At 36.1% G+C, this 230,686-nt stretch carries 198 protein-coding genes and 2 tRNA genes (2 of these 200 only partly in view); 67 read left to right on the top strand and 133 right to left on the bottom strand.

Annotated elements, in window-relative coordinates; all coding sequences use genetic code 11:
* Together LB449_RS02265 and LB449_RS02260 are read left to right on the top strand one after the other, a co-directional pair.
* Positions 1-329, top strand: partial view of a dihydroorotase gene (locus LB449_RS02265; protein ID WP_224453450.1) — the 3' end only. Its footprint begins 1,012 nt before the window's first position; the window shows 329 of its 1,341 coding nt (coding positions 1,013-1,341); its start codon lies beyond the left edge, outside the window; the stop codon is at positions 327-329.
* Position 330: 1 nt separating this feature from the next.
* Positions 331-789: a DUF4296 domain-containing protein gene (locus LB449_RS02260; RefSeq protein WP_224453449.1), complete on the top strand. Its 459-nt coding sequence runs from the start codon at positions 331-333 to the stop codon at positions 787-789.
* On the opposite strand, the gene LB449_RS02255 is transcribed toward LB449_RS02260, so the two are convergent.
* Complete coding sequence (locus LB449_RS02255) at positions 786-1,784, bottom strand: SDR family oxidoreductase (RefSeq protein WP_224453448.1); 999 nt, start codon at positions 1,782-1,784, stop codon at positions 786-788. The genes LB449_RS02260 and LB449_RS02255 overlap by 4 nt on opposite strands.
* Positions 1,785-1,857: 73 nt before the next feature.
* Between LB449_RS02255 and tyrS the strand changes: the two genes are divergently transcribed.
* The 3 genes from tyrS to LB449_RS02240 all read left to right on the top strand — a co-directional run bounded on the left by tyrS (position 1,858) and on the right by LB449_RS02240 (position 5,288).
* Positions 1,858-3,153, top strand: a complete 1,296-nt coding sequence (gene tyrS, locus LB449_RS02250) for a tyrosine--tRNA ligase (RefSeq protein WP_224453447.1) — start codon at positions 1,858-1,860, stop codon at positions 3,151-3,153.
* Between the two features lie 379 nt (positions 3,154-3,532).
* Positions 3,533-4,303, top strand: a complete 771-nt coding sequence (locus tag LB449_RS02245) for an exodeoxyribonuclease III (protein WP_224453446.1) — start codon at positions 3,533-3,535, stop codon at positions 4,301-4,303.
* 25 nt (positions 4,304-4,328) lie between these two features.
* On the top strand, positions 4,329-5,288 hold the full coding sequence (locus tag LB449_RS02240; protein ID WP_224453445.1) for an OmpA/MotB family protein: 960 nt from the start codon (positions 4,329-4,331) through the stop codon (positions 5,286-5,288).
* 41 nt (positions 5,289-5,329) lie between these two features.
* Here the strand turns inward: LB449_RS02240 and LB449_RS02235 are convergent, their stop codons facing one another.
* From LB449_RS02235 to LB449_RS02225, 3 genes are read right to left on the bottom strand one after another with little or no spacing between them, the layout of a single operon-like run.
* Entirely contained in the window at positions 5,330-5,998 is a 669-nt protein-coding gene (locus LB449_RS02235) for a response regulator (protein WP_224453444.1), read from the bottom strand.
* Between the two features lie 5 nt (positions 5,999-6,003).
* A complete protein-coding gene (locus LB449_RS02230; protein ID WP_224453443.1) occupies positions 6,004-8,004 on the bottom strand; it encodes a tetratricopeptide repeat-containing sensor histidine kinase in 2,001 nt (666 codons plus the stop codon).
* A gap of 43 nt (positions 8,005-8,047) precedes the next feature.
* Positions 8,048-8,227 (bottom strand): hypothetical protein, encoded by a 180-nt coding sequence (locus LB449_RS02225; protein ID WP_224453442.1) that lies wholly within the window; start codon positions 8,225-8,227, stop codon positions 8,048-8,050.
* Positions 8,228-8,969: 742 nt separating this feature from the next.
* Here LB449_RS02225 and LB449_RS02220 point away from each other — a divergent pair.
* Positions 8,970-9,308, top strand: coding sequence for a single-stranded DNA-binding protein (locus LB449_RS02220; protein ID WP_224453441.1), 339 nt, complete (start codon positions 8,970-8,972; stop codon positions 9,306-9,308).
* Positions 9,309-9,406: 98 nt separating this feature from the next.
* On the opposite strand, the gene LB449_RS02215 is transcribed toward LB449_RS02220, so the two are convergent.
* The 9 genes from LB449_RS02215 to LB449_RS02175 all read right to left on the bottom strand — a co-directional run bounded on the left by LB449_RS02215 (position 9,407) and on the right by LB449_RS02175 (position 19,255).
* Entirely contained in the window at positions 9,407-10,543 is a 1,137-nt protein-coding gene (locus LB449_RS02215; RefSeq protein ID WP_224453440.1) for a hypothetical protein, read from the bottom strand.
* Positions 10,544-10,945: 402 nt separating this feature from the next.
* A complete protein-coding gene (locus LB449_RS02210) occupies positions 10,946-11,884 on the bottom strand; it encodes a 2-hydroxyacid dehydrogenase (RefSeq protein WP_224453439.1) in 939 nt (312 codons plus the stop codon).
* Between the two features lie 39 nt (positions 11,885-11,923).
* Positions 11,924-12,334 (bottom strand): acyl-CoA thioesterase, encoded by a 411-nt coding sequence (locus tag LB449_RS02205; protein WP_224453438.1) that lies wholly within the window; start codon positions 12,332-12,334, stop codon positions 11,924-11,926.
* 3 nt (positions 12,335-12,337) lie between these two features.
* Positions 12,338-13,687, bottom strand: coding sequence for a magnesium transporter (gene mgtE / locus LB449_RS02200; protein WP_224453437.1), 1,350 nt, complete (start codon positions 13,685-13,687; stop codon positions 12,338-12,340).
* Entirely contained in the window at positions 13,677-14,543 is an 867-nt protein-coding gene (rsmA, locus tag LB449_RS02195; RefSeq protein ID WP_224453436.1) for a 16S rRNA (adenine(1518)-N(6)/adenine(1519)-N(6))-dimethyltransferase RsmA, read from the bottom strand. Before rsmA ends, mgtE begins: the two co-directional genes overlap by 11 nt.
* Positions 14,533-14,841, bottom strand: a complete 309-nt coding sequence (locus LB449_RS02190) for a DUF4286 family protein (RefSeq protein WP_224453435.1) — start codon at positions 14,839-14,841, stop codon at positions 14,533-14,535. The genes rsmA and LB449_RS02190 overlap by 11 nt, the downstream gene beginning before the upstream one ends.
* 1 nt (position 14,842) lies before the next feature.
* Positions 14,843-16,660 (bottom strand): tetratricopeptide repeat protein, encoded by a 1,818-nt coding sequence (locus tag LB449_RS02185; RefSeq protein WP_224453434.1) that lies wholly within the window; start codon positions 16,658-16,660, stop codon positions 14,843-14,845.
* A gap of 87 nt (positions 16,661-16,747) precedes the next feature.
* Entirely contained in the window at positions 16,748-18,019 is a 1,272-nt protein-coding gene (serS, locus tag LB449_RS02180) for a serine--tRNA ligase (protein ID WP_224453433.1), read from the bottom strand.
* 249 nt (positions 18,020-18,268) lie between these two features.
* Complete coding sequence (locus LB449_RS02175) at positions 18,269-19,255, bottom strand: Gfo/Idh/MocA family protein (RefSeq protein ID WP_224453432.1); 987 nt, start codon at positions 19,253-19,255, stop codon at positions 18,269-18,271.
* A gap of 273 nt (positions 19,256-19,528) precedes the next feature.
* On the opposite strand from LB449_RS02175, the gene LB449_RS02170 reads away from it, so the two are divergent.
* Positions 19,529-20,245, top strand: coding sequence for a phenylalanine-4-hydroxylase (locus tag LB449_RS02170; protein ID WP_224453431.1), 717 nt, complete (start codon positions 19,529-19,531; stop codon positions 20,243-20,245).
* A 282-nt stretch (positions 20,246-20,527) separates the two neighbouring features.
* Positions 20,528-21,688 carry a serine hydrolase domain-containing protein gene (locus LB449_RS02165; RefSeq protein ID WP_224453430.1) on the top strand — a complete coding sequence of 387 codons (1,161 nt, stop codon included), beginning with the start codon at positions 20,528-20,530 and terminating at the stop codon, positions 21,686-21,688.
* Between the two features lie 14 nt (positions 21,689-21,702).
* Here LB449_RS02165 and LB449_RS02160 read toward each other — a convergent pair whose 3' ends face one another.
* From LB449_RS02160 to LB449_RS02145, 4 genes are all read right to left on the bottom strand, one after another.
* Positions 21,703-22,335, bottom strand: coding sequence for a hypothetical protein (locus LB449_RS02160; RefSeq protein WP_224453429.1), 633 nt, complete (start codon positions 22,333-22,335; stop codon positions 21,703-21,705).
* An 86-nt stretch (positions 22,336-22,421) separates the two neighbouring features.
* Positions 22,422-24,908 carry a zinc-dependent metalloprotease gene (locus LB449_RS02155; protein WP_224453428.1) on the bottom strand — a complete coding sequence of 829 codons (2,487 nt, stop codon included), beginning with the start codon at positions 24,906-24,908 and terminating at the stop codon, positions 22,422-22,424.
* A 146-nt stretch (positions 24,909-25,054) separates the two neighbouring features.
* A complete protein-coding gene (locus LB449_RS02150; RefSeq protein WP_224453427.1) occupies positions 25,055-25,468 on the bottom strand; it encodes a DUF6691 family protein in 414 nt (137 codons plus the stop codon).
* Positions 25,469-25,472: 4 nt separating this feature from the next.
* Positions 25,473-26,027, bottom strand: coding sequence for a YeeE/YedE family protein (locus LB449_RS02145; protein WP_224453426.1), 555 nt, complete (start codon positions 26,025-26,027; stop codon positions 25,473-25,475).
* 175 nt (positions 26,028-26,202) lie between these two features.
* On the opposite strand from LB449_RS02145, the gene LB449_RS02140 reads away from it, so the two are divergent.
* A complete protein-coding gene (locus LB449_RS02140; protein WP_224453425.1) occupies positions 26,203-26,847 on the top strand; it encodes a porin family protein in 645 nt (214 codons plus the stop codon).
* On the opposite strand, the gene LB449_RS02135 is transcribed toward LB449_RS02140, so the two are convergent.
* Positions 26,848-28,284 (bottom strand): hypothetical protein, encoded by a 1,437-nt coding sequence (locus tag LB449_RS02135; protein ID WP_224453424.1) that lies wholly within the window; start codon positions 28,282-28,284, stop codon positions 26,848-26,850.
* A gap of 44 nt (positions 28,285-28,328) precedes the next feature.
* On the opposite strand from LB449_RS02135, the gene LB449_RS02130 reads away from it, so the two are divergent.
* Positions 28,329-30,152: a T9SS type A sorting domain-containing protein gene (locus tag LB449_RS02130; protein ID WP_224453423.1), complete on the top strand. Its 1,824-nt coding sequence runs from the start codon at positions 28,329-28,331 to the stop codon at positions 30,150-30,152.
* Here LB449_RS02130 and bioA read toward each other — a convergent pair.
* From bioA to LB449_RS02055, 15 genes are all read right to left on the bottom strand, one after another.
* On the bottom strand, positions 30,142-31,470 hold the full coding sequence (gene bioA, locus LB449_RS02125; RefSeq protein ID WP_224453422.1) for an adenosylmethionine--8-amino-7-oxononanoate transaminase: 1,329 nt from the start codon (positions 31,468-31,470) through the stop codon (positions 30,142-30,144). The two genes, LB449_RS02130 and bioA, sit on opposite strands and share 11 nt — an antisense overlap.
* Positions 31,471-31,542: 72 nt before the next feature.
* Positions 31,543-32,166, bottom strand: a complete 624-nt coding sequence (gene bioD, locus LB449_RS02120; RefSeq protein ID WP_224453421.1) for a dethiobiotin synthase — start codon at positions 32,164-32,166, stop codon at positions 31,543-31,545.
* Complete coding sequence (locus tag LB449_RS02115; RefSeq protein ID WP_224453420.1) at positions 32,159-33,247, bottom strand: carboxypeptidase-like regulatory domain-containing protein; 1,089 nt, start codon at positions 33,245-33,247, stop codon at positions 32,159-32,161. The genes bioD and LB449_RS02115 overlap by 8 nt, the downstream gene beginning before the upstream one ends.
* A 1-nt stretch (position 33,248) precedes the next feature.
* Entirely contained in the window at positions 33,249-34,409 is a 1,161-nt protein-coding gene (locus LB449_RS02110; RefSeq protein WP_317196196.1) for an aminotransferase class I/II-fold pyridoxal phosphate-dependent enzyme, read from the bottom strand.
* Positions 34,381-34,776: a monovalent cation/H(+) antiporter subunit G gene (mnhG, locus tag LB449_RS02105; RefSeq protein WP_224453419.1), complete on the bottom strand. Its 396-nt coding sequence runs from the start codon at positions 34,774-34,776 to the stop codon at positions 34,381-34,383. The genes LB449_RS02110 and mnhG overlap by 29 nt, the downstream gene beginning before the upstream one ends.
* Complete coding sequence (locus LB449_RS02100; protein ID WP_224453418.1) at positions 34,769-35,044, bottom strand: monovalent cation/H+ antiporter complex subunit F; 276 nt, start codon at positions 35,042-35,044, stop codon at positions 34,769-34,771. Before LB449_RS02100 ends, mnhG begins: the two co-directional genes overlap by 8 nt.
* Positions 35,041-35,523, bottom strand: a complete 483-nt coding sequence (locus tag LB449_RS02095) for a Na+/H+ antiporter subunit E (protein WP_224453417.1) — start codon at positions 35,521-35,523, stop codon at positions 35,041-35,043. Before LB449_RS02095 ends, LB449_RS02100 begins: the two co-directional genes overlap by 4 nt.
* 6 nt (positions 35,524-35,529) lie before the next feature.
* Positions 35,530-37,038 (bottom strand): proton-conducting transporter transmembrane domain-containing protein, encoded by a 1,509-nt coding sequence (locus tag LB449_RS02090; RefSeq protein ID WP_224453416.1) that lies wholly within the window; start codon positions 37,036-37,038, stop codon positions 35,530-35,532.
* Positions 37,035-37,388: a Na+/H+ antiporter subunit C gene (locus LB449_RS02085; protein WP_224453415.1), complete on the bottom strand. Its 354-nt coding sequence runs from the start codon at positions 37,386-37,388 to the stop codon at positions 37,035-37,037. The genes LB449_RS02090 and LB449_RS02085 overlap by 4 nt, the downstream gene beginning before the upstream one ends.
* Complete coding sequence (locus tag LB449_RS02080) at positions 37,389-37,802, bottom strand: Na+/H+ antiporter subunit B (RefSeq protein WP_224453414.1); 414 nt, start codon at positions 37,800-37,802, stop codon at positions 37,389-37,391.
* 1 nt (position 37,803) lies between these two features.
* The gene (locus LB449_RS02075; RefSeq protein ID WP_224453413.1) at positions 37,804-40,110 is read right to left on the bottom strand and encodes a putative monovalent cation/H+ antiporter subunit A; all 2,307 of its coding nucleotides are present in this window, start codon (positions 40,108-40,110) and stop codon (positions 37,804-37,806) included.
* 152 nt (positions 40,111-40,262) lie between these two features.
* The gene (locus LB449_RS02070; protein WP_224453412.1) at positions 40,263-40,673 is read right to left on the bottom strand and encodes an OsmC family protein; all 411 of its coding nucleotides are present in this window, start codon (positions 40,671-40,673) and stop codon (positions 40,263-40,265) included.
* Positions 40,674-40,760: 87 nt separating this feature from the next.
* A complete protein-coding gene (locus tag LB449_RS02065; protein ID WP_224453411.1) occupies positions 40,761-40,967 on the bottom strand; it encodes a putative signal transducing protein in 207 nt (68 codons plus the stop codon).
* A 15-nt stretch (positions 40,968-40,982) separates the two neighbouring features.
* On the bottom strand, positions 40,983-42,032 hold the full coding sequence (gene thiL / locus LB449_RS02060; RefSeq protein ID WP_224453410.1) for a thiamine-phosphate kinase: 1,050 nt from the start codon (positions 42,030-42,032) through the stop codon (positions 40,983-40,985).
* A 143-nt stretch (positions 42,033-42,175) separates the two neighbouring features.
* Complete coding sequence (locus LB449_RS02055) at positions 42,176-43,945, bottom strand: glycoside hydrolase family 15 protein (protein WP_224453409.1); 1,770 nt, start codon at positions 43,943-43,945, stop codon at positions 42,176-42,178.
* Positions 43,946-44,118: 173 nt separating this feature from the next.
* Here LB449_RS02055 and LB449_RS02050 point away from each other — a divergent pair, with 173 nt between their 5' ends.
* From LB449_RS02050 to LB449_RS02040, 3 genes are all read left to right on the top strand, one after another.
* On the top strand, positions 44,119-46,326 hold the full coding sequence (locus LB449_RS02050; protein ID WP_224453408.1) for a bifunctional alpha,alpha-trehalose-phosphate synthase (UDP-forming)/trehalose-phosphatase: 2,208 nt from the start codon (positions 44,119-44,121) through the stop codon (positions 46,324-46,326).
* A gap of 10 nt (positions 46,327-46,336) precedes the next feature.
* Positions 46,337-46,582, top strand: a complete 246-nt coding sequence (locus LB449_RS02045) for a hypothetical protein (RefSeq protein ID WP_224453407.1) — start codon at positions 46,337-46,339, stop codon at positions 46,580-46,582.
* Between the two features lie 117 nt (positions 46,583-46,699).
* Positions 46,700-46,942, top strand: a complete 243-nt coding sequence (locus LB449_RS02040; protein WP_224453406.1) for a DUF5041 domain-containing protein — start codon at positions 46,700-46,702, stop codon at positions 46,940-46,942.
* A 136-nt stretch (positions 46,943-47,078) separates the two neighbouring features.
* On the opposite strand, the gene LB449_RS02035 is transcribed toward LB449_RS02040, so the two are convergent.
* On the bottom strand, positions 47,079-48,206 hold the full coding sequence (locus LB449_RS02035) for a pectinacetylesterase family protein (RefSeq protein ID WP_224453405.1): 1,128 nt from the start codon (positions 48,204-48,206) through the stop codon (positions 47,079-47,081).
* Positions 48,207-48,363: 157 nt separating this feature from the next.
* On the opposite strand from LB449_RS02035, the gene LB449_RS02030 reads away from it, so the two are divergent.
* Positions 48,364-49,293: an alpha/beta hydrolase gene (locus LB449_RS02030; protein ID WP_224453404.1), complete on the top strand. Its 930-nt coding sequence runs from the start codon at positions 48,364-48,366 to the stop codon at positions 49,291-49,293.
* Between the two features lie 174 nt (positions 49,294-49,467).
* Here the strand turns inward: LB449_RS02030 and LB449_RS02025 are convergent, their stop codons facing one another.
* The 14 genes from LB449_RS02025 to LB449_RS01960 form a co-directional block, all read right to left on the bottom strand.
* Positions 49,468-50,367, bottom strand: a complete 900-nt coding sequence (locus LB449_RS02025; RefSeq protein WP_224453403.1) for a DUF3078 domain-containing protein — start codon at positions 50,365-50,367, stop codon at positions 49,468-49,470.
* Positions 50,368-50,443: 76 nt separating this feature from the next.
* Entirely contained in the window at positions 50,444-50,953 is a 510-nt protein-coding gene (locus LB449_RS02020) for a DUF2480 family protein (protein WP_224453402.1), read from the bottom strand.
* Positions 50,954-50,956: 3 nt separating this feature from the next.
* Positions 50,957-51,280 carry a DUF59 domain-containing protein gene (locus tag LB449_RS02015; RefSeq protein WP_224453401.1) on the bottom strand — a complete coding sequence of 108 codons (324 nt, stop codon included), beginning with the start codon at positions 51,278-51,280 and terminating at the stop codon, positions 50,957-50,959.
* Between the two features lie 4 nt (positions 51,281-51,284).
* The gene (locus tag LB449_RS02010; RefSeq protein WP_224453400.1) at positions 51,285-51,719 is read right to left on the bottom strand and encodes a SufE family protein; all 435 of its coding nucleotides are present in this window, start codon (positions 51,717-51,719) and stop codon (positions 51,285-51,287) included.
* A 1-nt stretch (position 51,720) separates the two neighbouring features.
* Positions 51,721-52,152, bottom strand: a complete 432-nt coding sequence (locus LB449_RS02005) for an META domain-containing protein (RefSeq protein ID WP_224453399.1) — start codon at positions 52,150-52,152, stop codon at positions 51,721-51,723.
* Entirely contained in the window at positions 52,149-53,387 is a 1,239-nt protein-coding gene (locus tag LB449_RS02000) for an aminotransferase class V-fold PLP-dependent enzyme (protein ID WP_224453398.1), read from the bottom strand. Before LB449_RS02000 ends, LB449_RS02005 begins: the two co-directional genes overlap by 4 nt.
* A 48-nt stretch (positions 53,388-53,435) precedes the next feature.
* The gene (gene sufD / locus LB449_RS01995; RefSeq protein ID WP_224453397.1) at positions 53,436-54,749 is read right to left on the bottom strand and encodes a Fe-S cluster assembly protein SufD; all 1,314 of its coding nucleotides are present in this window, start codon (positions 54,747-54,749) and stop codon (positions 53,436-53,438) included.
* A 32-nt stretch (positions 54,750-54,781) separates the two neighbouring features.
* Positions 54,782-55,543, bottom strand: a complete 762-nt coding sequence (sufC, locus tag LB449_RS01990) for a Fe-S cluster assembly ATPase SufC (protein WP_224453396.1) — start codon at positions 55,541-55,543, stop codon at positions 54,782-54,784.
* A gap of 9 nt (positions 55,544-55,552) precedes the next feature.
* Complete coding sequence (locus LB449_RS01985) at positions 55,553-55,948, bottom strand: hypothetical protein (RefSeq protein WP_224453395.1); 396 nt, start codon at positions 55,946-55,948, stop codon at positions 55,553-55,555.
* 6 nt (positions 55,949-55,954) lie between these two features.
* Complete coding sequence (sufB, locus tag LB449_RS01980; protein WP_224453394.1) at positions 55,955-57,400, bottom strand: Fe-S cluster assembly protein SufB; 1,446 nt, start codon at positions 57,398-57,400, stop codon at positions 55,955-55,957.
* Positions 57,401-57,415: 15 nt separating this feature from the next.
* Positions 57,416-57,745 carry a HesB/IscA family protein gene (locus LB449_RS01975; protein ID WP_224453393.1) on the bottom strand — a complete coding sequence of 110 codons (330 nt, stop codon included), beginning with the start codon at positions 57,743-57,745 and terminating at the stop codon, positions 57,416-57,418.
* Between the two features lie 185 nt (positions 57,746-57,930).
* Entirely contained in the window at positions 57,931-58,401 is a 471-nt protein-coding gene (locus LB449_RS01970; protein WP_224453392.1) for a hypothetical protein, read from the bottom strand.
* A gap of 13 nt (positions 58,402-58,414) precedes the next feature.
* Positions 58,415-59,515, bottom strand: coding sequence for a DNA-processing protein DprA (gene dprA, locus LB449_RS01965; protein ID WP_224453391.1), 1,101 nt, complete (start codon positions 59,513-59,515; stop codon positions 58,415-58,417).
* Between the two features lie 18 nt (positions 59,516-59,533).
* Positions 59,534-61,444 (bottom strand): cation:proton antiporter, encoded by a 1,911-nt coding sequence (locus tag LB449_RS01960; protein ID WP_224453390.1) that lies wholly within the window; start codon positions 61,442-61,444, stop codon positions 59,534-59,536.
* 97 nt (positions 61,445-61,541) lie between these two features.
* Between LB449_RS01960 and LB449_RS01955 the strand changes: the two genes are divergently transcribed.
* Genes LB449_RS01955 through LB449_RS01945 form a run of 3 tightly spaced genes read left to right on the top strand, consistent with a single transcriptional unit; the run spans position 61,542 to position 65,924 of the window.
* Complete coding sequence (locus LB449_RS01955) at positions 61,542-62,402, top strand: MBL fold metallo-hydrolase (protein WP_224453389.1); 861 nt, start codon at positions 61,542-61,544, stop codon at positions 62,400-62,402.
* Positions 62,403-62,415: 13 nt separating this feature from the next.
* Positions 62,416-64,095, top strand: a complete 1,680-nt coding sequence (locus LB449_RS01950) for a S8 family peptidase (RefSeq protein WP_224453388.1) — start codon at positions 62,416-62,418, stop codon at positions 64,093-64,095.
* 2 nt (positions 64,096-64,097) lie between these two features.
* On the top strand, positions 64,098-65,924 hold the full coding sequence (locus LB449_RS01945) for a M1 family metallopeptidase (RefSeq protein ID WP_224453387.1): 1,827 nt from the start codon (positions 64,098-64,100) through the stop codon (positions 65,922-65,924).
* A gap of 154 nt (positions 65,925-66,078) precedes the next feature.
* On the opposite strand, the gene LB449_RS01940 is transcribed toward LB449_RS01945, so the two are convergent.
* From LB449_RS01940 to rbfA, 5 genes are all read right to left on the bottom strand, one after another.
* Complete coding sequence (locus tag LB449_RS01940) at positions 66,079-68,133, bottom strand: T9SS type A sorting domain-containing protein (protein ID WP_224453386.1); 2,055 nt, start codon at positions 68,131-68,133, stop codon at positions 66,079-66,081.
* Positions 68,134-68,326: 193 nt separating this feature from the next.
* Positions 68,327-68,530 carry a hypothetical protein gene (locus LB449_RS01935; protein ID WP_224453385.1) on the bottom strand — a complete coding sequence of 68 codons (204 nt, stop codon included), beginning with the start codon at positions 68,528-68,530 and terminating at the stop codon, positions 68,327-68,329.
* A 4-nt stretch (positions 68,531-68,534) separates the two neighbouring features.
* Positions 68,535-71,561 carry a T9SS type A sorting domain-containing protein gene (locus LB449_RS01930; RefSeq protein WP_224453384.1) on the bottom strand — a complete coding sequence of 1,009 codons (3,027 nt, stop codon included), beginning with the start codon at positions 71,559-71,561 and terminating at the stop codon, positions 68,535-68,537.
* A 115-nt stretch (positions 71,562-71,676) separates the two neighbouring features.
* A complete protein-coding gene (locus tag LB449_RS01925; RefSeq protein WP_224453383.1) occupies positions 71,677-72,873 on the bottom strand; it encodes an ABC transporter permease in 1,197 nt (398 codons plus the stop codon).
* Positions 72,870-73,262, bottom strand: coding sequence for a 30S ribosome-binding factor RbfA (rbfA, locus tag LB449_RS01920; RefSeq protein WP_224453382.1), 393 nt, complete (start codon positions 73,260-73,262; stop codon positions 72,870-72,872). Before rbfA ends, LB449_RS01925 begins: the two co-directional genes overlap by 4 nt.
* 63 nt (positions 73,263-73,325) lie before the next feature.
* On the opposite strand from rbfA, the gene mce reads away from it, so the two are divergent.
* From mce to LB449_RS01905, 3 genes are all read left to right on the top strand, one after another.
* Positions 73,326-73,724 carry a methylmalonyl-CoA epimerase gene (gene mce / locus LB449_RS01915; protein ID WP_224453381.1) on the top strand — a complete coding sequence of 133 codons (399 nt, stop codon included), beginning with the start codon at positions 73,326-73,328 and terminating at the stop codon, positions 73,722-73,724.
* A 77-nt stretch (positions 73,725-73,801) separates the two neighbouring features.
* Positions 73,802-73,878 (top strand) — tRNA-Ile (locus LB449_RS01910).
* Between the two features lie 191 nt (positions 73,879-74,069).
* Positions 74,070-74,882 carry an endonuclease/exonuclease/phosphatase family protein gene (locus tag LB449_RS01905; protein ID WP_224453380.1) on the top strand — a complete coding sequence of 271 codons (813 nt, stop codon included), beginning with the start codon at positions 74,070-74,072 and terminating at the stop codon, positions 74,880-74,882.
* 2 nt (positions 74,883-74,884) lie between these two features.
* Here the strand turns inward: LB449_RS01905 and LB449_RS01900 are convergent, their stop codons facing one another.
* Positions 74,885-75,433 (bottom strand): HNH endonuclease, encoded by a 549-nt coding sequence (locus LB449_RS01900; RefSeq protein ID WP_224453379.1) that lies wholly within the window; start codon positions 75,431-75,433, stop codon positions 74,885-74,887.
* A gap of 242 nt (positions 75,434-75,675) precedes the next feature.
* On the opposite strand from LB449_RS01900, the gene LB449_RS01895 reads away from it, so the two are divergent.
* Genes LB449_RS01895 through LB449_RS01885 form a run of 3 tightly spaced genes read left to right on the top strand, consistent with a single transcriptional unit; the run spans position 75,676 to position 79,976 of the window.
* Positions 75,676-75,990: a carboxypeptidase-like regulatory domain-containing protein gene (locus LB449_RS01895; RefSeq protein ID WP_224453378.1), complete on the top strand. Its 315-nt coding sequence runs from the start codon at positions 75,676-75,678 to the stop codon at positions 75,988-75,990.
* Positions 75,991-76,001: 11 nt separating this feature from the next.
* On the top strand, positions 76,002-78,653 hold the full coding sequence (locus LB449_RS01890) for a SusC/RagA family TonB-linked outer membrane protein (protein WP_224454418.1): 2,652 nt from the start codon (positions 76,002-76,004) through the stop codon (positions 78,651-78,653).
* A 15-nt stretch (positions 78,654-78,668) separates the two neighbouring features.
* Positions 78,669-79,976 (top strand): RagB/SusD family nutrient uptake outer membrane protein, encoded by a 1,308-nt coding sequence (locus LB449_RS01885; protein ID WP_224453377.1) that lies wholly within the window; start codon positions 78,669-78,671, stop codon positions 79,974-79,976.
* Between the two features lie 59 nt (positions 79,977-80,035).
* Here the strand turns inward: LB449_RS01885 and LB449_RS01880 are convergent, their stop codons facing one another.
* Positions 80,036-81,100, bottom strand: a complete 1,065-nt coding sequence (locus LB449_RS01880; RefSeq protein ID WP_224453376.1) for a serine hydrolase domain-containing protein — start codon at positions 81,098-81,100, stop codon at positions 80,036-80,038.
* A gap of 54 nt (positions 81,101-81,154) precedes the next feature.
* Complete coding sequence (gene dusB / locus LB449_RS01875; protein WP_224453375.1) at positions 81,155-82,150, bottom strand: tRNA dihydrouridine synthase DusB; 996 nt, start codon at positions 82,148-82,150, stop codon at positions 81,155-81,157.
* Positions 82,151-82,299: 149 nt separating this feature from the next.
* On the opposite strand from dusB, the gene lepA reads away from it, so the two are divergent.
* Positions 82,300-84,096: a translation elongation factor 4 gene (gene lepA, locus LB449_RS01870; RefSeq protein ID WP_224453374.1), complete on the top strand. Its 1,797-nt coding sequence runs from the start codon at positions 82,300-82,302 to the stop codon at positions 84,094-84,096.
* Between the two features lie 186 nt (positions 84,097-84,282).
* Here lepA and LB449_RS01865 read toward each other — a convergent pair whose 3' ends face one another.
* Positions 84,283-85,371 (bottom strand): ABC transporter permease, encoded by a 1,089-nt coding sequence (locus tag LB449_RS01865; protein WP_224453373.1) that lies wholly within the window; start codon positions 85,369-85,371, stop codon positions 84,283-84,285.
* Positions 85,372-85,392: 21 nt separating this feature from the next.
* Entirely contained in the window at positions 85,393-87,540 is a 2,148-nt protein-coding gene (locus LB449_RS01860; protein ID WP_224453372.1) for a carboxy terminal-processing peptidase, read from the bottom strand.
* Positions 87,541-87,698: 158 nt separating this feature from the next.
* On the opposite strand from LB449_RS01860, the gene surE reads away from it, so the two are divergent.
* From surE to LB449_RS01845, 3 genes are read left to right on the top strand one after another with little or no spacing between them, the layout of a single operon-like run.
* Entirely contained in the window at positions 87,699-88,484 is a 786-nt protein-coding gene (gene surE, locus LB449_RS01855; protein WP_224453371.1) for a 5'/3'-nucleotidase SurE, read from the top strand.
* A complete protein-coding gene (locus LB449_RS01850; RefSeq protein ID WP_224453370.1) occupies positions 88,477-88,758 on the top strand; it encodes a hypothetical protein in 282 nt (93 codons plus the stop codon). The genes surE and LB449_RS01850 overlap by 8 nt, the downstream gene beginning before the upstream one ends.
* Positions 88,759-88,762: 4 nt before the next feature.
* Complete coding sequence (locus tag LB449_RS01845) at positions 88,763-89,245, top strand: acyl-CoA thioesterase (RefSeq protein WP_224453369.1); 483 nt, start codon at positions 88,763-88,765, stop codon at positions 89,243-89,245.
* A 66-nt stretch (positions 89,246-89,311) separates the two neighbouring features.
* On the opposite strand, the gene LB449_RS01840 is transcribed toward LB449_RS01845, so the two are convergent.
* Together LB449_RS01840 and LB449_RS01835 are read right to left on the bottom strand one after the other, a co-directional pair.
* Complete coding sequence (locus LB449_RS01840) at positions 89,312-91,138, bottom strand: fasciclin domain-containing protein (RefSeq protein ID WP_224453368.1); 1,827 nt, start codon at positions 91,136-91,138, stop codon at positions 89,312-89,314.
* Between the two features lie 118 nt (positions 91,139-91,256).
* Positions 91,257-91,907 (bottom strand): hypothetical protein, encoded by a 651-nt coding sequence (locus tag LB449_RS01835; RefSeq protein ID WP_224453367.1) that lies wholly within the window; start codon positions 91,905-91,907, stop codon positions 91,257-91,259.
* A gap of 78 nt (positions 91,908-91,985) precedes the next feature.
* Here LB449_RS01835 and LB449_RS01830 point away from each other — a divergent pair, with 78 nt between their 5' ends.
* The 5 genes from LB449_RS01830 (at position 91,986) to LB449_RS01810 (ending at position 99,583) form a co-directional block, all read left to right on the top strand.
* Positions 91,986-92,510 carry an RNA polymerase sigma factor gene (locus LB449_RS01830; RefSeq protein ID WP_224453366.1) on the top strand — a complete coding sequence of 175 codons (525 nt, stop codon included), beginning with the start codon at positions 91,986-91,988 and terminating at the stop codon, positions 92,508-92,510.
* Positions 92,511-92,554: 44 nt separating this feature from the next.
* Positions 92,555-93,463, top strand: coding sequence for a FecR family protein (locus LB449_RS01825; protein WP_224453365.1), 909 nt, complete (start codon positions 92,555-92,557; stop codon positions 93,461-93,463).
* On the top strand, positions 93,460-95,976 hold the full coding sequence (locus tag LB449_RS01820) for a TonB-dependent receptor plug domain-containing protein (RefSeq protein ID WP_224453364.1): 2,517 nt from the start codon (positions 93,460-93,462) through the stop codon (positions 95,974-95,976). The genes LB449_RS01825 and LB449_RS01820 overlap by 4 nt, the downstream gene beginning before the upstream one ends.
* 87 nt (positions 95,977-96,063) lie before the next feature.
* Entirely contained in the window at positions 96,064-98,571 is a 2,508-nt protein-coding gene (locus LB449_RS01815) for a M14 family metallopeptidase (RefSeq protein ID WP_224453363.1), read from the top strand.
* Positions 98,572-98,671: 100 nt separating this feature from the next.
* A complete protein-coding gene (locus LB449_RS01810; protein ID WP_224453362.1) occupies positions 98,672-99,583 on the top strand; it encodes a patatin-like phospholipase family protein in 912 nt (303 codons plus the stop codon).
* A gap of 154 nt (positions 99,584-99,737) precedes the next feature.
* On the opposite strand, the gene LB449_RS01805 is transcribed toward LB449_RS01810, so the two are convergent.
* Positions 99,738-100,739, bottom strand: a complete 1,002-nt coding sequence (locus tag LB449_RS01805; RefSeq protein WP_224453361.1) for an NADP-dependent oxidoreductase — start codon at positions 100,737-100,739, stop codon at positions 99,738-99,740.
* A 229-nt stretch (positions 100,740-100,968) separates the two neighbouring features.
* Here LB449_RS01805 and LB449_RS01800 point away from each other — a divergent pair, with 229 nt between their 5' ends.
* Positions 100,969-103,446 (top strand): hypothetical protein, encoded by a 2,478-nt coding sequence (locus LB449_RS01800; RefSeq protein WP_224453360.1) that lies wholly within the window; start codon positions 100,969-100,971, stop codon positions 103,444-103,446.
* A 41-nt stretch (positions 103,447-103,487) separates the two neighbouring features.
* On the opposite strand, the gene LB449_RS01795 is transcribed toward LB449_RS01800, so the two are convergent.
* The 3 genes from LB449_RS01795 to LB449_RS01785 all read right to left on the bottom strand — a co-directional run bounded on the left by LB449_RS01795 (position 103,488) and on the right by LB449_RS01785 (position 106,100).
* A complete protein-coding gene (locus LB449_RS01795; protein ID WP_224453359.1) occupies positions 103,488-104,507 on the bottom strand; it encodes a hypothetical protein in 1,020 nt (339 codons plus the stop codon).
* Positions 104,508-105,153: 646 nt separating this feature from the next.
* Positions 105,154-105,447, bottom strand: coding sequence for a hypothetical protein (locus LB449_RS01790; RefSeq protein WP_224453358.1), 294 nt, complete (start codon positions 105,445-105,447; stop codon positions 105,154-105,156).
* A gap of 571 nt (positions 105,448-106,018) precedes the next feature.
* Positions 106,019-106,100, bottom strand: a tRNA-Leu gene (locus LB449_RS01785).
* 132 nt (positions 106,101-106,232) lie between these two features.
* Between LB449_RS01785 and LB449_RS01780 the strand changes: the two genes are divergently transcribed.
* From LB449_RS01780 to LB449_RS01760, 5 genes are all read left to right on the top strand, one after another.
* Positions 106,233-107,174, top strand: a complete 942-nt coding sequence (locus tag LB449_RS01780) for a ribose-phosphate pyrophosphokinase (protein WP_224453357.1) — start codon at positions 106,233-106,235, stop codon at positions 107,172-107,174.
* Between the two features lie 27 nt (positions 107,175-107,201).
* Entirely contained in the window at positions 107,202-107,867 is a 666-nt protein-coding gene (locus LB449_RS01775) for a 50S ribosomal protein L25/general stress protein Ctc (protein WP_224453356.1), read from the top strand.
* A 71-nt stretch (positions 107,868-107,938) separates the two neighbouring features.
* A complete protein-coding gene (gene pth, locus LB449_RS01770; RefSeq protein WP_224453355.1) occupies positions 107,939-108,562 on the top strand; it encodes an aminoacyl-tRNA hydrolase in 624 nt (207 codons plus the stop codon).
* Positions 108,563-108,568: 6 nt separating this feature from the next.
* Positions 108,569-109,507 carry a bifunctional riboflavin kinase/FAD synthetase gene (locus LB449_RS01765; RefSeq protein ID WP_224453354.1) on the top strand — a complete coding sequence of 313 codons (939 nt, stop codon included), beginning with the start codon at positions 108,569-108,571 and terminating at the stop codon, positions 109,505-109,507.
* Positions 109,500-110,825 (top strand): HTTM domain-containing protein, encoded by a 1,326-nt coding sequence (locus LB449_RS01760; RefSeq protein WP_224453353.1) that lies wholly within the window; start codon positions 109,500-109,502, stop codon positions 110,823-110,825. The genes LB449_RS01765 and LB449_RS01760 overlap by 8 nt, the downstream gene beginning before the upstream one ends.
* 33 nt (positions 110,826-110,858) lie before the next feature.
* On the opposite strand, the gene LB449_RS01755 is transcribed toward LB449_RS01760, so the two are convergent.
* The 6 genes from LB449_RS01755 to LB449_RS01730 all read right to left on the bottom strand — a co-directional run bounded on the left by LB449_RS01755 (position 110,859) and on the right by LB449_RS01730 (position 117,667).
* Positions 110,859-111,668 carry an NAD(P)H-binding protein gene (locus LB449_RS01755; RefSeq protein ID WP_224453352.1) on the bottom strand — a complete coding sequence of 270 codons (810 nt, stop codon included), beginning with the start codon at positions 111,666-111,668 and terminating at the stop codon, positions 110,859-110,861.
* Positions 111,668-113,989 carry a M20/M25/M40 family metallo-hydrolase gene (locus LB449_RS01750; protein ID WP_224453351.1) on the bottom strand — a complete coding sequence of 774 codons (2,322 nt, stop codon included), beginning with the start codon at positions 113,987-113,989 and terminating at the stop codon, positions 111,668-111,670. Before LB449_RS01750 ends, LB449_RS01755 begins: the two co-directional genes overlap by 1 nt.
* The gene (locus LB449_RS01745; RefSeq protein WP_224453350.1) at positions 113,989-114,339 is read right to left on the bottom strand and encodes a hypothetical protein; all 351 of its coding nucleotides are present in this window, start codon (positions 114,337-114,339) and stop codon (positions 113,989-113,991) included. Before LB449_RS01745 ends, LB449_RS01750 begins: the two co-directional genes overlap by 1 nt.
* An 82-nt stretch (positions 114,340-114,421) precedes the next feature.
* Positions 114,422-116,320, bottom strand: a complete 1,899-nt coding sequence (locus tag LB449_RS01740) for an OmpA family protein (RefSeq protein ID WP_224453349.1) — start codon at positions 116,318-116,320, stop codon at positions 114,422-114,424.
* A gap of 18 nt (positions 116,321-116,338) precedes the next feature.
* Complete coding sequence (locus LB449_RS01735; RefSeq protein ID WP_224453348.1) at positions 116,339-117,247, bottom strand: PorP/SprF family type IX secretion system membrane protein; 909 nt, start codon at positions 117,245-117,247, stop codon at positions 116,339-116,341.
* A 30-nt stretch (positions 117,248-117,277) separates the two neighbouring features.
* Positions 117,278-117,667 carry a T9SS type B sorting domain-containing protein gene (locus LB449_RS01730; RefSeq protein ID WP_224453347.1) on the bottom strand — a complete coding sequence of 130 codons (390 nt, stop codon included), beginning with the start codon at positions 117,665-117,667 and terminating at the stop codon, positions 117,278-117,280.
* A 166-nt stretch (positions 117,668-117,833) separates the two neighbouring features.
* Here LB449_RS01730 and hflX point away from each other — a divergent pair, with 166 nt between their 5' ends.
* Complete coding sequence (gene hflX / locus LB449_RS01725) at positions 117,834-119,075, top strand: GTPase HflX (RefSeq protein ID WP_224453346.1); 1,242 nt, start codon at positions 117,834-117,836, stop codon at positions 119,073-119,075.
* Here the strand turns inward: hflX and LB449_RS01720 are convergent.
* Genes LB449_RS01720 through LB449_RS01695 form a run of 6 tightly spaced genes read right to left on the bottom strand, consistent with a single transcriptional unit; the run spans position 119,072 to position 125,613 of the window.
* Positions 119,072-119,473 (bottom strand): response regulator, encoded by a 402-nt coding sequence (locus LB449_RS01720; protein ID WP_224453345.1) that lies wholly within the window; start codon positions 119,471-119,473, stop codon positions 119,072-119,074. The two genes, hflX and LB449_RS01720, sit on opposite strands and share 4 nt — an antisense overlap.
* Positions 119,474-119,478: 5 nt before the next feature.
* The gene (locus LB449_RS01715; protein WP_224453344.1) at positions 119,479-120,489 is read right to left on the bottom strand and encodes a response regulator; all 1,011 of its coding nucleotides are present in this window, start codon (positions 120,487-120,489) and stop codon (positions 119,479-119,481) included.
* Positions 120,486-120,923 (bottom strand): response regulator, encoded by a 438-nt coding sequence (locus tag LB449_RS01710; RefSeq protein WP_224453343.1) that lies wholly within the window; start codon positions 120,921-120,923, stop codon positions 120,486-120,488. The genes LB449_RS01715 and LB449_RS01710 overlap by 4 nt, the downstream gene beginning before the upstream one ends.
* A gap of 10 nt (positions 120,924-120,933) precedes the next feature.
* Positions 120,934-122,133 carry a sensor histidine kinase gene (locus LB449_RS01705; RefSeq protein ID WP_224453342.1) on the bottom strand — a complete coding sequence of 400 codons (1,200 nt, stop codon included), beginning with the start codon at positions 122,131-122,133 and terminating at the stop codon, positions 120,934-120,936.
* On the bottom strand, positions 122,111-124,891 hold the full coding sequence (locus LB449_RS01700; protein WP_224453341.1) for a PAS domain-containing protein: 2,781 nt from the start codon (positions 124,889-124,891) through the stop codon (positions 122,111-122,113). Before LB449_RS01700 ends, LB449_RS01705 begins: the two co-directional genes overlap by 23 nt.
* A gap of 38 nt (positions 124,892-124,929) precedes the next feature.
* A complete protein-coding gene (locus LB449_RS01695) occupies positions 124,930-125,613 on the bottom strand; it encodes a PAS domain-containing protein (RefSeq protein ID WP_224453340.1) in 684 nt (227 codons plus the stop codon).
* Between the two features lie 80 nt (positions 125,614-125,693).
* Between LB449_RS01695 and LB449_RS01690 the strand changes: the two genes are divergently transcribed.
* The gene (locus LB449_RS01690) at positions 125,694-126,677 is read left to right on the top strand and encodes a DUF1028 domain-containing protein (protein ID WP_224453339.1); all 984 of its coding nucleotides are present in this window, start codon (positions 125,694-125,696) and stop codon (positions 126,675-126,677) included.
* 3 nt (positions 126,678-126,680) lie between these two features.
* Positions 126,681-127,706 (top strand): isoaspartyl peptidase/L-asparaginase family protein, encoded by a 1,026-nt coding sequence (locus LB449_RS01685; RefSeq protein WP_224453338.1) that lies wholly within the window; start codon positions 126,681-126,683, stop codon positions 127,704-127,706.
* Between the two features lie 7 nt (positions 127,707-127,713).
* Here the strand turns inward: LB449_RS01685 and LB449_RS01680 are convergent, their stop codons facing one another.
* Positions 127,714-129,732: a thioredoxin domain-containing protein gene (locus LB449_RS01680; protein WP_224453337.1), complete on the bottom strand. Its 2,019-nt coding sequence runs from the start codon at positions 129,730-129,732 to the stop codon at positions 127,714-127,716.
* 170 nt (positions 129,733-129,902) lie between these two features.
* On the opposite strand from LB449_RS01680, the gene LB449_RS01675 reads away from it, so the two are divergent.
* The 3 genes from LB449_RS01675 to LB449_RS01665 all read left to right on the top strand — a co-directional run bounded on the left by LB449_RS01675 (position 129,903) and on the right by LB449_RS01665 (position 131,670).
* Positions 129,903-130,604 (top strand): CoA transferase subunit A, encoded by a 702-nt coding sequence (locus LB449_RS01675; protein WP_224453336.1) that lies wholly within the window; start codon positions 129,903-129,905, stop codon positions 130,602-130,604.
* A 105-nt stretch (positions 130,605-130,709) separates the two neighbouring features.
* Entirely contained in the window at positions 130,710-130,943 is a 234-nt protein-coding gene (locus LB449_RS01670) for a four helix bundle protein (protein WP_317196195.1), read from the top strand.
* Positions 130,944-131,016: 73 nt separating this feature from the next.
* Complete coding sequence (locus LB449_RS01665) at positions 131,017-131,670, top strand: CoA transferase subunit B (protein ID WP_224453335.1); 654 nt, start codon at positions 131,017-131,019, stop codon at positions 131,668-131,670.
* 69 nt (positions 131,671-131,739) lie between these two features.
* Here LB449_RS01665 and LB449_RS01660 read toward each other — a convergent pair whose 3' ends face one another.
* The 5 genes from LB449_RS01660 to LB449_RS01640 form a co-directional block, all read right to left on the bottom strand.
* Positions 131,740-132,015, bottom strand: a complete 276-nt coding sequence (locus LB449_RS01660; protein ID WP_224453334.1) for a F0F1 ATP synthase subunit epsilon — start codon at positions 132,013-132,015, stop codon at positions 131,740-131,742.
* A 15-nt stretch (positions 132,016-132,030) separates the two neighbouring features.
* The gene (atpD, locus tag LB449_RS01655) at positions 132,031-133,539 is read right to left on the bottom strand and encodes a F0F1 ATP synthase subunit beta (protein ID WP_224453333.1); all 1,509 of its coding nucleotides are present in this window, start codon (positions 133,537-133,539) and stop codon (positions 132,031-132,033) included.
* Between the two features lie 120 nt (positions 133,540-133,659).
* On the bottom strand, positions 133,660-135,507 hold the full coding sequence (glmS, locus tag LB449_RS01650; RefSeq protein WP_224453332.1) for a glutamine--fructose-6-phosphate transaminase (isomerizing): 1,848 nt from the start codon (positions 135,505-135,507) through the stop codon (positions 133,660-133,662).
* 9 nt (positions 135,508-135,516) lie between these two features.
* A complete protein-coding gene (locus LB449_RS01645; RefSeq protein WP_224453331.1) occupies positions 135,517-137,079 on the bottom strand; it encodes a DUF4270 domain-containing protein in 1,563 nt (520 codons plus the stop codon).
* A gap of 4 nt (positions 137,080-137,083) precedes the next feature.
* Positions 137,084-137,905, bottom strand: coding sequence for a glycogen/starch synthase (locus LB449_RS01640; RefSeq protein ID WP_224453330.1), 822 nt, complete (start codon positions 137,903-137,905; stop codon positions 137,084-137,086).
* Between the two features lie 109 nt (positions 137,906-138,014).
* Here LB449_RS01640 and panC point away from each other — a divergent pair, with 109 nt between their 5' ends.
* The 15 genes from panC (at position 138,015) to LB449_RS01565 (ending at position 154,408) form a co-directional block, all read left to right on the top strand.
* Positions 138,015-138,863 (top strand): pantoate--beta-alanine ligase, encoded by an 849-nt coding sequence (panC, locus tag LB449_RS01635; protein ID WP_224453329.1) that lies wholly within the window; start codon positions 138,015-138,017, stop codon positions 138,861-138,863.
* A 3-nt stretch (positions 138,864-138,866) separates the two neighbouring features.
* Positions 138,867-139,214, top strand: coding sequence for an aspartate 1-decarboxylase (gene panD / locus LB449_RS01630; protein ID WP_224453328.1), 348 nt, complete (start codon positions 138,867-138,869; stop codon positions 139,212-139,214).
* Positions 139,215-139,219: 5 nt separating this feature from the next.
* Positions 139,220-140,182: a lysylphosphatidylglycerol synthase transmembrane domain-containing protein gene (locus tag LB449_RS01625; protein ID WP_224453327.1), complete on the top strand. Its 963-nt coding sequence runs from the start codon at positions 139,220-139,222 to the stop codon at positions 140,180-140,182.
* A 32-nt stretch (positions 140,183-140,214) separates the two neighbouring features.
* Entirely contained in the window at positions 140,215-141,360 is a 1,146-nt protein-coding gene (locus LB449_RS01620; RefSeq protein WP_224453326.1) for an alpha/beta hydrolase, read from the top strand.
* 3 nt (positions 141,361-141,363) lie between these two features.
* Positions 141,364-142,725 (top strand): DNA repair protein RadA, encoded by a 1,362-nt coding sequence (gene radA, locus LB449_RS01615; RefSeq protein WP_224453325.1) that lies wholly within the window; start codon positions 141,364-141,366, stop codon positions 142,723-142,725.
* Positions 142,726-143,516: 791 nt separating this feature from the next.
* Complete coding sequence (ileS, locus tag LB449_RS01610) at positions 143,517-146,924, top strand: isoleucine--tRNA ligase (protein WP_224453324.1); 3,408 nt, start codon at positions 143,517-143,519, stop codon at positions 146,922-146,924.
* Position 146,925: 1 nt separating this feature from the next.
* Entirely contained in the window at positions 146,926-147,309 is a 384-nt protein-coding gene (locus LB449_RS01605; protein WP_224453323.1) for a TraR/DksA family transcriptional regulator, read from the top strand.
* A gap of 404 nt (positions 147,310-147,713) precedes the next feature.
* The gene (locus tag LB449_RS01600) at positions 147,714-147,935 is read left to right on the top strand and encodes a lipopolysaccharide assembly protein LapA domain-containing protein (protein WP_224453322.1); all 222 of its coding nucleotides are present in this window, start codon (positions 147,714-147,716) and stop codon (positions 147,933-147,935) included.
* Positions 147,936-148,028: 93 nt separating this feature from the next.
* Positions 148,029-149,195, top strand: a complete 1,167-nt coding sequence (locus tag LB449_RS01595) for a serpin family protein (protein ID WP_224453321.1) — start codon at positions 148,029-148,031, stop codon at positions 149,193-149,195.
* Positions 149,174-150,616 (top strand): OmpA family protein, encoded by a 1,443-nt coding sequence (locus LB449_RS01590; protein ID WP_224453320.1) that lies wholly within the window; start codon positions 149,174-149,176, stop codon positions 150,614-150,616. Before LB449_RS01595 ends, LB449_RS01590 begins: the two co-directional genes overlap by 22 nt.
* 3 nt (positions 150,617-150,619) lie before the next feature.
* On the top strand, positions 150,620-151,279 hold the full coding sequence (locus tag LB449_RS01585; RefSeq protein ID WP_224453319.1) for a hypothetical protein: 660 nt from the start codon (positions 150,620-150,622) through the stop codon (positions 151,277-151,279).
* A gap of 65 nt (positions 151,280-151,344) precedes the next feature.
* Positions 151,345-151,896 (top strand): hypothetical protein, encoded by a 552-nt coding sequence (locus tag LB449_RS01580; protein ID WP_224453318.1) that lies wholly within the window; start codon positions 151,345-151,347, stop codon positions 151,894-151,896.
* 73 nt (positions 151,897-151,969) lie between these two features.
* Positions 151,970-152,863, top strand: coding sequence for a mechanosensitive ion channel family protein (locus LB449_RS01575; RefSeq protein ID WP_224453317.1), 894 nt, complete (start codon positions 151,970-151,972; stop codon positions 152,861-152,863).
* Positions 152,864-152,880: 17 nt separating this feature from the next.
* Positions 152,881-153,288 (top strand): hypothetical protein, encoded by a 408-nt coding sequence (locus LB449_RS01570; protein WP_224453316.1) that lies wholly within the window; start codon positions 152,881-152,883, stop codon positions 153,286-153,288.
* Positions 153,289-153,478: 190 nt separating this feature from the next.
* A complete protein-coding gene (locus tag LB449_RS01565) occupies positions 153,479-154,408 on the top strand; it encodes a class I SAM-dependent methyltransferase (protein ID WP_224453315.1) in 930 nt (309 codons plus the stop codon).
* A 16-nt stretch (positions 154,409-154,424) separates the two neighbouring features.
* On the opposite strand, the gene LB449_RS01560 is transcribed toward LB449_RS01565, so the two are convergent.
* From LB449_RS01560 to LB449_RS01550, 3 genes are read right to left on the bottom strand one after another with little or no spacing between them, the layout of a single operon-like run.
* Positions 154,425-154,892: a CYTH domain-containing protein gene (locus LB449_RS01560; protein ID WP_224453314.1), complete on the bottom strand. Its 468-nt coding sequence runs from the start codon at positions 154,890-154,892 to the stop codon at positions 154,425-154,427.
* Positions 154,893-155,288, bottom strand: coding sequence for an HIT family protein (locus LB449_RS01555; protein WP_224453313.1), 396 nt, complete (start codon positions 155,286-155,288; stop codon positions 154,893-154,895).
* A gap of 4 nt (positions 155,289-155,292) precedes the next feature.
* The gene (locus LB449_RS01550; RefSeq protein WP_224453312.1) at positions 155,293-157,095 is read right to left on the bottom strand and encodes a GNAT family N-acyltransferase; all 1,803 of its coding nucleotides are present in this window, start codon (positions 157,093-157,095) and stop codon (positions 155,293-155,295) included.
* A gap of 300 nt (positions 157,096-157,395) precedes the next feature.
* On the opposite strand from LB449_RS01550, the gene LB449_RS01545 reads away from it, so the two are divergent.
* Both LB449_RS01545 and LB449_RS01540 read left to right on the top strand, forming a co-directional pair.
* Entirely contained in the window at positions 157,396-158,172 is a 777-nt protein-coding gene (locus tag LB449_RS01545; RefSeq protein ID WP_224453311.1) for a GLPGLI family protein, read from the top strand.
* Positions 158,173-158,179: 7 nt separating this feature from the next.
* The gene (locus LB449_RS01540) at positions 158,180-160,882 is read left to right on the top strand and encodes a carboxypeptidase-like regulatory domain-containing protein (RefSeq protein ID WP_224453310.1); all 2,703 of its coding nucleotides are present in this window, start codon (positions 158,180-158,182) and stop codon (positions 160,880-160,882) included.
* On the opposite strand, the gene mscL is transcribed toward LB449_RS01540, so the two are convergent.
* From mscL to LB449_RS01430, 22 genes are all read right to left on the bottom strand, one after another.
* The gene (mscL, locus tag LB449_RS01535; protein ID WP_224453309.1) at positions 160,879-161,304 is read right to left on the bottom strand and encodes a large-conductance mechanosensitive channel protein MscL; all 426 of its coding nucleotides are present in this window, start codon (positions 161,302-161,304) and stop codon (positions 160,879-160,881) included. The genes LB449_RS01540 and mscL overlap by 4 nt on opposite strands.
* Positions 161,305-161,333: 29 nt before the next feature.
* Positions 161,334-162,329 carry a LacI family DNA-binding transcriptional regulator gene (locus LB449_RS01530; RefSeq protein WP_224453308.1) on the bottom strand — a complete coding sequence of 332 codons (996 nt, stop codon included), beginning with the start codon at positions 162,327-162,329 and terminating at the stop codon, positions 161,334-161,336.
* 69 nt (positions 162,330-162,398) lie between these two features.
* Positions 162,399-163,790 (bottom strand): T9SS type A sorting domain-containing protein, encoded by a 1,392-nt coding sequence (locus tag LB449_RS01525; RefSeq protein WP_224453307.1) that lies wholly within the window; start codon positions 163,788-163,790, stop codon positions 162,399-162,401.
* Between the two features lie 95 nt (positions 163,791-163,885).
* Positions 163,886-164,812, bottom strand: coding sequence for a glycoside hydrolase family 17 protein (locus LB449_RS01520; protein WP_224453306.1), 927 nt, complete (start codon positions 164,810-164,812; stop codon positions 163,886-163,888).
* 3 nt (positions 164,813-164,815) lie between these two features.
* Positions 164,816-167,308 (bottom strand): MFS transporter, encoded by a 2,493-nt coding sequence (locus tag LB449_RS01515; protein ID WP_224453305.1) that lies wholly within the window; start codon positions 167,306-167,308, stop codon positions 164,816-164,818.
* Positions 167,309-167,319: 11 nt separating this feature from the next.
* Positions 167,320-168,813 carry a glycoside hydrolase family 30 protein gene (locus LB449_RS01510; protein ID WP_224453304.1) on the bottom strand — a complete coding sequence of 498 codons (1,494 nt, stop codon included), beginning with the start codon at positions 168,811-168,813 and terminating at the stop codon, positions 167,320-167,322.
* Between the two features lie 23 nt (positions 168,814-168,836).
* On the bottom strand, positions 168,837-170,120 hold the full coding sequence (locus LB449_RS01505) for a glycosyl hydrolase family 17 protein (protein WP_224453303.1): 1,284 nt from the start codon (positions 170,118-170,120) through the stop codon (positions 168,837-168,839).
* 7 nt (positions 170,121-170,127) lie between these two features.
* On the bottom strand, positions 170,128-173,583 hold the full coding sequence (locus LB449_RS01500; RefSeq protein WP_224453302.1) for a hypothetical protein: 3,456 nt from the start codon (positions 173,581-173,583) through the stop codon (positions 170,128-170,130).
* A 39-nt stretch (positions 173,584-173,622) separates the two neighbouring features.
* Complete coding sequence (locus LB449_RS01495; RefSeq protein WP_224453301.1) at positions 173,623-174,381, bottom strand: PKD domain-containing protein; 759 nt, start codon at positions 174,379-174,381, stop codon at positions 173,623-173,625.
* 15 nt (positions 174,382-174,396) lie between these two features.
* A complete protein-coding gene (locus tag LB449_RS01490; RefSeq protein ID WP_224453300.1) occupies positions 174,397-175,257 on the bottom strand; it encodes a glycoside hydrolase family 16 protein in 861 nt (286 codons plus the stop codon).
* Between the two features lie 17 nt (positions 175,258-175,274).
* Positions 175,275-176,717 carry an Ig-like domain-containing protein gene (locus LB449_RS01485; protein WP_224453299.1) on the bottom strand — a complete coding sequence of 481 codons (1,443 nt, stop codon included), beginning with the start codon at positions 176,715-176,717 and terminating at the stop codon, positions 175,275-175,277.
* A gap of 8 nt (positions 176,718-176,725) precedes the next feature.
* On the bottom strand, positions 176,726-179,896 hold the full coding sequence (locus LB449_RS01480; RefSeq protein ID WP_224453298.1) for a glycoside hydrolase 5 family protein: 3,171 nt from the start codon (positions 179,894-179,896) through the stop codon (positions 176,726-176,728).
* A 452-nt stretch (positions 179,897-180,348) separates the two neighbouring features.
* Entirely contained in the window at positions 180,349-182,622 is a 2,274-nt protein-coding gene (bglX, locus tag LB449_RS01475; protein ID WP_224453297.1) for a beta-glucosidase BglX, read from the bottom strand.
* A gap of 186 nt (positions 182,623-182,808) precedes the next feature.
* Entirely contained in the window at positions 182,809-183,735 is a 927-nt protein-coding gene (locus LB449_RS01470; RefSeq protein WP_003441536.1) for a hypothetical protein, read from the bottom strand.
* Between the two features lie 11 nt (positions 183,736-183,746).
* On the bottom strand, positions 183,747-185,324 hold the full coding sequence (locus tag LB449_RS01465) for a hypothetical protein (RefSeq protein WP_003441538.1): 1,578 nt from the start codon (positions 185,322-185,324) through the stop codon (positions 183,747-183,749).
* A 12-nt stretch (positions 185,325-185,336) separates the two neighbouring features.
* Positions 185,337-186,830 carry a RagB/SusD family nutrient uptake outer membrane protein gene (locus LB449_RS01460; RefSeq protein ID WP_147227057.1) on the bottom strand — a complete coding sequence of 498 codons (1,494 nt, stop codon included), beginning with the start codon at positions 186,828-186,830 and terminating at the stop codon, positions 185,337-185,339.
* A 10-nt stretch (positions 186,831-186,840) separates the two neighbouring features.
* Entirely contained in the window at positions 186,841-189,885 is a 3,045-nt protein-coding gene (locus LB449_RS01455; RefSeq protein WP_224453296.1) for a SusC/RagA family TonB-linked outer membrane protein, read from the bottom strand.
* Positions 189,886-190,121: 236 nt separating this feature from the next.
* The gene (locus tag LB449_RS01450; RefSeq protein WP_224453295.1) at positions 190,122-192,977 is read right to left on the bottom strand and encodes a helix-turn-helix and ligand-binding sensor domain-containing protein; all 2,856 of its coding nucleotides are present in this window, start codon (positions 192,975-192,977) and stop codon (positions 190,122-190,124) included.
* The gene (locus LB449_RS01445) at positions 192,949-194,325 is read right to left on the bottom strand and encodes a sugar porter family MFS transporter (protein WP_224453294.1); all 1,377 of its coding nucleotides are present in this window, start codon (positions 194,323-194,325) and stop codon (positions 192,949-192,951) included. Before LB449_RS01445 ends, LB449_RS01450 begins: the two co-directional genes overlap by 29 nt.
* Positions 194,326-194,506: 181 nt before the next feature.
* The gene (locus LB449_RS01440; protein ID WP_224453293.1) at positions 194,507-195,085 is read right to left on the bottom strand and encodes a YceI family protein; all 579 of its coding nucleotides are present in this window, start codon (positions 195,083-195,085) and stop codon (positions 194,507-194,509) included.
* 60 nt (positions 195,086-195,145) lie between these two features.
* Positions 195,146-196,402, bottom strand: coding sequence for an OprO/OprP family phosphate-selective porin (locus LB449_RS01435; RefSeq protein ID WP_224453292.1), 1,257 nt, complete (start codon positions 196,400-196,402; stop codon positions 195,146-195,148).
* A gap of 11 nt (positions 196,403-196,413) precedes the next feature.
* Positions 196,414-196,998 (bottom strand): YceI family protein, encoded by a 585-nt coding sequence (locus LB449_RS01430; RefSeq protein ID WP_224453291.1) that lies wholly within the window; start codon positions 196,996-196,998, stop codon positions 196,414-196,416.
* 222 nt (positions 196,999-197,220) lie between these two features.
* Here LB449_RS01430 and LB449_RS01425 point away from each other — a divergent pair, with 222 nt between their 5' ends.
* The gene (locus LB449_RS01425; protein WP_224453290.1) at positions 197,221-198,270 is read left to right on the top strand and encodes an NAD(P)-dependent alcohol dehydrogenase; all 1,050 of its coding nucleotides are present in this window, start codon (positions 197,221-197,223) and stop codon (positions 198,268-198,270) included.
* Positions 198,271-198,432: 162 nt separating this feature from the next.
* Here the strand turns inward: LB449_RS01425 and LB449_RS01420 are convergent, their stop codons facing one another.
* Together LB449_RS01420 and trpS are read right to left on the bottom strand one after the other, a co-directional pair.
* Positions 198,433-198,780, bottom strand: a complete 348-nt coding sequence (locus tag LB449_RS01420; RefSeq protein WP_262901802.1) for a DUF2237 domain-containing protein — start codon at positions 198,778-198,780, stop codon at positions 198,433-198,435.
* A 207-nt stretch (positions 198,781-198,987) separates the two neighbouring features.
* Positions 198,988-199,956, bottom strand: a complete 969-nt coding sequence (trpS, locus tag LB449_RS01415; protein ID WP_224453288.1) for a tryptophan--tRNA ligase — start codon at positions 199,954-199,956, stop codon at positions 198,988-198,990.
* A gap of 81 nt (positions 199,957-200,037) precedes the next feature.
* Between trpS and LB449_RS01410 the strand changes: the two genes are divergently transcribed.
* The 3 genes from LB449_RS01410 (at position 200,038) to LB449_RS01400 (ending at position 202,300) form a co-directional block, all read left to right on the top strand.
* Positions 200,038-200,775 (top strand): lysophospholipid acyltransferase family protein, encoded by a 738-nt coding sequence (locus tag LB449_RS01410; RefSeq protein WP_224453287.1) that lies wholly within the window; start codon positions 200,038-200,040, stop codon positions 200,773-200,775.
* Positions 200,776-200,839: 64 nt separating this feature from the next.
* Positions 200,840-201,598 carry a YebC/PmpR family DNA-binding transcriptional regulator gene (locus LB449_RS01405; RefSeq protein ID WP_224453286.1) on the top strand — a complete coding sequence of 253 codons (759 nt, stop codon included), beginning with the start codon at positions 200,840-200,842 and terminating at the stop codon, positions 201,596-201,598.
* A 15-nt stretch (positions 201,599-201,613) separates the two neighbouring features.
* Positions 201,614-202,300, top strand: a complete 687-nt coding sequence (locus LB449_RS01400) for a hypothetical protein (protein ID WP_224453285.1) — start codon at positions 201,614-201,616, stop codon at positions 202,298-202,300.
* A gap of 4 nt (positions 202,301-202,304) precedes the next feature.
* Here the strand turns inward: LB449_RS01400 and LB449_RS01395 are convergent, their stop codons facing one another.
* From LB449_RS01395 to LB449_RS01380, 4 genes are all read right to left on the bottom strand, one after another.
* Positions 202,305-202,784, bottom strand: coding sequence for a DUF4199 domain-containing protein (locus tag LB449_RS01395; protein WP_224453284.1), 480 nt, complete (start codon positions 202,782-202,784; stop codon positions 202,305-202,307).
* A gap of 15 nt (positions 202,785-202,799) precedes the next feature.
* On the bottom strand, positions 202,800-206,159 hold the full coding sequence (gene secA, locus LB449_RS01390) for a preprotein translocase subunit SecA (RefSeq protein ID WP_224453283.1): 3,360 nt from the start codon (positions 206,157-206,159) through the stop codon (positions 202,800-202,802).
* 91 nt (positions 206,160-206,250) lie between these two features.
* Positions 206,251-206,472 carry a DUF2795 domain-containing protein gene (locus LB449_RS01385; RefSeq protein WP_003441576.1) on the bottom strand — a complete coding sequence of 74 codons (222 nt, stop codon included), beginning with the start codon at positions 206,470-206,472 and terminating at the stop codon, positions 206,251-206,253.
* Between the two features lie 308 nt (positions 206,473-206,780).
* Positions 206,781-207,341, bottom strand: coding sequence for a cob(I)yrinic acid a,c-diamide adenosyltransferase (locus LB449_RS01380; protein WP_224453282.1), 561 nt, complete (start codon positions 207,339-207,341; stop codon positions 206,781-206,783).
* A gap of 253 nt (positions 207,342-207,594) precedes the next feature.
* On the opposite strand from LB449_RS01380, the gene LB449_RS13945 reads away from it, so the two are divergent.
* Both LB449_RS13945 and LB449_RS13940 read left to right on the top strand, forming a co-directional pair.
* The gene (locus LB449_RS13945) at positions 207,595-207,813 is read left to right on the top strand and encodes a four helix bundle protein (protein WP_262901801.1); all 219 of its coding nucleotides are present in this window, start codon (positions 207,595-207,597) and stop codon (positions 207,811-207,813) included.
* A complete protein-coding gene (locus LB449_RS13940; RefSeq protein ID WP_317196194.1) occupies positions 207,755-207,961 on the top strand; it encodes a four helix bundle protein in 207 nt (68 codons plus the stop codon). The genes LB449_RS13945 and LB449_RS13940 overlap by 59 nt, the downstream gene beginning before the upstream one ends.
* 320 nt (positions 207,962-208,281) lie before the next feature.
* On the opposite strand, the gene LB449_RS01370 is transcribed toward LB449_RS13940, so the two are convergent.
* The 20 genes from LB449_RS01370 to LB449_RS01275 form a co-directional block, all read right to left on the bottom strand.
* Positions 208,282-210,549, bottom strand: a complete 2,268-nt coding sequence (locus tag LB449_RS01370) for an inorganic phosphate transporter (RefSeq protein ID WP_224453281.1) — start codon at positions 210,547-210,549, stop codon at positions 208,282-208,284.
* Between the two features lie 1,230 nt (positions 210,550-211,779).
* Positions 211,780-213,072: an OmpA family protein gene (locus LB449_RS01365; RefSeq protein ID WP_224453280.1), complete on the bottom strand. Its 1,293-nt coding sequence runs from the start codon at positions 213,070-213,072 to the stop codon at positions 211,780-211,782.
* Between the two features lie 205 nt (positions 213,073-213,277).
* Entirely contained in the window at positions 213,278-213,916 is a 639-nt protein-coding gene (locus LB449_RS01360; protein WP_224453279.1) for a NeuD/PglB/VioB family sugar acetyltransferase, read from the bottom strand.
* Between the two features lie 26 nt (positions 213,917-213,942).
* The gene (locus LB449_RS01355) at positions 213,943-214,548 is read right to left on the bottom strand and encodes a sugar transferase (protein ID WP_224453278.1); all 606 of its coding nucleotides are present in this window, start codon (positions 214,546-214,548) and stop codon (positions 213,943-213,945) included.
* Positions 214,541-215,494 carry a sugar-transfer associated ATP-grasp domain-containing protein gene (locus LB449_RS01350; protein WP_224453277.1) on the bottom strand — a complete coding sequence of 318 codons (954 nt, stop codon included), beginning with the start codon at positions 215,492-215,494 and terminating at the stop codon, positions 214,541-214,543. Before LB449_RS01350 ends, LB449_RS01355 begins: the two co-directional genes overlap by 8 nt.
* 53 nt (positions 215,495-215,547) lie before the next feature.
* Entirely contained in the window at positions 215,548-216,711 is a 1,164-nt protein-coding gene (locus tag LB449_RS01345; RefSeq protein ID WP_224453276.1) for a glycosyltransferase family 4 protein, read from the bottom strand.
* Positions 216,711-218,582, bottom strand: coding sequence for an asparagine synthase (glutamine-hydrolyzing) (gene asnB, locus LB449_RS01340; RefSeq protein WP_224453275.1), 1,872 nt, complete (start codon positions 218,580-218,582; stop codon positions 216,711-216,713). The genes LB449_RS01345 and asnB (LB449_RS01340) overlap by 1 nt, the downstream gene beginning before the upstream one ends.
* Before the next feature lie 112 nt (positions 218,583-218,694).
* Positions 218,695-219,690 carry a glycosyltransferase family 2 protein gene (locus tag LB449_RS01335; protein WP_224453274.1) on the bottom strand — a complete coding sequence of 332 codons (996 nt, stop codon included), beginning with the start codon at positions 219,688-219,690 and terminating at the stop codon, positions 218,695-218,697.
* A 38-nt stretch (positions 219,691-219,728) separates the two neighbouring features.
* Positions 219,729-220,607, bottom strand: coding sequence for an NAD-dependent epimerase/dehydratase family protein (locus tag LB449_RS01330; protein ID WP_224453273.1), 879 nt, complete (start codon positions 220,605-220,607; stop codon positions 219,729-219,731).
* Complete coding sequence (locus LB449_RS01325; protein WP_224453272.1) at positions 220,604-221,158, bottom strand: dTDP-4-dehydrorhamnose 3,5-epimerase family protein; 555 nt, start codon at positions 221,156-221,158, stop codon at positions 220,604-220,606. Before LB449_RS01325 ends, LB449_RS01330 begins: the two co-directional genes overlap by 4 nt.
* Positions 221,155-222,225, bottom strand: a complete 1,071-nt coding sequence (gene rfbG / locus LB449_RS01320) for a CDP-glucose 4,6-dehydratase (RefSeq protein ID WP_224453271.1) — start codon at positions 222,223-222,225, stop codon at positions 221,155-221,157. Before rfbG ends, LB449_RS01325 begins: the two co-directional genes overlap by 4 nt.
* A gap of 19 nt (positions 222,226-222,244) precedes the next feature.
* On the bottom strand, positions 222,245-223,015 hold the full coding sequence (gene rfbF, locus LB449_RS01315; protein ID WP_224453270.1) for a glucose-1-phosphate cytidylyltransferase: 771 nt from the start codon (positions 223,013-223,015) through the stop codon (positions 222,245-222,247).
* Between the two features lie 23 nt (positions 223,016-223,038).
* Positions 223,039-224,103: a glycosyltransferase gene (locus LB449_RS01310; RefSeq protein ID WP_224453269.1), complete on the bottom strand. Its 1,065-nt coding sequence runs from the start codon at positions 224,101-224,103 to the stop codon at positions 223,039-223,041.
* A complete protein-coding gene (locus LB449_RS01305) occupies positions 224,103-225,005 on the bottom strand; it encodes a GT-D fold domain-containing glycosyltransferase (protein WP_224453268.1) in 903 nt (300 codons plus the stop codon). Before LB449_RS01305 ends, LB449_RS01310 begins: the two co-directional genes overlap by 1 nt.
* A 7-nt stretch (positions 225,006-225,012) precedes the next feature.
* Complete coding sequence (locus tag LB449_RS01300) at positions 225,013-225,204, bottom strand: hypothetical protein (protein ID WP_224453267.1); 192 nt, start codon at positions 225,202-225,204, stop codon at positions 225,013-225,015.
* Between the two features lie 205 nt (positions 225,205-225,409).
* The gene (asnB, locus tag LB449_RS01295) at positions 225,410-227,110 is read right to left on the bottom strand and encodes an asparagine synthase (glutamine-hydrolyzing) (protein WP_224453266.1); all 1,701 of its coding nucleotides are present in this window, start codon (positions 227,108-227,110) and stop codon (positions 225,410-225,412) included.
* Positions 227,097-228,227, bottom strand: coding sequence for a hypothetical protein (locus LB449_RS01290; RefSeq protein WP_224453265.1), 1,131 nt, complete (start codon positions 228,225-228,227; stop codon positions 227,097-227,099). Before LB449_RS01290 ends, asnB (LB449_RS01295) begins: the two co-directional genes overlap by 14 nt.
* Positions 228,228-228,229: 2 nt before the next feature.
* Complete coding sequence (locus LB449_RS01285; RefSeq protein WP_224453264.1) at positions 228,230-229,330, bottom strand: hypothetical protein; 1,101 nt, start codon at positions 229,328-229,330, stop codon at positions 228,230-228,232.
* A gap of 14 nt (positions 229,331-229,344) precedes the next feature.
* Positions 229,345-230,568 (bottom strand): EpsG family protein, encoded by a 1,224-nt coding sequence (locus LB449_RS01280; protein ID WP_224453263.1) that lies wholly within the window; start codon positions 230,566-230,568, stop codon positions 229,345-229,347.
* Positions 230,565-230,686, bottom strand: the end of a protein-coding gene (locus tag LB449_RS01275; RefSeq protein WP_224453262.1) for a glycosyltransferase family protein. It continues 991 nt past the right edge of the window; only the last 122 of its 1,113 coding nucleotides appear in the window; its start codon lies off the right edge, out of view — the gene reads right to left on this strand; it ends in the stop codon at positions 230,565-230,567. The genes LB449_RS01280 and LB449_RS01275 overlap by 4 nt, the downstream gene beginning before the upstream one ends.

The raw sequence follows: 230,686 nt of genomic DNA, 5'->3' as shown, positions 1-230,686 counted from the left end.
TACCCGCTATGCTGGAATTTTATCACAAAGGAAAACTTTCGCTTGAAAAAATTGTCGAAAAAATGTGTCACAATCCTGCTATTTTATTTGATGTTGATAAAAGAGGATACATCAGAGAAGGCTACAAAGCAGACGTTGTGCTGATTGATACCCAATCGCCCTGGACTGTAAATTCAAGAAATATTTTCTACAAATGCGGCTGGTCTCCATTCGACGGAACTAGTTTTAAGTCCAGAGTCACTCACACTTTTGTAAATGGACATCTAGTGTTTGAAAATTTTAAATTCAATGAAGGGTTATTCGGAGAACGTATAAAATTCAACAGATAGGATGAAAAGAGCAAACTTCATTTTTTTAATCGGTTTAGTTCTACTATCCATTGGTTGTCAAAATATCGATAAGATCGAAAAACCTGACAACTTTCTGGATAAATCAAAAATGATAGATCTGGTGTATGATATGGTTTTGCTGGATGCTGCCGTGAGTACCAACGAAAAAAAACTTGAAGAACTCGATGTGGAAATGCTTGAGTTTTTATCAAAAAAATACAAAATTGACACGACCGATATCAAGCAGAATATCTTGTATTACAACATGCAATTTGATGAAAACACAGAGATCTATGAGAAAGTCAAGGACAGTATTGAAAAATTAGAAAAGGCTTACGATTCTATTTCTAAAGTTTCGGATAGTTTGAGGAAAGTAGAACTCAAAAAGTTAGACTCTATTAAATCTCTAGAATCTGATCCTAGAACTAAAAAACTGAAAAAAATCGAAACAACAAATTAAGAACGTTTGTATATTTTATGAGCATAAACTTCAAGAGTTTCAAATGTATATTGAAGCTCTTTTTTTATTTTATCTGAAGAATAAAAAGAGTCTTTAAAAAGACTAGGAATTACCTCCAATGTAAGTTGTCTTTTATAGGATGTAAAAAAAGACCTAAGGACTTCAAAAAACCAGGCGATGTAAAGCATCCAAGGTTTTAGGCGGGTTTTGGGAGTAGATTTATTGTATAAACGTGCAAAACTCTCCCCTACTTCTTTAAATGATAAATTTTCAGAAACTAAAATATAGCGTTGATTTACCACTGGACTGTTCATAAGCTGAACCATGATTTTACTTACATCATACACGCCTACAAATCCTGTAATTTTAGGAGGATAAATCTTTAATCCATTTTTTAATTTCGCCAATAAAGTTCCGCTACCAGAATCATAAAAACCGTCTCCAAGGATGATCCCAGGATTGACAATGACCACACTCAAGCCTTCCTGAGAAGCTCTCCAGACTTCCATTTCAGCTCCATATTTACTGATTTCATAAGCTGAAGGCTTTTTTTGATCTTCCGCGATCGTAGTTTCTTCTGTTACCTCATCCCCCACATTTGGTTTTCCTAATGCTGCAATAGAACTAACATGACAAAATTTTTGAATAGGAAAATCAATGGAAAGATTTACAACATTGGCTGTGCCTTCTATATTTACTTTACGCATCATCTTGTAATCCGAAGGACTGTTGCTTATAAATCCTGCACAGTGATAAACATGAGTAACAGACTCGAAAGCACTTTCCAACTTTGGGATATCTAAAATATCGCACTGAAACCACTCTACCGTATCTTCAATTTGCTGGGATGTTATGTCATACTTAAGAATGACCGAGATTGCCTGATTTTTTTTATTTTCAGTTCTGAATAAAGCTCTGATTTTCTCTTTATTTAAAATAAGCTGAGCCAATAAATGAGCTCCGACAAGTCCTGTTGCACCGGTAAGTAAATTCATTTGGTAAATATACGAATTTCGAAAGTTGATAATTTTTTCATTATAATATCTTTGCGGCAAATCAATACTAAGAATGGAAAAGGATTTTATAGAAGAAGTGACCTGGAGAGGGATGGTTCATGATGTTATGCCAGGTACTCAAGAACATCTCAACGAAACTAGCAGAGCAGCTTATGTAGGAATAGATCCTACTGCAGATTCTCTTCATATAGGCCACTTGGTCGGTGTGATGATGTTAAGGCACTTTCAATTAGCAGGTCACAAGCCAGTAGCTTTGGTAGGTGGTGCCACAGGAATGATCGGGGATCCTTCTGGAAAATCTCAAGAGCGTAATCTTTTGGATGAGAAAACATTAAGACATAATCAAGAGGCTTTAAAAAAGCAATTATCCAAGTTTTTAGATTTTAAAACCTCAGAAAAAAATTCAGCCATACTGGTCAATAATTACGACTGGATGAAAGATTTTTCTTTTTTGGATTTCATCAGAGATGTGGGAAAACACATCACCGTCAACTACATGATGTCAAAAGATTCTGTAAAGAAACGCTTGTCTTCAGAATCTAAAGAAGGCATGAGTTTTACAGAATTCACCTATCAATTGGTGCAGGGTTATGATTTCCTTCATTTATACAGAACTCAGGATTGTTCTTTACAAATGGGTGGCAGTGACCAATGGGGAAACATCACCACGGGAACCGAATTAATAAGGCGTATCGATCAAGGCAAAGGTTTTGCTTTGACCTGTCCGCTCATCACAAAAGCTGATGGCACCAAATTCGGTAAAACCGCTACAGGTAATATATGGCTTGACCCAGAGAAAACATCACCTTACAAGTTTTATCAATACTGGATAAATACAAGTGACGAGGATGCTGAGAAGTTTATTAAGATTTTCACATTCCTTTCTAAAGATGAAATTGAAAGCCTTGTAAAATCTCATAGAGAGCAACCACACCTAAGAACACTTCAAAGCAAACTCGCCGACGAAATTACAGAAGCTGTACATTCCAAAGATGCTTTTGAAAAAACAAAAGAAGCCTCTAAGGTTTTATTTGGAAAAAGTACCGAGGAAGATCTTGCTAAACTCGATGAAGCTACTTTTTTGGATGTTTTTGAAGGAGTTCCTCTTAAAGAATTAAATAAAGATCTTTTGAAAGATGGACTTGATATGATTGCAGCCTTATCTGCCGAAACTGAATTCCTGAATTCCAATGGTGAAGCCAGAAGAGCCTTAAAGGAAAATTCGATTTCTGTAAATAAATCAAAAGTAGGTCTGGATTACTCTTTAAAAGAATCTGATTTAATCAATGGGAAGTATGTTTTAATCAATAAAGGAAAGAAAAATACATATCTAATTAAATTTGACTAGTCTTTTAAGGTTTAAGAGAAATTAAAAATTATTACAGCCTGTTTCAAAATTTTTGAACAGGCTTTTTTGTGTAAAAGAGTTTAAGATTCTACTTCTTTAAAAATTATAAACTGCTTTAAAACAGAAAAGCCTTGAGCGAGTGCTCAAGGCTTTTCTTAACTAACCAATCTATTATGAAAAAACTTCATCCTGAAACAAATGTAAAACACTAATCCATGTTTAAAAAATAAAGTAGGATATATTTGTAAATAATTAACACCCTGCTTCTTCAAAACTCTGATAATTAATAAATTAAAAGTGAACTTTTTTTTCAATATAAAAAACTCGTCGATATAAATTAAGTTGAAGACTTATACTTATTTTTGAATTAAAACAAAACATGAAAATTATCTCATATAATGTTAATGGTATTCGCGCTGCACTTAAGAAGGGACTGATTGACTGGCTTAAAGCCGCTGATGCAAATGTGGTCTGTTTTCAAGAAACAAAAGCACAACCAGAGCAGATAGATGACTCCATTTTTGAAGAAATTGGCTATAAATATTGCTACTGGTATTCTGCAGAAAAAAAAGGCTACAGCAGTGTTGGCATTATTTGTAAATCAGAGCCAAAACACGTTGAATATGGAACAGGCATAGACTATATGGACAGAGAAGGCAGAAATATAAGAGCTGACTTTGAAGATGTCTCTGTTATGAGTTTATACCTCCCCTCTGGAACTAATGATGATCGCTTGAGTTACAAATTTACTTACATGGATGATTTCAAAATCTATATTGAAGACCTCAAAAGAAATTTTCCAGATTTAGTGATATGTGGTGATTATAATATTTGTCACGAAGCCATAGATATACATGACCCGGTGAGATTGAAAACAGTATCTGGATTTCTTCCTGCAGAACGTGAATGGTTATCTAATTTTTTAGATGAATCTGGTTTTATAGATTCATTTCGGAAATTAAACGAAGATCTTGTTCAATACTCGTGGTGGAGTTACAGAGCAAATGCCCGACAAAACAATAAAGGATGGCGCCTGGATTACCTTTTGGTGGCTGAAAAAATTGAAAATAAAATTTCAAGATCAGTTATTTTGCCAGAAGCAAAACACAGCGACCATTGCCCAGTACTTTTAGAACTTGATTTAAATTAATAACGTTTACTTTAAAATCCTTCCTATGAAACTAATGCGATATGTACTTATTGGATTCTTAAGCCTCAACCTGGTAGGCTGTGTGAGTCAAAAAAAATTCCTCGAGCTTGAAGAGGATCTTAATTCATTAAAAAGAACAAACGAGCAACTCAGTCAAAAGCTGGATGAGTGCAATTCAGAAAAAACTGCTGTTGAAGATGAATTAGCTTATTCAAAAGACAGAATTGAAGTTCTAAAAACTCAACGTGATGATCTCCTTGCAGACTACCAAAGAAACAAAAGCACTCTGGACAAACTCGAAGAATCTTATGATGCTTTAGAAAAAAATAGTTCTAAAGCGCTTGCGGAAAATTCCAAGCAAAACAGGGAATTGCTTCGTCAGTTGGAAGAAAAAGAAGCCGCTCTAGCCAAAGAACAAAACCGACTGGAAGAGCTGCAAAAAGATCTGCAAGCTAGATCTCAACGAGTCCAGGAGTTAGAAAGCTTAATTGCTGAAAAAGAGCAGAAAATGCAAACCCTAAAAGACAATCTTTCCCGCGCTCTTACAAATTTTGAAGGTCAAGGTCTAAGTGTGGAAATGAGAGACGGTAAAGTTTATGTCTCTATGGAAAACAAGCTTTTGTTTGCTTCCGGAAGCTGGAATGTGGGAAACGAGGGACAAAAAGCGGTGAAAGAGCTCGGTAAAGTTTTGGCAGAAAATCCAGATATTGCTGTGTTGATAGAAGGTCATACAGACGACGTTCCCTACGGTGGAAATGGCCCGCTGAATGACAACTGGGATTTGTCAACCAAAAGAGCTACAGAAGTTTTAAAATTATTGCTGAAAAATGGTAATATTGATCCCCAAAACCTTACCGCTGCAGGTAAAGGCGAATATGCACCATTGGTACCAAACACAACTGAAGAAAACAGAGCAAGAAACAGAAGAATAGAAGTGGTATTAACGCCTAAGCTGGATGAAATTTCAAAGCTACTGAGTGAGTAAATAAGAACATTATTATTTAAAGTCAAGAGAAAAGGGGATGTTTATAGAAATCCCTTTTCTCTTGCTTTTTCAAGAAGAATCTTGTCGTTTCTGTTTGGTATATCAAAGAATTGCTTCATCTGTTTTTTTCTCTTTTCGACAGCACTAAGAGAAAGTCCCAAATGTTCAGGTAAGTTTTTAGTTAAAATACCTTTTGACAAATAGAAAAGTATTTTTAAATCCTCTTCATCTATATTGTGAGAGAATTCAATCGTTTTTTTGAGCATCTGGTGAACAGTGGAACTTTGATAGGTTTTTCCTTTGAGTAAATTTTCGATTGCAGAAATCAATATATCCGGATTGGTATCAGATTTTACCAGAAAACCATCTGGATCTATCCTCCGCATAACATTCAGTACCTTGTAATTATTCTCCAGCATAGTGCAAATCAGTAATTTTGCTTTAGGCTGATGTTTTTTGGCTAGTTTAGCCAGATCTTCTCCAGAATTATACTTTCCATCTTTACTCCCGGGAAGTGACAAATCCAGACAGATTAAGTCATATTTCTTTTTTTTGTCAGAAATAAACTCAGCAGCCGTAGTACAATCTACAGCAGAATCTCTACTGAAATCAAGTTTCTCGTTGTTTTCCTTTATGATATCCAGTGCTTGCACAAAGCCAGCAATGATCATGGGGTGATCATCAACAAGTAATACGTTATAATTGGTCATACCTTTTATTTAATGGGTATAAAAATACTGATTTTGGTCCCGGAACCTTGCTTGGAATCAATACATATTTTACCATTGATATCTTCAACCCGAGATTTTATATTTTTAAGCCCTATTCCGGGTTTCTTATTATCCTTAAATCCTTTACCATCGTCCTCGACTATAAATTCAATTTCGTTGGCTTCTTCATTTAAGCTGAATTTGATAAAGACAAAACTGGCTTCGGCGTGTTTTTGAATATTCATGGTAGCCTCTTGAAGGATGCGGTAAGTATGCATTTTTACTGCCGAAGCGATCAAGGACCAGTTTACAGAATCGTCTATTGTAAGCTGGTGGGTTCTCTCTAACTGTTGCTTTTGAATGAGATCTTGAATAAGATCTCCAAATTCTTTATGCTCATCAAAATAGGTATTGGAGAGTTCGTGAGATAAGCTCCTGATCTGGCGTTCTACATCCATTAAATTATCGGTGAGTTGGCCAAATTTTTCGTCACCTTTCATCCCCGTTTTATATTTGTAGAACATAAGATTCATCCGGTTGGCATACAGCTCGGTGAGGATATTGTCGTGTAATTCTCTAGCGATGCGATCCCGTTCTTCTCGCTTGCCCTCATCTTTTCTTGCACTTTGAAGAAGAAGAAGTTCGTATATTTTTTCATCCGCCACTTTTTGATCACGTTCAAGCTCAAGAGCTCTGTTTTTGGTTCGCTGAACGTAAAATATAAAGACTGAACTCCCTAAGATAATGATGAGAGAGGTAATAAGGAAAATGATGGTGCGTTCTTCTTCGAGCATTTCTGCACGTTGCTGGACCTCTTCCGTTTCAAAACGGATACGTTCAAATTTATTACGCACTTTTCTCTCTTCGATTTGAAGGCTATCGCTAAGATCGATATAGGAAGTGGTAAAGGAGTAACTAGTATTGGGTTGCAAGTCTGCTAAGAGTTGCCAAGAGGCTAAGATGTCTCTATTGTTGTTATTGCTTTGTGCTGTGGAATTTGCTTCTTCGGCAAATTGTACCGCTTTTGTTGTGTTTCCTATAAATTGATAGTATTCTGCGATGTGAATCTGACTAATAGAAATACCAGCGAGATGCTTAATATTTTGTCTTATTTCTAAGGCCCTTTGCATATCGGGAAGCACATTTTGAGTTTCTCCAGTTTCCAATCTATTAAAGGCCAGATTGTCTAAAGCCATTGCGTAAAGATAAGGATCTCCTTCGTACAGGTTTTTGGTGGATAAGGTCTTTCGGTAGTTTTTGATAGCAAGCTCAAAGTTTTTTTGCTTTTCGTAAACATTACCTATATTATTAAAGGTAGCTGCTCTAAATAAGTCTGGATCTTCTACTTTGCCCAGAGCTTGCAAAGCATTGTTTAGGTATTTTAAGGCGACATCAAAATTTCTTAAATTATAATTGGTGACCCCTAAGACATTAAATGCCTTATATAATAAATCAAAATTCCGAATTTTCTTACTAATTTCAGCGACCTTGATTAGATTGACCTCAGAACCCGTAAAATCTTTAGCTTGACCTTGAATTATTGCTAGATTGTACAGCATTTGGGCATAATTCTCTAAATCATTTTTTTTATTATAAAGGAATCCAGCTTCATTATAGGCGAAATAAGCTTTATCAGATTTATTTGAAGTCAAGTGAAAGTCTCCTAAGTTCCAATAAAAATTCGCCAATGAAATAGAATCTTTATATTTTATAGATGTTTTTCTTCCAAGTTCATTGATTTTAAGGTAATATCTTGAATTTGAGTTTAAAGCTCTATAATCAATTGTTTTAAGGTATTTAATTTGGAGACTATCATTTTCAATTCGTTGTACAAACTGAAAAGATTTATTTAAATTTTCTTCTTTATTAATGTTATTGTCAAATTTCTTAAGATGGATCAAAATAGAGTCCCTTAGATCAGGATTAACTTTGAGTTTATCTTTTTTTTGATCTTGGCAACTAAAAATAAAAATAATTCCGACAAAATAGTATATGCAACGCTTCATTAAGTCCGTTCTAAAATCTTGTCTAAACTACTAAAATTAAATTTTAAAGATCACTATCATCAGGCGGAGTATTTGTAGCTCTATGAACTCTATTTTCTCCACCATTTCCAAAAATCTCTTCTGGAGTTTCTCCTTCGTATTGATCGTCGCTAAACGCTTCTGGTGAACATCCTGCAAAGAAAAATAAGCATACCATTGTGAAAATTCCGATAATCTTTTTCATAACTCTAAGTTTTAAAATTAATGTTTGTGTTTTTGTTTATACAAATGTAAGTCACTAAAAAACAATTGAATTACGGTTCGACCGTACTCTTGTTACGGTTAAACCGTACATTTTTAGTTATCAAAAAGCGATTTTCCAGGCTTAAGTCAGTGATCATAGGGTTTAAACTGGTTTTTACTCAGAATTAGGAACATCAATAAATTTTTTGTCGGTTCTTATTGGTAAAAATTACTTGCTTAATCGAAAAGCCTTTTGGGCGTTTATTTAAATAGGATTTTTTTTACCCAGTTTTGATTTGATACAGTTTTTATATCTACAAAAAATCCTGAAGCAAATCTGTCTGTTCATTGCAGCCAAACTCGTTCAGGACGACAAATGCGTCTTTTCGTTACAACAGTAGGAGGAATCTTTTGCTCTTCGACTGGAAATATTCTTTACTCCTCAGCATCAGTCTTATCCTTTAGATGACAAGAATTAAGAATTTAAAACTCTATTAGAACTTTGGTAATTGCCTTATAAAATTCTCTCCAAGGTTTTAAAGATCTAAATATTCAAATAAACTCAATCATCATCCGTTTATAAACGACTACAAACGTTTGTAAACGTAAGTAAAAGGAAGTAACTGGATAACAGACGACTAAAAGAAAACTCTCACCGCATCTTTGCCTTGTCGATCGGAAACACCGTCGGTATGACTTAGAGAGTCTGAGTCAGTTTTTAAAACCAATTAAATTTTATAGTTATGAGTACTTTAAAAAATTCAGTGCAGTTAATGGGCCACTTAGGCCAAGACCCGGAAGTCGTAAACCTAGAATCCGGAAAGAAATTAGTCAAATTCTCCATCGCGACTAACGAGTTTTACTTCGATAACAGTGGTGAAAAAGTTACCAACACCTACTGGCATAACATCATCGCCTGGGGCAAAACTGCCAGTTTTATTGAAACTTACGTAAAAAAAGGACAAGAAGTCTTAGTAAAAGGCAAACTCGCTCCACGCTCCTACGAAACCAAAGATGGAGAGAAGCGTTATATCACCGAGGTAAATTGTTCGGAGATTGTGCCGACATCTCAGAAGGCTTAAGCTTGGCTTTCTTTAACTAAAAACCCCTCCTTGCTAAATGCAAGGAGGGGTTTTTAGGTTACACTTAATTATTTATTGCATTGAAGTTAATTAGATTTTTATTGAGTTTCTATATCTAGAATATGCCAGTCTGAATTATTTAATAATTCTTGGTAAGAACAAATATTTTCTGGAGTAATTGAAGCTCCATTTACACTTAAAATTTGATCTCCTAAATCGTAATTTTGATTTTCAATTTGATCGAGCATTTGAATTACAACTAATTTTCCGTTTTCTACAGCAGATTTATTTAGATGGCCTTTAGAAACTTGAATAGGATTAAGTCGAGATTGGTTATAGTTTTTGTGATAAACCTTTTGATTTTTATAATCAATGATCCAATTGTAGTTTTTAATAAATTGTAAGCCTACATTATTGTATTTATTTTCTTTAATTCCAGAATTGGATATTACATAAGATGAAATTTGTTCATCTGCAAAGTTGATTTGATAATTCTGATAGTAATAGGTTGAGTTTTGCTTTTCAACTAAACTCAACCTATTGGATTTCACATTAAAATCATATTTTGCATCCTTGATTACTTCTGAATTTTGATTTACTATGATAGGATATAAAACATTTCCTGTATCGAAATGAAACCATTCACTTTTACCATTTACATTGAGTTTAATTTGGATTTGTATTAGATCAAAAAACTTAGATTCAATTTCAGTATAAGTTGTTGTTTTTAAGCTATCTAGTATAAACAGTTTCTTATGTTCAAAATTGAGATTTAAAATTTTATCCAAAAAATATTTACCATAAAAACCGCCCGTAACTTCCCGTTTTGAACAATCATTTAAGGCATAAAGATCAGGAAGAACAACAAATACGGTATTATTAGATTTAAAAAGGTCATTTTCAAAACTTAAAGGAGTTCGGTAAAAATCCAATTTATTACCAAAATAATTAACTTTACCAAAGTTAGATATCTTGTCAGGCTTTCTATTATTTAAGACTTTTTCATCATAAAGAAAAGGTATAGTAGATCCAGTGTCAAAAACAAGTGAGGTTTCATTATTGTTTATTAGAACTGGAAAAGTTAAACCGTTTTTATTAAGATTTAGGTTTAATGTATCGTCAACTTTTTCAAATTCTTCATCCACCATCATACTCACAAGACCACAGCCTTGTAGAGCGCTGATTATAAAAATAAATGAAAGTATTTTAATACTACAATAATAACTTGATTTCATCTCTTTTTACTAGTTTAAAATTAATAATTGATAACAGGATTTTACTAAACCTGATGCTATTTAAACCATCTAAAGGGTCATTAAGTGTTTCCAAACAGAAAAATAGGGGGGCAAGCTTCAATCTAATTGAGAATTTCCGTTTTTGAAATTTCTACAATAATCTCATCAGAAGTAATTTAATTCGATAAAAATATACTTTATATTTTTTAAGAAGTACGGTTCGACCCTACTCTTGTTACGTGAAAACCATAGTTCTTTACATAATTATTGCTAAAGCCTTAGTCACTAGACCGTAAATTGATTATTCTTTAATTGATGAAAAGACTTTACTCCTATTCTTTGGGGAGGTTGGGAGGGGATTTTTTATCCCCTTCCTCTTTTGGGGAAGGCTTAGGGATGGGATTAAAAATCCCTGTCAATCTTATCCACAATTGTCTGGGCGAGCTTCAGGTGACTTTCAAACGTCCAGCCAGCCACGTGGGGACTCAACAGGACATTATCGGCTTTCATTAAATATTGAAAGGCTTGGGGAAGTTGATGACTTGAGGTAAACATATCTTCAAAGGAGGATTTTTCATACTCCAACACATCTAAACCTGCGCCCAGCACTTTTCCGGATCGAAGTCCGTTGACCAAATCTTCGGTGACCACACTTTTACCTCTGGCGGTATTGATGATCCAAAAGGGGTTTTTCATTGAATTGATAAATTCAGCATTGATCATTCCTAAAGTCAAGTGAGTTTGTGGCGTATGCAAACTGATGACATCAGCTTTAACTTTTAACTCATCGAGACTCACTTGCCTCGCGTTTTGATCACCAACCTCATCTAAAATATCATAACACAATACCTCACAATCGAATCCGCTCAATTTTCTGGCAAAAGCTTTACCTGTATTGCCATAACCAATAATACCTACGGTTTTGCCTTCCAACTCATAACCGCGATTGGCTTCTCGTCGCCATTTTCCATTCACCACCTCATCGTGAGCAGTTTGCAATTTATTAAACAAGCTTAGTAACATTCCCAAAGCGTGTTCTGATACCGCATTGCGATTGCCTTCTGGAGCGTTGTAAAGTTTAACTCCCTTTTGCTCTGCATAGTCTACATCGATATTTTCTAGGCCAGCTCCTACTCTACCGATGAATTTTAAGTTTGTGGCTTTATCTAAAAAACTCTTATCTATTGAAAACCGACTGCGAATGATGATGCCATCAAACTCATGAATTTTAGCTTCCACCTCAGTTTTTGTACTCGTAAAATCTTCAGTGTTATCGAAACCCAATTTGGTCAATTCCTCTATCATCAGTGGATGATTACTGTCCAGATGTAATATTTTCATAGTCCTAAAGTTTAAGCTGAATATCGCTATAGTATTAATCTAAGCAGATTCAAATTCAAAATAAGGTTTTAAAACCTCTGAGGTAATAAGTGTTAGTTTTTTGGTTTGGCTGTCTATAAGACACCAGTTGGTTTTGGCTTCAACAATGGTTTTGCCATCGCTTTTACGAAGGATGTGTACGTGGCGTTCTGTCTTGACTTTGGAGTACTTTCCTATCCAGGTTTTCAAAATTAATTCGTCGCCGAGGAAGGCTTGACGTTTGTACTGAATATAATGATCGACTACAAACCAGGCATATTTTTTTCTTATTTCAGCAGACGTTGTGGCGATCCAATGCGATTCTGAAATTTCTAAAATCCACTTGATGTATTCTAAATTATTGACATGGTTTTGATTATCCAGATGTTCTTTTTTGACAACTAAATCTTTCTGAAATGGAATCGGGGTCATCTGCTAGAAATTCAGAATTAATTTGGCAATATAAAAATAGGCTAAAATTCCTATGATATCATTACTTGTCGTAATAAACGGACCCGTGGCAATGGCTGGGTCGATGCCTCTGTTGTTCAAAATAATAGGAACGAAAGTACCAATCAAAGCTGCCATAATAATCACCGAAAGTATAGAGACAGCAATAGTGATACTCACCAGAAATGCCATGGACGTGACAGCTCCAAAACCAATGACCAATAAACCCAAAGCAGTTCCGTTAATAATGCTAAGTGTTACTTCTTTGAGCAATCGCTTGGCTAAACTGTCCCTAACGGTATCGTTGGCCAGACCTTGTACAATAATCGCTGAAGATTGAACCCCAACGTTTCCGGCCATGGCGGCAATCAATGGGGTAAAAAAGAAAAGGATTTCATAATTCTCCAAAGCGGAGTCGAAACCCTGCATGACATAAACGGCTCCCAAACCTCCAAAAAGACCTAAAATAAGCCACGGCAATCTCGCTCTGGTCAATTGCCAGATGGTAGAATCGGCTTCTACATCTTCGGAAATACCAGCCGCCATTTGGTAATCCTTTTCGGCTTCTTCTTTGATGAAATCGATAATATCATCTACTGTAATTCTTCCTACCAATCTTCCAAATTCATCCACAACGGGAATCGCTTCTAGGTCGTATTTTTGCATGACCCGAGCCACTTCGTCTCCAGGCGTATGCACATCAACATAATCTACATTGGTTATATAAACATCAGCTATCTCTGCTTTGCTTGGCGCTGTGATCAGATCTTTGAGCGAGAGTCTGCCTTTTAGTTTTCCTTTGTTATCTACCACGTATATGGAATGCACGCGGGTCACATTTTCAGCCTGATTCCTCATTTCGGTCATACAACCGGTCACACTCCAGTTTTCGTTGACTTTTATCAACTCTTTTGCCATCAATCCCCCTGCAGAATCTTCATCGTACTTAAGTAATTCAACGATATTTTCGGCGTGTTCCTTATCCTTGATGTTAGAAATGACCTGAGACTTGATATCTTCTGACAATTCTGAAACGATATCTGCCGCATCATCGGTGTCCATTTCTTCAATTTCCTCAGCAATTTCCTTGGCATTGAGGTTTCGGAGAATTTTTTCCCGATCGTCTTCACCCATTTCCATCAAAACCTCAGAAGTTTGATCGCTACCAAGAAGCTTGATAATGTAGGTGGCATCATCCAGACTTAATTCGTCAAGAACCTCTGCAATATCAGCGTGGTGATATTCTTCTAGATGTGATTCTAACTCATAGTCATTTTTTTCTTCAATGAGAGTTTCTATCTTCTCAATTAATTCTTTGGTGAGTTCAAATGCCATCTTCGCTTATTTTAATTGTCAACTCAATAAATTGCTCCACGCTCAGTTGTTCTGGGCGTTGAGCAAAGATAGCGTCTTCTCTTAATTCTGGCGATAAGTTGAATTTTTTTAAACTATTACGAAGCGTTTTTCTTCGCTGCTGAAAAGCGGTTTTCACCACATCTCTTAGTTTTTTTTCTTCGCAAGGCAACTCATAATTTTCTTTTCGTTGTAATCTTAACACACCACTATTGATTTTGGGTGGCGGATCGAAAGCCTCTGGCGGAACGGTAAACAAATATTCAGCAGTGTAGTAGGCCTGAGTCAATACCGATAAAATACCATAGGTTTTGCTGCCTTCTTTAGCACAAATACGCTCTGCCACTTCTTTTTGAAACATGCCAGAAAATTCTGGGATTTGTTCTTTGTATTCCAAAGCTTTAAAAACGATTTGAGTCGAAATATTATAAGGGAAGTTACCAATAATAGCAAATTGCTCATCTCCAAAATACTCAGATAAATCAACTTTAAGAAAGTCGGCCTCTTCAACTTTCAAGGCTTTAGGATTTCCCTCAATTCCGTGCTCCCTTTTGAAGGTGGAATTAAGATAAGCAATAGATTCTCTATCAAGATCCATAGCGATAAATCTATCGTACTTCTCAAGCAGATATTTGGTGAGAACTCCCATCCCTGGCCCTATTTCCAATAGGTTTTGGTAATTATCTTTTTGAAGAGTTTCAGCAATGCGCTTGGACACCTCTTCGTCGTTTAAAAAATGTTGGCCCAAATGCTTCTTGGCTTTCACCTCACGAATACCTTGCTCAAAATTGGCTTTGAAAACTTCGTCGTCTATAGTTGGTCGCTCTTTATTGCTCATGTACAATTTCCATTTCGGTTCTAAAACTTACAAATTGGCCTTCAAAAAGTTTGGTTTGCTTTTTCAGCTCTTCAGCATTTTCCTCAAAGTAACGCTCCAACGTGACTTTATTCTGAATTTTATACTGAACAGAATAAGTGATTCCACCCATAGATTCTACCACGTCCACTCGACTCATGGTTGCGCCTTCAAATTTTCCAGTTTGTAACATCGCAGGAATATGGATGTTTTTCATCCATTCTACCCATTCGTCGTGGACATTTACTTCAATATTGGTCGTTACATTATAAATAAACATATTATTGAATTTGATCTCCTCTCAGCTTTCTGAAGCGTTGTCTGGCTTCTACAAAATAAATGCTATCAGGATGATTAAAAATTAAAGTTTCGAAATATTTTTTGGCTTTTTCAGGCTCATTCAGTTGATCCGAAAAAAGTTTTCCAAGGATAAAGTTGGCATTATCAGCTAAGATCTTATCGCCATGCTCATCTACGATTTGCTGCAAAAATGGAATAGCTTTTTCAATTCTGTTATTGGCTAAATGTAAATTGGCAATCCTAAACAACGCCTCATCAACAATTGAAGGTGATTTGTAATTAACAAGGACGTTTTCTAAAATGTCCAGAGCCTTATCTGGTTGATTCTGAAACTGAAGCAAGTCTGCTTTTGCCACCAACTTTAGATCAGTTCTTGTAGTGTCTTCCTGGCTGTTGTCTTTAATTAACAAAGAAAGTTCCAAAGCATCGTTGGAAGTAAGCTGTGAAGCAGAAGTCTTCAAAACTTTTAGCTGAGTCAACGCCCAGTCAAAATCTCCTGTATAGTAGCTGGTTTTGGCCACTTTAAATTTGGCTTCTCGCGCAATATCACTATTAGGAATTAGTTTTTCAACCTGTGTGTAAAGCAATAAGGCCTGATTGAATTTGGATTGTTGCACGTTTAAGTCCGCCTCCAATAATTTCAATTCTGCAGCTTGTTGCTGATATAAATCTTGTGAATTAATAAGTTCAATTTGATCCAGAGCTTTTTCAACATCATTTTTTTGATAAGCGATAAATTCAGCCAGGTCTTTTTGGACCAAAAAGCTATCCTTATTTCTTCCGATTTTGGCAAGAAAGTTTTCATAAGCCGATTCGATTCCAGCATAATCTTCAGGCTGAGCCAGTGCTCTTTTGACGAGAAGTAATTGTCTTTCTGCTGAAAGTAAATCGCGTTTGCTTGCTGCGTTTTCGACAGCAAACTCGAGCATCTCTCTAGCACTAGACAAGTCATCATTTTCTTTAGAAATCAAAGCTAAATCTATAAATCTGTCTAAAGATTTGGACTGTGATCGTTGATAGAGCGCTTTCTCCTGTACAAAAGCTTTGGAATAGTCTTCCTGCTGAACAAACAACCAGCTCAACATCTGATTATAGATGACATTTGGTTCTTTCTGGTTGCGCTGAAGCAAAACCTGTCTTAAAGCTTGATTAGCTTCATTATCTGAGTCTTCAGTGATGTATTGCGAGAAATTTCGATTCAAAATTTGAAAATAACTAGGGTTTTCAAAAATTAGATCCATGTAGTTTTTAAACATTGCTTTAAACTCACTTTGCTCACCATAAATTCTTGCAAGCTCAATAGTGTTATTACTGCGCGGTTCGATACGTTGAGCAGTTTCATAAGTTTCAACCGCAAGATTCAGCAAGCCGTATTTTTGAAATACATTACCAACAGAATAGGCAAAACCTGGTCTGGCTTCGACCTGAGAAATCGCTTTTTGGTAATATTGATTGGCTGTGATTGAATCCTTTTGCTTTTGATATAAGTAACCAAGCTCTATCTGGATGTTTGGATATTCTCCAATTTCAGTTAAATAATTTTTTAATGTGGATTCAGCTTCTTCTACCTTGTCAAGTGCCTGCAGGGTCTCCACATAACCAAGTAACCAATTCTGATGACTTGGATTATTTTTGTGAAGTTTAGCGTAAACCGCTTCGGCTTTCTCATACTCGCCTTGATCGAAATAATTCTCTGCTAGCTCTGCACTTTGGCTGTAGCCAAAAAAAGTGAAGACGAGTAGTGACAAAAATGTCAAAATTGATTTCAGTGTTAAAGATCCAGGAAATACTAAACGCATGCTCAAATTTACCGAAATATTTTTCGGCGCTCTACTATTTGAGAAATAATTGTAAATTCTAGCTTAGAAATTACTCAAATTCAAGTCCTAAGAAATAATATCAAAACCAGTGTAAGATCTTAGAACTTCAGGAATAACAATTCCTTCATCAGTTTGGTAATTTTCCAGAATACCCGCCAAAACTCTAGGTAATGCAAGTGAACTTCCATTCAAAGTATGCACCAAAGCTTTATTTTTATGGGAATCTTTGTAACGAATTTTCAATCGGTTAGCTTGAAAAGTTTCAAAGTTGGACACCGATGAAATCTCCAGCCAGCGATCCTGAGCGGTAGAAAATAATTCAAAATCGAAAGTCAATGCTGACGTAAACCCAAGATCTCCTCCGCAAAGTCTCAACACCCTGTAAGGCAATTTCAAATCTCTCAAAATCAATTTGACGTGCTCCACCATCTTATCCAAAACTTTATATGAGTCTTCGGGCTTCACAATATTCACTAATTCTACTTTATCAAATTGGTGTAAGCGGTTGAGACCGCGAACATGAGCCCCGTAGCTTCCCGCTTCTCTTCTGAAGCAAGGTGTATAACCTGTTAACTGAATTGGTAATTGATTTTCAGTTAACAAATCGTCTCTGTAAATGTTGGTAATTGGCACCTCAGCAGTAGGAATCAAATACAAATCATCATTCCCCACATGGTACATTTGACCTTCTTTATCTGGTAATTGTCCGGTTCCAAAACCAGAAGCTTCATTAACCAAAAGTGGCACCTGCACTTCAGTGTAACCGGCTTCAACGTTTTTATCCAGAAAATAAGCAATCAAAGCCCTTTGCAATCTGGCACCTTTGCCTTTGTATACAGGGAATCCAGCACCGGTAATTTTATTGCCCAATTCAAAATCTATGATATCGTACTTTTTGGCCAACTCCCAGTGTGGAAGCGCATTCTTTGCCAACACAGGAATATCGCCTTCTTTAAAAATCTCTTCGTTGTCCTCTTCGCTTTTTCCAGCGGGAACAGAGGGATGCGGAATATTTGGAACCTGGTATAATAAAGCCTGCAATTCGGTCCCGACCTGACTCATCGTTTCTCCAAGACGTTTTGAATCTTCCTTGAGCCCAGCTGTTTTTTCTTTCAGAGCGTTGGCCTTTTCTTTTTCACCAGACTTAAAAAGCATTCCAATCTCTTTGGAAAGATTGTTGGATTCTGAAAGTATTTCGTCCAGTTGTTTCTGAGTTTCCCGACGCTTTTTATCTAATTTTAAGATAGATTCAAAAACAGCTTCAGCCTCAAAATTTCTTTTTTTGAGAGCCTGAGTATATTCTTCCTGATGTGCCCGAATGTGCTTAATTTCCAACATAAGTCTTTGGTATTGTAATTTTCAGCAAATTTAGCAAATCCAACTGCTTGCGCAATTTTAAAATTGAATAATTAGTTAAGGCTTTAGGTTATAGAAATTGGGTTTTAGGTTTTCAAACGTCAAGACTAATAATCAATTATAAATTATGAGATTTAAATTTTTAATTGAATTGGCCACCTCATGGTTCCAATATTAACTGTCATTTTTTTTACTTTGATATTATACTTCCAATATCACACCTTTAATATTCTATTTTAAATCTTCAGAATACACCAAACCGAATTGTTCTCTTATTTTATCCAAAGTTTCTGTTAGCACCAAAGACGACTGAAGGGACCAGTCTGGGCTTTGGGTTAGTTTTCTTTCTAAACAATCCTGCACGTGTTCAATTTCAAATTGATAGCCGTGGGTTGGATAATGAAAATCAATATGGTCTACACCAGAGTTGGTTTCAATTTTAAGCTGATCGGTTTGATGGAAACTTGGGCCTAATTCTACTGTAGCGTTTTCAAAATAAACCTTGGCTTTGCAAGGTGTATTCTTAGCAAAACTAGAAGACAGTTTTGCTGTTGCTACAGAAGCATATTTAAAATTGATTTGATTGGAAATATCCACACCTGTAGAGGAAAATTCGCAACTTGCTTCTATTTCCTGAGGGGGACCAAGAAGTTTTAAGGCCAGATACACCGGATAAATCCCAATATCCAATAAAGCACCTCCACCTAAACCTTTATTGAAAAGTCGTTTTTCAGTATCAAATTCAGCTTCAAAGGAAAAATCAGCTTCCACTTTCAGGCATTTGCCGTAAGTTTTATGCTGATTGAGTTGATTAACTTTCTGGAGATGTGGCATAAAATTGGTCCAAAGTCCTTCCATCAAAAACAAAGACTTTTCTTTTGAAGTCCGTATCATGGTCTTCAGTTGCCTTGCATTAATCGCCATTGGTTTTTCACATAACACGGCTTTCCCGTGCTCGAGACACATCATGGTATTTTCATAATGAAACACATGCGGTGTGGCGATATAAATGATATCCACCTTAGGATCTTTAGCAAGAGTTTCATAAGCACCGTAAGCCTTCTCCACTACAAATTCTGATGCAAAATTCTGAGCTTTTTTTATACTTCTTGATGCTACTGCATAAAGCTGAGCGCTCTCAACATCACGTAAGTCTGAAGCAAATTTGTGAGCGATTCCTCCTAAGCCTATTATTCCCCAGTTATGAGTTTTTTTCATATTCCAATAATTTTTAATGAATTTGATATTACTAATATTTTTTGAGAAGTGACCAATTGAAGTATGTTTTAGTTTAACACTTGTTGATTTGTATATTTTGAGATATTATCTAATTTTGATCAATGCTTAACACAAAAACATATTATTACTATTATCGACTTCTTAACAACAGAATCGGTTAATGGTACATTCAAAATAATAAACCTAAATCAATCCCGATTCACAATTGAATCGGGATTTTTATTTTTTTTTTAAACAACTCTTATGCAAAACATGTCTAAGTACACTAATGAAGACTTATGGGTTTGGAAAACGCTCTTCAATAGACAAAAAGAAAATATTTCTGGCAAAGCTTCTCAGGAATATATAGATGCTTTGGAACATATGTCCCCAGTTTTAAATGCAAATGAAATCCCAAGTTTTGAAAAGATTAATACTTGGTTTGAGACTGAGACCAAGTGGGAATTAAAGGTGGTTCCTGGTCTTATTCCTGTAGAAGATTTTTTTCAATTACTTGCCGAACGCAAATTTTGTTCTTCAACCTGGCTGCGTTCCAAAGATAGCTTGGACTACCTGGAAGAGCCAGACATGTTTCACGATATTTTTGGCCATGTCCCTTTATTAAGTAATCCCATTTTTTCTGAATTTGTTTACGAATTTGGAAAGCTGGGTTGTCAATTTCTCGATGATCCAGAAAAACTTCTTCAACTACAGAGGCTGTACTGGTTTACTATTGAATTTGGCGTCATACAAGAACAAGGGAAAATACAATCTTATGGTGCTGGTATTTTATCATCTTATGGTGAAACCAATCAAATTCATGAGCAAAAGGCTAACTTTTTGGAGTATTCTATTGAGGCCATCATTCAAAAAGTGTTTAGAACAGATATTATGCAGGAAGATTATTACATCATTTCCTCTTTTAAAGAACTTTTCAATTCGCTGAAAAATCTATCTAGGGTATGGAATAGTGAATTGAGCAAAGTTTAATTCAGCCATTTTTAATAACTACGATAGGAAATTGAACTAATCTTGAAGTTTTTTCATTTTTACTCTTAACTTTCACTAAATGATAAAGTCTAGTTATAGTGTGCAGGATAGTCAGGCTGTTAGAGTTTATTTAGTTAAAATTGTTTGAGCATAAATTTTTGAGCAATATTTTATAATATATTGCATTAAAAGTGAAACTTAGAGTGCTACATGAAATTCAATTCAAAATTTTTTTTCAGACTTATTTTGTTTGCCACAGTGGCTCTCATCATATCTTATACAATGTTTCAAAATTTTGCATTTAGCAATTTTGAAACCTATCCCTTAGATACTTCAGAAGTTATCGAACCAAAGCCTAAGGCTTCAGTTCCAGATTACACTTCATTATATGCTGACGAAATTGAAATTTTGCAGGAGCAAATTCAGAATAAAGCCAAACGCTACAGAATAAATGGATCTGTATTGGTAGCCTATAAAGATCAAATTTTATTTGAGGGAGATTTTGGATATAAGGATCCAGCAAAGAAAACTCCGATGGAAACAGGTTTATCCTATCAATTAGCTTCAGTAAGCAAGCAGTTTACCGCAGCGGCTGTTCTAAAATTACATGAACGAAAATTAATTGATATAGATCATTCTGTATCTAATTATTTACCAGGTTTCAAATTTGAAAATGTTACTATAAAAGATTTATTAAAACACAGATCTGGGTTGTGGAATTATATGTATTTGACTGAACAATACTGGAAAAAAGACATTGCACCAGATAATCTGGAAGTTGTCGATTTGCTCAACACCTATGCTCCGAGACTTAACTTTCCAGCGGGCAGATACTTTAGCTATAGCAATACAGGGTATGTGGTTTTGGGTGCAATTGTAGAACAAGTAAGTCGACTTTCTTTGGGAGAATTTATTCAGGAAGAGTTTCTTTTGCCACTTTGTCTCGACGAAACCTTTGTTGAAAAAACAGAATTGAACGAACAAAGTATTCTAAAAGGTTATCAATCCTATCGACGTTCTTTTATTCAGCTTCCTGCAGGTTTTCATAATAACGCCATAGGAGATAAAGGAATTTATGCTTCTGCAAAAGATTTACATGTCTGGTTTCGTGATCTTAAAAATGGCAAAATTTTGGAACAGAAAAATGTTGACTTGATGTTCGGCAGAGATGATGACCGAAAAAATAAACGCTACGGAATGGGCTTTAGGCTTGAACATAAAAATGGTGAAGAGGTAATTTTCCACAATGGATTGTGGGATGGATTTAGAAATGGATTAGAATACCATCCAAAAGATGATCTTGTGGTCATCGTGATGACTCATACTCAAAATAAACAAAAACATTATTTCCAAAACTATCTAGTCAAAAAGGCAAAAGACTTTATCCACTCTGCCGAGCAGCGAACTGAGGTTAAGGATAATCAAAAAGAATTGATCCTTTAAAATTTAGCCTTGCCTTATTTTTCAATTTTATAATTCTCCCACCCCCAAGATCGCTTCGGAAGATCAATTGGTGACTCCAAATCAAAACCTATAGAAAATTTAATTGGTGAACCAATTCGCCTTAAGTTATAAGTAAATTGTTCATCGTCGACGGTAATCCACCATAAGTTAGTGGCCGTTCCCGGCAATAAATCTACGGTCTCTTGGTCCGCCGGAAACATAGCTAAATCATCCGAGCCACTATTTGGTGTGACTCCACCATACATAGTAACTTCATCTTCGCTTCCATCTTCTTTACGGTGATCGTGTTTAAGCTGTATTCCACTTTTAGTTTTGGACAAAATCCAAGTTCTTGAACGATTTTCTCCTACATTGAAAGGAATATAGATTTTATTTTCCTCCACATCCAATACATGCATCACTAAGTTTTTCTCTCTAAAATCGTCTCCCTCTGGAGCTTCCAGAACTTTGCCTTGAAAAGCTTTTCCTTTCAATTTAGAAAGCCTGTTCCAAAACTCTTGATTGATAATTTCTTCTGAATTTGCCTCTGCCAAAACTTCGGTTTTAGTGTCGTTGGCTTTGGGCTCAGAAGAATCTTGACAAGCGATTATACCAGTTACCAATAAGACGAAAAATAAGTATTTCATGATGATTTGTTTTTTTGAGTTAAAGATATGAAACAAAAAAAAGCCACTTTATAAAAGTGGCTTTTAAAACTTGAATTAAAGATTAATTAAGCATCTGGATTGAGAATTTTCTCAATTCGCTCAACTCCATCTTGCAGATGATATCTTGTCATTGTATCTCTAGTTCTACTGATTGCTCTTCTCATGTCACTTTGCAAAGTAGTTAACTCAGCTCTTACAAGTGGTCTGATATCACTAGTCTCCACGTCGATATTACTTCGGCTGACAAAACTTCTGAATCGTGCAGGAATGCTAGTTTGCTCTTCTGTCATGAGCTCATGCATTCTTCCAATATAAGCTCTCTGAAGGTTTCTACGAATTCTACTGATGTCTTCACCACGTCTTAATTCACTGAAAAGACCAGTTCTCAAATCTTCCATCATTTCAACAATGTTGTACGCATCATCGTTTAACTCTTCATTTTCCATCATTCTTGCGAAACGGCCGAAGTCTAGAACATCATTTAAAGCTCTTTCTTGATAGCTTTTGATTTTTTCAAGATAGCCGTCAAATTGAATTTTGTTGAAGATGTCTGTATCAATTAACCATTCTGGAGTTTCAAACAATTCTGCTTGAAGAAATTCCATAGCTCTTACTTGCTTATCTCTAGGTGCGTGTGAATAAACATCCCCCTCTTGATCGTAAGTTTTATAGATTTCGTAAACACCACCGATATTAGCGGCAACATGGCCCATATAACGGTTGTACTGTCCATAAACTTGGTTGTATAGGTCTTCTAAGTCATCGTAGTTTTTACCATCTTCTGCAGTCCATTCGATTAAGTTTGGAACAATTCTTTTAAGATTTTCAATACCATAAGTGCTGGCTTGCATAGAATCATCCCCAAGATCTTCAGTTTGCGAACTTGGATCGATCACACCTCCAGATTGTTGTTTTCCAAATCTATAGATAGGATCTCCTGCTTTTTCTAAGATCCACTGGTTGAGAACTTCTTTTTCCTCTTCTGGTGTTTTGTCCAAAATAGGTCTGTACCCCCAAGCAATTGAATACTTATCGTAAGGTCCAACGTTTGGCATTAAGGACACATCTCCATCACCTGGTTGAGCGATATAATTGAATCTTGCATAATCCATAATGGAAGGAGCTGTACCAAATTCTTTAGTGAATTCTGGACTTCTTAAGTCCTCAACACCGTAAGCTACACTACTTCCCATGTTGTGTGGAAGTCCAAGCGTGTGTCCAACTTCGTGAGACGATACAAAACGAATTAAACGTCCCATCACCTCATCTTTAAACTCAACACCTCTAGCCTCTGGGTTAATTGCTGCAGTTTGCACAAAGAACCAGTTGCGAAGTAAAGTCATCACATTGTGATACCAATTGATATCAGACTCCAAGATTTCTCCAGATCTTGGATCACTCACGTGAGGTCCATTCGCATTTGGTATTGGAGACGCTAGATATCTTACTACAGAATACCTGACATCTTCAGGACTCCAATCTGGATCTTCTTCTTTTGTAGGAGGATCCATAGCAATGATAGCATTTTTAAAACCAGCAGCTTCAAAGGCTACTTGCCAATCTTCTATCCCTTGTTTAATATATTTTCTCCATTTTTCTGGAGTCGCTCTGTCTATGTAATAAATGATCTGTTCTTTAGGTTCCACTAACTCGCCATTTTTGAACTTCTCAAGATCTTCATCTTTCACCTCAAGGCGGTAACGGTCTAAATACTCAACTGTTTCAGACTTTTGATTATCTAAACCATAATCTGTTTGGTTACTTGTAAACCAACCCACACGTTGGTCGAAGTAACGTCGTCTCATAGGTTCTTTTGGCAATAAGACCATTGAGTTACTAAATTTCAATGAGACTGAACCCGTACTAGAATTGGAAGGTGGCTCACCTGCATTGTAAGTTTTGACGTGTCTGATCTCTATGTTTTCAGGATAACTTCTTATGGTGTCTATATAAGACCGATTGTCATCTAATCTGGAAATTTTATAAGGTTTTCTTCGTCTACTTTGCAAGCCAAGAGCTTCAACATCCTTCTGAAATAAATCCGTAACATCTATAACTGTGTTATTGTGGATAGAATCTTTTTTGTAAGCTTTTACATCAAACGAATATAAAATGGGTTCAAAATTGGAATTTACTACCGCTTCATAAATAGGTAACGAGTCTGCCGCTGCAATATCGTAGGAAACAACTCTAAGATTAACTTTGTCTCCTTTACGTTGCCAGCGCAATACTTGTTCGTTTTGCTTTCCTCCACCAAAGCCAATGCCTTGAGCAGTTTGAGCAATACGAGTTACCATTAACATCTCTCTATTGAAAAGCGAGTCTGGGATTTCAAAAAAGTAATCTTGGTCTACCTTGTGAACAGTAAACAATCCTTCGTCGGATTTTGCCTTTTTCGTGATAATTTTGCCGTAAGGTTTTACACCATTTTTGGGCTTCTCCTTAGATTGGGCAGCGGATTTATCATCTTTTTTACCCTGAAGGATAGAACACGATGACATCGAAACTACCATTCCTGCTACACACGTGTAGTAAAGTAATTTTTTGAACATAGTTGCTTTAGTATTAAGTCAGTATAACTGAACTATTCAGCTTTATTATTTAATAGGACTTACTAAATTAGAAAAAGTTTAAACCTTGTCCAAAAAAAAAACTTCGTTAAGAAACGAAGCTTTTTTTTAGTAAATAGTTTTTACGATTAGTGTGGAAGTTTGTTTCTGATAAGTCCATAGATAAATGTACCTAGAATTGCACCAAAAATCACTATCAGAATAGATCCGTAACCCGCTCCTGCGAGAACATACATAGGGCCAGGACAGGCACCGGCAAGCGCCCAACCCAATCCGAATAAGATTCCACCAAATAAATAACGTGGTATACTCATGGCTTTAGGGCTTAGTTGCATGTCTTGCCCTCCTAAAGCTTTAATGTTTCTACGTTTTATAATCTGAGTCCCAATTACTCCTATTGCCAAAGCAGAGCCTATAATACCATACATATGGAAAGACCCAAATTCGAACATTTCATAAATTCTAAACCAAGACGCTGCTTCAGATTTGTACATGACGATACCAAAAAAGGTACCTATAATTAAGTAAACTAAGGTTTTCATACGCTTAAAAAATTAAGGGATAAATAAAATTAATCATGATCAATCCTCCTATAAAAAATCCAATTACTGCAATTAATGAAGGAAGTTGCAAATTGCTTAAACCGGAAATAGCATGCCCGGAAGTACATCCCCCAGCATACCGAGATCCAAAACCGACTAGAAATCCTCCTATGAGTAAAACAGCAAGAATTTTAGGATCGCTCAAACTCTCAGTGCCAAAAATCTCTATGGGCAAGTACGCCTTTCCAGCACTGTTAATTCCATAGGATTCCAGTGTAGTAACGACATCGGGATTGATATCGACTGTATGATCGGACAAGTAATTAGCTGATAAAAACCCTCCAATGATAGCCCCTAAAACCACAATGAGATTCCAGCGTTCTTTTTTCCAATCAAAATCAAAAAAATCTGATGCTTTACCAGCTCCTCCTATAGAACAGGCGGTTCTTAAATTGGAAGACATCCCAAATTGCTTACCTACAAATAGCAAAGCAAACATAACTAAAGCAATAAGAGGCCCAGAAACATACCAAGGCCAAGGATTCATAATCCATTCCATAATTAAACATTTTATGCAAATTAAAGCTATAAATAGGCGTTCTACTGTAACATAGGTTACTCATTATTCAAATCGAGTTCTTGTAACTTACAATAAAACCCAGCAAGGTTAAAATTGAATTAACGAAGATTTACAAACCCTTAAAAAAGTCTAATTTTATGTAAAATTTATTATTATGAAACTTACATCGTTAGCCATTATATCCTTGTTATTTGTCTCTATGACTACAAATGCTCAACAAGAGTATTTTGAATACGGATTTAAAGGAGGTGTCAATTTATCCAGTATCTCTGGGGATGGGGATAAAGTTTCAAACTACGATACAAAAGCTTCTATGAATATAGGAGGATATGGTTTATATAAAATCTTACCTAAGCTGGGTATACAAGCTGAGCTGCTCTATTCTGAGCAAGGGTTTTCAGAAAGGTTTAATTCTGAAAATGTAAATATTGATGAGATTAAAAGTCTCACCAGAATGCAATATATTAATTTACCTGTTTTAGTAAGTTATAACCTTATTGAACAACTTTGGATAGAAGGTGGTGTGCAAGTTGGTTATTTGGTAGATGCTGAGGAGGAAAGAGAGGAAAGATCTATAAATAATGAGTCTGGCCAGTTAGATAGTGCAACTAAAACGATAGACCAAACTAGCAGGTACGAGGGATTGGAACTGGGTTTATTAGGTGGGCTGCGCTACAAACTCAGTCAAAATTTTATGATACAAGCCCGCTACGAAAAAAGCATAAACGACATCGACAAAGAACTTGCAGGTGACCAGTTCAATGAAGTTTGGAGCTTTTCTATAGGTTTTTTGTTTTAGTTAATTGACATTTAAATTTTGAGAAAAAATAACCAAAGTTCCAGATCCTGTTCCAGATAACTTTTGACCCCAAATTTCGATGAAATCATCAGGTTCAAGTACAACTGTACCTGATAGGGAAACGCTTGAAACGCTTGTTGTATTTTCAACATAGAAAATAGCATTGGTTCTGTTTAAGGTTTCCGTCCCATTTCTTCTTATAAAAAAAGAATAAAAAGCTCCTTGGGAATTTGTTCCTCTTACTGATAAAGAAGCATTAACTGAAAAAGCTCCGGCCTCTTTTCCATTATATACCAGTCTATTATTAGCGGTAATTGATGAAAATCTTAATAAATTGATGGCAAAGTTGTTCTCAGCATTTCCTCCAGTTAATTTAAATGGAATAGTTATGCTAGTAGGCGATGTGATACCATAACCTTGATTTAATGTTCCATCGTAATAAACATTACCCGTAGCGATATCATCGTACTCGTCCTGTATTCCTGGAGCTTGAACAAACCACTCTTTAGCAAAATTAAGATTGGTTTGAGCAGTTGTATACCTGTTTATCATAGACTCTGAGCTTCCTGAGAAAACTGTCCCAGAAATTACTCCAACTCCAACTGCTGGATTTGCTGAAACGTCTATCGCCGTTGAAGTACCATTCGCTGTAGAAAAACCACTCCCTTTTTGAATCAAGTCAAAGTTTCCAACAAATTTCTCAAAAGTACCGCTATTACTGGCTTGCCAGGCTTGATTATTTAATAATAAGTTAGTGATATTTGTATAAACAATACCATTTGAGTTGGATAAATACTGGACATTGCTAAAAAAAACAAATCCTACATCACTCACACTACCCACATTTCCCATACCCGAAATAATGGTATTTTGAACGAGTAAGGAGGTACCACTTGTAATGGAAAAGGCATTACCTCCCCCAGCAATAGTTATATTTCTTATACTACCACCAGTACCCTCAAAAACATTTCCTGAAGATTTTAATAAAACGTCTTCAGAGGCATCTAATCCAGAAATATAAGCGCCATTGAGTTCTATTGGTGTATTAAGAGAAACGATTCCATTAATTTCATAATAAGTATTCTCGTCTAAAGTTATTTTCCCTCCAGAAGGATCTGGAAAATCAGCTTGGGATTTTACTAAGACAAGATTAACACGGTTCAATCGTGATGAGCTTAAACTTTCCCAACTCGAATCATCCAAATTATAGAAATAATAAGATTGTAAATCTGTATCAAAAACAGTTAACCCATTAGCTGGGTCAACTATAGAAGTTCTTTGTGAGGTACTCATCCTTGGAAGGAGGACACCTTGCTCGGTGGATTCTACTTCCAAAATAGACGAAGTCTGCGGATCTTCTGTTCCAATACCTACTTGAGCATAATGGATTTGAAATACAAAAAGAGCAATCAAAAATAACTTTTGGCTTTTTTTCATAATTATATTATAATTTATTGTTGCAAATTTAGTAATTTTGCTTAATGAAAAAAGCACTTTTGATTATTATTTTAATTGTCTTCTCACAAAGTTTAATGAGCCAAGTTTATGTGGGTGAATCTACTTTAGTGGTTTTAGAGAATTCTGTCAATTTATCGATTGGTGGCGATCTTCGCCATGAAGGACGTTTTTTGGGAAATGGACAACTTAAGTTAATAGGAGATCAAGCACAATCGATTTCAGGAGAAGGTCTCATCGAACATTTCAATATTGATAAAGGTTCTGGACAAGTTGAAGTAACAAATGGGAACCAAGATGTCTTTAGAACCTTTGAAATACATGGAGGGGCTTTTTCTCCAAACGGCCGTTTGACTTTAAAAAGCAACGACACGCTAACCGCCCAGATGGGAATAAATACAGGCGGAAGCATAACTGGAGACTTTATAATTGAACATTTTATTCCTAAATCCAACAGAGCCTTTAGGTACTTCTCTTCCCCTGTTTCTACCTCAGGTCCAATTTTAGATAATCTCCAAGAAGGTCAACACAATACTGGAACCAATTATCCTACAGATAATATAGATACCATAGCAGGTTTCGGAACGCACATTACGGGTTCAAAGTCTGGAAATAATGGGTTCGATGCAACACTTTCCGGAAACTCCTCTCTTTATAGTTGGGATGAAGGCCCACAGTCATGGTCTGCTTTTGCTAATACAGATATCGAAAAATTCGATAAAGGCGAGAGTTTTACTTTATTGATAAGAGGAGATAGATCTACTACCTTAAATTCCAACACAGCAATTGGTCCAGAAACAACCTTAAGATTAACAGGAAATCCTGCTATTTTAGGCTTTACAAAACAGGTCAATTTGATAACAGATAATAGTTTTATTTTGCTGAGTAATCCCTACCATAGTAGTATTGATGCTAATTCTATCATGAATAATAATCCCAATCTCAATGAAAGTTTTATTTACGTTTACGACCCTACACTAAATACTCGTGGAGGTTATGCAACTGTCGAATTACCTGCGGGGACTAATGCTCAAGGTTCTGATGCTAATCAATTTATACAGCCTTGGCAAGCTGTTTTCGTTGAAGCAAAAAATACTGGGGCAACCTCGATTTCTATCAACTACACTGAAAATTACAAGGATATTTCTCAACTTCAGCCTTCAAGTTTCAACCAAGAATCGAGAATCGATGTGTTGTTGCAGTCCAATAATAAAACCATTGATGCTACCAGTCTTAAGCTAAAAGCAGGAGCAAATTCAGAAGTTGATCTAAAGGACGCTAAAAAATTTCAGAATTACGATGAGAGTTTATCTATCTATGCACAGGGTAGATATTTGAGTATTGAAGAACGAGGATTCCCAGAAGAAATAGATACTATAATGCTGAGTTTGAAAAACAAAAGAAAAGGCGCTTACCAATTTAAAGTAAACCCCTCAAATGTGTCTGAAACAGATATGGTTTTAAAAGACTTTTATTTGGATCTTGAATATCCGATAAATGAAGGTGAATTCACAGTAGATTACCAGGTTGCTGAAGGAGAACCAGACCTTAGATATGGTTTCATTATAGAGTCGAACTCGTTATCTAACGAGGACACAATCCCTCAAAACTTTAAGGTTTATCCCAATCCTGTAAATGATAAGTTTAATATTCAAGTCTTATCTAGCTCGAGCGAAAGTTATAGCTTCAGTATTTATTCGCTATTAGGACAAAAAGTAGATGCTGGTCAATTTAAAAGTAACACGTCTCCTTTTAGTTATGATGCTAATTCACTCTCTACAGGGGTCTATTTAGTGACTATTATAGGCGAAAACAACCAAAAAGAAACCTTCAAACTCATCAAACTTTAAGAGCTCTTTCTTCTAAAATACTGAGGTAATCTTCAATCACCGCATAAATTTTGGTTAGTTGTGCTTCTGTAATCACATATGGAGGTAAAATATAAATCGTCTTTCCTAGAGGTCTTAGGAATATTCCTTTACTCATAAAATAGCTAAACATCTCATCTCTCGCATTTCCATAGCGTTCCATTTCTACATTAAGGTCCAAGGCCAGAATTACTCCTATTTGTCGAACCTCGCGTATTAGTTCATGCTTGCGCATCTTATCGGCAAACATCTGGTTAAGACTCATTATAGTTTTGATCGCTTCTTGAATTTCTTGAGATTGTAGCAATTCCAAACCAGCAATAGCAGCTGCACATGCGAGTGGATTTCCTGTGTAGGTATGACCATGAAAAAGTCCTTTAGAAACTTCATCGGCGTAAAACGCTTTGTAAATCTTTTTAGTACAACTCGTGATGCCCATACCAACCATTCCAGCAGATAAGGCTTTACTCAAACACATCACGTCTGGCTTTTCCGATAAATAGTCTGACGCAAAGTTTTTACCCGTTTTTCCAAATCCAGTCATCACCTCATCGGCGATACAAATCACATCGTTGGCTTTGCACAACTTAAGCACTTCATTGAGACCATTGAGGTCATAAGTTTGCATCGCTGCAGCTCCCTGCACCAAAGGCTCGTAGATAAATCCTGCAATGGCATGCTCTTTCAGGATGGATTTCAATTGAGTGATGACCTCTGCATTATTTTTACCATTGGGTTTTGGAATTCTCCTCACTTCAATAAAATGATCCTCAAAAGCACCATTGTAAACCGATAAACCTGACACCGACATAGCTCCAAAGGTATCGCCATGAAAACCATCTTCCAGGGCCAGCATCACCTTCTTATTATTTCCAAGATTATGATGATACTGCAACGCCATTTTTATACCGATCTCGGTCGCCGTTGAACCATTGTCGTTGAAGAATAATTTTGCCTGGTTTTTAGGTAAAATCTCCATTAGTTTTTCAGACAACTCGACTGCAGGTTCATGCGTAAATCCACTGAAAACTATTTGATCCAAAGTTTCCATTTGTGCTTTCACTTTCTTTACGATGTGTGGATGACAGTGACCATACATGCTGGTGTACCAGGAAGCTATGGCATCAATATATGTTTTTCCGGATTCATCCTTCAGCAAGGCTCCTTTTGCAGACTTGATAGCTAATAATTCTGAATTAAGTTTATGCTGAGTAAGCGGATGCCAAATGTATTTTTGATCACGTTTGGAAATTGAGGGTGTTGTAAAAGGAATAGAGATATGTTTGCCAAAAAGTTTCATGATCTTGGATTTGTTACAAAGTTAAGCTTCTTAAAGCTAGTAAATATTTCTTCTGAATTTAATCTCGGTGACTTAAAGCTTTTCTAAATTCAGCTTAAGTTTTTCAGCATACTTAAGAACTACATCTTTTGAAAAGCTTGCTTCTTCAGAAATCCTTCCGATGAATGGGAGTTGAGTTTTCTCTAAAATGATCTGTTCTGTGCTTGGGTATTCGTCTCCACTGAAAATAAGTCCGATGTTTGAAAATCCCCGGCTTTTCAGAACTTCTACAGATAATAAAGTATGGTTGATACTTCCCAAGTAATGCCTGGAGACCAAAATGATCTTATCAGTCTTTTCTATCAAGTCAACGATACAGTCCTTAGCATTAAGCGGTACTAAAAGTCCACCTGCACCTTCAATAACCAGATTATTATCTGTTTCAGGTCTTTTAATATTTTCAAGTCTAATTTCAACATTATCGATTTCTGCAGCAGCATGTGGACTCATAGGCGTTTTCAACGCGTACGCATTTTTGAAAAATCTAGATTTTGAATTGGCTACCAAGGCTTTGACTTTATGCGTATCAGAATAGTCTAAATCGCCAGCTTGAACCGGTTTGAAATAATCTGCTTGTAAAGCCTCAGTAACGATAGCGGAAACCACAGTTTTACCGACGTCAGTTCCTATTCCTGTAATAAAATAAGTACTAGTCATTTGGCTGATAATTTACGGGGAGCATTCCTCCCATTCTACCTATGCTCATTTCTCCATCAAAAAGAATTTCGTTAATATTAGTATGGTTACCAAAATTATCAACATAAAATTCTTTAGTCTTAAAAATTATATCAGAGCGGTCTCCTTTGTAAAGGAGTGCTATGCTTTTTCGAAATTTATCACCAGTTGATGAGTTGTTTTTATTCAGTACATCTAAATCATTCCCAACTAAAGTCACCAGATAGCTATCTTCATAGGTTTGCACTTCAAGTGATCCTGAAATTCTTACTTTACGCTTCACCTTCTTAACTTCAAAAACATCTGATGCATTTACTAATTCTGATTTATGAAACAACTGATATTGTTGTCTCTTTAAATCTCCGTCACATAAGCTGTTGAAAAAGTGCATCGATGATCCATAATAAGCTTTTAAGCGTCTTCTTTTGGTTCTTCTTGTTTCCTCTGCACTATTTTGAAAAAAAGACGTTCCTCCAAAATAGTTCGTCTTTTGGTAATCCGAGTCTAAAGTCACTTTTGAAAATTCTGAAACAAAATCAACCAAATCAAACTCTACTTTATAGCCTAATTCTTTATTCAAAATTTGAATAGGTTGTCTTGAGGATGCGTACAGGCTTTTTTCATTTTTATCGTAGAAGAATTTAATCGCTTCCTCGTTTTGAATTATTGCTTTTCTACCAGCTTTAGTTTTTCCTAAAAAGTCTCTTTTGAAAGCTTCCAACATTTCTTCTCTAGAAAAAAGAGAGGCATCCAGGACCACTTCATCCAATCGATTCTCTTCAGGTTTTAAAGTGATTTTATAATCTTCACCAGGCTTGGGATTATCTAAATAATAAGTTTTATATCCAAGATACCTTACAACAAGTGTTAGATTCAATTGCGGATTATAATCAATATTAAAGCTCCCATCTTTTTTAGAAAGTGTCCCGACAGTACTACCATCATAATATACTGTAGCTTGAGAGAGAGGCTCGAAATTATCATCTACAATCACACCCGTGACCTGTTGAGCCATAAGAATTGGACATAAAATAAAAACGAGAAGGAATAAAACTGATTTCATATTAGTTGATTAGTTCTGACAATTTAATTAAAGCTTTTGAAATTTCCTGTTTTGTATTAAAGCTATGCAAACAAAACCTCAACCGTTCTTTACCTTTAGGCACTGTTGGTGACAAAATAGGTCTGACGTCATACCCCTCCTGCTGAAGTTGCTTTGAAATCGACTTTACTTTTTCGTTTCCTCCTATGACGCAGGATTGAATCGCCGACTGACTGTCAATAAAAAATCCTGTCAGATTATTTAACCCTAACTGATCTCGAAAATAATCGATGTTTTGCCTTAAAGCATCAAAGTCTTGGAAATTGGACTCAAAATAAAGATGTCCAGCCCAATTTCTGGCTGTAGTTTCCACACTAGGTGCGGTGGTATAAATGAAGCTTTTTGCATAATTAACGAGATACGCTTTCAAATCATTGGACCCTAAAATTACTGCACCGTGTGAACCAAACGATTTTCCGAAAGTGATAATCCTAGCGAATATTTCCTGACTATAAGACACAAGCCCTTTTTTTGAAATTGTACCTATAGAATGCGCTTCGTCCAGTATGAAATACGCTGCGTATTGATCACATAAGTCTACAAACTTCTCTACATCCGCACTATCACCATCCATTGAGAAGACATGCTCTGTAATGACATAGATGGTATCAAATTGGTTTTGAAATTTGGCGAGTTTGTCTTCTAAATCCTTTAGATTGTTATGTTGAAATTTATAGGATTTAGCTTTACTCAAGGCAATACCATCTCTTATAGAAGCATGACACAGTTCATCATACAAGATCAAGTCCTGGCGTTGCCCTACAGAAGAAAGCAACCCTAAATTTGCGTCGTAGCCTGAGTTGAAAACCGTGGAAGCTTCAGAATCGTAATACTGTGATAGGAAAGACTCAAAGTCTTCAATCATGTCATAATTACCAGTAAGGAGTCTTGAGCCTGTCGCGCCATGAAGCTTATTGGAATACGCATTAAGCTTTTCTAGAGCAAAATCAGAAACAAATTTATTTTTTGAAAATCCCAGATAGTCATTGGAAGAGAAATCTATAAGTTCCGGGCTTGGTCTTTTAAGCGATCTTAAAGCTCCTTCCTCAAGACGCTGAGTTAATTTTTGCTTTAGGGAATCTGGAAAAATAAATTTAGGATTTTGATTTGGCTTCTTCATCATTTTTCTCCATTTTATCCAGGCCCTTTAGATCGTGAGTTGTCTTGTTATATTTACCCTTAAGATCATCTATATACGAGTTTTCCCAAAGTTTATTACCTATGAAATAAGAGGTTCTTCCTATGAGATGAGCCCCCACAGGAGCAGTGATCAAAATGAAAATTATAACAGCCAACACTCTCGTGGTAACCGACGTTTCCAAGAAAAATAAAGCTGCAGCAACAAGTAATAAACCAACACCAAGTGTTGCTGCTTTGGTATTTACTGAAATTCTTAAATACTGGTCTGGCATTCTTAACGTTCCTATAGCCGCTAATAGAACAAAAAGAGCTCCTAGACCTGATGTAATGTAAACTAAAATATCAATCATTTTTATTTCTTTTTTCTAGATAATAAGCAAAGGCAACGGTGCCTAAAAAGGCGATAAGAGCAAGAACAAGTGAGATGTCCAAAAATGTTGGTTTATTACTTAAGATACTATAAATGGCTATTATACCGATACCTATAGTAATTAATAAATCTAAAGCGACTACTCGATCTACGATACTAGGTCCCTTAAAGAATCTTATAAATACCAATAGCGATGAGATCGACAAAATGGGTAATATGATATAATATAAATAGTCGTGTACGTTCATCTCAATATTTCTAGTAAGCGTTTTTCGAAGCCTTGTTTAATATCTTCTATAAAATCTTTTTTATCTACCACATACATAGCATGTATATACAAAACACTTCGGTCTGTAGACACATCCAAAGCCAGAGTTCCCGGGGTAAGTGTAATTAAATTTGCTAAAAGCGTAATTTCCAAGTCTGTTTTTGCATCCAATGGTAAGCCTACAATACCAGGCTTCATGTTTAAATTGGGTGTACTTACTTCAAACGCCACCTGGATATTTGCCTTTGTTAACTCCCAGAAAAAAAATAAAACGAAACTTATTATCTTGGGAACAATCTTGAAGTATTTTTTGGAGGCTTTTTCTTCGTTTCCACTTATGATCCAAAGAATAATAAAACTAAGTCCAAATCCGAATATAAAATTGTTGAAGTTGTATTCTCCTGACAAGAATACCCAGATAAGCATCAATAATATGTTGGAAAGAAATTTAGTTTTCATCTGGTGTTATCGTTTTAAAACTGCGTTGATGTACATTTCATTATTCATTAGTTCAGTTGCAATTCTTTGAGACAACTGCTGAATGTGTTCTGCACCAAAACCTATATATAAAGTTACAAAAGTTAGAAACGCCACAGGAAAAACAAAAGTGAACTTTTGTCCTAAGCGCAATTGGTCAAAATAAATGAATTTCTTTGGAAAATTGATTTTCGGTTGATCTTTCCAAAACACTTCAGCCCATAATTTTCCAATGACGATGAGAGTAATTAAACTTCCAAAAATTAAAGCTCCAAAAAACCAGTATTCTTCAGCATTAAAACTGGCCAGGATAAGAGATATTTTAGGCCAATAGCCTGACAGTGGTGGTATTCCTACCAAAGAGAAAAGCGGGATTGCCATCAACAAACTCAATTTGGGATAATTGGCATAGAGACCTCCGAGTTTTTTCATGTTGGTTGTGGTCTTGATTCTGTAAATCAATCCGCTTATCAGGAATAGATTGGTTTTGATGATAATATCATGTATTAAATAAAAGATCACACCAGCCATAGCCACTTCTGTAAACAAGGCTAATCCTCCAATCATAAATCCAATATGGCAAATGATAAAGTACATAAATACTTTCTTGATGTTGTTCTGAATTATCGCTCCTACTCCACCACTAAAAATGGTCATGATTGCCATGCTAAGTAATAAAGTGGTTAAAAATGAACTTCCTACGTAAATCAAAGTAAAGACTCGGATTAAGGCATAGACTCCAACTTTGGTAAGCAAGCCAGCAAAAATAGCAGACACTGCCGATGGTGGAGTATGATAAGAAGCTGGAAGCCAAAAATACAAGGGAAATATCGCTGATTTAATACCAAAACCAACTAAAAAAAGAACTGCGCTTATGTCTATAAGAGTTGTGTTTTCGACCTCAGCAATTTTTAGAGAAATATCTGCCATGTTAAGCGTCCCAACGAGTCCGTAAAGAACTCCCAGAGCCGTCAAAAATATCATGGAAGCAAAAAAGTTAAGCGCAAAATATTTTACAGCGCCTTCCAGCTGATTTTTTTCTCCACCGATACTTATCAACACAAAAGAACTGATAATGATGATCTCAAACCAAACGTAAAGGTTGAAGATATCGCCTGTTAAAAAAGCACCGTTGAGCCCCAAAAGCAGAAAATGAAATACGCTGAAATAGCCAAAACGCAATCTTGCCTTGATGACAGAAATTGTTGAAAAAACAGACACTGCAAAACCTGCAATTGCTGTTAGCAAAACGAGAGTGACCGCAAGCATATCTCCGACAAATACAATCCCAAAGGGAGCAGACCAATTTCCAGATTCTACAATTTGTGTCCCATTGTTGTACACATGAATAAATGCCCAAATTGCAACGCACAAAGCCAACGCATTCCCCACAATACTTACGACCTTTTGGAAATTGACTTTGTTCCAAAAAAACATCAATAGTATGCTAAAAAACAGATGAACTACAAGTGGTAATATAATGATATCGTTTGTCATGAATCTTCGTCTGTGGTGTTAAGTTGATCTAGATCGTCTGTCTTTAATACTTTATAAGCCCGTTTTACAAGGATAATAGCAAACGCTTGTAAACCAAAACTGATAACGATGGCTGTAAGAATTAAAGCCTGAGGGATAGGATCTGCATAAACCCCCTCAAGAACTTTTTCTGCTGAATCTATAATTGGAGGCTCCCCTTTGGTAATTCGTCCAAGTGTAAAAATCAATAAGTTGACACCGTTCCCTAATAATATAATACCAAGAATAAACTTTACCATACTTCTGCGTAAGATCATGTATATGCCTGAAGCATAAAGAACACCGGTTATAATTGCTAATATTATTTCCATTTATACAGATTCAGAAATTGTAAATATGATAGTTAAGGCCGATCCTATAACAACCAGATAAACCCCTATATCAAAAAATAAAGGAGAACCTAGGGCCCCAATAACTGGTATCGGATTTTCTGCCCAAATCCCTGTCATCATCGGTAAATCTGCCAATATCATAGGAGATATTCCACTTAAAAAAGCTACCATCAATCCAACAGGCATCAAAAAGCCAGGGTGAAATTTTAGAATGCCTTTTGTTTTATCCAATCCATTTGAAAAAGCATCTAGTACAAAGGCTATGGCGGCCACAAGACCTCCAACAAAGCCTCCACCAGGCAAATAATGACCTCTTAACAAGATAAATACTGAAAACAGTAATAGTACTGGAAGGAGGTAACTCGAAGCAGATTTTAAAATAATGGTTCTCATTTTATTTTTTATCTCTTGTTTTCAATCTTAATTTTAACAATCCAAAAACGCCTAAAGCAGCAACAATCAATACCGAAATCTCTATCATGGTATCAATGCCTCTAAAGTCGACTAAAATAACATTGACCACATTTTTACCATGGGCAAGTTTGTAAGCATTCTCAGCATAAAATTCTGTAATCTCGGCATTTTTAGGTTCTTTCAGAACTCTTAAAATAAGTAAAGTGATCAGTATCCCAAAACTAACGGATAACACACCGTGTTTTATTCTAAGCCATTTATTAGAGAAATTGAGGTATTTGGGCAATTTATAAAGCACTAACACAAATAGAATAACCGTAAGTGTGTCTACTGAAAACTGGGTCATCGCTAAATCTGGTGCGCTATAAAATAAAAACAGTAAACTAAATGATAATCCAACCACTCCAAGAGCAGCAACAGCAGCTAAACGTGATTTTGTAAAAACGGTATAAAGAACGCCCATCAGGAGCATTAACAAAATAGAAATTTCATAAATTGTTAAATCAGCTAAAGTTGAAAAATCAAGGGTTAGGGAGAAATCTGAGAAAATAAGGTAGCCTAAAAGTAAAATTAAAAAGGCAACAATAACAGAAATATAATGCCTTAAATATCCAGTTTGGAAAAAGTTCGTCCACAATCTGGAAAATTCTGCAAAACCTTCAGATAATTTCAAAGTCAGGTCTTTTGGGGCAATTACATCCAATCTGGCAATTGCGTTTTCCAGGTTATGTTTTGGTTTCAATGTAAAGTAAAGAATAACACCAATTGTAATTGTAATGGCACTTAAGCCTAAAACTGTATTAAAGCCATGCCATAATTTTAAGTGAAACTCTTCAAATTCTATCACTTGTGTCATTGCGATAGGCTTCGCAAAAGCTGTTTCAATAAGTCCTGGGAAAATACCAAACACAATTCCTGCAAAGGTCATTATGAGTGGAGGCATCCACATCAATGGGCTAGGCAAATGCAGTTTTTCAAATTTCTGTGGAAGCTTACCCATAAACGGTTTTACACCAGCTACAAATCCTCCATAAAACAATAAAATTTTGGTAAGTATAGCCAAAACTGTAAGAAATATTGCAGCGTCTTTAAAGTGCAATGTCGCTTCATAGATCAAATCCTTTCCTACGAAACCAAGAGTTGGTGGAACACCACCACTTATAAGTGCAGCGATAAAACCAGCTATAGCTACAGGGAGCAAAACCTTTCTCAATCCTGATAACTGTGTGACATCTCGAGTCCCTGTTTCATGATCTATAATTCCGGTGATAAGGAATAATGAAGCTTTATATAAGGCATGCACTACAATAAAAACGGCTGCTGCAACTAGGGCAGCCTGAGTACCAATTCCTATTAAAAACACTAAAATTCCTAAAGCTGAAATCGTGGAATATGCCAAGATTCCTTTAAGGTCCGTTCTAAAAATGATATGAATAGCAGAATAAACCATGGTAACGGCGCCAACAACTATTAAAATCGTATGCCAGATATCGTCTCCATTTAAGATAGGAGTCATTCTAAAAAGAAGATAAATTCCAGCCTTTACCATAGTTGCAGAGTGCAAATAGGTAGAGACGGGTGTTGGTGCTTTCATAGCTCCTGGCAGCCAAAAATGAAATGGAAACTGAGCCGATTTTGTGAAAGCTGCTGCAAATATGAGAAGTAGAATAAGAAGATAATGAGAACTGTCGGTTATCACATCTCTCATCATGACCATTTCGGAAATGCGGTAGGTTCCTGCGACGTCGCCCAGCAAAACAGCACCACCTAAAAGTAATAAACCACCAATACCAGTAATCCCCAGAGCTGTAAGTGCAGATTTTCTAGAATCGGCTTTGTCATTGTTGAAACCAATTAAATAAAATGAAGAAATACTAGTTAACTCCCAGAAGATAAATAGCGACATGATGTTGTCTGAAAGAACCAAGCCCAACATAGCGGCCATAAACATGCTCAAATAGCCGTAAAAACGATCCAGGTATTTATGGTCTTTTAGGTAAGCAGAGGTATAAAGAAAAACTAGAGAACCCACTCCTGTGATCATCAAAGCAAAAAGAAGTGCTAGACCATCTAGCGTAAAACTTAAGTTGACACCAAAACTTGGTATCCATTCATAGTTTTCATAAATGACCTTACCGTTTGCAATCTCGGGTAGAAATGTAAGAAAATATATAAAAAGACTGAGAGGAATTAAAGATGATAGAACAGCAAGTTTACCCCTAAAATAAGATCCTGCAAAAACCAGAAATAAAGAAAATAAAAATCCTAAAAGTACTGCTCCAAGCATGCCTTAATTTATTTTTTTACAAATATATTGATATTTCACAAAGAGAGCGGTCGTTTGTATACTTTGAACGAAAGCTTATTACCTTTATGATAGTTTACAAATAAAATGCCATTGAATATACAACAGCTTACTTATGAATCTTAAAACTTGATTTAGTTTAATGTAGACTCTACAGATATTTTTGTGTCTAACAATTTTGAAATAGGGCAATTCTTTTTTGCTTTTTCAACAAGTTCATCAAATTTACTTTGACCTATTTTATCAATTTTAGCTTTCAAAATGAGGTGAGATTTGGTAACAGTTCCGTCCTTCAAAGTGACTTCTCCTTTAGTCTCTAAACTTTCCGGGGTAAATTCTTCTTCCGTCAAAAAAGCAGACAATTGCATAGCAAAACAACCGGCGTGAGCAGCGGCAATCAACTCTTCTGGGTTGGTTCCTTTCCCTTCTTCAAACCGAGATTTAAATGAGTATGGAGTTTGATTCAATATTCCACTTTGCGATGAAATTGATCCCTCACCTTCTTTTATATTTCCTTTCCAAACTGCCGTTGCATGTCTAGTCATAATTATTTTTTTCTAAATTTAGATATTATTCTCTGCACGCATTTAGTTTTCAAATAACATTAACCAATTTATACAGTCTAAGACCTGCTAATTCTCAGATTGGAATTGACTTATAAGTTCTTTTGCTTTTTCTTCATCACTCTCCTTGACTAAAAGTTCATAATGTCCAAATAGACCAGCATAAGAAGAATCAGAATTATCAAGTTCTAAACATTCAATCCCTTCAGAGTCAAGAAGATTTTTAATTCCCATTAGTTGAACTTTAGATTTTGTTGTGTATACTTTTGTTTTCATAATAATAGGTTTTAATTAATCCTCTTCTTCCATACCATTCCAACCTCTGGCCTTGATAGGAATTTTTGTATTCATTCTTGAAATTAAGTGGATACCCTCACTTTGTTCTGCCATGTGTCCAATGACAGTAAGATTGGGGTTTGCTTTTATTTTTTCAAAATCAGATTGATCGATTGTAAATAAAAGTTCATAGTCTTCTCCTCCATTCAAAACTACAGTGGTAGAATCCAACTCAAACTCTTCACAAGTCGAAATACACAATGGATCCAAAGGTAATTTATCTTCAAATAAATTAGCACCTACTTTGGAATGCTTGCATAAATGCATCAATTCTGAAGATAATCCATCGCTAATATCGATCATAGACGTTGGTTTTACTTCCAAAGCCTTCAGCAGTTCTACAATATCTTTTCTGGCTTCTGGTTTTAATTGGCGTTCTACGATGTAAGTGTATTTTTCAAGATCGGGTTGAGCATTAGGATTCACTTTAAAAACTTCATTTTCCCTCTGCAAGACTTTCAGACCCAAAAATGCACCACCCAAATCCCCGGAAACAACCAATAAATCATTTGGCTTGGCTCCACTTCTATAGGTGATATCTTCAGATTTCACTTGCCCTATTGCAGTAATGCTTATGGTTAAACCCTTAATTGCTGAAGTCGTGTCACCACCAACCACATCGACATTATACAAATCCGCTGCAGCTGTAATCCCACTGTATAACTCTTCCAAAGCTTCTACTGTAAATCTGTTGGAACAGGCAATGGATACTGTGATTTGCTGAGCTTCAGCATTCATAGCGTACACATCGGACAAATTGACCATCACAGCCTTGTAACCTAAATGTTTAAGTGGCATATAAGCCAGATCGAAATGAACACCTTCTACCAAAAGATCTGTGGTGACAACCGTATGTTTATCGTGATTCAATACTGCAGCATCATCACCTATGCTTTTTACAGTCGAAGTGTGTTTCACTTTAAAAAACTGAGTAAGGTGATCTATTAAACCAAATTCTCCTAGCTCTGATAGTTTAGTTTTGCTGTCTTTAGTATTTTGGAACATGGGTTTTATTTTAAAAACACAAAGTTAATTAAAGGATTTTGAAACATTGAAACTATTTGTTAAGAGTCAAATTCGAAACCTAGTAATTCACAGTCCAAAAAAAGAATGGATAACTTTATTATAAACCGCCTGTTTCCTGAATTTTAGTTAGCTTTAGACAAATTGATTGCCGTTTCGATCAAAGCTAAATGAGAATAAGCCTGTGGAAAATTTCCCAGTAGGCGTTTGGTTTCAAAATCGATATCTTCACTCATCAAGCCTAAGTGATTGGAAAAACCTATCAATCGTTCAAATTGCCTTCTAGCCTCCTCCACTTCTCCTATTTTATTTAAACTGTTGATATACCAGAAGGTACAGATCGTGAATGACGAACTTGGCAAGCCGAAATCATCCTCATTTTTATAGCGATACAAGAGTCCGTCATTGGTCAAATCTTTGCCAATGGCTTTTACCGTACTAATGTATTTGGGGTCTTTAGCATCAATAAAACCATAAGATTCCATTAATAATACGGAGGCGTCCAAATCTTTGGAACCGTAAGATTGAGTAAAAGCTTGCATTTCTTCATTCCAGGCGTTTTCTAAAATATCGTTTTTGATGGCTTGTTCCAGAGTTTTCCATCTCTCGAGCTTAGAAGTTTTATTGAATAATTCTGAAATTTTAATAGCTCTATTAATAGCTACCCAACACAGTACTTTGGAAAAGGTAAAATGACGATCTTCTGTTCTAAATTCCCAAATCCCCTTATCTGGTTCTTGCCAGTGTTTGCCCACCACCCAGGCAATGCCCTTGGTAATGGTCCACAATTCTTCCTTGTTATCGGTATCATTTTTAAATTTTACCAATTCCTGATGAATAACGTCTACCAGGATTCCATAAATGTCATTTTGCTTTTGCGCATAAGCCGCATTTCCAGTTCTCACCGGCTTTGAATCTTTGTATCCGGAAAGATGAGTCAAAATCTTCTCTGTAAGTTCCTTCTCTTTATTAATGCCATACATGATTTGAAGCTTCTCATTTTTATCTGGAATCAAATCAATGATAAATTGAAGATAGCGCTTGGTCATTCTTGTATGACCGAGTTGAGAAATCACTCTCACTACCATAGAGGCATCCCGGACCCAGCAGAATCTATAATCCCAATTCCTCACTTCCCCAATAGTTTCTGGTAAGGAAGTGGTCGCCGCAGCAAGGATAGCGCCTGTTTTATCATAACTCAATAATTTAAGGGTCATTGCACTCCTCAAAATCAAATTGTTATAATTTTCAAAACGCGGAGTGTTGTCGGTCCAATTGATCCAGTAGGCTAATGTATTTTCATAATCCAAATTTATAGAATCCATGCTTGGCAACTCAATTTTTTCATTATAAGACATCAGAAAAAAAGCATCTTCAGTAAGTTTAATTTCTTCAGAATTTGCCACTGCTTCTTTTGAAAGTGACGTATACAGGAATAAAGTATCAAATTCATCCTCTTCTGTAAGAGCAACAATAAAATCTTTTTTGATATAAATCTCTGTATTGCCTAAAGCATATTCCAATTTTGGAGAGTAGTCTACTTTAAGTTTTGGTTCTCCCTTAGTAACTTTTAAATATCTTATGACTTCGGGAGGAGCATGATAAGTCTTATCATTTTTTTTATAACGAGGCAAAAAATCATACACTTCAAATGAGGCTTCTTCTGAAGTGAATTCTGTTTTTAAAATGCAAGTATCTTCAACATAAGTTTGGGTAACGGTATAGGAACCTCCAACATTGAACGCAAAGTGTCCTCCTTTCTTATCATCAAGCAATTTTGCAAATACAGAAGCTGAGTCAAACTCAGGTAAACAACACCAATCTAGTGATCCTGTTTCAGAAACTAATGCGGCCGTTCTACAATTTCCTATGATTCCGTAATTCAAGTTATTCATATGTAAAGTTTATTTAATCAAATTATCGATCTCCCTAATAAAATTAGGGGGTTGACTTTATAATAAATCTAAATTTCGGTACAAGCCCCTTAAAATTAGACCCTCTATGAGAGATTAAAATCTTATTTTTATAAAAATAAGTGAAATAATTCAACCAAAAGAATTTTTTTGAGATGAATAAAACGATAATTGTTTCGAACCGACTACCATTGCAAGTAAGCATCAATGACAATAAGCTTGAAGTCACCCCTAGTGTAGGTGGACTGGCAACAGGACTCAAAACAGTACATAAAGATGGGAATGGGATTTGGATAGGCTGGAGTGGCCTGACTAGTGAAGAATTTAATCCCGAACTAGAAGCTAAAGTCAATAAAGCTGTAACCAAAGAACAATGTGTAGCTGTAGATTTGACTCAAAATGATCTGGATCATTACTATTATGGTTTTAGCAATCGTGCCTTATGGCCTTTATTTCACTACTTTATAGAGTATACCGAATACAACCCGGAATCCTGGGAAGTCTACAAAAGCGTTAACCAAAAATTTGCTGATAAAGTCCTGGAACACGCGGAAGACGGTGACAAGGTTTGGATTCAGGATTATCAGTTATTGTTGGTTCCGGCTATGGTCAAAGCCAAGAAACCAAATATTTCAATTGGGTTTTTCAATCATATTCCTTTTCCGTCCTACGAGATTTTCAGAACCTTCCCCAAACGAAAAGAACTTCTGGAAGGCATGCTAGGCGCAGACCTTATTGGTTTTCATACCTACGACTATGAACGACACTTTTTAAGTTCGGTTAAACGGATTCTAAGCCTGGAGGTGAATTTCAATAAAGTGACTTACAACAATCGCATCATAAAAGTGGATTCTTTTCCAATGGGAATTGACTATGATAAATTTGAACAGGCCGCTTTGGACCATGACCAAATGAATGAAGATGAAAAATCTGAAATTCAAAAGCGTCTCGACCAACATCTTCAAAAGGATGACGGCGTCAAAATGATTCTGTCCATCGACAGGATGGATTACACCAAGGGGATTCCAAACAGGATCAAAGCCTTTGAATACTTTTTAAAAAAGTATCCTCAATTTCAGGAGAAGATTCGATTGATCATGCTGGCCGTCCCATCAAGGTCTCAGGTGCCTCAATATCAAAAATTAAAACAAGAAACCGACGAACTTGTTGGCAGGATCAATGGCGAATTTTCTACAGTAAGCTGGACGCCAATTTGGTACTTCTACAGAGCACTTCCCTTTGAAAATCTGATTGATCTCTACACCTCATCAGATGTGGCTTTGATAACCCCAGTAAGAGACGGTATGAATCTGGTCGCCAAAGAATATGTCGCTACACGAACCCGCAAAAACGGGGTGTTGATCCTAAGTGAGATGACAGGTGCTTCCAAAGAGTTAAATGAATCCTCACTTATTAATCCCTTCAATTACGAGGAAATCGCTGACAGCATAAAGCAGGCTCTGGAAATGCCAGAAACCGAACAAAAACAAAGAATGCAAGCTTTGCAGAAGCGTGTTTCCAGATATAGCGTAAAGAAATGGGCCAATGAGTTTATGAACTCTTTGAATCAGGTTCATAAAGTTTACCAAATCATAGAAGCCAAAAAAGTAGACAATTCAGATATAGAAACTTTCAAAACCAAAATCAAATCCAAGGAAAAGAAACTTTTGTTTCTTGACTATGATGGGACTTTGGTCAATTTTACCAACCACCCTGAAGATGCTAAACCAGATCAGGAATTATATGCTATCCTGGAAAAACTAAACTCGATTGACTCGCTAAAAATTGTGATCATAAGTGGTCGTGATAAGAAAACACTCAATGAATGGTTTGGACATACTCCATACACTTTGGTATCGGATCATGGGGTGTCGATGCGACTTGAAAACGAGCAGTGGAAAATGATGGAACGCCTCAAAACCGAGTGGATGGAAGATGTGCTTCCCGTTCTGGAAACCTTTGTCGACCGAACGCCTGGGACTTTGGTAGAAAAGAAAAAATATTCCCTGGCTTGGCATTACAGGAAAACCGATGTGGAGCTGGCTCAAAAACGACTAGTGGAAATCCGAACTGTACTCACCAGTTTTATTTCCAACACCGACTTGACTTTGCTTGAGGGCAACAAGGTCATCGAAATTAAAAGCAGTAAAGTAAACAAAGGTAGAGCATCTTCCAACCTGGCAGACCATTTTCCTTCAGACCACATTTTTGCCATAGGTGATGACTGGACCGATGAATTTATGTTTGAAGAACTCCCGGAGAAGGCACACACTATTAAAGTTGGGGTGAGAAAGACTAAGGCTAAATACTACGTGAACACTGTGGAGGAGGTGAGGTCACTCCTAAAAGCTATAGCTGAATAAAACTGAATTTATGAACAGACAACTCAAATTGATTTGGGACTTCAAAGGTCCTAATGCGGAAAAAACCGCGGAACATCATGAAATCCATCTACGGGATTTTATAAAAATGAACCCAGAATTTGATTATAAAACCGGCGTAGAAAAGATAGTTGATTTCCAGCACATCGCCTTTATGATTGTTGACGAAAAAGACATGAAACCCATCCGCGATCGTCTTAAACCTCATCGCGGGCAAGTGTATACTTCAGGTGAATAGAGTGTTTTATACCAAAAAGTTATATTTTTGAGGGTATAAAGTAGTTACAAAAAAAAAGAGAATTATATTAAGTTGAATATCCGGACTTATGCTTTAGAAACAACTAAAGAAATAAATTTGGGGAAAACAAACAGTGGGCAGTTTTATAATTGGAGAGAATATGAAAACACCCAATGGAAACTGAATACAAAAGTTCCACTTTTGATTTTCGCTTCCTCCTGGCTTGACAAAGAATATAATTTTCACAGGTTTTGTGGAGTTGTAAAACTCAAAGAAAATGATGAAAGAACACAAGAGTTATTGGACTATTCACCAAACTATATTGTTATTAACTATAAAATATCTGAAATAGAAAAGTAATTTCATCTTTGTTTCCAATCAATTCAACCCGATCGTGAGTGATTACCACTCTGAATTCTTATTTCAAATGAAAGCGGTTAAATATGATTAAATGTCCAAATTATCTTCGCATTCAATAATGAATAAACTTTAGAGCCTATTCAAATAAATCTTCGGCTTCTCCTTGTCTCAATTGAAGCAAAAACTGATTGAGTGAAGTTCCATTTATGCTTTGGGAAAGGTTGGCATCTCCAAGAAAGGTATGAGATGTGCCAGTTTTATAAAAGACTTTCCAATTGTCTAGACCATCTAAGACCTCAGATTTTAAATCCAGCAAGCCACTTTTGAATTCTGCACCACTCACAAGATTTTGCGGTGGGTAACTACAATTTTCCTGACCAAAACTATAGAAAAATGTATTGGTACCATCTTGGTAATAACTCAGAAAACCAAAATTATCTTCCGGATACATCAAAGAGGAATATTCATACACTTTTTGAATATCGTAACTATACGTTTGCTGAACAATTGTATTCAAATCTGCAGGCAAAGACGCTGATATGTCCCAAATTGATTCCCACTGCTCAACCAAACAGGACGTCAGTAAAGTTTCGTCTCTAAAAATTTGTCCGGCGTCGATGATGGCTGTCGTTGGAACATTTTCGCCTAAAACCGTTTTAAGCTGAAAATAATTGGGCATCACGCCAAATCCACCAGCACTTGATCCAGCGAAAACAATTTCTGAAAGTCCTCCATTGCTAGTAAAATAGGCATTCAAATCACTAAGTATGACACTGAAATTCGTTGCTCCAACCATGGCTTGATTGGCCGGTCCATTATTAGTAACATCGACAGATGGATTAATACCTACATGTACATCCCCAGTGGCGTAGGGCACAAAAATGAAATTCCATTCCTTAAATTGATTAACATCAGATTGCCGATTGAGCAACAAAGACTGTTCTGAAGCCAGCCTTTCATAAAAATCCTCTTCAGAAAATCGGTCGAGGTTAAAATTACAAGTAAGTCCATTGAAGCAGGCTCCTCCTCCATCCAAAAAAATAAATAATTTGTCAGAATCTGGATTTAGGATAGCTCCGTATCCCATGGATTCGGCATTTCTAGATATCATAGATTCCCTTGGGATCCAAACGGCAATATTTGTGCTGTCTGCTGCAACTTTTTGTAGAGTTAATTCATTTTCTTCCTCTACAAAAACAGGATCATCATCGCTACAACCTAAGACTAAAATTGAAAGTAATATTAATACCAGATACGTTTTCATGATCTTTTGATTTATTAACAAATAGAATATTTAAATTTAATGAAGTTAACCTTGAGATATAGGAATTTCACTAAAGAAAATTTATGTTAGCTTTTTGTAAGGTGGAATTATAGGGGTTACAGATGAATTAGTAATATTGAATGAAAATTAACTAACTATGAAAAACCTCTTAATCCTCCTACTTCTATTGTTAATTCGGCAAGCTTCAAATGCTCAAAACTTAGAACTGCAAACCTTTGGAGATGCCAAATATCATCCTGTCATTTTTTTACACGGCGGACCTGGCTATAATAGTGTTATTTTCGAACAAACGACGGCAGAGGAACTTTCTAGGAATGGATTTTTTGTGATTTCCTACGATAGACGTGGCGAAGGAAGAAATGAGGATTTGGAAGCTAACTTTACCTTTGAACAAACGTTTAGAGATTTGAATGGGATTTATAGTGATTTTAATCTTGAAAAGGCCACTCTTGTAGGTCATAGCTTTGGAGGTATTGTTGCTACTTTTTATGCTGAAGAATTCCCAGAGAAAATTGAATCTATAGTATTGGCAAGTGTGCCCATCTCAATGCAAAACACCTTTAGAACTATTATTGAATCGTCTAAAAAGATATACCAGGATAAAGAAGATAAAGTTAACTTGAGCTACATTGCTCAGCTGGAGCAAATGGACACTTTAGCTTACGGGTATGCTGCTTATAGCTTTATGCATGCTATGTCCAACGGTTTCTATTCGCCTAGTCAACCTAATTCCAGAGCCAAAGAACTTTATCAAAAAATGAAATCGGATTCTTTAGTTTTGAAATATGCTTCAAAAAACAGTTACCTGGCTCCGATGAAATTCTGGGAAAATGAGGCTTACACCAGTATTGACTTAAAAGAAAATTTGAAAATTTTAAATCAGGAAGGTATTGAGATGCATGGTATTTATGGAAAAGATGATGGATTGTATAGCGAAGAGCAAGTGAATACCATGAGAAAAATCCTGGGAGATGACAAAGTAAAATACCTGGATAATTGCTCACACAGCGTTTTTGTAGATCGCCAACAAGAGTTTATTGATGTACTGATCGGTTTAAAAAAATAGTATAATTTTTGGTAAAAGTCCAGCGCTCCTGATAGTAGTGGAAACCCCGAAAAGCAGTTTTTCTAGTGTTGTGCTGTGGAAAGCTTGACCAGCGGAAAAGCCTTTCCAGAGTTTACAATACTGCGAAACTGCTAGAGGCGTTGCAGCGAATAGCAGGGTTAAGCGCCCTAATCCTTAGAAATTATAGTTGAATCCTACGCCTAATACTTCTCTTACCTGGAAGCCTCTTACAGCATTATCGTCGTAGATGGCCTGGAAGGTAAAGTTGGCTGAAATGTATTCGTTTACACTCATCACTAAGTTAAGTGTGTAATCGATATCCACATTTTGTGGGTCTTCCAGATAATTGGAATAAAGCCCTAATACGTTACCAACCGTAATGTTCTCCATCAATTTGAATTTGACAAATGCATTGATTGATGCTCCAAACTCTGTTCGTATAGTTTTACCTTCATCTAAACCAAAGAAATCTCCGTCTACGTACCCAGGAATTGTAGTGAATCTCGAATTGGCAGTAATAATTCGACCTGTGACTGGAGAAATATTTACTCTTATATCATCACTTTGCTTCCATAAGGCACCAATACCAAGTTGTGTGAAGGCAGGTGACATAAATTGAGTCCTTAGGTCTCTGATTTGATTACCTTCTGCATCTTCACCAAAATCGTAACCTTTGTCAAACTGTGTTCTGAAATTCACAAAGCCCGAAGTGTACCACTTGGATTTATCGATTTGTCGACCTACAGTCGAGTTAATTTCTAATCGATCACTGGTTTTCCTGTAGAAATCCTGGTCTTTAGTTTTGTTGATTCCGTAGTCACCAAGAATTTTGGTATCCCACGTCCACTTTTCTTTGTTGTAGTTGATGTCGTAATTGATTACCACATTGGCAGAGTAATTACTAGTCCCACCGCCTTGCCAATCCTTATTGAAAGCCGCTTGGTTTATCAAGAATTGGAAGCTCCCTTCTGTAGTCCAGGTAGAATCTTTTTGAGTTGAAGTATCGTCATCGGTTTGTGCTTGGGTGAAGAAGCTTACAAAACAGATCATAACTAAGGTGGGGAAATATTTCATTTTTAACTTTTTTGAAGCTGCAAATGTAAATAATTAAATGAGAAAGCTTTCGTCAGATTACTGCTGATCTGAGACCTTATTTTTTAGGCTTTTTATAAAGTGGAACTGCAGAGCATGCTTCCCCATACATAATAGATTTGGCCACTGGCTGGAGTTTTTGCAAGGCCAGCAAATAAGCATTTTCTGGCACTGGCTTATTCGAACAACCTTTGATGATTACAGGTTTATCCTGATATTCTGAGAAATCTACATTTTGAAGGGCTTCCAGATAAAGTAAAGAATTGAGGAATTCTAAATTCCCAAAGACTACTTTTTTAGAAAACTCATTTAAATAAGACGTAATAAGTAAATAAGCCCAGCCAGGAATAATCGCATCGCTGGAGCAATACAAGGCCACGTAGGCGTTTTGATATTTAGACCAGTCTTGATTTTTTAAAGTTGCTCTAAAGTCTTTTTCTTTAAGAATAATGCCTTCGAACAACCAGTCTTTGATATCAATTTGCTTTCGTTCACCATGAGGATAAAAATCTTCAAGATTGAAAGTTTTGAGCGAACTTAAAGCTACTTTGTTGACGATTTCTGCCATAATTTACAACATTCCTAATTCCAGCTTTGCTTCCTCGCTCATCAATTCCTGTGACCAGGCCGGATCAAAAGTCAATTCTACTTCACATTCATTCACCCAATCCAAAGACGCTGATTTCTCTTTAACCTCTTGTGGTAAAGATTCAGCTACAGGACAGTTAGGTGATGTTAAGGTCATGAGTATTTTGACATCGTTATCCTCATTAACAAAAACGTCGTAAATAAGACCCAATTCATAAATGTCAACTGGGATTTCCGGATCATAAATCGTTTTTAAAACTCTTACAATATCTTCCCCTAATTCTTCTGTGTTTCTTTCTTCAGCCATTTGTTTAAGCTTTATTTTGTTGTTGGCTATTGTAAGCAATAGCGTACATTTTCATCTGTTTGATCATACTCACCAATCCATTAGCTCTGGTTGGCGACAAGTGTTCTTTAAGTCCAATTTCATCGATAAAACTAGTATCCGCATTCATTACATCTTCGGGTTTTTGACCTGAAAATACTCTTATAAGAATAGCAATAATGCCTTTGGTAATAATAGCATCACTATCTGCGGTATAATTTACTTGATCGTCATCCATTTCAGCATAAACCCATACTTTACTTTGGCATCCTTTGATAATGTTTTCTTCGATCTTATGCTTTTCATCGATAATTGGTAAAGATTTACCAAGTTCTATCATGTACTCATATCTTTGCATCCAGTCTTCAAACATGCTGAATTCTTCAATGATCTCTTCCTGTCTTTCCTGTATACTACTCACGTTAATCTTTCTTTTTTGCTATGATGACAATTTCGCTATCTTTATTTTTAAAATTTAGTATCTGCTTTGAGTTTTCAAATTGGGTTACGGAAGCTGCTTTTTGAAAAAATAAATTTTCAAACTCCATAGCATCTTCGCAATACATCTTAGTAGCTGAAGCATAACCTAAGTCTAGCTTTTCTCCATCCAATTCATAACTGAAATTATAATTATTACAACCAGAATATCCTGATATTGTTGAGTTTCCTGGATTCACTTTTAAAGTAAGTCCTGCATCTGAAACATCTTTATCACCAAGTTGAGTAATTACATAATCCTGAGCTAACAATTCATCAGATGTCATTCTACCTTGTGTTAAAGCTTTACAGGAGCCCAGTAAAAAAACAATCGACAATAACATTATACTCACTTGGACCTTTAAAAATTGTTTCATAATAACATTGATTTTGCTTTCTTCAAAGCAGTTATAAAAGAGTCTATTTCTTCTTTGGTGTTGTAAAATGAAAAAGAAGCACGAACAGTTCCAGGAATTTTGTAAAATTCCATAATCGGTTGCGCACAATGATGCCCTGTTCTTACAGCGATTCCCATTTTATCTAAAAGCGTTCCTATATCATAAGGGTGGAGTCCTTCAATATTAAAGGATAATACAGCTGTTTTGCGATCTGGAGTTGTTCCATAAATTTCTACTCCTTCAATCTTTTCAATTTCTGAAGTCGCGTATTTCAATAGTTCCATTTCATATGCTGCAATCGCATCAAAACCAATTGTATTCATATAATCTAAAGCTGCCCCAAAAGCAATTCCTCCGGAAATGTTCGGAGTTCCGGCTTCAAATTTATGGGGCAAACCTGCGTAGGTAGTTTTTTCAAAAGTGACTTCAGAAATCATTTCTCCTCCACCTTGATAAGGCGGAAGCATATTTAGAAGGTCTTCTTTACCATATAACATCCCTACACCTGTAGGACCACAAATTTTATGAGCAGAAACCGTATAATAATCAACATCTAGAGCTTGTACATCTGCTTTGATGTGTGGAGCGGATTGCGCTCCATCTATCAATACTTTTGCACCAACCGCGTGTGCTAGATCAATAATTTCCTTCACAGGATTGATAGTTCCTAAGGCATTGGACACGTGATTGACAAAAACCAACTTCGTATTCTCATTCAAAAGTTCTTTATAAGTATCCATTTCCAATTCCCCTTTATGAGACATTGGGATAACCTTTAACTTTGAACCGGTCTTTTGACATAGCATTTGCCAAGGCACAATATTGGAATGGTGCTCCATCGCAGAAACCAGAATTTCATCTTCTGGCTTTAGAATGGAGGCATATCCATTGGCCACCAAGTTAATACTATGTGTAGTTCCTGCCGTCAAGATAATTTCATGAGCAAATTCAGCATTGAAATGCGCTCTCACTTTTTCTCTGGCACCTTCATAAGCATCTGTTGCTATTTGAGACAAAGAATGTACACCTCTATGGATGTTTGCATTTTTATTTTCATAGTAATCAACAATACAATCGATTACTTGTGTAGGCGTTTGTGAAGTCGCCGCATTATCAAAATATACGAGTGGTTTTCCATTAATTTCTCTACTTAAAATTGGAAAATCCTTGCGTATCTTTTTTATATCTAAAATTTGTTCAGAAGTATTCGTCATTTTCTTTTCGTTTATTTCACTTCTAAACAAGTTGACTGAATTGAAATCTTAAAGATTGAACCCAAGTTCAACGCCTAGCTTCAATGCAATTTGTTTAGTTATTCTTTTTTTTATTTCTGGAATTTTTACGCTATCCAAGACATTATTTGCAAAAGCAAACATCAATAATGCTCTGGCTTCTTTTTTCGGAATACCACGCGACCTCATGTAGTAAAGAGCCTCATTATCCAATTGTCCAATCGTACAACCGTGGCTGCATTTCACATCATCTGCAAAAATTTCAAGCTGTGGTTTTGAGTTACATGTCGCCGTATCATCAATGATGATGTTGTTGTTACTTTGAAACGCATTTGTTTTCTGAGCTATTCTGTCTACCAAAACATTTCCATTGAAAACGCCTACAGATTTTTCAGAAAAAATTCCTTTGTAATCCTGATGGCTTTCGCAGTTGGGTTGTGTATGATGAACCAAAGTATTGTGATCCACATGCTGCTTTCCTTCCAGAATGGTCACTCCTTTCAAAATAGAATTACAATTCTCACCGTGCTGATAAAACTTCAGATTATTTCTTGTGATTTTACCTCCCAGAGAAAACGTATGCATGGAGCAAATGCTATCTCTTTCCTGTTTGATGAAAGTATTATCAATCAAAGAAGAGGATGTTTTATCATTCTGAATTTTATAATAATCCACCTCAGCATTTTTACCAACATAAACTTCTGTTACAGAGTTGGTCAGCACAGGGTGCTCAGTCAAACTTTGATGTCTTTCTATAATTTGTACATGGGCACCTTCTTCAGCAATGATTAAATTTCTTGGCTGTACCATTAAAGCAGCTTCATTACTGGTGAAGAAATTCATCACCTGAATAGGTTTTTCAGCTACAACATTTTTAGGTATTCTGATGTAAGCTCCTTCTTTTGCAAAAGCGGTATTTAAAGAAGACATGCTTTCCTCAGGCACTATCTTATTAAAATACTTATCAATAACTGGCTTGTACTTTTCTTTATCTAAAGCAGAAGACATCAAACAAGCATCAAGCTTATCGTGAGTCGTTCTCGACAAATGCGAAGAATAAATACCATCTACAAAAACGATAGTATAAGTATCTATATCGTGAATCAAGTATTTTTTAATGTCTTTGTAATCTATGGCATCTTCTTTTTTGGGGAAAATGCTATAATCTTCTTTCAGTATAGAATTGAGCGATGTATACTTCCAAGCCTCCAGCTTTTTGGTAGGAAAGCCAGTTTGCTCAAAGAATTTTATCGCTTTATTTCGTACTTGATGGATGTCATTCTCCAAATCCACATGCTCTTCAAAAGCAAGATAGGAGGACATTAATTTTTCTTTAAGTTCCATAATTTAAAATCGTTTTGGTTCTTATGAAGGTGTTATGAGGACATTTCTGCACGTTCCTCTTTGAGCCAATCGTAACCTCTTTCTTCAAGCTCTTTGGCTAGCTCTTTACCTCCAGATTTTACTATTTTACCATCCATCAATACATGTACAACATCAGGAATTACATAATCCAGTAAACGCTGGTAGTGAGTGATCACTAGCGTAGCGTTATCTTTCGTCTTAAGTCTGTTTACACCGTCAGAAACGATACGTAAGGCATCGATATCGAGCCCCGAATCCGTCTCGTCAAGAATTGCCAATTTTGGCTCTAACATAGCCATCTGGAAAATTTCATTTCTTTTCTTTTCACCACCAGAAAAACCTTCATTAAGAGATCTGGAAAGAAATTTTCTATCCATCTCCAGTAAAGCAGATTTTTCTCTGATTTTCTTCAGCATTTCATTCGCTGGCATATCCTTTTGACCTCTCGATTTTCTTACTTGATTGATCGAAGTTTTTATAAAATTGGTCACAGAAACACCAGGGATTTCAACCGGATATTGGAAAGATAAAAAGATTCCTTTATGTGCTCTTTCTTCCGGAGATAATTCAGAAATATTAGCTTTTTCAAAAAGTATATCCCCTTCTGTAACTTCAAAATCTTCATTTCCTGCGATCACAGAAGCCAGTGTACTTTTACCAGATCCATTTGGACCCATAATAGCATGCACTTCTCCAGGATTAATTTCAAGGTTGATTCCCTTTAGTATTTTTTCACCTTCTACGCTGGCGTGTAAATTTTTTATCTTTAACATATCTTATTCTTATTTATCTAATCTTAAACCATCATCATTTGATGAAGGCTTCACGTTTATTATATTTTGAATATCTATAACTTGTGGCCAAGCATCTTTTTGTGGATTTTCTTTAATATCAACTTTGAGTGTAACATCAAAGGAAGCAAATGGATCTGAATTGATTTCTTTTACCTGAGCAACTAAATCTTTGGCTCTGGAATTCATGACCACACCGTAAATAATTTCTTTATTTTTAAACACCGCCACTGAATCACTGTAAATAAATTCTCCTGAAACAGTGTTTAATTCTAAATCAGATTCAGTTTCAACCAATTTTTCATCTGAATCTGACGTTTTAGAATCAGATTTACATGATCCTAAAATCAAAGAAAATATTGAAATTATAAAAAGACACTTTTTCATAATTTTTTATCCAACAGAGCCTTCTAAAGAAATTTCAAGTAATTTTTGAGCTTCTACAGCAAATTCCATTGGTAATTTGTTCAAAACTTCTTTGCTAAATCCATTGACAATTAGAGCAATTGCTTTTTCAGTATCAATTCCTCGTTGGTTACAGTAGAAAATCTGGTCTTCACCAATTTTACTTGTCGTTGCTTCGTGCTCAACTTGAGCGGTTTTATTTTTTGCTTCAATGTATGGGAATGTGTGGGCTCCACACTTGTTACCCATTAACAATGAATCACATTGAGAGAAATTTCTTGCATTCTCAGCACGCTTGTTGATTTGCACTAAACCTCTGTAACTGTTTTGAGATTTTCCTGCAGAAATACCTTTTGAAATAATTGTACTCTTAGTGTTTTTACCAAGGTGAATCATTTTAGTACCTGTATCTGCTTGCTGGAAATTATTAGTGACAGCAATTGAATAAAATTCTCCGGTAGAATTATCTCCCTTCAAAACACAGCTAGGATATTTCCAAGTTACTGCAGAACCAGTTTCAACTTGTGTCCAGCTTATTTTGGCGTTTTTCTCACAAAGGCCACGCTTGGTTACAAAATTATATACTCCACCTTTACCTTCCTTATTTCCAGGATACCAGTTTTGAACTGTTGAATATTTGATTTCTGCATTATCTAAAGCTACCAACTCTACAACGGCAGCGTGCAATTGATTTTCATCTCGCATAGGAGCTGTACAGCCCTCTAGATAACTAACGTAACTAGAATCTTCTGCAATCACCAGTGTTCTTTCAAACTGACCAGTATTTGCTTGGTTAATTCTAAAATAGGTTGATAATTCCATTGGACATCTCACCCCTTTTGGAATGTAACAAAAAGAGCCATCGCTAAATACTGCAGAGTTTAACGCAGCAAAATAATTATCGGTATGTGGTATAATACTCCCTATATATTTCTTCACTAATTCAGGGTGTTCCTTAATTGCTTCAGAAATGGAACAAAATATAATTCCTTTCTCTGCTAAGGTCTTTTTGAATGTTGTGGTTACAGAAACTGAATCCATAACGACATCCATAGCCACACCAGCTAATTTCTTTTGCTCATCAATAGAAATACCTAACTTTTTAAAAGTCTCCAGCATTTCAGGGTCGACCTCATCTAAACTATCATACTTAGGTTTTGAACTTGGAGCTGAATAGTAAGAAAGGGCTTGATAATCGGGCTTTTCGTAACCGATATTTGCCCAATTAGGCTCTTTCATAGTCAGCCAGTGCCTGTAAGCTTCTAGTCTCCATTGTGTCATCCAATCTGGCTCTCCTTTCTTTTTGGAAATACCAATAACCACGTCTTCATTCAGTCCTGGAGGAAACGTATCCGATTCCATTTCTGTATAAAAACCGTACTCGTATTCTTTATTTTTTAATTCTTTCTCTAATTCTTGTTCTGTATAAGCCATAATCTCTTGTTTTAATTAAAGTGAAAAACTTTCACCACAACCACATGTTCTCTGTGCGTTAGGATTATTAAATACAAATCCTTTTCCATTCAACCCTCCAGAATATTCTAGAGTGGTTCCAATTAAGTATAAAAAACTGCTTTTGTTGATAACGATTTTCACCTCATTATCTTCAAAAAGTTTATCCTCGTCGTTCTGGGCTTGATCAAAATTCAGATCGTAAGATAACCCAGAGCATCCGCCGCTTTTTACTCCAACTCTTACAAAGTGATTTTTGACATTATAGCCTTCTTCACCCATAAGATTAGTTATCTTTTGCTTAGCCTCTTCGCTAACTTTAATCATATTTAAGTGGATTAATTCTAAATTAGATACAAATATATAATTAATGAATTATTTTTACAAGTTATTTAACGAAATAATTTGCAATTTTCACCTTCAATTTTTCTTATTTTAAAGGAGTTTAAGGCTTTTTTTTAAACCAAAAAACCAGCTTATGCTGGTTTTTTGGTTTTGGAGAATTATAAGCTCTATTCAGCTAAAACCTTTTGAGCATTTTCTATAGAAGAATTAATAGCAGCTTTCATTTCTTCAGCTGAATTGTATTGCATCTCCAATAATTCCACCTTCGCCTTTATGCTATCTTTGTCTTTAGCCTGTAAACCAGTGTTAATCTCCGTTCTTGAAAAAGAAGAGCTAAAGTTTTTCATCCAAGACATCATCAAATCGTGGGCATTTTGTAAATCTACAATGGCAGCAGCATGCTTTCCTACCAACTGAGTATTCACTTCTTCTGCGCTTTCTAGTTCTTCTTTTTCACTTTCAAGCTCAGTAATCAAACTGTTGATCTTACTCATTTGAGGCATCACATCATCATGAATTTGAATAGTTTGCTTCATTTGAGCATCAAATGCTTTAGCTTCTGTAGACTCCTCCTTTTGCTGACAAGAAAAAGAGATAAACACCATACCTACTAAAATGGATTTTAAAATAAATTTCATATTATTAAATTTTTTAAATGATTTCAAATTGCTTACCAGGCAATGGCCTTACAAGACCTCCCAATTCCAAATTAAGAAGAATTGAAGAGAGTTTATGGGTTGGTAAACCGCAAACCAAAGATAACGCATCAATTTCTGCTTTACCAATTTCTGTGAGTTTTTGTACTACTAATTTTTCATCATCAGTAAGGGATATAAATAACTGGGTTTGGGTATTCTTTTTTTTGGTGTCTATATCCCAGTTGAGATTATAAACCAAGTCGGCAGCAGAGGTAATCATCTGCGCTTTTTGCTGTTTGATGAGCATGTTACAGCCCTTACTGAATTTGTCTTGAGGACGGCCTGGGACTGCAAAAACTTCTCGGTCGTAAGAATGAGCTATATCTGCCGTCACCAGAGAGCCTCCCTTTTCTGCACTTTCAATAACGATAGTCGCTTCGCTAAGCCCTGCAATAATCCGGTTTCTACTCAAGAAATTATTACGATCGAAGGTATCGTCGCTGCAAAAGTCTGTGAAAAAACCACCATTATTTTCTATCGAAGACACGTATTTCTGATGGACTTTGGGATAAATTTGATTCAACCCATGAGCCACACATGCTATGGTTTGAAGATTGAACTTGATAGCTGCTCTATGCGCTACAATGTCGGTTCCATAGGCCAACCCGGAGACGATTACTGGATTGAGTGGGGCCAAATCTTCTATCAATTGCTCACAAAAGGCAATCCCATGAGTTGTGACTTGACGGGTGCCTACTATACTCAAAACAGGTTTGTTCTTAAGATTTATGTTCCCTCTAGAAAATAAAAGTATAGGACTATCTATGCATTGTTTTAACCGCGAAGGATAGTCTTCGTCCTTAAAATAACTAAGCTTTATATTATTGCTTTGAATGAAGTTGAGCTCATCTTCTGCTTCTTTCGTTATAGCAGAATCTCTTAATGTTTTTATTCGCTTACTTCCAATCCCATCCAGTTCTTTTAAGTCGTTTGTACTGGCTTGAAATAAGGCTGTTGCACTGCCAAAATGCTGAAGAAGTTTTTTCGCATTGATATGACCAATCCCTGGCATTTTATGCAACATCAGTAAATAAAGAAGTTCCTGTTCTTGCATCTTTAAGCTTATTAAACCTTAATTATTGTCTGCTGGCTTGTCTTCTTCAGTAGACTTTTTTTTCTTTTCTTCTTTGATAGATTGCTCTTCCACTATCTTTTTAGAAGGCTCTTTTTCAAAAGATTTTCCTAGATACACCAATTTTGATTCTGGTTCTACTTCAATAGATTTTGAGTCATTTGGTAATATATCGAGTTTCCCATCTGGTTTTTTGATAAACAAAGGGATTATTTCAGACTCCACTTTGCTCAATTCAATTAAGCCTTGAAAATGATCATTGGAGTTTAAATCTATTTCATGGATCTCTGGATATTTTCTCGTTAGATTAACCAATTTAATATAGTCGTCGGTTTGTGAAAACAAACCATCTTCTGGATTATTTTCTGGATCTTCCATTTCTTCTGAAGATATCACGCGAAAGGTTCCTTGTTCTCCAAATTGTTTCGCAAAGTTTTCAATAGCCTTTTTATTAACGGCCGTATTACCTGTTAAGGCCATTAAGTACCCCACATCACTCAACTCGATATTATCAATTAAATCGTCGGAATAGATATTGGCATTGATGGCATCTAGACCCATCACTTTAGCTTTATCTATGTTGCTTTTATTATTATCAACAATTACCACATGCCTTTCATTATCCATTAAATATTTGGCTATGAGTCTTGAAAATGAGGATGAACCTACAATTAGAATTCCCTGAGAATCTCTCAAAAACACACCGACTAGTTTCGCAAAGGGTCTCGCAGTAGTTGCATTCAGTAGAACAGTTCCCAAAACAATGATGAATACCAATGGCGTTATCAATTCAGCATTGGGAACTTCTTGCTCTACAAGTTTGAGCCCGAAAAGTGAAGCCACACCTGCAGCAACAATACCACGAGGTCCTACCCAACTTATAAAAAGTTTTTCATTGGTCGCTAAAGTCGAATTATAACTGCTTAAAAATACACCGAGCGGCCTAACAACAAAAACTACAACAGCAAACAGAATTAAAGTTTCCCAATTGATCACTAACAGCAAATTATCCAAATTGATATTTGCTGACAGTAAAATAAAAAGTATAGAGATAAGTAAAACACTTAAAGATTCTTTGAAGTAAAGTAAATCCTTCAGATTTGGCAAATTGGTGTTTCCCATGATAATACCCATAATTACCACAGCAAGAAGTCCGCTTTCATGCGCAAAATGATCTGCTAAAACAAAAACACCTAAAACTGCAGCCAGGGTGACTACGTTTAGTAAATAATGAGGAATAATTTTAGATTTGATTGAAACCGCCAAGGCTTTAGCAAATGTAAAACCGAACGTAAAACCAAATAAGACTATCTTACCAAACTCGATCAAAACAGTAGATGTAACTGCTTCTCCCCCGCCGGCAGAAATAAATTCAAATACCAATACAGCAACCAAGGCTCCAATAGGATCAATCAAAATTCCTTCCCATTTTAAAATCGTAGAAACGTCTTTCTTAAGAGGTATATTTCTTAGAATTGGTGTAATAACGGTGGGTCCGGTAACAATGATGAGTCCTGAAAATAAAAGAGAAATTTGCCAGCTTAATCCCAGTATCCAGTGAGCTGCCATTCCTGCTCCAACAAAGGTAATCACCACAGCGACAGTAATTAATTTAACAATAACTGGACCAACGTTCAAAATCTCACCTCGTCTTAAAGTAAGGCCACCTTCAAAAAGAATAATCCCTATAGCAAGTGAAACAAAATAGAACAAACTTTCTCCAGGAAACAAGCCAGTCTCACCATTCCATATAGGTTCTATAAGCTTGGATCCATCCTCAGTATACAAAGAAGCAATAGGACCTACCAGTAGGCCTATTAGAATTAATGGTAAAATTGCCGGGATTTTGAAACGCCAAGCAAACCATTGCGCTAAAATTCCTAATATAATTATACTCGCTAGTTCAATCATAAAATATTAGATTTGAGTCGTTAAAAATAGCATAATCTAGAAGACTCAGATTCCAAAGTTAAGACTCTTTTAGTACTTTGCTGCTAAAATAGAGCTTATGACCTTATATCCTATAGAAACTGGAAATTTTAAACTAGATGGAGGTGCCATGTTTGGCGTTGTGCCAAAATCGCTTTGGCAACGAACAAATCCAGCAGATTCTAATAACATGATAGACATTGCCGCAACCAGTTTGTTGATTGAAAATGGTAAGCAACTTATTCTAATCGACACAGGTTTGGGGAACAAACAAAGTGATAAATTCTTTAGTTACTACTATAGATGGGGGGAACACACTTTGGATAAGTCACTGAAAAAATATGGATTCCATAGAGATGATATCACCGATGTGTTTATGACTCACCTGCATTTTGATCACTGTGGAGGTAGTATTCAATGGAATAAAGATAAAACAGGTTACGAACCTGCCTTTAAAAATGCAAAGTTCTGGACTAACCAAGAACATTGGGATTGGGCGACTAATCCTAACGATAGAGAAAAGGCTTCTTTCATAAAGGAGAATTTGATTCCCATGCAGGAATCAGGACAACTCAACTTTTTGAAAAGATCAAAAAATAGACACTTTTACGAGAATATGGGATTTGAAGTCCTGTTTGTAGATGGACATACGGACAAACAAATGATTCCAATCATTGATTACAAAGGAAAAAAACTCGTTTTTGCTGCGGATTTGCTCCCAACAGCTGGCCACATTCCGCTGCCTTATGTTATGGGTTTTGACACAAGGCCTTTAAAAACTTTAGATGAGAAAAAGCTTTTTCTTGATGAGGCAGTTGCAAACGACTACTATCTTTTCCTTGAGCATGATGCTCATAATGAAGTGATCAATCTGCAACATACTGAAAAAGGCGCTAGATTAAATTCAACATTTAAGTTTTCAGAACTTTTTACCAACTAAATTAAATATAACCATGAATATTAAATTTTTAAAGATTGGGGGCTTATGCTTTTTGATATCTAGCTTTTTACTCAGTTGTGCAAGTGGACCAAAAATCAATTCAAAGCCTATTCCCAATTTACAAAACGTAAGTGAAAAGACTGAAGCCCTGACAGATGATGAACTTCAGTATTGGGGAAGTCAAGACTTGTCATATGACACCATTCCAGGAATGAGTGTGGATAGGGCGTATCAAGAACTTATTAAAGATTACAACGGGAAAACAATTATCGTAGCTGTGCTGGATAGTGGGGTCGATATAGAACATGAAGACCTGGAAGGAGTGGTGTGGACCAATATTAATGAAATCCCCGATAATGGAATTGATGATGACAACAATGGATTTGTAGATGACATCCATGGCTGGAATTTTCTTGGCGATGTTACAAAGGAAAATTTAGAGTATACGAGAATAGTAAGAGATTACAAAGATCAATTTAAAGATAAACTCGCAAGTGAAATAGGTACAGACCGTCTAGAAGAATTCAAAATGTATAGAGCTGCAAAAGCAAAGTACGATGAAGAGCTGGCAAAAACTGATAAGAGTATCAATAGATATGTAATGATGAATAATCAATTACAGGAAGCCGAAGAAAGCCTGAAAATTGAACTTGAAGTGAATAAACTTACAGTTGAAAATGTAACGGCTTTCAAACCACAGGATGATACATCTTTAAATCAAAAAATGCTGTTGCTGAATGTAATGAATAACATTGATGAGGATATTCAAAATATTCAGAACCAACTCGCTGAAGCCATGGAGTATTTTGGAGATAAAACGAAATATCATCTAAATCTGGACTTAAATGCAAGGGCAGAAAGCCTAGGTGATGATGCTAATGATTTTTCGACCAAAATTTATGGAAATAATAAAGTAAGTGGACCAAATGCAGACAAAAAAGAAGCAAAGCACGGTACACACGTCGCTGGAATCATAGCAGCCAGCAGAAAAAACGATAAAGGGATAAAAGGTGTTGCAGATAATGTTTTAATTATGCCCATCAGAGCGGTCCCTGATGGAGATGAGTATGACAAAGACATCGCACTTGGAATTCGTTATGCTGTTGACAATGGAGCAAGCATCATCAACACATCCTTCGGAAAATACTTTTCTAGCCATCCTGAATGGGTGATGGATGCCATCAAATACGCTGAAAAAAATAATGTTCTCATTGTAAACGCAGCTGGTAATGAAGGTATAGATCTAGATGAAAAGCGTGTTTACCCCAATGATGAAACACCTGAAAATCCAGCAAATTTTGTTGACAACTTCATCAATGTAGGTTCGATAACTTCTCAATATGGAGGGAATTTAGTCTCTGGATTTTCTAATTATGGAATAAACAGTGTCGATATATTTGCGCCTGGGTCGTCCATATATGCAACAACCCCTTTGAATACTTATGAATTCTTGCAAGGTACTTCGATGGCAGCCCCAAATGTTGCTGGAGTAGCAGCTATGGTAAAATCTTTGTTCCCAAAACTTAGCGCTTCACAAGTCAAACAAATCCTGATGGAATCCGGATTGAGTACGAACCAGGAAGTGATTCTCGGTGGAGACCCTCAAAATACTGAAGTCTTCAGTGAAATTTCAGTTTCAGGAAATATGGTAAATATGTATAACGCTATTATATTAGCTTCTAAAACCAAATAAACATGATTAAAAACACTTTTACATTTATGATGTTGATTTCAATATCAACACTCTTTGCACAAAACAACACCGGCTATTGGCAACAACATGTTGACTATGAAATGCAGGTTGATTTTGACGATAAAAATTATCAATATGAAGGCGATCAGGAACTGGTTTATACCAACAATTCCCCAGATACGCTTAATAGAGTTTTTTATCACATGTACTTCAACGCATTCCAGCCAGGGAGTGAAATGGATGTAAGATCCAGAACTATACAAGATCCGGATGGTAGAGTTAGAGATCGTATTTCTAAACTAAGTGATGAAGAAATAGGATTTATGAGAGCAAAATCGTTGAAGCAAGATGGAAAAGACTTAAACTACAAACTTGTAGGAACAGTTTTGGAAGTTGAACTCGCTGAGCCTATTTCACCTGGAGAATCAACTACATTTGAAATGGAATTTTTAGGCCAGGTTCCTGTACAGATAAGAAGATCTGGAAGGAACAACGCTGAAGGGGTTGAATTGTCTATGACACAATGGTACCCTAAAATGGCTGAATATGACTTCGAAGGGTGGCATGCAGATCCTTACATAGCAAGAGAATTCCATGGAGTTTGGGGTAATTTTGATGTAAAAATCACAATTGACAAAGATTTTGTCTTAGGAGGATCTGGTTATATTCAAAATCCAAACGAAGTTGGCTATGGTTATGAAGATGAAGGCGTAAAAGTAAGACGTAGAGGGAAAAAGTTGACCTGGCACTTCGTTGCTCCAAATGTTCATGACTTTACGTGGGCTGCAGACAAAAATTACATTCATGACCAAATCACTGGGAATGATGGTACAACTCTTCATTTCTTATATAAAGACAATGAAGACATAAAAGAGAACTGGAAGAATTTACAATCCAAAACAGCTGAGCTTTTGGATTATTTCAATGAGTATATAGGTCCTTACCCATACGATCAATATTCTGTGATCCAGGGTGGTGATGGAGGTATGGAATACGCCATGTGCACACTTATTACTGGTGAAAGGGAATTTGGAAGTCTTGTAGGAGTTACTGCTCACGAAATGGCACATGCCTGGTTTCAGCATGTTTTAGCAACAGACGAAGCTCAGCATGAATGGATGGATGAAGGATTCACCTCATATATTTCTGGCCTTGCGATGAACGAAGTGATGGATCGAAATAGAGAAAATCCTACTGCTGGCAGTTATAGAGGCTATGTGAGTTTGGCAAATTCTGGATATGAGCAGGCTCAATCTACTCATGCAGACCGCTATGAATACAATCAGGCTTACGGAACTTCAGCTTATTCTAAAGGAGCTGTATTTTTAGGCCAACTCGGTTATTTAATTGGTAAAGAAAACTTACAGGAAGTCTTAAACAGATATTTTGATGAATGGAAATTTAAGCATCCAACACCAAATAATTTTATTCGTGTCGCTGAAAAAGTAAGCGGTGCAGAACTTAGCTGGTATCTTAACGATTGGACGAGAACTACCAATACCATTGACTATGGTATCAAAGATGTAAGTGTTGATGAACAATTAACAATTGTAACTTTAGAGCGCATAGGCCTTACGCCAATGCCGCTAGAAGTGAAAGTTGATTTTAAAGGAGGAAATTCAGAGACCTATTATATTCCACTTCGCATTATGAGATGGGAAAAACCTAATGCAGGTGAAATTGTTGACGACTGGGCTTGGGCATATCCAACATATGATTTAGAGATTCCTACATCACAATACGGAATTGAAAAAATTGAAATTGATCCTTCACAATATATGGCAGATGTCAATCGCGATAATAACGTTGAGGTTTTAGAAGAAGAATAGGAAGCAATTCCAGATTCTAAAGAAGCTGTCTCAAAATATCTAAATTGTCACCTCGAACTTGTTTCAAGGTCTTAAATTAATTTGATTATCAAGATTAATAGAGATTCTGAAATAAATTCAGAATGACAAAAAATAGATTTTGAGACAGCTTTTTTTAATTTCCTTTGATCAATTTAAAACTTTGCTCCTCATGATCTGAGGATAGTTTTACAATATAAATCCCTTCCTCAACATTAAAGTCTTCAATGCTGAACGTTGACACAGTACCTAATTTTTCAGAATAGATCTGTTGCCCAATCATGTTAAAAATGTTGATTTCGCCATTAGTAATATCAGCTAATCCATTTATACTAAAAGATGATTTTGTCGGATTTGGATAAATTTTGACTTCAGAAAAAAGCGATTCTGGAGTTGATAAGTTGACCGGCGTTAGTTTCAGAGAAAATCTGTTTCCATCTACAGAGCCTGCAACCGAAGAATTGACATTAAATGAATAGGTTTGGTTTGACTCGGACAAAAGGGTTTCAATTTCCAGATAATGATCTATTAGATAAACGTCGGTATCAAACGAATCTGAAAACTCGAAATTCAAAGTATAATTTTCCCTTCGATATTGATTGATATAAAGCGGTAAAATCTCTTCAGCACCTGGCATATTCCTTCTTTCTAAAGCGACCAGATTTTGATCTATAGCTCTGGTAAGGTTTTCGTCCACATTTTTAAGCTTTGTGATATCATCATTAGCAGAGTTTGAAAACCTACTCCCAAAATTAATTCGAAGAGCATCTGAAGGAGTGCTTCCAGCATTATAAGAAACCTTATTGAAAAGCTGAATGTTTAGAAATTGCTCATCAGAATCAGAAAGAATTTGTGTCTGAGGGTTTAAAGTAACTGCTTTATCGCTTTCCGAAAAGTTGACTTGAGTGACAGAATTATCATCTATAGTTTGAACAAATACAGCCTGCATTGGTTGAAGGTATTGGTTAGCTTCAGAATTCGAAGAATTGCTACCAGAGGGTAATTCCACAACAACAAAAGCCCCTCTACCCCCAGGCTGGTTCAAATCCTGAATTCCACCCAATTTTGGATCCCAAACATAGTAAACATCTTTTCTGATGTTTATAGAATTTGCTAATACAGAATTCATATCTACCTGAGCGTGGTAGGGATTCCCCACTAAACTAAATCCGTTTTTGGTTTGTGACAAATCGGTAGTCGTGTAGTCCCCGGTCACAAGCTCACCCTTGGCTCTAAGTATTGTGGCCGTTGGCGCTGCCAAATTTGAGTAAATATTAATAGTCCTATCACCTCTTACGAGTAACATGTAAGGGTTTCCTGCTTTTAGCCGATTGACATTAGTGTTATTTATGGGATTGAAATCTCTCTGTTGATGATCATAAGTAAACAGGGATGCATTCCCTGATGGATTAAAATCGAATCCATTTTCACCATCCTGCTCCAGATAAGCCGGACCACTACCAGGATTTAATCCTGTAATATGTGTTCCATAACCTTCATCTATATCCTCATCAAAGTAGCTGTCTGCATTTTCCTGCCAGTTTTTATGAATGGAAGTTGAAGTCGTGACTGAAGGACTAACTAATCGATTCGCCCTCCTAGCAGGATAGCACTGTTCAGTTTGAACGTTTCCTGAAATTTCTCCAAGGACCTCACCAACCTGAGCTGTTCTATTGGTTTCAAAATCACACCTTAGGTATAGATTCCCTTTAGTTTTAAGCTGACCTGCGTCTACATACAAGTTACCGAAAACTTCAATCTCGTCCTTTATATGTATTGTTGATGAGTTTGAAATACGTAAGTTGTTATAAACCCCTTCCTCTTTGATAAACTGAGTGGAACTCCCGTTCAAAACTAACTCTCCTTCACCAAGAATTCGGCCATTATTCTCAATGTTTTTTGTGACAAATAACTGAAAAGATGGATTTATTGATAACGTAATGTTTTGATCAATTTCAAGTGAATTTATCTGAAAGGAAACATCTAAAATTGCATTAGCCTCTATAATAACTTTGGAAGTGGAAGTAGGTAAATTATGATTTTTCCAGTTTTGAGGGTTACTCCAGCTTCCACTGGAAATAAAAACAGACTCCTGTACACTTTTAGATGCATCTAAGCCTGACTGAGAATAACATGTGAAGTTTACACTTGCTAAAATTGAAAAAAGAAATATTGAAATTATTTTACTCAAGGATTTTTAAAATTTGAGCAAAAATATGGGCTAAGCTTGACGATTTATGTAGAATAAGTTCGAAATCAATGTGATAGAAATCTTTTTAATAATTCAGATAGTACTTACTTGTTTAATTTTTGATTCACATTTTAACTAAAAAATCCACTTGGCTGACCAAGTGGATTTGTGTTTATTTGAGAGAAAAGTTTATCTATTTTCTCACTTTTTTAATCCCTAGATAACCGCCTACAGCAAGTCCTAGCGCAATTAAGCCATTAATGGGAGCTACAGGTTCGTCATCTACATCGTCTGTGAAACCTATATCACCAAGTCCTTGTCCATAACTGGTTGTACTTACTAAAAGTAGAGCAACGATGATAAGTAATGCTATATAGTGTGAATTTTTGAGTTTCATAAGACTATTGTTTTATCAATTTGAAGGTTCTTTCGCCTTGATTGGTTTTTAATTTGACTAGATATACGCCGGCACTTCCATTGAAATTTGTAATCTCAGTTGTAGATTGGTTTTTAAGATCTGTTTTGTAAACCTGCTGACCTATCATGTTATAAATCTCAATCTTCGCATCTTCTCCTAAGTTTGCTCCACTTATTCTAAAACTACCTTTGGTTGGATTTGGATATAAACTTGCCTCTACAAGAGCTTCCTCAACTGTTGATAAACTGATTGGTTCAAATACAAGGCTGAATCGATCTGATGCTGTGGATTCTGAAATCGACTCGTCCACTGTAAACGTATAAGTATAAGCAGCGGTAGTGATTCCCTGAGTTTCATTTAAATACTTGTCCTCAATAAAGACTTTAGTATTCAAGTTATCGGTCAGGTCGAATTTCATCACGTAAGCCTCTCTTCTATATTGATTGATGAACAATTCCAAACGCTCTTCTGTTTCAGGAAATGGTCGTCTTTCGATCGCTGAGTAACTATTGCCTTCGACTCTTGCTAGGTTTTCATCCAAATTAGTAAGTTTTGGTGAATCATCTTCAGAAGTCGCACTAAATGATTTATCAAAATTAATTCTCAAACCGTCGGATGGTGTTTCTCCAGAATTATAAGAATCTGAATCGAATAACTGAATATTGATGTATTCTGACTGAGACAAAGATTTAGTTCGCGTTTGTACTTGACTTACGGCCTTGTGAGATTCTTGGAAATTAATTATTGGAGCAGTTGTTTCTGTTCCGGTTATTACAAAGGCGGCCTGCATTGGTTGTAAGAATTGATTAGTAAAACTTGGCTCATCTGCTAAGCCCCCATCACTCAAAGAACTTGAATTATTTGTTAGATCAAAAGTCACATAAGCCCCTCTACCATTAGCACCTCCTATAGCTGGATTCCAAATGTAATATTGAGTTGTAGATAGATTCGTTGAAGCTGCAAGGACTGAGTTCATATTCACTTGAGCGTGATATGGATTTGCAATAAGATTGAAATCTCCACTTACATTTAATAGATTGCTTTGTGATCTATTTCCAGTTATTAAAGCTCCTGTTGATCTTAACCGAGTAGGTTCTGGTGTTGCAATATTGAGTGTAACATCAATGCTTCTATCCCCCCTTATCATTAATCGGTAAGGCTCACCTGCAGTTAAAATATCTGTTGTATTTGCAACGGAATACCATCCTCTTGGCTCTGAAGTACTTAATTCAATATTTCTAAATTTAAATAAAGACGGATTTCCGGAAGGGTTATAGTCAAATCCATTAACTCCATCATCTCCAATAACTGCATCTGAAAGACCAGGTGAAAGTCCTGTAATATGGGTCCCATAACCTGGGTTAGGATCATTAGTATAGGAAGAGGGATTTTCTTGCCAGTTCTGTCTTATAGATCCTGTTGTTGTCACGGATGAGGTTAATAATCTAAAAGCTCTTCGCGCTGGAAAGCACTGCTCTACAGTGACATCGCCCACAATTGTTCCTCCAACAGGACCCACCTGAGCCGTTTTTCCTGGTGTTCCAAAATTACATCGTAAAGAAAGATTGCCATTCGTGTTTAAGGTGCCTTGATCAACACTAAGAATATCTGACAAGTTAATTATTTCACCAAGATCAAGATCAAACGTTAAATCTGAATCTATAGTTAAATTTGAAATACTAAAACCATTTCCGTTAACAACATGGTTCTGAGGTCCAACGAAATTTAAAGATCCATCTTCTCCACTTAACATTCCATCATTAACTAAATTACCAGCTATTCGTATTTCACTGTCAAATGTCAAAGAGGCATTTGGCTCAATATAAATATCGTTTATAAAAGAATTGAAATTAGAGTTAGGAAAATTATTAACGTTAGCAGGTATGTAGATATTTGATGTTCCGTCATTTAAAGGTAATGACCCACACCAATTACTAACATCGTCAACTGAAGTGTTCACTTCACCTGTCCAAATAAATTGGTTTGATTCTGTAATATTAACAAATTGGAGACTTCCAAAGGATCGTCCACTAAACTCAACAATACTGTATTCAATTTCAGAATTAGGACCTAAATACCCTTGCCAGATGTCATCAATCCTATTACCACCAACATAACCTGAAGTAAAGATTTCAACTCCGTCAATGGTAACTATAACATTATCATCATGTGAAGGAATGTTTAACTGGTAAATTCCACAGGAAAACCCTCTACGTCTATAAACAAACGAATGATTATTATTATTCACTTGATCTCCAGAATAATTAGGAGCAGATGAAGGGGACTCAGATTGCAGCCATAAATCTCTCGTATTAAAACTAAGGGCATCATGAATATAGGCTCCTCTGTATGCATCAAAATTACTTCCATTATATGCTGAAACAAACCACTCCTCATCACCAAAATCTCCTTCATTGCCTAATGGAGGATCAAGCGTTACCTCTGTTAATCTAAGTCTTCCATAAGATTCTCCAGACCTTTCGGACCAAACAAATTCTATTTCGGAATCTTCATCAAGACTTCCTGACCAAACATTAAGACGTGGAGCACAGCAATCCGTATTATTCCAAACTTCTAAACCATCAATATACAATATTGCAGCATCGTCATGACCATTACCTCCTGTTTGAGAGGCTATGTCAATCCTGTATTCTCCCAAAGGAAATCCTTTTCGTTTATAGACAACAGTATGGTTATCTGAAGTCACACTGCAGCCTTCGTAAGCAGGAGCTGTACTGGGGTTACTGTCTATATTCCATAAATCTGAAGAGTCGAAACTAATTCCAGAATCACCATATCCAGAATCCCGATAATATCCACGATAATCAGTTAAATTAAAGGTACTGGTATTATAACTGTTATGATTATAAACATAAGCTAGCCATTCATTAGTACCAAAGTCACCTTCAGCTGGATCTGTCGATAAGTTTGGCGGACAGTTTTGTGAAAAAACAAGTGGTGACACTGAAATAAATAGAAATGTAAAAAATAGAAAAGTAATTTTGTTCATAATAGGATGTTTTGAACAAAAATAGACTCCTGTTTCTCAATTTCTTGTAGAATTAGTTCGAAATTTACTCTTAAAGGGCTCTATAAAAGCAACTTAAAGATAATATGGACAAAACTTATTGAAGAGAGCGTTTCACCGTTTGAGAAGAAATATAGGACGCTAGTAAACCTAAACTGGATATGGTTACAAATACAATTAAAATATTGACAAATTCTAGTTTTACAGGATAAGCCAAACTCGGAGTGATCATGATCCACTCAAAATAGAGTTGAGAAATCACCAGTAAGATTCCAAACACAAGCCCTACTATACCTCCGGCAACACTCATCAAGCCTCCTTGAAAGAAAAAGATACGCTGGATTTCATTTTTAGTCAGCCCTAAATTCAGAAGGGTTTTTGAGTTTTGTCGCTTTTCCAACACAGCAATAATGATAGAGCCAATCACATTGAACAGGGCAATAATAATCACTAAGGTGAAAATCAAGTACACCGCAAGGTTTTCAGTGTTCAGCATTTTATACAGGCTATCATTCAACTGAATTCGATCTTTGACTTCCACTTGGTCTTTGAATATGGATTTCAAATCATTTCGAACTGAGTTTAAATCTGCAGAAGGGGCTAATTTTACTTCTAAAGCTGAGACCTCATCTTCATTGAGTTGCAACAAGCTTCTTGCAAAGCCAATGTCTGTAAACGCAAATTTTTTGTCCAATTCCTCATTGATGGAATAAATCCCTACTACTGTAGCACTGCCAGTTCTAAAAGCATCCTTTACATCTAAAATTTGTCCTTTGCCAGGCTTTGGCACATATAAATTCAAAAGACCCGAATAATCTCTAACTCCCGCAGAAAGTTTTCGGGAAAGATCGTTACCCAATACAACCTGACTTGCATTTTCCTCGAGCCATTGACCGAGAAACACCGTATTTTTAATATCACTTATAGACTGGAAGGTAGTGTCCACACCTTTAATAAACGCCGGCGTATTCTTGGATTTAAAGCTCAACAACACCCGCTCTTCAATCACTTCTGAATAGGCTACAATATCTTTGTGATTTTGAATTTTAGAATTCTGAGCAGAATCCACTTCAAAAAACTTTCCTGTGGAAGGCAGCACCTTTAAATCCGGATCAAACTTATTAGTAAACGATAGACTAAATTCTTTAAGTCCGGCAAAGGCGGATAAGACAATAAAAAGAGATAAAGCCCCGGCTATAATGCCAATGGAAGCAATCCAGGTGATAATATTTATCGCCGTGTTGGAACTTTTAGAAAAGAAATAACGCCTGGCGATGTAAAATGGTACATTCAATTTTTCTTGCGCTTATCTAATAAATCTGGGTTTTTGATAGGGTCATTCTTTCCCTTAAAGGCTTGTTCCAAATCATTGATGTACTCTATAGAATCATCATTAAAAAATGAGAGTTCCGGCATACGACGCAATTGGTTTTTTGTTCTTTGTGCAACTTCATGCTTGATTTTAGACTTAGCAGCTCGAATTTCCTCAACGATTTGTTCTGATTTTTCTGATGGGAAAATACTCAAATGCGCCTTGGCCTGAAGTAAATCTGGGGTCACTCTTACCTTAGTAACTGAGATGATTAGATTTTGAGTTCCAGCGGCTTTTAGCTCAAGCTGAATGACTTCCGCCAAATCTTTCTGAAGGATTCCTGCAATTTTCTTTTGTCTATTTGATTCCATGCTGCAAAGTTAGGATAAATATATAAATGCTAGTTTTGTTATATAACTTTCTGAAAATATCTTATGATAAAAAAAATCGAACATTTAGGAATTGCGGTAAACAATATAGAGGAGGCCACTAAAACGTATGAAGCGCTGCTAAACTCACCTCCTTATAAAACTGAAATCGTTGAACGGGAGGGCGTAAAAACTGTTTTTTTTGAATGTGGCGAAAGTAAAGTTGAATTGCTTGGTGCCACGCGAGAGGATAGTCCCGTAGGGAAATATCTGAGTAAGCAAAAAGAAGGTATTCATCATATCGCTTTTTTTGTAGATGATTTGAAATCTGAAATGAAAAGACTGCAAAAAGAAGGTTTCCAATTGCTTAGCGAAGAGCCAAAAGCGGGAGCTGATGGAAAATCCATAGTCTTTTTGCACCCAAAAAGTAGTCATGGGGTTCTCGTAGAATTATGTGAAGACTAAAGTTGATTTTAAATTGAAAAATATTTTGGCTGATAATAAACTTATACTTATTTTTGCCGTCCTAAATAACCAGTATCGGTCCCATAGCTCAGCTGGTTAGAGCACCTGACTCATAATCAGGTGGCCCTTGGTTCGAGTCCAAGTGGGACCACCAGTAAAATCAAGCCTTTCAGTGTAACCATTGAAAGGCTTTTTTTGTTGCTGAAATTACGCTGAAACATTTATTATTTTTGAAAAATATCCGAAAAACCCTATAGATAAGAAATATTTCTAGTTACACATGAATATTCAGAATTATCTTGTGATTTAATAAAAAAAACTGAAGTTGTAACCAATCATAAACTTATGAAATCTAGAAAACTCCTATTCTTTCTATCTGCTGTCTTCTTCTTTAACCTTAGCCTTGCTCAGGTAAAGTTGAGTTCCTGGAACATCAGACATATGGGAAAATCCAAGTCTGAACAGGAAATTGCATTCATGGCGCAAACTTTACGCGACTACGACATCGTAGCCATTCAAGAGGTGGTTGCAGGCAATGGAGGGGCGCAATCTGTTGCAAAACTAGCTGATGAATTGAGTCGAACAGGGTTCAAATGGAATTATACGGTGAGTCAACCTACACAGGGTGGAAGATATAGCTCGGAGAGGTACGCTTATCTCTGGAAATCAAGCCGTGTAGAACTAATCAAAAAAGCCTGGCTAGATGTAGATTGTATTGAAGATTTTGAGCGTGAGCCCTATTTCATAAAGTTCAAGTATAAAAATGAACACTTCACGCTCGTAAATATCCATGCAGTGCCAAAATCAAAACAACCAGAACGAGAACTCAAGAATCTAAAGCTCTATCCGGACCTATACCCCGAAGAAAATTTAATTTTCCTTGGAGATTTCAATTTACCTCAATCACATACTGTATTTAACCCCTTAAAAAGTAAAGGATTTTTTCCAGCATTAGTAAATCAAAAGACAAGCCTTAAAATGAGATGTATTTCAAATGAATGTCTAGCTTCAGAATATGATAATTTATTTATTGATTCTAAGGTATTTTCAATCCAAGAAAGCGGGGTCGATCTTTTTCATGAATTATATCCTGATTTAAAATCAGCTAGAAAAATTTCGGACCATATTCCCGTTTGGGTTAAATTTGACTTCAGATAAAATTAATAGTCAGTTACTGTACCCCAATTTTCTCCGCTTTTTATGCGATAAAGTTGCATCTCAGAAATACCAAATTGCTTAGCAATCATTTTCATACGCGTGCGTCGGTTGGGATCGTGAATTTTTCGCTTTATCAACCTTACCTTAGCTTCGGTCAATTTGGAATACGTCCGCTTTTTAGGCCTATTGATGTAATCAGGATTACTAAATTGATGTGTTTCCTTTTCTTTTTTGGTAGACCATTTCAAGTTTTCAACTTTGTTATTCAGTTTGTCATAGTTGAGATGGATCACATAGATTCCATCACCGCGTTCCAGGAAGTGTTCTGCAACTAACTTGTGGACATACCTACTTGTAGATTTTTTGTTGATTTCTTGCTTGAGAGGAAGGGTTTGATAGCCATTTATAAAGGATTCTTTCACCAAAACTTCTTTTAGACCTTTACAGTTAAGCATTCTGCCGTAATTTGAAATTTTATATTTTTCAAATTTTGCAATTTTATCGTCAAAGACGACATCTTTCCATTCTTCGTTGTAATAATTACGAATCATCTGTTTTTGATTTTGAGACTTAGTTCAGTAGGATGAAGGTGTTCCGAATCAAAATAAATTAGTAATTAATACATGCAATATAATCGATTTATTTAATTCTGGAAATTTTAAAATTTTATTTTGCCTTCACCATTGAAAATTATTTCGACTCAATAAATGTTAAAAAATTAAACAATTAACTCCAATGTTAACTTTTAATTAATAAAATTCATAAATTGAGGGTCAAATCTAAAAAATAAATTATGAACAAATTAAATGTTAGGGCTTTAAACATTCTAATATTTTTCAGTTTTCTACCTGGCTTTCTTTTAGCACAAGAGACCCTTACAGGTAAAACAATTGAGGAATCCACTGGAAACATTATCCCTTTTGTAAATGTTGTTGAAAAAGGAACCTCCAACGGCACAACTAGTAATATGGACGGTCAGTTTTCTTTGAGAGTTGATGAATTACCAACTACATTACTGTTCACCTACCTTGGTTACGAATCACAAGAAGTTAGAGTAACAGATACCTCACCCTTTACAATATCATTTATTGAGTCTCCGCAGCCTTAGAGGAAGTAGTTATAACAGGACTTGCAACATCCGTCAAACGGTCTAATGCCGCAAATGCTGTGTCTTCCATCAGCTCTCAGGAATTAGTAGGCAGAACATCCCAACCCACTTTAGATGGAGCTTTAGCAGGTAAATTTGCTGGAGCCTTAGTCACTAGAAATTCTGGCGCACCTGGCGGTGGAGTATCTGTGAAGCTTAGAGGTATAACCTCTGTCTTTGGTAATTCCCAACCGCTTTATATTGTTGATGGGGTTTATATTGATAACAGTAGTATTTCAGGAGCAGGATTAAACTTTGTTTCCAGAGCAGCTGCAGGTGGAAATACTTCTACTCAGGACAACCCTTCCAATAGGATTGCAGATTTAGAAGCAAATGATATAGAACGCGTAGAAGTTTTGAAAGGGGCTTCTGCAGGAGCTATTTATGGAGCTAGAGCCGCTGCTGGTGTAATTATAATTACAACAAAAAGAGGAAAGCGTGGAGATACAAAAGTTTCCGTCCAACAGGAATTAGGTTTTAATAGTATCATCAACTTTAGGGGACAAAGAAATTTCACAAGAGAAATTGCTGAAAATTCTTTTGGAGCTGGTCAAGGCGACTTGTTTGCACAAGCTCAACAAAATGGTAATTTGGTTGATTATGAAAAGGAAGTATTTGGAGAAGAAGGGTTTATAAGCAATACGTATGCTAGTATATCTGGAGGTTCTGATAAAACGACTTTTTACGGATCTTTTTCAAATCGAGAAGAAGATGGCATTGTTGATAATACAGGCTACAATAAAAAGTCTGCGAGAATCAACTTAGTTCATGACTTTTTTGAGGACAAATTAAAATTGACAGTTGGTGCAAATTATATAGATTCAAGTTCGGATAGAGGCTTCTTCAATAATGACAACTCTGGAAGTACTATTGGTGTTACCTTAACGTCATTGCCACCTTGGGCTCAACTTTTCCCCAACGAGAATGGTATTTACCCCGATAATCCTTACGGGGGTTCAAATCCATTGCAGACCATTCAGTTAATTACTAATAGTGAAGAAGTCAACAGGTTTGTTCTTGGTACTACTTTAGATTATGACATCTATCAAAACGAAAACTCTAGTTTAAAAGCTCAACTGAGGCTTGGTCTTGACTATTACCAATTACAGACAAGAGCCCTTTTCCCTAAAGAACTACAGTTCATGGATCCAGCAAATGGGGGTGTGAATGGAGTAAGCGCACTAGGGAATACTAAAACTAGAAATAATAACTACTCCGCATTTTTAGTACATACTTATTTCACGGAAGACAATATCACATTCACCTCTCAAGGTGGCGTGACTAGAGAAAGTTTTTCGCAAAATACTGTTAATAATGTTGCTTCGGATTTAATCGGATCAGAATCAAACTTGGATCAGGCTGGTAACATCAACGTTAGTCAATTTCGAAGAGAACAAGACGACTCAGGCTTTTTTGTACAAGAGGAAGTTAATTATCAAGATAAGTTAATTGGAACTATAGGTGTAAGAGCCGATAAATCTTCAAATTTTGGAGATGCAAATACTCTATTCTATTATCCAAAAGCTTCCATGGCTGTGAATCTGCATAATTTTGAGTTTTGGAAAAGTGATTTCCTTTCAGAGTTTAAGCCTAGAGTAGCTTATGGAGAAGCAGGAAATTTTGCTCCATTTGGAGCCTTATTTACTACCCTTGTAGGAAATTCTATTGGAGGTCTTCCTGGTATTGGAGTTCCTGCAACCCTAGGAGATGCTACTATTGATCCTGAACGCCAAAAAGAATTAGAATTTGGATTTGATGCTGGTCTACTAAATAACCGTATAAGATTACAGGCTTCTTACTATATCAAGGAAGTAGATGACTTAATTCTACAAGCTCAAAATGAACCTTCTTCGGGCTTCACTCAGCGCTTCTCAAATGCCGGCAGCCTAAGGAATAAAGGAATTGAACTTACTCTAGACGCTGATGTTGTTAAAAACAAAGATTTTACATGGTCTACTAATGTTATCTTTTTTAGAAACAGATCTGAGGTTACTAGTCTGGATGTTGAACCTTTCGACTTAGGTGGATTTGGAACAGGCCTAGGAACTTTCAGAATTCAAGAAGGTAGAAGTGTTACCCAAATTGTTGGAAATAATACCGAGGGAAATGTTGTAAAGCTTGGAGATGCAGAGCCAGATTTTCAAATGACATTTACCAACAACTTCAATTATAAAAACTTTGACCTGTCTTTTCTATGGCATTGGAAAAAAGGTGGGGATAATATCAATTTAACCACTTTACTTACGGACCTTGGCCAAACCTCAAATGATTATGATGACATAACTCTAGACCCGAGTGGACAATTAACCAATGGCGATTTCAGAATCAATTCTTTAAGCAGTGGTATTGCAGCTCCGTTTGTAGAGGACGCCTCTTATCTTAGATTAAGAGAGATCGCCCTTAGTTATAGCGTTCCTAATGAAGTTGTACAAAGTCTATTCAAAGGCTATGTCACCAATATCAAAATGGGTCTAACTGGATTAAATTTAATCAACATTTTTGATTACAACAGCTACGATCCAGAAGTATCAAACTTTGGAGGTAATGGACTTTCAACAGGAGTAGAAGTCACACCTTTTCCAACTTCAAAACAATATCTTTTTAGAGTAACAATGGACTTTTAAATAAAAAATATACTTATGAAATTAATACATAAACTCTTAATCTTACCAGCAGTTTGCTTAATAACAGTTTCCTGCGAACTAGAAGATGGAGAAAATTTAAACGGACCTACCGCTGAGTCTATCCAAAACGGCATCTCCCGAGGAGAATTAGAACAAACCGTTTCAGGTGTTCTTTCAGATATGAGGTTAAGGATTGACACTCAAGTCGATGGCCAATCATTGGCTGGTAGAGAATATTATAGATTCCAAAGTTCAGACCCTCGATGGGCCTCAGACGTCATGACAGGTAACCTAGATGATAATACTTTTTATACTACAGGCCCTTATGGTGCTAGATACACTGTTATTAAAAATGTGAATTTAATTCTGGACGGAATACGCAACAGCTTAGGCGTTTTTGAACCCGATGAAATAGAAGCTGCAGAAGGCTTTTTAAAAACCATTAAAGCACATGAATTACTCATGGTAGCTAACCAGCAATATGAAAATGGAATGCGTGTAGAAGTATCTGATCCCGATAACTTAGGTCCATTTGTAAGTTATGAGGAAGCATTGACTTTCATATCAAATTTACTAACTGAAGCATCTACACAATTGAGTAACGGTAGCTCGGATTTTCCTTTCAACCTTCCTGAAGGTTTTAATATTGCAAATACTCTTGCAGAATTTCAAAAATTTAATAAAGCTTTACATGCAAGAGTTGAGGTTTATAGAAATAACTACGATTCTGCTGTAACACTTTTAGAAGATTCCTTTATGAATTTAAATGGAGATCTTAGCGAAAGTGTGTATTTTACTTTTTCTCAATCTGGATTGGATTTTCCAAATCCATTATTCTTTAGTATCAACCAAACAGTTGCCAATGCAAGAATTGTTCATCCTTCATTTATTCAAGATACATTAACTGGTGATAATAGAATTAGCAAAGTTGACAGGAGAGAGGAAGCTTTAACCCAGTCAGATTTAAGCGGTCTTTACAATGTCTTTGTTTATAAAACTATTGTAGATGATGTAGATGTTATTAGAAATGAAGAGCTTGTGCTACTTTATGCTGAAGCTTTGCATATATCTAATCCCAGTGAAGCTGTAGCAGCTATAAATATTGTAAGAAATGCGGCTGATCTTGATGATTATACAGGGGGCACTTCTCCTGAAGAACTCGTCGATGAAATCTTATTACAAAGGCGATATTCACTCTTTGCAGAAGGTGGTCATAGATGGATAGACATGAGAAGGTTTAACAGGCTTGATCAACTTCCAAATGATAGACCGCAGGACAATGTTTTTACTCAATTTCCAACTCCTGCAGCAGAAAATAGATAATAAGTTTTAGCCGCAATCGTCTTTAAAAAGCGCCTATATTTTTATAATATAGGCGCTTTTTATTTTGAAATCGAGTTCAATAGCTTAAAACCTAATTCATCTATCGTAGAAGCTTTGGCATGGAAAGCAGATACATTGGTAAGAATAATAACTGCTTTTTGTGTCGCAGGAACCATAAATACAGATGAAGAATATCCGCCTGTGCCTCCATTGTGCCAGTACAAATCGTTACCAGTTTCATCTTGAAGGATATGCCAGCCAAGACCCAAACGTAAATTTTTATTAACCATAAACGTCGGCATCAAGGTCAATGAAAATGCATTTTCTTGTTCCTTAAAGTGAGCTTTTAAAAAATTGGATAGATCTTTTGTAGAGGATAAGATGGCTCCAGCCCCTTCAAATACACCCATTTCCCAAACTGGTGTGGGGTTTCCATTTTGATCTATACCCTGGACCATATTATTTTTTGCTTCCCCTTCATTTAAAGTAGACTGATTCATTTCTAAAGGCTGAAATATTCTTTCTGAAAGTAATTCTGAGTAATTTTTACCGCTTGCATTTTCTAATGCTTTAGCCAAAATAGAAGCGCCGATATTGGAATATTGGTATGTTTTTTCTTCCGTTGTAGGGATCTCCATCTCTGTTTTTAAATAGTACTCTAAATCTGCTTCTGCATAACTTTTATATGGGTTTTTAAGATCAAGAGCAGCCAAATTCAAATTGGAGGGTAATCTTGGTAGTCCAGAAGTGTGATTTGAAAGTTGTTCCAGAGTAGTCCCTTTTTCATTTAATGAGAAATTAAAATAACGTTGAACTGAGTCTGTAAGTTTCACCTCTTTTTCAATCACAAGCTGTGCAAGTAATGTCGAAGTAAAGACTTTGGTGACTGAACCTATTTGAAATACAGAATTGCTATTATCAAACTCATTAATAGTATCTGAAAACTTTACCTGACCATAAAATTGAGTTTGATCACCGTCAATAATTGCTACCGAAAACTGAGTTTGATTCGGGAATTCATTCACATAATTCTTTAAAGTTTGAGTGGTGTTTTCATCAAAGCTTTGAGCTTGTGTCGTGGAATCAAGCATCATCGTTAATACAACTAAAACATAAAATTTCATCCTTTATTAATTAAGTGAACGGTATTAAATTCAAAAGAAAAAGAAAGTAGCAACCTATTCCGCAAACTGATGATCTGCGAACTTCTCCTCTACTTCATCGAAGGTAGCAAATACATCTTCAGCATGATCTGAGGTTACCATTTTCATTCTATAGTCCTTAAAATGCGGAATACCTTTGAAGTAGTTGGTGTAATGTCTTCTGGTTTCAAAAACACCAAGCTTTTCTCCTTTCCAGTCTATAGACATTTGCAGGTGACGTCTGGCAATATCTACACGCTCTACCATAGATGGCGAATCGCAATGAGTACCTGTTTCGAAATAATGCTTCACAGCTTTAAAAAACCACGGCGAACCAATACTGGCTCTTCCTATCATAGCTCCGTCTAGACCATATTTATCACGCATAAGAACTGCTTTTTCAGGTGTGTCTACATCACCATTACCGAAAACAGGAATATGCATTCTTGGATTATTCTTGACTTCGGCGATGGGCTTCCAGTCTGCTTCACCTTTATACATCTGAGCTCTTGTACGGCCATGGATAGAGATGGCTTTACAACCTACGTCTTGTAAACGCTCGGCAACTTCGTAAATTTTAATAGAATCATGATCCCAGCCTAATCTGGTCTTTACTGTTATGGGTAAATTTGTATGTTTCACCATAGCCTCTGTCAATTTCACCATAAGATCAACATCCTTCAATATCCCTGCCCCAGCACCTTTGGAAACTACTTTCTTTACCGGACAACCAAAATTAATATCGATGACATCCGGTTTGGTTTTCTCAACAATTTCCACAGACCTTAACATCGATTCTAAATTGGCTCCAAAAATCTGAATACCTACTGGCCGTTCTTTTTCGTAAATATCCAGCTTCATCATACTTTTGGCAGCATCACGAATGAGTCCCTCGGAAGAGATGAATTCTGTATACACCATATCGGCTCCATATTCCTTGCACAATGCTCTAAAAGGAGGATCACTTACATCTTCCATAGGAGCTAATAAAAGTGGGAAATCACCTAAATCTATGTTATCTATCTTAGCCACAACTTTTTATTGCAAAATTACAGAATTATAAACAATTCACATAAAGCTTTTAACAGTGCTTGAAATACATCTTTTAAGCCAAACAAATCCTGTATATTTGCTTCATTAAAATCTGGAGTGCTTTTGACTTCAAATTAGGAAAACGGACTATGAAGAACATTCGAAATTTTTGCATAATTGCACATATTGATCACGGAAAAAGCACACTGGCTGACCGTTTATTGGATTTTACTAAATCTGTAACCGAACGCGAACGTAAGGAACAGCTTTTGGATAATATGGATTTGGAACGCGAGCGCGGCATTACCATAAAAAGCCACGCTATACAGATGGTTTATAATTATAAAGGTGAAGACTTTGTTTTCAACCTTATCGATACACCTGGACACGTCGATTTTTCCTATGAAGTTTCAAGATCTATCGCTGCCTGCGAAGGGGCGCTTTTGATTGTAGATGCTGCTCAAAGTATACAGGCCCAAACTATTTCGAATTTGTATCTGGCTCTTGAAAACGATCTAGAAATCATTCCAGTATTGAATAAAGTCGATCTCTTGAGTGCTAATCCAGATGAAGTTACCGATGACATCGTAGATCTTATTGGTTGTAAGCGTGAAGATGTTATCCGTGCAAGTGCAAAAGAAGGCATTGGAATTGAAGAAATCCTAAATGCCATAGTTGAGCGTGTTCCAGCACCAAAGGGTGATCCTGATGCTCCTCTAAGAGCTTTGGTATTTGACTCGGTTTACAACCCTTTCAGAGGAATTGAAACTTACTTTAGAGTATTTGATGGCAGTATCAAAAAAGGTCAGAATATAAAATTTGTCGCTACAGACAAGAACTATTCTGCAGATGAAGTAGGAACTTTGAAGTTGGTGCAATTTCCTAAAAAAGAAATTCAAGCTGGTGATGTAGGTTACCTCATCACAGGCATAAAAAATGCAAAAGAAGTAAAGGTTGGAGATACCATTACAGATGCCAATAACCCAACTAAAACTGCTGTTGCTGGTTTTGAAGATGTAAAACCCATGGTTTTTGCAGGAATTTATCCAGTCGAAACCGATGAGTACGAAGAATTGAGAACGGCGATGGAAAAGCTTCAACTCAACGATGCATCGTTAGTGTTTTTACCAGAAAGTTCTGCAGCCCTTGGATTCGGCTTTAGATGTGGATTCTTAGGTATGCTTCACCTTGAAATTATACAAGAACGTCTCGAACGCGAATTCGATATGACCGTTATTACTACGGTTCCTAACGTATCTTACAATGCTTACACCTTAAAGGATAAGGATAAACCCATAATCGTTAGTAATCCTTCAGATTTACCTGAGCCCACGTATTTGGATCGTGTGGAAGAGCCTTTCATAAAAGCTAGTATTATCACCAAATCTGAATTTGTAGGCCCTGTAATGTCTCTTTGCATCGAGAAGCGAGGTCAAATTACCGATCAGACTTACCTGACGCAAGATCGTGTCGAACTAAGTTTTGATATGCCATTAGCTGAAATTGTTTTTGATTTTTACGACAGATTAAAAACGGTTTCTAAAGGTTATGCCTCGTTTGATTATTCACCAATTGGTATGAGAAAATCAAAATTGGTAAAAGTAGATGTACTTTTAAATGGCAATACTGTAGATGCGCTTTCAGCCTTACTTCACGTTGATAACGCTTATGATATTGGTAAGAGAATTTGCGAAAAGCTGAAGGAATTGATTCCAAGACAACAGTTTGACATTCCCATACAAGCTGCGATTGGAGCCAAAATCATTGCCCGCGAAACTGTAAAAGCACTTAGAAAAGATGTGACAGCAAAATGTTACGGTGGTGATATTTCCAGAAAACGTAAACTTTTAGAAAAGCAGAAAAAAGGTAAAAAACGTATGCGTCAGGTTGGAAATGTAGAGATTCCACAGGAAGCCTTCATGGCCGTACTAAAGCTTAACGACTAAATTATATTTTTAAATATTATTCTGAGTTTTGTAATTATAAGTTGAATTTGTGTTCGATAGCTTAATGCTAAAAGATAAATTTCCTACTTTAAAAGACCTCACAGGTTTTATAAAACCTGTGAGGTCTTCACACATAATGGAATAATGTGGAATCTGTCCTAACTAATGTTTTTTTTAAAATATATTTTAATTTTTCACATCGAGTGCATCTCTGAGTGCATTACCGATAAGCATAAAAGCCATCACCAAACTCATGATACCTAATCCTGGAATAATGGCTAAATAAGCTTTCCCTAAAATGATGTAACTGTAATGGTCTTTGATCATCGCTCCCCAGCTTGGGGTGGGTGGCTGAGCTCCAATTCCTAAAAAACTGAGTCCACTTTCTATAAGTATGGCTGCAGCAAAATTGGCTGCAGAAATAACAATCACTGGAGCAAGCACGTTTGGCAAAATGTGTTTTATAATAATCCTTTGGTTTTTAAACCCTAAAGCTCTGGCAGCTGTGACAAATTGAAAGGATTTAACACTCATGACCTGTCCCCTCACCACTCTTGCCACTTCCACCCACATGGTGAGGCCTACTGCAATAAAAACTTGCCAAAAGCCTTTTCCAAGCGCTAAAGTAATTGCTATGACTAAAAGTAAAGTCGGAATTGACCAAGTCACATTAATCAGCCACATCACGGCTGCATCTATTTTACCTCCATAATACCCGGAAATAGACCCTAAAAATAATCCTAGCACTAATGAAATAAATACCGAAATAAATCCGACTGAAAAGGAAATTCGCAAGCCTATCAACATCCTGCTTAGTAAATCACGGCCATATTTATCGGTTCCAAGCCAGAAGGTTTTTGTGTAAATGTGTTCGGACGAAAAATTGGAATTGTACTTATTCAAATCAAGCTCATTTTCTAAAGACGGATCTTTAACTCCATAATCCCGATAAAAAAGTTTGTCATCTTTCTCTCTATAAGATTCTATAGGAATAATTTCATTAGCATATTTATTTCCTAAAAAAGATCTTGACAACCAAGATTGTTCACCGGAATTGAGGTTTGGAATTTCAATGACCTTGGTAGAGAACCCAGGCGATTTTGAATGAATACTTAAGGCCATTGTGTTTGCATTTTCTGAGCTATCGGGAGCAAAAAAATAGGCAAATATTCCTACAAACAGACAAAGGACGATAAACCAAAAACTTAAAACGCCCCAAAGGTTTTTTTTAAACTTTTGGAGCGCTAAGCTTTGTAAAGAAGAATTTTCTTTCAAGGGTGATGTATTGATAATGTTTTAGTTTTTCCTAGCAGCAAGTTTGATGGAATTTTTATCTACTTGCAAATCCTGAAGTACCTGAATAGCTTCTTCCACATAAACATCTTTTGATAAACTTTCATGCCATCTTTTTCTCTTTTGAGTTAATGATGAGTCCTTAGACATCAAAGCTGCTTCATAAGGAAGAGATTCATAAGTTAAGTTCGAACTGTAATTGTCTATTTTTTCAAACTTTTTAGACATCTCCTCTACTTTAGCTATATCTTCACTATAGTTTTCATAGTTCAAACTAAAATTATTTTGATTTCTTTGAGACTGGATCCACTTAGCATTTTCATCTATCAACTGTATTTGCGAATTAGATGATAAACGCTTTTTACTTGTTTTAATCACTTGATTCAAATTAGAATACCCATTCCAGACATCGTAATTTGCCGGAGCAATTTTGTCCCACGGCATTGGATTTTCATAATCTCTTTCACCTATATCAATATAAGAGTAACGGTCTGGAACGGCAACATCACTTTCTACACCTTTTAGCTGTGTAGAACCTCCATTAATTCTATAAAACTTCTGTGTAGTAATTTTCAAAGCTCCCATATCACCAAAGGAACTATTTCTCATCCACCTATTTAAATCAACGACATTTTGAACGGTTCCTTTACCATAAGTTTGTTTACTACCTATCACAACAGCTCTCTCGTAATCCTGCATTGCAGCAGCCAAAATTTCTGAAGCTGAAGCTGAAAGTTCATTTACAAGTATGACAAGTGGCTTATCCCATATAACATTAGAATCTGAATCTTTTAAAACTTCAGTATTATTTTTCGCATCTCTTACTTGTACAACAGGACCTTTATCAATGAAGAAACCAGCAATATCTACTACTGTAGATAAAGAACCACCTCCATTATTTCTTAGATCTATCACAAGACCTTTAGCATCAATTTCATTTAATCTTTCAAGTTCTTTTTTAATATCAGAAGCCGCATTTCTTTCATCATAGTTTTGCATATCGAAATAAAATTTCGGTAGATTTATGATTCCAAAAAGCTCTCCATTTCTTTTTACAGTTGAAGATTTTGCGTAAGTTTCTTCAATCTCAACCACATCTCTTACAATATTTATGGACTGGGTACTTCCATCTACTTTCTTCACTGTAAGTACAACTCTTGTTCCTTTTGGACCTTTGATAAGATCTACTGCATCATCTAATCTCATCCCCCGAATATCTACAGCTTCCTCTTCATCTTCCTGTTTTACTTTCTGGATAAGGTCTCCAACTTCCAATTCTCCATTAGTCCAAGCCGGACCCCCAGAAATAACTTCAACAATTTTTACATTGTCTCTTTGTTTTTGAAGTCGTGCACCAATCCCTTCTAGTTTTCCAGACATTGAGATATCAAACCTGTCTTTATCCTGAGGTGCGAGATAATTTGTATGTGGATCAAACTGACTTACGAAAGAATTGACGTATAAACTAAACCAATCTTTACGTTCCAAATCTGACATGGTGTCGAAATAATTTTCGATAGACTCTCTGGTGATTTCTCGTGCTTCTTGTTCTAAATCGGCATCAGATTTTTTTTCAACATCTTCATCATTTTCATTTTTTTGATTTTGTTCCTGCTTTAAATCATGAAAAGTGGATAGAGTAGAGAATTTAAATTGTTGTCTCCATCTCTCTTTTAATTCTTTCATGTTTTCAGCATAATCCGCATTTTCATAATCAGTATTGATAGTTTCCTTGTCTTCAAAATTGAAGGGATTCTTTAACAATTCTAAGTAAAAGTCTTTTGTTTGTTCCATTCGCTTTTTATAGCGATTTACTGTTAAGTCAAAGAAAACAAGATTTTTATTTTTGATTTGATCATCAATTTGAGTTTCAAAAGCCTTGAAATCTTCAAAATCACTTTTCAGAAAATGTCTTTTTATAGGATCTAATCCTTTAATGTAATCCTTAAAAACGGCCTGAGAGAAATCATCATCAAGCTCTTTCATATCAAAATGTCCTTGCTCAATTACGTGGGTAATGAGTTCTATAAGGATTTGATCTTTATCTGAGTCTTCATCATAATTTTTTGCAGTGAAGCTACAGGAAGTTACGGCTAGCAGAGTCACCAAAAATAGAATAACCAGATTGTTCTTTAATTTGTATCGTTTCATCGTATCAAAGTTCATTAAATTAAAACTAATGTAATATTTTTCAATTTACAGTAAAAACTATACCACTTATTTTAAAGCTAGCTAATAATTTGTTAAACGTGTTTCAAGGCTATTTTGCTTGATGAAATGTTTATTTTAGCTATCAGAAAAATTGAACCATGCAAACAGAAAAAAAACCTTTAATTCTCGTCACCAATGACGACGGAATAACTGCTCCGGGCATAAGACATCTCATCAAAATAATGAAAACAATAGGAGAAGTTGTCGTTGTCGCTCCCGATAGACCTCAAAGTGGAATGGGACATGCCATTACAATAAGTGATAATTTATACTGTGATCCTGTCACTATCGATAAATATTCTCAAATCAAAGAATTTTCGTGCTCCGGGACTCCGGCAGATTGTGTAAAAATTGGCACTCAGGAAATCCTTAAGCGCAAACCAGACTTATGCGTCAGTGGAATTAATCATGGTTCCAATTCATCTATCAACGTGATTTATTCTGGAACAATGAGTGCAGCTGTAGAAGCAGGCGTAGAGGGAATACCCGCTATTGGATTTTCGCTATTGGATTACTCCATGGAGGCCAATTTTGATCATACCACTAAATACGTAAAACGTATCACCCAAAGTGTAATTAAAAATGGCTTACCTAAAGGCACGGTTTTAAATGTAAATATCCCGAAGGCAAGTGAGGAAAAAATTAAAGGAATTCAAATTTGCAGACAAGCCAATGCGCGCTGGGAAGAAAGGTTTGATAAACGCCAGAACCCTCAGGGAAGAGATTATTACTGGCTATCTGGAGAATTTGTCAATCAAGACAAAGGAAATAATACAGACGTAGAAGCCCTCGATGCTAATTATGTTTCAGTAGTTCCCGTTAAATTTGATTTGACAGCGCATGATTTTATAAATGAGCTTAATTCCTGGGATATTAATGATTAAAAAAGAAATTGCTGTAGGTTTTTTAGTAGGAATTGTTGCAAATCTTGCAGGAATGTTTCTATACATAAGTCTTGTCATGCAAAAAGAGTTTGAAATAGTGATGAGTAAAGCTTCAGATGAAGGTGTTTTAGGAAGCATCATTGCACTTGGCGCTATTTTGAATTTCCTGCCGTTTTTTGTCTTTATCAAAAAAAAGCAAGATTACAGAGCAAGAGGAGTACTCATAGCAACAATCTTAAGTGCCACAATTATTTTAATATCAAAATTTATATAAATACATGTATACAAAATCATTTGAAATACGATGGAGTGACCTTGATGCCAACAGGCATCTCGCTAATTCATCGTATCAAAATTTTATGAGTCATACCAGAATGGCATTCCTAGTTGAAAAGGGATTTTCACAACAAGAACTTGTGAAACATAACTTAGGACCCGTTGTTTTTTATGAACACATTTTTTACTTCAAAGAGCTTAAACCCGAAGATCAGGTAAAAGTGAGCCTTGAATTGAAAGGCTTGAGTCAAGATGGCATGTTTTTTCAATTTGAACATAATATCTACAATCAGAAAGGTCAGAATAGTGCACGCTGCGAAATGATGGGATCTTGGTTGGATTTAACCTCAAGACAACTTACGTCTTTGCCAGAACATTTACTGAGACCTTTGGAACATCTTACGAAAACTGAAGACTATAAAACCCTGACTAAAGAAGACACTAGAAAATTTGGGGTAAAACCTAAACATCTTGATCAAGTTTAATTTGTAAATAAAAAAAGGGTTCAACCAAGTTGAACCCTTTTTCATTTGAATAAAATAAACTTGAATTTATTCTGCTGGTAACAATACTGTATTTATAGCATGAATCACTCCATTGGTAGCTTGCACATCAACAGCAATTACTCCAATTCCTGTGTTTCCTGCTCCATCTGTAAGATCAGCAATATTCTCACCAGTTCCAGGAAGTGTAACTGTGATATCACTTCCCTCAAAAGATTCTACAATAGCACCGTCTGTCAAATCTCCAGATCTTATATTTGATTCTGCAATAACATGATGACTAAGCACAGCACTAAGCGCTGGTTCACCCGGTACTGTAATAGCATCAAAAGCTGAGTTGACTGGAGCGAAAACTGTGAATGGTGAATTTGCAGTTCCTGAAAGTACATTTACAAAATCTGTATCAGCAGCTTGAAGCGCTCCTGCCAGTGCTGAAAAATTTGGATCTGCTGTGGCAAAGGTTACAACAGTTGGCAAAGTAATAACTGCATCTACAATGTGTACTACTCCATTTGCAGCTTCGTTGTCTGCTACTGTAACGCTTGAGACACCATTAAGTCTTACACCATCATCAAGGTTGATGTAGAAACTTAAATTATCATCTGTGTCACCATAAGTAGCAAGAGAATTAGTGTAGCTTGTACTTAAATCAGTAGAAAGTGCTGTCCCTGTAAGGACATGATTCAATAAAACTTGAGTAACAACTTCCACAGGAAGATCCTCAAGAGCTGCTCCATCTAGAAATGTTGCAAAGGCAGCATTAGTCGGAGCAAATACAGTATATTCTTCAGCTCTATCAGCTAAAGCTTCATTTAACCCTGTATACTCCAGAGCAGCGACAAGACTAGAAAGATCATCATTCATCATTGCAAGACCGGCAATAGTTGGATCTATAGCATCAAGGATTTCGTTTGGTAATAATACTTTATCAATGGCGTGAACTACACCATTATTAGTCTGAACGTCTACAACGGCAATATTTGCATTCACTGTTGAAGCATCGCTAATTTGTGCACCATCAGATAAATCGAATACTAAATCTTCACCCTGTAGTGTTATCGCAGATAATCCAGTAGAAAGGTCTCCAGATCTCACATTACTTTCTGCAATCACGTGGTATTCAAGTACTGTAGCTAAAGTTTCAGGAGCAACTTCTTCTAAACTTTGTACCCCAAGTGCAGCTAATAAATCTTCAAAAGCGGCATTCGTTGGAGCAAATACTGTAAAAGGTGAACTAGCAGAACCTGAAAGTATATCTACATAATTTGTAGTTTCTGTACTTGCACGCTGTAAAGCAGCTACAAGAGTAGAAAATTCTGGATTTGCAAGGGCTTGTGTAACAACACTTGGCAAACCAATAACTGCGTCTACTTCGTGCACAACACCGTTGGTCGCCACAATATCTGGAGTAGTGACACTAGACACACCATTAACAGTTACTCCGTTTTCTGTGTTAATAAATAGACTAAGTTCAGCTTCAGACGCACCACCTTTACCTAATGAGTTTACGTAACCTGTGGATAAATCTGCAGCTAAAATTCTACCATTAACAACATGGTTTAAAAGAACTTCACTTAAAAGATCTTCTGGTACTTCTTCAAGGCTTGAGAATCCATTATCTTGTAAGAATGCATTAAATGCATTGTTAGTAGGTGCAAACACGGTAAGGTTTCCACTTCCTCCAACAAATGGAGTTACTAAATTTGTACGTTCAAGAGCCGCTAGTAATGAAGAAAATTGGTCATTTTCTGTTACTAAATCAGCAATTGTCGGATCTCCAGAAGGAGGGGTTACTGGAGCATCATCATCGTCTGAGCATGATACCGAAGCAGTAACAAAAATTGCCAAAAGCAATAATTTTGATAAAAATTTCATAGTCTTTTATGTTTAATTGTTCATCAATAAGACAATACAAATCAAAAAACTACTACCTGAAAATTTTTATTTAATATCAATTTAACAAAACAAGAGAGCGTCTTAATAAGAATTACGTTCAATCACAATTTCTAACTACGGATTGGAAAGTGTTGATAAATTCTGAATTAGAATTTACAGTTGTGTTTTCAGAATTTCTATCCTGAAGTAATATAGGATACTGAATTTCATAAACATCATTATCGTGAAGTTCCTCAAAGTACATAAAGGCCTCTTTATTATTGGTAAGGTCAAAAGTTTTAAAAACACCGTGTATTTCATTGAATTGTTTGATTGTGAGATTATAAACCAAATCAACACAGGAATTTGGCTCAATATCAAGACTTCTTTCACATGACAATTTATGTGAATTTAGTTCTGAAGTCGAATTCACTTCAAAAATTTGATAGTTTTTAAGCGCAATAGAAACAGGATATAGAATTTCAATTTCATCAGAAACATCTAAGTATGAAAGTTCTTCGGCAGACGTAAATGTTTTAATGTTTGAATTGACTTTTAATTGATAAGGAAATACCAAACTAAAACATGAGGTATTATCAACTTGATCATCAAAGGAGGCATCATGTGAAGTTATTGACTTTAAAACGGAAGTCAATTCAGAAGAGTTATGGGATGCATCTAAGGCTTCTACGATTTGATTATCGTCATTGTAACATCCTGAAAAAATAATTATCAAAAATAATAATGTATACTTGTAGAGTTTGGTCATTGTTCATTTATTCGTTTATTAGACAACTTAAATATTAAAAACCCTACTCAAAGAGTTTTTTTTATATTTTTAGCTCTTATGAAAAAGGCTCATTCACTTGTCAAAAATTGCTGTGAAAAATCAGTGTTTTCAAAACTTCACCAAAGATACGCCAAAGATTTACACGATTTTATTTATTACAAATTTGGCGAGGAGCATAATCCAAAAGACAAGGTCCAGGAAGCTTTTTTAAAATTATGGGAAAATTGTAAAAAAATTGTTCCAGGAAAGGCTAAAAGTTACTTATTTTCTGTAGCCAATAATACCACGTTGAACGTAATCAAACACAAGAAAGTTGTTTTGAATTATGAGTTAAATTTTAAACAAAAAAACTCTGATAATCAGGATCCGCAATTTGTTTTGGAAGAGAAAGAATATTTAGACAAATATCAAATAGCTATATCCAATCTCACTGAAGAAAAAAGAGTTGCCTTTCTTTTGAATAGAGTTGAAGGTAAAAAACACAAGGAAATAGCAGAAATTCTTGGTATATCAAAAAAGGCTGTGGAAAAAAGAATATATACAGCTTTGGAGCAATTACGTAAAGAAATTGAGGGAATTTAACAAATGATAAGTAGGAGAATTAATGGTTTAGTTGTCAAGTTAATATGAATATTAAAAAAGAATACTTAATTAATAAGTGGCTCAATAACGAGTTAACGGAGGAAGAATTAAAAGCGTTTAAAAAGTTAGACGATTATGATTCTTATATGAAGATTTCAGAAAAAGCGAAATATTTTAAATGCCCTGATTTCAATACTAATGATTCTCTCAAAAACATCGAGTCAAACATTAAAGCCAAAAAATCGTCGTCATATAAAATCAGATATCAATACTTAGCAGCAGTTGCTGCAATTTTAATTGTGGCCTTTTCTATTTTCAAAATATTCAATAACAATTCTGACATTAAAACCTTCAAGACAGAAGTTGCTAAGACACAAACTATTAATCTACCTGATAATTCGATCGTTAATCTAAGCGCAAATTCACTAATTTCTTTCGATAATTCTGCTTGGGATACGAAAAGAAATTTGACTTTGGAAGGTGAAGCTTTTTTTGATGTTGAAAAAGGAAAAAAATTCACTGTAGAAACATCCTACGGAAAAATACAGGTTTTAGGCACTCAATTTAATGTAAAAGCAAGAAAGTATGGCTTTGAAGTTGCTTGCTACGAAGGCTCTGTTCAAATAAACGTTGATGATAGAATTTACGTCCTTGAAGAAAAGAATCATTTTACTTTGAAAAACAAAAATATCTCAAAAAGTAAGACCGTCTTCAAATCTCCAGATTGGAAAAGAAACTCTACAATTCTGAAGAGCACCTCTTTAGATGTAGTTCTAAAAGAATTTAAAAATTACTATGACGTTGACTTCGAGACTTCAACCGTTGACATGTCGAGACAATATACAGGAAGTTTTATTCATAATGACTTAGAAAATGCATTAAAATCTATTACTTTGCCACTAGATTTGACCTATGAAATAAAGAAAGAAAAGGTCGTTTTAAAAGCTAAGTGAAATTTATAAACCGATTTTTATTTATTCTTTTCGCATTTGGTTTATCCTTCATTTCAAATGCTCAAAAGATTGAAAAAGCAAATGAATTATTATATTTCATCAATACATTAGAAAAGGAACACAATGTCCTTTTTTCATACGCAGACGATGAAATAGACAATATCATTGTGCCCAGGCAAAAGAAATTATCAAGCTTAGAAGAAAATCTTCAGTTTTTGAGAGAGGTTACTCCTTTCGATTATTCATACCATTCAGAATCAAATATTTTAATTATACCCAAATCTGGGTTTAAAATATTTTGTATTGCCGCAAAAGATAAGCTTACAAAAAAGGGAATAGCTGATTCTTATCTTAAAATAAACAAGTATATATTCCATTCTGATAGTAATGGTCAATTCAAAATTCCAATAAATGCATCTATAGTAGATGTGTTTGTAAGCGCAGAGGGCTATATACCCGAACAATTACAGATAGATACTAGAAAAAAGGAGTGTTGTCCTGTTTTTGAACTTTCCCCATTTTATGAAGTTCTAGATGAAGTTCTCCTTAAAAATTTTTTAACCAGTGGGATTAATAAGTTCACATCCGGGATTTTAGAAATCAATTATGAAGATTTTGGACTTTTACCGGGTTTGGTGGAGCCAGATGTACTTCTCAGTCTAAAGTCTTTACCAGGAATAACAAGCCGAAATGAAAGCGTCTCTTATTTAAATGTGAGAGGTGGAACTCATGACCAAAACTTAATTCTATGGGATGGAATTAAAATGTATCATACTTCTCATTTTTTTGGTATGATTTCAGCCTTCAATCCTTACATGACCAAAAAAGTAAAACTTATCAAAAATGGCACTTCATCAAAATTTGGGGACGGGGTATCCAGTCTTATAGATATGCAAACCAATGATTCTATTGTCAGTGATTTTAAAGCAGAGGTTGGTTTGAATCTTATTAATACTGATGCTATTATCGAGTCCCCCTTGAGTCAAAATTCTTCCGTTGAATTTTCATTTAGAAAGTCCATCAATTCCCTTTGGGAAAGCCCTACTTATGACCGTTATTTTGATAAAACATTTCAAAATACAGAAGTTACAAATCAGGACTCTCAGGTCTCTCAGCAAAACAATGATTTTTCATTTTATGATTCAAGTTTTAATTATAAAAACAAACTTTCTAATAAGGATTATTTAAAAGCTAATTTGTTTTTTAGTCATGATGAATTTTCATTAAACAGATTTGATATTGAAAGAAATAGTGTAAACACAAGATCTAGTGATTTAAACCAAACGAATGTTGCCGGTGGAATTTATTACAAAAGGAACTGGACAAAAACAACCAACACTGAAATACAGCTTTATGGATCCAAATACAATCAAAATTCAATAAATGCGGATTTTTTGGATCAACAAAGACTTGAGCAAATTAACGAAGTACAAGAAATAGGATTAAGAGTAAATCTAAAAACAAAACTTTATAAAAACATTGCGTTAGAAGCAGGCTATCAATTGAATGAAACTGGAATTTTAAATTCTGAAGAAATTGATAATCCGGGCTTCTTTAGAAGAACTCAAAATTCAATCCTCACCAATAGTGTTTACTCACAGGTCAATTACCAGTCGGAGAATTCCAGACTTAATCTGCAACTTGGAGGACGCTTGAATCACTTTTCGAAATTTGAAAAAATAGTAATAGAACCAAGGTTCAATCTTAGTTATAAACTTTTTGATAATTTATTCCTTGAACTTCTTGCTGAAGAAAAAAGCCAAGTCACTTCCCAGGTTATTGATTTACAGACAGACTTCCTGGGAGTTGAAAATCGAAGATGGGTATTATCCAACCTGGACAATCGCCCAATAATTCAAAGTCAACAGATTTCAACTGGTTTCAATTATATCAAACCAAGCTGGTTTTTCAATGTGGATTTATTTTATAAAAAAGTAGAAGGAATCACGACACAAGGCCAGGGATTTCAAAATCAATTTAGATTCTCACAAGATCACGGTAACTATGAAGTGAAAGGAATTGACTTTTTAATAAATAAAAATTTAAACCGTATATCCAGCTGGGTAAGTTACAGTTTATCAGAAAACAACTATAATTTTGAATCGCTTCAACCTTCAAGATTTCACAGTAATTTGGACATAAGGCATGTCATCTCAACTGGCTTAACTTACGAGCAAAGTGGATTAAAATTATCGGCTGGTTTCAACTGGCATTCTGGAGTTACAGTTACTTTTCCTTCTGATGATCAACCACTAAATCCAGAGGAAATTCTGTTTGAAGCTCCAAACTCTAGAAGGCTTTCAGACTATTTCAGGCTAGACTTCTCCTCTACCTACACCTTCCGTATTTTTAATAAAGTCAGGGCTTTAGCTGGATTTTCTATGTGGAATGTTTTAGGTAATTCCAATGTTTATAATCAATTTTATTTGCTGGATGAAGCTCAAACTATCCAGAGCTTCACACAAAACGGATTAGACTTCACTCCTAATTTTGTTTTCAGATTAAGATTCTAAGTTCCGTTTTTTAGGGAAGATTCAACTTTCTTTATTATTTTGTGTCCAACTTATAAGTTTACTATTAATTACTGAAAATATTACTCTATGAAATCTATACTTTTTGCACTTACTCTTATTGTTTGTATGAGTTCCCAGGCTCAGAATGTGACATTGGATTATTATCTACCAACAGATGTCACTTACAATCAGGATATTCCTAAACCAAGCGAAATTCTTGGCTATATTCCCGGAGAATGGCATGTAAGCCATGACAAACTAGTTCATTACATGACCACTATCGCAGAATCTTCAGATAGAATCAGCATAGAAAACAGAGGTTTTACATATGAACAGAGACCTTTACTCTTGCTTACGGTTACCTCACCTGAAAACCATAAAAACCTTTCTGAAATTAAAGAGAAGCATCTTCAAATCATTTCAGGAGAAGTCTCAGAATCTGACTTAAACTCTATGCCTATAGTCGTAAACCAAGGATTTTCCATTCATGGAAATGAACCAAGCGGTTCAAATGCAGCATTAGTTTTAGCTTATTATCTGGCAGCAGCTGAAGGACCGGCTATTGATCAAATGCTTCAAAATACAGTTATTCTTCTTGATCCAAGTTTTAATCCAGATGGCTTGCAACGTTTTGCTTACTGGACCAATACAAATAGAAGTACACATTTGAATCCTGACCCACAGGATCGTGAATTTTCAGAGATTTTTCCTGGTGGGAGAACGAATCATTACTGGTTCGACATGAATAGAGACTGGCTACCCGTCCAACTTTTGGAAAGCCAGGCCAGAGTAAAAACGTTTTATGACTGGAGACCTAATGTCCTAACAGATCATCATGAAATGGGATCTAATTCCTCTTTTTTCTTTCAGCCTGGAATTCCTGAAAGGACTAATCCATTGACTCCTCAACTCAATCAGGATTTAACTGAAAAGATGGGGAACTATCATGCCAGTGCTTTGGATAGTATTGGATCGCTTTACTATTCCAAAGAGAGTTTTGATGATTTCTATTACGGTAAAGGCTCGACCTTTCCAGATATCAACGGGTCTATAGGTATTCTTTTTGAACAAGGAAGTTCCAGAGGTTCTGGACAAATGACCGATAACGGATTATTGAGCTTTAAGTTCACGATAAGAAATCAGTTCACCGCTGCTCTTTCTACACTAAAAGCCTCTTTAGAATTGAAAGATGAAATTTTAGGCTTACAACATCAGTTTTATAGAAATGCAGAAAAAAATGCTGGAAAAGGCGCTTATATTTTTGGTAGAAAAGGTGACCCAGTATTAACTAATGAGTTAGCTAAAATTTTAAAACAGCATCAGGTTGAGCTTTACAAGTTAAATAAAGATGAAACTATAAATGGAAAAGAATTTGAAGCTAATTCGTCTTACATCATTCCAAAAAATCAATTGCAAAATAGATTGGTTGAAGCGATGTTTGAAGAACGAACAACCTTCCAAGACAGTATTTTCTATGATGTATCGGCATGGAGTTTCAAACACGCTTTTGATGTTGATTTCACAGAAGTAAAGTCGGTAAACAGAGGAGAAAAAGTAGACTCACCAGAATTGAAAACTCCATCTGATATCGTCAAATCAAACTATGCCTATGCCATGAGGTGGAGCGATTTCAACTCGGCAAAAGTTCTCCATAAAATCATGGAGGAAGGCATTAGAGTGAAAGTGGCTCAAAAGCCTTTCCAATCTGCAACTGAAAAGTTTGATTACGGTACGATCATGATACCTGTTCAGAATCAAAATAAAACTGGTAATGAAATTTATACATTACTGAATTCTCTTCAGAAGAAAAATCACATTAAAATTTCAGCGCTTGAGACAGGGTTAACACAAGGAATCAATCTTGGAAGTCGAAATATGAGTCATCTCGAAATGCCTAAAATTGCCATGTTGGTTGGTGACGGTGTAAGATCTTACGATGCCGGCGAAATGTGGCATATGCTGGATTACAGGTTCGAGATTCCTGTCACTAAATTGGACACCAAAGACTTCGATAGAACAAGTCTGGATAAGTATACACACCTTATTATCCCAAGCTCTGGATCAAGTAGTTTAAACGATTCTGGAAAAACTAAGCTGAAAGACTGGGTAAAAGACGGTGGAACTATCATTGCTTACAAAAGCACTGCAAATTGGTTGAAAGCAGAGAAAATGATAGATTTCAAAACCAAAAAAGATTCTGTAATCGCAAAAAATATCAGTTTTGATGAGCGAAGTGAATTTTACGGAGCCAAACGAATTGGTGGAACGATTTTTAACACGAAAGTGGACTTATCTCATCCTTTACTTTACGGATACAATGACAGCGAACTGGCCATTTTTAGAAATTCTAACCTGATGCTGGAAGCTGATGACTTAAGTTTCAATAATCCGATTCAGTATACAGAATCACCACTTCTGAGCGGATACATCAACAAAGAAAATCTAGAATTAATCAAAGGAACTGTTCCTTTCAAACACAATAGTTATGGTAGAGGTCATGTTATGATTTTTACAGATAACACCAACTTTAGAGCATTTTGGCTAGGAACATTCAAGTTGTTTTTGAATTCGATTTTCTTTAGTGATCAAATGTAAATTGATTTTGTTTTTGATTTGAAAAAGCCTGTTTCTACGATGAAACAGGCTTTTTTGTTCGTTAATTTATTGTAATTTAAATTTAAATTCAAAATAAAACATGAAAGCTTTAGTCATTTCCGGAGGAGGAAGCAAAGGTGCCTTTGCAGGTGGCATTGCAGAATATCTCATTGCTGAGTGTGATAACCACTACGATTTATTTTTAGGAACTTCTACTGGAAGCCTGCTTGTTCCTTTGTTATCTATTGGCGAAATTTCAAAGCTGAAAGAGGTTTACACGTCCGTCAATCAAAAGTCTATTTTCAGCCGAAACCCGTTTATCATCAAGAAAAAAGATGATGAATTTGAGATTAAAATCAATCATTTTAATATTCTTCTAGGGTTTCTAAAAGGATCGAAAACCTTCGGCGAAAGCAAAGCCTTGCGAGAACTTATTTTGAATACGATTACCCCAGATTTTTTTAAAAAAATGAAACTTCAATCGGTTGACGTCGTTGTGACAGTTTCCAACATCACTTTGGGTAGTGTTGAGTATAAATCTTTAAAAGACTTTACACGAAAGGAGTTTTGCGACTGGATTTGGGCTTCTGCCAATTTAATTCCTTTTATGAGTTTGGTGTCCAAAGATAATTATGATTACGGAGATGGCGGACTGGGAAATATTGTACCGATATCTGAAGCCATCAATCGGGGAGCATGTGATGTGGATGTGATTGTTCTTAAAACAGAGAAACAATATCAGAAAAAACCAGTTTCGAATGCGCTTGATCTGACGACAAGGGTGTTTGATTTTCTATTGGATCAAATCATCAGGAACGATCTTACTTATGGCAAATTAAGAAGTCAGCATGAACACGTCAACTTGAATTTTTACCATCCGCCGGAAATGCTGACCAAAAACTCATTGATTTTTGATCCTGAACAAATGAAAAAATGGTGGGATTTGGGCTTTGAATATGCCAAGGAAAACGCACCTTATTGCCGTCGCATTGAAACAAAGATGTTTCAATAAATCAGCTCTCCTTCAGAGCTTTTTCAGATTTCTAATTTAACATTGAAACAAGTGGTATTTCGAAACTATTTCCTTTGGAAAAATACCTAAAGACTTTGATTGTCATAAAGTGAAAAACAGCCCCTTGTAAATTAGAGGATTTCTCATCAACCTCTTAAACCTTGACCAACATTTTCCCTTTATTTTTGCCTTCAAATAAGTCTAAAAAAGCCTGCGGGATGTTATCAAACCCTTCTACTATAGTTTCTTCATACTTAAGCTTCCCTTCCTGAAGCCATTCTGCTAGTTGTTTTATACCTTCTGGGTGTCTGTCTTTATAATCAAAAATGACAAAGCCTTTCATCAAAGAACTTTTCTTGATCAAAAACGGCTGAACGCTGGTACTTTTCGGTAATTCAGTTTTGTTATATACCGAAATCGCTCCACAAACTACAGTCCTTGAAAATTTGTTGATGTTGTAAAGCACCGCTTCAGAAATCTCGCCTCCTACATTATCATAATAAACATCAACACCGTTGGGACAGGCTTCAGAGATGACCTGAGTCATGTTTTCTGTAGTTTTGTAATTGATACCCTCATCGTAGCCATAGTCAGATTTGATCAAGTTGATTTTTTCATCGGTGCCAGCGATACCAACCACACGCATTCCGAGTAGTTTTCCTATTTGTCCGACAACAGTTCCTACAGCACCTGCAGCTCCGGAAACCACAAGAGTCTCTCCTTTTTTAGGTTTCCCTATATCGGTAAGTCCAAAATAAGCAGTAAGACCGGTCATGCCTAAAATCCCAAGATAGGCTGAAAGTGGAGCATGATTTGGGTTGACTTTTTTCACAAGTTTGGCGTCAACCACTTGCTTCTCCTTCCACTCCATCATTCCAGTGACAAAATCACCTGTGGTTAAGTCAGAAGACTTCGACTCTATCACTTCTGCGACGCAACCTGAAACGATAGGCTTATCAAGCTCGAAGGGCTCGATATAAGATTCAGCATCCATCATTCTGCCTCGCAGATACGGATCTACAGAAACGTAGGTGGTTTTGAGTAAAACTTCACCCTCCTTCAATTCTGGAACTTCTGAAGTTATAAACTCAAAGTCTGATAATTTTGGAGTTCCAACAGGTCTATTCTTTAGATTTATGGTTGTTGTGATTGGCATACTATTGAGTTTGATTTAGATAGAATTTTAGACTATTTGTCTTGAATTTGTTCAAACTTAAGCGATCAGCTTTAATTTGATATTAAAATTAAACTAAAGTTAGTGGCTTTCTGTTATTTCAAGATTTGGGAAAGTTGAACCATTGAGCCTTAAAGCATTCTCATTGTGATTGAATCAAAATTTTTACTGAAATTTTAGAGTTTAGCTTACTAAAGTTAACATAAATTATATGATGATTTTAAGGATATTCGTTATTATTGATTGGACTAATCCTACTCTACCCATCATGAAAAAACTTTTGTTTTTTAGTATTTCAATCTTATTTTTTATCAGTTCCAACGCCCAGGTGGATCAGTTTACTTTAATGGAAAAAATTAAAGAGCATGACGAAATTCCTCGTGAGATCGCCTATCTGCATCTAAATAAATCCACTTATTTGGAAGGTGAGCAAATAGCATTTACCGCCTATGTTGTAAATAAGCAAAATTTAAAACCATCCGAAGCAACTAACCTTTATATTATAATTAAAGACGATAAAAATAAAGTAGTAAAAGAAAAACTCGTTCTGGTTGAAGATGGTACTTCTTCAAATACCATCCGAGTAGATTCATTGTTTACCGTAGGAAATTATACCATCAGTGCGTTCACCAATTGGATGAGAAACTTCAAAGAACAAAATTACTTTGTAGAAAACATTAAAATTATTGAAGCAGAAAGTAGTGATGAGAATATTGCCAGTACATCTACTGAGAATATAGACCTTCAGTTTCTGCCAGAAAGCGGTCACTTATTGAATGGGGTTATAAATACAGTTGGTGTCATCGCTAAAAAGCAGGATGGTAAGGGTATAGCAAATGCAGAAATTCGAATAGTAAATGATAAGAATAAAGAACTAGCTCAATGCAAGCTTAACCGCTTTGGTATAGGTAAATTTTCTTTTATCCCCGAAACAGGAGTCGCTTATAAAGCAGAAGTTTCCTACCCCGGAGTTCAGTCTAAAAACTTTGAACTAAATGTGCCTGTAGAAAGAAATGGAATTATTCTATCGGCAATCACAACTCAGGAAGAACTTAGACTGTTGGTGAAAACCAATCCAGAAAGTTCTAGATCATTAAAAAATGAAACCTATTCCCTGCTGCTTCATAATTTGACAGAAAGCAAGATGTATGATATAGATTTTAACGATAAATTTTCTATTCCTTTTTTGTTCAATCTCAAAGATTTTCCTCCAGGCATCAATACGGTCACGTTGTTTAATTCTAAGAATAATATAATTGCTGAGCGCATATTCTTTAATTACAACAATCTTCCCAAAACAACATTCGAGAGTCCTAATGTCAAAGCTTCATCAGATTCTATCGAGATCCAATTGAAAACAAAGCAAGCTTTAGATAGTATAAAAGTAAGTGTCTCGGTGTTACCGAAATTTTCATTATCCGATCAAAACAATCACTCTATCACTTCTTATCTTTTATTACAACCACATATTAAAGGTGTTGTCCAACAAGCCGATTGGTACTTCAATGAAATTGATAAGCATAAAATAAGAGAGCTTGACAATCTCCTTATCACCCAAGGATGGAGTACGTACGACTGGAATTTTGTCTTTAATAAAGATTTGAAAATAACCTACCAGTATGAAGATTTACTTAAGATTGAAGCTGTTTTAAACAAACCTGATAAAAAGAATCAGGATTTTTTGATTCATGCCACCAGCACAAGAGCACCTCAGAGGATCAACGTGCCCGGAAATAAAGAGTCGTTTATTGTCGATGATTTCTTTCACACCACAGAGAGTGAACTCAAAATATCCAGAGTTGATGGAAATAGATTGTTACCTGCCAACTTATTTGTCCGATTTTCACCTAATGCCTTTCCAGATTTATATACAAATTCGCCTTACGTCCAACCAGATCTGAAGGAAAATGCTCCCAATATTAATCTGGAGCAACCCGTTGTCTTTTTTGAAGAAGGTAGAGAAATTCTCGATGAAGTCCTGATTGAAAAGAAAGTCGACAAAGTGAAGCAACGCGAGCGTGAGCTAAGCAAGGAAAAAGTATGGGGAAAAATAAAAGTTGTAGATTATGAAGATATCACTCTTTTTAGAACCTTAGCAAATTATCTCAGTAATCAACCTGGAATTAGAGCAGAAGAATCCCAGGGAAGTATGACAGTTATTAATGGTTTTCAGAATTCTTTAGGAACTCCAACTGGCCTAGAAGGAAGAAGCTCGGGACCAGGTCAAAAGGGTATCATGCAATTGTACCTTGATGATATGCCCATGAATAATTCATTTTTCTTTCAATATCCATTGGATTTGGTTGATTATGTAGATATAAACATGAATGGCATGGGTGGCGGCTTTATGGACTTCGATGGAAGCATAAGGATCTACTCCAAATTCACTTCAATCTATGAAGATTCTCAAACCATTAGGCCCCAGAAATTTAACTATCCGGTCGCTTTTAGCCAGCAGAAAAAATATTACATTCCTAAATTCAGTAATGAATACGACGACTTCTTTCAAAGTTATGGCGTTATAGATTGGAAACCTTTATTAAAATCAAATTCCAAGGGAGAAATCTACTTCAAAATCAAAAAACCCGAGGTCGACTATCAACTCATCATCCAGGGTATTTCTGATAATGGTATATTGATACAAGATGTGCAACATATCAAATTAGATGATAATGCTGACTTGAATTAAAACTATTTACATTCTACTTTAGTCTATATTCAGGATTCATTTCAGAAATCTAAGGTTTGTTCTAGTTTGTAAGGATATGATCTGATTAAAAATTCTGAATGAGCTGAACACTGCTTATTAAAGTAGTGTTTAAAATCCTGAAATACTGGCTGATGAGGAACCATCGGAATATTTAGTTCTGTCATGGACCAATCGAAAACATTTCTGTAGGTTTTGTTGTTATAATTTATAGTTTTAAATGATGACTTTTCAAGATCAAGACAACTGGAATGCACATATAAATAATCTGAATTTCCGCTATATAGACTAAAAGATAAAAGGGGAGAATGTTTACCAAAAAAACTCGAAATCGGTAGTATTGCTAAAACAAGCACCAGAACTCCTCCTGTAAAATTTTGAAAATAGTTGAGACGGAAAGTCAATGGCTCGTCCTTCATATATAAAATAGCGAATACAAACATAAGCACATTCCAGGGCCAGATGATCGAATTGAAATTGGTCCCCAGCGGGCCTAAAGCCAATAAAAGGAGTAGATGCATGACTATTAAAAGTGACCAACCAATTTTCCTATGTCTAGTCCAAATAAGCAGACCAGCTAATATTTCAATTACAGGCAATATTAAACCAATTGCTTTTACTCCTCGATGAAAAGCAACCTCTGGAGAAATTCCAAGTAAATCGATAAGAATGAACCTCCCCCACATAAAGTTGATAAATCCTAAATTCAATTTATGCAATCCACTAAAAATGTAAGTAACCGATAATAAAAACAGAAAGTAAAATTTGAAGCGTTTAGGCTGTAAAACCCCAATGGCTATAGTCACCATAAATTGAAAAATGGTGGGCTGCCATCGCATTTGGTCTAAACTCATCAGAAAAACCTCGAGTCCAAATATTAAAATAAGAAGAATTCGCTTGGGTTGGATAACTGCTACTATCAACAGGATAATACTTAGGATTACCAGACCGTCTGAAGTTCCAGAAGGGATTAGACTCAGGAAATCGAATACTGGTAATTCTGGGAAAGTTCGTTCCAAAGACCACCATAAATTAATGGACATCAGTTTGAAGATGATCCAAAATAAAAGGGTTAACCTGAGAACACTATTCCTGAAATTATGATTGATGGTTTGATTCACTTTGCTTGCTGATACAGTCAAACGCTAAAATAACAGAATAAAAACAGAAATATTTAAAATTTAAAAACTCCGTTTTATCATTGGTCTTGTTTTCCTGGGGCGAGCTTGCCCAAACTTATTCAGGAATAAATACAGGATAAAAAAATGACGTATTACGCTAAGTGAGCCAAGTTTTTCGCAAAAGTCACAAAAGCTTGATTGAAGTACTTCGTGTTTTACCTTAGGAATCTTTACAAAAAAAAATGGAAAACCAGTTTTATTGGGGGAGTTTAATCACCAGATTGGATTTCCCCAAACTTAGGTATTAACTCAAATTTTCACTAAATTGTTTGCAGATTTCTTTATCAAATTAAAAAAGCCCTTGTTAGGGCTTAGAATCTATGATTAAATTGAGCAATTAAAATCTATTTAATACTAGATTTAGTCGTTATTCAGGTTTTTTACACCTAGAGTAGTCTGCATTAAAAGTGAAGTTATTCGTACTTAATTTATCAATATTGATATTCCCATTATGATCTGGTTTGTAAGAAGCTCCTGTTCCTAAATCAACTCCAATTCCTATGATTCCCTAAGTTAGAGCACTTAAGATAAAGTTTCCTGTTCTGAATGACTTATCATAGGTTAAAGTTTGAGAATCACAACCTTCTTCTTCTAAGGTCACTACTAATGGTTTGTTTCTCGCAAATAATTTAGTTGCTGTTCCATTTCCTAATTTCTGACCATCAACATAGATGTCTGCATCGGGATGGTCTTTTGCAATAATAGTCCCTTGGTATTTACTGCCTCCAAACATTACTCCACAGCTTGTTAAACTTGTAGAGAAAACAAATGCGACAGCAATTAGTAAAATAATTCTTTTCATAATTTAAATTTTGAATGAGTAAGATTTGTTAGTCTTTGATGATTGAAATTGCTCAATTTTTAAGTGTACGTAAAAGTAAAATTATTTTTAAAATCACAAATAAATATAACGATTAAAAATGATCTTATTGAACCAATAACAACCGATTGCTTTAAATTTTTGAATAGGGCATTTTTAACTAAGTAAGAATCACTTTGGAATAATTAAACTGCTCATCTCACTTTAACACACCTCTCCATGAATACCTCTATCGCTTTGAAGCTTATAGTTAGCTACAGGGCGTTAAGCAATGTATTTAAGAGCTTTTAAACTAGCAGGAGTAAGTTCAGAATAAAAAAACAAGGCATTTCACGCAAAGAGCGCTAAGCTTTTCACAAAGACCGCAAAGAATGTACTGTTGTTCTTTGCGCTACTTGGCGTTTTTGGATTTGGCGATCTTTGCGTGTAATAAAAAAGACCTTCGATTTCTCAGAGATCTAAAGTACCTATGGCGAGCATGCCCGAAGTTGAGCAATAATATATAAATTGATTTAAAATAAAAGACCTCTTGAAAATTCAAGAGGTCTTAGAGTACCTAGGGCGGGAATCGAACCCGCACATCGTAAAATACTGGGTTTTGAATCCAGCGCGTCTACCAATTCCGCCACCTAGGCAATTTGGAATGGCAAAAATATAAAAATATTTCTTTACACACAGAAAATAGTAAGCTTATTTATACCCAACTTGAATTATTTATCTAAATTTGCAATCCATAAAACAAATATCCTCCAAAAGGTCAACTAGTTATGGCAGACGTAGAAAAAGTCGCAAAAATTTTTGCTTGTTCACAGAGCACCGTATTAGCTAAATCTATTGCAGATTCTTATGGCATTCCTCTAGGGAAAGTCAATACGATGCATTTTAGCGATGGCGAATTTCAACCTTCTTTTGAAGAGAGTGTACGCGGGTCAAGAGTTTTTATCATTGGCTCTACGTTTCCAAGTTCTGACAATTTGATGGAAATGCTCTTGATGCTGGATGCGGCCAAACGGTCTTCAGCAAGACATATCACGGCAGTACTGCCGTACTTTGGTTGGGCAAGACAGGACAGAAAAGATAAGCCGAGGGTTCCGATTGCTGCCAAAATGGTGGCTAAAATGCTAGAAACAGCTGGAGCTACCCGTATCATCACGATGGATTTGCACGCTGACCAAATTCAGGGATTTTTTGAAAAACCTGTGGATCATTTATTTGCTTCAACCGTCTTCTTACCATATTTGAAAAATTTGAATCTTGACGATCTTACGATCGCCTCTCCAGATATGGGAGGTTCAAAACGAGCTTACGCCTATTCTAAGTTTTTAGAAAGCGATGTAGTGATTTGCTATAAGCAAAGGGCTAAAGCCAATAAAATTTCTCACATGGAATTGATTGGTGATGTGACTGGAAAGAATGTTGTTTTAGCAGATGATATGGTTGATACGGCTGGAACCTTGACTCATGCAGCCAACCTGATGATGGAACGCGGAGCGAAAAGCGTAAGAGCTATTTGTTCTCACCCTGTACTTTCAGGAGGTGCTTATGAAAAGCTGGAAGACTCAAAATTAGAAGAATTAATTGTCACGGATAGTATTCCGTTGAAAAAAGACAGTCCAAAAATAAAAGTACTAAGCTGTGCTGATTTGTTTGCCGATGTGATGAAAGCCGTCCATTATAACAAATCCATCAGCGGTAAGTTTTTAATGTAGTTTAATTTAATTTAATTTAATTTTTTTATGAAATCGATTACGATCAAAGGATCTAAAAGAGAAAGCGTAGGCAAGAAAGCTACGAAAGCCTTACGTAATGCTGGAGAGGTCCCTTGCGTTATTTACGGGGGGGATAATATCGTGCATTTTGCTGCGCCAGAAGTGTCTTTCAACAAGTTGATTTACACTCCCGATGTACATACGGTAATTGTTGACCTTGAAGGCAACAAGACCAATGCTGTACTTCAAGACATCCAATTCCACCCTGTGACAGATGAAATTCTGCACATTGATTTCTACGAGTACCACGAAGGTCAGGAAATTACGATGGAAATTCCAGTTCATTCAGAAGGTGTTCCTAAAGGAGTTAAAAATGGTGGTGTTTTAAGATTTAACTTAAGACGTATGACTGTGAGAGGTCTTGCAAAAAATCTTCCTGACTTTATTTTGGCTAACGTTACTCCATTGAAAATTGGACAAAAAATGTACGTTACTGCTGTTGAAAGCAAAGATTACAAGATCATGCACCCAGACAACACAGTTATTTGTCAAGTCAGAACTTCTAGAAACGTTTCACTCATCGGAGTTGATGAAGACGAAGAAGATGAAGACGAAGAAGGAACTGAAGAAGGAGCAGAAGGAGAAGAAACTGCTGCTGAAGGTGGAGACAACTCAGAAGAAAGCAAAGAATAAATCACAGATTTATAATTTACTTAAAGCATCCTGTTTTTCAGGATGCTTTTTTATTTTTACAAAAAATGTAGATGAGAGCTTTTTTTGCCAGACTTTTATCCAAAGACAAAAAAGAAGAGGTAGATCCTATGAAGAAATTTTTGATAGTTGGCTTAGGAAATCCAGGCCCAAAATACGAGGATACAAGACACAATATCGGGTTTAAAATCTTGGATAAGTTGGCAGAAAAAAAAGAACTTACTTTTCAAGCCGATCGCTATGGAGATAAAACTGAATTCAACTTCAAAGGCAGAAAATTTATTTTGATAAAGCCCAGCACATTCATGAATCTCAGTGGCAAAGCTGTTCGTTATTGGTTGGATAAAGAGAAAATTTCTATCCAGAATCTAATGGTCATTACAGATGATTTAAATTTGTCTTTTGGAACAATAAGATTAAAAGCCAAAGGAAGTCATGGTGGGCATAACGGTCTCAAACACATTCAGGAATTGCTTCAAACCACAGCATACCCTAGGTTTAGATTCGGAATAAGCGACGAGTTTTCCAAAGGTAATCAGATTGATTATGTCTTGAGCGAATGGTCTTCAGAAGAACAGGATAAACTTAAAGAACGTCTTGATGCGTCAATAGAATTAATACTTTCATTTGGTACTGCTGGCATAAATAATACAATGAACAGCTTTAACGGAAAATAGATAAACGTGAAGATTTACAATAAGGTTTCAGAATTCGATTCTTCAATTCCAACAGTAGTCACTATTGGTACTTTTGACGGTATACATCTTGGACATAGAAAAATCATACAGCGATTGGTAGATACTGCCCAAAAAGAGGATTTACAAACCGCCCTGCTTACCTTCTACCCTCATCCGAGAATGGTGTTACAACAAAGTTCAGATTTAAAACTGATCAACACCATAGATGAACGCAAACTTATTCTTAAGGAAACTGGCCTAGAACACCTTATTGTTCATCCATTTACTTTAGAATTTTCAAGGCTTACGGCTAGAGAATACGTCGAAGACATTTTAGTAAAAGGGTTGAATGCAAAGAAAATTGTTATTGGCTATGATCATCATTTCGGAAGAAACAGAACTGCGGACATTGAGGATCTGAAGGCCTTCGGAAAAGAGTTTGGTTTTGAAGTTGATGAAATTTCAAAACAAGATATCGAAGATGTTGCAGTAAGTTCCACTAAAATAAGAAGGTCTCTTGAAGAAGGTGATCTTGAAAAGGCAAATGAATATCTTACGCAGCCATTTTTCCTTTCTGGGGAAGTCATTCGAGGAAAAGGACTCGGCAGGAATATGGGCTATCCCACGGCTAATCTTAAAGTTCCTGAGTCCTACAAACTCATTCCGAAGGAAGGCGTCTATGTGGTTGCCTCCTTGATTGATGGGGACAAACGTTTTGGCATGATGAATATTGGCACCAATCCAACTGTAGGCGGTCAAAAACAGAGTATTGAAACTTATTTCTTTGATTTGGACAAGGACTTGTATGGCAAACATCTTCACATACAACTTCTAAAACGCATACGGAGCGAAGTCAAGTTTGAAGGCCTGGAGGCTTTAATCAAAGCCATGAAAGCTGACGAGATATTTGCCAAAAACTACATCAAAATTATCGATAATGAATGAGCTTCTCTTTAAGCGAATAGATAATTCTCCTCTAGTCGTATTCAGGGTTTTATTTGGTTTGCTTATTGCTTTGGAAGCTTGGGGTGCTATTCTTACAGGCTGGGTTAGGAGAACTCTTATTGAACCACAGTTCACCTTCAATTTTATTGGTTTCGACTTCCTTCATCCGCTGCCGGGTAATGGCATGTACTTCTATTTTGGACTCATGGGTTTGTTTGGAATCTTTGTGATGCTGGGCTTCAAATACAGATTCAGTATAATCGCTTACACACTACTTTGGACAAGCGTCTACCTGATGCAAAAAACCTCTTACAATAACCACTATTATCTACTTATACTTCTACTCATTTTCATGTGCATAGTGCCTGCACATCGCTATTTTTCTTTAGATGTCAAAAGAAATCCAAACCTAAAATCCATAAGTATGCCCAACTGGGTTGTACTTTTTTTGATCGCACAAATCTGGATTGTATACACGTATGCAAGTTTTGCAAAATTCTATCCAGACTGGCTGGACGGGACTTTTCCAGAGCTTTTGATGAAAGGTAAAGCTCACTATTGGCTTATCGGTGACTTACTCCAGGAACCTTGGATACATATGAGTATCGCATATTTTGGTATTTTATTTGACTTGCTTGTCGTTCCCTTGCTTTTGTGGAAACGCACTAGAGCTACTGTGTTTTGGATAAGCGTGTTCTTCCATTTGTTCAACAGCATCGTATTTCAAATTGGAATTTTTCCATACATGTCTTTAGCGTTTACAGTCTTTTTCTTTCCCAAAGAATACATCAACAGAACATTTTTAAAATTCAAGCCTTTTTATAATGATGCTAAAATCGAAATTCCCAGGTTAGGCTCTTATTTTAAAGCCTTTTTACTAATCTGGGTTTCAATACAACTTTTGCTTTCTGTTAGGCATCATTTTATCCAAGGCAATGTCTTCTGGACCGAAGAAGGTCATCGAATGAGCTGGAGAATGATGCTAAGGTCTAAAGGAGGTTCTGCAAGTTTTAGAATCAAGAATCTGGAAACTGGAAAGACTGAATATGTTAAACTGGATGACTATTTGACAACCAAGCAAAAAAGAAATCTTCTGAAGCCTGACGGAATCTATCAATTTACTCAAAGATTGAAAAAGGAGTATGCTGAAAAGAATACTCCAATTGAGATTTATGCACGAATAAAGGTTAGTCTTAATGGAAGGGCCCCTGAACTCTTTATAGATCCGCAACTTGATCTGACGACCATTGAGTGGAATTATTTTAACCACAATGACTGGATTCTGCCACAGCCTGAGAGTATTTCATGGAGCAGGTAGGTCGTGAGTCGTGAGTCAAAATATTAATTTATTCTAGAGCTTTTTCTCCAGGTTTACCTCAAGAATTCTTGAGGTCCACGCCATACTGATATGTTTCCCTTTTGAAGTTGTTTCGTGACCAAATTCAGGAATTGGAAGATTAAATTCTTTAGCTTTTTGGGTGTAGTAATCTTCTTTCGAAAGCTTGATATCTTCAACTCCGTGGAATACCATTCCAAATTTCTCCTGCTGAATGATTTCTGAAATGAGTAAAATGCAATTGTCCAAATGAATTAAATTGATGGGAGCTTCAGGATTTTTAATTCCTGTTTTGCCTGAAAGGTATTTAACGGGATGTCTGTCGTTGCCAATCAATCCGCCAAAACGTATAACGCTGCTTTGTACCTTTTTCAAATTGATAAGCAACTCTTCTGCGTGGACCAATTGACTATTCTCAACTTCAATTGGCGTAAATTTATAATGTTCTGTGTAAGTTGGAATGGATTCATGGTCTTGAAAAACTCCTGTAGAGCTCACATAAAGAATTTTATTAATCTTTGATTCTGAAATGGCCTCCGTTAGCTTTTTGAGTTTGGCAATAAAATCAGAATTTGGGTCACGTCTCAATCCAGGTGGAATATCTATAATAAGAAGGTCGGAATTTTCGAGAAAGCTGTAAACATCTCCCACAATTTCATCTTCTAAAAGCTCAATCACAAAAGGATCAATTCCCTCTATTTCTAAAGCTTTGATTTTTTCTGGAGATGTGGTAGACCCTTTTACTTCCCATCCATTCTGTAATAAATGTCTAGCAAGAGGTAATCCTAACCAGCCACAACCTAAAATTGAAACTTGTTTTTTCATTATAATTTCAATTTCCGCTTAGTGATGATGGCATCGTTGACAATAAAAGGTTTTGGTATTTTATCTTTTGGTCGCTTTTTAACTGAGTACATGGGGTGCGATAACAAATCAAAGCTGATTTCATTAATAACAAACTCAACATACTGATCTTTTTCAACTTCAAATTCAAAATATAAAGGCTCTTGATTCACTACGTAATAATCGATGAGATTGTTTTTAAACCGATTCTTGTGAACATGATAAGCATCTGAATCCTGTACATAGGGATCTGCAGTTTTACCGTTGACTTGAAACGAACTGAAATTAATCTGAGAAGATTCTGAAACAATTATCCTATTGAGATTTCTATTATAATTCAATTGAACTCTAAATTTTTTCAAGTAAGCTTTGGAAGCTACTAAGGTATCCACTCGAATTCCTGAACTTTGAACTGCAATCAAGTCTGCCTTTGAAGTTTTTGTATAGGCCGTATTGTATTTGCTTTGATAGTCAGCTGCTGTGGTTGAATCTTCATCGGTTTCAAAATAAGGTGATGTCCAGGAATCCAGATTCTCATCATAGGTATTCCAGCTCGCAAAATTAGAATCAGTATCCAGAGTGTAAACCAAACTATCAGGTCTAGGTGTATTTTCTGTAAAACCTGAATGTAAATGAGCTTTAATGAAAAAACCTATAGCTACAAGTAACGCCATCGTTGCTACTCCCTTTTTTACGGAGAAATAACCAAAAACAGGTAGTAAATTTCCGAAGAGTAAAACCGTGAAAATAGCACTCACCACACTCATCTTAAGACCAAGTCCTACAGGAAAAAACTGAATAAATGGAGCAATAATGCTTAAAGATGGCAGTATCAAAATCAGAAGAAAAAGATAGGAAGGGACTTGAAACCTGATCATCAGGAAAAAAGCTACAAGTGTAAATAGTAAAGGAACGATGAAAAAAGCCGCTCCTTTTAAAAATATATTCAGTAGAAAAATGGCAATAAACCAAGTCAATATTGGAGCTACCATTGCATTTTTGGGGTTCAGTTTATCATCAAATGATTGATAAATTGAGAATAAAATAAATAGAGTTATCGCTACGAAAACCACAATATAGTCATGTCCATTGTACGTGAATCCCTGAAGAATATCTGAATAATCCGGATAAAGCTTTAGAATCAGTGGCCATCCAAAATAAGTAACTAATCCAGCGATAATCAAACTCGAAAACCAGGGAATAAAGCCTTTAAAAACTTCTCTCCTAGACAGCGAATTGCTTTTGAAACCATAAAATAGCAGGGCTAGAAAGACTAAAAAACCAACTCCATAAATCATCCATACCCAAGAAAATGGATAGTGAAAAAGACCGAGGCCAGTAACTGTAAAGTACACATCGTCTTGATCTGATTTGAGGTCGGTTAAATTAAGATTTGAAAATTCCTCCAACGCATGGGTTAAATAATCGCCCTGATGTGCCAATGACCTTTTATCAAGACGTTCAGGAACATCCAGAGCTGTGTGATAATCGTAATGATCGTCTATGAAGGCAAAGAAAAAACTTGGAATATCCGCCAATTCTCTGAACACGGTAGAATCTGTATCGTTTGGCAATAATTTATAGACGCTATACATCAGTGAATTTGCCAGTGGATGCTCTCCCTGTGCCTTTCCAAAAAGTTGTATCAGGTTTGAATTCCCATGATTTGTTTCTACGATCATATTGCTGGGACCACCGCTACCTCGAGATTCAAAATTAAGTACCAATCCTACCTCATCCTTCCAGGGATGTTCTTTTACGAAAAGCTCTGCACCTGTAAGCCCAACCTCTTCTCCGTCTGAAAAAACGATGATGATGTCATTTTGAAAAGTAGGGTTTGAAGCTTTGAAGGCTCTAAGTGCTTCCAGTATTGTGGCAACTCCAGATGCTGCATCTGCAGCTCCAGAGGAAGAATGTACAGCAGAATCGTAATGCGTTAAAAGTAAGAGCGCTTTGGAATTTTCTTGAGGTTCATTGGCCTCCAGCTTTGTTATGATGTTTTGCGGAGCTGTAAGGACACCACTTTTGGAAAGAACAAATCCTTGTTGAGTCTGAATCTGTAGATCGAGCTTTTCCAACTCATTTACAATATAGTTTCGTTTGTTGTTATGCGCTCTCGAACCAATATAATGCGGCTCATTCCCAATCTTTTTGACATGTTCAAATGCTCTAAGAGTAGAAAACTCTGTGGGCTGAGTTGATAAATCCGTGATTTCAGCAGGATATAAATCATAAAAAACATACCAAATGCAAGCTGCTATCACCAGTAGACTAATAATCGCTTTGTAGGAACTTTTTCTCATTAATCGCGTTTTACCAATGCATAGTAATCATCTTCCAAAGGCAAGTAACCTTGATCATAAACAAAATAATACACGTTACCGCTTTTAGTGGTATATAGGCTTGTAAAGTAAGTGAAATTGAAACCCTTCTCCAGCAATTTATCTCGTGTAGTTTTTGTCTTTTGGTCCTTGTTGATGCTTCTTAAAATTCTATAATTTTTTTTCAACCTGTTATTAATATTTCTCACAATCTTTGTTGCATCGCTATTAAGCCGATTATTATAAGTACTTCTGCAATAATCAGAACAAAACTTTTTATCGATTCGCCCAGTAATGGGTTCTTCACAAGAAAGGCACTTTGTTTTTTCCATAACAGCTTATTTACAGCTTAGTAAATATAAAAAAATCCCTCAACAAAAATGTTGAAGGATTTGTTAGATTAGATTTCAAGTGTCACTCGACAACTTCAAACTCAGATCTTCTATTTTCTTCATGCTCTGCTTCACTGCAACCAGAATCACAAGAATTAACAGGCTCTGACTTTCCTTTTCCTTCTGAAGATAATCTAGTTGAATCAATGCCAGTTTCTACTAAATAGTTGACAGTATTCTCAGCTCTCCGTTGGGACAACTCCATATTGTAAGCCTTAGACCCTCTTTCATCGGTATGACTTATGACTTTAATATTCAATTCAGGATTTTCTTTCAGAATTAAAATCAGTTTATCAAGTTCCAAAGCAGCTTCAGGCCTTATAGTAGCATCGTCATATTCGAAGAAAATACGTTCCTGAAGTATCAACAATTCAGCTTCTGTCTCAGAAAGCTCTTGCTCTAGAGCCACTCGTATTAGCATCTGAGTCTCAGGAATACGCAAGGATATCGACTGGCTTTCATAATCACTCATATTTACCTGCAAATCAAATTTTTGATCTGTAGGTAAAAAGTTTTTACTTACACCACTTGCATTGGTTCGGTTTCTGGAAAATTCATTTTGATCCTCATCATAAAAAATGACTTGTGCATTTTCTATAAATTTTTCAGTTTTAGCATCAACTACTTCTACCAAAAGAGAAGTTTGTTCCAACGGGTGGACCAAGTTTGCTCTGTAAATATTATCTATAACTTTTCCTTTTTTCTTTTCGGTCCGGTTTGAAGACACATACCCTTTTTCTATGTTACCATTGTAAGTAAAAGCAAAATCATCTGCATTACTATTTAGAGGTGATCCAAGATTTTGAGGCGGAAGAAAACTTCCGGAGTCCACTTTAGCATAATAAACATCCAGACCACCTAAGCCTAAATGTCCGTCGCTGGAAAAATACAACGTGTTTTCCTGATCGATAAATGGGAAGTTTTCTCTGCGTTCTGTATTTACTGCTGGACCAAGATTCCTTGGCTCACCAAAACTTCCGTCTTCTTTGATCTGGACCATATACAGATCTGACGCTCCATAACCTCCTGGTCTATCACTAGAAAAATACAGCTTGGTTTCATCTGGACTCAAGGCTGGATTGGCATTGGAGAAGGATACATCGTTGAAGGGCAAATCTTCAATATCCTGAAAACTACCATTTACCAATGTAGCTTTGTAAATTTTTAAGTGATTGACACCATCATCATCTTTCCTGTAGTTACCATTGAGGTAATCATTTCTGGTGAAGTAAATAGTAGATCCATCATTGGTAATAGCTACACTACCTTCATGGAATTTGGTATTGATCTCCCCTTCTATTTCTTTGGAATTCTTAAACGTACCTCCTACATTGTCTGCAACAAAAATATCTAAAGAGGGCTGTTTGTTCCAACCGTAAGTTTTTCTGGTTTCATTCCTTGTTGACAAAAAGTATAATTTTCCTCCATACTCGTATGCACCAAAATCTGAATATTCAGAATTTAAACTCAATGGATTCAGTTCAAATCTAGGCGTCATCGATTTCAAATCTTCAAGATAATTCGGGTTTTCCAGAAAGGCTTTAGCTCTGGAATCACCTGGGGCTTTTTCAGAAAAGTCGAGCATCGCCTTCTTGTAATCTTCAGTTTTTTGATTACTTAAAAGGGTCTGAGAATAGGTGTAATAATCTTCAGCAGGAGCGTTTCTGTTATTTCTTAGATAGCGCTTAAAGAATTGTTCGGACTCTTCAAAGTTTGATGTTTTATAATTTGCAATAGCCAGTTGTCTGTATACATAACTATTTGCTTTTCCTTTTCGGATAAGTTTTTCATAAGCATCAATTGCATCCACATATTCAAATCGATCAAAATGCCTATCTGCTTTTTTGGTGTCGCTATTTTGAGACCACAGACTTATGGTAAATAAGCAACAAAACATAGGGAGTATATATAATTTTTTCATTGAAGTTTTCATTTCAGATTAAAAGTAACGAGGCGATACATAAGTTTTCTTTTTGAAGAAGATATCGAAAATGACAAAAGCTTCATAAGAAGGTTCTTTCAGGTTGGACTGAGTTGCATCGTAAGCAAAGCCAATCTGCATCCAGTCTGTAGCTCTCACACTCGCAAGGCCACTGATGGCGTCTTCATATCTGTAGGAGGCTCCAATTTCAAACTTATCATAAAATAGAACGTTTGCATTTACATCAAAAGATACAGCAGAGCTAAATTCAGATTTGATTAAAGCGGAAGGCTTGAATTTTATATAATCATTTATATCAAAAACGTAGCCGGCAGTCAAAAAGTAATGCTGTTGCTCCGAGCCAAATTCTCGACCATTAACTTCAAGATGAGTAGAGCCTAAAAAATTAGGTACGGAAAGACCGATGTAAAATTTGTCTGTATAATACATGAGTCCTGCACCAAGACTTGGATAAGTCTCATCAACATCACTTTGGAAAGCAGGATCCATATCATCCTGAAAAAACATGTTCTCAAAACCTATGCTTTGGAACCTTGCTCCTGCTTTAAGACCAACAGCCAGTTTGCTATTTTTACCGATGTCCATCGTGTAAGATATATCCGCAAATACATTGGTTTGGTCAACAGGTCCGTTTTGATCACTTATGCCAGAAAGCCCCAAACCGATTCCTTTTCCTACGGGAGTATGCGCGTTGAAAGTAAAAGTTTGAGGGGAGCCTTCAATACCAGACCATTGGTCTCTGTATAAAGCTCCTACCGATAAGTTTTCTTTGGAACCTGCGTAAGCAGGATTGATAACGTTCATATTATACATGTACTGCGTATATTGAGGGTCTTGCTGTGCAGACATCTCTTGTGTAGCCAACAACAATAAAGCTCCTAAAACAGGGATATATCTAATTTTCATAGAGAAATTTTCTTTATAAATCATTACAGATTATTGTTCAACGTTTATGTAAAGTAAGCCTTGATTGACCGTGCCATATTCTGGATCTTCTGCATCAAAAGTAATGGTGTAAAAATAAGTGCCAGTCACAAGATCGTCTCCCTCATCGTTTTGACCAATAAATTCATCTCTGTAATTCGTCCTTTCATAGACTTTCAGGCCATTTCTATCGAAGACTTCTAAAGTTGAAATCCCTGTGCGATCCGCTAAACATGTCAAATCGAAATTATCATTCAATCCATCAGGAGTTGGATTGAGAGAAATCCCTTGAGCTATTTTACAGTCACTTTGATCAACGTTAAGTTCGTTGGTGTCATCTGAACTGCAGGAATAAAAAAGTAATAAACAAGAGAAAGCTAAAAAACACTTTTTAAGATGCATAAAAGTTTGATTTTAGTATGATAAACGAATTAAGGGAATTTTTAGTATTAAATCTAGAATTACTTAGAAAATATAAAGGTAGATTGTCATCAGATTCATTTTCAGAAATCTTAAATTCAGATCAAACTGAAGTATTTTTCATAATTTTACGTAATCAAAATTTTATATGCTAGAAGCCAAAACTACAACATACGAAACTGCTGTTCTCATTGGTATAGTGAATCAGTTTCAGGATGAAGAAAAATCCAAAGAATACTTAGATGAATTAGAATTTCTTACTTATACCGCTGGGGGTGAAGTCAAAAAACGATTTCAGCAAAAACTTGACGTCCCCAACCCAAAGACCTTTATTGGGAAAGGTAAATTGGAGCAGGTAAGAGATTATGTAGAAGAACATGAGATTGGAACCGCCATTTTTGATGACGAATTATCTCCTGGTCAACAAAGAAATATTGAAAAAATACTAAAATGTAAAGTTGTAGATAGAACCTATCTTATTCTAGATATTTTTGCTCAGCGTGCTAAAACAAGCTACGCCAGCACTCAGGTAGAGCTTGCACAATATGAATATTTATTACCGAGACTTGCAGGCTTATGGACTCACCTTGAGCGTCAACGTGGTGGTATTGGAATGCGTGGTCCTGGTGAAACAGAGATTGAAACCGATAGACGTATCGTAAGAGATAAAATCACTTTGCTCAAGAAAAAACTAAAAACCATCGACAAGCAGATGGCTGTCCAGCGTGGAAACAGAGGGAGTCTTGTGAGAGTGGCTCTGGTAGGCTATACCAATGTTGGAAAGTCGACGCTTATGAATGTGATAAGCAAAAGTGAAGCTTTTGTAGAAAATAAGCTCTTCGCAACCCTAGACACAACAGTAAGAAAAGTAGTGATTAGAAATCTACCGTTTCTGTTGACCGACACCGTTGGATTTATAAGAAAACTGCCAACGCAACTGGTAGAATCCTTTAAATCTACTTTGGATGAAGTAAGGGAAGCTGACTTGCTTTTACATGTTGTCGACATTTCTCATGAAAATTTTGAAGACCATATTGAATCGGTCAACAGCATCTTGGATGATATCGAGGCTAGAGACAAACCTATCATCATGGTCTTTAATAAAATTGATAGTTACGAGCCAGAAACTATAGAGGAAGACGACTTGATGGTGGAGAGATCTTATCAGCACTATACACTTGAGGAGTGGAAGAAAACATGGATGCAAAGACAAGGGGATAACGTCCTGTTTATTTCGGCTACAGAAAAAGAAAATATTGAAGAATTCAGGAAAAAAGTATATGAAACAGTAAGAGAAATTCACGTCACTCGTTTCCCTTATAATAACTTCCTATACCCAGAATACGACGCCTATACTGGCGATGATGAAGATGAGAATATAGAAGCTTAGTCGAAAAAAGGTAGCAACTCCTTAGTTGTCTTTAAATTTTTGAGACTTTCTATGCTCAAAGGTTTCTCAACAAACCCTATAGCAGCGTCATATGTCGCTGCTTTTTCTTTATCACTGGTGTCTATAGAAGAGGTTACCACAAAAATGTAGCAATAACCGTCTAGTTCACGTTTTTCTAATTCATCCATGAAGTCCCATCCATCTAGATTTGGCATATTGACATCAAGAAAAATGACAAATTTTTTATCATCAGATTTATGCTCAGAGATGTAGGTTAAAGTATTGTAGCCGTCTTCAAATGATTTTGGGGAGCTTGAAAATTCTGAATGGATCATCATTTTCTCATGAATAAAGAGTACCATTTTATCATCATCTACATTTAAGACTTCTAAGTTCATAGACCTTATTTATTTGGTTGAATTTGTTTTGTGTTTTTGGTAATAGCTCTTATAACATTATCAAGTTCTTTCACCGTATTGCCTATTTCCTTGATAAGAAGACCCTCTTCTTTTTTAGAGCAAGCGCCGGTGTTCAATAGCTCCACGATGCCTAAAATTTTGGATGCTGGAGATCGCATTTCATGTGATTGTTGCCAGGCTATTTGCTTTAGCTTCTCATTTTGAGAAGCGAGTGCTTTGTAATGAAGCAAGCGTTCTGTAATATCTTTGGCTACAACAAGTTTAGCTTTTCTATTCTGAAAAATAATAGTTTTAATTGTGATTTCAGCATTTATTTCTTCTCCAGATTTTTTCTTGTACGAAAAATAATCATCGAAGCTGTGACTGTCTTTATGAACTGTTTGCTCTAGAGCTCCAAGAAAAGCATCCATGTCTTTTGAAAAGAAAATTTGGTGAAGTGACATCCCGAGAAACACTTCCTTTTTGTAACCAAAAAGCTCTATTGTAGCTGAATTGACATCCAGAAATTTTAAAGTTTCTACATCATAGACAAACATGGGCAGAGGGGAAAGATGGAACAAATCGCTATATTTTTTTTCTGACTCTAAAATTTTAAGTCTTTGTTTTTGCTTTTCAATGGTGTAATTAATGCTTTTGAAGAGCGCATTTGGGTTTAATTCATCTTTAAACAAATAATCTGAAACACCAAGCTGAAGGGATTCTAAACATAAATCGAGGTTAAGTGAGCCTGTCAAAATTATTACAGGGGTGTGGCCTTCAATGCTAAGCACTTTTTTAACCAGTGATTTTCCAGATAAATCTGGCAGGCTTAAGTCTAAAAAAATAACGTCAAATTTTGCCTCACCTTTCAGCAAAACTTCGGCTTCTTCATAATTTATAGCATGTTGACAGGTCATGTACTTAAAATGTTCTTCCAAATACTCTTTCACAAGCGTATAGTCGCCGAAATTATCTTCCACAATAAGAAGTTCAAGAACTTTTTCGGTCTTGGTCATGGTTTAGTAAAACTTGGTGAATTGACATAATCTATCCAGAATTCTTCAATTTTTGCAACAGCATTTATAAAATCCGGACCATCTTGAGGTTTGGTGATATAGCAGTTTACGTGATTCTCATAACATTTAATGACATCAAATCTTGAAGAAGATGTCGTAAAAATGACAACAGGAATAGTTTTCAATACCTCATCGTTTTTTATAATCTTCAATACTTCAAGACCATTGTATTTTGGAATGTTATAATCCAATAATACCAAATCTGGGGTCTCTGCAGATGTATAAGAATTTTGCTTTAACAGGAAGTCCAGAGCCTTTTTACCGTCACTGACTACCCATTGTTGAGTTACATATTTTGAATCTTCCAAAGCTTCAGTAATCATCAACACATCACCGATGTTGTCTTCTACTATTAAGATTTTGAAAGTATCCATGACTATCATACTATTTTGGCATAGTGAAACTGAACTTACTGCCCTGACCAAATTCAGAATCTACCCAAATTTTTCCACCTAAATTTAAGATTATTTTTTTACATGTAGCTAGCCCCATACCTACTCCATCAGTATTTATTTTATTCTCCTTATAAAAGGGCTTAAAAATCTTCTCAAGATTTCGCTCTTCTACTCCTTTACCATTATCACTCACCTCAATGAGCCATTCGTCTAATTTATCTTTTATAGAGATTTTCACCTTAAGTGGGCGCTCTTTACTTCTATATTTTATGGCATTACCTATCAAGTTTCTAAGGACTGAAGAAAAAGAAATTTTTGAAGTGTTTATTATCGGCAATTTTCCAAATTCAATTTCAATGTTTTCTGATCTTATAATAGGTAAATTAAGATCTATGATATTTTGAATGACAACTTCAACATCGACTTTTTCTTTTTTATCGCATTGCGATGTCACCTTAGCAAAAGCAAGAATTTCATAAATAAGACTTGTCATTTTTTGAGTGCTCTGTTTGGCGTATTCTATATATTCTCTTGCTTCTTCACCTAAACTGGTGTGAGATTCGTATTGTAACAGTTCCAGAAACCCTTGAATACTATCGAGAGGATTTTTAAGATCATGTGCTATGGTATAAGCAACCTCTTCTGTTTGATCTTTATGTAGTTTTAATTGTTCATGGATTTTTTCTAGATCTAAAGATTTTCTGTGAGATTCAAACAAGCGCTCTACCAATTTGGCAAGAGATTTTAAAGATTCGATTTGAGAAGCCGAAAGGACTTTAGGTTTAGAATCAAGAACACATAGTGTTCCAAGCGCAAGACCTTCTTTGGTTGAAAGAGGCATACCTGCGTAAAATGCAATATTTGGATCTTCCCTTACTAAAGGATTATTTTTGAAACGCTCATCTTGGGTGGCATCATTAACGATAAGCATCTTATCTGGTGTGTTAATTGCGTGTGCACAGAACGCAACATCTCTTGAAGTTTGTTCTACTTTAATGCCAAATTTGGATTTGAATACTTGCGTATCAGAGTCGATAAGAGTCACCAGCGAAATTTCGGTTCCACAAATATCTGTAGCCAGTTTAGTTATCAAGTCAAGGTCTTCATCAGGCAGATTATCCAATAACTTCAGGCTATGTAACTCTTTCAACCGTTCTGCTTCATTGCTAGGAGTCGGAGGGTTTTTCATTATCTATAGATTTTTTCGGAAGTTTAATTAAGAATTTTGAGCCTTTTCCAAGTTCTGATTCTACACTAACTTCACCTTTAAAATTTGTAATTATCTTCTCAACAATAGCTAGACCTATTCCTGTTCCAGAATACTCACTCTGACCGTGCAATCTTTGGAAAATTCTAAAGATTTTATTGAAATATTCTTTAGAAATACCCAGGCCGTTATCTTCTACACTGAACAAGTGATGTTTTTTAAGCTCTTCGTAATCAATCTTAATTTTAGGCAAACTATCCGGCCTAGAATATTTTATTGAATTGTCAATCAAGTTTAAAAACACTTCCTTAAGTTCATCTTCAACAGTATCAATTACAGGAAGTTTTCCAACTTCTATTTTTGCTCCTTTAGCTTCAATGGCTTCGTGTAAAAGGATTTCAACGTCTTTTATTACTGAATTTACATCAACTTTTGATAAAGGCAGATCATTTCTGCCTACTTTAGAAAAATTGAGCAATCCATTAATAATTTGACGCATCCGCTTAGCTCCGTCTACAGCAAAATTAATGTATTCTTGAGCTTTTTCATCAAGTTTTCCCGCATACTTCTGTTCCAGACGTGTTAAAAATCCTGTAACCATCCTCAAGGGCTCCTGCAAATCATGAGATGCTATGTAAGCGAATTCTTCCAGATCTTTGTTGGATTTTGAGAGAGACTCCGTTTTTAGTATTAGTCTCCGATTAAGACTTTCAAGCAGATTCTCATATTGTCGAAATTCTGAGATGTCTTGCATGGAACCCACCATTTTTATCGGTTTTCCACTCTCGTCCTTAATAATTTTTCCTCTATCGTATACGTTAGCATAAGAACCATCTTTCTTTCTGAACTTATATTCATCAATCCATTCTTTCTTATTCATATTTTGCAGCACAGAATCGAAAGATGTTTTAACACGTTTTCTATCTTTTGGATGAATTTTTTCCAGCCAGACCTCTTCCGCCACACCAAAATCATCTGGGTCATAACCGAAAAGTTTTTTAAGGCCAATTCCCCAACTCATTTTTTCTGTTACCAAATCAAAATCCCAAACTGCATCTTTTACTGTTTCTGCTATTATTCTGAATTTCTCAATTTCAGTATTGATATTGCTTAAATTTTCTTTGAGTGCAGTTACATCTCTGCCGATACAAAATATATCATCAGAATTTTCCAGAGAGAAGGCAGTCCATTCAATTCGTAATATTTGAGCGTTTTTAGTTACTATTTGTAATTCGCTAGAATGATTACCCTCATTATTTCTTGCTGTGTCAAGCAATGCTTTTGCCTTCTCTCTATCTTCTTCTTTCACAAAAGTGAGATAGGAAATACTTAGCATTTCTTTTTCTGTATATCCTAAATGTTCACAAGTCCTCTTACTTACCTTTGTAAGGAGGTTCTCTTTTTCAGCCTTACACATTAGGTCTGGCGTATATTCAAAAAAGGCCTGCATCTCTTTTTCAGTTCTTTTTCGAGAAATTTCATTGGCGAGTTGAATTGAAAATTCGTCAAAAATAGAACGGAGTGTTTCCTCTCTGGAATATGTATCCTTAAAACTTAGAATCACAACCCCCAAACATTCTCCATGAGACTTAATCTCAAACCCAAAACTTGTTTTAATCTCACTTTCAGAATCTGACTCTTCTTTATGAATTTTAAAACTGGAGCTTCCACTATTAAAGATATCCATGGCAAAATCTTCAGAATTGAAATTGCTGATTTCCGATTTTATATTAACTAATTTTCCATCTCTTAATTCTAAAAATTTGGATAAATCCTTTGAGTAATGATTTAGAAGCCAAAATTGGCAAATATGACTTCGGACTAAGTCTTCAATTTTTAATGAAATTTTACAGAATATACTTTCCAGATATTCCCCACCCTGGAAAGCCTGATGGGTAAAAGTTAATAATTCGCTTTTTTCAGCATTTGTTTTTAAGTCATTCACATTTCTATTGACGATCATCCAGTGTGTGTACCACCCCTGGTCGTCAAAAATTGGAGTGATAGAAAGGTTATTCCAGAACTCAAGTTGGTTTTGAGTTAAACTTATCACATCCACATTAACCGACTCCCAATGACTAAGTTTGTCATCTAATTTTTCGAAATCATCCTCGTTTTTAATGGACACATAAATATCCCTTGGAGTGGAACCAATAATCTCTGATATCTTAAAACCAAACAGATTTTGAAAACTTGAGTTTGCGTAAACTATCTCAGACTCAAGAAAACTATCGGATTTTACTTCTGTTACCAAAATCGCATCGTTGGTTCCGTCAATTAATTTTTCTAAAAGATTGAGATGATTTTCACGTTTTAAGGGCTTTGTAATATCCTGTAAGGCTCCAACCAAGCGAATGGGATCACCACTTACATTTCTTACAATCACAATATTTTCCCTTACATTAGCATAGTTGCCTTCTAGATTTTGAAACCGATAGTCAAACGTCCATTTAGATAAGGTTTTGTCATCTAAAGCTTCTTGTAAGCTGTCAAAAAAAGGTTTTAGGTCATTTGGATGAATCTTGGATTCCCAAAAATCCCTAGAGACCATATTATTTTTAGAATTATAACCAAACAGTCTTTTATAGCCGTCACCCCAGTATAGTTCATCTTCGCTTAAGTTCCACTCCCAAACTGCATCCGATGTAGCACGCGCTGCTAGATCAAATCTATTTTTAGCAAGTTGTAATTTTTTCTGAGCATTATAAGAATCTGTCGTGTCTACAACTGTAGAAATCATCAGGTTTTGTTGATGTAATGGAATGTTTGTAGCAGTAATTATTTTTTTTCACCTGCTTTTGTCATTATCCTTATTCCAGGCCAAGACATTTTTTTGGGATTACCAGACGCGATGCCACCAATTACTTTTTCATAAATCTCTTTTCTGTAGGCTGCATCAGGATAGGCTTTAAGCAAATAGGTGTCTACATCTGGTATATCCTTCTGCGACCATCCATAGATATCATAAAACTTTTCATTGAAATACACCGACTTGTTATCATCAATAGTGTTTACAGCAATCCCAATAGGTAAAGATTCAAAAATGGTCTTGAAAGATTCAATTTTGAGAGTCTCAGGTTTCTTAACCTCTTCAGAATTATATTTTAAACTTATAAAAGCAAAGGACTGATCTTTATAATCAAGAAGACTGAAATTAAAATTTAGAATTTGATGATTTGCAGGAAGCTTTACTGAATATGAGGCATCAAACAATTTGGAATCGATAATCACATTTAACTTCCCAATAAACTCTGAAACTAATTTTGAATCGAGTCTCAAGGCAGCTGTAAGGAATTTTTCTAAGCTTTCTTCTTCATTATTTTTTTTCTCCTCAAATGAATTACCTTTAAGCTTATCATTTAAGCCAATAACTTTAAATTTACCTTTAGAATTTAACACCAAAAAACTTGGCAACTCAATTAGTTCTAAAAGTTTTTTTAATGGCTTGAAGTCATGTGGCATATTTTTAAAGTTTAATTTTATTAAAAATCAGCACTCAGAAATTAAATACTAATCAATAACTAATTTAAAAAATTAAGATTATGTTGTCAAGATACATCATTTTTTGCTGTTTGATTGCTATAACCTCATTTGCTCAAAAACCTGCAAATTCAGATGAGTTTGCACATACGTTTTCAATTATTGCTCAAGATCCTGAAACTGGAGACATGGCCGTAGGGGTACAAAGCCATTGGTTCTCTGTAGGAACCGCTGTGCCCTGGGGAAAGTCTGGGGTTGGTGTTGTAGCCACCCAATCTTTTGTAAATCAGCGTTACGGTTACGAAGGCTTACAGTTAATGGAAAGTGGCCTTACTGCAAGTGAAGCTTTGGAAAAAATAAAAGCAGAAGATGAAGGCGCAGCATTTAGACAAGTCGCCATGCTTTCCAAAAACGGAACTATAGCCGCGTTTACTGGAGAGAAATGTGTAGAGGCGGCTCTACATCTTGTAGAAGATACTTACAGCATACAAGCCAATATGATGGAGGATGAAAATGTGGTTTACGCAATGAGAAAGGCTTATGAGGAAAACAACAACCTTGAGCTTGCAGAACGCGTAGTTGCTGCCATGAAAGCAGCCCAGGCAAGTGGTGGAGATATAAGAGGAAAACAATCTTCTGCGTTAATAGTCGTAAGTAAAGATGCACCAGAACATCCTTGGCTTGATAAAAAGATAGATTTGAGAGTTGAAGACCATAAAACTCCTGTTGAAGAGCTTTCAAGACTTCTTAATAGCCAAAGGGCTTACGAATATATGAAAAAGGGGGATGTAGCCATGGAAAATGAAGATCCGAAAGCTGCGCTGGAAGCTTATAACGCTGCCGAAAAGCTGTTACCCAACAATGATGAAATTAAATTTTGGAAAGCCGTTGCACTCGTAAATTCTGATCAGGTTAAAATGTCTATACCTATATTTGAACGTTTATTTGTTAACGATAAGCGCTGGCAAAGGCTTTTGCAGCGTCTACCCTCATCAGAATTAATAACCATAGATAAATCTGCTTTAGATTACTTACTAAATTTATAACTCATGAAATACTCAATTTTATTACTCGTCAGTCTACTTTTCATTTCCTGCCATGATTCGCCAAAAATCAGCAAAGAAAAAAATCCTCCTCAAATTCAAAAATTTGGAATTGTTATTCATGGTGGTGCAGGCGTGATCAAGAAAGAAAACATGACCGATTCTCTACAAAAGGCTTACGAAGAAAAGCTTGAAGAAGCTATCAATGTTGGACATAAGATTCTTTCTGAAGGTGGAACAGCTTTAGAAGCTGTACAAAAAACCATCAATGTTATGGAAAATTCTCCTTTATTCAATTCTGGAAAAGGCGCTGTATTGAATGCTGAAGGTATTGCAGAATTAGATGCCTCCATAATGGAAGGGAAAACCAAAAATGCAGGAGCTATATCTGGAGTCCAGCATATTAAAAATCCTATCAACCTAGCCTTAAAAGTCATGGAGGAATCAGACCATGTCATGCTTAGCGCATCTGGTGCAGAAGACTTCGCAAAATTGCACAGTTTGGAATTTGTTGCTAATTCCTATTTTATTACAGACAGGAGAAGTAAAGCATTGGAAGCCTCTAAGGCTAGAGAACAAGGAATATCATCTAACGAATTTTACCTAAGTAATGAAAAATTTGGAACTGTAGGTTGTGCGGCTTTAGATAAAGATGGAAACCTAGCTGCAGGAACGTCCACGGGGGGTATGACTAATAAAAAATACGGCAGAATTGGAGACTCTCCAATCATAGGCGCTGGAACTTACGCCAATAATAAGACCTGCGCTATTTCTGCTACTGGTCACGGTGAATACTTTATAAGAGGTGTAGTGGCCCATGATATCTCCGCCATGATGGAATATCAAGGCATAAGCCTAGAAAAAGCAGCACAACGCGTTATCCAGAAAAAATTGACAGAGCTTGGCGGAACTGGTGGAATCGTAGGCATCGACAAAAAAGGTAAAGTAGTGATGGAATTTAACACCCCAGGAATGTTCAGAGCTACGAAAAACATGAAAGGCGAGACTGAAATCAAGATGTATAAAGACTAATCATTTTTTACTTCAATAGTTCCTTTGCTTTTTCAATATCTGAAGTAGGTTTTTGACATATTTTATTTTCACAGACGTAAATAATTGTTTCAGAGGGATCTTTTGGGTTCTTATTTTCTAAAATGGATAAGTCTTCACTTTGACCTCCAAGAAAAATACAATTACTGTGGTATTCTTTCTGAAGCTCAAGACTCAAATCTTGGGCTTTTTCACCCATTATAGCAACTTCGTAGAAGGGAAAAGTTAACCATCCGTAGAGGATTTGCCAGTTTGCTGCGTAGGGTCCTGATTTATATAATTTAGCTTCCATCTGATTCAACATTTGTTTGGAAGTTTCAAGGTATTTATCCTCGTCAAAAAATTTACCTAATAAAAAAAGTGACTTTGCCAATGAAGAGTTTGATGCAGGAATGACGTTATCGTTAATTTCATAAGTTTTTGAAATGAGCTTTTCGCTGATCTTTGAAGCAAATTGAAACATTGAAGAAGATTCAGTTTTAAAATCATTAAAACAAATTTCTGCTAAGTGTCTTGCTTTATTTAAATAATCAATTTTGAAGGTGATTTGGTATAAATTGATGAGCGCTTCAATGGTAAACGCGTAATCTTCCAAAAAACCAGTGATCGATTTTTCGTCTTTATAAGTTCGTAAAAGTTGATTATTGTCAACTAACCGTGTTTTGAGTAAAAACTCAGTTGCTGATTCTGCCAATTCAAGATATTCATCTTTTCTCAAGGCTGTAAAAGCCTCTACAAGACCAGTGATCATCATTGCATTCCATGAAGTAATCATTTTATCATCAAGAGAAGGACGAACTCTTTGCTGTCTATGATCGAATAACGTTTGCTTTAAATCCTCTATTTCCTTTTCGAAAGCGTCGGGATCTAAATTTTTTGCTTTAGCATAATCAAGAGGAGACTGATTTGTAAACAATATATTGTTCGAAGATTCCCAGTTTCCGCGTTTGGTACAGTTAAAGTAATTTTCAACAAGAAATAATTCTTTATCAGAAAGAAATTCTGAAAGTTCCTCGTAACTCCACACATAATATTTCCCTTCTTCTCCTTCACTATCAGCATCCAAAGCTGAATAAAATCCTGCCTCTGGATGTTTCAACTCCCTGGTTATAAAATCAATGGTTTCAGAAATTATTTTTTTGTAATGAGGTTTTGGAAATCTCTTATAGGCATTAGCATATAAACTCACGAGCAAAGCATTGTCATAAAGCATTTTTTCAAAATGTGGAGCAAACCATTTATCGTCTACTGCATATCTGGAAAAGCCACCACCAATCTGGTCATAAATCCCACCGAAAGCCATTTCATCCAGAGTTTTCAGGAGAGCTTCAGCAGCAAAATGCTCGTTTATATTTTGATAATATTGGAGTAAAAACTGCCACGAATTAGACATCGGAAATTTTGGAGCTCCTTTGAAGCCCCCGTTTTCAAGATCAACACTCTTTTGCCAACTCAAAAGAAAGTCACGATAATTCGAAACTTTAAAAGTCTCATTATTTTCTACCGAAGAAAATTCCTGCCCAACTTTTATTCCTTCCGTAAGCTTTTCTGCGGTTTCCAATAATTGATCGTAACTATTATCATAAGCCTTTGCCACATTGGCCAGTACTTTTTTCCAATTATCCTTCGGAAAATAGGTAGCTGCATAAAAAGGTCTTCCATCTGGTAGCGCAAAAGCATTTAATGGCCAACCTCCTCTTCCTGTCAACATCTGGGCAGCCTCCATATAGATATGATCGATATCTGGTCGCTCCTCGCGGTCAATTTTTATGCATATAAAATGTTCATTCATCAGTTCAGCCACCTTTTCATCTTCAAAAGACTCATGAGCCATTACATGGCACCAATGGCAAGCTGCATATCCAATACTTATTAACAGAGGTTTATTTTCCTTCTTAGCACGATCGAGAACTTCCGGACTCCATTCTTCCCAATTCACTGGATTATTTGCATGCTGCAAAAGATAAGGGCTTGTTGCGTTTACTAGGTTGTTTTCAATATTGGGCATGAAATTTTTTATTTGAAAATTACAATTTAAAACATCTTCTGAATTTAAACTCGTCTTAAAACTGTTCCCTTTTGTGAAAATCTAAACTTCATCATAATTTAAATCTTCGTTATTTTTAAAATTGGAGAGCATCTTTAAATTCAGTATTTTCAACCTAAATAAACAAACCAATGATTAATAAAACTGTAAATAATGTAACTGAAGCATTAGAAGGAGTCCAGGATGGTATGACTTTTATGCTCGGAGGCTTTGGTCTTAGTGGGATTCCAGAAAATTCCATTAAAGAACTCGTCAAGCTCAACGTTCAAGATGTGACCTGCATATCAAATAACGCAGGAGTCGATGATTTTGGACTTGGTCAACTTTTAAAAAAGAAACAAATCAAGAAGATGATCTCCTCTTATGTAGGAGAAAACGCAGAATTTGAACGCCAGATGCTGAGTGGAGAATTGGATGTGGAATTAATTCCGCAGGGAACACTCGCAGAGCGTTGCAGAGCAGCTCAAAACGGGATTCCAGCCTTTTATACTCCTGCAGGCTATGGAACAGAAGTAGCCGAAGGTAAAGAGGTGCGGTATTTTGACGGTAAGCCTCATATTATGGAAATGGCTTTTGAAGCAGATTTTGCGTTCGTAAAAGCCTGGAAAGGCGACGAAGCCGGTAATTTGATCTTCAAAGGAACTGCCAGAAACTTCAATCCTTTGATGTGTGGAGCTGCCAAAGTCACTGTAGTCGAAGTTGAAGAACTTGTAAAACCGGGAGAACTCGACCCTAATTTTGTTCATATTCCAGGCATATTTGTTCAGCGTATCTTCCAAGGAGAAACCTTTGAAAAACGAATTGAACAACGAACCATAAAACAAATGAATTAGTCCATTTGGAAATTTGAAAATGAGGGATGATAAAAATAATCTGATTGTCAACATGACTTTTGACTTTGCTTTAAAATTATCACATTTTCTAAGCAATTAAGACAGTTGAAAAAATTTGAAATGGCTGGTCAACTTTTTAAAAGCGATACTTCAATAGGAGCAAACATAAGAGAAGCTCAAAATGCTGAAAGCAAAGCTGATTTTATTCATAAGTTTAAAATCGATGCAAAAGAAATTGATGAAACTGAATGTCGGATCGAGCTATGCAAAGGCTCAAACCATTATCCTGATCCTGAAAAAGAATTATTTGAGGATCTTAAATTAATTAATAAAGTGTAAGCAAAATTATATCATCTTCAAAGAAATCATAATTTCCAAATTAAAAAATTTTCAAACCTTCAAATTAGATAAAATGTTAGATAAAAACGGAATTGCAAAACGAATTGCACAAGAAGTACAAGATGGCTTTTATGTCAATCTTGGTATTGGTATTCCTACTTTAGTAGCTAATTACGTTCGCGACGATATAGAATTAGAATTTCAAAGTGAAAATGGAATTCTAGGAATGGGACCTTTTCCTAAAGAAGAAGAGGTAGACGCAGACCTTATTAATGCTGGAAAACAAACTATAACCGCTCTTCCTGGCGCTAGTTTCTTTGACTCGTCGATGAGTTTTGGAATGATACGAGGACAGCATGTAGACCTTACGATTTTGGGCGCCATGGAAGTTGCCCAAAATGGGAATATTGCGAACTGGAAGATTCCAGGCAAAATGGTAAAAGGCATGGGAGGAGCTATGGATCTTGTCGGTTCAGCCAAAAATATTATCGTAGCCATGATGCATACGAACAAAGCAGGTGAATCCAAGTTACTAAAGACCTGTTCACTCCCACTCACTGGAGTTGAATGTGTGACCAAAATCGTCACCAATATGGCGGTTCTGGATATTGTAGATAAAAAATTCAGGTTGCTTGAACGTGCTCCGGGAGTAAGCGTTGAAGATATTCAAAAAGCAACAGAAGGGGATTTGATCATTGAAGGAGACATTCCTGAAATGTCAATCTAAATGGTCTCATAATCAAAAAAGGAGCTAATCGATCGATTAGCTCCTTTTTAATTATTATATCAATAGTGATTAATCGATAAGTATGACAACTTTGTTGTCTTGTAATTCGATCACACCTCCGGAAATATTTAAGTTATATTTTGATTCATTCTCGTAAAACTTATCCTTTGATTTCTTTGGAATGGTTACAGAGGAATCTAATTTGATAGTGCCTTTTTGAAGCACTGAAACTACAGGGGCGTGATTATCCAAAATTTGGAATTCTCCACTAACACCTGGAACACTCACAGATTTAACCTCTTCACTGAGTATAATTTCTTCCGGACTTACTATTTCTAGATGCATTGAGTATATTTTTTACTAGTCTTCTTTCAACATTTTTTCACCTGCTTCGATAGCTTCTTCTATGGATCCCTTTAGGTTGAAAGCAGATTCTGGGATGTGATCAAGCTCACCATCCATGATCATATTAAATCCTTTGATGGTATCTTTAATATCAACAAGAACCCCTTTTAGACCTGTAAATTGTTCTGCAACATGGAAAGGTTGAGATAAGAATCTTTGAACTCGTCTTGCTCTGGATACAGAAAGTTTGTCTTCTTCAGACAATTCTTCCATACCTAGAATAGCGATGATATCTTGTAATTCTTTATATTTCTGAAGTAATTCTTTTACACGCTGTGCACAATCATAGTGATCATCTCCTAAAATATCTCTAGTCAAAATTCTTGATGTAGAGTCCAATGGATCTACCGCTGGGTAAATACCAAGTTCTGCAATCTTTCTTGAAAGTACTGTAGTAGCATCCAAGTGAGAGAAGGTTGTTGCAGGCGCAGGATCTGTCAAGTCATCTGCAGGAACATAAACTGCCTGTACAGAAGTAATAGAACCTTTCTTGGTAGATGTTATACGTTCTTGCATCGCTCCCATTTCGGTTGCTAAGGTTGGCTGGTAACCAACGGCAGAAGGCATACGGCCAAGTAGTGCTGAAACTTCAGAACCCGCTTGTGTAAATCTAAAGATGTTATCAACGAAGAAAAGTACATCTTTACCTTGAGCTTCTCCTGCTCCATCACGGAAATATTCTGCGATAGTAAGACCAGATAAAGCTACTCTTGCACGTGCCCCAGGAGGCTCGTTCATTTGTCCAAAAACGAAAGTTGCTTTAGATTCCTTCATGCCAGCTTTATCAACTTTTTTCAGGTCCCATCCGCCTTCTTCCATGGAATCCATAAAATCATCTCCGTATTTTATAATTCCAGATTCTAACATTTCACGAAGCAAGTCATTACCTTCTCTGGTACGCTCACCAACTCCGGCAAATACAGAAAGACCACCGTGACCTTTAGCGATATTATTAATCAATTCCTGGATAAGTACTGTCTTACCAACACCAGCTCCACCAAACAAACCAATCTTACCACCTTTAGAATAAGGTTCGATGAGGTCAATCACTTTAATTCCTGTAAAAAGAACTTCGGTTGAAACAGCTAAATCCTCAAATTTTGGTGCGTCTCTGTGAATCGACATCCCATCTTTTCCGGTTTTAGGAAGATCTCCAAGTCCGTCAATAGCATCTCCAGTCACGTTGAACAAACGACCATAGATATCTTTACCAACAGGCATTTGTATTGGATTTCCTGTACTAAGCACTTCTACACCTCGGCTTAAACCGTCCGCAGAATCCATCGCAATGGTTCTTACAGAGTTTTCTCCAATATGAGATTGAACTTCAAGAATGAGGTCTGATTTGTTATCACGCTTTACTTGCAAAGAATCGTAAATTCTTGGTAAGTCGTTTGTGTTTTCGAATTCTACATCGATAACTGGACCAATGATTTGAGTAATTTTACCTTTAACTTTAGACATTATCTAAGGATTTTATTTAGTGGACTTTCTAGGAAAACCCGTATTTAAAATTTTTGCAAATATATAGTATTTAAATAAATCTTTTATTGCAATATGCTTTTTTGTAAATAATTCATTTATCTATTCTACCGTTACGGATTTTGCAAGATTTCTAGGTTGATCAACATTTTTACCTAGCATCACTGCAATGTGATAAGAGAATAATTGCAAAGGAATAGTTGTGAGAAGAGGCGTAAGAGCTTCAAAGGTTTCTGAGACTTCTATAACATGATCTGCCATATTCTTCACAGAAGTATCACCTTCAGTTACGATGGCTATTATTTTACCTTTTCTGGACTTTATTTCCTGAATATTACTGACAACCTTTTCGTAATGTCCTTTTTTTGTAGCAATTACAACGACAGGCATTTGTTCATCAATAAGTGCAATGGGACCGTGCTTCATTTCTGCTGCCGGATATCCTTCCGCATGGATATAGGAAATCTCTTTAAGTTTAAGTGCACCTTCCAAAGCAACAGGGAAGTTGTAACCTCTACCTAAATAAAGACAGTTTTTAGCATTTTTATATACTTTAGCAACTTCAATAATATGTTTATTGGATTCTAAAGCCTTTTCAATTTTGGATGGAATCAATTCCATTTCATTCAAATACATATGGTAATCTGTATTTGAAATCGAACCTTTAGCCTTTCCAAGCTTAAGTGCTATTAAACTAAGAATAGTAATTTGTGTTGTAAAAGCTTTGGTAGATGCAACGCCAATTTCTGGACCAGCATGTGTATATGCACCCGCATGGGTTTCTCTTGAGATCGATGAGCCTACTACATTACATACTCCAAACACAAAAGCTCCGTTTTCCTTGGCTAATTTTATAGCTGCCATGGTATCTGCAGTCTCCCCACTTTGAGAAATCGCGATGACTACATCATCTTTGTTGATGACTGGGTTTCTATATCTAAATTCTGAAGCATATTCAACTTCTACAGGAATTCTAGCCAGGTCTTCAAAAATATATTCTGCTACTAAACCTGCATGCCATGAGGTTCCGCAAGCCACTACTATAATTCTCTTGGCATTTAAAAATTTCTCAAGATTATCATCAACTCCAGCCATCCTAATAATTCCTCGGTCGGCTAGCATCCTTCCTCTGTAAGTATCTTTGATAGCACTTGGCTGTTCGTAAATTTCTTTAAGCATAAAGTGCTCGTAACCAGCTTTTTCAATTTGGTCAAGATTCAGCTGAAGTTTTTGCACATAAGGATCCACAAGCTTATCGTCCTTTATTTTTCTTACTTTCACGTGCTTTCCCAATCTTACTACAGCCATTTCACCATCTTCTAAATAAATGGCTTTTTTGGTATATTCAATAAATGGAGAGGCATCTGAAGCAATAAAATATTCGTCATCTCCAACGCCTATGGCTAGAGGGCTACCAAGTCTGGCGACAACTATTTCGTTAGGTTTAGTTTTATCAAACACAGCAATAGCGTAAGCACCTACGGTTTGGTTCAAAGCAATCTGAACTGCTTTTCCTAATTTGACCTCTTCATTGGTCATGATGTCCTCAATTAAATTTACGAGTACTTCAGTGTCCGTATCAGAAGCAAACTTATAACCTCTGTTCTGAAGCTCAGTTTTTAATGATTCATAGTTTTCTATGATTCCATTATGAATAATCGCTAAGTCACCAGAATTGGAATAATGTGGATGAGAATTAACATCGTTAGGCTCACCGTGAGTGGCCCATCGTGTATGGCCAATACCTACTGTACCTTTAAGAGCAATTTCGGATTCGCATTTTTTTTGCAGATCAGCAACTTTCCCTTTTGTCTTACAAATATTTAAATCTTTTCCATCGTAAATAGCTATGCCAGCACTATCATAACCTCTATATTCAAGACGCTTTAGTCCTTTTAGTACGATAGGATAAGCTTGTTTTTTCCCTATATATCCAACAATTCCACACATAATATATTATTAGTTAGTTTCAGTATAAATGATTCTCAACTTCATTTTTTTGGACTCAGTAGCAGATTGATTTCCGTGAATGACTATACCTCTAGGGGTTTCCATCATACTGCTAGGAACATTTTCTGAAATTCCGAGTTGAGAATTTTGAGTTTTTAAAAAATTTTGTTGATTCACATTTGGCACAACATAAACTCCCAACCTCACATTGGTTGAATCATTATTGATGACGTTATTGATATGTGATGTAAGTCTTATTCTGTAGAACAAGTCTCCATTATCATTTTCATCTAAAGGCGCTAAATGAACTAGTCGGGAAGTAAATGGATTTTCTGAAGCAGTTGGGTCTCGTAAGTAATCTTCCAGGACTTCCTCGTCATCCAGATTAAACAGAAATACTCTGTTTATTCTATTTTTAGAATTTGGAGCTACTTCTTCATTGATGTAAAGGTCTAGATTCGCTTCATTGATAAGCCAATCATTGGATCTTAATTCTTCCAATTCATCAGAAATTCCATCACCATCCGTGTCTGGTCCTGCAAAAAGTTTGATTATACCAGACGATCCTTCACCACCTTTAAGATATATATTTTCTTCACCTTGAATGGTGTCTTGACTAGTCAAGTCTACATTGAAATTATCATTGTAAAGATTAAGTTTTATTCCATTAAAATTCAAAACAAACTGGTTATACCTTGTCTCTACAGTCATTTCACCCTCATCATTTTCTTCTTCAACTTCATTTCTGTAAAAGATGGTAATGTTGGCATCTGCATTCTGAAAATCAAACATTGACATGCTCATTACAGGCTGCTGCTGATCAGCTTCTATTAAAAATCCTCTCAAATAGTTTCTGAAGGCAGCATTACTTGAAAAGACTTCGGGATTGGGAGCATTGATGATTTTTTCATTAAAATACTCATTTGGCATCTTAATTCTTATTCTTGGAGATAGGTTGAGAGTATCCAAGCTTCCATCAAAAGTAGTTTCGACCAAGACAACTGGATCCGTAAGATCTGTAGGTTTTATAATTTCTGAAGCAACTACCGGTTCTGACTCAATGTTTGAATTGAATTGATCAAGTTGATTAGTATAATAAAGTTGTCTGTCCTGAAAATCTCCATTTTGTCCCGGATCAAGATCCCTTAAAAACTGATTGGATTGATATACATTGAGCTTAAAGCTTCCATTTCCATAGACAGAATCCAGCTCATATTCATCCTCTTCAATCTGCCTGCTGTAGAAAGGAAGTGTCATAACAACTGAATCTATAACCGGGTTTGAGCCGAAATTTGGATTAGTCTGAGTTAAGCTTAATTGAGTAAGCAATTTGGTTTCAGACATACCATAAACTGGATCTGAGTAATGACCTATAAAATAGTTTCTTAAACCATTGGTTTGGATTGCGTTATACTTTTCACTAAAAGCTACTACGTTTTCACTTTCGTATGGGGGTTGCACTTGTATGCTATTGATATAATCTGTACCAACTTCTGAATATTCATTCTCACAGGAAAACAATAAAGTTAATACTAGAATTGAAGCTAAACTTCTAATTGCAATTTTCGACATAAAATTAATCTTCTTCTTCGTTTAATATATCTTTTAGGTAGTAAGTCTGGTAAGCATTTGCCATTTCCTCTCTCTTCACGTATGGCAAAATTGGTAATTCAGAATTTTCAATGTAAGACTTAAGCTCCTCAGAAATATTTTCGCTCCCAATAACCAAACCGTCAGAGTTATCAATCGCAACCTTTAATAGATTGTCATGAGTTGGACTGTCCAAATGAGCTACTGCATCGTCTTCTATACCATCAAATAAAACTTTCTTTTTCATATCCTCATCTAACGTTCCCTCAAAGTTTTGATTGTACAGAGAAGTCACTATTTTAGCATCAGAAAATAAAGGTTCGTTTCCGTAATAATGTCTTAAGTACATGGGCAACAAGGATGACATCCATCCATGAACGTGAATGATATCTGGAGACCAGTTCAATTTTTTTACAGTTTCAATAACTCCTTTTGCAAAAAAGATCGCGCGTTCATCATTATCATCAAATAATTCACCGTCTTCGTCAGAAAAGGTTGCTTTCCTTTTGAAATAATCTTCATTATCTATAAAATAAACTTGCATCCTTTCTTTTGGAATAGAGGCTACTTTTATAATAAGTGGCATATCTAGATCGTTAATGACCAAATTCATTCCTGAAAGTCGAATAACTTCGTGCAATTGATGCCTACGCTCATTTATATTTCCAAACCTTGGCATAAAAATACGGGTTTGACCACCCGAAGCATTTATAAGTTTTGGAGCTTCAAAAGCTGTTGAAGAAATATCATTTTCGGGCAAATAAGGAACAACCTCAGATGAAACGTAAAGTATGCGTTTATCTTTCATAGAATTTTTACATTAAAGATTAATGACAAAAAGTTTGCAAATTTACAAAAATTTATGTGGATTCCCGTGAAAATATTAATATTGCAAACTCAATACATATACACAGCTTGTGGTCATTAACTCAAAAACGTCTCTCCAAGAAGTTTTAGAAATTATTAAAAAAGAAGGCAAAACAGTTGGGCTTGTTCCTACTATGGGGGCCTTACATGATGGGCATTTGTCTTTGATAAATTTTGCTTACTCATATTGCGACACAGTTGTAGTAAGTATTTTTGTAAATCCTACGCAGTTTAACAATGCATCAGATTTGGAAAAATACCCTCGTAACGTGAATAATGATGCTGGATTTCTAAAACAACATAATTCTAAAACAATTATTTTTACTCCAGATGTGAGCGATATCTATAACGATAAAGTTGAGGCAGAATCTTTTGATTTTGGAAGCTATGTCGACTTTATGGAAGGTGAATTTAGAGTAGGACATTTTGATGGAGTAGGAAGTGTTTTAAAACGGCTTTTTGATATCGTAAAACCAGATAAAGCTTTTTTTGGCGAAAAGGATTTTCAGCAACTCATGGTTGTGAAAAAATTGGTCAAAATCACTGACCAGGATGTTGAAATCATCGGTTGTCCAACCAGCAGAAATGAATTTGGTCTTGCTCAAAGCTCTAGAAATTTTCGCCTTACAGATTCAGAGTTGAAAGTGGCAGAACTGATTTATAAAGCTTTATCCAAAGCCAAGAAGATGTTTGACAATAATTCCATCAAGGAAATAGAAAACGAAATTGTAAACATGTTTAAAGATGAGCCCGCTTTCGAACTGGAATACTTTTCTATTGTAAAAGAAAACGATCTCATTCCCACAAAAATTAAAGAACCTAAACAAAACTACAGAGCGTTTATAGCTGCCTTCCTTGGAGAAGTAAGGTTGATTGATAATATGGCGCTCAATTATTAAATTATGCAAATACATCTAGTCAAGTCAAAAATTCATCGCGTCACCGTTACCGGTGCAGATCTTAATTACATTGGCAGCATCACTATAGATGAAGATCTTATGGATGCCGCAAACATCGTTGAGGGCGAAAAAATCCAGGTGGTCAACAACTCCAATGGAGAACGTCTAGAAACCTATGCTATACCAGGCGAAAGAGGTAGCGGAGAAATAACACTCAACGGTGCTGCAGCGAGAAAAGTTTCTCCTGGAGATATTCTCATTTTAATGGCTTACGCTATAATGACTCCAGAAGAAGCAAAAACTTTTAAACCCAAACTTGTCTTTCCAAACGAAAGAAATCTGCTGAACTAACACAAATGAAAAAAGCCATTAAAAAATGGGGGAAGACTCTTGGTCCAATGGCTTTAGGAATTTTCTTCATTTGGTATTCTTTATCAAAATTTACTTCAGAAGAACTTGACCAACTTTGGTTCAATATCAAAAACGTTGATCTTATCTGGGTCATTCTATCTTTGACGATGGGAATTTTATCTCATTTGTCTAGATCTTACAGATGGAAATACCTGCTCGAACCTGTTCATATCGTACCAAAATTTTACAACTGCTTTCTCTCTCTTATGCTGGGGTATCTGGCTAATCTTGGTATACCAAGATCTGGAGAGGTATTGAGAGGTGCAACTTTAGCATCGTATGAAAATGTGAAATTTGAAAAGACTTTTGGCACCATTATTACTGAACGGCTTGTAGACCTCATCATGCTACTTTCTATTGTCGGTTTAACCTCTCTATCCCAAAGTGACAAGATTTTTAGTTTTTTCAAAAGTCAAAATATCAATCCCTTTTTTGGAGGCTTGTTAATTGTCACTATGATTTTACTACTGTTTATTGGTTTTAGAATAATAAAATACAGCAAACTTCCTTTATTTCAAAAATTAAAAAATTTCATAGAAGAACTTTTCAACGGAATGAAAAGCGTGTTTTTAATGAAAAATAAAGTCTATTTCTTATTTCACACTTTTGTGATTTGGGGGCTTTATGTAGGTATGTTTTATGTTTTGAAACATGCATTCCCAGAAACTCAGGATCTTGGCCTTCAAGCGACTCTTGTAGCATTTATATTTGGAGCATTCGCAATGACGGTCACCAATGGGGGGATTGGTCTTTACCCGATAGCCATAGGTATTGCCTTCAACGCCTTTGGAGTCCCAACAGAAACTGGCGAGGCATTTGGATGGGTAATGTGGGGAACGCAAACAGGTCTTGTTATCGTTTTAGGCGGACTTTCCTTCCTCCTTTTACCTCTTCTCAACAGAAGATAATTTTAGTACATTAGCAGCCTAAACCAAAGATTATGAAGCTAATCCTAATTTCATTTTTATGTTTTATCACCTTTTCCAAATCCTGTTTTTCTCAAACTGAATACATTGAAGTAAATTCTTCAATTTTGAAAGAAACCAGACAAATAAAACTTCAACTCCCAAGAAATTATTCCTCCAGCAACAAAGAATATCCTGTTATCGTTGTCCTAGATGGCGATTATTTGTTTGAACCCTTTGCTGGCAACGCAGATTACCTAAGCTATTGGGAAATCATACCAGAATCTATAGTGATAGGAATCAATCAGGTTGGACATAGAATGAAAGATGGTAACATAGATCCCGAAAGCGGATTACCAAGTACAACTGGGGCAGATTTCTTCGAATTTATAGGGTTTGAAGTGCTAAAATATGTTGATGAAAATTACAGAACAACTCCATTTACAATAGTTGCTGGTTTAGATTATATGGCCAATCTCTCAAATTTTTATCTTTTAAAAGAGAATCCGCTTTTCAATGGCTATATCAACCTTAGCCCTGATACAGACCCAAAACTTCCGGAGCGCCTGAAAAAGAAACTGGACAAAATAGATACTAAAGTCTGGTATTACCTTGCCACATCAGAATATGATATCCCTGAACTAAAAAATAAAGCCAAAGAGCTGGATTCTTATCTATCAATATGCAATAATCCAAATTTCAATTACCAGTATGAAATTATAGAAGATGCAGATCATTTTAGCTTTGTGGCCGATGCGATTCCTAAATCTTTGATTTCAATATTTTCTACCTACGGTCCAATTTCAGATTTTGAGTACGAGACAAAATTTCTTGAAGCCAGATCTCCAGCTAACACCCTTGAAGATAAATACCTGACGATCCAAGAACTTTATGCCATTGAAATCCCTATAAGAATTGTTGACTTCCTCAAAACAGCTGAAGCTATAGAGGAAAAGAAATTGTGGGAAGATTATCGCGAACTCAGCAAACTTGCCAAAAAACAAAGTCCAAATACGGTTTTGTATAATTATTTTCAAGGGCGATATTTTGAAAAAATAGGCGAGCCCAACCGAGCCATAAAAGAGTACCAGGCAGCATACGGACTGGAAAAAGCAGGATACCTAGATAGTGAGGTTCTTCTTGCCAAAGCAGACGAACTCAAAAGAATTTACGGAAATTAAACTATGGCTAAAACCAAAACAACCTTTTTCTGTCAGAATTGTGGTGCACAACACGCCAAATGGCAAGGCCAGTGCAATGCCTGCAAGGAATGGAACACCTTAGTAGAAGAAGTCGTTGATTCCAAACCAGAAAAAACCTGGAAACCAGCGACCTCAAATGCACCCAAACGCATCTCCAAACCACAGCGCATCAATGACATCAAGATTGGTAAAGAAATAAGAATCCCCACCTCAAACCAAGAATTTAATCGTGTTTTAGGAGGCGGCATTGTTCCTGGAAGCATCACCTTGCTTGGCGGTGAACCCGGTGTTGGCAAAAGTACGCTCCTACTTCAGCTGTCTTTAAGTTTCAAGCAAAAAGTGCTTTATGTTTCTGGCGAAGAAAGTCAGCAGCAAATCAAAATGCGAGCCGAGCGGATCCAAAAAGAGGAATCCAACTGTTTTGTGCTTTCAGAAACCAAGACCCAACTTATTTTCACACAAATTGAAGCCATGGAACCCGAAATCTTAATCATAGATTCTATCCAAACGCTTCACACCGACTACGTAGAAAGTTCACCGGGCAGCGTTTCCCAAATTCGGGAATGTACTTCAGAACTCATCAAATACGCCAAAGAAACCAACGTGCCGATCATTCTTATAGGTCACATCAATAAAGAAGGTAGCATCGCCGGACCCAAAGTGTTGGAGCACATGGTTGACACGGTGCTTCAGTTTGAAGGCGATAAAAACTACGCCTATAGAATTCTTAGAGCCCACAAAAACAGATTTGGCTCTACCCATGAACTGGGCATCTACGAAATGCAGGCAGGCGGTTTAGTAGAAGTCTCCAATCCATCAGACATCCTTATTTCCAAAACCGACACCCACTTGAGCGGCACGGCCATTGCCGCCACTTTGGAAGGCATGCGACCGATGATGATCGAGATTCAAGCTTTGGTTAGTTCTGCAGTTTACGGCACACCACAGCGGTCTGCGACAGGCTACAATCTGAAACGACTAAACATGATTCTGGCTGTTTTAGAAAAACGGGCAGGATTCCGTCTTGGAGCCAAAGACGTGTTTCTCAACATCACAGGTGGCATCAGTATAGACGATCCAGCCATCGATTTGGCAGTAGTTGCCGCTATATTATCCTCCAGCGAAGACGTGTCCATTCCCAAAGATATTTGTTTTGCCGCAGAAGTTGGTCTGGCAGGAGAAATCAGACCCGTCACGCGCGTAGAGCAACGCGTCATGGAAGCCGAGAAGCTTGGTTTTGCAAGCATTCTCATTTCCAAACAAAGTAAATTACCAAAAGAAACTTACAAAATTAACGTGATTCGCGTCGCCAAAATTGAGGATGTAGTCGATGCTCTATTTTAAGACTCAAAACTTTTAAGCTGAATTTGCCTCCGTTGACTTCAATGCTCAACGATACATTGCTTAAGGCTAAAAGTTAACTTCATGCGAAGGGCTTGGTTTTCGTTGTAAAATTGAAGGAGTAGAGAAAGGTTTTAAGTTGAGATGAAGTATAGATCTCTTGTCACTACGTTTCCATCGAGATGACAAGCTGAAAATTCTCATTCTGATCGCAGCGCAGCGTAGAGAAGAATCTCTTCTTGTCTCAAAGCTATTGCCACATCAGTTCAAAAACTACTTCACGAGAAAGCCACAAAAAGCAAGGGATTCAAAAACTGAAACCATCTTTTCTTTGTTTCAAGTTCGAGCCCTTCGAAAAATGCTTAGAATAAACTAAAGTCGAGAAAAGTCTCCCATTGCTAGGAATTCATAAAAACTCCTCTCTCAAAATTTTGGCATTAAAGAACTAAAGACTGATGTTTATGTAACAGATGACAAAATATACTTTATGCATCTAAAAAATAACTTACAAGACCTCACAGGTTTTAAAAACCAGTGAGGTATGAATACACGAGAGCTGGATCATTAGCACATATATCTCTTTAATAATTTTTAACGTGTACCTTAAATAATTAATTAAATCTACCCATAATCTACTACCAATTGCCAGTTGTTAAACTCCTCGCTCTTAGCCTCAGAAAATTAAAACCATCCCTCTTAGATTTAACGATAACTTCGTTTTCAGATTTTCATAAGACTGAGGGTCAATTTGGAATAAATCCTTATTTTCGCAAATCATTAGAAAAAAAGCAAAAATGAGCAAGAAATTTCCTGAGTATAAAGGACTTGACCTCCCAAAAGTAGCAGAAGACATCATGAGTTTTTGGGATGAAAATGCCATTTTCGATAAAAGTATGGATGAGCGTGAAGGTGCTGAGCCTTTTATCTTTTTCGAAGGGCCACCGTCTGCCAACGGCATGCCGGGTATTCACCATGTCATGGCCCGAAGCATCAAGGATATTTTTTGCCGTTATAAAACCCAGAAAGGATTTCAGGTAAAACGCAAGGCTGGCTGGGATACCCACGGTTTACCTGTTGAGCTCAAAGTAGAGAAAGAGCTGGGAATTTCTAAAGAAGATATAGGCACCAAAATTTCGGTAGAAGATTACAACAATGCTTGTAAAGAAGCTGTGATGCGCTACACCGATGTTTGGAACGACCTCACCAAAAAAATTGGCTACTGGGTCGATATGGAAGATCCGTATGTGACCTACAAGTCCAAATACATGGAGACCGTGTGGTGGTTGCTCTCTGAGATTTATAAAAAAGGATTGATTTATAAAGGCTATACGATTCAGCCGTATTCCCCTAAAGCTGGAACGGGTTTGAGTTCTCACGAGCTCAACCAACCGGGCACTTACCAAGACGTGTCGGACACTACAGTGACGGCTCAGTTTAAAGCTAAAAAAGAAACTTTACCCCAACAGCTTCAAAAGGTTGATGGCGATATCTTCTTCTTAGCCTGGACCACAACGCCCTGGACACTGCCGAGTAATACGGCTCTAACAGTCGGTAAAAAAATAGAATATGTATTGGTGAAATCTTATAACCAATACACTTTTGAAGCCAATAATGTTATTGCCGCTAAAGCACTCATTCCCTCACTTTTCAAAAAGAAATTTGTAAAGGTCGAGACTGAAGAAGAGCTTAAAAACTACAAGGAAGGCGACAAAAAAATACCTTATTTCATTGCTGAATCCTTTAAAGGTGAAGATCTTATTGAAGCTCAGTACGAGCAATTAATGCCTTTCGCTCAGCCTTACTACACTCCAGAAAATGCCTTCCGAGTGATTGCCGGAGATTTTGTGACCACAGAAGATGGTACAGGAATTGTGCACACTGCCCCTACCTTTGGTGCAGACGATGCGATGGTGTGTAAACAAGCTCAACCCGAAGTTCCTGGACTTTTGGTGAAAGATGAAAATGACAATTTGGTTCCGCTTGTGGATTTGAAAGGCCGCTTCCGATCAGAAGTTGGACCTTACGCAGGCAAGTACGTCAAAAACGAATATTACGAGGATGGTGAAGCTCCAGAGAAGTCTGTAGATGTGGAAATCGCCATTCAGCTTAAAGAAGAGAACAGGGCCTTTTTGGTCGAAAAATACGTTCACTCCTACCCCAACTGCTGGAGAACTGATAAACCTATCCTTTATTATCCATTGGATTCGTGGTTCATTAAAGTGACTGACTTTAAAGACAGAATGCACGACCTCAATAAAACCATCAACTGGAAACCAGCTGCTACCGGAGAAGGTCGCTTTGGCAACTGGCTTGCCAATGCTAACGACTGGAACTTATCCAGATCGCGGTATTGGGGAATTCCTTTGCCCATCTGGAGAACGGAAGATGGCAAACAAGAAAAAATAATAGGTTCTGTAAAAGAACTTAAGGCAGAAATAGCAAAAGCAGTCAAAGCTGGCGTTATGGACAAAGACCCATTTGAAGGCTTTGAAGTCGACAATTTCAGTGAAGAAAATTACGAGAAAATTGATTTGCATAAAAACACCGTTGATCAGATCACTTTAGTATCTGATTCTGGTCAGGCCATGAAACGCGAAGCCGACTTGATCGATGTGTGGTTCGACTCTGGTTCCATGCCTTATTCCCAATGGCATTATCCTTTTGAAAATAAGGAAAAAGTGGAAAACACTTGGAGGTCAGCCGATTTCATTGCTGAAGGTGTTGATCAGACCCGGGGTTGGTTTTACACTTTGCATGCTATCGCTACGATGATTTTTGACGATGTGGCTTACAAAAATGTAGTGTCTAATGGTTTGGTTTTAGACAAAAACGGACAGAAAATGTCTAAACGTTTGGGTAATGCCGCAGATCCATTTGAAACTTTGAAAACCTATGGGCCTGATGCCACACGTTGGTATATGATTTCAAATGCTAATCCCTGGGACAATTTGAAATTCGATCTGGAAGGTATTGGAGAAATTCAGCGTAAATTCTTTGGAACGCTATACAACACCTATTCGTTCTTTTCCATGTATGCAAACCTGGACAATTTTCAGTATGAAGAAAAAGACATTGACAGAAAAGACCGACCTGAAATTGATCGCTGGATTTTATCAGAATTGAATACACTCATCCAAACTGTGGATGACTTTTATGCCAACTACGAGCCAACTAAAGCAACGCGAGCGATTTCAGAATTCGTTCAGGAAAATATGAGTAACTGGTACGTCCGGTTGAGCAGGAGACGTTTCTGGAAAGGAGACTACAAAACCGATAAAATTTCGGCTTACCAAACTCTGTTTACGTGTTTGAAAACCATAGCTCAACTCTCTGCTCCAGTGGCTCCATTTTTCTCGGATAGGCTGTATAAAGATTTAACATCAACGAGTATTGGAGATCACAAAGAGAGCGTACATTTGGCTGATTTTCCAAAGCAAAATCCTGAGTTGATTGATAAAGATTTGGAGCACAAAATGCAGATGGCACAGAGCATATCGTCTTTAGCTTTATCCTTAAGAAAAAAGGAAATGATCAAAGTGAGACAGCCTTTAGAGCGCATTATGATTCCGGTTTTGGATCCAACAGTCAAAGAGCAAATTGCAGAAGTTTCAGAGTTGATAAAATCAGAAATCAATGTCAAAACGATCGAATTTATTGACGATACCTCTGGAATTTTGGTGAAAGATATTAAGCCTAACTTTAAGGTTTTAGGACCAAGGTTTGGAAAAGAGATGAAGCATGTAGCACAAGCTATCCAAAAGATGGAAGCTAAAGACATTGCTGATTTAGAAAAGAACAAGACGATAGAACTTGAAGTGAATGGCGAAAAGACTTCTATAAGCCTTGATGAAGTTGAAATACTTTCTCAGGACATTGAAGGCTGGCTTGTCGCAAGCGGAAATGGATTGACGGTAGCGCTTGATGTAACACTTAATGAGGAATTGGTTAACGAAGGTATTGCCAGAGAACTGGTCAATAGAATTCAGAACTTAAGGAAAGACTCTGGATTGGAGGTGACCGACAGAATTGCAATTCAACTACAAGAGAGCGGAAAACTTGCAGAAGCTGTTAACCAAAATCTTGACTATATAAAAACTGAAACACTAACTAACACTATTAACTTAACTCCAAACGTAAAAAACGGTCTAGAGATAGAGTTTGACGATGTCAAGACCGTTTTAGCAATTGAAAAACAGAATTAAAATGAGTGAACAAAAGAATAAAGAGCGCTATTCTGACAAGGAATTAGCAGAGTTTAAAAAGTTGATTTTAGAAAAAATTGAAAAAGCTAAAAATCAACTTAACCTCTACGAAGACGCGTATAAAAACGGTAGCAGTAACGATACTGAAGATACTGCTCCTACCTTTAAGTCCTTCGACGAAGGCAGCAACACTTTGAGCAAGGAAGCAAATTCTCAATTGGCCATAAGACAAGGGAAATTTATCCGTGATCTTCAAAATGCCTTAATTCGTATTGAGAATAAGACTTATGGTATTTGCCGTGAAACTGGAAAACTAATCCGTAAAGAGCGTTTGATTTTAGTACCACATGCAACACTAAGCATTGAAGCTAAAAATAAACAGTAAACCTATAAAGTCCTAAAACCATAAAAGCACAGAGTTTAATTCTGTGCTTTTATGGTTTATATACCTGTCGCAAACCAAAACAGACAAGAAGGAGAACTCGGTTGAAAGAAAGCAGGTAATTTCTGAGACTCATAGCTCGATAATTTACAATTCTGAATGTAAGCAGAACTTAAAAATTACATCAACATAATTTTAAGACTCTTTATTGATTAAACTTAATTAATTATCTAAAATGATAAGTTTCTATCGTATCTTTACCATAAAGGTAAAAGCCAATTAAACATGGCTGAAAAATCATAGGTATGTAGGTTTTTTTCTCCTAGAACTTCTTATAAAAATTGAGATGGTCTAAAATATTTTTAGTTTCAGAATATATAAAATTCACTTTCTAAAACTCAATTACGATGCGCACCCTCAAATCCATCTTACTTCTTATAATAGTTTTGGCTGCAATTATTTTTGCCTTTCAAAACATGGAAACCGTTAATCTAAAATTTTTCAATTGGAAACTGCAAATTCCATTATCTGCAGCAAGTGCTTTATTGTATATACTTGGGGCGATTTCTGGAGGTTTGATTTTTTCGATGTTGAAGAAACTAACTCTCGAAGAGAAAAGGAAAAAGTAAATCAGTTCTAATTGATCACATTAATTTCCTCTCGATTTTTAAAATAAGTTTTCACATTTAATAATTTATAAAACACATTAAAAAAATATAAACATGAATAGAAAATTACTCATGCAGCTTTTAGCTCTCATTTCAGTTACTGCTTGTTTCGCACAGGAGAGAAGCGTTAAAATAGATTTTGAATCTGGTACATTTTATAATACGCCAAGAATACCATTTGATGAAACCTTGACTATAGTTGGAGAAGCTGGCAAGGATATAGAAATGGTGAAAGTCAACATCTCTTACGATGATAAAGATTTCATCCTGCATTCTTATCTATGGAATAGAATTGAAAATAACTCTTCTGAAACGTTCAACATTATTGTTCCGCCAGTTTTGAGATCAAATACAAAATATGATTTTGAAATCATCACATACAAGATAATGTCGAACACTCAAAAAAAGGAATTGCTAGAAAACCTTGAAAGCAGGATTCGCTTTCTCTTGATGAATAACATTTACTATGATGGAAAAAATGTAAATGTCAACAAGTCTAAAAACGTTTATGAAGAGCTAGAAAAACTAATAAAAGAATCTTTAAAATACCATGAATCTAAAAACATGATTCCGGCTGAAGCACCTTCGTCTCTTGTACTTCAAGAGCTGAAAAATCAGGATGATTTTAAATTCAGTAGATTTTTCAAGAAAACTACCAGAGATGAAGAAAGCGAGAAAGCCAATGAATTGATACAGGAAAAGGTGGACCACCTTGTGGAGTTGATGAGTTCTGAACTTACTCCCTTTATCAATAGTGATATTGTACAACATTATAAAAAGGTAAATATAAAGTCTGTACAAACAGACAAGGAACGCTTTACGCTACCTGTAAATGTAGGAATGTACGCCTGGAGTAAATCTGTGGATATCGATAATTCATCTGTAGATAATATCGATTTTACCCCTGGAGTTGGTATAACCATTCCTTTCAATAACAAAAGCAAACTCGCCATGAAGTCACGCATTTTCGATTCATTTGGGTTTTCTGTCGGAGTGTTGTTCGAACCAATAGAAGATGCTGAAGGTACAGAATATGTGACTCCAGGAGTAGATTTACCGATCTACACTGGCCTTGGTTTTAGGATGTTTAAAGTTGTTCGTTTTAACGCTGGCATCCTTATACTTGGAGAAAAAGGAACAGAAAATCTGGAAAAATTATCTATTATACCAACGGCTGGATTGGCCTTAGAACTTGATTTATGGATGGGAATAAAAAAATAAAAACACTTATTTATTCGGTTGCTCTGGTCGTTTCAATTGTTGCCTGCAGTACTAAAAACACGAGCTATACTGGATTATATATCGATAGTGAGACAGCTCTAAAAGTTTCTATGGAAACTGAAAGGGTTGAATCGGGAATGACGGATAAAACCCAAATGAAGCGAAATGACTCTGTGATAAGTCCTCAGGATCGGAAAAACATTATCATTATTTCTTCTGATAGTGCTTATTCACAGAAACTTATTTATGAAAACAAATCTTCTTTAATTAGAAATCAATCCCAGATAAAAGATTCAGAAGGAAGTAAAAAATCGGAAATTAGTAAAAATGCTTCACAAGCTAAAGATTCAATAATCAAAACGAGTCTAAAGGCTCAGGATAAGAAGCTCAAAGAATTTCAGAAGCAGATCAATGAAGATGACAAGTCCAGGTATCTTCCTGATAGCGTCTTTACTTTGACCAAAGCTCAGAAACTTCAGATTATATCAGGAAAAAGCAACACTGAAAATGACTCGATAAATGCAACTAAAGTAAATTCTGAAAAAGATAAAATTCAAAAGACAGACACGGTTTTTGTGATAAGGGAGATCAACAAAAATGTTGAAAAACAAGATGACAGCTCACAAAGGAAAGAAGATTCCAAGGCTGAAAATACTGGTTTAAAAAAGAGAGTTGAGCGTTTAGAATCTAGCCAGGATGATCAAGAAAAAAGAGAGCCTATTTACATCCAAAACGAAGCTCCTGCGAAACAGATAGAAAGAACAAGTGATCAAAAAGTGGAGTCTACTTACAGAGAAATCGTGAGGTATGAACCAGCTCAAAGACAAACTAACGTGCAACCAACCGTAGTTTCTAACTCCAAACAGGTTGATACAGTTTATGTTGAAAAGGAAGTACCGGTAAGAGAAACTATTGTTTTAGAAAATAGAAGCGAAGAAGCATTTTACGAGAAATTAAATTCTCAAAATGATACGATCGAACAACTTAAAAATCGACTTACTCAGAAGGAGCTTCTGCAACGAAAAACAGACACGGTTTATAAGATTAATGAAGTGCTTGTTTATAAAACGAAAGAGGTAGACTCGGTAAGTGTCACTACATTTTATGAAATTGGTAAAATAGTGCCCGCAAACAATGTTTTGGATGAATTGAAAGAAATTCTTCAAAGCAGACCGGTTGAAAAAGTCATGCTTTCGGGTTATACGGATGCTTCTGGTAATCAAAGCATCAATAAAGCTTTGACGGACAAGAGACTAGATTACTTAAAGGAATTTGTATCAAAGTTTGTGCTCCTCAATAAAATTTATGTACAAAATTTTGGAGATGCATTTGCGTCAAGTAAGATCATCCCAAAAGAACGTAGAGTTGTAATTACAGTGTACAGCAAACCAAATAACGAACAAAGTAAAATTGAAAAATAAGATATGAAAGTAAAAGTTTTAGAAGCCAAGACCTTAAACGAACTCGACTCTTACTGGTCGAATGAAGACTATTCAGCCTTGCTTAAAGAATTTGATTTTCCTGAAGCTGATGATGTAAAAGATGAAAATTTGAGAGAGATGCTATTTATGGCAATTTCAGATTTCGAACCAAATGAAGCTGCCAGTATAGTTTTGACCTACAAGTTGAGTGACCAACTTAACGAAGGTCAAATTCATTCTATTTCTCACGAAATGACAAATGATAAAGTCGCAGAAGAATATCCTGAACCGAATTTGCATTACGATTTGTTCAACATCAACCAGCTATTATACAAAGCTTACAACGGAACGTTCCCGAATACTGAAGCGACTTTACTTAAGTTTGAAGTGCTGGAAGACGATGGAGTTGACATCGGAGAAGATAGAGAAACACTGGCTAAAATCATTGCCGGAGGCTTAAAAGATAGCAGCTTGGTAAAGCGATTGTTTGCAGATCAACTTGAGGGAAATAAGAAATTTGAAGATGCGCACAAATTCATTTGGACTGTGAATACTGAAGAAAAAAATAAGTATCAGATTCTGACTTCCAAATACTTAATCAGCAAAGAAGATATTGCTGGCTCCAGTTATGATGTAGAGGTCAAAGACTATGAAGACGATTAAAAATATTAGATAAAACAATTGCTAGCTTAAGATTTAAAATATACCAACAAATAAATTGTTGAAAAATGAACGAACAAGATTACAAAACAAATAAAGAATCTGATCTGGGAAATCGTTATTTTGATAAAGAAGAAACTTTATCAATTACTAAAAGCTCGCATAATATCAAGAGCAATAAATTGAATTTGCTTGTCACAATTTTAGTCGTTTTATCCTTAATGGTTGGCTGTAATTCATCCAACAAAGATGGAGAAACAACATCCGAAGATCTTCAAAAAGAAATGAATGATGTCATGAAAGTGTCAAAGGAATATGGAGCTGAAAAATGGAAAAACCTAAGTGACAGAATAGAAGAATTAAGAAGTGACATTGAGGTGAAGACTGAAGAAGCTGAAAGAAATTACAATAATCTTAGCGATGATCTTCAAGACAAATACCTAGAAGAAAAACAAAAAATGACTCAACGCCAAGCAGAGTTAAGAAAGAAACTAAACGAGTTTGAAAAAGCAAGTGGTGAGAAAAAAGAAGAATTAAAATCTGAAGTCATTCAACTCAAAACTGCCTTGGACAAAAGCATAAATGCATTTGAAAAGGAAATGGAAGAAAGTAGGAATTAACATCTTTCAAACTAAATTATTTTCAGAAGTTTTAAAATGATTAAATGATTTTGGCTTTAAAAAAACTGATTCTATGAATAGGTCTGAGGTATTTTATGATAATCTAATTCAATATTTTGAGACGAATTATATCAACCTAGGTTTGACTTTGCTTTTCCTGATTGTAGGATTTTTGATAGCTAATTTCGTAGAGCAAAGGGTGAGGGTGCGTTTAGTTAAAAAGTCTCCAAACCACATCACGGCAACTTTTATATCACAAATCATAAGCTTTGCGATAAAAACTATCGTAGTCTTAATCGCACTTTACTTACTTGGATTGGATTCATTTACAAACAAAGTTCTAGCAGGAGCAGGCTTGTTGACTTTTGTAATTGGTTTTGCGCTTAAAGATATTGGCGAAAACTTTTTAGCGGGAATCGTCCTAGCTTTTAAAAGTCCTTTTAGGCTGGATGATTTAATTGAGGTAAATGGAATTATAGGACACGTCAAAGACATAAGTATTCGCGAAACCTTAGTAAAAACACCAGATGGTAAAGATGTGTTTCTTCCAAATTCCATCATCATTAAAAATCCATTATTCAATTATACCCTAGATGGGTTCTTACGCTATGAATTTGTCGTAGGAATAGCTTATGAGAACAGCCCAATAAAGGCCTTTGAGATAATCAAAAAAACGCTTAGTAAGGTAGAAGGTGTCTTGAAAGGAGAAAAAAAACCAAGCATTTCTATTGATGACCTAGCAACCAACACCATAAATTTGAAAGTTAGATTTTGGATAGATACATATAAATCAACAAAACGATCTGTTCATGAAAGCGTTCGCTCTGAGGTGATGGATCAAGTAGTAACCGCGTTAATATCTGAAGGCTTTAGCTTACCGGCATCTATTATTGAATTGAAGAATTACGATTCGTCAAAATCGCTAAAAATTGACTTTAAAAAAGAAGAAATAAAAAATTCTAATTAAAAACAAAACCCCATAAAATGAATACAAAACTTAAATTCATAATGCTTTTAATGGTGATTCTAAGTTCCTGTAGTGAAACTCTCGAGTTCCCTGTTTCTAAAGTAACACCTGGAGCAGATATTACTGCAGAAATTAAAGAACAAGATGACCCAAATTACCTAGTCACTCTGGAAGCAAAAAATCTAGCGGCACCAGAAAGACTCCAAAATCCAAAAAATATTTATGTGATCTGGGTAGTATCAGAAAAAGGGACGGTAAGAAATACTGGTCATTTTAACCCTAAAAATGAATCAACTTCAACTTTCAAAGCCTCTTTCCCATACCAACCTGTCGAAATATTCATTACAGCAGAAGATGAAGAAAGTACCTGTTTACCGTATGGAATAGAAATTACAAGGTTGAATCTAAATAAAGAGAAGAAATAAAAAAGTATCACATTCAATAAAATGTTTATTCAGACTAAAACTAAAGACTTATGCAGATCTAAGTCCGATTGAAATATCTTTTTATGAATCTTTTAGATTGGGAATTATTTAGAAAAAAATCATTTCTTTAAGAAGTTTTTTATCAACTGTCTAGAATGTCTTATAACTAGTTTGGTGTAAATTTGCAACCATGCAAAAAATTGAAAATTGTCCCGTTTGCAATTCAGGGAATATTCATCATTACACCTCAACGTCAGCACAAATGCACTCTAACAAAGAGATGTTCAATTTTGATCAATGCAGAAATTGCAACTTTGTGTTTTTAAATCCAAGAGTTCCTGAGAGTCAACTGAAAAATTATTATACCAAATTTTATCTCCCCTACCGGGGGTCTGAAGCCTGGGGAAAATTCGGAAAATTAGTCGAGAATAGTTTTAAAAAACTAGACCTCAGAAAATTAAAACGTGTACAACAAGTTCACGAATTGAACCCAGCTTCTCTTGTCCTCGACATTGGTTGTGGAAAGCCCAGCTTCTTGAAAATGTGCAAAGAAAAAACAAGCTGTAAGGCCCTTGGAATTGATTTTTCAAACGAAGGATGGAAAAACCAGGAAAGCGAATATGAGGGTCTTGATTTACGCATAGGTCAGGTAAATGATTTGCCTAAAAGCCTCAAACCAGACGTTATTACCATGTGGCATTATCTGGAACATGATTATACACCTTCAGATCATCTCAACTATTTAAAATCGATTTCAAAATCTACTACAAAGCTCATCATCGAAGTCCCCAATTTTGATTCGTCTAGCAGGAAAAAATTCGGTAAAGACTGGGCTGGATGGCATACACCTCGACATACTTCACTTTTTTCTCCAAAAAATATTGACCTTTTGCTCAATAAAAATGGGTGGAAAATAGAACACCTGTTTAATTATGGGACCATGGATCCTTACCTACTACACTGGATGAGTAAAATGGAAGAAAAAGGTATTGCATGGGATAAAAGTATGGAAGATGAAATCGTACCTTTTGTCGCAGATATGATTGGTTTTATGCCAAAAAAGCTTTTACAAAGAAAGCTGTCTTTGGGCATTATGACGGTTATTGCAAGTCCGGAATAGAGAGTCGGTAATATAACTACCAACTTTGATAAGGATGAGTTGAAAGCATGGAGTTGTAGTACTTCACCTCTCCTGTCACTTCCTGACCCAACCAATTTGGTTTTTCGAAGGCCTCGTCTTCGTTAGCTAATTCTATTTCTGCCACAATAAGACCTTGGTTATCTCCATAAAACTCATCAACTTCAAAAATATGTTGACCCACGTTGATGTAGTACCGTGTCTTTTCTATTCGTCCGGGCTCACAAAGTTTTAAAAGAGTTTTGGCTTCTTCGTAAGGGATTTCAGTTTCCCATTCGAATCTTGAAAGCCCGGATTCAGAACTTTTACCTTTGATGGTTATAAAACCTTTGTCATCAATAATTCTAACTCTTACAGTCCTCTCTTTATGCGAATTCAAAAAACCCTGAGAAATTCGTTTACTTTTAGATGCTTCACTTTTATAAGCATTAGAATTTACTAAGAATTTACGTTCAATTTCCTGCATCTATAACTTTACGTTTTCACTGATAGATCTAGCAATTTCTTTGAATTCTTCTTCTGTAAAAGAATCTTTCTTCTCAAAACGTATATCATCCATTGTTTGCAAAGGGATCAAGTGCACATGAACGTGAGGCACTTCCAGGCCAACTACAGCCATACCTACTCGCTTACAATCGATTGTAGCTTCTAGGGCATGGGCTACCTTTTTAGAAAATAACATAAGGTCCAAATATGTTTTGTCGTCCAAGTCGTAAATCTTATTGACTTCTTTTTTGGGAATGCAAAGCGTATGCCCTTTAGAATTAGGATTAATATCTAAAAAAGCAAGAAAATCTTCCGTTTCTGCGACTTTATAAGAAGGGATTTCACCTGAAATAATTTTTGAAAATATAGTTGACATAGTATTAAATTTTATTTTGTTTTTCCAATTCTGCCTGAAATTCTTCCATGACTGGCTTCACTGTGCTTTCAGGAATATCTTCGATACGAATATACATGAGGCCGTCAACTGAATTATTAAAAAGCGGGTCCACATTAAAGGCTACCACTTTTGCATTTTGTTTAATGTATTTTTTAATCAATACGGGTAATCTTAAGTTGCCAGGTTCTATTTCTTCAATGATTTTATCAAACTTATTCAAATTGGCTTGAGTAGAATCAAAAACAAAATCCTTATCGGCGTCCTTGAGTTTGACTTTAAATTCCTTCTTAGGCCTAACGTATTGTGCCACATAGGGATCATAATAATTGGATTTCATAAACTCAATCATCATGGATTTTGAGAAATTGGAAAACTTGTTGCTTATGCTTACCCCACCAATCAAGTATTTATGTTCTGGAAACCTCAACGTGCAATGCACTATGCCTTTCCAGAGTAAGAACAAGGGCATAGGTTTTTGTTGATATTCTGCAGTAATAAACGCGCGACCCATTTCTATAGACTCACTCAACATCTTTTGCAATTCAGGCTCAAAGCGAAAGAGTTCATTCAAATAAAACCCATCTATACCGTGGTTTTTATAAATGTCCTGACCCAGACCCATTCTGTAGGCTCCCGCTATTTTTTTACACTGGTTGTCCCACAAAAACATGTGCTGATAGTAATTATCATATTTATCCAGATCCAGAGATTTATTGGTGCCCTCGCCCACTTGCCTAAAGGTGATTTCCCTCAACCGTCCCAACTCCATAACAATCTTGGGAATATGTTTCCGTTCAGAAATAAAGACCTCATAATTATTACTGACCAAAAGCCGTCGGGAATCATCTCTGCAAGCTTGCACTTCTTTCTCCAGTGCTTCAGTCGTCATTTCTTCAGCAATAGACTTTGGTGGACGCTTCAAGGGAAATTTAATTTGTTTAGGGAAGTTCTCCAACAAATTTTTCTTCTCAAAGGAGTTCGCCAAAAAGTAGGTTTTACGTCTTAAAAAATTGGAGTATTCCGTAAGATCTTCAAAGGCACTTTGATCCTGAACAGAAATAGAATTTCCAATTCTTACACGAATGGGTCTATGGCTTTGCTTCAGCATTTCCCCTGGTAATTTAGCCGTCCTTAAGCTATCGTTGAGCTTGGCTAAGCGATAAAAAGAAGCTGAATTCCGAGCGTGAAAATATACCGGAATCACAGGAACCTTGACTTTTTTGATGAGCCGAATAGCTTCATTGGACCAGGGTTTGTCTACAACTTTTCTTCCTTCCATATGGGTAGAAACTTCGCCTGCCGGAAACAACCCAAAAGGACTTTCGGACTTGATATGCGTTAACGCCTGTTTAATGCCAGCCACACTAGATTTTGCCTCTTTATGGGTTTCAAAAGGATTCACGGGCATAACATAAGGCTTAAACGGCACGAGCCGATGCAAAAGAAAGTTGGCCACGACTTTATAGTCTGGACGCTGCTCCAGCATCAACTTGAGTAAAATTAAACCATCAACAGCTCCTAGCGGGTGGTTGGACACCGTTACAAACGGACCTGTTTTAGGGATACGTTTTAGGTCCTTTTCGGGGATTTCAAACTGCACATCCAGATGCAATAGCACCGCATCTATAAACTCGACACCTTCCAAATGAGCATATTGATCATAGATGGCATTCAGCTCTGAAATTCTCGTCGTTTGCATGATGAAGTTGCCCATGACATTCCCCAGAATCCCAAACTTTGACAAGTTGAGCCCGGTGGCGATTTCAGCAGCGGTTATGAATCCCATAGATATTTTAGTTTGACGTAAATATACTAAAGTTTAAGATTTTGTTTAGGAATGATTGAGATAGAACATGAATAATGCATTATGGTATTGAATAGTTTTTGTGTGGTTTTCTCTTTTGTTGAATATGAATCAGATAGAAAAATAGATTTGATGAAAATCGACATTTGAAAAAATGAACGAATAAATATTAAAACTAATTTTATGTTGATATAAGTACGGTCGAACCGTAAAAGATTATAAAAATCTCTTCGTAGTTTTACCCCTATATATCAGTTTATTTAAATATACAATCGCTAAATTATGAAATCAATTTTATCTCATCTTTTAATCATTTTACCGTTTTTGACATTCAGTCAAAATGCTATTGTAGCTGAATACTCACACACTTCCCCAACTTCAAATATTGAAAAATCTAAAAGTATAGTTTTGTACGCTAACAATGAGCGAGCTAAACAAATCCATTCTAAATCTCAAATAAATGATGGAAATGAGTATGGCGCTAGCTTAAATAATGATGGTAGTATAACAATCATAGAAGAACCTTCTGACTATAATAACGTTTGGTTTTATAAGGCTTCGACTAATGATGTTATAAAATCTGTCAAAAACCCTAAATCAGATTTTATTGTTTATGATACAGGTTTAGACTATAATTGGGAGATTAAGGATGAAATTGATAGTATAGGGAATTATCAGGTGGTAAAGGCTTTGACCAATTTTAGAGGGAGAACTTTTACCGCTTGGTTTGCTCCTGCAATCCCCATCAGTTTTGGCCCTTGGAAGCTAAAAGGACTGCCAGGATTAATACTCAAAATGTATGATCAAGAACAAAAATACACCTGGTCAGTTAGGAAGATTAATCTTAATGCAGAATTTACTGAAGATGCTCTTAAGCCTACAATTAGTGAAGATGCAGAAGGAATGACTTACCGAGAAGGACTTGAGCTTTCCGACAAATTACGAAATGAAAAATCTAGAATAAGAAATACTAAGTTAGGTGGAAGAGGTACTAGTTTTAAAACTGTAAGGCATAGGGAGCAAGAACTGGAAAGAGAATTTGAATGGGAAGAAAATTAGCCCAAACTTGAAAAAACAAAACAACCTAAATTACATTTTCACATTCCTATCCCTTTGGTTAGGAATGTTTTGTTATTCCCAAACCGAAATCACTGGAAAAGTAAAAGATAGTATTGGGAACCCCATTAGTTATGCTAATGTGCTGCTTCAACCTTTAGATAGTCCACGAATTCTAGCGTACACCTCAAGTCAGCAGGATGGAAGTTATAACCTCAAAACAGACCGAACAGGAGAGTTTCAGGTTGTTTTTGCTTCCTTAGGCTATGCCAAAAAAGAGGTTAAAATTACCCTGAAGAGCCAGAACTCTATAGAAGTAAATGCCGTTTTGCTCGAAGAAGAAATGCTCCTTGAAAACGTAACTATTCAAGGTGATCGTCCCATCACTGTAAAGAAAGACACCATAGTGTTTGACGCCGATAGCTTTCGGCGAGGGACCGAGGTGGTAGTGGAAGATTTGCTTAAAAACCTCCCCGGTGTTAATGTAGAAAGTGATGGCACCATAAAAGTTGGGGATCGTGAAATCGAACGCCTTATGGTAGATGGAGATGATTTGTTCGAAAAAGGCTACAAAGTCTTAAGTAAAAACATGACTGCAGATGCCGTGGATAAAATTGAAATTTACGATAATTATTCCCTCAATAAACTACTAAAAGGCATTGAAGAAAGCGACCGTGTCGCCATGAACATCCAGCTTAAAGACGACTATAAGCAACAGTGGTTTGGTAATGCAGATCTAGGCGCAGGTGGCTTCGATCAATTTTACCATAAAAACCGAGTGAACCTGATGTCTTTTGGTAAAAAAAATAAATACTATTTTCTTGGGAATTCTAATAATATAGGCGTGGATGCCGTAGGAGACGTCAGCCAAATGATACGCCCTATGCGTTTTAATCAGCCTGGCAGTGTTGGCGATGGTGAACGTGCGTCCTCATTACTGAGTCTTTATACGGATGTCCCTCAACTCAAGCGAGAGCGAACCAATTTTAATAACGCCCGCTTGGTGTCCTTAAATGCGATTCATAATCTTAATGACAACATGAAAATTCGAACGCTTGGCTTTTTTAACTGGGATGAGAATGAATTTTTTAGAAATACTACCACTCAATTTGTTCTTGATGATGATAGCTTTACCAATGTGGAAGATTTTTCCATGAATAAAACAAAATTCCTGGGTTTTGGTAAAATCGATTATACCTACGACATATCGGATTCTAAAATGCTAGAGTATACAGGAAGCTTCAATAATAGTGATATCAGTTCTAGAAGTAACTTGATTTTTAATACAAATTCCACCATAGAGAATCTTCAGGATGATAATCAACAAATTGATCAAAAATTGCTTTACACTCATAAACTGAATGAAAAGGAAGTATTCTTATTGAGCGGCAGATACATTAACGATAAAAGTCCTCAAGCCTACAGGAACAATCAGTTTTTGTTTGAAGAGCTTTTCCCAGACGCAGGTAATGTTGAACAAGTCAATCAATCCAGTCAAAACACCATGGACTTTTTGGGCACAGAGGCTGAATACAAAAACCGCAAAGCCAATAAAGACTTAATTGAAGGCGTGATAGGAGCCACTCATCGCCAAGACAGACTAAATTCTGTTTTTGAGCTCACAGAAGAAAATGACAACCGTTTAAGGCCCGACGGATTTCAAAACCTCACTGAATACAGAGTCACCGATATTTATGCTAAAGGAAAATACCTTTATAAAGTTGGGGACCAATTAAATATTACCGGGAATTTAGAAGCTCATCAATTACTGAATACATTGCAAAACAGCAATGAAGTCAAACAGCAACAGGATTTATTTTACATTCAACCCCAATTGGGCGCTCGATGGAAATTCAATGATGACAATAGTTTACTGGGAAGTTATACCTACTCTACCAATAATACTTCGATCATAGAAGTGTATGAAAACAATATATTGACAAATTTCAGAGGATTTAGCCAGGGTTTTGGTGAGCCAACACAGCTTAACGCCAGCAATTATTTGTTGATGTACAGATTAGGGAATTTTGGAGATAAGTTTTTTGCTAATGCTACCGTCAATTATTCTAAGAATCACGATTTTTTCACTACCCGTTCCATTATTCAACAAGATTATCAGATTAGTGAACAAGTTTTGATTGAAGATCAGGAGTTACTTTCGGTAAGTACAACTGTAGACAGGTATCTCAAATCCATCTCTTCCAACTTAAAACTAAAACTCAATTATAGTCAAACCGATTTTATCAACTTTGTCAATGCCTCAGGAGCCAGGGAAATCAACAACCAAAGTTTTGTGTACGGACTCGAGTTAAGGTCTGGTTTTTTGTCGGGTGTTAATTATCATTTGGGAACTGAATTTAGGACTTCAGAAGTCAAAACCACTCAAAGTAATTTCAGCAACAAGTTTAGCAATACTGATAATTTTTCCTTTTTGGATTTGAGTTATGTCTTTTCAGACCGGTTGAATATGACCTTAAATACAGAGCGTTATTACTTCGGAAATCTGAATTCTGACAAGAATACGTATTACTTTTCAGACTTTTCAGCCATGTACACCACAAAAAATAAACAACTAAATTTCGGGTTAAGTGCAAAAAACCTATTCAATACGGAAACCTTTACCAACTTCTCTATAAGTGATATTTCTACAAGTACAACTAGTTATAGGTTATTACCGCGGATTATAATGCTTAATGCCAACTTTAAATTCTAAGACTTGTTTTTTTCTTTCAATAAATCCCGAATCTCAGCTAAAAGCTGAATATCTTTTGGGGTTGAGACAACAGGATTGGTTTCATCCTGAGCTTTGGTTCTGAGTCGGTTAAAACCTTTAATCACAAGAAAAATGCAAAGCGCAATGATCAAAAAATCTATAGAGGTTTGAATAAAGTTACCATAAGTTAGCTTTAAAGCGGGCTGAATCAAAATTTCGTCCTGAATGACTTCTTCTTTCAAGACAACACTCAATTCTTTAAAATTGATATTACCTAATACCACGCCGAGCAAAGGCATAATGAGGTCATTTACCAAGGAGGTCACTATTTTGCTAAATGCTGCACCAATGATGATACCAATAGCCATGTCGAACATGTTGCCTTTAATGGCAAATTCTTTGAATTCTTTTAAGATTTTCATTTTAAATGAGTTTGAGCTAAAAATCAGTTTTAGGAAATATGAATTTCAAAAGGCATTTCAAAAGTTACCGGCTTGGCATCAATTTCTTTGGACTCAATACGCTTGATGAGCAGTTCAGCAGCCTTTTCACCAATCTTCATGGCTTTCTGGTCGATGTAATTGATTTTAGGATAACTCAGTAAAGCATTCTTTTCGTCAGAAAATCCTATCAACATGATTTTATTCATCAGCTCTGGTTGTTCTGATTGAACGATGCTTTGAAACATAAGAGATGATGTATTATCTGCTGAAATGACAGCGTCAAAATCATGCAATGAAAGAAAAGATTTGATCAGACTATGTGGTTGTGAAGATCCTGTAAGGTCCAGTTCTAAATTTGGATCTGGCTCCAAACCATGATCTACTAGTGCTTTTTGGTAGCCGCCTTTTCTTAGTAAACCAATAGGTAAATTTTCAATAGAGCTCACAAAGGCAATTTTGGTTTTGTGTTTTGAAATCAAAATTCTTGTAGCATCATAAATAGACTTTTGATCGTTGATAACTACTTTATCGCAGTCGATTTCAGACGTTGTTCTATCGAATAAGACCAAGTTCTTTTTATTGAGACTGATTTGGTCCAAGTGAAGAAAATCTTGTTTAGAAAGGGTTTCTGTAGAAAGTGAAATTATAAAGCCATCCACTCTTCCTTGGAGCATTAATTCTACGCTTTTCACTTCTTTCTTAAGCTGCTCATGACTTACGCAGATAATCGTATCATATCCTTTAATGGTTGCATATTCTTCTATACCGTGAAGGACTTTCGCAAAAAAAGGATTTAGGATATCTGGGACAACAACACCTATGGTATTGGTTTTATTTACCTTGAGTGCGAGTGCAGTTTTATTGGGTCTGTAGTTATAAAGTTCTGCCGCTTCTTTGATTCTCTTTTTGGTTTCCTCACCAATATCTTTAGCATCATGGAGTGCTTTTGAGACTGTAGAGACAGAAACATTAAGCTGTTTGGCAAGTTCTTTTAAAGTTATCATATTGAAAATAATAAAAAAAGCGTATGCTCGATGAAATCAAACATACGCTTTTTGGCTAATTTATTGAATTTATTCTTTTATTAATTTTATAGTTTTCGTTTGATCTAACTCATTCGAAACTTTAGCTAAATACACTCCGCTAGATAAACCCAACGTGTTTATAACAGCTTCTGAAGCATTTACATTTACCTCTCTTACTAAACGTCCTGTAATATTATAGACTTGAATACTTTTAATAGTCTCAGTTGTTCTGATGTTCCAATCTCCTTTAGAAGGATTAGGATACACTTTAAATTCAGCTTTGCTGAATGTGTTATTACTTAATGTAGTGTTTTTGTGAAAATAAACATTGTCTACATATGTCGGTCCAAATGCCGGACCTGCCATTGCTAGTTGCATCTGTCCAATATTAGTTCTTACACTAGTACCGCCGTTGAATGTTGATATTGGTATATCTAACGACAACCATGCACCTGTTTCCGTGGGAGTTACATTATGAAGTGTATTTCCAGTAAAATTAGAATTTTCATCAAAACCTTGAATTATAGTTTGAAAAATAGCCCCTTCTCCAGGTACATCACCTTCAAAATAGAAATCCATATGGTAATGCGTGAAGCTGCTTAAATCTACACCACTAGGAATTCCAAAAAACCACTGTAAATTAGCTCCTGGCGCACCAGACAAACGAATAAAATCATTACCATCGATGTCAAAAGTTTGCAAAGATCCACCACCAAAAGCACCTAAGTCTGACGGCTCTCCTGTGTAAGCATTACTGTAAACAGAAAATACATCTTCAGCTGATCTAGCTGGTGGCGTTGGTGCTGTAATTGAAGGAGGGCATGGACCACATGATCCACCACAATCTACTCCAGTCTCATCACCATCTTGTACACCATTGCTACAAGTATCCACAAAAGAAATCCCTGAAATATTATCAACATAAAAAACTCTATCTTGTGGATCTCCAAAATTATCAATATTCGAATCCCAATTAAAATAAATCACAAAAGCAGAATAAATTCCATTCGCAGTAACTGTGCCGTCAAAACCATCATTGAAAGTAAATGTAAGTGTTTCCCAACCACTACCATTATGACTTGCGGAAGTAGTTGAATCTGGAGCACCATCGGCTCCATTAATTACTTTAGGGGCAATAGTAATTGGAGACAAAGAATATACATCCATTTCCATGCTTTTATCTGTAGTTAAGTCTACCTGAATACCTGCAAAAAAAGAAATATTAACTCCCTGGAAAAAAATACCAGTTGAGCTAGAAGTTAACTGTGCGACTTGACCTCTAGTCCCTCCAGTTTCAGGGTCAGGAACAAGCGCTGCTAGAGCTCCATCTCCAAATGTAGCTCCAAGACCTCCATCTTCAAAATCTTGTATGACTTCTTGCTGAGAAAATCCAAATGTTACCATAAGCAACATCATTAAAAAAATTGTAATTTTTTTCATGTTTAAAAATTTAAGAATTAATAATTATTCAATAAATATACCCATTACTACAACGCGATAGTGTTAAATAGACCTATACAAAAACTATACATGTACTACTTGCTTGCATACTTTATTTTTTCGTCTTTATCCCACAAACCCCAGTAGGCGCCAACGACTCCCTCTGCTCCAACCTTCCAGGACTCGTCAAAAGATGAAAAATAGAAACTTTCAATCCCTGCTTTTTTACACCACAACTGTGTGTTAATGAAATATTTAAGCGCATTTTCATAAGACGGTTCTGCGCCGCCTAGGCTTTCGCCTTTACTTGGCCAACCTGTTTCGGTAATAATTACTTTTTTACCCCTTCCAGCATTCATGGCCTGGCCAAACATTTGCTGCATATGCGTTAATGCATAGTCATGATGACATTTCTCCCAAAACGGATAACAATTAGATAAAATAACATCGCACATGTCTGTTAAATCGGGGTGTATGGAGAATTCATAATAGGCGTCCACGTAGCCAACAGGAATACCTGATGGAATAGAGTCCTTAACTTCCTGGATATGTTCCTTTAATTCTTCAAGAGGAATATCATCTCTGTATAAAACCTCATTACCAACTGCGGCGATATCTACAAGCCCATTATTTGCCATTTCTATGAGTGCCTCCAACTCTTCTCTGTTTTTTTCCTTATCGTCACTTATCCAGGCTCCAACCAAAGTTTTAATACCCAATTCCTTCGCAACTTTTGGAACAAATTCATTACCCTCAATACACGAGAACGAGCGAACCCACTTAATGTGTGGTTTTAAAATAGTCATGCGACGACGCACCTGCTCTTCTGTGATATGATCTCCTGGCTTTTGACCATCTTCATACATACTGAAGCAAATTCCATGAAAACCCTCTTTCATGATGGAGTCGAATAAATCTTGTAATTCTTCAACGGGAACTTCCGGTACAAAATCTATATTTTGCATGGAAGCTAAAAATTGTTCTTGCTGTTTAGTTATTACCTGTTCTTCTCTGTATGACATAATTTACTTAAATTTTAATTCTTCTTTTTTATCCCATATTCCCCAACGTTGCCCGACATCACCTTCGTGGCGTGTTTTCCAGGATTCATCAAACGATGAGAAATAAAATGATTTTATCTGTTTTTGATTTGCCCAATTATTCACATTGATGAAATACTTCATTGCATTAATTTGAGTTGGCACTGCTTTTTCAGTTGCCTCCCCTCGACTTGGCCAGCCAGTCTCAGCAATGATGACTGGTTTGCCTTTAGCCTTAGTTTCTACTAAAGAATACATTTCACGTAAATAGGCTGTAGAAATTTCGATCTCAGTACCTTCCCAGAAAGGATAGCAATTGATCAAAATCACATCGCAGGCATCAATAAGTGAAGGTCGTTCATAGAAGACGGAATAAGCGTCTACATACCCGACAGGAATATTTGGCAATGCAGTTTTAACCTCCTGGATGTATTCTACGAGTTCTGCTTCGGAAAGTTCTTTACGAAGCAATACTTCATTACCTACTACGGCGATGTCAACATGACCAGCTTTTCCTAATTTTATCAATTCGTCAAGCTCCTTTCTATTCTGAGATTTATCTTCGCTAATCCATGCTCCAACCATAGATTTTAAACCGTTTTGATGTGCAATTTTGGGAATGTGCTCATTACCTCCTGTGCATGAAAAAGATCTTAACCAACTTGTATATGGTTTAACAATTTCAATACGTCGCCTGATTTGATCTTCGGATAATTCATCGTTAATATCCTGCCCTTCTTCATATGGACTGAAACATAATCCATGCATTCCTTTATTGAGCATAGTTGAAAAAAGCCCTTGTATTTCTTTCATCGATTTTGATGAAAAATCAATATCGTATTTTTCATCGGGAGCAAGTTTAGAAGAAGTCAAAGAAAGAAGGCTTTGACCATGGTGAGAAGAACTTATTCTTTTTGGCAAGGCTTTTCTTTTCTTGAGTTCTGAACCTATTTCTCTCACTCGTTTCTCATCAAGGTCATATTTCCACATCACAATAAAAGCTAGGGCTGCCGTGGAAGCCGGAACGATGATGTCTGCAATCCTTAGGTTGGTCATAGTCTCCACAGTTTGATCTGTGATATTCTGGTCAAAGCCAACAATTTTAAGAATAACACCACTTAGTATGATCGCCAAAGCCTGGCCAACTTTAACCATCCACCAGTAGATAGCTCCAAAGGTTCCTTCTTTACGGGGCAAGCCATTTTCAAGTTCGTCCAAATCGCAAACATCTGCTGTCATGGACATCATTAAAGTGAACAGACCACCCATTCCAAATGCAAAAAAAGGAATTGGTAAGAAGATTAACCAAGGCACTCCGTTTTCTACATCAATAGTAAACCAGCTCGCGCCAATGCTTTCCAGATAAGGATTAAGGGAATTAAAAACGGAACCTAGAGCGCTTGTCATCCCTTCGCCAAGTGAGGTTTCATTAAATTGCTCATTCAGTTCAACATCAAACCCCCACCATTTTAGAATGTACCCTACAATAGATAAAAATGTGGCAATGAGAAAAGCCTTTCGTTTTCCAATTTTGGTTGCCATTTTAGAAACTATAGGAATAACAATCAAGGCCGTAATTACTGCATTAAGTGAATTAAACCAGGCAGGCCAAGTACCTGCCACTTCCCAGCTTCCTTGAAACATATAAAACACAATTATAAACACAGAAAAGGCTGCTACTAACTGAAAGCCATTAAAAACTAAAAAAGTAGCTCCACAAAGCTTCATAAAAGGTTTGTTCTTGGAAACTTGAACAATTCCTTTGTATAATTCTCTTAGGTTAGATCCCAATGTTTTCAAATTGATTCTTTCCCTATCTTCCATATCACCAGCATCAACACCTTTACAGAAAAGAGCAGGTAATATTCCAAAAACTATACAGACTCCACCTACTATAAAGGCCATGGTTCTAACGCCCTCTGCTGGATTATCAAAGGTGTTAACATCTGGGATAATCACATAAAGCCAAGGCACTATAATCCATGCTATTTGACCCATAGAATTGGCAAGACTCATTAAACGAGTCCTTTCATTATAGTCTGGAGACATTTCATAGCCTAAGCCAACAAGTGGTGTAGCAAACATTGTATTCCCTACCAGGAATAAGATTTGCAAAATCATCACATACCAAAAATTATAGGTCATTGATGCATTTTCATCCAATTGCCACATTAAAATGAATAGTATTCCACTTATAATTGCACCTGAAAAAATATAAGGTCTTCGTCTTCCGTATCTTGATTTTGTATTATCAGAAATAAACCCCATAACTGGGTCTGTAAGCGCATCAAAAATTCTAGGCAAGCCACCTAAAAGTCCGGCCCAAACTGGGTCCATTCCAAAAGCCGTAAGGATGAATACCTGCAAATAGACCCCTAGGACTCCCGGTAACAGGTTTAAAACAAAATGACCTGCACCAAAAGCTGCCTTTTGACCTACTGGAACTTTATCTTCTTCTGGTGTTTTTATTTCAGACATACAATCTCAATTTAATTAGCGATAGTTATTGTTTGAATAGCTTGGGAGCTTATAGAAATAGCTCTGGAAACATCATTCAAATTAAGATCAAATACCTTTTCTTCTTCTGAAGGATTAAATACAATCACTACATGGCTGCCGTCTGGGTTGGTGGCAGCACTGACTTGTAGATTAGCATCCGTCGATTCAAAAGCGATACGTTTGGCTCCAGGTCTTATATATCTACTAAAGTGAGACATGGTGTAATACAGAGGTGTGAAATACACCTCATCCTGATCTGGATCGACAATCACCGGCGCTATACACCAGTTTTCAAACCAATTCGGTCCACCTTGGCGATCCAGAACCATATTCCAATCTATCCAGCCATCTACTTCGTTGTTCATGCAACCTATAATATCACGCGCATATCTATACACTGGTCTATATTTGGGATGAAGGTGTTTATTCTCCTCACTAGCCCAATCGTAACCCCAGTCAGTCGCTTCTTTTTGCCAGTACCAGTCATCATCTTGCCAAACAGGTACCTCAGCGTCAATGCAACCCTCGGTTTCAATTAAGAATTTATCTGGTGCTTTATTTTTAGCATATTTTAATTGATCTTCAAATATTTTGTAAGTGCTAGCGTACCAGTGTACAGCAGTACCATCGAAATATTTTCTAGACGTTTCATCTCTGTACATTTCGTCAACCCATTCATCTAGATGTTCTCTATTTTGATCGTAACCCAAAATTACTAGATCACTTTTGCCGTCTTGTTCCAGCTGAGGACCAAGATGATTAACTACAAAATCTGTCATTTCTTTGGGCGAGAAGTGCATACTCTCCCAGTTGCTATCATTTCCTAAAGGCTCATTTTCGACGGTAAACCCCCAAATATCAATACCTTCAGCTTTGTAAGCATCTGCATATTTGGAAAAGAAAAGTGCCCAGGTGTCATAATATTCTGGCTTTAACTTCCCTCCAACCCATTTGTTGTTATCTTTCATCCAAGGCGGTGCTGTCCACGGTGAAGAAATGATTTTGAAGCCATCTTTTGAAGCGCTCATTGCATCTTTAATCATAGGGATCAAATCTTCTTTATCTTCCTCTATGCTAAAACTTTTTAAAAGCGTATCGCCTTCAATAGGGGCATAAGAATATTGACTCAAAGAAAAATCGCAGGAATTCATATGAGTTCTGGTTAAAGAATAACGTGCTCCAGAATCTGCAAAATAAGCATCGATGATTTTTTCTCGATTTTCTTTACTCAAACGATTCAGTAATGAAGCAGAAGCTTCTGTAAAAGAGCCTCCAAAACCAGTAAAAGTCTGAAAGGTTTTTTTAGGATTCAAGCTGATTTTTGAAGTGGATTTAGCCTGACTAAACGTTTCTATTTTTGATAATTGATTTCCACTTCTGGAAGTTTCAAAAACTTCAACTTCTGAAACTTCAGTCTTCTCAGCACAAGAACTAGCGATCATAAGTGTTATTAAGACGATTGATGAAAATTTTAAAGACTTCATAATATGGATTTTTAATCATTCAACTAATGGTTCACATTAATTTCTTTTTTAACCGGAGGCATACTAACATCTAAGAGTAAGTCCTCGATTTTACCATCATAGGTTTTAATAATGGGTTGGTCACCTCTTTCCAATCCTTCAAAAACACTCTCATCTACTGTATCCCAGAGCACATATTTGGCTTTGCCTTCTACGGTAAATATGCCAAAATAATTCTCTGATCCTCTTGGGTTTTGCGCATCTTTCCATGGCTCATCAAATGCTTGAAAATAAAAGCACTTTATTTTGTTTTTGGTGGCCCATTCCCGCATTTTATCATAATACAATGCTTGTTTGTATTCATCTGTAGCTTTAGATCCTTCAGGACCATAATGCCCATTTGAGAAGCTTGCCCAGCCTGTTTCTCCAATATGAATAGGTTTGTTTACCCCCAAAGTTTTCATATAGCTGGCAACACTGTCATATTGTGAAATTGCATAACTCAAGGCACGATTCATCGCTTTATCAATCTTTTCGGTATTGCTTAGCTCACTTTCCTTATGTAAAGTTCCCCAAAATACCGGATTGTAATGTGTGTCGTGCATCGGGTACGTGTGGATAGAGAGGTAATCTACACTTTTAATAAGCTCTTCCAGTTCTGGAGTATGGTATTCACTTTCACCACCTCCCCAAGACGCAAAGTTATCTGAACTTGTAATCCAGAGATCTTTATTGAGATTACCTTCCTCCTTAAGAGCCTGAAGATGTTTGACCCATTTTAAAATAATGTGAGGTTGAACGTAGTAAGCTTCCGCCCATTTCACCATAGCTTCATTTCCTACAGCAATAATTTTTACAATATCCGGAAATTGATTGGCCAGTTCTACAGCTCTTTCGATTTCAGTTGCATTATGCACACTTTCTTCGTTATGGTTGAGTGGTAACTCGGTCCACGCATTTTTACAATCTATCCATGCACCTAGCATGACATACATTTCAAAATCGGGATGTTCTTTTTTAAGTTCCTTAATGGCCTGAAGAACGTTGGCTGCATGGGGTAAACGAACATTGTAAGTTCTTAATACCTTAATGTCCATTGCGTGTAAAATCCTTAAGTCTTCCTTAAGTTCACTTATCTCAGGTTGTATATTTCGAGTATTTTCACGGTAACCCCCATAAGAAATGGCTAGGTATTCTGGTTTATTGAAAATCTCTTTTGCAGTTAAATTTTTATCTTTTTGCATTGATTCAGGCTCTTTTTGAGATTGTTGGCAAGAAGCCAGTAGAACTAAACTTAAAGCTAAAAAGCTTTGTATAGCTGACTTCATGACTTATTTATTTTAAAATGGAGGTTTCTACGTAAACTGTGATCAATTTCACCTGACCAGATCTTTGGAAAATATCGTGGCTAATTGCCTTAGAAAGCCCAAGGCCATTAGTGGTTTCAGATGAACCATCGCTCATTTCGATTTTTATTTTGCTTTCGGCAGACATGATATAAACAATTGGCACCTGACAAAAGGTAAATCCTAATGAACCAGGATGTAAGTCCATTTTATGCTTATCATTATTTAAATCCACATATCTAAAAACATGCACTTCATCCAAAAACTCAGTTTTTCTTAGGAGATAGGGTTGAAACTGGAGTCTTCCCTTTTTGACCTGAACACCCAATTCACCAAAGCGGCTTAGAATATCTTCTTTCACCTGACCTGTCATACCGGGTTGTTGTGCGCCTTTCCCGATAGGGGTATGTGAGTATGGATCTGTGGAAAAAGCACCATAAAGTTTTGGAGATTTATGTACGCCAATACCTTCGTTGATTTCATAGTAATGCTCCAGTAAACGGCCAACTACTTCTGCCGATGCTTCATGATTTATAGCATCTAAACAAGTTTCTAGAACCGCCAATTGCAGTTTTGAAACCATATGCCAATAGATGGAGCCTAAACCTTCATAGCCGTAAAATGTTCCCGAACGTCCCGTGAAAGATTTATGATTGAAGACCTCTTCGTAAATTTTCAGAATCAAATTCAATTCTTTTTCAACTAAACCTGAGTAAGCTGCTTCACCTTTAAGTGTAAGCAATGCTTGTTTTAACTTCTTAGCGTTATTGAAATTACCATTGAAGTGATACTGACTTTTAATGTCTTTTTCAATAATTCGTCTGTCGCCATCTTCAACTAATTTTTGAAGCAATTCAGAAGATTTTACTGAAGCTTCAGGAACATGATTACGTTCCAAAAAGCCTTTTAAGTTTTTGAATGGGTAAAGCAAATAACTAAATTGGTCTGGTCTAAATAAGTCACTTTGCTTTAAAGCGTCCAGCAATTTCAAAGACTGAGCTGAATCTAAGTAACCTGAACTTAAAACAGCCACTTGACCTTCAAGCATTTCTGAAAGATAATCGACAGAGACTTTATCGTCTTCAACTGTCATTAAATTATAGGCATGGTATAAATTGTCAGTTCGCTTATTGGCTTGGATAGAATGCTCTAAATAATCTATACTTGTTTTAATAAATCCTATAATTTCTTTCACAGAAAGCTCAGTTTTATCTCCTGAAAATCCTTTGGAATACACCTGAGTTCGGTAATGACTGGCAGCCTCACCTAATTCATCTAAAATAACTTTACGCTGAGCATCATTAAAACCAGATTTTGTAAGATCATAATGAGTAATGAAGGTATTTTTCATTTTTGTAAAAAGCTGTGCCAATTCTTCTGAAATTGAATAAACTTCATCGGCCTCAGCATTTTCAAAAATCGTTTTGAAGAAATCTAAAAATCGTCTCAAATAGGATAGTGTTACCATAGACACACCGTTTCCTACTAAAGCATTGTTAGCATCGTTCCATTCCGGACGTTGGGTGTTCATCCAAATACCAGCTTCTGGAATAAAGTTGGATAGCTTAGCCAAAGTTGTTGCTAATATCTTTTCAACGAAATTGACGTGGATTATTTTACCTCTTTTGGTTTGAAGTAAAGCCCCATCTGCTCCAATTTTTTCACGTTTATCTCTGATTTTTGAATCCGCCTTATGGTCAAAATCTATGGTATCCTTTGGATCGTTTAAAATATCCTGGTAAGATTTAATTCTGTAGGGAACATTCGCATAAACGAATTCAGATTTTTTAAATAGCTTGGCTAAGCTTTGAGGCTGATAATCTTCATAAAACTCTAAAAATTTCAACAAATAAATGATCTGATGATCTCCCCAATAACCAATATAAGACCATGGGTCGTCTGGTTCTATAGTTTCCCAATCGAAGCCATCTTTGGTTACCCGATAAGGGTTATACCCATCAAATGTAGTTGCGTTCAGGAATTTATAGATCATGCTTTCGATAAACTCCGGGTAGGAATGTGCGAGACTTTCCCAATTCTGAAAAATATCACGCCAATTACCTTCGTAATTTAAAATTTTATGGCCTTGTTCATCTTTGGTATTAATGGAGAATTGATTCCAAGGTCGACTCGGATCCCCGTGTCTACGGCTAAATTTCAATGGTAAATACTCTGTACAAAGCCTTGTAAGATCTTCATTATTAATAGAATGTGCAAGTGCTTTCAATTGGCTTAAAGGAAATTCCACTGGTAAAGCTTTTAACTTGGATTCCAGTTTTTTAGCTAGAGGCTCATTGGCTTTAGACAAATAATCTCTAAAGTCCCATCCTTCTATTTGGTAATTATTATCAAAGATTCCACCACGCATAATATTAAACATGGTATTGGCATAATGACGAATGTCTCTTAAGTTATCATTAGAACGTTGGAGTCCATCAGCTGCAGCATTGAGTCGAATCAATTTTTCGGTACCCGCTAAAATATCCTCTTTAATGGTGTCGAAAAGATTTTCATGGTGTAAATCCTGTTGAAGTTTAACCACTGAAGCATGATTATAATTGACATCGGCGACAATAAGCCATGTCTTTTTCTCATCAGGCTCTAGCTGAAGGGTTTTGTGAACAAAATAAGCGCCTTTTTCAGCTTTGACATCAGTTTCTTGGTGAATGTCCTGTCCAGTTCTAAATTTTTCAAGCTGTAGAGAGGACAACAGATAGGATGGTTGTTCGAGACCCAATTGCCAAACTACATTTGCTTTTAAGGCTTCACTGGGTTCAGCTTTGTCTACTGGTACAGCACTTAGGGCAAAAATACCTAAGCCCGTGTTTTGGTCGAGCTCGTTACGTTTATACGCATCAACAAGATTGCTGCTCTGATTTTGTAAATCGCTGACTACGCCAGCAGGCAATACATTTTGAAGACCATCTAAAACTTCAATTTTGACGGAAGATGGATTATGGTTGATCACTTCAGAAGTTTTTACAAAACCATACTTATCGCTCGAAGACCACCTATAGGTAAAGCTCAAGTTTAAACTATGGTTGATTTCTTCAAACATCAGTTTATTACCATAGATATTTTTGTACAAATGTCTTGTAATCTGATATTGCTCTAAAAACCTGTTGGAGAAGGGCTCCCATATCTGAAAGCCAGCATTACTATGTACCTTGAAAATGGTCTTACTACCAGTGTAATGGGCAGATTCAGTAATTTTATCATCTGTGTAATATGGGAAAAGTGCAAAATCTGCATTACGTCGTCCTGCTGTAAGTCCTCCATTACTCGATATAAACATCCAGTGGTTGGAATCGCTTACTATACTCATAAAAAATGGGCGTAGTGAATCATTATTGGTGATTTTTAAGAACTTCTCACCATTTAATCTCACTTGTTCCAATGCACTTTCTTTAGTTGATTGTTGAGTCTTGTTGTCTTCTTGAATCATTCTTTATTAATTGGTTCTACTTAAGGTTCTATTATAAAGCTATTGCAAATTTAAGGATACGTTATCTATCCTTACCAGGCCAGCTTCGCCGTTATTATCAAACAAAACTCTAGCATCTGGCGCACCAAACTCTTGAGAGCTTAAGGTTAACTCAAACGTTTGTGGTGTATCCGTCAGGTTTACAGTTTGAGTATCGTTGGAAAAATCACCACCACTTAAGCCTATTCCTGCAATGATGGTCCTGTTCCTATCAGACCAGGCGTCAAAGGTCAAAACATAGGTTTCTCCTTGGGTAATTGGTAATTTTTGACTGAGATTAACGAGGAATGGTTGATCAGGGTTGGGGTTGGTGATATCAACTTCGTAAAATGAATTGCCATTTTCAGTAACTACAGGCGCTAGTGCATTATCATTAACTCCTATAATCCAACCTTGGGAACCATTCTCAAAATTACCATTTACTATCAAAATCAATTCTACCTCAACATCATCTTGAAATGTATCTATATCGCCATTATCATTGATTGCAGTGAGCGACACTGTATAAGTACCATCCTCATCATAAGTTTTGACAGGATTAATCAAAGTCGAACTCGTAGCATCTCCGAAATCCCATACAAAACTTGTCGCTTCATTGGATAGATTATTAAAGCTAGCGGTTCTGTTATTTATCTCACTGACAAACCTGGCTTCAAAATCTACAAAATCGATACCACTATCATTCTCTTCACATGAGAATTGAAACATGGTCAAAACCATGAGAGGTACAACTATTAAGCTTCTATTTGATAATTTCATTTTAATAAATTTTAGTTAATTGTAAACTCTTACATAATCCACAACCATGCTTTGAGGGAAAACGGTTTCTGAATTCGGGTTTCCTGGCAAATTACCACCTACGGCTACATTGAGAATGATGTAAAATGCTCTATCATTGAAAATCCAGTTTCCGGTGCCATTAGTTTCTTCATCTACATCTTCTGGCGTTAGTGAATGATATAAAACGTCATCTACATAAAAATTGATGCGATTTGGTGACCATTCCATTCCATAAACATGAAAATCAGTATCAAATCTGCCATTTTCTAAACTAAATTCTTTAGAAATAGATTCAGCTCCAGAATATTGAGGCCCATGAATTGTACTAAAAACTGAAGTTGGCTCATCGCCTAAGTATTCCATAATATCGATTTCTCCGCAAGCAGGCCATGGATTAACATCGCAGTCATTACCCAATAACCAAAATGCAGGCCAGTAACCTTTTCCATAAGGTACTTTGATCCGCGCTTCATATCGACCATATTTTTGTTCAAACAGATTTTGAGTGGTCAATCGCGCAGAAGTATAATTATTGCCTTCAAAGGATTCTTGTCTGGCAGTGATGAGCAATACGCCATTTTCAACTTTCACATTTTGTGGTCTATCGGTGTAATATTGTAATTCATTATTACCCCAACCCGGTATGCCTTGTTTTGTACCATCGCCAATTTCAAAGTTCCAATGTTCTGGATTTGGAGCACCATCGGTGTCAAACTCATCAGCCCACACCAAGTTGTCAAGTGTAACCACTTCTTGGGTTTCATCTAAATCGCAACTCAATACGCATATTAATATTAATAGAAAAATTGGTGGATATTTCACCATATTGAGTTTACTATCTTTATTTATTTTCATAGTCAATAGGTTTATATTTATTCAGTATAGAAATAAATGTTATCTAAAAATAAGTTGGATATCGTTGGATTATCAGGCCCATTTTCAGAGTTAAAAAGCAGTAAACCAATTCTGTTTTTATCCCCAAGTCCCGAAAAGTCCAATAAAGGAATATCAAAACTGACCCATTGGTCTTCGACTAATTGATTTCCAGATATTAAAAAAGAGCCCACTGTTTCTGAAGCACCATAATTTGTAAGCTGTAACAATAATCTGTCGTTGGCTTGAATAGCTTCTTGAACATTAATATCTACATGTAAATGAGTCAAATTAGCAGCATTAACAGGTTGAACTGCTTCTGATGGGAAGGTGACATCATTAAAGACAATGCCTACAAAATTTAGATCTGAATAACTTATTATAGATTCTGGTCCAACCGGGACAACACCGCCAAGCGTGTTTTGAAAGGGCTCAAAAAATGAATTGTATCTTGAAACTGGTATATCCTGATAGGCATCACTAAATATAGAAACAACATTTTCTTCGGGCCGTGTTGGAACCGGAGCAAAATTGAATCCCCCCTCTACATTGAGCGACAATGAGCCTTGAGCTCCAACACCATCCAAAGAGGCAGATATTGTCACTTCGCCTACACCTATAACTGAAACCAGGCCAAATTCGTCAACTGTAGCAACTCCAGGGTTTGAAGACGCAAAATCAAAAAAAGAAGGGGCTGCATTAACTCTTACATTTCTACCGGTTTCCACATTGAATGTTTGAGTAAGTCCAGTGAGTTGAAAAGGCACATTAAGAAAGCCTTGTTGCGAAACATTCTGACCGTTTAAAATTCTTGGTTGAGGTTGGGCTATTGTTCCTAGATTTTCGAATCTTATCTCATCTATCCAAATTGTAAATCCAACACCATCTGTACTTGAGGTACCTGTTGAAAAGAAAAACATTCCTTTTTCTTGAACCAATTTTGATGGGTCTGGGATTGGTATGGTTACTTTTCTCCAATCTGTTGATAATGGTATACCTGCCCTCGCCACTGTGTATTTGTCCAATTCAAAGTCGAACCCAAAACCAACTTCATCAAAAAGTGCGGTTCTTGAAGCCTTTACCCAAAAGGTTAAAGCATCATACTCTGTCAAATTTCTTCCTTCACCTCTATCTTTAAAAATACCACCAATAAAACCACCATCAGGATCATTTGGTGCAGGGATATCTAGTCTTATTGAAGAAGTCCCCATGTAAGCTTCATTTTGATCAGTTCCAAAACCTTCAGGGTTTGCCCCATCGACAGGATTAAAGGAGATGAAAAACTCATCTGTTAATCCTTCAGGATTATCAGAATAAACGTCTGCATTAGAAGGAAAAGTGGCCAATACCGCATCGTCGGATACGTCTCGTTCACAACTTGTAGTCACTATCATAGAAAGGACAACAAGTGCTATAAATTGAATATATTTTTTCTGTATCATCTTGAATATTATTTACCTATATTAAATCTTACATAAGTCATGATTTCCCATTCAGAACCATCAGGAAAGCCTACTGGACTAATTGCTGGATTAGTATCGAAGGAACCAATCGGTGTTGCATTGGGTGAATATCTGGGAGAAAATTCATTTAATGACCGCCATATTCCTCTTATACCAACTTGTGTGGTGGGCAAAATATACCATTCTGGTTTCCCTAATGTAGTTGACAAATCAATCATGGTTTGGATTGGGAAAGTTAAGTTGAAATCCCTGTGGTAATCGTAAGGTCCCCAATCGTTGATTTTCACATCCCCTCTAATCCAATATTTTTTATACCTCACGTCGAGATTGGCTCCAAACCTATCGGTCACTAATCGATCAGAATCTCCATTAGCCTGACCGTTTCCATAATAAAATGTACCCACGATACTAAGATCAGGCCCTAAACTTGAAACCATTCTAGCGTGAGCTTCCCATAAATCCTGAGCTGGGACAGTGTTAGCAAAAGGAAAAAACTCACGAGTATCGAGGAAACCAATATGTGCATCCATTGTCGTCGGTAAGTGTCTAAATACAAAACCTGCACTCATTGCAAATTCTGCATCCTCAGATCTATTGTTATCCCAGTCATACATGTAAGTTCCAGGAGTAGGGTCGAAGGTGAAGAGAATTTCACCGGCTGTAGTTTCTCTATTAAAACGAACAGCAAATGGATCATCGATAAAATTTCTTAATCGACCTGGCGCATCACCATTGTCCGGCATAGCATCTACCAAAGGCTTTTGCCATAAAAAATTTGGGGCAATTTGCCATTTCCCTATATTATAAGTGAAACCAGATAAAAAATTGGATTGGTTACCACTTCCATTATCTTTTAATTTCCAACCTGTGAAAGTTAATGTGGGATCGAATCCCCCATTGGCTACAAGCCCTGAGACACCTCCTTGTGCATACCAGTTAAATTTACCACCTTCGTAAGTCAGTTTAGCTTTACCTCCCCAATTATCGGACGCTTTAACATTATCAACTACTACGTTGCCGTTATCATCGATATCTTGATAAGTACTTCCGTTCAGCGGGCTTCCTGCCCATATACCACCTACTGTCAATCCAAATTTTCCAAAATCTCTTTCTAGAGCCAATGTAGCTCTTTCCTGAGGCCATGGTGGAATCACACCACTTCGCACCTGATTCTGATCTAATATCCTACGTCCGTTATCGTCAAACTCTAATTCTGTTTCTAAGTCTCTATGGTAAATTCCTGTCACATCCCATTTTTGAATGGTCTTGGTATATTTATAAAGCATGGTAGGATTGGCACCCCACCACAATTGAGGTCCAATAGCGGCTTTTAAACCATCAAGTTCTCCTTTGGCGTCAATCTCTATTCCCGAAATTATACCTCCATAGATATCTAAGTTTGGACCATAGTTAGCTTCAGGATATAAACCAAAAAAATCACCTTCGTAACCCCAATGATAGTGACCTGTTCTGTAAAATCCTCTTAAGTCGAATAGATCGTTGTTCCATTCAAACTCAGCTTGGTAAACCTGTAAATTATTATTGTCTTGAATTATCGTTTCTCCATCTGGAGTTTGGACTCGAATGGGTCTCGCCCTATTTTCGTAAAAAATTTCGTTGATTGGGTTTTCAGCGACATCTCCAACAATGTTGAAGTCCACATTGAAAGTGACATTAGCTGCAGGTTTACCACCCACACCAATAAAATAGGATTGCATCTGGTCAAAACCCAATTGATTGGGATAAGAAGTGGAGTTTGGATCTGGATTGTCTGGTGTTGTAATTAAACTACCCCCTGTATAAAAGGTAGATAAATGAGCTGCTACTCTGCTAATTCCAACCTTTTGAGTTTCCCCGCCACCTAAAGCGGCTTTGTCCCCTCTAGCCCTTAATACAGCATCCATTAAAGAGATGTCCTCAAAATGTTTGTTCACGGTTAGTCCATTGGCATTTTCATCGTAAGGATTGAGTTCATGCGCTTCTTTTAAAGCGTAATAAGCAGCCCTAGGATATAAGTCATACAAACCTCTTGCATTAGTTGGACCTTTGGCACACACTCCAAACCACTCTTCATTCATATTATTTTTACCTTCTTTATGATCTCTGTCATATCCTCCGTTTTCCCAAGAGGCATTTGAATCGTGAACATCCAAATTATCTGTCTGTCCAAATTTCCACCAACCATCACTAAATTGGAAAGTAAATCCTCCAATAGAATTTTCAGCTTTTCCAAGTCCTGCGGCATTTGCGTAGATGTCTTTCCAGTTATTCACCATATAATAAGCCTGAGATTTCTGGTCTTCTTGCATTTCAATGGCGTTAAAAGCATCTGCTCCAAATTCTGTAAATAAAATAGGTTTACCGTAGACCTCTTTTACTTTTTGAAAAGCATCTCCGAATGAGGCTCCTCTGTACATATTGGTTCCATAAATATCTACATCAGGGCATTCTTCAGCGATAATATCAAGAAAGAGAACGTCGCCATTACAAATTGCAACTGGAATATTGCTATTGATTTCCTTCATGTTTACTGCTGCTTCATTCATGAGGCGATACATCGGACGACCTCTAACTTCACCAACAGCATTGATTTGATCTTCCTCGTCGGGAAAATCCTCAGTTTCGGCACCTGCCCAAAATAACCCGTAATTGTTTTCGTTACCTAACAGGAATAGCAGAAGCCCTGGAGTATCTTTGTAATTTTCAGCTAGTTCATTAACTTCTGAAAGCAGCAATTCTTTAGTGTCTGGATCATCGTATTTAGTTACAGGTGTCCACAATCCGTTTATCGTCAATCCATACCGACCAAAAGAATGGTTGAGCATGGTATAGATCCCATAATTTTCATAAATGTAAGTGATCCATTTTGGCTGGATGCCAGTGTAAAGTCTTACCGTATTAACCCCCATATTTTTTAGCAAACCCATCTCCGCGTCGAGCGCTGCTTGGATTATATCATCGGATTGTTCCCAAAGGCTATAGCTGAAATTTGTTCCTCTTGGAAAATAATCCCAGTTCATACCATTTACCATAAAATCTTCACCATCTACTTGAAGCTTCATTCCTTGCTCATTAGAGCTGACCTTTACCTCATGAGCCTGAGAAAAACTAAAGTTCGTAAGAAGTAAAAAAGCGATTGCAGTTAGAAATTTTTTCATATTAAAGAATCTAAAAAATTCGTTATTATCAAACTTAAAGGTTTTCGCTGTTAAACATTTGATTTAACACACTACAAAAAATATACACACTCGCTATGATTTTTTTGAATCCAAAAAATGAGTAGACCCCCTTAAAACCCTTAACTTTATATTAAGAAAGGGTTTTTAACGAGGGTTTTGATTTGGACTAAAAAGATGTTTTGTATAGGAAATGTATAGATGCAAACTGTTTAAAAAAAGAGAATTTGAAATTACTACAATCAAAAAACAAAGATTTTAGTCATCACCTAATCAATACATTGTTTATTCCGTACTTATTATATTAAATAAATAACATTTAATTATAAATAGCTTATAAAATATACACAAGTAGTAGTTTGAATGAAAAAGATTATCAAATCAATTTTAAAAATGAAGATTTTATTCTTTTTTTCAACTATACATCTTGATTATTATAATTCTATAAGCTTCGAGCTAGTATCCTGTGAATTGCTTCCTAGAAATATTTCAAATTCACCGCTTTCAAAAATCCAATCGCCGTTGGGCAAATAGTATCCAAGATCTTCTTCAGTTAGAGTAAACGTTAAGTTTACTTTCTCACCAGCCTTGATCTTTACCTGTTGAAAGGCTTTGAGCTCTTTTACCGGTCTTGAAATTTGAGCAACCAAATCTCTGATGTAGACCTGTACAGTTTCTGTGCCGTCCATATCTCCGCTGTTTTCAACATTTACAGTGACTTCGATAGCGTTTGAGGAGGTTTGCGTAGTCACCTTAAAATTGTTGTAAGTAAAGTTAGTATAGCTTAATCCAAAACCAAAAGGATAGAGTGGTGTATTCAATTCGTCTGTGTAATGAGACCTGAAGACATCATTTTGATTAGGATCATTTGGTCTTCCAGTAGATAAATGATTGTAATACAAAGGGAGTTGCCCCACATGGCGAGGAAAACTCATTGGCAACTTACCGCTAGGATTATAATCACCATAAAGCACCTGAGCAATTGCTGAACCACTAAATGAACCAAGTTGCCAGGCCTCTACAATAGCTGGGATATTTTTTTCTGCCCAATTGAGGGTAAGCGGTCGACCATTCTGAAGTACTAAAACGATGTTGGGATTTACTTTATAAACCGCTTCTAATAACTCCTGTTGTAATCCAGGTAATCCAAGTCTTGTTCTGCTCCTTGCTTCTCCACTTTGCAAACCATGTTCGCCAAGGTTCATAATTACAACATCGGCATTTTTAGAGCTTTTCACCGCTTCATCAAAACCTGATCTATCTGTTGTGTTAACCTTAAGTTCTTTTACAAATTTGGTTTCTCCTATAATAAGCTGGGGACCAGCTGTGTAATTGATTGTATTATTAGCTTCATAGGCTTGCATAGCTTCCACCAAAGGCTCAGCTGTTCCGTCGTCAGCAGCTATTCTCCAGCTTCCTAGTGGTGAAGTTTTATCCTGAGCGAGATCGCCAATTATAGCAATCTTTCGATTTGATTTTTTAAGTGGTAAAATATTGTTATCGTTTTTGAGTAAAACAATAGATCGTCTTGCAATATCTGAAACCTCATCTTTAAATTTCGGACTGTACACTAATTCGTTTTCACGATCTTTGGATAAATATTTGTAAGGGTCTTCAAAAAGACCAAGTTCAAATTTAACTTTTAAAACACGTCTAGCTGCATCATCAATTAAATCCTCATCCACTTCTCCAGCTTCTACAAGGCTTGCCAATTCTTCAATGAAATGATAAGATTCCATATCCATGTCAGTTCCAGCTAAAACAGACTTTTTAGCCGCATCTCGGCCATCTTCTGCATAACCGTGGTTTACCATTTCTCCAACAGAGTCCCAATCGGATACCACAAAACCCTGAAAATCCCATTGGTCTTTTAAAATATTCCTGAGTAAAAATTGATCACCTGTGGCAGGAATACCATTAAGAACGTTAAAAGCACTCATTACACTTTTGACATCGGCTTCTAGTGAAGCTTCAAACGGTGGAAGTATCACATTGTATAAAGTAGTAGTCCCCACATCCACAGTGTTGTAGTCTCGACCAGCTTCTGCAAAACCATATCCTGCAAAGTGCTTGGCAGTTGCGGCAATAGTATGAGAAGCAGCTAAATCCTCACCTTGAAATCCATTTATTCTAGCTTTAGCAATTTGACTCCCTAGAAAAGGATCTTCTCCGGCACCTTCCATCACCCTACCCCAACGGGCATCTCTGGAGATATCTACCATAGGGGCAAATGTCCAATTAATTCCCGCAGCTGATGCTTCTTCTGCAGCAATTTCTGCAGAACGCTTTATAGCTTCCAAATTCCAACTGGCGGCTTCGGCAAGAGGAATAGGACTAATCGTTTTATAACCATGAATAACATCAAAACCGAACACAAGAGGAATCCCGAGCCTCGACTCTTCGACGGCTATTTTTTGAACAGCTCTTACATTTTCGACTCCATGAACATTTAGCATTGACCCGACCCAGCCTTTTTTGATGTGATCCAATTTGGTTGCAGCTTGACCTTTGTCGGGCTCAGGACCTGTAAAATCCATAAACCCACTGTACTGGTTCATCTGGCCAATTTTCTCTTCCAGAGTCATTTTAGCCAAAAGCTCTTGCACTTGGGCGTCGATAGTTTTGGAGGAATTTATATTTGCAGGGTTTTGCTGACAAGATAAAATGAGTATAGCAATACTCATATAAATAAAATGTTTAAAATTCATGTGTTGTTTATTGTGCGGTTTACTTATTCGAATGATTAATTAGATTTTACAAATACTTGTTTAAAAATAGTATTCATAAAAGAACGTTTGACAAATCAAATCAGACTTATTTAAAGCAATAATATCAAAAAAGAGGATGTTTGAATCCTCTTTTTTGATATTGATAAGAAACTTATGATATTATGCCTATTCTTCTGAAGTAATTATAAACCACCAGTCAAACTCAGAATTACCATCAGTTATCTTTAAAGTCATTTCATTAGGCTCAGAACGATCAAATATTTGATAATTGTGTGTACCCGTATAGTAACCTATAAACCCTAGTCCTGATAGACTAATAGTTTCTGCACCACCAGGATTGATGAGTTGCCAGGTAGTTTGAAAATCTTCAAGAGGTAAATTTTCTATATCATCACCATTAGGCGTTCCGCCGGAGCTGCCCAATTGATCTACATAAGCACCTCGTCCAAATACAGTCCCTGAAGTATCATCGTTATTGACGTTTGTAATAAGCTTGAAGGTTCCGTCTGAATCAAAAATATAGCGATCATCATACATTCCTACACCAACTTTTTCTTCAGGAGCTACACCGAAAAATTCAACAGGTATATTCCCACCAACAGGACCTAGACCAAAATGACCTGGCACTGAAGATTTAATTCTCCATGTTTTTGAAGTGACAGCATCAGGATTATTGGGATCAAAATCATAGAGCTTAGCCTTTAATTCTACAGGCGGTTCATAAGTTGCTAAAACCTCAACATCAAATGTTTCAGATGAAGAAACACCACCTTTACCGTAAGCTATAACGGAAATAGTATAAGAATTAACACCTAAAGTGGAAAATATAAAAGATGCTGATCCTGATGGGGCATTCTTTTTATTGGATTGGTAAACAAAACCATAAGAGATTGCATTGTCTGCTTTGGCTGTAAAAATAACTTCTCCAGAGCCATCGCCATTAGGATTTTCGCTATCGGCACCAATGATTTCTGCAGTAATATCAATATTTGATGGGGCATTAATTTCCCCAAATTGTTGATCATCATCCTGGCAACTTACTATAACAAGCAGTACAAGAAGACTTAGAATTATGTGATTATATTTTTTCATTGTCTAAAAATTTAATTGTAAAAATAGAAGTTATCGATATACACTGTATCGTCTGCATCTGCTTCAACTAGGTTATCAAAAATTAACTGAGTAACAGCAGAAAGATCCATATCAAAATCCGCAAGTGGGATATCCACACTTACCCATTCTCCTAAAGTTAAAGCTCCAGCATTTGCTAAGTCCTCCTGTACTGGGTCTAAAGCAGTATTCACTAGCTTAAGTCCTAAACTTTCTGCATTTGGGGACCAATAGTCAAAATGGACATGTGTCATACTTGTTAAATCAGTAGGATTACCATAATCTGTAACAATTCCTAAGAAATCAAAGTTTGTAAATAACATGGCATTATTTCCATCTACTGCAACCTCCTCATAGCCTGAACCAGACCATACAGTTGGTAGTTCACTTACAGTAATGGATGTATATGCATCACTATAGATTGAAATTACGTTTGAAGCGTCTTGCGTAGGAACTGGAGCTGATGCAGTTGGCTGTTGTGCTACATCTTTTGAAAAGTATAAGTTATCGATATAAACAGTAGCAGGGTTTCCTGCGGTATCAAACAATAACTGAGTCACTTGGGATCTATCCATAGCATAATCTGCTAGAGGAAATTTTACGCTCACCCACTGGCCTGAAGTAATAGGTTCTACAAATTCTATATCTTCTTCACCAATGACAGTATTAACTAATTTAAAACCTAGTGCAGAAGCATCGGGAGTCCAGTAGTCAAAATGCACATAGTCCATATCAGTTAAGTCAGTTGGATTTCCATAGTCCGTTACAATACCGGTAAAAGCAAGATTAGAATACTTAATAGTATTATCACCCTCAATTATAACTTCTTCAAAGTTAGTGTCCGACCACTCTGTTGGTAATTCCGTAACCGTGATTGGTGTATATCTATCACTATAGATAGCAATAACATTTGGAGAAGGTTCCGCTGGTCTTGGTGCAGCAACAACTGGCACTAAAATCTCTTCTACAAAAAAGTCTTCTTCTACATAAGTTGTGGTTTGTGATGCAGCACCCATAACTTCAACTGAAATCGTATATGCTCCAGATTGTTGATACGTGTAAGATAATGTTTCTTCGATTGAACCACTAACTACAGACTCAACACCCTCTTCACCAAAATCAACTTCAAAGCTTGTCGCAAAGTCAGCAGTTACAGAAACATTTACAGTATTGGATTCAACTCCATCATTTTCGATGGTAACTTCAAGATTTTCGGGTGCATTGAAGGACACTTCTATAGGTTGAACTGACTCTGTTTGCTTATCAGCCGCATTCATGGCTACAAGAGTTAAATCAAAAGTGCCTTCCGCATAAATGTGCGAAAGTGATTCTCCAACACTGATGGTATCTGAAAGTTCACTTCCATCGCCAAAATCAGCATAAAAAAGGTTCACATTTTCAGCTTTAGGCAGGATAGTCACCAGTCCTGAATTATCTTGAGTAAAACTGATCTTAGCATCAATATTGGAAGGAGCCCCAATTGGTATATCTTGAAGACCCTCATCATCAGAACATGATACAGTAAACACTGCAATCATGAGTAGGTATAATATTAAAAATTGCTTTTTCATCTCTGTTATGTATTAGTAGTTTGCGTTTTGTTCCCAATTTCCTTGAGAAAATTGAATTTCTTCAAGTGGTACAGGGAAAACTTCATTTTTGTTTGGAGTAAATCCATCAATCACGTTGGCTGCTCTTCCAGTTCTCACTAAATCAAAGAAACGGTGTCCTTCACCTACAAGCTCTAGTCGTCTTTGAGTATATATCTCTTCAGTTAACTGGCCTCCTGATAAATTCACATCATCTAATCCTGCTCTTTCACGAACTTCGTTCACATAATCTAATGCTAATTGATCGTTGATACCTCCTCTATTTAAAGCTTCAGCTGCCATCAATAGAACATCAGCATAACGGATAGCTCTGTAATTGTTTGGCTGTGTCAAATTAGCATCCCCTAAATTATCATTTTGTCTAGGGATATACTTTCTATTGTAATACCCGGTATGACCTGTTGTAGGGTCTTGGTTTCCTATGGTAAAAGTTGCTCCTGTGTCTGCAGCCCAAGCTTCAATGTTCAAGATAGAAACATCTCTTCTTAAGTCGTCTAAATCAAAGGCATTATAAGTTTCTTCAGTAGGTAAATTAAAGCCAAATCCAGATTCAAAGACAGGACCGTTGTAGCCTCTTACACCACTAAATCCTACCATGACATTACCTTCACTACATTGTAAACAATCAAAACTAGCTCCTTGGGCTTGACCGGAATATTGAATTTCAAAAACAGATTCTGCACTATTTTCAGCTTCAAATTCAAAAAGGTCTTCGTATTCTTCATCGCCTTCTGTTCCATACAAATGAAACTGTTGTGAACCAATAACAGCATCAAACAAAGGGGCCGCTAGATTAAATTCATCTTGGTACAAGTGCACCTTACCAAGAAGTGCCTGGGCAGAAGCTTTGGAAGCTCGTCCTATTTCTAAAGCCTGGGAAGACATATTCGGTATGGCCAGAGAAAGATCATTCTCGATATATTGGTATACTAAATCAATCGATGTTCTGGGCAGAGATGTTTCTTCACCTAGTTCAAATTTACCTTCTGGCTTAATAGGTATAGCCCCGAACCATTTTACTAGTTCAAAATTGAAATAAGCTCTTAAAAAACGTGCTTCAGCAATAATTTGCTCCTTACCTTCAAAATCTATCTTATCAGCATTTTCAATGATATAAGATGCTCTGTAAACACCAGCGAAATTGAAATCCCAAATATCATCCAGATTATTGTTATCTGGGGTATGAGCCATTCTATCTACCTGCTGCCATCCTACAACGTCGGTTGCACTTTCTCCTCCGGCATGCGTATTGTCTGAAGCAATTTCTCCAAGAATAACATTAACATAAGTAGACTGCAAAATATCATAGGAGCCAATCAATGCGTTTTGAAAGTCTTCTTCATCCTCAAAAAAGTTTTCTGAGGTAAGTCGGTAAGGTGGTTCTAGTTCCACAAAATCGTCTGAGCATGATACTAAGGCTAATGCCATTAAAATCATGAACCATTGGTTATATATTGTCTTTGCCATTTTCATTCGTTTAAAGTTTAACATTTAGTCCAAGTGTATAGGTTCTTGGCAGCGGATAGAATCCAAGATCAATTCCTCCTCCAATTGGAGCTCCTGTGGAGGCTGTAGGATCGTATCCGGAGTATTCTGTAAAGGTAAATGCGTTATCAACTTTAGCATAAATTTTAACTCCATTGATACCAAAAGCCTTTAAGTTTTCAACGGGAACATTATAACCCAGAGAAATGGTTTGTATTCTTAAAAAGGAACCGTCCTCAACAAAATAGTCTGAAAATAATTTATTGGCTGTAGCTCCAGTTGTCACTCGAGGCTCTGTAGAAGAGGTCCCAGGACCTGTCCAACGATTTAATCGTCTACTTAACATATTAACGTTGATCTGATCTCTTTCAAAATTTCTTACAATTTCATTGCCTAAGTTAGCAAAAGAATAAGCGCTAAAGTCGAAGTTTTTGTAAGTAAAAGATAAATTCAGACCCATGGTTACATCTGGTATTGGGTCACCAATATACGTTCTATCATCTTGACTTATAACACCATCTCCGTTCGTATCTACAAACCTTAAATCACCAGGACTAGCTTCAACACCTGCAAGTTGAGATTGAGAAGGATGTGCCTCTACTTCAGCTTGAGACTGGAATATTCCATCAGTCTTAAGACCGTAAAAATATCCTAAAGGTAATCCTACTTCCATTCTGGATGGAGGTTGCTGACCTACACTAAACTGGCCACCTTCTAGGAACTCTGCACCGTTAATTTGAGTAACCTCGTTATCGATAGTACTTACGTTATAATTGATAGAGAATGAAAAGTCATCACTAAAATCTTTACTATATCCCAATGTGGCTTCAAAACCAGTGTTTTTAACTGTACCTGCGTTGATGGTTGGAGCAGAGCTCCCTGGAGCTGCTATTCCAAATATACCTGAGGTTGGTATTCCTGGTATCAGTAGATCTTCCCTTGTGTTATCGTAATAATCTAATGTTATGTCCAGGTCATTATTGAATAATTGAAGATCTAGACCTATATCCAATTTCTTAGCGGTTTCCCACTTCACGCTTGGATTAGCTAAGGGACCTAGAGCTTGTCCAGTAGTCAGACCTTGGTCTGGACCAAATAAGTACTCTGCTTCACCACTCAGAACAGATAAAAAGAGAAAATCTCCAATCTGGTCATTTCCAAGTTCACCGTAACTTGCTCTTAGCTTAGCAAAATTTAAAATATCATTAGTTCCAATAAAATCCTCTTCAGTCAATAACCATCCGGCTGTTACTGAAGGAAACCATCCAGTAGAATTATTAGGTCCAAATCGAGATGAAGTATCCCTTCTTAATATGGCCGAAAACAAATATTTATCTTGATAATCAAATTCAAATCTTGTGAAGTAAGATAATCTTCTAAACTCGCTTACAAATGATCCATTAGTTTGATTTCCTTCTCCAACACCAGTAGCAGAACCTAAGTCAGCAAAGTCATAGCTATTCCTTAGAACGCCTGTTCTAGAACCAAATAAACCTTCTCCATGAGACCTAAACACGGTTAAACCTGTTGTGTTTGTGACGTCCAATTCACCAAAAAATGTTTTTTCTATGGTATTGAACAAGTCAAATGTGTAATCATAAAAATCTTGCTGATCCAGATCGACTTGATTGACAGGTCTATTAAATACTTTTCCCGTTCCAAAATTAAATTCAGGGAAAAATTGTCTGTTGTTAAGTTTTGAGGAATTAAAACCATAACGGGCAGTTAATTCAAAATCTTGAATGTACTCTAACTCAGCTACCACATTACCACTTAAACGGTTACTCTCAAAATCATTAAAAGTATTATTGATTTGAGTAAGTGGGTTTACTACTTCATTTCCTAAGTCTATAGTCCCATCTAAATTATTTCTATTTTGATTAATTGTAGGAGCAATGTTTAGAGCATTAAATAAAACCGAACCCAAACCAAATGAATTTATACCCTGAGATCTGTTATTCGTAAAAATAACATTTGCCTGAATATTAAGGTAGTCTTTTACTTCGGTGTTTATCGATAAGTTTGCCGTAGTCCGTTTAAAATTTGATTTATCTGGAGCTACAATACCTTTCTGATCTAAGTGAGAAGCACTAAACGAGTAATTTGTTTTTTCAGAACCACCTCTTATGGCAAAGTTATTACTTACCACAGCGCTGGTCTCTAAAACAGCATCTTGCCAATCTGTATCGTTTTCAATATTGTTTAGATTTGAAAAAGGCAAAGATTGTCCTGCATTAGCATATTTTTCATTGATAAGAAGTGCATACTCATTGCTGTTTAGCAAAGGAAGCTTTCTTGTTGTTTCTTGTAAACCTACGTAGGTGTTGTAAGTAATTTCTGGAGCAGTATTTTTGCTACCTTTTTTGGTTTCAATAAGAACAACACCATTTGCACCGATAGAACCATAAATAGCAGCCTGAGCATCTTTCAAGACCGTAATAGTCTCAATATCTTGTGGGTTTATGGAATTAAGACCACCGTCGTATTGAAAACCGTTAAGAATAATAAGTGGAGAACTGTTACCGTTGGTGGAAACACCTCTAATTCTAATGTTAGATTCAGCACCCGGGGATCCAGATTGTGGGGTTACATTGACACCGGCAGAAGTACCTTGTAAAGCAGTTGCTGCATTGACAGGCTCTAAATCTTGAATAGATTCGGAGTTTACGGTAGATACAGCACCTGTCACTTTCCGCTTGCTACTTTTACCGTAACCAATAACAACCACATCATCTAAAGCTTGAGTATCCGAAGCCAATTTGACATTAAAGTCTGAGGCTTCTGCAACTTTCAACTTTAAAGTTTTAAATCCTAGGTAAGAAAAAATTAAAGTGGCATCGTTTGGAACTGACTTTAAAGTAAAATTACCGTCAAAATCGGTTGTGGTTCCTGTAGAAGTTCCTTCAACAATTACGTTGACTCCTAATAAGGGCATTCCAGATTCGTCGTCTGAAACATTTCCTTCAATGTCTTTTTCTTGTGAATACGTCCACATAGAAAACAAACAAATTGTCGCTATCAAAAAGTTTTTAACCATATCATAAATTATTTAACGTAAATCTAATTTTTCATGGACTCTATAAACAGATTTTGACGTTACAAAAAAACTACAAGGGTCTAAAAACCTAAATATAATTGGAATTAAACACTCGTATATATTGATTTTATTGACACCTCAAGAGATGTTAAAATTATAACTACATCGATGTAGAACTCGCTAAAACGGGTTAATGTATAGGTAATGTATGGAAAAATATAGCTAATGTATTGGTGCTAGATTTCTAGAATATAATCTGTCAAGCCTATTTCTCTATTTAAATCCATCTTTTTACGCAAACGATATCGCTTGACTTCTACACTTTTGGTTGAAATATTAAAAAGAGGCGCAATCTCTTTTGAAGATAAGTTAAGCCTAAGGTAAGCACATAATTTTAAATCGTTTGGAGTTAAAGAAGGATGTTTAGATTTGATTGTCTTTAAGAAATCTTTGTCTAAATTATTAAACGCTTCCTTAAACATTTTCCAGTCATCTGTATTATTTATGTTTTTATTGATGATTCGAATTACATTCTGAGATGACTTTGACAGGGGCTTCTCTTTCTGAAGCTCATCCTTAATTGATCCTAAAAATTCATTTTTCTTAATTAAGCTCATAGTAGAAACCGCGAGTTCTCGACTCTTGCTATTAATATCTTGCTCGAGTTTTTCGTTTTTAATATTTATGAGTTGCTTTTGGCTTTCAAGTTCTTTTAACTCTAGCTCCCTATTGGCTTGCCGCTTTAATTCATGTTTTTGCTTTTTATAATATCTTTTATAAGCGTTATGAGTAATGATAATAATAATTACAAGTAGTAGGACGTAAAGTGCTATCATACTAGTAGAAAAAATAAATGGCTGTTTTATGGAGAAGTGATAAGACTGGATTTCAGATTCATAAAGTTCGCCTACGCGGGCTCTTACCTGAAATTCATAATCTCCCGGAGGAAGATTACTAAATGAGGTTTCATAAACTTGACTCCAATCGGACCATTCGTCTAAGAATCCTTTCAACTTGTACTGATACTCAGAAGCGAAATATTTTTGGAAGTAAGGAATACTAAAGTTGAAATAAAGATTATTGAATTTATTCTTAAGTGTTGGAGAAGCATCAAATTCTGCAGCTTGATATACTCCCCCATTCTTTTTAAATTGAATCGAATTTATTTTTAAAGATTTATCAATTTTGGTTTTAAAAAATTTATCAACATCAACAACAAGATAGCCCTGTGTGGTTCCCACTAAATATTGGTTTTCATCTTTTAGCTGATAGATGTTTTCATATCCTGCCATCGTCTCCCTAAAGTCAGAAGTAATAGGAACTGAGGCAATCCTGAATTCTTTTTCGAATTTACCCTGAAGCGTAAAATCGATGCTAGTTTTATTGAAACTCCATAGGCCAATTTCTCCTTCTGTATTTACCAGCTTGCCTGAAGAATAAGTGAGAGGAGTATACATTTTACTTAGTAATGAATCCCGAGAGAATTTATTTTCATCATTTTCATATTTCCATACTCCAGAGCTTTGCGCATAGTAAACAGTATTCTTGAATTTAATTAGACTTGAATATAACCCTAAATCGAAACCTTCAAACTGATAAACATTTTCAACATCTGTGTAATTAGTGTTCAAACTGACTTTATAAACACCTTTGTACTCATGATCTATTAAAATTTCGGTTGGGGATATAAATTCGATAAATTTTGATGAGACATCAAATCCTTTAATTAGATTCCGAAAACTCCAAGTGCCAAGATCCTTTTCTAAAATGCTCATTCCCTTATAATTCCCCTGCAGAATTAAATTAGGATGATTGGGAACCGGCTTAAAGCACCAAGTTCCTGTCTGATCTGATATCTGATTAAACTGATTGTCGCTATAACTGAAGGTTCCGTTATTATGTCCACACAATAAATCACCATCTATCACATTGAGTGACCAAACCTGACCACTAGACCCTTGAACAAGAGTGAAGTTTTCTTTTGTGTCCTCTAAGGGTCTATAGAATAGTCCTTGATTGGTCCCCAAAAAAAGTTTACCCTCAAAAATTGCAGAAGCGTAAACGGTACCTAAAATCCCTTTATCCCCAGTGTAAACGGAAATTGGTGAGTCAACATTCACACTGTTGATTCCATTGTCTAAACCAAGCCATATGTTTTTATCTGAATCCTCAAAAATAGATAGAACTGTATTGTTGTATAAACCTTCTTGTTGAGAAATTTGTTTATCAATAGTTCCATCTTTGTTCAGAAAAACAACTCCTTGCGATATTGTACCTAAAACAAATGCACCTGATTTTGTTTGAAGACTTGTATAAACCGAAAAATCTTGAAGCTTATTATCAGGTGAAGGCCATTGCTTTGGAAAGGGTTCTAAAGTGAAAATACCATTGATGTCAGTTTGAACTAATAGTTCAGAATCCTGCTTATAAATATTGATTATTAAACTTTCTTGAAATATTGGATGATCTGAAACTAAGAGTGAATTCCCGTCCTGTATTTTATAAAGACCTTTATTTGCGATTTGAAAAAATAAGTCATTTTCAAGCTTATACATTTTTGTAATAGACCCGTCAATCAGAACTTTTTTAAGACTTTTTTCTTTTAAATGATATGTATAAATGTGATCTAAAGACTGAAATATAATCCAATCTTCTAGACGATCAATTTTCCAAAACTGCTCATCGGGTCCTATAGAATCAATAATAGGATTGGATAACGAATGATATTCTAATTCTCCTGTAGGTAAACTTTCCCAAAATCCAAACTCACGATAACTTCCGCTATAAATCTTATTGTCGTGATAAAAGACAGACCTCAAAATACTTTGATTAGGCGAAGGATATAAATTCCAAGCTTCACCGTCATATTCTAAAAGCCCTTTGTTGTTGGCCACATATATATGCTTATTGCCACCTTGAGTAATGGACCAGTTTTGATTATCTGCTTGATAAGCTTTAGGTGAAAAGGTAAGAACCGGAGGTAATTCCTGAGAAAATGAAGTCACGGGTAAACCCCATGCGAAAAAAAACAACACATTAAGAATAATAACTAGGGAAGGGATTTTAGTCCCAAATGTCCTCAAGTTCTTCAAGGGATTTATTTTTGGTTTCGGGAATAAATTTATAAGTAAAAATTATAATTATGATTATAAACCCAATAAAAATATAATAAGGCAGTGAGCCATTCCAGAAGTCATTCATGTTTGTTTCGCTTTCAGAAACCACCGGAAAGAATTGGGACACCAAATAATTGGAAGCCCATTGAGCAGCAACCGCAATGGACATAGCAGCACTTCGTATGCGGTTTGGGAACATTTCAGAAAGTAAAACCCATACTACTGGCCCCATAGACATAGCAAAAGAAGCGATAAATAATAACACACCTATCAGTGACAAGATTCCGACACTTTCCATTTGAAGAGTGACACCAAGCAAGGCAAAACCCACTACCATTCCAACACAACCAATATAGACAAGAGGTTTTCTACCGAATTTATCTACAGAGAACATGGCAATGAAAGTAAAAATCAAATTGATAAAAGCGAGCAATATTTGCTGTTCCAAAACATCATCTTTGCCAAAACCTAAAGCTTTTTCAAAAATGTCGGATCCATAATAAAGCACTGCATTAATACCCGTGAATTGTTGAAGCATAGAAAAGACGGTACCAATAATAATAATCCCTAATATAGCTTTGGAAAAGAAATTGATTTTCGGTTTTTCTGTATTTTGATCTATAGAGTCTTGAATTTGAGAAGCTTCTTTCTTGGCCAAATCCTTTCCATGAATCTTAACCAACGTACCAAAACCCTCCTCTGGTCTTTGCATCAGGTATAACCAGCGCGGACTTTTTGGAACAAAAAACAAGAGTATTAGAAATAACCCACTTGGAATGAGTTCGGACCAAAACATTCTTCTCCAGCCAAAGGCAATATTTTCTTCAACACTTAGGTTTTTCCCTATAAAATAGGTTGCTAAAAACACAAGAAAGAAACCTATAACGATAGCCAGTTGGTAAAAAGTAACCAAACTACCACGTTTATGAGATGGGGCAATTTCTGCAATATACATGGGAGCACTCATAGATGCAATGCCTATACCAAGTCCGCCAAGAATTCTAAACATAACCAAAAGCGAAACAGACTCTGGAAGGAATGAAGGCAGTCCGGAACCCCAGGCTGAGATCGTAAATAACATGGCAGAAACAATTAAAGAATTTTTACGACCAAATTTCATACTCAAGTATCCAGCGCTTATCGCACCTACCAGACAGCCTATCAGAGCAGATCCTACCACCCAGCCCTTCATAACTGGATCGAGTGAAAAATATTGACTTAGAAAGTATTGTGCGCCATTTATTACTCCAGTGTCGTAACCAAACAAAAAACCGCCAAGAGCGGATACAGAAGTGATAAGCAGTAAAAATGTTCTAGGCTTCATAAAAGTATTTAAAAAGGCAAAATAGAAAAGATATTTTAAATAAGTAATACTAAATGTAAAGAGATTTTTTTCTTGCCTGAATTTTGAAGAATGCTATCTAGTAATAAAATCCCACTTCTATAGAAATTAGAGGAGTAGGATTTTAAATGTAATGATGGTTATAACTAAAAGCTAGACACTCTCAGCTCTCAATAGAGAGGCCTAAGCGAAGATTTACATGAATTGATATCTCTTCGTGAACCTTTATTAGTCCCATCGCTTTGGTAGGTGCATCCAGATTAAAATCTTCAATATTTAAGTTTAAAGTAGCATTATAGTTGATTTCCTTGCCTTCTTGTAATGATATAAGCACAGGAAGTGATTTTTTCACTCCTGCTATGGTCATTACAATCTTAGCTTGAAAATTTGCCCTTTTAGGCATAATTTCATAAACCTCAATTTGAATGACAGGAAATTTATTAGATTTTACAAGTTCATCAAAATCCTTATTTATCCGACGTCCACCACAATCAAAAGAACCAGATTCCAGTTGCAGTTGTGCATCTTCTATAAGCCATCCATTTTCAATATTTTCATAAGACAAAGTGAAGGTTTTAGGTTGAATTGGTTTCAAATAATCACAAGTGAATTCATTTACATTGGAAGTGCCATTAATATAAAGATGACTTCCTTCCAAGATTTTTACCTCAACTTTATTTTCTACATCCCTATTAAGGAGCATTGAAAAAAGACTTAAAACTATTATACTAATTAATTTCATCTTATAGGTTTAAAAAGTTAGACTCACTCCAAAAGAGTGAGTCTAACAGGCTTGGCTAATTTAAAAGCTAATTACTGCTTCGAGCATAAGTCCATCAAACTGTCCGTCAGCAAGAATACTTGCAGCATCAGAATAAGATTGATTCACATATTCCAATTTTGCAAGAATATTTTTGGTCATAAACCAACCTGCGCCAAGTTGTAGTCTATCCACACTTATATCTTGTCCTGAAGCTTGTTCCCCATCGATGTAGCTATATCTACCTCCTACATAAAAATCTTCACTAGCTCCAAATCTGTAAATTAAGTCTGCCGCATAATGATTGTAAGTTCTGCTTGGAGGGTTAGGACCAAATCCTTTACCTGAAGCATTTTCATACAGACCAAAGAACTCTAAACCTTTATACCTAACGAAAGGGTTGATCATTACAGAAGTTAACTCAGTAGATAATCCCGGGTTGATGCGACCAGATCTGAAGTTTCCAGAAGATGATGCTCCTACTTCTTCCATAACCAAATAGTATCTTGAGCCGGCACGGTCACCATCGTACAACCAAGTTTTAGAAGACTCTTTTGTAGTATAAAGAGATCCTGTCATTCTGAATCTGAAATCGTCATTAAATTGCTTATCGTAACCAAATTTAGCTAAGAAAGAAGGTTTGGTATTGGTCTCCTCAACAGATTGATTCAATTTACCATTGGTTACACCAAGCATAGCTAACCACCCATTATTTCGATAATAAGCTTCAAAACCAACTTCTGTGGTAAAAGAGTCCATCAGATAGTTTCCAATAAAAGGATTGTATATGGTAGCTGCATTATCAGAACGTCTAAAGTGCGCATCACCATAATTAATTTCCATGTGTCCAAACTTAAAGGTTAAGTATTTCATGGTTTCAGCCATAAAGCCTTCACCAACAAATTCAAGTTTATCTACTAGTAAATAACCTCCTTTTACGTAAGGCTCAGGGTGATGACGTGATGAGAGATAGGTTCTTAAGTGCATACGCACACCATCATAAAGAGCTACATCTAAATCTAAGTTAGCTGTCGCCAGGTTAAAATTATCCCCCAAAGCTATTAAAGGTACAGCTCCATTATTCTCGTGATCAATAGATTGAAACTGTAATGTGGATGCACCACCGATTCTGACTTTCAAACCATCAAAGGTTGTAACTGTGTCTTTTGGTGCTTCAAAAACGTTAATACCTCTTTGGTCTCTAGGCCTGAAGTTATCCAAATCACGCTTTTGCGCAAAAGAGTTGAAAGAAAATGCCATTGTAAGGCAAATCATTAAAGTTAATTTTAGTGTTCTCATCGTTATTAGTTTTAGGATTTATAATGTGTTAAATTGAAAATTATGTTGACTGTATCACCTGTAGTGATTGTTCCAAACAAAGCAGTAGGTGGTTCTATTCCATAGTTTTTCATGTCAAGACCTTGAGCTGCTTTGAGGGTGAATCCAGCGTTGGTTTTATAAAACTCTACAGGGATTTCGACGGTTTTGGTAGTGCCTGATATAGTTAGTTCCCCTTGAACCATAGCCTTGTAAACTCCTGTTGATGTTTCTACTAATTGAACTGGTATAGAAGAAGTAAAGGAAACTTGCTTATACTCATCTTCATTCAGAGCCTCGTAAGTATTTTTATCCATTTTACTTTTTCCACTATCGAAGCCTTTCACCGGTATAGATAGATCCATAGAATTGACTTTTTTGAGCTCACCTTCAGTTACAGACAGATCGATTTGACTAGTAAAATTTTTAGCGAGGATTTCCCAATCGTGAATGTTGGATGTCCCTTCTATCAATATAAAATTCTCGCTACTAGGAGTTGCATTGTATTTTGCCTGAGATTGTCCTACCGAGAAAACAAAAAGCAAAAGCAAAACCGAAATGCTTTTAAAATGTATCATATATGTAAATTTAAATGGTTCATCAATTATAAATTATTTGTTAATGCAAAGTTGAGAAACAAGGTATCCTTAGAATATGAGCAATATCATAAAAAGTGAATTCGAGTAACAAATGTTACATTAAGTAAGGATAAAAATTTTCGAGTAAAGCTTTTTGGTTAAAGTGAAGTCAATTCTCCTGTCAATCCACAATCAAATCTTATTTTTAAAAAAATTGAAATTATGAGTGAAGTAAAAGCATATGGCGCCAAAGCAAGCGACGCCAATTTAGAACAATTAGACATCAAAAGAAGAGACTTACTTCCAACCGATGTTCATATAGAAATAGAATACTGTGGAGTATGTCACAGTGATATACACCAAGTGAGAAACGACTGGAAAAATTCAAAATACCCAGTCATTCCAGGACATGAAATTATAGGTCATGTTGTTGCTGTAGGGAGCAAAGTCACCAACTTCAAAAAAGGACAAAAAGTAGGTGTAGGCTGTATGGTAGATTCCTGCCAGGAATGTAATTCTTGTAAGGAAGGTCTCGAGCAATTTTGTGAAAATGGCATGACGGCAACCTATAATAGTCCAGATCAGCATCTAGGTGGTCATACCTACGGTGGTTACTCTGAGGAAATTGTAGTCGACGAAAAATTTGTCCTGAATGTTCCAGAAAATCTAGATATAAAAGCTGTCCCACCGTTACTTTGTGCAGGAATAACCACCTGGTCACCACTTAGACAATGGAACGTACAAAAAGGAGACAAAGTAGGTGTTGTTGGTCTTGGCGGTCTTGGACATATGGGCATCAAATTCGCTCACGCCCTAGGCGCACACGTGGTCATGATTACCACATCTCCAGAAAAAAGCAAAGATGCAGAGCGTCTTGGCGCTGATGAAGTTTTAATTTCTAAAGACGCTGAGCAAATGAAACAACACGCCAACTCATTCGATTTTATATTGAATACCGTTCCTGTCGGTCACGATGTTAATCCCTATTTAAATCTGCTTAAGCGCGACAAAACCATGTGTTTGGTTGGAGCTATTGAGCCTTTAAAAGGAGTCAACGGTGGCGCATTAATCGTGAAAAGAAAGCGATTAGCCGGTTCGCTTATCGGTGGAATTGAAGAAACTCAGGAAATGCTTGATTTCTGTGGAGAACACGATATCGTTTCTGATATAGAAATGATCGATATGCAGAACATCAATACCGCTTTCGAAAGAGTAGTTAATTCTGACGTCAAGTACAGATTTGTCATCGACATGCAGTCATTGAAGAATTAAATTTAGTTAAAAAGGATATTCAATATATCATTCTGAATATTCTCGACTGAGTTTATCTTGAGCATTGACTAAAGGCTCGAATTTAAAACCTTTGAGAAAAAATCCTATTATGGATTTAAATTCAAAACTCCCTTCCGAAATCAATTTCGAAAGGGAGTTTTTTTAGTCCTTGTATTCCCATTCTTTCAAAGTATCCATAGAGACGTAGTCCAGCATTTTCTCGTGGCAAGATTCCAGTTTCAGGTATAGAGGATGTCCTGCCTCTTTACTTTTCAACCAAACGCCCATACACACGCACCACCAGTCGCCGGGCTTTAAGCCAGGAAAACTCCACTGAGGTTTAGGCGTTACCAAATCATTTCCTCGCGCTTTATTCCACTCCAAAAAGCCTTCAGTAACTTTAGCCGCAACGATATGCAATCCTCGATCCTGCTCCGCATATTTACAGAATCCATCGCGAAATACGCCCGTCATCGGATCGTAAGAACAAGCTTTTAATTCGGTGCCCAATACATTTTTCATAGTCTTTTTTTTACTTCTGATTTTGACGTAATTTAAGAATTAATGAGAAAGCTAGCAGGCTTAAAAGCCATGAAATCGCTTGATTAAGAAGCCGGGATTTCAGATACTTGAAATCTAAAGTTAGAATTAAGATCGCAGTTCATCTGAAGCCCACATAAAACCAACTTCGAATATAAATAAACGTCAATATATCAATCAATACCCCAGCTTTGTCCTCACTCTAGTCAGCACTGCATCGGCTACATCTTTTGCCTTTTCAGCACCGATACCCAAAAGCCTGTCGATTTCTGGTTTGTTTTTCATGAAATAGTCAAACTTCTCTCGCTCCTCTTTATAAGTATCGCGAATCAATTCAAACAAGGCTTGCTTCGCATGACCATACCCAAACCCTCCAGCTAGGTAATTTGACTTTAAGGCTTCAACTTGAGTTTTAGAGCCAATCAATTTATAAATCTGAAATACATTACAGGTTTCAGGATCTTTAGGATCTTCTAAGGGCGTACTGTCCGTTTCGATTTGCATAATTTGCTTGCGCAATTTCTTATCGGTCTGGAAAATATTTATCGTATTGCCTTTAGACTTACTCATTTTAGCACCATCGGTTCCTGGGACGTATTTGGAAGATTCAGATAATTTGGCTTCAGGCAGCACAAAGGTGTCGCCATATTGAGCGTGGAAGCGTTCGGCCACATCCCTGGTCATTTCAATATGTTGTAATTGATCTTTACCAACGGGAATAAATTCAGCATCATAGAGCAAAATATCCGCGGCCATCAACATAGGATAGCTAAATAAGCCCGCATTAACATCGCTCAACCGGTCTGCTTTATCTTTAAACGAATGGGCTAAAGTTAGACGTTGGTATGGAAACATACAGCTTAAGTACCACATCAGTTCAGTTACTTGTGGGACATCACTTTGTCTATAAAAGGTCGATTTTTCGACATCTAACCCAAAAGCAAGCCAGGTGGCAGCAGTGGCGTAGGTATTTTCTTTTAAGACTTCAGCGTCCTTTATTTGGGTAAGAGAATGTAGATTAGCAATAAATAGAAACGACTCATTCTTTGGAGAATTAGCCAATTCGATAGCAGGGATAATTGCCCCTAATAAATTTCCCAAATGTGGAGTCCCAGTGCTCTGGACACCCGTTAATATTCTAGACATAAAAATGGATATATTACAAATTGAGTCAAAGATAAATGTTTTGTTCAACCGAACCCATTCAATTTATTAAATTTGCCGCCTATGGTATGGATTAAGAACATTTTGATAGTTGTTTGGAGAATTTGGTTTTACATCATTGTCATTACTCCTCTTGTCATTCTATTGCCCTTTTTACTCATCACCACGTCCAAAGAAAAATGGTATCCCGGTACTTTCCGTATTGGTAAACTTTGGGCATCCATAGTTTTATACGGTATGGGCTTTTTTCCGAAAGTCACTTACAACACGCATCTCGATAAGCGAAAAAGCTATATGCTAACCGCCAACCACTCGAGTATGATCGATATTATGATGATGATTTATGTCTCCAAAACCCCTTTTGTATTCATCGGGAAACGGGAGCTAGCCAAACTTCCTGTTTTTGGATTAATTTATAGACGCTCTTGTATTTTGGTAGACAGAAGGAATGCAAAAAGTAGAAAAAATGCTTTTATGGAAGCCCAAAGACGCTTAAAAAATGGCGTCAGTATTTGTATTTTTCCTGAAGGCGGCGTCCCCAACGATATCACAAAGGTTTTGGATGAATTTAAAGATGGAGCCTTTCGACTCTCCATAGAACATCACATACCTATTGTGCCCATTTCATTTCCAGATAGCAAAAAAAGATTTCGTTATGGCTTCACCTCAGGAAGTCCAGGGGTTTTGAGAGCTGTTGTTCACCCTTTAATCCATACCAAAGGCCTTGAACTCACTTTCGAAAACCGTAAGCGTCTTAAGCGGGAAACTGCTGCTGCTATCGCCTCCGAACTTTACTGGTAAGGAAGAGTTGACAATGACTTCCTATTTCATTATATTAACGCTAAGTTTTTAATATAGTAAACGTATGGCTGGACATAGCAAATGGGCAAATATTAAACACAGAAAAGGGGCTCAAGATAAAAAGCGAGCTAAGCAATTTACCAGAGCGATCAAGGAAATTACAGTAGCGGTGAAGGAAGGCGGCGGAGATGATCCAGAAACTAATTCCACTCTACGCAATGCGATTTCAAACGCAAAAGGCGTAAACATGCCGAAAGATACCATAGAAAGAGCCGTCAAGAAAGCTTCTGGCGCCGATGCGGATACTTATGAGATGGTCACTTTTGAAGGTTATGGTCCTCATGGCATTGCCATTTACGTGGAATGCACTACCGATAATACCAACAGAACTGTCGCTTCCATCCGTTCTATTTTTAGTAAAAACGGAGGAAGTTTAGGCACCAATGGCTCCTTGGAATTTCTCTTTGATAGAAAAGGAGTGTTTATTCTGGACCAAGACCACGTAGAACTCAATTCTGAAGACTTCGAACTAGAATTGATAGACGGAGGAGCTTTGGATCTGGAAAAAGAGGAAGACCTCGTAACCGTCTATACAGAATTCACTGATTTTGGTAAAATGGCGTCAAAACTTGAAACGCTCCATATCGAACCTAAAAACGCGGAAGTCCAACGTATTCCTTTAAACACAACTGAGCTCCCTTTGGAAGAGGCGATGCAAATCTTGAATCTCATCGATAAGTTTGAAGAGGATGACGACGTCCAAAACGTCTATCATACCTTAAAGATTACCGATGAATTGATTTCCGAAATTGAAAACAAATAATTAAAACCTAATAAAATGAAAAAAATATATTTGATCTTAAGTCTCTGTTTAATACTGTTTACAGAAATAAGTTTTGCTCAAGAAGACCAGATCACACCTACGGATAAGACTATTTTTGACGTTAATTATTACATCGGCTTTGGAATGATTTACTCAGATGCTCTCAACATCAATCCTTTTCTAAGCGAAAGTAATGTTCCGACAGTAAGGAGATTTCCTTTTGAATTTTCGTTTGGTCTGGTAGGTGATTTTGGTAAAAATCGAATTGATCTAGATTTCGGGTTTTACAATCAAGAGCGAGAACGTGATAATTTCGAACATCAATTAACCTCAGGTACGCTTTCACTGAGATATCTTAGGAATGTTCTACAGTTTGAAAATGAAGATCGAATTTATGCTGGTTTAGCCATTAATTACATGACATCAGAGCTAGAGTTTTTCAATAAAAATGAAACAATCGATTTAAATGAACCAGGAAGTTTTGGAGATGTTGCAAAGCTCGACCTTTATCAATTCCATATTGGCCCAAGCATTGGTTATTCTATATTCACGTCTGATGAGAATGAGGAATTTGTTAGATTTCAACTAAGTTACGACATAAACATCTTCACTAATAACTGGGATTCTGACTATGCCAGACTATCTAATAGCATTGAAGAAACCGGAAACCGATTCAGGTTTCAAGCAATCTTTCCATTCTGATACATCAAGGGTTTTTATTCTTTAGAACTAACGCGATGATTGCCGAAAAGAAAACTCCAGATCCTAGGTTATTAAAAATCGCTTGACTGATATAGCTGTTGAGATTATAAATCTGTTCTAAGCCTTCCCTAGGAATGCCTTGTGCTGCTCTTACCTCCACAATATTTGAAAAGAATTCTGGAGTCACAAATTCTGCCATGATGTAAATGGCTGCTGGAGACAAGCCTCCAATTACTGCTGAAAGAACTACTCCAGAAATAAAGGCTTTTTGCCAAGTGATTTCACCTTTGTAGTAACGCTCTCGTTTTTCTCGAATTGCTAACACATACACCAAAATTTGAGGGATCATGAGCCAAAACGAAAATATAGCTTGGCTACTCACGTGTTCATCGTGGTAGCCTAAGTATTTTTCAAAATAGACCCAAGCGATGCTGATAGCTGTATATGCGGAAGCCCACTTTAATTCAGTTTCAAATTTCTTCATCCTTGAATCTTGATGTTAATGGTTCATAAGTACCCACTCTCCTTTATCAATTAAAGGGATCGCTTGCTTGTACTTCATGGATTTTTCTTCACCAGAACCCACATGCTTTATGGTCACTTTATCGTTTCTACCAATTTTTGGCTGATCTCTAACGATGGTTTCAACAACCTGTTGTTGTTGACTAGCCTGCGCTCCTGCCTTTCTGGATTGTGCTGCACGTTCATCAAGATTTTGAATCTCGTCCTTCTGAGTTTTCAAATCTTCTTTAGGTCGGCTTTGCTTAGCTTCTGTGATTTGCTCTGGTTCACGCTGTGGTAGTTCCCCTTTAAATAGGAATGAAATCACATCCTTGTTCACCTCTTCGATCATCACTTTAAACAATTCAAAAGCTTCGAACTTGTAGATCAAGAGGGGATCTTTTTGCTCGTGAACAGCCAGCTGAACGCTTTGTTTCAACTCGTCCATCTTACGCAAGTGATTTTTCCAAGCTTCATCAATGATGGCAAGTGAAATGTTCTTCTCAAAATCTGTAATCAGCTCTTTTCCTTCACTTTCGTAAGCTTTCTTTAAGTTGGTGACCACCTGCAAGGTCTTTTGACCATCAGTAAAAGGAACCGCAATGCGTTCGAACTTTTCACCTTGTTTTTCGTAAACTTTCTTAATGACCGGGAATGCTTCTTCAGCATTATTGATCATCTTATTTTTGTAGTTATCGTAAGCTTCTTTATAAACTTTCCCCGCTGTTTTTTGAACAGGTTGCTTTTCGAATTCACCCTTTGTCACAGGTGAATTCATAGAGAAAAATCGAATCAATTCAAACTCAAAGTTTTCAAAGTCGTTGGTGGCGTTATTTGAAGCGGTAATCACTTCAGCCGTATCAAAAATCATATTGGCAATGTCAATTCTTAAGCGCTCACCGTACAAAGCATTATAACGACGTTTGTAAATCACCTCTCGCTGTGCGTTCATGACATCGTCATATTCAAGCAAACGTTTTCTAATTCCGAAGTTATTTTCCTCGACTTTCTTCTGCGCCCGCTCGATGGATTTGGAAATCATGGAATGCTGAATAACTTCACCTTCCTCAAGTCCCATTCTATCCATCAGTTTGGCAATTTTCTCACTACCAAAAAGACGCATCAGGTTGTCTTCCAAAGACACATAAAACTGTGAACTTCCCGGATCTCCCTGACGACCGGCACGACCTCTCAGCTGTCTGTCGACTCGCCTGGAATCATGTCGTTCTGTACCGATAATAGCTAGACCACCAGCATCTTTTACTTCCTTGGACAGCTTAATGTCCGTACCACGACCAGCCATGTTTGTAGCAATGGTCACAATACCGCCTTTACCAGCTTCAGCGACAATATCTGCTTCACGCTTGTGCAATTTGGCATTCAGTACGTTGTGAGGAACTGAGCGCAATTTCAACATACGACTCAAAAGCTCTGATATTTCAACGGAAGTTGTACCAATCAAAATCGGTCTTCCCTGAGCAGAAAGCTGAGCTACCTCTTCGATTATAGCATTGTATTTTTCTCTTTTGGTTTTATAGACCTTGTCTTGCTTATCGTCTCTGGCAATGGGTTTATTGGTTGGAATTTCCATTACATCCAACTTGTAAATCTCCAGGAATTCGCCAGCTTCCGTCATGGCCGTACCGGTCATTCCCGCCAGCTTGTTGTACATTCTGAAGTAATTCTGAAGCGTTACCGTAGCAAAGGTCTGCGTAGCATCTTCAATCTTTACATTTTCCTTAGCTTCAATCGCCTGATGAAGTCCGTCAGAGTAACGACGACCATCCATGATTCGACCGGTCTGCTCATCGACAATTTTTACTTTATTGTCCATGACCACATACTCGGTGTCTTTTTCGAATAAAGTATAGGCTTTCAGCAATTGTCTCAAGGTATGAATACGCTCACTCTTGACGCTAAAGTCTCTGTATAGTTCTTCTTTTCTTTCTGCCTCTTCTTCTTTAGGAAGGTTTTCTTTTTCAATCTGGGCAATTTCCATCCCGATTTCCGGCATGACAAAAAAGTCTTTGTTATCGTCACCAGAAAGGAAATCAATTCCTTTATCGGTTAAATCGATTTGATTGCTTTTTTCTTCAATAGTAAAATACAGTTCGGCATCCACCTTATGCATTTCCCTATTGTTGTCCTGCATGTAGTGATTTTCGGTCTTCTGAAGCAATTGCTTCACACCTTCTTCACTCAAAAACTTAATTAGCGCTTTGTTTTTTGGTAAACCTCTATAAACTCTCAACAATTGAAAGCCTCCTTCTTTAGTATCGCCTTCTTTAATAAGTTTTTTGGCTTCCGCCAAAACTCCAGTTAAATGTTTACGCTGAACTTCAACGATTTTAGAAATCTGAGGTTTCAGGTTTTCAAATTCATGGACATCGCCTTTTGGCACAGGACCAGAAATAATCAATGGTGTTCTCGCATCATCAATCAACACAGAATCTACCTCATCCACGATCGCGAAATGGTGTGGACGTTGCACCAAATCCTCTGGCGAGTGGCTCATGTTATCACGTAAATAGTCAAAACCAAATTCATTATTGGTGCCGTAAATGATGTCGCTGTTGTAAGCTTTACGTCTGGCAGCCGAGTTAGGTTTATAGTAGTCTACACAGTCGACGCTCATCCCATGAAACTGGAAAATAGGAGCCATCCAGGCGCTATCACGCTTGGCTAAGTAATCGTTTACCGTGACCAAATGCACTCCTTTTCCGCTAAGTGCGTTGAGATACATCGGTAAAGTAGCCACAAGGGTTTTACCCTCACCAGTTTGCATTTCGGCAATCTTTCCCTGGTGCATTGCAATACCACCAATAAGCTGGACGTCGTAATGAATCATATCCCAGGTCACTGGCTTTCCAGCAGCATCCCAGGAGTTGTTCCAGATGGCCTTTTCACCATCAAGAGTCACATAGTCCTTATCTGCAGAAAGCGTTCTATCAAATTCAGTTGCTGTAACTTCAAGTGTGGTGTTATGAAAAAAGCGTTTGGCCGTCTCTTTCACAGTAGCAAAAGCTTCAGGCAGAATGTCGTTAAGAACTTCTTCAGTTGTTTGATAAACCTGCTCGTTAAGCTCATCAATTTCAGTATAGAAGTTTTCTTTAACGTCGATATCGAGTTCGTTTTCAGCTTTCTCTTTTAGCTCATCAATCTGAGTCTGAAGGTCTGCCGTAGCTTCTTTGATCTTAGCTTTAAAACGGACTGTATTTTCACGAAGTTCATCTATGCTTTGGGCTTCAAACTGACTTTCGAAGCTTTTGATCTGGTCAACTATTGGAGTTATGGCTTTAAGATCCTTCTTGGTCTTATCGCCTACAAATACTTTTAATACGGAATCTAAAACACCCATAAGTGGCTTTATTAATTAGTGATTCAAAGGTAACGAAAAAAAAAAGTCTCATAAGGAGACTTTTTGTGTGATTTTAATAAGAGGATGGACGTTAATATTCGTCTTCATTCCATAAATAGTCATCGTCTGTTGGATAATCCGGCCAGATTTCTTCTATGGAGTCGTAAGTATCACCTTCATCTTCTATGGATTGTAAATTTTCTACAACCTCAAGCGGCGCACCAGTTCGTATCGCATAATCTATCAATTCATCTTTGGTTGCTGGCCAAGGCGCATCACTCAGGTAGGAAGCAAGTTCTAAAGTCCAATACATTGTAAGGATATTTTAATTTTTGCAAATGTAATTTTTTTAGCATAACAGCCAACATTTTTCAGATTTATTTGGTAGTAAAATTTTGCTAAGGCTCTGATTTCAAATTAAGTCGGTCAACTGGTCAACTGGTCAACTGGTCAACTGGTCAACTGGTCAACTGGTCAACTGGTCAACTGGTCAACTGGTCAACTGGTCAACTGGTCAACTGGTCAACTGGTCAACTGGTCAACTGGTCAACTGGTCAAAATTTAAATTTTCCAGAATTAATACACAAGTTTATTGTGTTTTTAATTAAAACAAAAATTAATCTAGTGACTCGTATCGGGAATCCACTTCACCTCATCTGCATCTTTCTGCTTAGCTATGGATCTTGCCAACACGAAAAGATAATCTGAAAGCCGGTTAAGGTACTGAAGTACTTTTTCATCAAAAGGTTCTAAATTGAATAAGGCGGCACAAATGCGTTCTGCACGTCTACAAACTGTTCTTGCCACATGGCAATGCGAAACGGCAGGATGTCCGCCAGGAAGAACAAAATGCGTCATCTCCAGCAGCTCTTCATTCATTCTGTCGATTTCTTTTTCCAGAAACCTAATGTCGTCGGCTTTGAGTTCAGGGATTTTTGATGCATTCGATGATTTGCCAGGATCTGAGGCTAAAATTGCTCCCACTGTAAACAATTTCTCCTGAATTGTGATCAAGCCCTCTTTAGAGTCTTTATCCAAATCCTGATCTCTCACCAAGCCTAAGTTGGCATTCAACTCGTCTACTGTTCCGTAGCTATCTATTCTTATGTTATGTTTTGCCACTCGCTTTCCTCCAAATAAGGAAGTGGTCCCTTTGTCGCCTGTTTTGGTATATATTTTCATGCGTTTTCTTTTTTCAAATATAATGATATCGAAAGTAAGTGGAAGGTTATAAATGATGGCAATTTTTGAGTAAATTGTAGCTGGTCAACTGGTCAACTGGTCAACTGGTCAACTGGTCAACTGGTCAACTGGTCAACTGGTCAACTGGTCAACTGGTCAACTGGTCAACTGGTCAACTGGTCAACTGGTCAACTGGTCAAAATTTAAATTTTCCAGAATTAATACACAAGTTTTAGGCATTAAATATAGAGCTATGAAAACACACAAAGATTTGGAGGTTTGGAAGGAGTCAATTGGTTTTGTTACAGAACTTTATAAAGAGACTAATGAGTTTCCGAAAACAGAACAATATGGGCTAACAAGTCAGATAAGAAGAGCTGCTGTCTCTGTACCATCTAATATTTCAGAAGGCTTTGCTAGAAAAGGAATTAAAGAAAAAAATAAGGTTTTTGTATATAGCATTAGGGAGTAATACGGAAATAGAAACACAGCTTATCATAGCTAAAAATCTAAAGTATTTGACTGGTAATCAATTTCAAGATCTAGAAAAACATAATCAATTGATAGGCAAGCAACTTATTAATTTGATACGCCATTTTGAGAATAAGAACAAGGGCTAGTTAACTGGTTTACTGGTTCACTAGTTTACATTTTATCGTATAGCCGTATAATCGTATAGTCGTAACTCGTAGGTCAAAGAGTCTTAGTTCTTGGGTCGTGAGTCAAGGGTCAAAAGTTTTCTATCATTCTGAATGCAGCGCAGCGGAGTGAAGAATCTTCATTTCTCAATGAATGGTAAGATCTCTCGCCACAGCGTTTCGCTCGAGGTGACAAAGGTTTATCGTGTAGTCGAATAGTCTTGAGTCAAAAAGTCTTAAACATAACGGCAACACAGTTCAAGACTGAACAAAAAACAGATAACCGTGAACAGTCCACCAACTCAAAACTCCTGCCGGGCTTCTTCGTAATAATCCTTAAACAACTCCAATAAAGCAATAGAGGTTTTGGTTAAGTTTTTGGTCTCGAGTAGAATTCCGAAGTAAAGTTTTGAATTTTTAGGACTATTTTCGGTGTCACGGATTCTTTCAATTTGCTTTTGAAGCAAGTCCGATATTTTATCTAAGACCTTCTTTTCATTGGTGATTAAGGCCTGAATGCTATCAAATTCTGAATTCTGAAAGGCTTTTACCAATTCATTATACACCTCATCTAAATCCCGCTGAACACTCTTAAGATCGCGAATCTGACTAAACTTTAGATTTTTATGATTATTGCTCACGTGGGTATGGCTACTCCTGGTGATATAAGCTAAGGACTGCACCATATCCTGGAGATAATCCAGCGTCAATACATAGAATTTTGACGCCTCCACATTGGTATCTTCCAGTGACTTGATGTAATAAAAAATATTGTCCTTTAGTTCATCGATGATCAGCTCAAGTTCTTCCTGAGTTTTTAAACTCTTTTTGAAACGACTCAAATCATGATACCCCAGGTTATTCACCACATCGAGTAATAGATGATTAATTCCAGAAATAATCTTTACAATATTTTCAGAGGATTCTTTAGTGATTTCATTAATGGTAATGATATCGGTTTTGTTGAACTTCTTGTGATTCCGTTCGTATCTAACGCGTTTGGAGTGACGAATTGCACTCCTCACAATAGAAAACAGTGCCAGAATAAGCAGTGCACCAATCGCATAGTAGGTTCCAAACCAGATGATCAGCGATAAGAGTCCTGCTGCTGTAAAGGCAATGGCAGCTGTAGCAATCCAGCTTCCAATTACATTAAACACGCCAGCCACGCGATATACCGCACTTTCTCTTCCCCAGGCCCTATCTCCAAATGAAGTTCCCATCGCCACCATAAACGTGACGTAGGTCGTAGACAAAGGCAAAGTATAACTCGTCGCTAAAGAAATCAGGATACTCGCCAGCACGAGATTAACCGAAGCTCTTAATAAGTCAAAAGCAGGTTTGGCAACGCCTTTTTTGTAACCAAAGGCTTTTTCAGGAAAGCTAAATCTGGAATTGATTTTATCCTGAACAGGGTCTGACAGGACCTGAGAAAAAGTTTGACCGACAAATACAGAATACCTGACTACGGTTCTTGACAAAGCATTGGGCTTAAAGCGCTCCTGACCTTCCCCTTGCCGGCCGAGGTTTACGCCAGTTTGTACCACATATTGCGCCTTGCTGGAAAACCAAAGGGTAACGACCATAATCGCTCCTGCGATCACCAACAAGTAAGCTGGAGTCTGTACTTCACCCGACAATCCATCCATAAGAAATTGAGATGGTAATACCCCAGAAGCTAAAAAGGCTTCCTGCCACAACAAAAACGACTGCCAGGCAGCAATACTTACTCCGATGAAGTTCACTAAATCGTTGCCCGCAAAAGCCAGAGCCAGAGCAAAGGTTCCTAAAACCACAATCACTTTTAAGATGTGAAAGCGAAAGATCTGAATCAGCATTTGGGAAATCACTGTCCAGAACACGAAACTGAACCCGATGATCCACAGCTTATTTTCCAGAACCTGCTCAATCACATTCTGATCTAAAAAAGTAATGGAATTGGTTCCTTTTAAAAGTATAAAATAGGTGATTGCTGATAGAGATACGCCTCCGTATAAACCTCCAATATATTTTAGGTTCCTGTGGTAATCGAAAGAAAAAATCAGTCTGGAAATGAACTGAACTATAGCCCCCACTCCAAAGGCGATAAAGACCGAAAGCAAAATTCCAAAACTAATTTCTGAAGCTTTTTCAACGTTGATGAACTGCTTTAAGCCCTCAAAACCTTCACCACTTTCATAAAGCTTCAGCAAGGAAATAACAACGGCAGCACCGAGCAATTCAAAAACGACAGAAACGGTGGTAGAGGTGGGAATTCCAATGGAATTGAAAAAATCGAGCAAAAGAATATCGGTGATCAAGACCGCTAAAAAGATAATGATGATTTCATCGAAAAAAAAGAGTTCGGGGTTGAAGATTCCCTTTCGAGCGACCTCCATCAAGCCCGAAGAGAATACAGCACCCACCAAGACACCTAAGCCCGCCACAATCAAAATGGTACGCATAGGTACGGCTTTTGACCCTATCGCTGAGTTCAAGAAGTTCACAGCGTCGTTACTCACCCCCACAACCAGGTCGGCTATGGCGAGTAAAAACAGAAGAACAATGAGGGACATGTAAAGCGTTTCCATCCAGAGAAAATCAACCGCAAAAATGATACTTTCTTATGGTCTATAGAAGGCTCTATTGTTATGAAATGATTAAGTTAGTTCTGTTGACTGTTGACGGTTTTTCGTGTAGTCGAATAGTTTTGGGTTAAAGAGTCGAGGGTCGAGAGGGAACTGGTAGACTGTTGTCGGTTTTCTGTTGTCCGTTGACGGGGGAATTCGTGTATTCGAATAGTCGTGTATTCGTATAGTCGTGGAGGCGTGGTTCTCGACACTTCGACTGCGCTCAGTGCTGACAAGATAGAATTTGAAACAATAAAAGATCATTAGTTTTGAGTCAACTGGTGAACTGGCGACTTCAACACAATTATTGCTTTCACTCTTTTTTTCATCGCCAAAAAAAAAACCAAAAAAGGCTAGGCTTATTTTTATGTTTTTAAAAACTACAAAAGTGTCTCCTCGACGCAACGCCAACCGTTTCACTAGGGCATTGCTCCTCTTCCTTGCTTCACCACTTTCTTGTTTTTCTACATCCATAAAAAGTAGGCCGGTTTAAAAATTCAAACTAGATTGTAGCTATTAGATTTGTTGTGGAATTTTGGTTAAATGTCATTCTGAACGTAGCGGTAGCGAAGTGAAGAATCTGTGCTTGTCGAAATTCAGAGATTCCCTGCCTTGCCGTCAGGCAGGCTCGGCGAAGCAAAAGAGCTTTCCCGACGCTTCGGGATCGGAATGACAAGCGTCGGTTGTCGGTTTTCAGTTTTCGTTGATGTTTTTAGTAGAATCGAATGATTGTGTAAAAGTATAGTCGTGGTTTTCGACACTTCGACTGCGCTCAGTGCTGGCTAGCTCGAACTTGGGACATTCTAGGTTCTTGTTCATTTTGTCTTGACACAAAACGAACCAAAAAGTCAAGACTGATTTAAGGAAATTTTTGCTACGCTCCTCTACGCAAAACCCCTGATGTCTTCTTCGCTGCATGCCTATTACTTCGTAATGCACTTCCGCGAAAGCCACAGGTATTTCTGGAAATCAGTCGGTTTTCACTATATAATGATAAATACAATTTTGTAAATTCTTAAGAATATAGACCAGGTTTACGTAAATGTTTTTAGTAGAATCGAATGATTTTGTAAAGGTATAGCCGTGGTTCTCGACACTTAGACTGCGCTGAGTGCTGGCAAGCTTGAACTTAAAACAAAAATCCCTGTGAGTTCAAACTCACAGGGATTTTTAAAATTATTTATTTTTATCTTATCTCAGTTCGAAAGAGACTCGTCTTACAATTTGTCTAGCTTCTTCAGAATTTTTATCTACTGAACTATCTACTCCTCCGCCTCTATAGCTTAAACGAGATGCTTCAATACCTGAAGCAATCACAATGTCAAACACTTTTTTAGCACGGTTTTCAGAGAGTGTATTGTTGTATTCTGTATTTCCAATTTGATCTGCATAACCCGTTAACATTGCCTCAGCTTCTGGATGTGCTCTCATGTATTTTACGATTTGATTGATGGCATTTAGAGAGTAATATTCTGGCTGAGTGCTATCAAATCTAAAGTACACATTGATAAGATCATCATTGGCATCTGGCTTAACGCCTTCTACACCACCTGCAAAATAGGTTTCGCTAGCAAATTCTTTGGTCACATACATTTTCTGTAAGGACTTTTCTATTTCGTCTGGAACCCCGTTTTGGTTTAAGTCAATTGACTCTCCTTTAGTATTCACCGCCACTCCAGAGGTTGTATTTGGCTCTCTGTCTAGGTAATCTGCAACGCCGTCTTTATCGGTGTCTTGCATATCACGTTGTATTTTAGCCAATTCGTTTTCTAATTCTTCTACGCGTTCTCCAAACAGCTTTTTAGGTGAATTATCTAACCAGTCTGCATGCTTTTCATTATCACCTAAGTAAATGGATACTCCTGCGGTTGCAGTGACTATCATCCCATCAAAGTTTCGAGTTTGTACATTTTGACGACCATCGAAAGTTAAATCTTGACCTAAGTTTCCAAGGACAGACAAGTCTAAGTTAAAGGAAAAACGATCGGTTATTTTGATTTGTGGTGTAATTCCTGCCATAAAGTTGAGTAGAGTTTCACTTTCATTGGCCAAGACGGCATTGTCTGGTAAGGTAATACTGCTCACCCCGGCACCAGCATGAAATAAAAGATTGAAACGTTGTGTGAACTCTCTAAAGCCTAAAATATTACCAAGGTTAACCACCCCTTCTAAGTTAGCCCGAAAAAATTCTGCATCCACTTCGGCAGCACTTTCAATCGAGTTGGTACTTTTAAAGTATAATCCGCTCAATTTAAAACCGAATTTATCGTTCAACATATAACGCACCCCTCCCTCAAAAGCAAAATCTTCAAGTTCTGTATCAAAAGGGATATTTTCAGTAATTGGTGAAGAGGCTTTAGCGACACCTAGACCCAAGTCAATAGAAAATCTGTTATAATCTGGAATTAAACTTGAGCTTTCTTGCGCATAGCTACTTAACGTAAAGGCTGCAAAAACAAAGCCTAATAAAGTAATTTTTTTCATAATCTTGATTTTATAAAAACAAATATATAGTCTCCGTGTTAAATAGCTTGTAGAACTTAGTCGAAAATTCACTTTTATAGGCTATTTATCTAAAAAATATTAACTTTTGTTTCTGAGTTGCTTTAGTTGGGATAAAGTTGCTATGCTTTTTTGGAGAAAATGCCGCTAAGTCTTTAAAAAAGGGAAAATAAAAATAGTATGAGTCTCATAAAATGATACGACCTGGATTCCCAACTACTTTGGAATGGTCAGGAATGCTTTTGATAATTACGGTACCAGCACCTACAGTTACATTTTTTCCAATTGTAATATTTTGTAAACTATTTGTACCTATTCCTAATTCGGTTAGTCTACCTACAGTAGTATTTCCTCCTAGAGAAACATTCGGAGCAAGACTCACATAATCTTTTAGCATACAATCGTGACCTAAGGCACAGTTCAAATTCATAACAACAAAATCCTTTATTGTAGAATTATAATTCACTGACGTCCCTGGGTAAATTATACACCCCTCTCCAATCTCTACCATGACAGATATCCAAGCTTTCTTTGAAATAAAAGTTGGAAAATTAAAGTAATTTATTGATTTCAGATTTTCAATAATTTTTGATTTGATTGAAGGAAAGGCTATGCCTATCGCAATATGAACAGATTCATCGTAATTTTTAATTGAATTTATATCTCCTAAAACTGGAAAGCCCACGAATTTCTTTCCAATCTTCTCCTTATCATCGTCTAGAAACCCAAGTAGTTTAAAATCAATATCGTAATCTTTTAGATTAACCGCTAAATGCCCTCCTACGCTTCCAGCTCCAATAATTAAAAGTTTTTTTTGAGTTTTCATTTTAAAGTTACTGAGAAAAATTTAACTTAGTTATTGCCATCAAATGGCTGCATCGGTCTTAAATCGCTTTGATTTACCCCTTCTTTATTTATCACTTTAATAACTGTTAGATATATAATCCTTACATCTAATATCAAACTTACGTTATTTACATATTCCACATCCAATTCAAATTTTCTTTTCCAGCTAATGCTGTTTCTTCCATTTACTTGTGCCCAACCAGTAATTCCTGGTTTTACCTCGTGCCGCCTGAGTTGCTCTTTTGAAAAAAGAGGAATGTACTTGAATAATAGCGGCCGAGGCCCTATTAAACTCATATCTCCCTTTATAATGTTAAATAGCTGAGGCAATTCGTCTAAAGATAATTTTCTTATTGTTTTTCCCAATGTAGTGATGCGGTTTATATCGGGTAGCAACTGGCCTGTTGCATCCTTTTCATCGGTCATGGTTTTGAATTTGATGATTTTAAACGCTTTCTGGTTTTTACCAGGACGAGTCTGAGTAAAAAAAGGGGTCCCTTTATTTTGGAAAGCAAGAGCTATGGCTATAAACACAAGCAATGGGCTTAAAAACAAAAGACCCATTAAGGCTAATAAAAAATCAATAATGATTTTAAAGAAATGTTTATACATCCAACCTATATTTCAAGCCCTTGTTTACGGGTAACTGCCATACCAACTTACACCAGTCATGATTTCCTTCTAATAATCCCGGACCATTTTCTGTAAGCACCACATCCCAGCCAATAGAGCGATTTTGAGGATGCTTTAATGAGGCCTCTTTTACCATGGATAAAATCTCTTCCCAGTAAGGAATTTGAAAACCAACTATAGGTGTTTTAGTAATAGGATGGATTGCTTCAGGCGCTTGGGTAAAATTGGAATAAATCCCTGCACCAATAATCTTTCCTGTTTTTTCATCGATTGGGGCTGCTAAATTTCCAGCTGCCAAATTATCTACTTCGCAGTTGACCGAAATACGGATACGACACCCCAAGACTTCATACTGACCTCCTTTACGGATTTGTGTGAAGATACGAACAGTGTTGACTGCAGACGGAGATAGCTCTTGAATCAGTGAATGCTGATTAATGTAAGTTTCTAAAATATCAAATTCACCTTCCTGCATCATTTCCAACAGGCGTTCACTATTTAAATTTGCAGTATGGCATATTTTAACGCCCGCACCACATTTTCCACTAGCCTCTTTTAAGACTACTTTTTTCTCTTTAGTGAGCAGCGCATCTATAATAGTAAGGTTTTGCTTCAATTCCTCCAAAGAGTACAAGTCGTGAATAAAGAACTCTTTGTACTTTTTGTAGAACAATCTCTTATCATCTAAAATGATTCGCTCATTGGGTGGGTTAGCAATTTTTTGAAATTCATACATCGTCCCCGTTCCAGCCCATTCTTCTTTTGTTTCCTGGGTTTTATTATAAAAGCCAAATTGAAAATATTCCAAAATGGAAATATTATATTTATAAACGTCCCGAATGCTAGCTAATAATAAATGTGACTTAGATTTACCAGTAAGTTTTGAAGTATAAGAAAGAAACTCCTTTAGAAGAGACCACTTCATCTGCTTTAAGTAATACCCTAAATAGATAGTTCTCTTTAGTAACATACGATTCGTCAGTTCTTTAAGTAAAATTTATATTCATTAAGGAGCTCTTCCCAAATAATAGATTGTTTGAATTTTTCTTCTATCGTCTCTCTTATTTTATCAGCAAAATTAATTCGAGTTTCTGAATTTTCATAAAGAAACTTCATCTTATGCAATAAAGACTTTTCATCTTGTATGGGAACCAAAAAACCGGTTTTATTATCTTCAATAATTTCATTACTGCCATTAATATTGGTTGCAATTAATGGTAAGCTCATCGCGCCTGCCTGCAATAATGCATTAGGAAAACCTTCTCTATAAGAAGGTAAAACAAAAACATCTGCAAGCTTCAAAAAAGCACGTACATTATCAGTGCGGCCTGGATAAATTATAGCTTTCGTATTTTTTATTATTTGCAGAGTTTCTTTGGGCAAAGAACCGTTTTCCTCTTCCAAAGGGCCCACTAGAAGTAATTTTAAATTTGGATTATTTCCGCTCAACTTATTAAAAGCAGAAACTAGCTCTATAATACCTTTGTCTTTTGCTAATCTACCCAAAAACATAAATATAAAATCGGAAGTTTCAATCCTTAATCTTTGCTTTAAATTTAAAGCCTCCACCTCTGCATTTGGATAATCCTTATTATAAAAACTTGTATCCACACCATTAGAACTGCCGTTACCTAAAACTTTAATTTTGTCTGAGGATGTAAAATTATTTTTAAGTATAAATTCTTTTAAACCTACGGAATTGGGGTAGATTTTATGAGCATATTTATAAGTTAGTTTCTCCGTGAATTGTAAAATTTTTAACTTTTTGCCTGTCAGTGCCATTAAAGGCATTCCTCCCACTGTATGTAATCTTATAGGAACATTTGTTATTTTGGCCGCAAGCATTCCTAGAAGACCTGCTTTGGGCGTATGGGTATGAACCACGTCTGGTTTTTCTTTTTTAAATAATTGAATTAGTTTATATAAGGAAATTAAGTCTTTACTTGGATTAATTGTTCTACTGAACGGTATAGCTAGCATCTTTATACCTTCACGTTCCTCAATCTCCTTAAAATCTTTCTCAACATAGCGAGAGGCCCCTATTAAATTATAATAGTCATTTATATAAGCCATTTGCCCTTCCAAAATCTTATTCATAGATATCGGGACTGTTGTAATTCTTATGATTTTCTTTTTCTTCATTAAATATACTTTTGATGCCATTTCTGAAAAACGAACAACAACCAAAGCTTTGAAGAATGATTTTCCTTGTTATTAAAATGCTCTGTGAGTATCTTATGAATAAAATTGAAATTAAATAGTCCTTGTTTTTTAATTTTTTCTTCCGACAAAAGTTCTATTAATTCTTCCTTTAATTCATTCTGAAACCAAAGTCGTATTGGAATTCCAAATCCTTTTTTGCTAAAACTCATTGTTTCTGCTGGAACTAAATCTGCAAACGTGTCTTTTAAAATTTTCTTTTTATTCGTACCATCTATTTTGAAGTGATGAGGAAGTCGAGTTGAAAATTCAACCAATTTACTGTCTAGAAATGGAACTCTTGCCTCAAGTGAATTTATCATACAAGCACGGTCAACTTTAGTCAGCATATCGCCTTCTAAAACCAGTTTTGCATCACTAAAAAAAGTTTTGTTGTGTTCATCCCCTTTAATTCCAGAAAAATATTTTAAAATAATTGCGTTAGCATTTTCTTGAAATTCTGGCTTTAACAATTGCTTCTTCTGCAATTCTGTATAGCCCAAAGAGGTAAGAGATGTATATCTTTCCTCTGGACTTAAACCTGCAGAATATATTACTTTTTTTATCTTTCTTAATGTTTGATTTGTTTTACGTGTATGGGGCACAAACTTTAACCCGTTCTTGAAAGCTTTCCTCAATAATTTTGGATATTTATTGTACTTATCAGCATAGTATTTACCCAGATATTTATCATAACCGCCAAAAAGCTCATCTGCACAATCGCCTGTTAAAACTACGGTGACTTTTTCCTTTGCTTTTTTCGCCACCATCATGGATGGGATGGCTGAGGAATCTCCAAAAGGCTCATCAAAATAGGATAAAGTTTCATCGACTATTTCCAATAGATCTTCATGACCTACTATGTATAGCTTATGGTCTGAGCCTATATGCTTGGCAACTAAATCAGCTCTCTCGCTTTCATCATATTCTTTTTCTTTAAAACCAATGGAGAAAGTTTTGATTGGATTTGTTGATAATTTTGACATTATCGCGGAAACGATACTTGAGTCTATTCCACCACTTAAAAAGCTACCCAACGGTACGTCTGATACCATGCGTTCCTCAACAGAACTAAATAATTTCTCTCGAAGCTCTTTTTTAGCGTCTTCATATTGAATAATTTGAAGCTCTTGATTTTCTAAGGTGATTTTTTCCAAATCATAGTATTGCAAAGATTCAAACTCTCCTAGGGTTGAAACTTCAAGGTAATGACCTGCTTCCAGCTTGAAAACATTTTCATAAATTGTGTAAGGTGCAGGAATATAGGTTAAGTTAAAAAATAGATTTAACCCTGTTTTGGACATGTTTTTCTTTTCAAAAAATCCTTCTAAGGCTTTTAGTTCTGAGGCGAAAAAGAAACCCTGCTCATTTTTAGTATAGTACAAAGGCTTTTCCCCAAAAAGATCACGCACTACAAAAAGCTTTTGTAGTTTTTCGTCCCATAAAGAAAAGGCAAACATTCCTTCAAGTTTCTCTAGACATTTATTTATTCCCCAAGCTTGATAGGCTTCTATTAAAACCTCTGTATCACTTTCAGTAACGAATTGAATTCCCAATTCCTTTAATTCTTTCTTTATTGTTTTAAAGTTGTAGATCTCTCCATTAAAAACAATTACAAGGGATTTATCTTTACTAAACATGGGTTGCTCTCCTGAATCGAGATCAATTATAGAAAGACGTCGATGCCCTAAACCGATAGGTTCACTCATAAAATAACCAGATGCATCAGGACCTCTTAAAGAGAGTTTGTCCGTCGCTGTAATTAATTGTTTTTTTTTCATGCCTACGGCACTAAATCCAAATATTCCACACATTTATTTTTGTTAACTAATTTTTATTATAGCAAATATTCTAAAAAGACTAATACCTAGTTACGGTAATTATTTCGCGTAGGAGATTCAATATTTCTTTTTACACATCGAGTATCTAATTTAGTCTCTTGATATGATAATTTAATAGTATTACTGACAAATTAAATCCAGCTAGGGAAATTAATTTATTTACTTTTTTTACTTTTGGATTTAAGTCATACTTTAATATCCATCTATAATTGTTTAATTCTTTTAAAATTTCTATTCGTTTTTTACCAGTAAAATTGTGGGAAATCCCAAGTAGAATAGAGTATTCGTAGGCCATATATGCAAGAACATATTTTTGAAGCGGCGTCTCTTGAGTTTTAAATTGTTCTATTATTACTTGTGTTATGTTAAAGAGAGAATTAAATCTAGATTCATTAAAGCCTGAAGATAAAGACTTCCCATTCTGTCTGCGATAGCAATAAAAAAATTCGTTTACCGCTAAAAAATCATCGCATTTATCTATTAGTTCAATAAACCATGCCATATCTTCCCCCGCAGTTCCTAAAATAAAACTGATGTTATGATTAACTATGAAATCTTTTTTGATGATTTTTGACCAACAACTCATTGGGAAAGTTCCACTGGTTATTAAACCTTCTATTTTTTCATATTTGGTTCTACCTGCTAATGCTTGTTGATTAAAAAGTAGCTCGTTTTTAAAAATATGATCCTTCTGGAAATACTTCGTATAATTAAATGTGATAAAGTCAACTTTACAGTTTGAACTGAAGATTTCCATCAATTTACTAACGACATTTTCATTTATCCAATAATCATCACTATCCATGTACATGATATATTCGCCCGTCGTAAATCGCAGTCCATAGTTTCTTGCATGTGAAACCCCATTGTTATTTTCAATTTCAACTACTTTTACTCTACTATCATCGGCAGTCAGTCGCGAACAAATATCGATTGATTTATCGGTCGAAGCATTATTAACTAAGATAACCTCAATATTTTCATAAGTCTGAGAAATTATTGAGGAAACGCTTTGCTCTACATATTCCTCAACGTTATAAACAGGAACAATTATACTTACTTTTGGCGATATACCTTTCATCTTGAAATATATTAGTTTTTTAATTTTGAATAATGTATTTAATCTAAACGTTCTTCAATAGCTAAAGTCGTTTTCCAATCTAGTATTTCGATATTTTTGGCAATGGGAGCAACAGCATACATTGTGTCCATAGGACGATAGGGTATTCCACCCCAATTAACATTGCATTTTTTATTGTAGAATATCTCTATCATCTTAGCAAGATCTTTAACTTTAGTCCCCTTTCCAGTACCTAAATGAAATTCTTCTCCATTTTTTAGTGATTCGAACTTTGAGATTTTTTCGTAAATTAGGATCAAAAAAGACACAACATCTTCAATATGTATAAAATCCAAGATTTGCTCTCCCTTTGTCATATTTACAGGTTCAACAGAGTCGATTGAATCCTTAATAAAATCTATTAATTTCTTGGCTGTACCTTTCCCACCATAAACTGTGTAAGGAATTAATGTTATGTATTTGAAACCAACTAAATTTGAATAATAATCAACAAAGCATCTAAAAGCCGATTTTGTCGCTGTATATAAGTAAGCATCGTTAATCTTTTGTGGGCCTAAGCGGTACTCAGCAAAAGAACCAAAATTAACAAAGATTCGAATGTTTTTACAATTTTTTAATGAATCGAGCAGCTTCACGCCAAACTCAATATTTGCTGATATTAAAGAAGATATAATATCCGTGTCGTTTCTACTAGTAGAAAGGGTAGCCAAATGGTAAACTATTTCTGGATCAAATTCAGCTATTTTATCTATTTCCTCTGTTGAAATATGATTACACTGAGGAGAAGGATATAGTTTAGATGCTTTTTCTACTGTTAAGTTTACTGTTAAAATTTTAATTTCTGCATTTAAGGAAATCAATTTTGGAATAAAGTTCTGACCAACATAACCAGTTGCTCCAGTGATTAGAATTCTCATTCAGTTTCTTTTTTATATTTGTAATTACCAAAATCAGGTAAATTTTTATCTTTTTCTGAGATAATTGGATTTTCTATATTCCAGTTATATCCAAAACTTTTATAATATATACCAACATCATCTTTTCCTGAGTGATTTTGAGTTGACATGTATAATACTATCGATTCGTCTTGTAATACTTTATAACCGTGAGCACATCCAATTGGAATATATAATGCTTGAGGTATACTTTCAGATAATTCAATCTCAAAAACTTTCCCATATGTTGATGATCCTTCTCTAATATCTAGTATTACATCTAACACTTTTCCTTTAATAACTGATACTATTTTTTCGCAGGCCAATGCACCAACTTGTAAATGCATTGCTCTAATCACATTTATTTTAGATTTTGTAAACCAAACTTCTTTGATTTCAACATTTATTTCTTGAGGTGCATTTTGAGCAAATTGAAAAGAATTGAATGGCTTAAACAATTGACCTCTTAAATCGTTAAAAGGACTTAATTCAATTATAAAAAGACCGTCTATTAATGTTTTAGAAAACTTCATAATGAAAAATATTTTTTTATTTGATCAACACATAACTCATAGGTATGCTGTGTTTTGTATTTTTTATACCAATCAATGGTCATTTCAATAGTTTGATCTAGATTCATTCTAGGCTCCCACCCCAATTTAAACTTTGCCTTACTGATATCTAGCATTAATAATGTTGCCTCATGAAGCGATTCAGCTGAAGAAACATCTTTTATTTCTCCTGAACCAAAATTCTCTACTGCCTTCGTGGCCACAGACCACACAGTATCTATTGATTCTGAATGAGGACCAAAGTTCCAACCTTCACAATACTGCGTAGGGCTTTCCCACATTTTTTGAGCAAGCATTAAGTATCCACATAACGGTTCTAAAACATGTTGCCAAGGTCTTATCGCATTAGGATTTCTAATCTCTATTGTTTTATTTGATTCCAAAGCTTTTATACAATCTGGAATGATTCGATCTTGAATCCAATCGCCCCCTCCTATTACGTTTCCAGCTCTAACACTTGCAATAGATTTGCCATGATTGTCATATTTGTCTGGGTTCATAAATGAGCGTCTCCAAGAAGAAATTGCTATTTCTGCCGATCCCTTAGATGAAGAATATGGATCATACCCACCCATTGCTTCATTTTCTCTATACCCCCAAAACTGCTCTTTATTTTCGTAACATTTATCAGTGGTAACCATTACTGCAACTCGAGAAAATGTGCATTTCCTAAATGCCTCCATCACATTAATCGAGCCCATTACATTAGTTTCGTATGTCTCGATGGGATTATCATAAGAATAACGTACTAATGCTTGAGCAGCGAGATGTAATACAATATCAGGTTTATATTCATCAAAAACTTTTTGTAATTCCGTACGATTACATATATCACCTCTAACATCAATGATTTTTTTACTTATTTCAGAAAGGACAAAATTATCATTTTGAGTATATGGATCTAATGAATAACCAATTACAGTGGCTCCTAATTCTTTAAGTAAAATAGAAAGCCAAGAACCTTTGAATCCTGTGTGACCTGTTATCAAGACACGTTTGTCTTTGTAAAATTGTTGTAATTTATCCATCTTTAATTCTAAATTTTAATTACCATGATTTCCAAGGAGCCTCAGCTTTATCCCACAAATCGTTCAGTTCTACATTATCTCTAAGTGTGTCCATTGGCTTCCAAAAGCCACTATGTTTAAAAGCTGCCATTTGGTTGTCGGCAATAATCCTCTGCATTGGCTCTCTTTCAAACATTTCCTGATCTCCATGTAAATATTTAAAAATTTCAGGATTACAAACGAAGAATCCCGCATTAATCCAAGATCCACTCTCCTCTGGTTTTTCAATAAATGCATCTACTACATTTTCTTCTGAGATTTTTAAAACACCTAATCGCCCACTTGGTTGATAGGCTGTCAAAGACAGTACTTTTCCACTTTTGTTATGTGCGTCTACAGTTTTCTCAATGTTAATATTACTGACACCGTCACCATAAGTTAATAGAAATTGTTCATCACCTACGTACTCCTGTATTCTTTTTATTCTGCCTCCTGTCATTGTATTTAATCCAGTGTCTACAATTGTGACTTTCCAATCTTCAGACTTATTATTATGTATACTAACAGTATTATTTGACAAATCAACTGTTAAGTCCGAATTATGTTGGAAATAGTTTACAAAATACTCCTTAATCACATATTGCTTATAACCTCCACATATAATGAATTCTTTTACCCCATACTTTTCATAAATCTTCATAATATGCCATAAGATAGGTTTTCCTCCTATTTCGACCATCGGTTTGGGAATAAGATTAGTGGCTTCACTAAGTCGTGTTCCGAACCCTCCCGCAAGTATTACTGCTTTCATAAAAGTTGATTTAATTTTTTTAATTAATTAAAAAATATAAAATTTAATATTTTTTTTGATACTTTGTCTACAGCCAATTTATCTCTAATACCCAAAGCATTTTGTCCTATTCGCTCTCGCTCTGTAGGTAAATGAATTAACTCATCTATTTTTGATGCAAGCGCCAAAATGTTTTCTTCAAGAACGATAAAACCACTTTCCCCATGATCAATCATATCTCTTGGTCCAGCTATGAAGTCAAAAGCTATACAACAGCAACCGGCACCCATAGCTTCGGCGAGCGCATTTGGAAAACCTTCACTTCTAGAAGGAATTACAAAGATTCCTGCGGATGCGTATACTTTATCAACATTTTGGACTTTTCCTAAAAAAGTAATGCGGTCTAAAACGCCGAGTTTTGTTGCCAACTCTTTTAATTCTTGTGCGTTTTCATCACCTCCAGCAATATGCAATTCCCACGTTTTATTTTTCATGAAGCTAAGACTTTCAATGAGTAGATCAAAACCTTTTAAATGGTCTCCCAATCTGCCAACTGCTAGAATAATATCCTTTCTTTCTATTTCTGGATGCAAAGTTATGGGACGGAGAATATTAGGAATCACTTTTATTTTAGACTTTTTAAAATACTTTTTTTGGTAAGATGCTGCTATGTAGGTTTGAGCAATGACTCCTGTGGGAGGTTTTAACCAGAAAGCGATGCGATTTATTGTTTTTAAAGGTTGTCTCCATACAAATAGAGGACTAGAACGTTCTGAAATATAGAAAGGAATATTTATTCCAATCAATGAAAAAGCGGTTAAAGCCGCATAAAACTTATTAAAAGCAAGTACTTTATTAGGTTTTTCTGTTTTTACAATGTTGCGAACCCATTGAATCGTTTTTAAAAAAGAAAGAGAATTGGTATTAAAGCCGTCTGGCTCTATCAGTTTTATGTCCTTGTTTAAAGTGAAGAAATGCTTTTTTTTAAATAATGATATAAAGACAATTTGTACTTCTTTATCATTGAGACTATTAGCTGTATTTACTGAAGCTCTTTCCATACCACCCATTGATAAACAAGGCGCAATAATTAGTAATTTTTGCCTCATTATATAAACTCTGCTATAATTTGATCGGCGTAAGCTTCGTCTACAACATCTGCAACATTTCTACCTCCTTTTGCCTCACTGGTATACTTACCTTGGATTTTCACCTTTGTTTTAGCTCCTTTTAAAAACCATTCATATTCGATATCCAGATTACCAATATCCAATGCTTGAAAACCTTCTAAGGCTAGTTCATAAGCTAGTGGCTTAGCTGTCGGACCCATGGCAACTAGCACTAAATTATCTTTTGATTGTTTTTTAGCAAAATTTAATAAATTATCAAATTGATCAAAAGCATTGTGAGCAGGCCCCAAAATTCTTTTAACCGAATTAGCGTTTTTAAACAAGTCATTTCCAACCCCCAAACGGCTTTTTTCTCCTTCTATCAACAAAATGTCTTTATCATTCCAAATGGATTGCACTTTTTTAAACCAATCCCCACTATGGGAAGTATCTTCATAATCCATATAAAGACGTGTCATGGAAGCGTTATAATATATTTTATCTTTTTTTAAAATTTTTCTTACTCCTGGATACGTCCAAGAAATAATGGCACGCCAGGTAATTTTTGAGCTTTTTTTTAAATTACCTAAAGAATGATACCCAATAGGTAAACCAATAAGAATATTTTTGTTTTCAGATTTTAAAATTTTAATGAAATATTTTCTTAATCGATCATCTTGTCTTTGGAATGGTAGTGATCGTTTCTCTGAAATATACAGGAGTTCACCATCTCCAAATCTACATATAGAAGCTTTATCCTTTAATATCTTATCAATCGTTTCAGGAATCGATTTGACTTTTGGAAGCGGATATATCTTAATTACTAACGGATAAATTTCACTTAAAAAGTGTTTAAATACTTTTCTAGGGTATTTAAAAAAACTGCCGTATTGTAAATTCATATTTATTTCAGTCTTTAATGTATTCTTCTAAAATCCATTCTACTTGATTGAATTTCCCTTCATGCCAATTAAGGTCTTTATCCCAATAACTTGAACAATTCCAATAAGACTCATGATCAAAACCATCATTAATTTCTATGTTTAATGGATTTTTATTAGGATTAAAAACAAAAACATAGGCCATAATATTCATGCTCATTATTAAAACATTTTTAATTGGTTTTTTCCTCGATCCATCGTTCATGCCACATTTGAAAAATTAATAACCTCCAAATAATTGCTACATATCTTAGCTCACCAGTCTTAAACTGTTTAACTAAATGTTCTACATAATTGGGATTAAAAAACTCTCCTTTAGCTATCGAAGTGACATTCAAATAATGATCAATTAAATAAGATAAATCTTATTTTAACCATTTATAAATTGGCAAGTCAAAACCTACTTTTGGTCTATCCATGATTTTCTTAGGAACATACTTGTATACAATTTCACGAATTGGTCTTTTACTTTCAACACCATTATGTTTGAAGTGATAGGGGAGTGAAGCAGCAAATTCCATCAAATTATGATCTAATAATGGTTCTCTTCCTTCCAATGAAAACCTCATTGCTCCTCTGTCTATTTTTACAAGCAATAAATTGGCTAGAGTATCTTCTACTCCTAGGATGTATAAATCATCTAATGGGTCTATTAGTTCTTTTGTGGTATGCTGATGATGCTGAATTTTAAATGGTTGACTAAATAAATTGCTCATAAGGTCTTTCGGAAAACCTCCTTGTTGTGAGTGCATTTCATAGATCCTGTTTCTATTTTCAGTTAATAGCATATTTGAGACTCCTTCTATTTTTTTCTCTAAATGGTTATGACGTCCTTTAAACATTGGTGCAAGAGTTTTTGCTGACTCACCGATAAATTGTTTAAATGGAATTTGGTTTATTTTTTTTACGAGATTAGGTGCACTTTTAAAACCACCATATCCTCCAAATAGCTCATCCCCTCCCTCAGCAGATAAGGCTACCGTTACTTCTTTTCTTGCCAATTTACTCACCAGCATTGTGGGAATGCAAGATATATCAGCAATAGGGTCATCATATAAGTAAGCTAATTCAGGAATTAAATCCTTTGCATCTTTTTGCTTACAATCATAACTTGTATGGTCTGTTCCTAAATGAGCAGCTATTTTAGCTGCATCTTTTGATTCATCGACACCATCAGAAAATCCAATCGTAAATGTTTTTAATTTTTCAGTTCGGTCTTTTTGAAGAAGAGCAGTAACTAATGTACTGTCGAAACCACCACTTAAGAATACACCAACTGGAACATCTGAAATCATTCTTAATTCACAAGCTTCCTGAGCCAATCTTTCAGTTTCGTTAACTGCCTCGTCAAATGTGCCCTTAAATCTTTCTTTTTCAAATAAGTCACCATAATTCCAATAGGGATAAACCTTTAAAGAATTAGTACTGCAATTATAAACTGTCCAAGAGCCTATTGCTCCTTTTTTTACGTTTTGCAGCATTGTACTATTATTTGTACTGTAACCATAATTTATAAATGTAGCTAAGCTAGTAGGATCTACTTTAGCAGAAAAGGTTTTTGTACTAAACAAAACTTTTAGTTCTGATCCAAAAATAAATTGGTTTTCATCTTGATACCAATACAGGGGTTTTACACCCAGGCGATCTCGGCAAAGAGATAAGAGTTCTTTTTGCGAATCAAAAATCCCGAAAGAGAACATACCAACAAACTTTTTGACGCAATCCATTCCCCAAGCATGGAAACTTTTCAACACTACTTCTGTATCGGAAGACGAGTTAAATGAATATCCTAATGTTTCTAATTCCTTTTGTATATTTTTATAATTATATATTTCACCGTTTAAAACTATTGACAAGTTTTTAAAATACATTGGCTGTTTCCCTAAATCCGATAAATCCAATATAGAGAGCCTTGTATGACCAAGACCAATATTTCCATTTTCTGTCTTTTTAAAAAACATTCCATTGCCATCAGGACCACGATGAGCCAATATTTTATTATATTTTTCCAATTGACTTTGATCCAATTGCTGCGTTCTATCAAAAAAACCGCTAATTCCGCACATGTCTTGATTCTATTAATTTCCCTAAATCATCGGAGCTTAAGAACTCTACGTTAGGATATGTTTCTATTATTTTTTTAAGCAACTTTTGCAATTGATTCAAGCTATCCTCTCTGTTGCTTTTGTCTAAGCCTCCAACAAAATTAATTCTATGCATACTTATAATTGCAGGAGTATGAAATTGAAAGGCAAGCTTTACCTTATTAAAAGCTTGGTTTACCCAATCAAAATCATTTGAGTATGCAGGTTCAAAGAACACGTTTCTTACTAAGTAATGCAATCCTGAATCTTTACTTATCTGACCTGTATAGTGGTATTTATTAATGTAAGCATCTTTAATGGGCTCTTGTTGGTAGAAAGTAGTTTGAATATGTTTTATTCCTGATTTTTTAAATTCATTTTCTAAACTGCTGTTCCATACATATCTTGGAGCAATTATAGTAGAAGATTGAAAACCAAATGCTTTTTCAAAGAGTTGCATTCCTTCTTGTATACTAGTGGCTATAAATTCTTTTTGTTTTGTATTTTCATATTCAAAAGCTGCCATTAAATTCTTTCTATGTTCTTCTTTACTTGGTGCATCTATACCGTAACAACCTAATTTAAATGCTTTTAAATAATTGTAGTTTTTATTTTGCAGTGCTTCCAACCAAAACTGTGCATTGATGTGCTCTCGACCATGGAACTGAGGTTGTAAAAACCCTTGGCTGACTAAGCTTTTAAGTTTATCAAAAACTAAAGTATGACCGTCTCTTTTTTCATAAGTTACAGAAAAGGGCTCATATCTATACTCTTTAAAGTTACTCTTTTCTATTTTTGAGTAATCAGGATTACCTGTAATAAAATTAGTGGTGATTCTTACTTTTTTATTGAACTCGTTTTTAAACGAAATTAATAAATTCTCCAACGCTTCCAAATCTTCTAATCGTTCTAAAGTATCGAATTTCGCATGTGGATTAGTACTCATATCAATACCAACAGCTGCTAAACTTTCTCTTGTTTTATTATCAGGGATGCGTTCACTTCCCCAATCGTCTGATTCGATAATTACAATTTTTCTATTTGTTTTTAAACCTTGAATTAAAGACTGTAAAAACTTCGTTTTTCCTAGAATACTCATATCTATAGTTTAGACAATTCTTTTGCTGAAATAAACTCTACATCACCCCATTTAGTTGTTATTTGTGTCAAAAGTTTATCTAATGCAGTTAAACCTTTATTTCTATTAGCTGTATCAATTCCTCCTACAAAACTAGCTCTATGATTTGAGATAAAGGCCGGTTGTTTCGCTATAAATGCTTGTTCAATATCCCACATGCAGCGCGCCACACCATTATCGTTTTGCGACATATTGGTTTCAAATACGGTATTACGCACTAATACTTTTAGACCAGATTTCTTTTTTCTACCTAAATAATTGTATTGGTAACGCTCTCCACCGCCTACTAAAGGAAATTTAAAAAAACGCCCTACATCCAGCCAATCAATTCCTTCATTGAATAAAGTGGCTTCAATAGCAGGGTTATAAAAGATAGCAGGTGGCGTAAATATTTTTGATCTATAGCCATATAGGTTTTTAAAAATCGTTAAACCACTTGAAATAATCTCTTTGTGTGATTCTAAATCTTTCTTATCTCGAACATCGAAGGCAGCGCCGACACCTCTTCCCCTTTTTGGGTTATTGAGATACCCAGCACCCAAAAAGAAAAATTCGTTTTCAAAAGCTTTTCGAGCAAAAGAATTTTCATCTTGTAATTCTTGCATCCACCAATTGAGTTGTAAATGCTCTCTGCCGTGTGACTGAGGTACAAATATATTTTGATGAATACCTTGTTTAACCATCTCTAATACTTTGTCAGAATCTGGATACCTTTGGTAGGTTTGTTCTATACTTTCGTGATAGTAGTTTTGGAAATTATCTTCTTGAATACTTTTAAAGTCCGGATTCGCTACGTTGGTTACAGCTGTAATTGTTGGATGATTACCTTTATGGTCTTTGTGTTTCAAAAGTACCTCAAACAGCTTTTCCATATCAGTGTTAGTCTCTAAGGTATCAAATTGATTAAAACGATTGTTGATTTTTAAACCTTTTGCTACTAGTTGCTTTTGATCTTTGGCAGAACGTATCCGTAATGAACCCCAATCATCAGACAAAATAAGAATTAGTTTCTTGTCGGTTTGATAGCCAAGTTTAGCAGTTAATTTTTTTATAAGTTGTTTCATGTTACATTATAAATTTAAAATAACAATTCCATAAGCGACCAATCTAAATCATATCCAAATGGGACTAGAATACTAGGTGAAAAGAGAATAGTATTAATGGTAGGTGCTGCCACCCTAAACGTAATTAGTACGGATAAACTAATAGTTGCCATACTAAATAAACCAAGCAACGAGTCTAGTCTCTTGTGCAAGTATTTAGAAAATAATACAATCGATAAAATGCTCGCAAGAATAAAATAAACTGTCATAAACCTACCCCCTGATGGAACTAAGCCAACTACGTTAGAAAAAGAAAAAAAGAGTAGCGTAAAACATAACAAATTGAGTTCTTCCTTGGGAAGCTTTCTCTTTAAAGAAATGATAAATAATACGAGTATGTTTAGAAGTAACAAATACTTACTTAGAATTGAAGACAAAGTAATAAACCAAACTGAAGCTGCCTTCCGTTCTGAAACATTAGCGGCATATTCATCTCCTGCATATGTTCTGGTCTTCTCTTCAAAAGCTGGGCCAAGCAACTCTGCATAAGATCTTACAGCTGCTAAATCAATTTCTGAAATAGCTAAAGTCACAAAAGCTAGTATCAAATAGCTCCATTTGCGATTACCCAACACCATCCATAAGACCAAAACCGCATTGGCGGTTAAAAAAGAAAAGTGTATGGTACAAGCCGCAAGGCAAAGCAGAAAAAATCTTTTGTCTTTATTTAAAAGAATATGCAAAACTCCGTAAATGAATACCCACGCTGCCGTCCACATCCTGAAGCCATTTATACTAAAAATTGGCAGTATGGAAATAAATAAGATAGTAAACAAGAGCGACATTTTATTTACATTAAAATAAAATTTCTCACTAACTAATCTTATGGATTTTAGCCAAAACCAACCAAAAATCAATGCAAAGATCGCAAACAGTATATGATGAGAGTCTGTAAATCTAGATACTATAAAAGTAATTAGGGGTTCTACAAAATCTAAACTTGTAGTATATAGTTCAAACAATTGATCTGTGAATGAAGAAAACGGTTCATCATAAGCCACCTTAAGCTTTTCAGCATATCGCTGCCCATCCATTTCTTCTGAAATTACAAACGTAAACCCAAATAGTACGCAAAACCCTAGAATAACAGCATCTGCATTAAATCTATTATAATTTTTAATCGCCACTATCAGGCCTAATACAGGCCATATAATGCTAATGAAGATGGATTTTCTTTTGGCGCTTTTGATTTGTTTCATTCAGTCAAATCTAAAAACTTTTGTACAACATTTTCAATATTATACTGCTGTAAGTCATTTAACATAAATTGATTTGCATAATCACCAGATAGAAACTCGTCAATCAAATCAGTTTCGG

It is taken from the genome of Psychroflexus lacisalsi (assembly GCF_020164495.1).
Lineage (GTDB): Bacteria > Bacteroidota > Bacteroidia > Flavobacteriales > Flavobacteriaceae > Psychroflexus > Psychroflexus lacisalsi.
Note: the sequence above shows the minus strand (reverse complement) of the source record. Positions and strands in the feature narration are given on the sequence as shown.

Excerpts from the sequence above, each read along its gene's own strand:
- LB449_RS02260 (WP_224453449.1), top strand. The coding sequence starts at position 331 with ATGAAAAGAGCAAACTTCATTTTTTTAATCGGTTTAGTTCTACTATCC.
- LB449_RS02255 (WP_224453448.1), bottom strand. The coding sequence starts at position 1,784 with ATGAATTTACTTACCGGTGCAACAGGACTTGTCGGAGCTCATTTATTG.
- tyrS (WP_224453447.1), top strand. The coding sequence starts at position 1,858 with ATGGAAAAGGATTTTATAGAAGAAGTGACCTGGAGAGGGATGGTTCAT.
- LB449_RS02245 (WP_224453446.1), top strand. The coding sequence starts at position 3,533 with ATGAAAATTATCTCATATAATGTTAATGGTATTCGCGCTGCACTTAAG.
- LB449_RS02240 (WP_224453445.1), top strand. The coding sequence starts at position 4,329 with ATGAAACTAATGCGATATGTACTTATTGGATTCTTAAGCCTCAACCTG.
- LB449_RS02235 (WP_224453444.1), bottom strand. The coding sequence starts at position 5,998 with ATGACCAATTATAACGTATTACTTGTTGATGATCACCCCATGATCATT.
- LB449_RS02230 (WP_224453443.1), bottom strand. The coding sequence starts at position 8,004 with ATGAAGCGTTGCATATACTATTTTGTCGGAATTATTTTTATTTTTAGT.
- LB449_RS02225 (WP_224453442.1), bottom strand. The coding sequence starts at position 8,227 with ATGAAAAAGATTATCGGAATTTTCACAATGGTATGCTTATTTTTCTTT.
- LB449_RS02220 (WP_224453441.1), top strand. The coding sequence starts at position 8,970 with ATGAGTACTTTAAAAAATTCAGTGCAGTTAATGGGCCACTTAGGCCAA.
- LB449_RS02215 (WP_224453440.1), bottom strand. The coding sequence starts at position 10,543 with ATGAAATCAAGTTATTATTGTAGTATTAAAATACTTTCATTTATTTTT.
- LB449_RS02210 (WP_224453439.1), bottom strand. The coding sequence starts at position 11,884 with ATGAAAATATTACATCTGGACAGTAATCATCCACTGATGATAGAGGAA.
- LB449_RS02205 (WP_224453438.1), bottom strand. The coding sequence starts at position 12,334 with ATGACCCCGATTCCATTTCAGAAAGATTTAGTTGTCAAAAAAGAACAT.
- mgtE (WP_224453437.1), bottom strand. The coding sequence starts at position 13,687 with ATGGCATTTGAACTCACCAAAGAATTAATTGAGAAGATAGAAACTCTC.
- rsmA (WP_224453436.1), bottom strand. The coding sequence starts at position 14,543 with ATGAGCAATAAAGAGCGACCAACTATAGACGACGAAGTTTTCAAAGCC.
- LB449_RS02190 (WP_224453435.1), bottom strand. The coding sequence starts at position 14,841 with ATGTTTATTTATAATGTAACGACCAATATTGAAGTAAATGTCCACGAC.
- LB449_RS02185 (WP_224453434.1), bottom strand. The coding sequence starts at position 16,660 with ATGCGTTTAGTATTTCCTGGATCTTTAACACTGAAATCAATTTTGACA.
- serS (WP_224453433.1), bottom strand. The coding sequence starts at position 18,019 with ATGTTGGAAATTAAGCACATTCGGGCACATCAGGAAGAATATACTCAG.
- LB449_RS02175 (WP_224453432.1), bottom strand. The coding sequence starts at position 19,255 with ATGAAAAAAACTCATAACTGGGGAATAATAGGCTTAGGAGGAATCGCT.
- LB449_RS02170 (WP_224453431.1), top strand. The coding sequence starts at position 19,529 with ATGTCTAAGTACACTAATGAAGACTTATGGGTTTGGAAAACGCTCTTC.
- LB449_RS02165 (WP_224453430.1), top strand. The coding sequence starts at position 20,528 with ATGTTTCAAAATTTTGCATTTAGCAATTTTGAAACCTATCCCTTAGAT.
- LB449_RS02160 (WP_224453429.1), bottom strand. The coding sequence starts at position 22,335 with ATGAAATACTTATTTTTCGTCTTATTGGTAACTGGTATAATCGCTTGT.
- LB449_RS02155 (WP_224453428.1), bottom strand. The coding sequence starts at position 24,908 with ATGTTCAAAAAATTACTTTACTACACGTGTGTAGCAGGAATGGTAGTT.
- LB449_RS02150 (WP_224453427.1), bottom strand. The coding sequence starts at position 25,468 with ATGAAAACCTTAGTTTACTTAATTATAGGTACCTTTTTTGGTATCGTC.
- LB449_RS02145 (WP_224453426.1), bottom strand. The coding sequence starts at position 26,027 with ATGGAATGGATTATGAATCCTTGGCCTTGGTATGTTTCTGGGCCTCTT.
- LB449_RS02140 (WP_224453425.1), top strand. The coding sequence starts at position 26,203 with ATGAAACTTACATCGTTAGCCATTATATCCTTGTTATTTGTCTCTATG.
- LB449_RS02135 (WP_224453424.1), bottom strand. The coding sequence starts at position 28,284 with ATGAAAAAAAGCCAAAAGTTATTTTTGATTGCTCTTTTTGTATTTCAA.
- LB449_RS02130 (WP_224453423.1), top strand. The coding sequence starts at position 28,329 with ATGAAAAAAGCACTTTTGATTATTATTTTAATTGTCTTCTCACAAAGT.
- bioA (WP_224453422.1), bottom strand. The coding sequence starts at position 31,470 with ATGAAACTTTTTGGCAAACATATCTCTATTCCTTTTACAACACCCTCA.
- bioD (WP_224453421.1), bottom strand. The coding sequence starts at position 32,166 with ATGACTAGTACTTATTTTATTACAGGAATAGGAACTGACGTCGGTAAA.
- LB449_RS02115 (WP_224453420.1), bottom strand. The coding sequence starts at position 33,247 with ATGAAATCAGTTTTATTCCTTCTCGTTTTTATTTTATGTCCAATTCTT.
- LB449_RS02110 (WP_317196196.1), bottom strand. The coding sequence starts at position 34,409 with ATGATGAAGAAGCCAAATCAAAATCCTAAATTTATTTTTCCAGATTCC.
- mnhG (WP_224453419.1), bottom strand. The coding sequence starts at position 34,776 with ATGATTGATATTTTAGTTTACATTACATCAGGTCTAGGAGCTCTTTTT.
- LB449_RS02100 (WP_224453418.1), bottom strand. The coding sequence starts at position 35,044 with ATGAACGTACACGACTATTTATATTATATCATATTACCCATTTTGTCG.
- LB449_RS02095 (WP_224453417.1), bottom strand. The coding sequence starts at position 35,523 with ATGAAAACTAAATTTCTTTCCAACATATTATTGATGCTTATCTGGGTA.
- LB449_RS02090 (WP_224453416.1), bottom strand. The coding sequence starts at position 37,038 with ATGACAAACGATATCATTATATTACCACTTGTAGTTCATCTGTTTTTT.
- LB449_RS02085 (WP_224453415.1), bottom strand. The coding sequence starts at position 37,388 with ATGGAAATAATATTAGCAATTATAACCGGTGTTCTTTATGCTTCAGGC.
- LB449_RS02080 (WP_224453414.1), bottom strand. The coding sequence starts at position 37,802 with ATGAGAACCATTATTTTAAAATCTGCTTCGAGTTACCTCCTTCCAGTA.
- LB449_RS02075 (WP_224453413.1), bottom strand. The coding sequence starts at position 40,110 with ATGCTTGGAGCAGTACTTTTAGGATTTTTATTTTCTTTATTTCTGGTT.
- LB449_RS02070 (WP_224453412.1), bottom strand. The coding sequence starts at position 40,673 with ATGACTAGACATGCAACGGCAGTTTGGAAAGGAAATATAAAAGAAGGT.
- LB449_RS02065 (WP_224453411.1), bottom strand. The coding sequence starts at position 40,967 with ATGAAAACAAAAGTATACACAACAAAATCTAAAGTTCAACTAATGGGA.
- thiL (WP_224453410.1), bottom strand. The coding sequence starts at position 42,032 with ATGTTCCAAAATACTAAAGACAGCAAAACTAAACTATCAGAGCTAGGA.
- LB449_RS02055 (WP_224453409.1), bottom strand. The coding sequence starts at position 43,945 with ATGAATAACTTGAATTACGGAATCATAGGAAATTGTAGAACGGCCGCA.
- LB449_RS02050 (WP_224453408.1), top strand. The coding sequence starts at position 44,119 with ATGAATAAAACGATAATTGTTTCGAACCGACTACCATTGCAAGTAAGC.
- LB449_RS02045 (WP_224453407.1), top strand. The coding sequence starts at position 46,337 with ATGAACAGACAACTCAAATTGATTTGGGACTTCAAAGGTCCTAATGCG.
- LB449_RS02035 (WP_224453405.1), bottom strand. The coding sequence starts at position 48,206 with ATGAAAACGTATCTGGTATTAATATTACTTTCAATTTTAGTCTTAGGT.
- LB449_RS02030 (WP_224453404.1), top strand. The coding sequence starts at position 48,364 with ATGAAAAACCTCTTAATCCTCCTACTTCTATTGTTAATTCGGCAAGCT.
- LB449_RS02025 (WP_224453403.1), bottom strand. The coding sequence starts at position 50,367 with ATGAAATATTTCCCCACCTTAGTTATGATCTGTTTTGTAAGCTTCTTC.
- LB449_RS02020 (WP_224453402.1), bottom strand. The coding sequence starts at position 50,953 with ATGGCAGAAATCGTCAACAAAGTAGCTTTAAGTTCGCTCAAAACTTTC.
- LB449_RS02015 (WP_224453401.1), bottom strand. The coding sequence starts at position 51,280 with ATGGCTGAAGAAAGAAACACAGAAGAATTAGGGGAAGATATTGTAAGA.
- LB449_RS02005 (WP_224453399.1), bottom strand. The coding sequence starts at position 52,152 with ATGAAACAATTTTTAAAGGTCCAAGTGAGTATAATGTTATTGTCGATT.
- LB449_RS02000 (WP_224453398.1), bottom strand. The coding sequence starts at position 53,387 with ATGACGAATACTTCTGAACAAATTTTAGATATAAAAAAGATACGCAAG.
- sufD (WP_224453397.1), bottom strand. The coding sequence starts at position 54,749 with ATGGAACTTAAAGAAAAATTAATGTCCTCCTATCTTGCTTTTGAAGAG.
- sufC (WP_224453396.1), bottom strand. The coding sequence starts at position 55,543 with ATGTTAAAGATAAAAAATTTACACGCCAGCGTAGAAGGTGAAAAAATA.
- LB449_RS01985 (WP_224453395.1), bottom strand. The coding sequence starts at position 55,948 with ATGAAAAAGTGTCTTTTTATAATTTCAATATTTTCTTTGATTTTAGGA.
- sufB (WP_224453394.1), bottom strand. The coding sequence starts at position 57,400 with ATGGCTTATACAGAACAAGAATTAGAGAAAGAATTAAAAAATAAAGAA.
- LB449_RS01975 (WP_224453393.1), bottom strand. The coding sequence starts at position 57,745 with ATGATTAAAGTTAGCGAAGAGGCTAAGCAAAAGATAACTAATCTTATG.
- LB449_RS01970 (WP_224453392.1), bottom strand. The coding sequence starts at position 58,401 with ATGAAATTTATTTTAAAATCCATTTTAGTAGGTATGGTGTTTATCTCT.
- dprA (WP_224453391.1), bottom strand. The coding sequence starts at position 59,515 with ATGCAAGAACAGGAACTTCTTTATTTACTGATGTTGCATAAAATGCCA.
- LB449_RS01960 (WP_224453390.1), bottom strand. The coding sequence starts at position 61,444 with ATGATTGAACTAGCGAGTATAATTATATTAGGAATTTTAGCGCAATGG.
- LB449_RS01955 (WP_224453389.1), top strand. The coding sequence starts at position 61,542 with ATGACCTTATATCCTATAGAAACTGGAAATTTTAAACTAGATGGAGGT.
- LB449_RS01950 (WP_224453388.1), top strand. The coding sequence starts at position 62,416 with ATGAATATTAAATTTTTAAAGATTGGGGGCTTATGCTTTTTGATATCT.
- LB449_RS01945 (WP_224453387.1), top strand. The coding sequence starts at position 64,098 with ATGATTAAAAACACTTTTACATTTATGATGTTGATTTCAATATCAACA.
- LB449_RS01935 (WP_224453385.1), bottom strand. The coding sequence starts at position 68,530 with ATGAAACTCAAAAATTCACACTATATAGCATTACTTATCATCGTTGCT.
- LB449_RS01930 (WP_224453384.1), bottom strand. The coding sequence starts at position 71,561 with ATGAACAAAATTACTTTTCTATTTTTTACATTTCTATTTATTTCAGTG.
- rbfA (WP_224453382.1), bottom strand. The coding sequence starts at position 73,262 with ATGGAATCAAATAGACAAAAGAAAATTGCAGGAATCCTTCAGAAAGAT.
- mce (WP_224453381.1), top strand. The coding sequence starts at position 73,326 with ATGATAAAAAAAATCGAACATTTAGGAATTGCGGTAAACAATATAGAG.
- LB449_RS01905 (WP_224453380.1), top strand. The coding sequence starts at position 74,070 with ATGAAATCTAGAAAACTCCTATTCTTTCTATCTGCTGTCTTCTTCTTT.
- LB449_RS01900 (WP_224453379.1), bottom strand. The coding sequence starts at position 75,433 with ATGATTCGTAATTATTACAACGAAGAATGGAAAGATGTCGTCTTTGAC.
- LB449_RS01895 (WP_224453378.1), top strand. The coding sequence starts at position 75,676 with ATGAACAAATTAAATGTTAGGGCTTTAAACATTCTAATATTTTTCAGT.
- LB449_RS01885 (WP_224453377.1), top strand. The coding sequence starts at position 78,669 with ATGAAATTAATACATAAACTCTTAATCTTACCAGCAGTTTGCTTAATA.
- LB449_RS01880 (WP_224453376.1), bottom strand. The coding sequence starts at position 81,100 with ATGAAATTTTATGTTTTAGTTGTATTAACGATGATGCTTGATTCCACG.
- lepA (WP_224453374.1), top strand. The coding sequence starts at position 82,300 with ATGAAGAACATTCGAAATTTTTGCATAATTGCACATATTGATCACGGA.
- LB449_RS01860 (WP_224453372.1), bottom strand. The coding sequence starts at position 87,540 with ATGAAACGATACAAATTAAAGAACAATCTGGTTATTCTATTTTTGGTG.
- surE (WP_224453371.1), top strand. The coding sequence starts at position 87,699 with ATGCAAACAGAAAAAAAACCTTTAATTCTCGTCACCAATGACGACGGA.
- LB449_RS01850 (WP_224453370.1), top strand. The coding sequence starts at position 88,477 with ATGATTAAAAAAGAAATTGCTGTAGGTTTTTTAGTAGGAATTGTTGCA.
- LB449_RS01845 (WP_224453369.1), top strand. The coding sequence starts at position 88,763 with ATGTATACAAAATCATTTGAAATACGATGGAGTGACCTTGATGCCAAC.
- LB449_RS01840 (WP_224453368.1), bottom strand. The coding sequence starts at position 91,138 with ATGAAATTTTTATCAAAATTATTGCTTTTGGCAATTTTTGTTACTGCT.
- LB449_RS01835 (WP_224453367.1), bottom strand. The coding sequence starts at position 91,907 with ATGACCAAACTCTACAAGTATACATTATTATTTTTGATAATTATTTTT.
- LB449_RS01830 (WP_224453366.1), top strand. The coding sequence starts at position 91,986 with ATGAAAAAGGCTCATTCACTTGTCAAAAATTGCTGTGAAAAATCAGTG.
- LB449_RS01825 (WP_224453365.1), top strand. The coding sequence starts at position 92,555 with ATGAATATTAAAAAAGAATACTTAATTAATAAGTGGCTCAATAACGAG.
- LB449_RS01815 (WP_224453363.1), top strand. The coding sequence starts at position 96,064 with ATGAAATCTATACTTTTTGCACTTACTCTTATTGTTTGTATGAGTTCC.
- LB449_RS01810 (WP_224453362.1), top strand. The coding sequence starts at position 98,672 with ATGAAAGCTTTAGTCATTTCCGGAGGAGGAAGCAAAGGTGCCTTTGCA.
- LB449_RS01805 (WP_224453361.1), bottom strand. The coding sequence starts at position 100,739 with ATGCCAATCACAACAACCATAAATCTAAAGAATAGACCTGTTGGAACT.
- LB449_RS01800 (WP_224453360.1), top strand. The coding sequence starts at position 100,969 with ATGATGATTTTAAGGATATTCGTTATTATTGATTGGACTAATCCTACT.
- LB449_RS01795 (WP_224453359.1), bottom strand. The coding sequence starts at position 104,507 with ATGTCCATTAATTTATGGTGGTCTTTGGAACGAACTTTCCCAGAATTA.
- LB449_RS01790 (WP_224453358.1), bottom strand. The coding sequence starts at position 105,447 with ATGAAAAGAATTATTTTACTAATTGCTGTCGCATTTGTTTTCTCTACA.
- LB449_RS01780 (WP_224453357.1), top strand. The coding sequence starts at position 106,233 with ATGGCAGACGTAGAAAAAGTCGCAAAAATTTTTGCTTGTTCACAGAGC.
- LB449_RS01775 (WP_224453356.1), top strand. The coding sequence starts at position 107,202 with ATGAAATCGATTACGATCAAAGGATCTAAAAGAGAAAGCGTAGGCAAG.
- pth (WP_224453355.1), top strand. The coding sequence starts at position 107,939 with ATGAGAGCTTTTTTTGCCAGACTTTTATCCAAAGACAAAAAAGAAGAG.
- LB449_RS01760 (WP_224453353.1), top strand. The coding sequence starts at position 109,500 with ATGAATGAGCTTCTCTTTAAGCGAATAGATAATTCTCCTCTAGTCGTA.
- LB449_RS01755 (WP_224453352.1), bottom strand. The coding sequence starts at position 111,668 with ATGAAAAAACAAGTTTCAATTTTAGGTTGTGGCTGGTTAGGATTACCT.
- LB449_RS01750 (WP_224453351.1), bottom strand. The coding sequence starts at position 113,989 with ATGAGAAAAAGTTCCTACAAAGCGATTATTAGTCTACTGGTGATAGCA.
- LB449_RS01745 (WP_224453350.1), bottom strand. The coding sequence starts at position 114,339 with ATGGAAAAAACAAAGTGCCTTTCTTGTGAAGAACCCATTACTGGGCGA.
- LB449_RS01740 (WP_224453349.1), bottom strand. The coding sequence starts at position 116,320 with ATGAAAAAATTATATATACTCCCTATGTTTTGTTGCTTATTTACCATA.
- LB449_RS01735 (WP_224453348.1), bottom strand. The coding sequence starts at position 117,247 with ATGAAAATTAGATATATCCCTGTTTTAGGAGCTTTATTGTTGTTGGCT.
- LB449_RS01730 (WP_224453347.1), bottom strand. The coding sequence starts at position 117,667 with ATGCATCTTAAAAAGTGTTTTTTAGCTTTCTCTTGTTTATTACTTTTT.
- hflX (WP_224453346.1), top strand. The coding sequence starts at position 117,834 with ATGCTAGAAGCCAAAACTACAACATACGAAACTGCTGTTCTCATTGGT.
- LB449_RS01720 (WP_224453345.1), bottom strand. The coding sequence starts at position 119,473 with ATGAACTTAGAAGTCTTAAATGTAGATGATGATAAAATGGTACTCTTT.
- LB449_RS01715 (WP_224453344.1), bottom strand. The coding sequence starts at position 120,489 with ATGACCAAGACCGAAAAAGTTCTTGAACTTCTTATTGTGGAAGATAAT.
- LB449_RS01710 (WP_224453343.1), bottom strand. The coding sequence starts at position 120,923 with ATGGATACTTTCAAAATCTTAATAGTAGAAGACAACATCGGTGATGTG.
- LB449_RS01705 (WP_224453342.1), bottom strand. The coding sequence starts at position 122,133 with ATGAAAAACCCTCCGACTCCTAGCAATGAAGCAGAACGGTTGAAAGAG.
- LB449_RS01700 (WP_224453341.1), bottom strand. The coding sequence starts at position 124,891 with ATGATTTCTACAGTTGTAGACACGACAGATTCTTATAATGCTCAGAAA.
- LB449_RS01695 (WP_224453340.1), bottom strand. The coding sequence starts at position 125,613 with ATGCCACATGACTTCAAGCCATTAAAAAAACTTTTAGAACTAATTGAG.
- LB449_RS01690 (WP_224453339.1), top strand. The coding sequence starts at position 125,694 with ATGTTGTCAAGATACATCATTTTTTGCTGTTTGATTGCTATAACCTCA.
- LB449_RS01685 (WP_224453338.1), top strand. The coding sequence starts at position 126,681 with ATGAAATACTCAATTTTATTACTCGTCAGTCTACTTTTCATTTCCTGC.
- LB449_RS01680 (WP_224453337.1), bottom strand. The coding sequence starts at position 129,732 with ATGCCCAATATTGAAAACAACCTAGTAAACGCAACAAGCCCTTATCTT.
- LB449_RS01675 (WP_224453336.1), top strand. The coding sequence starts at position 129,903 with ATGATTAATAAAACTGTAAATAATGTAACTGAAGCATTAGAAGGAGTC.
- LB449_RS01665 (WP_224453335.1), top strand. The coding sequence starts at position 131,017 with ATGTTAGATAAAAACGGAATTGCAAAACGAATTGCACAAGAAGTACAA.
- LB449_RS01660 (WP_224453334.1), bottom strand. The coding sequence starts at position 132,015 with ATGCATCTAGAAATAGTAAGTCCGGAAGAAATTATACTCAGTGAAGAG.
- atpD (WP_224453333.1), bottom strand. The coding sequence starts at position 133,539 with ATGTCTAAAGTTAAAGGTAAAATTACTCAAATCATTGGTCCAGTTATC.
- glmS (WP_224453332.1), bottom strand. The coding sequence starts at position 135,507 with ATGTGTGGAATTGTTGGATATATAGGGAAAAAACAAGCTTATCCTATC.
- LB449_RS01645 (WP_224453331.1), bottom strand. The coding sequence starts at position 137,079 with ATGTCGAAAATTGCAATTAGAAGTTTAGCTTCAATTCTAGTATTAACT.
- LB449_RS01640 (WP_224453330.1), bottom strand. The coding sequence starts at position 137,905 with ATGAAAGATAAACGCATACTTTACGTTTCATCTGAGGTTGTTCCTTAT.
- panD (WP_224453328.1), top strand. The coding sequence starts at position 138,867 with ATGCAAATACATCTAGTCAAGTCAAAAATTCATCGCGTCACCGTTACC.
- LB449_RS01625 (WP_224453327.1), top strand. The coding sequence starts at position 139,220 with ATGAAAAAAGCCATTAAAAAATGGGGGAAGACTCTTGGTCCAATGGCT.
- LB449_RS01620 (WP_224453326.1), top strand. The coding sequence starts at position 140,215 with ATGAAGCTAATCCTAATTTCATTTTTATGTTTTATCACCTTTTCCAAA.
- radA (WP_224453325.1), top strand. The coding sequence starts at position 141,364 with ATGGCTAAAACCAAAACAACCTTTTTCTGTCAGAATTGTGGTGCACAA.
- ileS (WP_224453324.1), top strand. The coding sequence starts at position 143,517 with ATGAGCAAGAAATTTCCTGAGTATAAAGGACTTGACCTCCCAAAAGTA.
- LB449_RS01605 (WP_224453323.1), top strand. The coding sequence starts at position 146,926 with ATGAGTGAACAAAAGAATAAAGAGCGCTATTCTGACAAGGAATTAGCA.
- LB449_RS01600 (WP_224453322.1), top strand. The coding sequence starts at position 147,714 with ATGCGCACCCTCAAATCCATCTTACTTCTTATAATAGTTTTGGCTGCA.
- LB449_RS01595 (WP_224453321.1), top strand. The coding sequence starts at position 148,029 with ATGAATAGAAAATTACTCATGCAGCTTTTAGCTCTCATTTCAGTTACT.
- LB449_RS01590 (WP_224453320.1), top strand. The coding sequence starts at position 149,174 with ATGGATGGGAATAAAAAAATAAAAACACTTATTTATTCGGTTGCTCTG.
- LB449_RS01585 (WP_224453319.1), top strand. The coding sequence starts at position 150,620 with ATGAAAGTAAAAGTTTTAGAAGCCAAGACCTTAAACGAACTCGACTCT.
- LB449_RS01580 (WP_224453318.1), top strand. The coding sequence starts at position 151,345 with ATGAACGAACAAGATTACAAAACAAATAAAGAATCTGATCTGGGAAAT.
- LB449_RS01575 (WP_224453317.1), top strand. The coding sequence starts at position 151,970 with ATGAATAGGTCTGAGGTATTTTATGATAATCTAATTCAATATTTTGAG.
- LB449_RS01570 (WP_224453316.1), top strand. The coding sequence starts at position 152,881 with ATGAATACAAAACTTAAATTCATAATGCTTTTAATGGTGATTCTAAGT.
- LB449_RS01565 (WP_224453315.1), top strand. The coding sequence starts at position 153,479 with ATGCAAAAAATTGAAAATTGTCCCGTTTGCAATTCAGGGAATATTCAT.
- LB449_RS01560 (WP_224453314.1), bottom strand. The coding sequence starts at position 154,892 with ATGCAGGAAATTGAACGTAAATTCTTAGTAAATTCTAATGCTTATAAA.
- LB449_RS01555 (WP_224453313.1), bottom strand. The coding sequence starts at position 155,288 with ATGTCAACTATATTTTCAAAAATTATTTCAGGTGAAATCCCTTCTTAT.
- LB449_RS01550 (WP_224453312.1), bottom strand. The coding sequence starts at position 157,095 with ATGGGATTCATAACCGCTGCTGAAATCGCCACCGGGCTCAACTTGTCA.
- LB449_RS01545 (WP_224453311.1), top strand. The coding sequence starts at position 157,396 with ATGAAATCAATTTTATCTCATCTTTTAATCATTTTACCGTTTTTGACA.
- mscL (WP_224453309.1), bottom strand. The coding sequence starts at position 161,304 with ATGAAAATCTTAAAAGAATTCAAAGAATTTGCCATTAAAGGCAACATG.
- LB449_RS01530 (WP_224453308.1), bottom strand. The coding sequence starts at position 162,329 with ATGATAACTTTAAAAGAACTTGCCAAACAGCTTAATGTTTCTGTCTCT.
- LB449_RS01525 (WP_224453307.1), bottom strand. The coding sequence starts at position 163,790 with ATGAAAAAAATTACAATTTTTTTAATGATGTTGCTTATGGTAACATTT.
- LB449_RS01520 (WP_224453306.1), bottom strand. The coding sequence starts at position 164,812 with ATGTCATACAGAGAAGAACAGGTAATAACTAAACAGCAAGAACAATTT.
- LB449_RS01515 (WP_224453305.1), bottom strand. The coding sequence starts at position 167,308 with ATGTCTGAAATAAAAACACCAGAAGAAGATAAAGTTCCAGTAGGTCAA.
- LB449_RS01510 (WP_224453304.1), bottom strand. The coding sequence starts at position 168,813 with ATGAAGTCTTTAAAATTTTCATCAATCGTCTTAATAACACTTATGATC.
- LB449_RS01505 (WP_224453303.1), bottom strand. The coding sequence starts at position 170,120 with ATGAAGTCAGCTATACAAAGCTTTTTAGCTTTAAGTTTAGTTCTACTG.
- LB449_RS01500 (WP_224453302.1), bottom strand. The coding sequence starts at position 173,583 with ATGATTCAAGAAGACAACAAGACTCAACAATCAACTAAAGAAAGTGCA.
- LB449_RS01495 (WP_224453301.1), bottom strand. The coding sequence starts at position 174,381 with ATGAAATTATCAAATAGAAGCTTAATAGTTGTACCTCTCATGGTTTTG.
- LB449_RS01490 (WP_224453300.1), bottom strand. The coding sequence starts at position 175,257 with ATGAAAATAAATAAAGATAGTAAACTCAATATGGTGAAATATCCACCA.
- LB449_RS01485 (WP_224453299.1), bottom strand. The coding sequence starts at position 176,717 with ATGATACAGAAAAAATATATTCAATTTATAGCACTTGTTGTCCTTTCT.
- LB449_RS01480 (WP_224453298.1), bottom strand. The coding sequence starts at position 179,896 with ATGAAAAAATTTCTAACTGCAATCGCTTTTTTACTTCTTACGAACTTT.
- bglX (WP_224453297.1), bottom strand. The coding sequence starts at position 182,622 with ATGAATTTTAAACATTTTATTTATATGAGTATTGCTATACTCATTTTA.
- LB449_RS01470 (WP_003441536.1), bottom strand. The coding sequence starts at position 183,735 with ATGAAAAAATATAATCACATAATTCTAAGTCTTCTTGTACTGCTTGTT.
- LB449_RS01465 (WP_003441538.1), bottom strand. The coding sequence starts at position 185,324 with ATGAAAAAGCAATTTTTAATATTATACCTACTCATGATTGCAGTGTTT.
- LB449_RS01460 (WP_147227057.1), bottom strand. The coding sequence starts at position 186,830 with ATGGCAAAGACAATATATAACCAATGGTTCATGATTTTAATGGCATTA.
- LB449_RS01455 (WP_224453296.1), bottom strand. The coding sequence starts at position 189,885 with ATGGTTAAAAACTTTTTGATAGCGACAATTTGTTTGTTTTCTATGTGG.
- LB449_RS01445 (WP_224453294.1), bottom strand. The coding sequence starts at position 194,325 with ATGAAGCCTAGAACATTTTTACTGCTTATCACTTCTGTATCCGCTCTT.
- LB449_RS01440 (WP_224453293.1), bottom strand. The coding sequence starts at position 195,085 with ATGAAATTAATTAGTATAATAGTTTTAAGTCTTTTTTCAATGCTCCTT.
- LB449_RS01435 (WP_224453292.1), bottom strand. The coding sequence starts at position 196,402 with ATGAGAACACTAAAATTAACTTTAATGATTTGCCTTACAATGGCATTT.
- LB449_RS01430 (WP_224453291.1), bottom strand. The coding sequence starts at position 196,998 with ATGATACATTTTAAAAGCATTTCGGTTTTGCTTTTGCTTTTTGTTTTC.
- LB449_RS01425 (WP_224453290.1), top strand. The coding sequence starts at position 197,221 with ATGAGTGAAGTAAAAGCATATGGCGCCAAAGCAAGCGACGCCAATTTA.
- trpS (WP_224453288.1), bottom strand. The coding sequence starts at position 199,956 with ATGTCTAGAATATTAACGGGTGTCCAGAGCACTGGGACTCCACATTTG.
- LB449_RS01410 (WP_224453287.1), top strand. The coding sequence starts at position 200,038 with ATGGTATGGATTAAGAACATTTTGATAGTTGTTTGGAGAATTTGGTTT.
- LB449_RS01405 (WP_224453286.1), top strand. The coding sequence starts at position 200,840 with ATGGCTGGACATAGCAAATGGGCAAATATTAAACACAGAAAAGGGGCT.
- LB449_RS01400 (WP_224453285.1), top strand. The coding sequence starts at position 201,614 with ATGAAAAAAATATATTTGATCTTAAGTCTCTGTTTAATACTGTTTACA.
- LB449_RS01395 (WP_224453284.1), bottom strand. The coding sequence starts at position 202,784 with ATGAAGAAATTTGAAACTGAATTAAAGTGGGCTTCCGCATATACAGCT.
- secA (WP_224453283.1), bottom strand. The coding sequence starts at position 206,159 with ATGGGTGTTTTAGATTCCGTATTAAAAGTATTTGTAGGCGATAAGACC.
- LB449_RS01385 (WP_003441576.1), bottom strand. The coding sequence starts at position 206,472 with ATGTATTGGACTTTAGAACTTGCTTCCTACCTGAGTGATGCGCCTTGG.
- LB449_RS01380 (WP_224453282.1), bottom strand. The coding sequence starts at position 207,341 with ATGAAAATATATACCAAAACAGGCGACAAAGGGACCACTTCCTTATTT.
- LB449_RS13945 (WP_262901801.1), top strand. The coding sequence starts at position 207,595 with ATGAAAACACACAAAGATTTGGAGGTTTGGAAGGAGTCAATTGGTTTT.
- LB449_RS01370 (WP_224453281.1), bottom strand. The coding sequence starts at position 210,549 with ATGGAAACGCTTTACATGTCCCTCATTGTTCTTCTGTTTTTACTCGCC.
- LB449_RS01365 (WP_224453280.1), bottom strand. The coding sequence starts at position 213,072 with ATGAAAAAAATTACTTTATTAGGCTTTGTTTTTGCAGCCTTTACGTTA.
- LB449_RS01360 (WP_224453279.1), bottom strand. The coding sequence starts at position 213,916 with ATGAAAACTCAAAAAAAACTTTTAATTATTGGAGCTGGAAGCGTAGGA.
- LB449_RS01355 (WP_224453278.1), bottom strand. The coding sequence starts at position 214,548 with ATGTATAAACATTTCTTTAAAATCATTATTGATTTTTTATTAGCCTTA.
- LB449_RS01350 (WP_224453277.1), bottom strand. The coding sequence starts at position 215,494 with ATGAAGTGGTCTCTTCTAAAGGAGTTTCTTTCTTATACTTCAAAACTT.
- LB449_RS01345 (WP_224453276.1), bottom strand. The coding sequence starts at position 216,711 with ATGAAGAAAAAGAAAATCATAAGAATTACAACAGTCCCGATATCTATG.
- asnB (WP_224453275.1), bottom strand. The coding sequence starts at position 218,582 with ATGTGTGGAATATTTGGATTTAGTGCCGTAGGCATGAAAAAAAAACAA.
- LB449_RS01335 (WP_224453274.1), bottom strand. The coding sequence starts at position 219,690 with ATGAAAGGTATATCGCCAAAAGTAAGTATAATTGTTCCTGTTTATAAC.
- LB449_RS01330 (WP_224453273.1), bottom strand. The coding sequence starts at position 220,607 with ATGAGAATTCTAATCACTGGAGCAACTGGTTATGTTGGTCAGAACTTT.
- LB449_RS01325 (WP_224453272.1), bottom strand. The coding sequence starts at position 221,158 with ATGAAGTTTTCTAAAACATTAATAGACGGTCTTTTTATAATTGAATTA.
- rfbG (WP_224453271.1), bottom strand. The coding sequence starts at position 222,225 with ATGGATAAATTACAACAATTTTACAAAGACAAACGTGTCTTGATAACA.
- rfbF (WP_224453270.1), bottom strand. The coding sequence starts at position 223,015 with ATGAAAGCAGTAATACTTGCGGGAGGGTTCGGAACACGACTTAGTGAA.
- LB449_RS01310 (WP_224453269.1), bottom strand. The coding sequence starts at position 224,103 with ATGAGGCAAAAATTACTAATTATTGCGCCTTGTTTATCAATGGGTGGT.
- LB449_RS01305 (WP_224453268.1), bottom strand. The coding sequence starts at position 225,005 with ATGAATTTACAATACGGCAGTTTTTTTAAATACCCTAGAAAAGTATTT.
- LB449_RS01300 (WP_224453267.1), bottom strand. The coding sequence starts at position 225,204 with ATGAGCATGAATATTATGGCCTATGTTTTTGTTTTTAATCCTAATAAA.
- asnB (WP_224453266.1), bottom strand. The coding sequence starts at position 227,110 with ATGTGCGGAATTAGCGGTTTTTTTGATAGAACGCAGCAATTGGATCAA.
- LB449_RS01290 (WP_224453265.1), bottom strand. The coding sequence starts at position 228,227 with ATGAGTATTCTAGGAAAAACGAAGTTTTTACAGTCTTTAATTCAAGGT.
- LB449_RS01285 (WP_224453264.1), bottom strand. The coding sequence starts at position 229,330 with ATGAAACAACTTATAAAAAAATTAACTGCTAAACTTGGCTATCAAACC.
- LB449_RS01280 (WP_224453263.1), bottom strand. The coding sequence starts at position 230,568 with ATGAAACAAATCAAAAGCGCCAAAAGAAAATCCATCTTCATTAGCATT.